This window comes from Sphingomonas sp. Leaf22 (assembly GCF_001421715.1).
In the GTDB taxonomy this organism is placed as follows: Bacteria; Pseudomonadota; Alphaproteobacteria; order Sphingomonadales; family Sphingomonadaceae; genus Sphingomonas.
In genome coordinates this window covers 1-230,686 of the sequence record NZ_LMKP01000044.1, presented here as the reverse complement: position 1 = coordinate 230,686, position 230,686 = coordinate 1, and the positions used below count along the sequence as shown (strand labels likewise).

General features: G+C 66.5%; 188 protein-coding genes, 2 tRNA genes, 1 pseudogene and 2 riboswitches. Of the genes and pseudogenes, 108 read left to right on the top strand and 83 right to left on the bottom strand.

The window, feature by feature from the left end; genetic code table 11:
* Positions 1-96: 96 nt before the first annotated feature.
* From hslU to ASE70_RS18285, 6 genes are all read right to left on the bottom strand, one after another.
* A complete protein-coding gene (gene hslU, locus ASE70_RS18310; RefSeq protein WP_056402213.1) occupies positions 97-1,395 on the bottom strand; it encodes an ATP-dependent protease ATPase subunit HslU in 1,299 nt (432 codons plus the stop codon).
* A 10-nt stretch (positions 1,396-1,405) separates the two neighbouring features.
* On the bottom strand, positions 1,406-1,957 hold the full coding sequence (hslV, locus tag ASE70_RS18305) for an ATP-dependent protease subunit HslV (RefSeq protein ID WP_056507844.1): 552 nt from the start codon (positions 1,955-1,957) through the stop codon (positions 1,406-1,408).
* A gap of 172 nt (positions 1,958-2,129) precedes the next feature.
* Complete coding sequence (locus ASE70_RS18300) at positions 2,130-2,537, bottom strand: holin family protein (protein WP_056402211.1); 408 nt, start codon at positions 2,535-2,537, stop codon at positions 2,130-2,132.
* A 40-nt stretch (positions 2,538-2,577) separates the two neighbouring features.
* Positions 2,578-3,117, bottom strand: coding sequence for a glycoside hydrolase family 108 protein (locus ASE70_RS18295; protein ID WP_056507841.1), 540 nt, complete (start codon positions 3,115-3,117; stop codon positions 2,578-2,580).
* A 245-nt stretch (positions 3,118-3,362) separates the two neighbouring features.
* Entirely contained in the window at positions 3,363-4,196 is an 834-nt protein-coding gene (locus ASE70_RS18290; protein ID WP_200909557.1) for a glycosyltransferase family 2 protein, read from the bottom strand.
* Complete coding sequence (locus tag ASE70_RS18285; protein WP_056507839.1) at positions 4,193-6,271, bottom strand: HAD-IIB family hydrolase; 2,079 nt, start codon at positions 6,269-6,271, stop codon at positions 4,193-4,195. Before ASE70_RS18285 ends, ASE70_RS18290 begins: the two co-directional genes overlap by 4 nt.
* A gap of 82 nt (positions 6,272-6,353) precedes the next feature.
* On the opposite strand from ASE70_RS18285, the gene ASE70_RS18280 reads away from it, so the two are divergent.
* Positions 6,354-7,418 (top strand): glycosyltransferase family 4 protein, encoded by a 1,065-nt coding sequence (locus ASE70_RS18280; protein WP_056402203.1) that lies wholly within the window; start codon positions 6,354-6,356, stop codon positions 7,416-7,418.
* On the top strand, positions 7,415-8,635 hold the full coding sequence (locus ASE70_RS18275) for a glycosyltransferase family 4 protein (RefSeq protein WP_056507837.1): 1,221 nt from the start codon (positions 7,415-7,417) through the stop codon (positions 8,633-8,635). Before ASE70_RS18280 ends, ASE70_RS18275 begins: the two co-directional genes overlap by 4 nt.
* On the opposite strand, the gene ASE70_RS18270 is transcribed toward ASE70_RS18275, so the two are convergent.
* Positions 8,557-9,420 carry a hypothetical protein gene (locus ASE70_RS18270; protein WP_056507835.1) on the bottom strand — a complete coding sequence of 288 codons (864 nt, stop codon included), beginning with the start codon at positions 9,418-9,420 and terminating at the stop codon, positions 8,557-8,559. The two genes, ASE70_RS18275 and ASE70_RS18270, sit on opposite strands and share 79 nt — an antisense overlap.
* Positions 9,421-9,486: 66 nt before the next feature.
* On the opposite strand from ASE70_RS18270, the gene ASE70_RS18265 reads away from it, so the two are divergent.
* Positions 9,487-10,383, top strand: coding sequence for an NmrA family NAD(P)-binding protein (locus ASE70_RS18265; RefSeq protein WP_056507833.1), 897 nt, complete (start codon positions 9,487-9,489; stop codon positions 10,381-10,383).
* An 87-nt stretch (positions 10,384-10,470) separates the two neighbouring features.
* Here the strand turns inward: ASE70_RS18265 and cobU are convergent, their stop codons facing one another.
* Complete coding sequence (gene cobU, locus ASE70_RS18260) at positions 10,471-10,989, bottom strand: bifunctional adenosylcobinamide kinase/adenosylcobinamide-phosphate guanylyltransferase (RefSeq protein WP_056507831.1); 519 nt, start codon at positions 10,987-10,989, stop codon at positions 10,471-10,473.
* Positions 10,990-11,014: 25 nt separating this feature from the next.
* A riboswitch (cobalamin riboswitch) is annotated at positions 11,015-11,215 on the top strand.
* A 135-nt stretch (positions 11,216-11,350) separates the two neighbouring features.
* On the opposite strand from cobU, the gene ASE70_RS18255 reads away from it, so the two are divergent.
* From ASE70_RS18255 to ASE70_RS18205, 11 genes are read left to right on the top strand one after another with little or no spacing between them, the layout of a single operon-like run.
* Positions 11,351-13,288, top strand: coding sequence for a TonB-dependent receptor plug domain-containing protein (locus ASE70_RS18255; RefSeq protein ID WP_056507829.1), 1,938 nt, complete (start codon positions 11,351-11,353; stop codon positions 13,286-13,288).
* Positions 13,288-14,247, top strand: a complete 960-nt coding sequence (locus ASE70_RS18250; RefSeq protein WP_056507826.1) for an aminotransferase class I/II-fold pyridoxal phosphate-dependent enzyme — start codon at positions 13,288-13,290, stop codon at positions 14,245-14,247. The genes ASE70_RS18255 and ASE70_RS18250 overlap by 1 nt, the downstream gene beginning before the upstream one ends.
* A complete protein-coding gene (cobO, locus tag ASE70_RS18245; RefSeq protein WP_056402179.1) occupies positions 14,244-14,855 on the top strand; it encodes a cob(I)yrinic acid a,c-diamide adenosyltransferase in 612 nt (203 codons plus the stop codon). Before ASE70_RS18250 ends, cobO begins: the two co-directional genes overlap by 4 nt.
* Positions 14,852-15,658 carry a helical backbone metal receptor gene (locus ASE70_RS18240; protein WP_235520061.1) on the top strand — a complete coding sequence of 269 codons (807 nt, stop codon included), beginning with the start codon at positions 14,852-14,854 and terminating at the stop codon, positions 15,656-15,658. Before cobO ends, ASE70_RS18240 begins: the two co-directional genes overlap by 4 nt.
* Positions 15,655-16,617, top strand: coding sequence for a FecCD family ABC transporter permease (locus tag ASE70_RS18235; RefSeq protein WP_082439057.1), 963 nt, complete (start codon positions 15,655-15,657; stop codon positions 16,615-16,617). Before ASE70_RS18240 ends, ASE70_RS18235 begins: the two co-directional genes overlap by 4 nt.
* Positions 16,614-17,384 (top strand): ABC transporter ATP-binding protein, encoded by a 771-nt coding sequence (locus ASE70_RS18230; RefSeq protein WP_056507824.1) that lies wholly within the window; start codon positions 16,614-16,616, stop codon positions 17,382-17,384. Before ASE70_RS18235 ends, ASE70_RS18230 begins: the two co-directional genes overlap by 4 nt.
* Positions 17,384-18,253, top strand: a complete 870-nt coding sequence (gene cbiB / locus ASE70_RS18225) for an adenosylcobinamide-phosphate synthase CbiB (protein ID WP_056507894.1) — start codon at positions 17,384-17,386, stop codon at positions 18,251-18,253. The genes ASE70_RS18230 and cbiB overlap by 1 nt, the downstream gene beginning before the upstream one ends.
* Positions 18,241-19,698, top strand: a complete 1,458-nt coding sequence (locus tag ASE70_RS18220; RefSeq protein ID WP_056507822.1) for a cobyric acid synthase — start codon at positions 18,241-18,243, stop codon at positions 19,696-19,698. The genes cbiB and ASE70_RS18220 overlap by 13 nt, the downstream gene beginning before the upstream one ends.
* Entirely contained in the window at positions 19,695-20,699 is a 1,005-nt protein-coding gene (gene cobT, locus ASE70_RS18215; RefSeq protein WP_056507820.1) for a nicotinate-nucleotide--dimethylbenzimidazole phosphoribosyltransferase, read from the top strand. Before ASE70_RS18220 ends, cobT begins: the two co-directional genes overlap by 4 nt.
* A complete protein-coding gene (locus tag ASE70_RS18210) occupies positions 20,689-21,462 on the top strand; it encodes an adenosylcobinamide-GDP ribazoletransferase (RefSeq protein ID WP_235520058.1) in 774 nt (257 codons plus the stop codon). The genes cobT and ASE70_RS18210 overlap by 11 nt, the downstream gene beginning before the upstream one ends.
* Positions 21,459-22,007, top strand: a complete 549-nt coding sequence (locus tag ASE70_RS18205; protein WP_056507818.1) for a histidine phosphatase family protein — start codon at positions 21,459-21,461, stop codon at positions 22,005-22,007. The genes ASE70_RS18210 and ASE70_RS18205 overlap by 4 nt, the downstream gene beginning before the upstream one ends.
* Here the strand turns inward: ASE70_RS18205 and ASE70_RS18200 are convergent.
* A complete protein-coding gene (locus tag ASE70_RS18200) occupies positions 21,992-22,834 on the bottom strand; it encodes a glycoside hydrolase family 16 protein (RefSeq protein WP_082451132.1) in 843 nt (280 codons plus the stop codon). The two genes, ASE70_RS18205 and ASE70_RS18200, sit on opposite strands and share 16 nt — an antisense overlap.
* A gap of 132 nt (positions 22,835-22,966) precedes the next feature.
* Here ASE70_RS18200 and ASE70_RS18195 point away from each other — a divergent pair, with 132 nt between their 5' ends.
* From ASE70_RS18195 to ASE70_RS18180, 4 genes are all read left to right on the top strand, one after another.
* The gene (locus ASE70_RS18195) at positions 22,967-23,677 is read left to right on the top strand and encodes a dienelactone hydrolase family protein (RefSeq protein WP_056507817.1); all 711 of its coding nucleotides are present in this window, start codon (positions 22,967-22,969) and stop codon (positions 23,675-23,677) included.
* 62 nt (positions 23,678-23,739) lie between these two features.
* Positions 23,740-24,183: a peptide-methionine (R)-S-oxide reductase MsrB gene (msrB, locus tag ASE70_RS18190; protein ID WP_056402511.1), complete on the top strand. Its 444-nt coding sequence runs from the start codon at positions 23,740-23,742 to the stop codon at positions 24,181-24,183.
* A 169-nt stretch (positions 24,184-24,352) separates the two neighbouring features.
* Entirely contained in the window at positions 24,353-27,142 is a 2,790-nt protein-coding gene (locus tag ASE70_RS18185; RefSeq protein ID WP_056507815.1) for a TonB-dependent receptor, read from the top strand.
* On the top strand, positions 27,142-28,170 hold the full coding sequence (locus ASE70_RS18180) for a phytase (RefSeq protein WP_056507813.1): 1,029 nt from the start codon (positions 27,142-27,144) through the stop codon (positions 28,168-28,170). The genes ASE70_RS18185 and ASE70_RS18180 overlap by 1 nt, the downstream gene beginning before the upstream one ends.
* A 229-nt stretch (positions 28,171-28,399) precedes the next feature.
* Here ASE70_RS18180 and ASE70_RS18175 read toward each other — a convergent pair whose 3' ends face one another.
* Entirely contained in the window at positions 28,400-29,518 is a 1,119-nt protein-coding gene (locus ASE70_RS18175) for an ROK family transcriptional regulator (RefSeq protein ID WP_056507811.1), read from the bottom strand.
* 139 nt (positions 29,519-29,657) lie between these two features.
* On the opposite strand from ASE70_RS18175, the gene ASE70_RS20830 reads away from it, so the two are divergent.
* From ASE70_RS20830 to ASE70_RS18160, 4 genes are all read left to right on the top strand, one after another.
* Positions 29,658-30,620 (top strand): TonB-dependent receptor plug domain-containing protein, encoded by a 963-nt coding sequence (locus tag ASE70_RS20830; RefSeq protein ID WP_056507809.1) that lies wholly within the window; start codon positions 29,658-29,660, stop codon positions 30,618-30,620.
* A gap of 83 nt (positions 30,621-30,703) precedes the next feature.
* Entirely contained in the window at positions 30,704-32,440 is a 1,737-nt protein-coding gene (locus tag ASE70_RS19410) for a TonB-dependent receptor domain-containing protein (RefSeq protein WP_235520063.1), read from the top strand.
* Positions 32,326-33,507: an MBL fold metallo-hydrolase gene (locus ASE70_RS18165; protein ID WP_056507807.1), complete on the top strand. Its 1,182-nt coding sequence runs from the start codon at positions 32,326-32,328 to the stop codon at positions 33,505-33,507. The genes ASE70_RS19410 and ASE70_RS18165 overlap by 115 nt, the downstream gene beginning before the upstream one ends.
* A gap of 188 nt (positions 33,508-33,695) precedes the next feature.
* A complete protein-coding gene (locus ASE70_RS18160) occupies positions 33,696-34,766 on the top strand; it encodes a Ca2+-dependent phosphoinositide-specific phospholipase C (RefSeq protein ID WP_056507805.1) in 1,071 nt (356 codons plus the stop codon).
* A gap of 4 nt (positions 34,767-34,770) precedes the next feature.
* Here ASE70_RS18160 and ASE70_RS18155 read toward each other — a convergent pair whose 3' ends face one another.
* Positions 34,771-35,913 carry an ROK family transcriptional regulator gene (locus tag ASE70_RS18155; RefSeq protein WP_056402142.1) on the bottom strand — a complete coding sequence of 381 codons (1,143 nt, stop codon included), beginning with the start codon at positions 35,911-35,913 and terminating at the stop codon, positions 34,771-34,773.
* Between the two features lie 129 nt (positions 35,914-36,042).
* Here ASE70_RS18155 and ASE70_RS18150 point away from each other — a divergent pair, with 129 nt between their 5' ends.
* Positions 36,043-38,634, top strand: coding sequence for a TonB-dependent receptor (locus ASE70_RS18150; RefSeq protein ID WP_162236011.1), 2,592 nt, complete (start codon positions 36,043-36,045; stop codon positions 38,632-38,634).
* Between the two features lie 647 nt (positions 38,635-39,281).
* On the opposite strand, the gene ASE70_RS18145 is transcribed toward ASE70_RS18150, so the two are convergent.
* Genes ASE70_RS18145 through ASE70_RS18130 form a run of 4 tightly spaced genes read right to left on the bottom strand, consistent with a single transcriptional unit; the run spans position 39,282 to position 46,542 of the window.
* On the bottom strand, positions 39,282-41,360 hold the full coding sequence (locus ASE70_RS18145) for an AIPR family protein (protein WP_056507801.1): 2,079 nt from the start codon (positions 41,358-41,360) through the stop codon (positions 39,282-39,284).
* The gene (locus tag ASE70_RS18140; RefSeq protein WP_082451126.1) at positions 41,353-42,360 is read right to left on the bottom strand and encodes a PD-(D/E)XK motif protein; all 1,008 of its coding nucleotides are present in this window, start codon (positions 42,358-42,360) and stop codon (positions 41,353-41,355) included. The genes ASE70_RS18145 and ASE70_RS18140 overlap by 8 nt, the downstream gene beginning before the upstream one ends.
* Positions 42,357-45,101 carry a Z1 domain-containing protein gene (locus ASE70_RS18135; RefSeq protein ID WP_056507798.1) on the bottom strand — a complete coding sequence of 915 codons (2,745 nt, stop codon included), beginning with the start codon at positions 45,099-45,101 and terminating at the stop codon, positions 42,357-42,359. The genes ASE70_RS18140 and ASE70_RS18135 overlap by 4 nt, the downstream gene beginning before the upstream one ends.
* Positions 45,102-45,105: 4 nt before the next feature.
* On the bottom strand, positions 45,106-46,542 hold the full coding sequence (locus ASE70_RS18130; RefSeq protein WP_268795562.1) for an ATP-binding protein: 1,437 nt from the start codon (positions 46,540-46,542) through the stop codon (positions 45,106-45,108).
* Between the two features lie 251 nt (positions 46,543-46,793).
* On the opposite strand from ASE70_RS18130, the gene ASE70_RS21155 reads away from it, so the two are divergent.
* From ASE70_RS21155 to ASE70_RS18105, 5 genes are read left to right on the top strand one after another with little or no spacing between them, the layout of a single operon-like run.
* On the top strand, positions 46,794-47,006 hold the full coding sequence (locus ASE70_RS21155) for a CopG family transcriptional regulator (protein WP_443024912.1): 213 nt from the start codon (positions 46,794-46,796) through the stop codon (positions 47,004-47,006).
* Positions 47,003-48,541 (top strand): DNA cytosine methyltransferase, encoded by a 1,539-nt coding sequence (locus ASE70_RS18120; protein WP_056507795.1) that lies wholly within the window; start codon positions 47,003-47,005, stop codon positions 48,539-48,541. The genes ASE70_RS21155 and ASE70_RS18120 overlap by 4 nt, the downstream gene beginning before the upstream one ends.
* Positions 48,541-49,122: a hypothetical protein gene (locus ASE70_RS18115; protein ID WP_056507793.1), complete on the top strand. Its 582-nt coding sequence runs from the start codon at positions 48,541-48,543 to the stop codon at positions 49,120-49,122. The genes ASE70_RS18120 and ASE70_RS18115 overlap by 1 nt, the downstream gene beginning before the upstream one ends.
* Positions 49,112-49,579, top strand: coding sequence for a very short patch repair endonuclease (locus tag ASE70_RS18110; protein ID WP_056507790.1), 468 nt, complete (start codon positions 49,112-49,114; stop codon positions 49,577-49,579). The genes ASE70_RS18115 and ASE70_RS18110 overlap by 11 nt, the downstream gene beginning before the upstream one ends.
* Complete coding sequence (locus tag ASE70_RS18105; RefSeq protein WP_056507788.1) at positions 49,576-50,076, top strand: hypothetical protein; 501 nt, start codon at positions 49,576-49,578, stop codon at positions 50,074-50,076. Before ASE70_RS18110 ends, ASE70_RS18105 begins: the two co-directional genes overlap by 4 nt.
* Before the next feature lie 20 nt (positions 50,077-50,096).
* Here the strand turns inward: ASE70_RS18105 and ASE70_RS18100 are convergent, their stop codons facing one another.
* The 5 genes from ASE70_RS18100 to ASE70_RS21150 all read right to left on the bottom strand — a co-directional run bounded on the left by ASE70_RS18100 (position 50,097) and on the right by ASE70_RS21150 (position 56,249).
* The gene (locus ASE70_RS18100) at positions 50,097-51,377 is read right to left on the bottom strand and encodes a phospholipase D family protein (RefSeq protein ID WP_056507786.1); all 1,281 of its coding nucleotides are present in this window, start codon (positions 51,375-51,377) and stop codon (positions 50,097-50,099) included.
* 177 nt (positions 51,378-51,554) lie between these two features.
* Positions 51,555-51,803 (bottom strand): hypothetical protein, encoded by a 249-nt coding sequence (locus tag ASE70_RS18095; RefSeq protein WP_056507784.1) that lies wholly within the window; start codon positions 51,801-51,803, stop codon positions 51,555-51,557.
* A gap of 6 nt (positions 51,804-51,809) precedes the next feature.
* The gene (mobF, locus tag ASE70_RS18090; RefSeq protein ID WP_056507781.1) at positions 51,810-54,686 is read right to left on the bottom strand and encodes a MobF family relaxase; all 2,877 of its coding nucleotides are present in this window, start codon (positions 54,684-54,686) and stop codon (positions 51,810-51,812) included.
* A 16-nt stretch (positions 54,687-54,702) separates the two neighbouring features.
* Complete coding sequence (locus ASE70_RS18085; protein WP_156356333.1) at positions 54,703-55,317, bottom strand: hypothetical protein; 615 nt, start codon at positions 55,315-55,317, stop codon at positions 54,703-54,705.
* An 803-nt stretch (positions 55,318-56,120) separates the two neighbouring features.
* Entirely contained in the window at positions 56,121-56,249 is a 129-nt protein-coding gene (locus ASE70_RS21150) for a CopG family transcriptional regulator (RefSeq protein WP_162233651.1), read from the bottom strand.
* Positions 56,250-56,395: 146 nt separating this feature from the next.
* Between ASE70_RS21150 and ASE70_RS18075 the strand changes: the two genes are divergently transcribed.
* From ASE70_RS18075 to ASE70_RS18035, 8 genes are all read left to right on the top strand, one after another.
* On the top strand, positions 56,396-56,662 hold the full coding sequence (locus ASE70_RS18075; protein ID WP_056507775.1) for a hypothetical protein: 267 nt from the start codon (positions 56,396-56,398) through the stop codon (positions 56,660-56,662).
* A 23-nt stretch (positions 56,663-56,685) separates the two neighbouring features.
* Positions 56,686-57,504 (top strand): phage antirepressor N-terminal domain-containing protein, encoded by an 819-nt coding sequence (locus ASE70_RS19405; RefSeq protein WP_082451125.1) that lies wholly within the window; start codon positions 56,686-56,688, stop codon positions 57,502-57,504.
* A gap of 1,146 nt (positions 57,505-58,650) precedes the next feature.
* Positions 58,651-59,736 (top strand): ROK family transcriptional regulator, encoded by a 1,086-nt coding sequence (locus tag ASE70_RS18060; RefSeq protein WP_235520057.1) that lies wholly within the window; start codon positions 58,651-58,653, stop codon positions 59,734-59,736.
* 237 nt (positions 59,737-59,973) lie between these two features.
* A complete protein-coding gene (locus ASE70_RS18055; RefSeq protein ID WP_056507885.1) occupies positions 59,974-60,936 on the top strand; it encodes an ROK family protein in 963 nt (320 codons plus the stop codon).
* Positions 60,929-62,305 (top strand): sugar porter family MFS transporter, encoded by a 1,377-nt coding sequence (locus ASE70_RS18050; protein ID WP_200910869.1) that lies wholly within the window; start codon positions 60,929-60,931, stop codon positions 62,303-62,305. The genes ASE70_RS18055 and ASE70_RS18050 overlap by 8 nt, the downstream gene beginning before the upstream one ends.
* On the top strand, positions 62,302-63,807 hold the full coding sequence (locus ASE70_RS18045) for a glycoside hydrolase family 32 protein (RefSeq protein ID WP_056507770.1): 1,506 nt from the start codon (positions 62,302-62,304) through the stop codon (positions 63,805-63,807). Before ASE70_RS18050 ends, ASE70_RS18045 begins: the two co-directional genes overlap by 4 nt.
* Before the next feature lie 105 nt (positions 63,808-63,912).
* Complete coding sequence (locus tag ASE70_RS18040) at positions 63,913-66,741, top strand: TonB-dependent receptor (RefSeq protein ID WP_056507768.1); 2,829 nt, start codon at positions 63,913-63,915, stop codon at positions 66,739-66,741.
* A gap of 266 nt (positions 66,742-67,007) precedes the next feature.
* The gene (locus ASE70_RS18035) at positions 67,008-68,510 is read left to right on the top strand and encodes a glycoside hydrolase family 32 protein (RefSeq protein ID WP_056507766.1); all 1,503 of its coding nucleotides are present in this window, start codon (positions 67,008-67,010) and stop codon (positions 68,508-68,510) included.
* 200 nt (positions 68,511-68,710) lie between these two features.
* On the opposite strand, the gene ASE70_RS20070 is transcribed toward ASE70_RS18035, so the two are convergent.
* Together ASE70_RS20070 and ASE70_RS18030 are read right to left on the bottom strand one after the other, a co-directional pair.
* Positions 68,711-68,854, bottom strand: coding sequence for a hypothetical protein (locus ASE70_RS20070; RefSeq protein ID WP_156356331.1), 144 nt, complete (start codon positions 68,852-68,854; stop codon positions 68,711-68,713).
* A complete protein-coding gene (locus tag ASE70_RS18030; RefSeq protein WP_268795561.1) occupies positions 68,851-69,318 on the bottom strand; it encodes a helix-turn-helix domain-containing protein in 468 nt (155 codons plus the stop codon). The genes ASE70_RS20070 and ASE70_RS18030 overlap by 4 nt, the downstream gene beginning before the upstream one ends.
* Before the next feature lie 183 nt (positions 69,319-69,501).
* Here ASE70_RS18030 and ASE70_RS18025 point away from each other — a divergent pair, with 183 nt between their 5' ends.
* The 4 genes from ASE70_RS18025 (at position 69,502) to ASE70_RS18010 (ending at position 73,916) form a co-directional block, all read left to right on the top strand.
* The gene (locus ASE70_RS18025; RefSeq protein WP_056507760.1) at positions 69,502-69,858 is read left to right on the top strand and encodes a transcriptional regulator; all 357 of its coding nucleotides are present in this window, start codon (positions 69,502-69,504) and stop codon (positions 69,856-69,858) included.
* A gap of 140 nt (positions 69,859-69,998) precedes the next feature.
* Complete coding sequence (locus ASE70_RS18020) at positions 69,999-72,632, top strand: toprim domain-containing protein (protein ID WP_056507759.1); 2,634 nt, start codon at positions 69,999-70,001, stop codon at positions 72,630-72,632.
* A gap of 37 nt (positions 72,633-72,669) precedes the next feature.
* The gene (locus ASE70_RS18015; protein WP_056507757.1) at positions 72,670-72,864 is read left to right on the top strand and encodes a hypothetical protein; all 195 of its coding nucleotides are present in this window, start codon (positions 72,670-72,672) and stop codon (positions 72,862-72,864) included.
* On the top strand, positions 72,861-73,916 hold the full coding sequence (locus tag ASE70_RS18010; protein ID WP_056507755.1) for a tyrosine-type recombinase/integrase: 1,056 nt from the start codon (positions 72,861-72,863) through the stop codon (positions 73,914-73,916). Before ASE70_RS18015 ends, ASE70_RS18010 begins: the two co-directional genes overlap by 4 nt.
* Positions 73,917-73,949: 33 nt before the next feature.
* Here the strand turns inward: ASE70_RS18010 and ASE70_RS18005 are convergent.
* Positions 73,950-74,023, bottom strand: a tRNA-Gln gene (locus tag ASE70_RS18005).
* A 165-nt stretch (positions 74,024-74,188) separates the two neighbouring features.
* Between ASE70_RS18005 and ASE70_RS18000 the strand changes: the two genes are divergently transcribed.
* Positions 74,189-75,229 carry a Ppx/GppA phosphatase family protein gene (locus tag ASE70_RS18000; RefSeq protein WP_082439043.1) on the top strand — a complete coding sequence of 347 codons (1,041 nt, stop codon included), beginning with the start codon at positions 74,189-74,191 and terminating at the stop codon, positions 75,227-75,229.
* Positions 75,226-75,951: an RlmE family RNA methyltransferase gene (locus ASE70_RS17995; protein ID WP_056507752.1), complete on the top strand. Its 726-nt coding sequence runs from the start codon at positions 75,226-75,228 to the stop codon at positions 75,949-75,951. The genes ASE70_RS18000 and ASE70_RS17995 overlap by 4 nt, the downstream gene beginning before the upstream one ends.
* Here ASE70_RS17995 and ASE70_RS17990 read toward each other — a convergent pair.
* On the bottom strand, positions 75,941-77,002 hold the full coding sequence (locus ASE70_RS17990; RefSeq protein WP_056507750.1) for an SDR family oxidoreductase: 1,062 nt from the start codon (positions 77,000-77,002) through the stop codon (positions 75,941-75,943). The genes ASE70_RS17995 and ASE70_RS17990 overlap by 11 nt on opposite strands.
* Before the next feature lie 103 nt (positions 77,003-77,105).
* Here ASE70_RS17990 and ASE70_RS17985 point away from each other — a divergent pair, with 103 nt between their 5' ends.
* Positions 77,106-77,486, top strand: coding sequence for a winged helix-turn-helix transcriptional regulator (locus ASE70_RS17985; protein ID WP_056507747.1), 381 nt, complete (start codon positions 77,106-77,108; stop codon positions 77,484-77,486).
* 270 nt (positions 77,487-77,756) lie between these two features.
* Here the strand turns inward: ASE70_RS17985 and rpoZ are convergent, their stop codons facing one another.
* The gene (gene rpoZ, locus ASE70_RS17980; protein ID WP_055758348.1) at positions 77,757-78,101 is read right to left on the bottom strand and encodes a DNA-directed RNA polymerase subunit omega; all 345 of its coding nucleotides are present in this window, start codon (positions 78,099-78,101) and stop codon (positions 77,757-77,759) included.
* 155 nt (positions 78,102-78,256) lie between these two features.
* Here rpoZ and ASE70_RS17975 point away from each other — a divergent pair, with 155 nt between their 5' ends.
* From ASE70_RS17975 to ASE70_RS17965, 3 genes are read left to right on the top strand one after another with little or no spacing between them, the layout of a single operon-like run.
* Positions 78,257-79,375 (top strand): phospholipase D-like domain-containing protein, encoded by a 1,119-nt coding sequence (locus tag ASE70_RS17975; RefSeq protein WP_327196841.1) that lies wholly within the window; start codon positions 78,257-78,259, stop codon positions 79,373-79,375.
* A 45-nt stretch (positions 79,376-79,420) separates the two neighbouring features.
* Complete coding sequence (locus ASE70_RS17970; protein WP_056507745.1) at positions 79,421-79,756, top strand: hypothetical protein; 336 nt, start codon at positions 79,421-79,423, stop codon at positions 79,754-79,756.
* Between the two features lie 34 nt (positions 79,757-79,790).
* On the top strand, positions 79,791-80,126 hold the full coding sequence (locus ASE70_RS17965; protein ID WP_056507743.1) for a hypothetical protein: 336 nt from the start codon (positions 79,791-79,793) through the stop codon (positions 80,124-80,126).
* Positions 80,127-80,238: 112 nt separating this feature from the next.
* Here ASE70_RS17965 and ASE70_RS17960 read toward each other — a convergent pair whose 3' ends face one another.
* Positions 80,239-80,742, bottom strand: coding sequence for a TlpA family protein disulfide reductase (locus tag ASE70_RS17960; RefSeq protein ID WP_235520056.1), 504 nt, complete (start codon positions 80,740-80,742; stop codon positions 80,239-80,241).
* A gap of 103 nt (positions 80,743-80,845) precedes the next feature.
* Here ASE70_RS17960 and argH point away from each other — a divergent pair, with 103 nt between their 5' ends.
* The gene (gene argH / locus ASE70_RS17955; RefSeq protein WP_056507739.1) at positions 80,846-82,207 is read left to right on the top strand and encodes an argininosuccinate lyase; all 1,362 of its coding nucleotides are present in this window, start codon (positions 80,846-80,848) and stop codon (positions 82,205-82,207) included.
* On the top strand, positions 82,207-82,443 hold the full coding sequence (locus ASE70_RS17950) for a hypothetical protein (RefSeq protein WP_056402115.1): 237 nt from the start codon (positions 82,207-82,209) through the stop codon (positions 82,441-82,443). The genes argH and ASE70_RS17950 overlap by 1 nt, the downstream gene beginning before the upstream one ends.
* Before the next feature lie 23 nt (positions 82,444-82,466).
* Here ASE70_RS17950 and gspN read toward each other — a convergent pair whose 3' ends face one another.
* On the bottom strand, positions 82,467-83,105 hold the full coding sequence (gspN, locus tag ASE70_RS17945; RefSeq protein WP_235520055.1) for a type II secretion system protein N: 639 nt from the start codon (positions 83,103-83,105) through the stop codon (positions 82,467-82,469).
* 71 nt (positions 83,106-83,176) lie between these two features.
* On the opposite strand from gspN, the gene ASE70_RS17940 reads away from it, so the two are divergent.
* From ASE70_RS17940 to ASE70_RS17930, 3 genes are read left to right on the top strand one after another with little or no spacing between them, the layout of a single operon-like run.
* On the top strand, positions 83,177-84,196 hold the full coding sequence (locus ASE70_RS17940) for a hypothetical protein (protein WP_056507738.1): 1,020 nt from the start codon (positions 83,177-83,179) through the stop codon (positions 84,194-84,196).
* Positions 84,193-84,726, top strand: coding sequence for a type II secretion system protein GspJ (locus ASE70_RS17935; RefSeq protein ID WP_056000390.1), 534 nt, complete (start codon positions 84,193-84,195; stop codon positions 84,724-84,726). Before ASE70_RS17940 ends, ASE70_RS17935 begins: the two co-directional genes overlap by 4 nt.
* Positions 84,723-85,601: a general secretion pathway protein GspK gene (locus ASE70_RS17930; protein WP_235520054.1), complete on the top strand. Its 879-nt coding sequence runs from the start codon at positions 84,723-84,725 to the stop codon at positions 85,599-85,601. Before ASE70_RS17935 ends, ASE70_RS17930 begins: the two co-directional genes overlap by 4 nt.
* 43 nt (positions 85,602-85,644) lie before the next feature.
* Here the strand turns inward: ASE70_RS17930 and ASE70_RS17925 are convergent, their stop codons facing one another.
* From ASE70_RS17925 to ASE70_RS17915, 3 genes are all read right to left on the bottom strand, one after another.
* Positions 85,645-85,893: a hypothetical protein gene (locus ASE70_RS17925; protein WP_056507732.1), complete on the bottom strand. Its 249-nt coding sequence runs from the start codon at positions 85,891-85,893 to the stop codon at positions 85,645-85,647.
* 632 nt (positions 85,894-86,525) lie between these two features.
* Positions 86,526-86,909, bottom strand: coding sequence for a YraN family protein (locus tag ASE70_RS17920; RefSeq protein WP_056507730.1), 384 nt, complete (start codon positions 86,907-86,909; stop codon positions 86,526-86,528).
* 37 nt (positions 86,910-86,946) lie between these two features.
* Positions 86,947-88,050, bottom strand: a complete 1,104-nt coding sequence (locus ASE70_RS17915; protein WP_056507728.1) for an extracellular catalytic domain type 1 short-chain-length polyhydroxyalkanoate depolymerase — start codon at positions 88,048-88,050, stop codon at positions 86,947-86,949.
* 224 nt (positions 88,051-88,274) lie between these two features.
* On the opposite strand from ASE70_RS17915, the gene ASE70_RS20065 reads away from it, so the two are divergent.
* Positions 88,275-88,427: a hypothetical protein gene (locus tag ASE70_RS20065; protein WP_156347488.1), complete on the top strand. Its 153-nt coding sequence runs from the start codon at positions 88,275-88,277 to the stop codon at positions 88,425-88,427.
* Between the two features lie 388 nt (positions 88,428-88,815).
* Here the strand turns inward: ASE70_RS20065 and ASE70_RS17910 are convergent.
* Positions 88,816-88,892, bottom strand: a tRNA-Pro gene (locus ASE70_RS17910).
* A 164-nt stretch (positions 88,893-89,056) separates the two neighbouring features.
* On the opposite strand from ASE70_RS17910, the gene lepA reads away from it, so the two are divergent.
* The 7 genes from lepA to ASE70_RS17875 all read left to right on the top strand — a co-directional run bounded on the left by lepA (position 89,057) and on the right by ASE70_RS17875 (position 94,708).
* The gene (gene lepA, locus ASE70_RS17905; RefSeq protein ID WP_056507879.1) at positions 89,057-90,865 is read left to right on the top strand and encodes a translation elongation factor 4; all 1,809 of its coding nucleotides are present in this window, start codon (positions 89,057-89,059) and stop codon (positions 90,863-90,865) included.
* Between the two features lie 619 nt (positions 90,866-91,484).
* Positions 91,485-91,820, top strand: coding sequence for a phasin family protein (locus ASE70_RS17900; protein WP_056507877.1), 336 nt, complete (start codon positions 91,485-91,487; stop codon positions 91,818-91,820).
* Between the two features lie 74 nt (positions 91,821-91,894).
* Positions 91,895-92,653 carry a molybdate ABC transporter substrate-binding protein gene (gene modA / locus ASE70_RS17895; protein ID WP_056402097.1) on the top strand — a complete coding sequence of 253 codons (759 nt, stop codon included), beginning with the start codon at positions 91,895-91,897 and terminating at the stop codon, positions 92,651-92,653.
* Entirely contained in the window at positions 92,653-93,342 is a 690-nt protein-coding gene (gene modB / locus ASE70_RS17890) for a molybdate ABC transporter permease subunit (protein ID WP_056402094.1), read from the top strand. Before modA ends, modB begins: the two co-directional genes overlap by 1 nt.
* Complete coding sequence (locus ASE70_RS17885) at positions 93,332-93,952, top strand: ATP-binding cassette domain-containing protein (RefSeq protein ID WP_056507726.1); 621 nt, start codon at positions 93,332-93,334, stop codon at positions 93,950-93,952. The genes modB and ASE70_RS17885 overlap by 11 nt, the downstream gene beginning before the upstream one ends.
* Before the next feature lie 57 nt (positions 93,953-94,009).
* Entirely contained in the window at positions 94,010-94,258 is a 249-nt protein-coding gene (locus tag ASE70_RS17880; RefSeq protein WP_056507724.1) for a hypothetical protein, read from the top strand.
* A gap of 150 nt (positions 94,259-94,408) precedes the next feature.
* Positions 94,409-94,708 (top strand): hypothetical protein, encoded by a 300-nt coding sequence (locus ASE70_RS17875; protein WP_056507715.1) that lies wholly within the window; start codon positions 94,409-94,411, stop codon positions 94,706-94,708.
* On the opposite strand, the gene ASE70_RS17870 is transcribed toward ASE70_RS17875, so the two are convergent.
* The 3 genes from ASE70_RS17870 to ASE70_RS17860 are packed head-to-tail and all read right to left on the bottom strand — an operon-like array spanning position 94,699 to position 96,115.
* Positions 94,699-95,118 carry a hypothetical protein gene (locus ASE70_RS17870; RefSeq protein ID WP_235512369.1) on the bottom strand — a complete coding sequence of 140 codons (420 nt, stop codon included), beginning with the start codon at positions 95,116-95,118 and terminating at the stop codon, positions 94,699-94,701. The two genes, ASE70_RS17875 and ASE70_RS17870, sit on opposite strands and share 10 nt — an antisense overlap.
* Positions 95,106-95,555: a hypothetical protein gene (locus tag ASE70_RS17865; RefSeq protein WP_056507712.1), complete on the bottom strand. Its 450-nt coding sequence runs from the start codon at positions 95,553-95,555 to the stop codon at positions 95,106-95,108. Before ASE70_RS17865 ends, ASE70_RS17870 begins: the two co-directional genes overlap by 13 nt.
* Complete coding sequence (locus ASE70_RS17860) at positions 95,552-96,115, bottom strand: hypothetical protein (protein ID WP_056507710.1); 564 nt, start codon at positions 96,113-96,115, stop codon at positions 95,552-95,554. The genes ASE70_RS17865 and ASE70_RS17860 overlap by 4 nt, the downstream gene beginning before the upstream one ends.
* 202 nt (positions 96,116-96,317) lie before the next feature.
* Here ASE70_RS17860 and ASE70_RS17855 point away from each other — a divergent pair, with 202 nt between their 5' ends.
* Together ASE70_RS17855 and ASE70_RS17850 are read left to right on the top strand one after the other, a co-directional pair.
* Complete coding sequence (locus ASE70_RS17855) at positions 96,318-98,810, top strand: PhoX family protein (protein ID WP_056507709.1); 2,493 nt, start codon at positions 96,318-96,320, stop codon at positions 98,808-98,810.
* Between the two features lie 84 nt (positions 98,811-98,894).
* Complete coding sequence (locus ASE70_RS17850; protein WP_156356330.1) at positions 98,895-99,149, top strand: hypothetical protein; 255 nt, start codon at positions 98,895-98,897, stop codon at positions 99,147-99,149.
* Between the two features lie 217 nt (positions 99,150-99,366).
* Here ASE70_RS17850 and gspD read toward each other — a convergent pair whose 3' ends face one another.
* The 5 genes from gspD to gspG form a co-directional block, all read right to left on the bottom strand.
* Positions 99,367-101,412, bottom strand: coding sequence for a type II secretion system secretin GspD (gene gspD / locus ASE70_RS17845; protein WP_056507704.1), 2,046 nt, complete (start codon positions 101,410-101,412; stop codon positions 99,367-99,369).
* A 12-nt stretch (positions 101,413-101,424) separates the two neighbouring features.
* Complete coding sequence (locus ASE70_RS17840) at positions 101,425-102,207, bottom strand: type II secretion system protein N (RefSeq protein WP_056507702.1); 783 nt, start codon at positions 102,205-102,207, stop codon at positions 101,425-101,427.
* Positions 102,204-102,557, bottom strand: coding sequence for a type II secretion system minor pseudopilin GspI (gene gspI / locus ASE70_RS19400; protein ID WP_268794944.1), 354 nt, complete (start codon positions 102,555-102,557; stop codon positions 102,204-102,206). Before gspI ends, ASE70_RS17840 begins: the two co-directional genes overlap by 4 nt.
* 146 nt (positions 102,558-102,703) lie before the next feature.
* Positions 102,704-103,159: a prepilin-type N-terminal cleavage/methylation domain-containing protein gene (locus ASE70_RS17830; protein WP_268794943.1), complete on the bottom strand. Its 456-nt coding sequence runs from the start codon at positions 103,157-103,159 to the stop codon at positions 102,704-102,706.
* 104 nt (positions 103,160-103,263) lie between these two features.
* Positions 103,264-103,716: a type II secretion system major pseudopilin GspG gene (gene gspG, locus ASE70_RS17825; RefSeq protein WP_268794942.1), complete on the bottom strand. Its 453-nt coding sequence runs from the start codon at positions 103,714-103,716 to the stop codon at positions 103,264-103,266.
* 67 nt (positions 103,717-103,783) lie between these two features.
* On the opposite strand from gspG, the gene gspL reads away from it, so the two are divergent.
* From gspL to glsA, 5 genes are all read left to right on the top strand, one after another.
* Complete coding sequence (gspL, locus tag ASE70_RS17820) at positions 103,784-104,869, top strand: type II secretion system protein GspL (protein ID WP_235520053.1); 1,086 nt, start codon at positions 103,784-103,786, stop codon at positions 104,867-104,869.
* A complete protein-coding gene (gspM, locus tag ASE70_RS17815; RefSeq protein WP_082451120.1) occupies positions 104,866-105,360 on the top strand; it encodes a type II secretion system protein GspM in 495 nt (164 codons plus the stop codon). Before gspL ends, gspM begins: the two co-directional genes overlap by 4 nt.
* Entirely contained in the window at positions 105,357-106,838 is a 1,482-nt protein-coding gene (locus tag ASE70_RS17810; protein ID WP_056507696.1) for a GspE/PulE family protein, read from the top strand. The genes gspM and ASE70_RS17810 overlap by 4 nt, the downstream gene beginning before the upstream one ends.
* Before the next feature lie 187 nt (positions 106,839-107,025).
* A complete protein-coding gene (locus ASE70_RS17805) occupies positions 107,026-108,252 on the top strand; it encodes a type II secretion system F family protein (protein WP_056507694.1) in 1,227 nt (408 codons plus the stop codon).
* A gap of 271 nt (positions 108,253-108,523) precedes the next feature.
* A complete protein-coding gene (gene glsA / locus ASE70_RS17800) occupies positions 108,524-109,438 on the top strand; it encodes a glutaminase A (protein ID WP_056507691.1) in 915 nt (304 codons plus the stop codon).
* 290 nt (positions 109,439-109,728) lie between these two features.
* On the opposite strand, the gene ASE70_RS17795 is transcribed toward glsA, so the two are convergent.
* Complete coding sequence (locus ASE70_RS17795; RefSeq protein ID WP_056507689.1) at positions 109,729-111,057, bottom strand: amidohydrolase; 1,329 nt, start codon at positions 111,055-111,057, stop codon at positions 109,729-109,731.
* A gap of 94 nt (positions 111,058-111,151) precedes the next feature.
* On the opposite strand from ASE70_RS17795, the gene uvrB reads away from it, so the two are divergent.
* The 3 genes from uvrB to ASE70_RS17780 all read left to right on the top strand — a co-directional run bounded on the left by uvrB (position 111,152) and on the right by ASE70_RS17780 (position 114,689).
* Entirely contained in the window at positions 111,152-113,356 is a 2,205-nt protein-coding gene (gene uvrB / locus ASE70_RS17790; protein ID WP_056507687.1) for an excinuclease ABC subunit UvrB, read from the top strand.
* Positions 113,357-113,643: 287 nt separating this feature from the next.
* Positions 113,644-114,162, top strand: coding sequence for a hypothetical protein (locus tag ASE70_RS17785; RefSeq protein WP_056507873.1), 519 nt, complete (start codon positions 113,644-113,646; stop codon positions 114,160-114,162).
* Positions 114,162-114,689: a hypothetical protein gene (locus ASE70_RS17780; RefSeq protein ID WP_056507685.1), complete on the top strand. Its 528-nt coding sequence runs from the start codon at positions 114,162-114,164 to the stop codon at positions 114,687-114,689. Before ASE70_RS17785 ends, ASE70_RS17780 begins: the two co-directional genes overlap by 1 nt.
* 350 nt (positions 114,690-115,039) lie before the next feature.
* Here the strand turns inward: ASE70_RS17780 and ASE70_RS17775 are convergent, their stop codons facing one another.
* The 4 genes from ASE70_RS17775 to rpoB all read right to left on the bottom strand — a co-directional run bounded on the left by ASE70_RS17775 (position 115,040) and on the right by rpoB (position 126,044).
* A complete protein-coding gene (locus ASE70_RS17775; protein ID WP_056402035.1) occupies positions 115,040-115,819 on the bottom strand; it encodes a formate/nitrite transporter family protein in 780 nt (259 codons plus the stop codon).
* Between the two features lie 61 nt (positions 115,820-115,880).
* Positions 115,881-116,960: a DUF5694 domain-containing protein gene (locus ASE70_RS17770; RefSeq protein WP_082451119.1), complete on the bottom strand. Its 1,080-nt coding sequence runs from the start codon at positions 116,958-116,960 to the stop codon at positions 115,881-115,883.
* Positions 116,961-117,491: 531 nt separating this feature from the next.
* On the bottom strand, positions 117,492-121,772 hold the full coding sequence (gene rpoC, locus ASE70_RS17765; protein WP_056507680.1) for a DNA-directed RNA polymerase subunit beta': 4,281 nt from the start codon (positions 121,770-121,772) through the stop codon (positions 117,492-117,494).
* A gap of 126 nt (positions 121,773-121,898) precedes the next feature.
* On the bottom strand, positions 121,899-126,044 hold the full coding sequence (gene rpoB, locus ASE70_RS17760; RefSeq protein WP_056398210.1) for a DNA-directed RNA polymerase subunit beta: 4,146 nt from the start codon (positions 126,042-126,044) through the stop codon (positions 121,899-121,901).
* Between the two features lie 325 nt (positions 126,045-126,369).
* Here rpoB and ASE70_RS17750 point away from each other — a divergent pair, with 325 nt between their 5' ends.
* The 5 genes from ASE70_RS17750 to ASE70_RS17730 all read left to right on the top strand — a co-directional run bounded on the left by ASE70_RS17750 (position 126,370) and on the right by ASE70_RS17730 (position 131,162).
* Positions 126,370-127,503 (top strand): hypothetical protein, encoded by a 1,134-nt coding sequence (locus ASE70_RS17750; RefSeq protein ID WP_156347357.1) that lies wholly within the window; start codon positions 126,370-126,372, stop codon positions 127,501-127,503.
* 65 nt (positions 127,504-127,568) lie between these two features.
* Positions 127,569-128,090 carry a DUF2975 domain-containing protein gene (locus ASE70_RS17745; RefSeq protein ID WP_082438898.1) on the top strand — a complete coding sequence of 174 codons (522 nt, stop codon included), beginning with the start codon at positions 127,569-127,571 and terminating at the stop codon, positions 128,088-128,090.
* Positions 128,090-128,320: a helix-turn-helix domain-containing protein gene (locus ASE70_RS17740; RefSeq protein ID WP_056507678.1), complete on the top strand. Its 231-nt coding sequence runs from the start codon at positions 128,090-128,092 to the stop codon at positions 128,318-128,320. Before ASE70_RS17745 ends, ASE70_RS17740 begins: the two co-directional genes overlap by 1 nt.
* An 18-nt stretch (positions 128,321-128,338) precedes the next feature.
* Entirely contained in the window at positions 128,339-129,748 is a 1,410-nt protein-coding gene (locus ASE70_RS17735; RefSeq protein ID WP_200925680.1) for a M16 family metallopeptidase, read from the top strand.
* A 1-nt stretch (position 129,749) separates the two neighbouring features.
* On the top strand, positions 129,750-131,162 hold the full coding sequence (locus ASE70_RS17730) for a M16 family metallopeptidase (protein WP_056507675.1): 1,413 nt from the start codon (positions 129,750-129,752) through the stop codon (positions 131,160-131,162).
* Between the two features lie 35 nt (positions 131,163-131,197).
* On the opposite strand, the gene ASE70_RS17725 is transcribed toward ASE70_RS17730, so the two are convergent.
* From ASE70_RS17725 to rplJ, 3 genes are all read right to left on the bottom strand, one after another.
* A complete protein-coding gene (locus ASE70_RS17725) occupies positions 131,198-132,292 on the bottom strand; it encodes an energy transducer TonB (RefSeq protein WP_056507673.1) in 1,095 nt (364 codons plus the stop codon).
* A gap of 249 nt (positions 132,293-132,541) precedes the next feature.
* Positions 132,542-132,919 carry a 50S ribosomal protein L7/L12 gene (gene rplL / locus ASE70_RS17720; RefSeq protein ID WP_056507669.1) on the bottom strand — a complete coding sequence of 126 codons (378 nt, stop codon included), beginning with the start codon at positions 132,917-132,919 and terminating at the stop codon, positions 132,542-132,544.
* A gap of 48 nt (positions 132,920-132,967) precedes the next feature.
* Positions 132,968-133,483 (bottom strand): 50S ribosomal protein L10, encoded by a 516-nt coding sequence (rplJ, locus tag ASE70_RS17715; RefSeq protein WP_055761025.1) that lies wholly within the window; start codon positions 133,481-133,483, stop codon positions 132,968-132,970.
* 384 nt (positions 133,484-133,867) lie between these two features.
* Between rplJ and ASE70_RS17710 the strand changes: the two genes are divergently transcribed.
* Positions 133,868-134,611 carry a copper homeostasis protein CutC gene (locus tag ASE70_RS17710; protein WP_056507665.1) on the top strand — a complete coding sequence of 248 codons (744 nt, stop codon included), beginning with the start codon at positions 133,868-133,870 and terminating at the stop codon, positions 134,609-134,611.
* A 22-nt stretch (positions 134,612-134,633) separates the two neighbouring features.
* Positions 134,634-137,531: a beta-galactosidase GalA gene (galA, locus tag ASE70_RS17705; protein ID WP_156356336.1), complete on the top strand. Its 2,898-nt coding sequence runs from the start codon at positions 134,634-134,636 to the stop codon at positions 137,529-137,531.
* Between the two features lie 107 nt (positions 137,532-137,638).
* Here galA and ASE70_RS17700 read toward each other — a convergent pair whose 3' ends face one another.
* The 7 genes from ASE70_RS17700 to ASE70_RS17670 all read right to left on the bottom strand — a co-directional run bounded on the left by ASE70_RS17700 (position 137,639) and on the right by ASE70_RS17670 (position 154,725).
* A complete protein-coding gene (locus tag ASE70_RS17700) occupies positions 137,639-139,552 on the bottom strand; it encodes an alpha-L-fucosidase (RefSeq protein ID WP_082451117.1) in 1,914 nt (637 codons plus the stop codon).
* Complete coding sequence (locus ASE70_RS17695) at positions 139,549-141,672, bottom strand: hypothetical protein (protein ID WP_056507663.1); 2,124 nt, start codon at positions 141,670-141,672, stop codon at positions 139,549-139,551. Before ASE70_RS17695 ends, ASE70_RS17700 begins: the two co-directional genes overlap by 4 nt.
* Before the next feature lie 353 nt (positions 141,673-142,025).
* Positions 142,026-144,320 carry a GH92 family glycosyl hydrolase gene (locus ASE70_RS17690; protein WP_056507661.1) on the bottom strand — a complete coding sequence of 765 codons (2,295 nt, stop codon included), beginning with the start codon at positions 144,318-144,320 and terminating at the stop codon, positions 142,026-142,028.
* The gene (locus ASE70_RS17685; protein ID WP_056507660.1) at positions 144,317-146,899 is read right to left on the bottom strand and encodes a glycoside hydrolase family 3 C-terminal domain-containing protein; all 2,583 of its coding nucleotides are present in this window, start codon (positions 146,897-146,899) and stop codon (positions 144,317-144,319) included. Before ASE70_RS17685 ends, ASE70_RS17690 begins: the two co-directional genes overlap by 4 nt.
* Positions 146,896-149,508, bottom strand: coding sequence for a beta-mannosidase (locus tag ASE70_RS17680; RefSeq protein WP_056507659.1), 2,613 nt, complete (start codon positions 149,506-149,508; stop codon positions 146,896-146,898). The genes ASE70_RS17685 and ASE70_RS17680 overlap by 4 nt, the downstream gene beginning before the upstream one ends.
* Positions 149,505-151,790, bottom strand: a complete 2,286-nt coding sequence (locus ASE70_RS17675; RefSeq protein WP_235520051.1) for a beta-N-acetylhexosaminidase — start codon at positions 151,788-151,790, stop codon at positions 149,505-149,507. Before ASE70_RS17675 ends, ASE70_RS17680 begins: the two co-directional genes overlap by 4 nt.
* 139 nt (positions 151,791-151,929) lie before the next feature.
* Positions 151,930-154,725: a TonB-dependent receptor gene (locus tag ASE70_RS17670; protein WP_056507657.1), complete on the bottom strand. Its 2,796-nt coding sequence runs from the start codon at positions 154,723-154,725 to the stop codon at positions 151,930-151,932.
* A gap of 484 nt (positions 154,726-155,209) precedes the next feature.
* On the opposite strand from ASE70_RS17670, the gene ASE70_RS17665 reads away from it, so the two are divergent.
* The 6 genes from ASE70_RS17665 (at position 155,210) to ASE70_RS17640 (ending at position 165,655) form a co-directional block, all read left to right on the top strand.
* Positions 155,210-155,947 carry a GntR family transcriptional regulator gene (locus tag ASE70_RS17665; RefSeq protein ID WP_056398169.1) on the top strand — a complete coding sequence of 246 codons (738 nt, stop codon included), beginning with the start codon at positions 155,210-155,212 and terminating at the stop codon, positions 155,945-155,947.
* Between the two features lie 31 nt (positions 155,948-155,978).
* Positions 155,979-157,037 (top strand): SIS domain-containing protein, encoded by a 1,059-nt coding sequence (locus tag ASE70_RS17660; protein ID WP_056507656.1) that lies wholly within the window; start codon positions 155,979-155,981, stop codon positions 157,035-157,037.
* Positions 157,034-158,161, top strand: coding sequence for an N-acetylglucosamine-6-phosphate deacetylase (gene nagA, locus ASE70_RS17655; protein WP_056398163.1), 1,128 nt, complete (start codon positions 157,034-157,036; stop codon positions 158,159-158,161). Before ASE70_RS17660 ends, nagA begins: the two co-directional genes overlap by 4 nt.
* Positions 158,162-158,236: 75 nt before the next feature.
* Positions 158,237-160,741: a phosphoenolpyruvate--protein phosphotransferase gene (gene ptsP, locus ASE70_RS17650; protein WP_056507654.1), complete on the top strand. Its 2,505-nt coding sequence runs from the start codon at positions 158,237-158,239 to the stop codon at positions 160,739-160,741.
* The gene (gene nagE / locus ASE70_RS17645) at positions 160,738-162,420 is read left to right on the top strand and encodes an N-acetylglucosamine-specific PTS transporter subunit IIBC (protein ID WP_056507652.1); all 1,683 of its coding nucleotides are present in this window, start codon (positions 160,738-160,740) and stop codon (positions 162,418-162,420) included. The genes ptsP and nagE overlap by 4 nt, the downstream gene beginning before the upstream one ends.
* Before the next feature lie 214 nt (positions 162,421-162,634).
* Positions 162,635-165,655, top strand: a complete 3,021-nt coding sequence (locus tag ASE70_RS17640) for a TonB-dependent receptor domain-containing protein (protein WP_082451116.1) — start codon at positions 162,635-162,637, stop codon at positions 165,653-165,655.
* Positions 165,656-165,715: 60 nt separating this feature from the next.
* On the opposite strand, the gene ASE70_RS17635 is transcribed toward ASE70_RS17640, so the two are convergent.
* Positions 165,716-166,720 (bottom strand): N(4)-(beta-N-acetylglucosaminyl)-L-asparaginase, encoded by a 1,005-nt coding sequence (locus tag ASE70_RS17635; protein WP_327196840.1) that lies wholly within the window; start codon positions 166,718-166,720, stop codon positions 165,716-165,718.
* A gap of 61 nt (positions 166,721-166,781) precedes the next feature.
* The gene (hemW, locus tag ASE70_RS17630) at positions 166,782-167,945 is read right to left on the bottom strand and encodes a radical SAM family heme chaperone HemW (protein ID WP_056507650.1); all 1,164 of its coding nucleotides are present in this window, start codon (positions 167,943-167,945) and stop codon (positions 166,782-166,784) included.
* A 20-nt stretch (positions 167,946-167,965) separates the two neighbouring features.
* On the opposite strand from hemW, the gene ASE70_RS17625 reads away from it, so the two are divergent.
* Positions 167,966-168,529 (top strand): CAP domain-containing protein, encoded by a 564-nt coding sequence (locus ASE70_RS17625; RefSeq protein ID WP_235520047.1) that lies wholly within the window; start codon positions 167,966-167,968, stop codon positions 168,527-168,529.
* A 374-nt stretch (positions 168,530-168,903) separates the two neighbouring features.
* Positions 168,904-169,071 (top strand): hypothetical protein, encoded by a 168-nt coding sequence (locus ASE70_RS20060; protein ID WP_156347355.1) that lies wholly within the window; start codon positions 168,904-168,906, stop codon positions 169,069-169,071.
* A gap of 123 nt (positions 169,072-169,194) precedes the next feature.
* Here the strand turns inward: ASE70_RS20060 and ASE70_RS17615 are convergent, their stop codons facing one another.
* The 3 genes from ASE70_RS17615 to ASE70_RS19395 form a co-directional block, all read right to left on the bottom strand.
* Positions 169,195-170,010, bottom strand: coding sequence for an oxidoreductase (locus ASE70_RS17615; protein ID WP_082451115.1), 816 nt, complete (start codon positions 170,008-170,010; stop codon positions 169,195-169,197).
* 242 nt (positions 170,011-170,252) lie between these two features.
* On the bottom strand, positions 170,253-171,254 hold the full coding sequence (locus ASE70_RS17610; RefSeq protein ID WP_056507641.1) for an NADP-dependent oxidoreductase: 1,002 nt from the start codon (positions 171,252-171,254) through the stop codon (positions 170,253-170,255).
* On the bottom strand, positions 171,251-171,589 hold the full coding sequence (locus tag ASE70_RS19395; RefSeq protein ID WP_200925679.1) for an SDR family NAD(P)-dependent oxidoreductase: 339 nt from the start codon (positions 171,587-171,589) through the stop codon (positions 171,251-171,253). The genes ASE70_RS17610 and ASE70_RS19395 overlap by 4 nt, the downstream gene beginning before the upstream one ends.
* Before the next feature lie 104 nt (positions 171,590-171,693).
* Between ASE70_RS19395 and ASE70_RS17600 the strand changes: the two genes are divergently transcribed.
* Together ASE70_RS17600 and ASE70_RS20055 are read left to right on the top strand one after the other, a co-directional pair.
* Positions 171,694-172,278: a TetR/AcrR family transcriptional regulator gene (locus ASE70_RS17600; protein ID WP_056507639.1), complete on the top strand. Its 585-nt coding sequence runs from the start codon at positions 171,694-171,696 to the stop codon at positions 172,276-172,278.
* Positions 172,275-172,418: a hypothetical protein gene (locus tag ASE70_RS20055; RefSeq protein ID WP_156347354.1), complete on the top strand. Its 144-nt coding sequence runs from the start codon at positions 172,275-172,277 to the stop codon at positions 172,416-172,418. Before ASE70_RS17600 ends, ASE70_RS20055 begins: the two co-directional genes overlap by 4 nt.
* 26 nt (positions 172,419-172,444) lie before the next feature.
* On the opposite strand, the gene ASE70_RS17595 is transcribed toward ASE70_RS20055, so the two are convergent.
* From ASE70_RS17595 to ASE70_RS17530, 15 genes are all read right to left on the bottom strand, one after another.
* The gene (locus ASE70_RS17595) at positions 172,445-173,311 is read right to left on the bottom strand and encodes an alpha/beta hydrolase (RefSeq protein ID WP_235520045.1); all 867 of its coding nucleotides are present in this window, start codon (positions 173,309-173,311) and stop codon (positions 172,445-172,447) included.
* Between the two features lie 41 nt (positions 173,312-173,352).
* The gene (locus tag ASE70_RS21040) at positions 173,353-173,526 is read right to left on the bottom strand and encodes a hypothetical protein (protein WP_156347353.1); all 174 of its coding nucleotides are present in this window, start codon (positions 173,524-173,526) and stop codon (positions 173,353-173,355) included.
* Between the two features lie 59 nt (positions 173,527-173,585).
* The gene (locus ASE70_RS21035; protein WP_056398126.1) at positions 173,586-173,801 is read right to left on the bottom strand and encodes a hypothetical protein; all 216 of its coding nucleotides are present in this window, start codon (positions 173,799-173,801) and stop codon (positions 173,586-173,588) included.
* A 26-nt stretch (positions 173,802-173,827) separates the two neighbouring features.
* The gene (locus ASE70_RS21030) at positions 173,828-174,166 is read right to left on the bottom strand and encodes a hypothetical protein (protein ID WP_156347352.1); all 339 of its coding nucleotides are present in this window, start codon (positions 174,164-174,166) and stop codon (positions 173,828-173,830) included.
* 241 nt (positions 174,167-174,407) lie between these two features.
* Positions 174,408-176,027, bottom strand: coding sequence for a glycoside hydrolase family 27 protein (locus ASE70_RS17580; protein WP_056507632.1), 1,620 nt, complete (start codon positions 176,025-176,027; stop codon positions 174,408-174,410).
* A gap of 73 nt (positions 176,028-176,100) precedes the next feature.
* A complete protein-coding gene (locus ASE70_RS17575; RefSeq protein ID WP_056507631.1) occupies positions 176,101-178,587 on the bottom strand; it encodes a TonB-dependent siderophore receptor in 2,487 nt (828 codons plus the stop codon).
* A gap of 322 nt (positions 178,588-178,909) precedes the next feature.
* Positions 178,910-180,850 carry a methyl-accepting chemotaxis protein gene (locus ASE70_RS17570; protein ID WP_082451113.1) on the bottom strand — a complete coding sequence of 647 codons (1,941 nt, stop codon included), beginning with the start codon at positions 180,848-180,850 and terminating at the stop codon, positions 178,910-178,912.
* 67 nt (positions 180,851-180,917) lie between these two features.
* A complete protein-coding gene (locus ASE70_RS17565; RefSeq protein WP_414881938.1) occupies positions 180,918-181,139 on the bottom strand; it encodes a hypothetical protein in 222 nt (73 codons plus the stop codon).
* 376 nt (positions 181,140-181,515) lie between these two features.
* Positions 181,516-182,436, bottom strand: coding sequence for a metallophosphoesterase family protein (locus ASE70_RS17560; protein WP_056507629.1), 921 nt, complete (start codon positions 182,434-182,436; stop codon positions 181,516-181,518).
* A gap of 68 nt (positions 182,437-182,504) precedes the next feature.
* Complete coding sequence (locus tag ASE70_RS17555) at positions 182,505-185,018, bottom strand: TonB-dependent receptor domain-containing protein (protein ID WP_056507620.1); 2,514 nt, start codon at positions 185,016-185,018, stop codon at positions 182,505-182,507.
* 79 nt (positions 185,019-185,097) lie between these two features.
* The gene (locus ASE70_RS17550; RefSeq protein WP_056507618.1) at positions 185,098-186,030 is read right to left on the bottom strand and encodes a FecR family protein; all 933 of its coding nucleotides are present in this window, start codon (positions 186,028-186,030) and stop codon (positions 185,098-185,100) included.
* Positions 186,000-186,545, bottom strand: coding sequence for an RNA polymerase sigma factor (locus ASE70_RS17545; protein ID WP_056507616.1), 546 nt, complete (start codon positions 186,543-186,545; stop codon positions 186,000-186,002). Before ASE70_RS17545 ends, ASE70_RS17550 begins: the two co-directional genes overlap by 31 nt.
* Positions 186,546-186,793: 248 nt before the next feature.
* Positions 186,794-187,570: a transglutaminase-like domain-containing protein gene (locus ASE70_RS17540; protein ID WP_056398097.1), complete on the bottom strand. Its 777-nt coding sequence runs from the start codon at positions 187,568-187,570 to the stop codon at positions 186,794-186,796.
* 123 nt (positions 187,571-187,693) lie between these two features.
* On the bottom strand, positions 187,694-188,536 hold the full coding sequence (locus ASE70_RS17535) for an SUMF1/EgtB/PvdO family nonheme iron enzyme (RefSeq protein WP_056398096.1): 843 nt from the start codon (positions 188,534-188,536) through the stop codon (positions 187,694-187,696).
* Positions 188,533-190,332, bottom strand: a complete 1,800-nt coding sequence (locus tag ASE70_RS17530; protein WP_082451112.1) for an arylsulfatase — start codon at positions 190,330-190,332, stop codon at positions 188,533-188,535. The genes ASE70_RS17535 and ASE70_RS17530 overlap by 4 nt, the downstream gene beginning before the upstream one ends.
* Before the next feature lie 172 nt (positions 190,333-190,504).
* Here ASE70_RS17530 and ASE70_RS17525 point away from each other — a divergent pair, with 172 nt between their 5' ends.
* The 15 genes from ASE70_RS17525 (at position 190,505) to ASE70_RS17455 (ending at position 209,773) form a co-directional block, all read left to right on the top strand.
* On the top strand, positions 190,505-192,892 hold the full coding sequence (locus tag ASE70_RS17525) for a TonB-dependent receptor (RefSeq protein WP_056507860.1): 2,388 nt from the start codon (positions 190,505-190,507) through the stop codon (positions 192,890-192,892).
* A 274-nt stretch (positions 192,893-193,166) separates the two neighbouring features.
* A riboswitch (cobalamin riboswitch) is annotated at positions 193,167-193,390 on the top strand.
* A gap of 127 nt (positions 193,391-193,517) precedes the next feature.
* Positions 193,518-194,495, top strand: a complete 978-nt coding sequence (locus ASE70_RS17520) for a putative oxygenase MesX (RefSeq protein ID WP_056507614.1) — start codon at positions 193,518-193,520, stop codon at positions 194,493-194,495.
* Between the two features lie 28 nt (positions 194,496-194,523).
* Complete coding sequence (locus ASE70_RS17515; RefSeq protein ID WP_056507612.1) at positions 194,524-195,552, top strand: methionine synthase; 1,029 nt, start codon at positions 194,524-194,526, stop codon at positions 195,550-195,552.
* Positions 195,553-195,676: 124 nt separating this feature from the next.
* Positions 195,677-198,076: a TonB-dependent receptor gene (locus tag ASE70_RS17510; protein WP_200925678.1), complete on the top strand. Its 2,400-nt coding sequence runs from the start codon at positions 195,677-195,679 to the stop codon at positions 198,074-198,076.
* Between the two features lie 19 nt (positions 198,077-198,095).
* On the top strand, positions 198,096-198,779 hold the full coding sequence (locus ASE70_RS17505) for a Fe2+-dependent dioxygenase (protein ID WP_056398085.1): 684 nt from the start codon (positions 198,096-198,098) through the stop codon (positions 198,777-198,779).
* The gene (locus ASE70_RS17500; protein WP_056507607.1) at positions 198,776-199,405 is read left to right on the top strand and encodes a PepSY-associated TM helix domain-containing protein; all 630 of its coding nucleotides are present in this window, start codon (positions 198,776-198,778) and stop codon (positions 199,403-199,405) included. The genes ASE70_RS17505 and ASE70_RS17500 overlap by 4 nt, the downstream gene beginning before the upstream one ends.
* A gap of 21 nt (positions 199,406-199,426) precedes the next feature.
* The gene (locus tag ASE70_RS17495) at positions 199,427-199,915 is read left to right on the top strand and encodes a DUF2271 domain-containing protein (RefSeq protein WP_056398079.1); all 489 of its coding nucleotides are present in this window, start codon (positions 199,427-199,429) and stop codon (positions 199,913-199,915) included.
* 20 nt (positions 199,916-199,935) lie between these two features.
* Positions 199,936-200,781, top strand: coding sequence for a DUF4198 domain-containing protein (locus ASE70_RS17490; protein WP_056398077.1), 846 nt, complete (start codon positions 199,936-199,938; stop codon positions 200,779-200,781).
* Positions 200,782-200,798: 17 nt separating this feature from the next.
* Entirely contained in the window at positions 200,799-201,755 is a 957-nt protein-coding gene (locus tag ASE70_RS17485) for an FAD:protein FMN transferase (RefSeq protein WP_235520043.1), read from the top strand.
* A 311-nt stretch (positions 201,756-202,066) separates the two neighbouring features.
* On the top strand, positions 202,067-202,924 hold the full coding sequence (locus ASE70_RS17480; protein WP_056507605.1) for a fatty acid desaturase: 858 nt from the start codon (positions 202,067-202,069) through the stop codon (positions 202,922-202,924).
* Entirely contained in the window at positions 202,917-203,705 is a 789-nt protein-coding gene (locus ASE70_RS17475; protein ID WP_056507603.1) for a phosphate/phosphite/phosphonate ABC transporter substrate-binding protein, read from the top strand. Before ASE70_RS17480 ends, ASE70_RS17475 begins: the two co-directional genes overlap by 8 nt.
* Positions 203,706-204,168: 463 nt before the next feature.
* Positions 204,169-205,218 (top strand): AraC family transcriptional regulator, encoded by a 1,050-nt coding sequence (locus ASE70_RS17470; RefSeq protein WP_235520041.1) that lies wholly within the window; start codon positions 204,169-204,171, stop codon positions 205,216-205,218.
* Positions 205,215-206,684 carry a S41 family peptidase gene (locus tag ASE70_RS17465; RefSeq protein WP_056507602.1) on the top strand — a complete coding sequence of 490 codons (1,470 nt, stop codon included), beginning with the start codon at positions 205,215-205,217 and terminating at the stop codon, positions 206,682-206,684. The genes ASE70_RS17470 and ASE70_RS17465 overlap by 4 nt, the downstream gene beginning before the upstream one ends.
* Before the next feature lie 292 nt (positions 206,685-206,976).
* Positions 206,977-208,566, top strand: coding sequence for an L-aspartate oxidase (nadB, locus tag ASE70_RS17460; RefSeq protein ID WP_056507601.1), 1,590 nt, complete (start codon positions 206,977-206,979; stop codon positions 208,564-208,566).
* 130 nt (positions 208,567-208,696) lie between these two features.
* The gene (locus ASE70_RS17455; RefSeq protein ID WP_056507854.1) at positions 208,697-209,773 is read left to right on the top strand and encodes a serine hydrolase; all 1,077 of its coding nucleotides are present in this window, start codon (positions 208,697-208,699) and stop codon (positions 209,771-209,773) included.
* Positions 209,774-209,813: 40 nt separating this feature from the next.
* Here the strand turns inward: ASE70_RS17455 and ASE70_RS17450 are convergent, their stop codons facing one another.
* The 3 genes from ASE70_RS17450 to purH all read right to left on the bottom strand — a co-directional run bounded on the left by ASE70_RS17450 (position 209,814) and on the right by purH (position 213,249).
* Positions 209,814-210,896, bottom strand: coding sequence for a glycoside hydrolase family 43 protein (locus tag ASE70_RS17450; RefSeq protein ID WP_082451111.1), 1,083 nt, complete (start codon positions 210,894-210,896; stop codon positions 209,814-209,816).
* Complete coding sequence (locus ASE70_RS17445; protein ID WP_056507599.1) at positions 210,874-211,476, bottom strand: HAD-IA family hydrolase; 603 nt, start codon at positions 211,474-211,476, stop codon at positions 210,874-210,876. The genes ASE70_RS17450 and ASE70_RS17445 overlap by 23 nt, the downstream gene beginning before the upstream one ends.
* 186 nt (positions 211,477-211,662) lie before the next feature.
* On the bottom strand, positions 211,663-213,249 hold the full coding sequence (gene purH / locus ASE70_RS17440; RefSeq protein ID WP_056507598.1) for a bifunctional phosphoribosylaminoimidazolecarboxamide formyltransferase/IMP cyclohydrolase: 1,587 nt from the start codon (positions 213,247-213,249) through the stop codon (positions 211,663-211,665).
* Positions 213,250-213,378: 129 nt separating this feature from the next.
* Here purH and ASE70_RS20820 point away from each other — a divergent pair, with 129 nt between their 5' ends.
* Positions 213,379-213,852: a hypothetical protein gene (locus tag ASE70_RS20820; protein WP_235520039.1), complete on the top strand. Its 474-nt coding sequence runs from the start codon at positions 213,379-213,381 to the stop codon at positions 213,850-213,852.
* 91 nt (positions 213,853-213,943) lie between these two features.
* On the opposite strand, the gene ASE70_RS17430 is transcribed toward ASE70_RS20820, so the two are convergent.
* The 3 genes from ASE70_RS17430 to ASE70_RS17420 all read right to left on the bottom strand — a co-directional run bounded on the left by ASE70_RS17430 (position 213,944) and on the right by ASE70_RS17420 (position 219,761).
* Positions 213,944-215,620 carry a GH35 family beta-galactosidase gene (locus ASE70_RS17430; RefSeq protein ID WP_056507587.1) on the bottom strand — a complete coding sequence of 559 codons (1,677 nt, stop codon included), beginning with the start codon at positions 215,618-215,620 and terminating at the stop codon, positions 213,944-213,946.
* Positions 215,621-215,723: 103 nt separating this feature from the next.
* Entirely contained in the window at positions 215,724-218,915 is a 3,192-nt protein-coding gene (locus ASE70_RS17425) for a TonB-dependent receptor (RefSeq protein ID WP_056507585.1), read from the bottom strand.
* A gap of 111 nt (positions 218,916-219,026) precedes the next feature.
* A complete protein-coding gene (locus tag ASE70_RS17420) occupies positions 219,027-219,761 on the bottom strand; it encodes a FadR/GntR family transcriptional regulator (protein ID WP_056398841.1) in 735 nt (244 codons plus the stop codon).
* A 185-nt stretch (positions 219,762-219,946) separates the two neighbouring features.
* Between ASE70_RS17420 and ASE70_RS21145 the strand changes: the two are divergent.
* A pseudogene (locus ASE70_RS21145) lies at positions 219,947-220,063 on the top strand (IS3 family transposase); the annotation flags it as partial.
* 438 nt (positions 220,064-220,501) lie between these two features.
* Here the strand turns inward: ASE70_RS21145 and ASE70_RS17410 are convergent.
* Entirely contained in the window at positions 220,502-222,580 is a 2,079-nt protein-coding gene (locus ASE70_RS17410; RefSeq protein WP_056398837.1) for an alpha-glucuronidase family glycosyl hydrolase, read from the bottom strand.
* A 20-nt stretch (positions 222,581-222,600) separates the two neighbouring features.
* Here ASE70_RS17410 and ASE70_RS20245 point away from each other — a divergent pair, with 20 nt between their 5' ends.
* The 3 genes from ASE70_RS20245 to ASE70_RS17400 all read left to right on the top strand — a co-directional run bounded on the left by ASE70_RS20245 (position 222,601) and on the right by ASE70_RS17400 (position 225,552).
* A complete protein-coding gene (locus tag ASE70_RS20245) occupies positions 222,601-223,011 on the top strand; it encodes a hypothetical protein (protein WP_162236005.1) in 411 nt (136 codons plus the stop codon).
* Positions 222,954-224,165 (top strand): D-mannonate dehydratase ManD, encoded by a 1,212-nt coding sequence (gene manD / locus ASE70_RS17405; RefSeq protein WP_056398832.1) that lies wholly within the window; start codon positions 222,954-222,956, stop codon positions 224,163-224,165. The genes ASE70_RS20245 and manD overlap by 58 nt, the downstream gene beginning before the upstream one ends.
* Before the next feature lie 64 nt (positions 224,166-224,229).
* Entirely contained in the window at positions 224,230-225,552 is a 1,323-nt protein-coding gene (locus ASE70_RS17400; protein ID WP_056398829.1) for an MFS transporter, read from the top strand.
* Between the two features lie 36 nt (positions 225,553-225,588).
* On the opposite strand, the gene ASE70_RS17395 is transcribed toward ASE70_RS17400, so the two are convergent.
* Entirely contained in the window at positions 225,589-226,602 is a 1,014-nt protein-coding gene (locus tag ASE70_RS17395) for an AI-2E family transporter (protein ID WP_056507583.1), read from the bottom strand.
* Positions 226,599-227,504 (bottom strand): YihY/virulence factor BrkB family protein, encoded by a 906-nt coding sequence (locus ASE70_RS17390; RefSeq protein ID WP_056507582.1) that lies wholly within the window; start codon positions 227,502-227,504, stop codon positions 226,599-226,601. The genes ASE70_RS17395 and ASE70_RS17390 overlap by 4 nt, the downstream gene beginning before the upstream one ends.
* A gap of 96 nt (positions 227,505-227,600) precedes the next feature.
* Here ASE70_RS17390 and ASE70_RS17385 point away from each other — a divergent pair, with 96 nt between their 5' ends.
* Complete coding sequence (locus ASE70_RS17385) at positions 227,601-228,851, top strand: DUF2254 domain-containing protein (protein WP_235520037.1); 1,251 nt, start codon at positions 227,601-227,603, stop codon at positions 228,849-228,851.
* 218 nt (positions 228,852-229,069) lie between these two features.
* Positions 229,070-230,500, top strand: a complete 1,431-nt coding sequence (locus tag ASE70_RS17380; protein ID WP_056507581.1) for an IS1182 family transposase — start codon at positions 229,070-229,072, stop codon at positions 230,498-230,500.
* The last annotated feature ends 186 nt before the right edge of the window (positions 230,501-230,686 follow it).

The following is a 230,686-nucleotide window of genomic DNA, read 5'->3' as shown; positions in this document are numbered from 1 at the left end:
CGCTTCTCGACTTTGCTCGAAGCTGCTAGAACCGAACGGATTTTGGGCCAGGTTGCGCCTGCCACCCCCGTTCAGTTCGAGCTTGTCCAGAACCTCTTACAGCACGTAGCGGCTCAAATCCGTGTTGCGCGCGATGCTGGCCAGCTGTTTGTCGACATAGGCGGCGTCGATCGTCACCGCCTGTCCCGCGCGGTCCTCGGCGTCGAAGCTGACTTCCTCCAGCAGCTTTTCCATCACCGTCTGCAGGCGGCGGGCACCGATATTCTCCACCTCGGCATTCACCTCGGCGGCGATGCGGGCGACGGCGGCGATGCCGTCGTCGGTGAAGTCGATGCCGACCTGTTCGGTCGCCAGCAGCGCGCGATACTGGGCGGGCAACGACGCCTTGGTATCCGACAGGATCGCGACGAAATCGGCCTCGGTCAGCCCCTTCAACTCGACCCGGATCGGCAGGCGACCCTGTAGTTCGGGCAGCAGGTCGCTCGGCTTGGCGACGTGGAACGCACCGCTGGCGATGAACAGGACATGGTCGGTCTTCATCGGGCCGTATTTGGTGGCGACCGTCGTCCCCTCGATCAGCGGCAGCAGATCGCGCTGCACGCCTTCGCGGCTGATCGATCCGCCGCCGCGCCCGTCGCTGACCGCGATCTTGTCGATCTCGTCGAGGAACACGATGCCGTTCGCCTCGGCATCGGCCAGCGCGACGCGGCTGACCTCGTCCTGATCGAGCCGCTTGTCGGCCTCTTCCTCGACCAGCTTGTCCCATGCGGCGCGGACGGTCAGCTTGCGGCGCTTCTGCTGGCCGCCGCCGAACGCCTTGCCCATCATCTCGGACAGGTTGATCATCTGCGGCGCGGCACCGGGAATTTCGAACGGCATCTGCGGCGCGGCGTCGAGTTCGAGTTCGACCTCCTTGTCGTCGAGATGGCCGTCCGCGAAGCGCTGGCGAAAGGCTTCGCGGGTCGCCTCGCTGGCACCCTTGCCGGTCAGCGCGTCGAGCAGGCGCGCCATCGCCGCTTCCTCGGCCTTGTCCTTCACCGCGACGCGGCGGCGTTCGCGTTCCAGCCGGATCGCTTCCTCGACCAGGTCGCGGGCGATCTGTTCGACGTCGCGGCCGACATAGCCGACCTCGGTGAACTTGGTCGCCTCGACCTTCACGAACGGCGCGTCGGCGAGCTTGGCCAGACGGCGGCTGATCTCGGTCTTGCCGCAGCCGGTGGGCCCGATCATCAGGATGTTCTTCGGGGACACCTCGTCGCGTAGGTCGGGACTGAGCTGCTGGCGACGCCAGCGGTTGCGCAGCGCCACGGCGACGGCACGCTTGGCGTCCTGCTGGCCGATGATATGCGCGTCGAGCGCGGCGACGATCGCCTTGGGCGTCAGATTGTCTTGCATGGGATGTCCGTCAGTTCGCGCTGTCGAGCGCTTCGAGGGTGACGCGATCGTTGGTGTAGACGCAGAGTTCGGCGGCGATGGCGAGCGCCTTGCGCGCGACCTTTTCCGCGTCGCCTTCATAATCGGACAGCGCGCGGGCGGCGGCGAGGGCGAAATTGCCGCCTGAACCGATTGCGGCGATGCCGGCTTCGGGTTCGAGCACGTCGCCATTGCCGGTGACGACCAGCGTCACGTCCTTGTCGGCGACGATCAGCATCGCCTCCAGATTGCGGAGGAACTTGTCGGTGCGCCAATCCTTGGCCAGTTCGACGGCGGCGCGCAGCAGCTGGCCCTGATGGCGTTCCAGCTTCGCTTCCAGCCGTTCGAACAGGGTGAAGGCGTCGGCGGTGGCGCCGGCGAAGCCGGCGATCACCTTGCCATCGCCCAGCGGGCGGACCTTGCGCGCATTGGGTTTCATGACCGTCTGTCCGGCCGAAACCTGTCCATCCCCCGCGATCACCACCTGACCGCCGCGACGCACGGATACAATGGTGGTGCCGTGCCACACCGTCTCTTTGCTCATGGGCGCGGATATGGGGAAGCTGAAAGCCGGCGCAAGCTCCTCCCCATTCATGGGGAGGGGGACCAGCCGCAGGCTGGTGGAGGGGGTGGGCCGCGCAACGCAACGGTTCCGGATGCGGACACCCCCCTCCACCAGCTTCGCTGGTCCCCCTCCCCGCGGAGCGGGGAGGATTTTAGCGTTCTACACCCTTCGCCTTCCCCCATGCCCTTGCGGCGGTGTACCCCAGGTATCCGGTGCCGAAGAGCGCATACAATTCCTCCGGGATGCCGCGCAGATAGGCGGTCATGCCGCGGGCGATGCCGGCGGCCATGTCGGGCTGGACCGCCGAGATCAGGCCCATCGGAATCGACCAGAGCAACAGCGCATACATGACGTAGAGGAAGCCGGGACGGGCGCGCGAGGTCCAAGGGTCGGTCGACTGCGCCTCCGCGACGATCGCCGCGAGTTGCGCCTTTACCCGGTCGAGATCGGCGGTCGATTCCAGTTTAAGCAGTTCCAGCTTGGCGGCGTCGCGCGCGCGGGGGTCGGGGATCAGCTTGTCGAGCAGCGCCGCGATCGGCGCGATCAGGGTGTTGAGCATGGATGTTCCTGTCGTCGGAAGTTGCCAAAGGTGACACGGATCAGGTGGTGCGATGCGCCAGCCAGCCGTATAGAAAGGCTTCGTTGGCGGGGCGCGTTTCGGCGAGGCGGAGATAGCGTTCGCCTTGCAAGGCGTTAATTGCCTTTACCAATACCGTCTCCGCCGTCGGGCCGCGCGTGGCGAGGAGGGCATCCAGCGCCTGCAACGTTTTCGTGCCGATGTTGCCATCGACCGCGATATCGGCCCAGTCGCGCTGCGCGCGGTTCAGGGCGTTGAGCACGCGTTGCAGGAAGGTCGCGGCGACCGCCGGTCCCATGTTGACGCCGGTATCGAACAATTCGGCGGCGAGGACGGGGGCGCGCAGCGCGACGCGGTCGAAGGCCGGGGCCTGCCAGTAGCGGTGACGGTAGAAGCTGGCGGCGGCGGCGCGCGGCAGTTCGCGGATCGGCCCGGTATAACCTTCGGCGCGAGCGACGGCCTGGGTGATGCCGAACCGGGTCGGACCGCCGCGATCGGCGGGGTGGTCGACATAGCCGCCTTCGCGGTCGATGACGTCTTCGATCAATTGGGTCGCGTCCATATGGTCCTCCTGTTGGAGGTGGAACGTAACCAGAACGGTTCGTTGTAGGAAAGCCGGGGTGTCGGCCTATGGCCGATCGACCTTCAGTAAGGGTTCGACCGCTCCCCTCCCTGACAAGGGAGGGGCTGGGGGTGGGTAGGTTTGGGGCTGGCGTAACGCTCCCTCGCGGGCCGACCCACCCCCGACCCCTCCCTTGTCAGGGAGGGGAGAAGTTTGCTGGCCTGACAGTTGAAGGTCGATCGGTCCTAGCTGAACAACGCGTCGCGGCGGTGGCTGGCGGCGATTTCGGCCGGGGTCGGATGCCGCAGCACCGCGATCATATCGGCGTCGGGCGACCAGCGGATCAGCCCGGCTTCGGCGAATTGCCCCAGCCAATAGTCCATGCACCACCGTCCCCAGCGCGCGCGGAAGCGGGTGGCGTTGCGCAGGATCGCGTCGAATTGATGCAGCGGCGGAACATGGACCGCGTGATGCTGGTGCCACGCGACCGCGCCGCCGACCCATGCCATCGGCACGCCCGCCGCCGCCAGCGCCCATGCGAAGTCGGTCTCCTCGCCGCCATAGCCGACATAGCCGGTGTCCATGCCGCCCGCCGCCTCCCATGCGCTGCGCGGCAGGGCGAAGGACAGGCCCCATAGCTCGCCATGGCTGGGCACCGGGCGGACTTCGTCATCGGCGAGCGCCGGTTTGGCGGGGTGGCGGACCGCCTGCGCCGGATCGACCGTGCCGGGCGGCAGGTAGCGGACCTCGCCCAGATAACAGGCGGGACGATCGTCGAGCACCGTGGCATAGCGGGCGACCAGCGACGGCGACGGGATGCAGTCGACGTCGAGGAAGATCAGGCTATCGCCGCGCGCTGCCAACGCCGCCGCATTGCGCGCCTCGGCCAGCGGCATCGGGTCGCCGGGCACGAACACTTCGCGCACCGGCACGCCCGGATCGGGCAGGTCGGCGGGGGCGGCATCCTGCATATAGGCGATGACCAGTTCGTCGGGGGCGCGGGTCTGTGCGGCGATGCCCGTCAACAGGTTGGCGAGGTGCGCGGTCCGCCCGCGCACCAGCGTGCAGACCGAGATCACGCCGACAGGCGCTGCTGGACCGGCTGCGGCTGCGCCCGGAAATGGGCGACCCCCTCCATGATCCCGAAGGCATAGCCGCGCCGTGCGACATAGCTGTGGGCGAGGTCGGGGCGCTGGGCGAGGCCGTCCGAATAATTGCCGACGATGATCGCATGGGCGCAGGCGCGCAGCATTTCGACGTCGTTGCCGCTGTCGCCGGCGACGATCACCTGATCGCGGCGCATCCCCGCGCGCCGGCGGACATACTCGACCGCCGTCCCCTTCGACGCGGCGAGCGGCAGGATGTCGAGATAGCGGCCATGGCTGTGGATCACCGACGCCGCGAAGCCGGCATCGGCGAGCAGGTCGCGGACCCGCTGCGCGATGTCGGTTTCGCCGGCGGTGAAGTAGCTCAATTTATGGCTGCGCTGTTCGAGCGGGCTTTGCGGGCACAGGTCGGACCGGGCGGCGAGCAGCGCGCCGATCGCCGCCCGGTCCCAGCCGGCGTCGATCGTCGCCGTCCAGCTATCGTCGCGGACATAGATGCCGCCATGGGCACGGTGATAGATTTCGGAGCCGACCGAGGTGATCATGACGGCGGGCGGCGCGACCTGATTCTGGGCGAGGATCGCCAGCGCGCTGTGCAGGCTGCGCCCGGTGGCGATGCCGAACAGCATGTCGTGCTGGTCGCCGTGCCACAGGTTGAACGCCTGCGCCGCTTCGGATTCGCCCAGCAGCGTATTGTCGATGTCGGAGACCAGCAGCAGCCGCGGGGCCTCCGCGACCGGGGCGGGCGGGGCGATCACCGCCTGCGCCAGTTCGGCATAGCGCGCGACATGACCATCCCAGTCGTACAGCTCGGCGGCGGTCGCGCCGGCGCGCGAATAGCGGTCCCACAGCGCATCGTCGGACAGGATGGTCAGCATCGCGTGCCCGATCGCTTGGGCATCGCGGGGGTCGACGAGGATGCCGTTGCCGCACCCTTCGATGATGTCGTTCGGCCCGCCGCTGTCGGTCGCGACCAGCGGCAGGCCCGATGCCGCCGCCTCCAGCAGCGTCAGTCCGAAGGGTTCGTTCAGCGCCGGATTGACGAAAATGCCGCGCCGCGCGCGGGCATGGGCATAGATGGCGGGGACTTCGTGCGGGGCGTGCGTCTTGGGGATCGCGACCGATCCGTACAGGTCGTAGCGGTCGATCAGCGCGAACAATTCGGCCATGTTGCCGGCCAGTTCGGGTTCGAGGCTGCGCGGATCGTCGCGGGTGCCGGCGACGATCACCAGATTGGCGGCGGTCTGAAGCGCGGGGCAACGGCCATAGGCATGGACCAGTGCGGCAAGGTTCTTCTTGCTGACCGGCCGGGCGAGCGCGAGGATCACCGGCTTCGACGGATCGGCGAGGAAGCGGTCGATCCGCGCATCGACCATCGGATCGGTACAGGTGCCCGCGAACATCGCCAGATCGCTGCCCGGCGGGATGATGCGGATGCGGCCGGGATCATAGCTGGCATAGCCGGCATATTGCACCTCCGCCTCGTCGCGGGACGAGGCGATGATCGCGTCGGCATCGGCGATCGCGCGGTCCTCGATGGCGATGCGGCGCTCCAGCCCCTGCGTCTCGGCACAGTCGGTGCCGAAGGCGATGCGCTTGACCCGCCCCAGCGAATGGGCGGTGAAGAGATAGGGGATGCCCAGCCGCGCCTTGACCGCCGCCGCCACCGCGCCGGCATCGGCATAATGGGCGTGGATCAGGTCGGGGCGAGCGTCCAGCCCCTCGATATGCGCGACCAGCGCGTCGACCATGCTGTCCTGTTCGCCCCACAGGGCTTCCTTGGGCAGATAGGCGTCGCTGGCCGAGCGCAGGCGGACGAGCCGCGTCGTGTCGTCGATCGGCTCGACCGCGCGCCAATAGCCGTCGCCGAGCGCACCGCCGCGAAAGGCGCGGGTGACGATCTCGGTCCGGGTGATCGCGTCGTTCCGACCCGTCGCGGCAACAAGATCAAGGAGGTAGCGGATGTGGCCGCCGGTGTCGGCGGTGACGCCATATTCCACCTCGTGCGCACGAAGACAGCCCTGAAGCGCGAGGTGGAGGATGAACATTACGGAACTTTCCCGTTAAAAAATACGGACTTGTGCCCGTCCTCACAGGAACCGTTCGGCTTTCGCTTGGTTCCGGTGGGCGATGGTATCCCCGCTTCGGATCGCGCAGATCGCCCCCGTCATCTACCCCACGCCACCGGGCAGGACGGGCGGGACCGAACGTGTCGTGTCCGATCTGACCGAGGCGTTGATGGCGATGGGTCATCACGTGACGCTGATCGCTCCCAGCGACAGCATCACCACCGCCCGCCACCTGTCGGCGCATCCCAGCCTGCAGGCGTTGCAGGCGTATCACGGGCCGGTCGCGCCGGGCGTGCCCGCCGCGCTGGAAGCGGCGCAACTGGGACTGCTGGCGCAGCATCTGCACGAGTTCGACATCGTCCATTGCCATGGCGAGTTCGCCCATGCCGCGGTGCTCGGCAAGCGGATCGGGCAGAGCGTGACGACGGTCCACTGGCGGCTGGACGAGCTCGACCGCAAGCTGTTCTTCCACAGCTTTCCCGAATTGCCGGTCGTCGCGATCTCGGCGGCGCAGGCGCGCGACCTGCCGCGCGCCAACCGCGCGGGGGTGGTGCATCACGGCATTCCGGCCGAGCGGTTCTCGGCCGGTCCGGGCGGGCCGGGGGTCGCGTTTATCGGGCGGATGACCGACCAGAAGCGGCCCGATGTCGCAATCCGCGTCGCGCGCGTGGCCGGGCGACCGATCCGGCTGGCCGGCGGCATCGATGTCGGCAATCCGCGCTATTTTGACGAACGGGTCGCACCGTTGCTGGGCGACGATGCCGACCACGTCGGCGAGGTCGACGACCGCGGCAAACAGGCCTTGCTGGGCGAAGCGGCGGCGCTGTTGTTCCCGATCGACTGGCCCGAACCCTTCGGACTGGTGATGATCGAGGCGATGGCCTGCGGCACGCCGGTGATCGCATGGGATCGCGGCAGCGTGCGCGAGGTCGTCGACCACGGCGTCACCGGCTTCGTCGTGAAGAACGAGGAGGAGGCGGTCGCGGCGCTGGCGCGGATCGACACGCTCGACCGGGCGAAGGTGCGCGAACGGTTCGAGGCGCGCTTCACCGCGACCCGCATGGCGGAGGAATATGTGGCGCTGTACCGGCAACGGATCGCGCTGGCGCATGGGGCGGTGGCGTGAGGGTCGGACTCATCAGTTGGGCCTATCCCCCCGAAAAGAGCGGCCTGTCGCGCGCGGCGCAGGAGATCGCGCAGGCGCTGGCCGAGGCGGGGCATGACGTCCGCGTCGTGACGATGGATCGCCGCGACCGCAGCATGGACGGCGCGGTCGAGGTGATCGGTGCGCAGGGCGATGGCTGGCTGGCCCGGTTGCGGCGCTGGCCGGGCATCGGCCATGCATGCGGCCCGGCGATGATCGCGCGGACGGTGCGGCGGCTGCATGCCGAGCGCCCGTTCGACGTGGTCGAGGCGACCAACTGGTATGCGCCGGGGCTGTGGGTCGCGCTGACCGGGCCGGTGCCGCTGGTCACCCGCAATTCGACGCCGGTCGCGACCAGCGCCGCCAAGCCCCGCACCCTGCGCGACCGGATCGACCGCTGGGCGGCGGTGGCACTGGAGGCGCTGTCGGCGCGGCAGTCCGCCGGGCTGATTTCCAATACCGAAGCGCATGGTACGAAGGTCGCGGCGCTGTACGGCACGGTGCCGCCGGGGCCGGGACATGCCGTGATCGGGCTGAGCCTGCCGCCCGCGATCGTGGCGGCGGGACAGGCCGCGCCCTATCCGCCCGGCAATGCCGCGTTGCGCCTGCTGTTTGTCGGGCGCAACGAACCGCGCAAGGGAACCGATGCGCTGATCGGCGCGCTGCCCGCGCTGGCGGCGGAGGCCGATGCCGGCACGCTGCCCGATTTCCGCCTGACGATGATCGGGCTGCACCGCCATGAACTCGACCGGTTGCCACAGGCGGCGCTCCGGCGGATCGACGTCCATCACCGGGTCGAGGACGATGCGCTCCATGCCGCGCTGGCGGCGGCGGATATCGTCGTCGCGCCGTCGCGCTACGAGAGTTTCGGGCTGGTGTATCAGGAGGCGATGACGTTCGGCCGGCCGATCGCGGCGTGCGGCGAGGACCCGAGCGCGAGGCTGTTCGTCGGCGGCAGTGGCGCGGGATTGCTGGCGCAGGATTGCACGGCCATCGCGCTGGGCGCGGTCTTGCGGCGGATGCTGTGCGACGATGCGCTGCGGCTGGCGCTGTCGGCCGCAGCGCGGGTGGCGGCGGGGCGGTTCACCCGCGCCGGCCTCGCGGCGGAGACGGCGGCGGCCTATGTCGTGGCGGCGAACGGGCGGAGCAGGGCGGCCTCGTCGCTGGGGCGGCCGGCCCCGGTCGACATGGCTTCGTAAACGCGCGACCGTTCGACGACGCGCGACCGGCTTAGAAAATGGTCGATCGCCCCGGCCAGCGCGAGCGCGGTGCGTTCGAACGGCACCACCGGGCGTTCATGGACGACGCCGGCGAAGCGGATTTCCGCCCGGTTCAGCCGGTACTGGATGTCGGGCCACAGCGCCGATGGCACCCCGTCGACCCGGTTGCGGCGCGGCAGGCCGAGCGATCGCAGCCCGTCGCGATCGGCCGCTGCGGTCAGCCAGCCGAGCGCGGCGAGCAAGGCGGCATCGGGCAGTTCGTCGGTATCGAGTTGCAGTACCCAGCCGGTCGCCAATGCCTGCACCTGGTTGCGCTGCGCGGCGAAGTCGCCGTTCAGCGGATGCGCGACGATCCGCGCCCATGGCACCCGTCCGGCCAGTGCCGCCGCGTCGTCGCGCGTGCCGTCGAGCAGGACGATCGCGCGGGGGAAGTCGGGTCGCAACCCCGCCAGCATCGCCGCGATCCCGTCCGCCTCACCGGCGCGGGCGATCATGCCGAGCGTGACGGCGTGTGGCTGCGGTGTCGCCGGTTTGCCGTCGACCAGTCCCAGCGCCCATGCGGCATTGCGACGGGCATGGGGGGACAGCGCGAAGCCGCGCTCGGGCGTGCCGGTGCGCAGGGTGTCGTCGATCGCCGCGCGAAGCGCGGGCGGGTCGAAGGCCAGATCGGCGACCGCCAGCCCGCAATGGGTGCATTCGGGCAGCGCGCGGTCGTGCCAGTTGGCGTTGCCGCAGATCGGGCAGCGTGGCCAATCCTGATTCATCCCTTCCGCCCCCTTGCGTTGCCGCGTCGGGGAACGCACGACGTCGCCTGGCGGTTCGGAGGATTGATGCGGGAAACGACCAACGACACGATCATCGTCGCCGGGGCGACCGGCGATCTGGGCGGACGGATCGCGAAGGCGGCCGTGACGCGCGGTGCGAAGGTGCGCGCGCTGGTCCGCGCCGGGACGGCGGCCGATCGGCTTGCCGCGCTGGAAGCGATCGGGGCCGAACCCTGTCCGGTCGATTTCGACGATGCGCAGGCGCTGGCCCATGCCTGTCGCGGCGTGGTGTGCGTGGTGTCGGCGCTGAACGGGTTGGGCGAGACGATTCTGGAAACCCAGACACGACTGCTGGATGCGGCGCTGGGTGGTGGCGCGGCGCGGTTCATTCCGTCCGATTTCTCGATCGATTACCGCGCGCTGCCGACCGGCACCAACCGCAATTTCGACCTGCGCCGCGCGTTCCGCACCCGGATCGACACCGCGCCGATCATGGCGACGTCGATCTTGAACGGCGCGTTCGCCGATATGCTCAACGGACAGATGCCGTTGATCCAGCGGCGGGTGCGTCGGGTGCTCTATTGGGGCGATGCCGACACGAAGTTCGCGCTGACGACCAAGGACGATGTCGCCGCCTATACCGCCGCCGCCGCACTCGATCCCGCCGCGCCGCGCGACCTGCATATCGCGGGGGCCGAGGTCAGCGCCCGCGATCTGGCGGCGCTGATGGGCGAGGTGACGGGGCGGCCCTATGGCCTGCTGCGCGCCGGATCGCTGGGGGCGCTGTCGCGGATGATCGGGGTGACGCGCCGGCTGTTCCCCGCGCGCGATCAGGTGTTTCCGGCGTGGCAGGGGATGCAGTATCTCCACAACATGTTCGACGGGCGCGCGCCGTCGGCACCGGTGGATAACGGGCGGTATGACGTGGCGTGGACGCCGTTGCGGGAGGTGGTGGCACCTTAACCCATTCGTATCCCCGCACAGGCGGGGATCCAGGGTAATCGGGCGCGGCGTTTGCGGCTCTGGACCCCCGCCTGCGCGGGGGTACGGTCAGGTCGCCGGATCGAACCGCTCGAGCGGCAACACCATCCCCGCCACGACGAACCAGCTGCGGTCGACCGTCGCCGCCACTGCCTGATTGAGTCGCCCCGCCGCGTCGCGGAACCGGCGGCCCAGCGGATGGTCGGGGACGATGCCCATGCCGACCTCGTTGCCGACCAGCAGCACCGGATGCGGCGCGCGGCCGATCGCGGCGAGCAGATCGGTGGTGTGGCGGTCGATATCATGGTCGCCGAGCATCAGGTTCGACAGCCACAGCGTCAGGCAATCGATCAGCACCGGCCCCGTCGCCGCATCGATCGCGCTGGCCAGATCGATCGGGCATTCGACCGTTTGCCATCCCGGCCCGCGATCGGCACGGTGGCGGGCGATGCGGTCGGTCATCTCCTCGTCCCACGCCTCTGCGGTGGCGAGATAGGTCCATGGCCCCGGCAGCGCCTCGCACGCCTGCTGCGCCAGCCGGCTCTTGCCCGAGCGCGCGCCGCCCACGAACAGGGTTGTCGTCGCCATCTTGTCCTGTGCCCCGATGCGCTCTAAGGGCGCGGATGCGACAGGTTCCCAGAAACGGGATGAAAAGGGAACCCGGAAGCGCGTTTTGGACGCGCCATCCGGGGCTGCCCCCGCAACTGTGACCGGCGAGCCCTGCTCCCCCGTGTGCCACTGGACTTTTGTCCGGGAAGGCCGGGCAAGGCGACGACCCGGAAGCCAGGAGACCTGCCCGTCGCGGTTGTCCTTCGCGCGGACGGGGTGTGCCGGGCGATCGAGGGTTTCCTCGCGTGACGACGTCGTTGGGGGTCGTGCGCGCATGGGAACAGCCTGTTCCGGCGGCATCGGTGCGCGTCCCCTTGGTTATGTCAGGGGGGAGTGCCTCATGAAGATTTCGAAGACCCGTTTGCTGTTGCTGCCGTGCCTGTTCGCGGCGGCCCCGGCCTTTGCGCAGAGCGCGCAATCGTCGCTCGGCCTCGAACGCGTGGCGGGGGAAGGCGACGAGATCGTCGTCACCGCCAACCGCGAAGCCCGCCCGGTCGATACCGTGGGGCAGGCGATCACCGTGCTCGACCTGACCACCATCGAACAGCGGCAGGCGGTGGTCGTGTCCGACCTGTTGCGCCAGACGCCGGGCGTCACCGTCACCCGCAACGGCGGCATCGGCACCACGACCAGCGTCAACATCCGCGGCGCCGACAGCGACCAGACCGTGGCGCTGATCGACGGCGTGAAGCTGAACGACCCGTCGTCGCCGGGTGGCGGGTTCAACTTCGGCAATCTGCTGATCGGCAATATCGCCCGGATCGAAGTGCTGCGCGGGGCGCAGTCGGTGCTGTGGGGCAGCCAGGCGATCGGCGGCGTCGTCAACCTCATCACCCGCCAGCCGACCGACGATCTGTCGATCAACGTGCGCGGCGAGGGCGGCTCGTTCGGTACCGGACAGGGGTTCGCCAACATCTCGGGCAAGGCGGGGCCGGTATCGGCCAGCATCGGCGGCGGCTTCCTGACCACCGACGGCATCTCGGCCTATGCGCCGGGTCGCGAAAAGGATGGCTATCGCAGCTATGGCGCGAACGGTAGCGTGTCGGTGGCGCTGGCCGACAGCGTATCGGTCGATGTCCGCGGCTTCTATTCGAACGGACGGACCGAGATCGACGGCTTTCCCGCGCCGAGCTTCAGCTTCGGCGATACCCGCGAGTACGGCGATGCCGAGCAATGGACCGGCTATACCGGCCTGAACGCCGCGTTGTTTGACGGGCGGTTCCGCAACCGCGTCGGCTATGCCCATACGTCGAGCAACCGGACCAATACCGACCCCGATGGCACGCCGACCGAGACGTTCCGGGGGAAGGGGCGCAACGACCGTATCGACTATCAGGGGTCGTTCGACGTGACGGACGCAGTGTTCGCGACCTTCGGCGTCGAGCGCGAGGTGTCGCGCTTCACCACGTCGAGCTTCGGCGGTCCGACTGCTACCGGTCGCGCGCGGCTGCTGGGCGTCTATGGCCAGTTGGCGGTGACGCCGATCGAGAACCTGACGCTGACCGGCGGCGTGCGGCATGACGACCATAATGTCTTCGGCGGGGCGACGGTGTTTTCGGGCAGCGGCGTGTGGTCGCCGAACGCCGGCAGCACTGTGTTCCGCGCAAGCTATTCGGAAGGGTTCAAGGCACCGACCCTGTTCCAGTTGCAGAGCGAATATGGGAATGCGGCGCTGACCCCGGAACGTTCGCAGGGCTGGGATGCGGGCATTACCCAGCGCGGACTGAACGGCGCGGTCGAGGCGAGCGCGACATGGTTCGATCGCACGTCGAAGGATCTGATCGCGTTCGTCTCGTGCTTCGGCGTGACGACCGGCGTCTGTGTCGGCAAGCCGAACGGCACCTATGACAATATCGCCCGTGCCGAGGCGAAGGGTGTCGAAGTCGCGCTGAAGCTGCGGCCGGTCGAGGCGTTCACCGTCGTGGCCGCCTATACGTGGCTGGACGCCGAGAACCGGTCGGCCGGGACCGCCAATTTCGGGCGCAAGCTGGCGCGGCGGCCAGCCGACAGCCTGACCGTCAACGCCGATTATCGCTGGGCGTTCGGTCTTGGCGTCGGCGCGACCGTCACGATGATCGGCGACAGTTTCGACAATGCGTCGAACGCGCGGCGACTGGACGGCTATGTCCTGACCGATTTGCGCGCGTCGTTCCCGGTGACCGAGCGGATCGACGTCTATGGCCGCGTCGAAAACCTGTTCGACGAACGCTATCAGACGATCTTCCAGTACGGGACGCCGGGACGCGCTGCCTATGGCGGCGTGCGGCTCCGCTACTGATGCACGACCTCGCCGAATTCTGTGCGCATGGCGGGCGGGTGACCGCCGCCATGCGTGCGTTCGGCGGAGACGACTGGATCGACCTGTCGACCGGCATCGCGCCATGGGCGTATCCCCATGGTGCGATCGATCCGGGCCATGACCGGCTGCCCGAACCGGATGAACTGGCCGAACTCGAACGGGTGGCGGCGCAGGCGTTCGGGGTCGCCGATCCGGCGTCGGTGGTCGCGGTGCCGGGCACCGATCTGGCGCTGCGGTTGCTGGCGGTGATCCTTGCCGCCAGGCGACCGGCGGTGGTGCGACCGGGCTATGCCGGCCACGCTGCTGCATGGCCGAACGCAAGCGCGGTGGCGGCGCTCGGCGATCCGGGCGATGCCGATCTGCTGGTGCTGGCGAGCCCCGCCAATCCCGATGGCTTCGTCACGCCGGCGGACGATCTGCGTGCGGTGGCAAGGCGGATGACACTGGTGGTGGACGAAGCCTATGCCGATCCCGTGGGCGGTCTGGCGGCGGAGGCGTCCGACCGGCTGATCGTGCTGCGATCGTTCGGCAAATTCTATGGCCTGCCCGGATTGCGGCTGGGCTTCGTCCTTGCCGGGAGCGGGGTGGCGGGCGCGCTGCGTCACCTGCTCGGCGACTGGCCGGTGTCGAGTGCGGCGGTGCGGATCGGGGCGGCGGCCTATGCCGATCGCGCCTTTGCCGACGCACAGGCAGAGCGGATCGCGACGGTCGGCGCGCTGCTCGACCGTGTGCTGACCGGGGTCGATATCGTCGGCCGCGCGCCGCTGTTCCGGCTGATCGAGGCCCGCGACGCGCACGCGCTGTTCCGCCATTTGTGCAACCATGCCATCCTGACCCGACCGTTCGCCGACCGGCGCGACCGGTTGCGGATCGGCCTGCCACCCGACGACGCGGCATTGTCGCGCCTGACCACCGCCCTAGCGGAGTTTCCCCGATGACCGAGACGCCCGACGATCACGCCCGCCACAATGCACGGATGCAGCGCATGGCGGTGGCGCGCGAAAAGATGCAGGCGCGCCGCACGCTCGAACGCGGGCTGCTGATCGTCCATACCGGCAATGGCAAGGGCAAGTCGTCGAGCGCGTTCGGCATGGCGATCCGCAGCATCGGCTGGGGGATGCGCGTCGCGATCCTGCAGTATGTGAAGGGCAAATGGGAGACGGGCGAGCGCAACTTCTTCGACGCCCATCCCGATCTCGCCAGCTTCGAGGTGATGGGCGAGGGGTTCACCTGGGAAACGCAGGACCGCGCGCAGGACATCGCCGCCGCCCGTGCGGCATGGGAACGGTCGAAGGAGATGATCCTCGACCCCGCGATCGATTTCGTCATCCTCGACGAACTGAACATCGTGCTGCGCGACGATACGCTGCCGATCGCCGAGATCGTCGCGTTCTTGAAGGACCGGCCGCTCACCAAGCATATCTGCATCACCGGCCGCAACGCGAAGCCCGAGCTGCTCGACCTCGCCGATCTGGTCACCGAATTCGGCGAGGTGAAGCATCCCTATCATGCCGGGTTCAAGGCGCAGAAGGGCGTCGAATATTGATCCGTCCGCTCGCCCTGTTGCTGGCGGCACCCGCGCTGGTGTCGGCCGCGCCGCGTGCGCCCCGGATCGTGTCGATCAATCCGTGCGTCGATGCGGTGCTGCGCTTCGTCGCCGACCCGGCGCAGATCGTCGGCATCAGCCATTATTCGCGGGATACGCGGGCAACCTCGGTGCCGCTGGCATGGGCGCAGCGGTTCAAGGCGACGTCCGGGACGGCCGAGGAAGTGGTCGCGCTGCGTCCCGATATCGTGCTGGCCGGTCCGCATGTCGAACCGGCGACCATTGCCGCATTGAAGCGGCTCAAGATCGCGCTGGTGCAATATCCTGTCGCGGAATCGGTGCCGGAAAGCATGGCGCAGGTGCGTGAGATTGCAGCGGCCACGGGCCATGCCGACCGCGGCCAGATGCTTGCCGCCCGCATCGCAGCATCGGCGATCCCGTCGACCACACGCCCGGTCGGTGCGCTGGTTTGGCAGGGGAACGGGCTGGTGCCGGGGTCAGGCACGCTGACCGACGATCTGCTGAACCGCGCCGGGTTTCGCAACATGAGCGCCCGCTACGGCCTGAAGCAATGGGATATCCTCCCGCTCGAATATCTGGTCGCCGATCCGCCGCGTGTGCTGCTGTCGACCGCGCCGGAGGGCGTGCAGGATGACCGCATGACCGGGCATCCGGCAGTGCGGCGGCTGGGGAAGCATATTACCGTCGCCGCATACCCCACGCGGTTGATGAATTGCGGCGGGCCGACGATCATCGCGGCGATGGCGCGGTTGCGACAGGTGCGCGCGCAGGTGACGTCGTGAAGCGGCTGACCCTCGGCCTGCTCGTCCTGATGCTGATCGCGGCCGCGTTGTCGGTGGCGGCGGGGAAGGTGTGGGTGCCGTTCGACGCGTGGACCGCCGACGATCCGCGTTCCATCATCATCGTCGAACTGCGCCTGCCGCGCACCGTGCTGGCGCTGCTGGTGGGGAGCGCGCTGGGGCTGTCGGGGGCGGTGATGCAGGGCTATCTGCGCAATCCGCTGGCCGATCCGGGGCTGTTCGGCGTGTCGTCGGGCGCGGCATTCGGGGCGGTGATGGCGCTGTATTTCGGCTATGCCGCGCAGATGTGGCTGCTGCCCGGCTTCGCGCTGGTGGGAGCAGGGGTGACGATGGCGCTGCTGGCGCTGATCGCGGGTCGTTCGGGCAGCCTGATCCTGTTCACGCTGGGCGGCATGATCCTGACCAGCATTACCGGATCGCTGACCGCGCTGGCCATCAGCGTCGCGCCGACGCCGTTCGTATCGTCGCAGATCGTGACGTGGCTGATGGGCGCACTGACCGATCGCAGCTGGGACGATGTGCTGGTCGCCGCGCCGCTCATCGTTGCGGGTATGGGCGTATTGGCGCTGACCGCGCGGTCGCTCGACGCGCTGACGCTGGGCGAGGCGGCGGCGCGGTCGATGGGCGTCGATCCGGCGCGGCTGCAACGGCTGGTCATCGCCGGCGTCGCGCTGACGGTCGGCGCATCGGTGGCGTCGGCGGGAATGATCGGGTTCGTCGGGCTGATCGTGCCGCATATGGTGCGGCCGTTCGCCGGCAATCGTCCATCAGCAATCCTGCTGCCCTCGGCGCTGGCAGGGGCGGTGCTGCTGACCTTTGCCGACAGTCTGGTGCGGCTGGCCCCGACGGTCAGCGAATTGCGCCTCGGTATCGCCATGTCGATGCTGGGCGGGCCGTTCTTCCTCTATCTGCTGTTCGCGATGCGGCGGAGGCTGGCATGACCGATCTGGTGGCCGATGCGATTTCGCTGATGCTCGGTGGCAAGCGCGTGCTCGACGATGTGTCGTTCGCGTTCCGGCCGGGGCGGGTGACCGCGCTGCTGGGGGCCAATGGCGCGGGCAAATCGAGCCTGCTCGCCTGCCTCGCCGCGTTGCGCCGGCCGGATAGCGGTGCAGCGCGGCTGGGTGGGACGGACGTGCAGGCGATCGACCGGCGGGCGCGGGCGCGGGCGATCGGGCTGTTGCCGCAATCGGCCGACGTGCATTGGGACATCGACGTCGCGACGCTGGTCGGCCTCGGCCGGTTCGCGCATCGCGGCCGCTGGGGTGAGACGCAGGCCGACCGCGCTGCGGTGGCGGCGGCGCTGGCGGCGACCGACATGACCGGGCTGGCCGGGCGGGGCGTCGAGCGGCTGTCGGGCGGCGAGCGCGGTCGCGCGCTGCTGGCGCGGGTGCTGGCCGGGGAGCCGGACTGGCTGCTCGCCGACGAACCGCTCGCCAGCCTCGATCCCGCGCATCAACTGGATGTGCTGGCGCGGTTGCGCGGGGTCGCGGCGGGCGGCCGGGGCGTGGTGCTGGTGCTCCACGACCTGCATCTGGCGGCGCGGGTGGCGGACGACGCCGTGTTGCTGAAGGACGGGCGGATCGTCGCGTCGGGAGCGGCGGACGACGTGCTGACCGCGCCGGCGATTGCGGAGGCCTATGGCATCGATGTCGAGATCGGCCGCACGGCGCAGGGCCATCGTTACATCCTGCCGGTCGCGCGGTGATCGTGCTGGCGGCGCTGATCGTCGAGGCGGCGCTCGGCTATCCGCGCCGCTGGTGGCATCCGGTGATGGGCGTTGGCGCGCTGATCGGATGGTTCGAACGGCGCTGGAACCGGCGGCGGCGGCTAGAGGGGGTGGCGCTGGTCGTCCTGCTGGTTGCGCTGTCGGTCGTGCTGGGTCTGGCGATCGAGCGGTTGGGGACGGTCGTCACGACATTGGTCGCCACCACGGGGCTGGCGCAGCGCAGCCTGCACGATCATGTCGCGGCGGTGGCACGGCCGTTGATGGCGGGCGATCTTGCGGCGGCACGGCAAGCGGTGGCGATGATCGTCGGGCGCGATACGGCGGCGCTGGACGAAGCCGGCGTCGCGACGGCGGCGATCGAAAGTCTGGCCGAAAGTTTCTGCGACGGGGTGGTCGCGCCGGCGCTCGGGCTGTTGCTGTTCGGGCTGCCGGGGCTGTTCGCGGTGAAGGCGATCAACACCGCCGATTCGATGGTCGGGCATCGCACGCCGGCGCTCGGCGCGTTCGGCTGGGCGGCGGCGAAAGCCGACGATGTCGTCAATTTCGTGCCGGCGCGGCTGGCGGGGGCATTGATCGCGCTGGCCGGACGCGGCGGCTGGCACGCGATGCTGCGCGACGCGCGCCACCATGCTTCGCCCAATGGTGGCTGGCCGGAGGCGGCGATGGCGGGGGCGCTGGGGCGGCGGCTGGGCGGGGCGGTGAGCTATGATGGCGAGCCGACGCAGCGTGCGGTGCTGGGCGACGGGCCGCGGCCCGATGCCGGCGATCTGACCTGTGCGCTCGGCATCTATCGTACCGCCTGCCTGTTGCTGTGGCTGCTGGTCGGGGGCGTCGCATGGCTGCGGTAATGATTCAGGGGACCGGATCGGATGTCGGCAAATCGGTGCTGGTCGCCGGGCTGTGCCGGCTGCTGACCGATCGCGGCCTCAGAGTGCGCCCGTTCAAGGCGCAGAATATGTCGAACAACGCTGCCGTTTGCGCCGATGGCGGCGAGATCGGCCGGGCGCAGGCGTTGCAGGCGATGGCGTGCCGGGTGCCGCCGACTACGACCATGAACCCGGTCCTGCTGAAACCGCAGAGCGACCGCACGTCGCAACTGGTCGTCGGCGGGCGGGTCGCGGGCACGATGGCGGCGGGCGATTACCGGCGGCGGCGGCCGGAATTGCTGGCGGAGGTGCTGGCGGCCTATCGCCGATTGTCGGCCGATGCCGATATCGTGGTGGTCGAGGGCGCGGGATCGCCCGCCGAGATCAACCTGCGTGCCGGCGACATCGCGAACATGGGCTTTGCGCGGGCGGCGGGGGTGCCGGTGGTGCTGGCCGGCGATATCGATCGCGGCGGGGTGATCGCGGCGCTGGTCGGGACGCAGGCGGTGATCGACCCGCAGGACGCGGCGATGATCCGCGGCTTCCTGGTCAACAAGTTTCGCGGCGATCCGGCGCTGTTCGACGATGGTCGCGCGGAGATCGTCGCGCGGACCGGCTGGCGCGACATCGGGCTGGTAACATGGCTAGCGGACGCCGCGCGCCTGCCCGCCGAGGATGCGGTGGCGCTGGGTCGCGGGGCCGAGCGCGGCGAAGGCCCGCTGATCGCGGTGCCGATGCTGTCGCGCATCGCCAATTTCGACGATTTCGACGCGCTGGCGCACGATCCGGCGGTGCGGCTGCGGATGATCCCGCCCGGCCAGCCACTGCCGGGCGATGCCGCGCTGGTCATCCTGCCGGGGACCAAGGCGACGATCGCCGACCTCGCGTTCCTGCGCGAACAGGGGTGGGATATCGACCTTGCCGCGCATGTCCGGCGCGGCGGGCAGGTGCTGGGGATTTGCGGGGGGTATCAGATGCTGGGGGCATCGATTGCCGACCCCGACGGGATCGAGGGACCGGCGGGGCGGGTCGCCGGGCTGGGTCTGCTGCCGATCGATACGGTGATCGCGGGGGTGAAAACGACGCGGCCGATCACGGGGACGTTGGTCGATGGTGCCGCGTTCGCCGGGTATGAAATACATGCCGGCGTCACGACCGTCGCGCCGGGCGCGCCGCCGCTGCTGCGCTTCGCCGATGGGACGCCGGACGGTGCAGTCGCGCGCGACGGGCAGATCGCCGGTTGCTATGTCCACGGCCTGTTCGATGCCGCCAGCGCCCGCGCGAGCCTGTTGCGGCGGATCGGCGCACAGGCCGACCCGCTCGACCGGCGCGAGGGTATCGACGCCGCGCTAGACGGGGTGGCGCGGGCGCTCGAAGCGGCGCTGGATATCGACGCATTGCTGGACATTGCCGGGGAGGCCCCATGATCGACGACATTCGCGCGCATCTCGACGCGCTGGCCAAACCGCGCGGGGCGATGGGACGGCTGGAGACGCTGGCGACCGAGCTGGCGCTGACGCAGCGGCGGATCGACGCGCGGACCTCGCCCCGACAGGCGGTGTTGTTCGCGGGCGACCATGGCTGTGTGGCGGAGGGCGTGTCGGCATGGCCGTCCGAGGTGACGGCGATGATGGTCGCGACCATCCTGTGTGCCCAAGCGACCAGCAACGCGCTGGCCGCTGCCGCCGATTGCCCGTTGCGGCTGGTCGATGTCGGCATGACGGGTGCGCGGGTCGCGGGACCGTCGTTCTTCCGCGATGCCCGCGTGGCCGACGGCACCGCGCCGCTGGGGACCGGGCCGGCGATGACCGTGGCGCAGTTCGATGCGGCGTGGGGTATCGGTGCCGGCGAGGCGGAGCGCGCCATCGACGAAGGCGCGGTGCTGCTGATCGCCGGGGAAATGGGGATCGGCAACACGACCCCGGCCGCCTGCCTGACCGCGCTGCTGACCGGACTCGACGCGCAAGCGGCGGTCGGGCGCGGGGCAGGGGCGGACGACACGGTGCTTGCCGCCAAGCGCCGCGTCGTTGCCGTAGCGACCGACCGCGCACGGGGCGTGGTCGATCCGCGTGCAGCGATCGCGTCGGTCGCGGGCTATGAAATCGCGGGGATGGCCGGCTTCTATGCGGCGGGCGCAGCGCGGGGGGTGACGCTGCTGCTCGACGGCTATGTCGCCACCGCCGCCGCCTTGATCGCGCAGACGCTCGCGCCGGGCAGTGCGAAGGCGATGATCGCGGGGCATCGTTCGGCCGAGCCGGGGCATCAGGCGGCGCTTGCCGCGCTCGGGCTGACGCCGGTGCTCGACTGGGAGATGCGGCTGGGCGAGGGAAGCGGCGCGCTGACGGCATTGCCGCTGCTCGATGCCGCGTCGGCGCTGCTCAACGACGTGGTGCGGCTCGATCAGATCGGGGCGGATCGTGCCGACTGACGTGCCGCGCTGGGCCGCGCCGTTGCTGGCGGTCCAGTTCCTCACCCGGCTGCCGGTGCCGATCCTCGCCCGGCTGACGGCGCAACAGGCGGCGGCGGGGCTGGCGCGGGCGATGGCGTGGCTGCCGCCGGTCGGCACGCTGATCGGCGCGGTGACGGCGGGGGTGTTCGTCGTTGCCGGCTGGTTCTGGCCGCCACTGGTCGCGGCGACGCTGGCACTGATCGTCGAGGCGTTGCTGACCGGCGCGTTTCACGAGGATGCGGTCGCCGATTTCTGCGATGCGTTCGGCGGCACCGCGTCGGGCGAGCGCGCGCTGACGATCATGAAGGACAGCCGCATCGGCAGCTATGGCGCGCTCGGGCTGGCGTTGAGCGTGGTGCTGCGGATCGCGGCGATGGTCGCATTGCCGGCCCCGGTCGCGGCGGCGGCGATCGTCGGCGCGGCGACGGCGGGGCGGCTGTGCGCGGTGACGCTGGCGGCGATCGTCGCCCCGGTCGGCAGCGGCGCGGGGATGGCGGTGCGTGCCGGGCGGATGCCGCCGGGGCGGCTGGCGCTGGCGGGGGTGCTGGCGCTGCCCGGCCTCGCGCCGATCCTGTGGCTGCGGCCCGGCGCGACGGGAGCGGCGTTTGCCGCAATGCTCCTGTTGTTGCTCTGGCTGCGCCGGTTCCTTGTCCAACGGATCGGGGGGAGTACCGGCGACTGTCTCGGCTTCGCGGCGGCGATGGGGCAGTTGGCGCTGCTGCTGGCGGTCGCCGCGCGGTGAAGGTGTTGCTGCTGCGCCATCCGCCGGTTGCGAAGGCTTGGGCTGGGCGCTGCTATGGCCGTTCCGACATGGGGTGGAGTCGCGAGGGCCAGACACTGGCGGCGCGGATCGTCGCCGACCTCGCCGCTACCGCGATCGACGCGATCGTCCATTCGGGCGCACTCCGCACCGGGCGGCTGGCCGAGCGGATCGCGCGCGGCGGCGACATCGTCGTCACGACCGATCCCCGCTGGCTCGAACGCGACTTCGGCAAGTGGGAGGGCCGGTCGTGGAACGCGATCTGGCGCGAGACGGGGGCGGAGATGGACCGGATGATGACCGATCCCGAAACCTACCGCCCCGGTGACGGGGAGAGCGGACGCGACCTTGCCGAGCGGGTGCTGGCCGCATGGGCGGCGCTGCCCCGCGAACCGAGCGTGCTGGTCGTCGCGCATGGCGGACCGATCGCGACGCTGCGCGCGGTGCTCGGCGGCCATTCGCTCGCCCGCGCGGTCGACTTCATCCCCGCCTGTGGTGAGATCGTCGCGCTTCAGCGCCGCCAGTAGCGGACATGATCGACCTGCATCGATTGCGGGAACTTGCTGTCGTCGATGCCCATCTTGCCGCCCCAGTCGCCGCCGACCGCGACGTTCAGGATCAGGTCGAACGGCCGGTCGAACGGCCATGCCGCGCGCCCGCCCGGCTGGTCGTTGGCGACGCGCATATAGCCGCGCCCGTCGATGCCGATGGTGATCGCCTGCGGGGTCCAGTCGAATTGGTAGTTGTGCCATTGGCCGCAAACGTCGGTCATCTTGCGCGATCCGCCGCGTTGCGTGCCCCGGGCGTGGTTGAATTTGGCCGTGTGCAGCGTCGCATGGACCAGATCGGGTTCGTAGCCGACCAGTTCGAGGATATCGATCTCGCCCTCGTCGGGCCATTTGCCATCGGGCGGCAGCATCCACAGCGCCGGCCAGATGCCACGCCCGCACGGCAGCTTCGCGCGAATGTCGTAAAAGCCATAGCCCATCGGCTTCACCGACACGATCCGGGCGGAGGTATAGTCCTGTCCGCCGGAATCGCCGCCCTTCGGTTTCTCCCGCCGCGCCTCGATCACCAGCGCGCCATCGGCGATCCGGGCATTGGCAGGGGTGTCGGCGGGCGCATAATATTGCCGCTCGTTATTGTACCAGCCGTCACGATTGCGGCTGGTATCGAAGCGCCAATGGGCGGGGTCGATGGTCTTGCCGGTAAATTCGTCGGCAAAGGTCGGCGCGCCGGCGGGTGGCGCGATGGCGATATCGACCGCATGGTTGCTGGCACCCAGCGTCGGGGCGTCCTGCGCCACCCCGGCGGTGGCGATCCCCGCCGCCATCGTCGCCCACACCATCCACATCGCGCAACCTCCTGCAATCGCGCCCGTATTCCGGCGCTTCGCCGGCATCGTACGAAGCGGACCCGGCCACGCGCAACCCCCCAGCCGGTCCGACCGTTCAGCGCGCGACTTTCCCATCATGGAGCAGGACGAATGACGGTGCAGCAGTTCGACTATCGCGACGGCGACACGGTGTTGCAGGCGGGCGTGGTGTTCCCCGCCGGGGACGGCCCGGCCCCCGCCGTGCTGATCGCGCACCAATGGGCCGGACGCGGCGAGGACGAGCATCGGACTGCCGAGCGGCTCGCCGAACTTGGCTATGTCGGCATCGCGATCGATATGTTCGGCAAGGACGTGCAAGGCGATCCGGCGGGCGACAACAGCCATCTGATCGGCCCGTTCCTGTCCGATCGCGCCGCGTTGTTGCAGCGGATGCGCGCAGGCGTTGCGTTCGCCGCGTCGCTCGACCGGGTGGACGCGACGAAGATCGCGGCGATCGGCTATTGCTTCGGTGGGCTGTGCGCCCTCGACCTCGCGCGCGGCGGGGCCGACGGCGTGGTGGGCGTGGTCAGCCTGCACGGCATGCTCGATGGCAACGATCTGGGCGGTCACGGCCCGATCGCGGCGAAGGTGCTGGTCGAACATGGCTGGCAGGACCCGATGGCCGCGCCGGACAAGGTGCTGGTCTTTGCCGAGGAAATGGGCGCGCGGCATGCCGACTGGCAGTTGCACGCGCATGGCCGGGCGATGCACGCCTTCACCAACCCCCATGCCGCTGCGCCGGAGAAGGGCATGGCCTATGATGCCGATGCCGATCGCCGGTCCTGGGCGTCGGTCGTCGCGTTCCTCGGCGAGTTGTTCTGACCGGCTTTGCGAACCCGCCGTCGCGCCCCCATCTATCCGGCACCTCAGTACGGAAGCCCATGATGACCGAATATCGCAAGACCGAGGCGGCAATCGCCCGCCTGACTCCCGAACAATTCCATGTGACGCAGGAGAGCGGCACCGAACGGCCCGGCACCGGCGAATATCTGCACGAGAAGCGCGCCGGCCTCTATGTCGACATCGTGTCGGGCGAACCTTTGTTCGCATCGGCCGACAAGTTCGATTCGCATTGCGGCTGGCCGAGCTTCACCAAGCCGATCGAGCCCGCCAATGTCGCCGAACTGAACGACACGACGCACGGCATGGTCCGCACCGAAGTCCGCTCGGCGGGCGGCGACAGTCATTTGGGGCACGTCTTCCCCGATGGTCCGCGTGATCGCGGTGGCCTGCGCTACTGCATCAACTCCGCTGCGCTGCGCTTCGTCCCTCGCGAAGCGATGGAGAGCGAAGGCTATGGCGCGTATGTCGATCAGGTAGAGGGATAGACGAACTACGCTCCCTTCTGGTCACGAAAGGCGGGCGCTGTTGCCGATCGGCAACAGCGCCCGTTGTAATGATTACGTAACGCGGCCGTAACCGTCGTTTCACCCCCCGACGTCAGGGGCAGCCCCAAGGCGGGAGCGTTAACGCTCCCCTAACAAGGGGCTTTCTGACATGGTTGGTATCTTCGCCCGGTCCTCGCGGGCCGTCGTCGTGCGCGCATTGCTGACGGGCGCGGCGTTCCTGCCCGTCGCCGCGCTGGCCGATCCGGTCGAGGATATGCCGGTCGTCGCCGATCCGGTGGCCCCCGAAGAGGAACAGGAAATCGTGGTGCGCGGCAGCCGCCCGATCGCCGAATCCGAAGCCGCCGCGCTCGAAATCCAGCGCAACAGCACCGCGCTCGTCTCGGTCATCGCCTCCGACGCGGTCGGTCGCCTGCCCGACCAGAACATCGCTCAGGCGATCAGCCGCCTGCCCGGTGTCGGCGTCGAGCGCGACCAGGGTCAGGCCCGCTACGTCAACCTGCGCGGCGCGCCGAAGCGCTGGACCACGCTGTCGTTCGACGGCGTGAACGTCGTCAGCCCCGAAGGTCGCGCCGCCCGGTTCGATTCAATTCCGTCGGCGATCGCCAAGCAGATCATCGTCCGCAAGGCGGTGACCCCGGACATGGTCGGCGAAACCATTTCGGGCAATGTCGACATCATCACCCGTTCGGGTTTCGACCAGAACGGGTTCCATGTCGCGGGCAAGGCCGCCTATGGTCTGGTCGAACTGGGCGACCGTCGCGAATTCGAAGGATCGCTGGTCGTGTCCGACCGGTTCGACACCGGCATCGGTGAATTCGGCATTGCCTCGTCGGCCAGCTTGTACCGGCGCGGCATGGTCACCGACAATTTCGAGACCGATTGGGAAACCGTGGCGCAGGACGCGCGGCCGGGCTTTGCCGACCGCATCTGGGCACGCGAAACCGAGAACAAGCTGTATCGCCTCGTCCGCAAGAACTATGCGCTGTCGACCCGGCTCGACTGGAAGCCGTCGCCCGACCACCGCATCTTCGCCGAAACCATCTATTCGGCGTTCCAGGACGACGAACAGCGCAACAACTATATCTTCGATCTCGACGATCAGCAGTCACGCCTGTCGACCGCAACCGCTGCCTGCGCGGTCAATGCGACGCCGGCCACCGGCACGACCGGCTATGCAGATATTTGCACCGGCAACACCCCGCTTCAGGGCACGGTGTACGGTATCGATCTGAATTCGAACTTCACCGTGCGCGCGTACAAGCAGTCGGTGTTCACCAACACGCTGGGCGGTGACCATGATCTCGACACGTGGCGCGTATCGTGGCGGGCCAATTATAGCCGCTCGATCGACGACCGGACCCAGCCCGCACAGTTGAACTATGACAGCCCGTCGTTCGGCACCAACGGCGCGAACGCCGCCAACCGGCTGACCGTCGGCTACGACTTCACCGATCCGCAACTGGCACGCGTCCAGCTGTTCCGGACCATCCGCAACACCAATGGCACCTTTGCCCGCGGTGCCCGGGTGACCGCGATCGAGGATTTCCCGCGTTCACTTGTCCGCCTGCGCTCGCTGCTCGCGGCCGACACCACCGACGCCTATACCGCGCGCCTCGACGTGCAGCATGATGTCGACGGACTGTTCGGCGACAAGACGACCTTTGCGGTCGGCCTGCGCTTCGACGATCGCACCAAGTCGGTCGACGAACGCCTGCTCGACCTGAACACCGCCGCGCAGTTCGCCGCCGCCAACATCCCGACCGGCTATGGCCAGATCGCGATCCCCGGCGGATTCCAGGGCGAAATCCCGCTGGGCTACACCTTCCAGTATTTCGGCAAGGACCAGCTCCTCGACCTCGTCGACCGCGCCAAGACGGTCGGCCGCTATGTCGACCAGACCGCCAACCTGTATGACGTGAACGAGCGCATCTATTCGGGCTATGCGATGGCGACGGTCGTCACCGAATGGGGCAATGTCGTCGGCGGCGCGCGGATCGAGCATATCCGCAATGACTCCGGCGCGTTCGGCACCGGACCGCAGCGTCTCGAAGTGAAAACCAGTCAGACGCTGGTTTATCCGAGCCTGCACATCAACTACGACGTGGATGAAAATACGAAGGCGCGGCTGTCGTTCAGCACCGGCGCAGCACGCCCTGATTACGATCAGCTTCGTCCGAACCTGTCGATCAATGACGGAAACTTCACCATCGAGGGCGGCAATCCGGCAGCGAAGCCGGAAAAGGCGATGGGCGTCGACGCCTATGTCGAATATTATGCTGTCCCCAGCGGTTTCCTGTCGTTCGGCGCCTATTACAAGAGATTGCGTGGCGTACTGTTCGACACGACACGGACGGTTGGCAATGATCTGTTGAACTTCGGCGGCGTCGACCGGTCGCAATACCTGTATTCGACCATCGACAATGGCGGCGACGGCTCGATCCTCGGTGTCGAGGGCGCGATCCAGCAGCAGCTCGATCCGTTCGTGACCGATCTCGGCCTGCCCGACTGGGTAGGCGGCTTCGGCGTACAGCTGAACGCCACGCTCAACCGCAGCCGCGCCGAGACCCCCGATGGCCGCCGCGTACCGCTGCCGGGTGCGTCGAACGCGGTGTACAATATCGGGGCCTATTACGAGAAATACGGCTTCTCGGCGCGGGTTCAGTATCAGAACCGCTCGCGATGGCTCGATGACTTAGGTGCGTTCGATGTCATCAACGGTGTCAATCGTGGTGTCGACGGCGGCGACTTCTACTGGGCAAAGGATAACGAACTCGACGCCTCGCTGCGCTATGCGGTCACCAGCCAGGTCGAACTGTTCGGCAATTTCAGCAACCTGCTGAACGGTCCCGGCCGTCGCTACGTCCGCGACGCCCGCTACACGATCGAGCGTGAGACGTTCGGCCGCCGCTATCAGGCCGGCGTGCGGGTGAACTTCTGATGCGGCGGTTCGCGGTCGCGGCGTTGCTGCTCGGCGGGTGTGCGGTAACGCCCCCGCCGCCGGTGACGCCGAATGCTGTGCCGATGGTCGCCGCAGTGGCGGAGACCGATCCGGTCGACACCGCTGCCGACGCCGCCGACGATCCCGCCATCTGGCGCAACCGGCGCAATCCGGCCGCTAGCCTCGTGATCGGCACCGATAAGCAGGCCGGTATCCATGTCTATGCGCTGTCGGGCAAACGGCTGAGCTTCACGCCTGCCGCGCGGCTCAACAATGTCGACCTGCGGGACGTTGGCGGCAGGGTGATCGCCGTCGCCAGCGACCGTGCGGACGTTGGCGAGGCGCATGTCGCGCTTTTCACCCTCGATACGGTTGCGGGCAAGTTGGTGCCGATGGGCCGCTATCCGGTCGGTCCCGGCGAAGCCTATGGCATGTGCCTGTGGACCCGCGCGCGCGATCACGCGCTGTTCGGCTTCGTCGTGATGAAGGACGGCCGCATCGATCAGGTGTCGATCGACACGACCGGCGCGACGCCGCAGGTCCGCACCGTGCGGTCGATAAAGGTCGGCACGCAGGCAGAGGGCTGTGTGGTCGACGACCGGACGGGGCTGCTCTACGTCGCCGAGGAGGATATCGGCCTGTGGCGCTTCGCCGCCGATCCCGCCGCGCCCGTCACCGGCATGGCCGTCGCGAAGGTCGACGGCACGACGCTGGTCGCCGATGCCGAAGGGCTGGCACTGGCCCCTAAGGGCCGCGATGGCGGCTATCTGGTCGTCAGCAGCCAGGGCGACAATGCGTACACCCTCTACCGCCTGCCGGGCGTCACCTATGCCGGCCGTTTCCGCATCGGCGGTGGCGCGATCGACGGGACCAGCGAGACCGACGGCATCGACCTGATGCTCGGCGATTTCGGCCCCGGCCTGCGCCACGGCCTGATGGTCGCACAGGACGGCGACAACGCGCCGGAGACGCAGAACTTCAAATTCGTCGCGTGGGACAAGGTGCGAAAGGCGCTGCGGCTGCGCTGAACGGTTTGGCGATCGGCAGCAGACGACTGCCCCGCGCATCCTCATGACCAGCGCGGGGACGCCTTGTGTGGCCGAAACGCGCCATGTCGCGACGGGCAGCGTCGATGCAGGCATCATGGCCGGCGCGCAGTTCGGCATCGGGGGTCTCGACGCGCCGTGCGGCCTCGGCGAAACTTATAGTCGTTCGCCGTTGTTCTTGGCCCGAGCCGCCGCCTCCGCTTTTCCCAAGCTATGGGTGGAAAAGATCCAGCACGGGAATCGAAGCGGCTCCGATCGCTCCCGCGCGTGCGGCCAGCAACGACGGTCGGACGATCGGGGCCTGACCGGCGAACCGCACCGGGGCGTTTTCGGACGGAAAACCGGTGGCGCGTGCCACCTTGGCCAACAGCCGGGCAGGCAGGCGGCCACCCACGATCATGAAGGCCGGGTCGATCAGATCGGCGACGTGACGAAGGACGGGAGCGAGTTGTCCGCCTGCCCGAACGCACCACGCCTCCACTTCCCCCGGATGCTCGTCGGCGATGGCGTCCAGCGCATCGAAGTCGCCGGCCGCGATATCGCGCCTACGTAACGTCTCGAGCAGATCCTGTCCCGAGGGGCGCGGCGCATCCAGCGGGAAGAACGTGCCGAGCGGGCCGGCGTTGAAATGCGCGCCGCGATACAGGCGATTGTTGAGGAAAAGACCGCCACCGACGCCGTGTCCGATGTGGATCAGCAGGAAGTCGCGGCACCCCCGACCCAATCCGGCAAGCCGTTCGCCCATCGCGCTGGTACGTCCGTCATTCTCGATAAAAACCGGTTCCGCGAAGCGCGACTGAAAGAATGCGTGCGCATCCAGCTGATCGAATGCCGGGAAATACCGGTGTGCCTGAAGCTCCAAGGTGTCGACGCGGAAATCGCCGGGAAGCGCAAAGCCCAGCCCGATCAGATCCGCGGTGCCGATAGTCGCCTGTGTGCGTGCCGCTGCCAGCGCGAGGCGAGCAACCTCCGCGACCGCATCGGGGGTCGGCTCGGTCAGCCGTGCCCGGTGAAACGCGACTTCACGCCCCGTAATGTCGATGATCGCGACATCGAGATAGCTGTGCGAAAAGCTGACCCCGGCCGAATAACCGGCATTTCCCCGAATGCCGACCGGGCGGGCGGGCTGTCCCCGGGTTCCCCGGGTCGCCTCCCCTTCCTCGACCAGTCCGTATCGGTCGAGACTGGCGAGCATCTGGGTGATCGCCGGTCGGCTCACCCCGATCCGCCGGGCAAGTTCGCTGCGCAGCATCGGCCCGTCATCGAGCAGCAGGGCGGCAAGCCGGCGGTCCGCTATGGTCAGCGATCGAAGGGGGGACAGGGAAGCCATCCCGGTCGCGTCTATCCAAATGGCAGCCTCACGCCAAACGAGTATTAAGTTAAGTGTACTTAATAGCGTCATGATCGCGGGGTAGGGAGCCGTCGACCCGGTGCGATCCGTTGCACCGCTTCGATCCAAGGGGGATATCGTGACCATCACCATTCAGCGCCGCGCCGGCTTGCTCGCCAGCGCGATCTTCATCGCCGTACCGGCGACTGCCCAGACCGTGGCCGGCGATCCCGGCGGGCAGGCGGGCGCGGCGATGGCGACCGCGCAGCCGGACGTCGAACCGCAGAACGACATTATCGTCACCGGGCAGCGCCGGCTCAGCCGCGCGCCGCAGGACGCGAAGCGTTCCAGCCTCGCGATGGTGGACAGTGTCGGCGCGCTCGAAATCCAGAAGCTGCCCGACCAGACCATCGCCGACGCGCTGGCACGCGTGCCGGGCGTGTCGCTGCAGCGCGGCTTCCAGTTCCAGAAGGGCTGGTATGCGACGATCCGCGGTCTCGACAGCAACTATAACAGCGTCGATCTCGACGGTGGCATGTTCTTCGATTCCACGCGCAACGACCGCGCCGTCTATCTCGACACCGTGCCGGCGATGGCGATCAACGAACTGGTCGTCACCAAGACGGTGACGCCGGACATGGACGCCAACTCGATCGGCTGGCACCTGTCGATCAACACGCTGCGCGCGTTCGATCTGGGCGGTGCGGCGGTGACCAAGGGCGACTTCGGCCTCAACCTGTTCGACAAGGGCGGCGCACCCGACCGCCACGGGCCGGGCAAGATCGGCAACCTCGTCGTCAAGCGGACCTTCGGGGCCGACGGCGACTTCGGGTTCGTCGGTGCGGCGTCGTGGCATGACGATCGCTACAGCCAGACCTACAACAACACTTCCGCCTATATCGTTCGGGCGGGATCGACGTGCCGACCTGCGCGCTCCAGCGCGGCGATTTCGACATTCACGACAAGGGCTACAGCTTGCTCGGCAAGCTGGAAGCGCGCTCGACCGATCGCTTCTATGGCTTCGTCGAGGGCACCTATTTCAACAGCGACATCGTCCAGAACAATTATCGCGGCGGAACCACGGTCAACGCGGCCAATGTGACCGCCACCGCCGAGGGGCGCGGCAGCTTCACCGGCGCGAGCGCGCAGGCCTATAGCCGCGTATATTCGATCTCGCGTGAACTCATGACGGCGACCGCCGGTGGCGAGGTCAAGGTCGGCGACAATTCGAAGCTCAAGTTGGTGGGATCGGTCGAGAAGTCGAACCATGACGAGACGCTGGAGAACGGCGCGATCTATACCTTCGGGGGACTCGCCGGCACCTACGCGATCGGTGAGAACCAGGTCGATCTCGCGCTCAATCCCGCGAACGGGCTGTCCAATTCGGCGAACTGGTCGGCAAACCCGGCGTCTGCCGCGGTCGTCACGCATCTGCCGATGACCGACAAGGTCTATACCGCACGGGCGGACTATAGCTTCAACAGCTTTCCGTTCAGCGAGGGGCTGGGTCTGTCCACGGGCGTCAACTGGCGCCGCCTGCACCGCGTGTTCAACCAGTCGGCCGACAACTACACCCTGCCGTCCGGGTCCGCCTATACGCTCGACAAGGTACTGGTCGATGGCGGCAAGCGATCGACCTTCGACGGGCAGGGCATCGTCTATGTCGATCACGACGCCTATTGGAACTTCGTCAGGGCCAACGGCACGAACAATCGCACCACGTCGCCGACGGGCAGCTTCGACCTGACCGAGGACGTCATCGCGGGCTATGGTGCGGTCCATTACAACAGCGACATCGTCCATGCGCTCGCCGGGGTGCGCTACGAGAAGACGGCGTTCGACAATGCGACGGCCACGCTCAGGGCCGGCGTCGCGACGCCGGTCAGCTTCCACCGCAGCTATGACTATCTCCTGCCCAACGTGCAGGCATCGGTCGACGTGCTGCCGGTGCTGCGCCTGAAGGCGGCCTATACCGAGACGATCGCACGACCGACCTTCACGACCTTCGCGCAGGGGCTGACGATCAACAATTTCAGCAGCCTGAATGTCCTGATCCGTGGCAGCAACCCGGACCTGAAGGCGCGCCATGCGAAGAATTACGACTTGGCGGTCGAATCCTACCTGTCGCACGGCTTCTTGTCAGCCGGCCTGTTCCGCAAGGACATCAGCGGCGAAATCTACTTCCTGACGACCACGACCAACGATCCGACGACCGGCGTCGCGTCACAGCTGTCGACACCGTATAATGCCGCCAGCTCGAAGGTGACGGGCCTCGAACTCAACGCGGAATGGCGCGATTTCACCGGGCTGACGCCGGTGCTGGACGGCGTCACGCTGCGCGCCAACTACACCCGGCTGTGGGGCAGGCTCGGCGTGCTCAACGCCAACGGATCGGGGCGCACGATCGGCGCGCTGAACCAGCAGCCGACCTATATCGCCAATGCGATGGCGGTGTACGACAAGGGTCCGTTCACCGGCTCGCTATCCTATGCGCGGCGTGGTCAGGCGTTCAACGGCGGGGTCGGTGCTACCGCGGCCGGCGACACCTATATCCAGTCCTATGACAGCCTCGACGCGCGCATCGCCGTGCGACCGGTCACGCGCATCGAGGTCTTCGTGGCGGCCCGCAACCTGACGAACAGCTGGTGGCGCGAGGTGACGGGGGTGAACCGCAATCACCGCGATCCAGTCGGGAAGGTCCTATACCGTCGGTGCCCAGTTCCGGTTCTGAACCCATGCCGACACTCTCACGCAACCTGTTCGTGGCGGCGCTCGTCGGATCGGTGTTTGCCGGTCGGACGGGTGCCGTGCCGCGGCACCGGCTCACGCCCTGGACGCCCGGCACGCTCGATATCCATCACATCCACACCGGGCGTGGCAATGCGACCTTCATCGTCGCGCCCGACGGCACGACGATCCTGATCGATGCCGGCGACCTCGATCCCAAAGGCATCGAGGTCGCGAACGCCCCGCTGAAGCTGGCACCGGCCGTGCCCGATGCCGGCCTTCGCCCCGGCCAATGGATCGCGCGCTATATTCGGCAGACCGCACCGCGCGATCATCGGCGCATCGATTATGCGATCCTCACGCATTTTCACGCCGATCATGTCGGTGCGGTCGTGGCGGCCAGCCCCTGGTCCGCGACCCGCGCCTATCGTCTGTCGGGAATCACCGACGTCGGCGACGTGCTGCCGATCGGTACGCTGGTCGACCGGTTCCAGCCCGGCGACCCCGCGCCCCGCGACGACGCCGGCATCCGCAACTATGCCGCGTTCGCACGCTATCTGCACGACCATCGTGGCACCCGGCTTTCCCCGCTCGCGATCGGGCGCACCGATCAGATCACGCTCGGCGCACCCGCGGCCTATCCCACCTTCAAGCTGTTGGGGATCAAGGCCGGCGTATGCATCATGGACGGGTATGGCGGCGTTACCACCGCGTTCGATCCGGCGCGCGCGATCGGCAAGGACGGCAATCCGCAGGAAAACCCGCTGAGCATCGCGCTGCGCCTGTCCTATGGCCGGTTCGATTACTATACCGGCGGCGACAATACCGGGCTGGACGAGCCCTATGCGCCCGACACGATCGATACCGAATCCGCCATCGCCCCACTGGTCGGGCCAGTCGATGCGATGGCGCTCGACCATCACGGCAATCGCGACGGCACCAACAGCGGCTTGCTGGCCAAGCTACAGCCGCGGGTGATGGTCGAGCAGGTCTACACGACCGACCAGCCCGGCGGCGAGGTCGTCCACCGCATCGCTTCACCGGCACTCTGGCCGGGACCGCGCGATCTGTTCGCGACGCATGTGTTCGATGCGACGCGGGTCGCGCTGGGGCCGGTGCTGGACCGGACCGTCACGGGCGAAGGCGGGCATGTCCTGATCCGCGTCGCCCCTGACGGCGACAGCTATCGGGTGCTGTTGCTCGACGCCCGCGCGCAGGCACCGACGGTGCTCGGGTGTTTCGGTCCCTATCTCAGCCGGTAGCGGGAATAAGGCGCCGATGGCCGCCGTCACGCGATCGCCGCAGCATTGCCTTCGTCACCCGCATGGCGGTCATGCTCTACCGATGATCGGCGACGCGTCCTTCGAACGAACGGATCGCCGGAACCGTCATCAAGCCGCCGCAATAATTTGCGATATTGACTTTATTGTCCCTGTTGCTGTGGTGCCCGATGCGTTCCCTGTTCCTCGTTGCTGCCCTGGCAGCGCCGCTGCCCGTTCCGGAAATGACCGACCTCGGCCAGCTGCGGATCGATCAGGTCCAGTATATCGAAACGCACAACAGCTATCATCTCGCGCCCGACCCGGAGGTGACGGTCTGGCTGGAAACCGCCGGCTTCCACGATGGCAGCTGGTCGGGTCCGCAACTCGCCCGCGCGATCGGCTATTCGAACCTGCCGCTGACGACACAGCTGGAGTTGGGCATCCGCGCCTTCGAACTCGACGTGAACGACGATCCGACGGGCACACGTTTCGTTCGACCGGGCTTCATCGACCATCTGCATGCAGCGGGTTTGCCGCAGACCATCCCGTGGGACCCGGCCGGCGTCCTGCGCAAGCCGGGCTTCAAGACGATCCATAAGGCGGACTATGATCCGCGCAGCACCTGCCCGCTCTTCGCCGATTGCCTCGGCGAGATCGCCCGCTGGTCGGATGCGCATCCCGCGCATGTTCCGATCCTGCTGATGCTCGAAGTGAAGCGGGCGGCTGCGGACCGATGTCCCGACCTGTGCGCGGACGGCTGGCATCGTCTGGAAAAGGAACTGGTCGGCGCACTGGGGCGGAACCGGATCCTGACGCCGGCCGATGCCGGCACCGGCTGGCCGACGATCGATGCGGCACGCGGCAAGATACTGATCTTCCTGCTCGATGCGGAGGAGACGGCACGATCCTATCGCGATGGACAGAACCGGCAGCCGCTGCTCTTTACCGGTGCCCGGCCAGGCAAGGGTCAGCCGCTGCCATCCGTACGGCCGCGCTGGGCGATCCTTCCCCGCCCGGATGATCCCCGGATCGGCACCGCTATCCGGCAAGGCATGCTGGCCTATACGCGCGCCGATGCCGACACCGGGCAGGCCCGTGCCGACGACCCCGTGCCGCGCGACCGCGCGTTTGCCAGCGGCGCGCAGATCGTCTCGACCGATTACCCGGTGCCCGACCGCCGCCTGTCGAATTATGCGGTACGCTTCGCCGACGGCCGCTTCGTGCGGTGCAATCCGGTGACCGCCGCTGGCCGTTGCTGACCGGTCAGACGCGGATACCGGGCAGAAAGGCCGGTTCGCAGTCCGCCGCATCGACCAGCAATCGGTAGATCGGCAGCGAGGCCGCGCCGACCATGCCGGCACGATTGCCCAGTGGTGACGCGATGACGCTGGGTCGCGGCAGACCGACACCCTCTTCGCAGAAATCAGGCGTGTCGATCTCCGCCACCAGCGCGTTGAGCAGCGGCAGCGGCAGTCGTCCGCCCACGATCACGGCGCGCGGATCGATCACCCGGGCGACGAGGCTCAGCTGTTCGCGCAACTGTCGTCCCGCGCGGCGGATCCAGCTGCGCAGCGGCGCGCATCCACCGACGCTCAATCCCTCCAGATCGGGAAAGTCATCGACCTCGATTCCGTCGCGGTGCAAATGCGCGAACAAGTCTTGTCCCGAAGGCCGCGGGCGGTCGTTGGGAAAGTGGATCCCGATCATCCCGGCATTGCCATGGACGCCGCGATAGAGCCGGCCACCCAGCACCATCGCGCCGCCGACGCCGTGCCCGATATGGACGAACAGGAAGTCGTCGATGTTCTGCCCCGCACCGAGCAGCCGTTCGCCCAGGGCTGCACTCGCCGCATCGTTCTCGACGAACAAGGGTAGCGACAGGCCATCGCGCAGTGCCGCCAATGCGCCGGCCTGGCGCCAGTTCGGGAAATAGGAATGGGCGTTGAGCTGGTCGGCACCCCGAATGAAATCGGCCGGCAGGGCGACACCAATCCCGGCCAGCCGCGCCTCGTCGACCATCCCGCGCGTCCGAACGTCGTCGACGAACCCGACGACCAGGTCATGGATCGATTCGAGGCTGATGTCGCGGGCCTGTCTCCGGACGTCGACCTGCTGCCCGGCCATGTCGACCAGACCGATCTCGACATTGTGGTGCGAGAAATAGACGCCGACGCCGTAGGCGCTGTCCACCGCGACGCTGACCGGACGCGTCGGTTGGCCGCGCGATCCGGCACGGTCGACCCGCTCGCCGACCAGGCGAAACTCCGCCAGCGTCTGGATCGCCCTGGTGATCGATCCCGCAGTCAACCCCGACATGGCGGCAAGATCGCCGCGCGCGATCGGACCGCGTCGCCAGATCATGTCGAACACCCGTCGTTCGCTGGCCGATAGCTTGAGCAGTTTCATGGCGGGAGACCTAGCACGAAGGAACGATCAGACACATAATTTGTGCTATGCAATTTATGTGTCGCAATCATGCCCTATTGGCCGGCTCGCAACGGCGGCAGTGCCGTCATGAGGGGAAAAGGGCGGGCAATGATCAGGATCGAGCATATGTGGACCGGCGCAGCATTGGGGGCACTCGGCGTCGCGCTCGCGATACCTGCCGGTGCCGGGGCGCAGGAGATGCCACCAACCGCCGAACAGACCCCGACACCACCCGAAGGCGAGGAGATCGTCGTCACCGGGTTTCGCACGATCAACAAGCCGTTGGGCGCGATCAAGCAGGATGCCGATCAGGTCGTCGATGCGCTGACGCAAGCGCAGATCGAGCGACTGCCCGACCGCTCGCTCGCCGAGGTACTGGAGCGGCTGCCGGGCGTCAGTGCCGATCGGGGCTTCTCGTCGTCCAACGCGCGCACCGTAACGGTCCGTGGCTTCGACGCGCGCTACAATTCGATGGAGGTCGACGGCAACCTCGTCTGGAACTCGTCGCGCAACAACCGCGGTACACAACTCGACGTCTTCCCCGCGGCGGTGGTCAACCAGGTCAACGTGTTCAAGACCGTGCTGCCCGATCAGGACGCCAATTCGATCGGCGCGCATATCGAGTTGCGCACGCTGCGTGCGTTCGACGGCGGGACGCAGACCTATTCGAAGGTCCGGGCGGCCTATGGCCTGTATGAACAGGACGGCTATCCGGCGTCGGGCGGTCCATCGTTCCGCACCGACGGGGTGACGAAATTCACCTTCGGCCCGGGGCGCAACTGGGGCGTCGTGCTGGGCGGTGAATATCAACAGCATCGCTTCTTCGACCGCTATAACGAGGTGACCGCCTATAGCCAGATTCGCGGGATCGACGTGCCGAACGGCGACATCTTCCACGGCCGGTTCCCGAGCAGGCAAGAACGCACCGCGCTGTACGGCAAGATCGAGACGCGCGCCGAGGACCGCTATTACGGCTTCCTGTCGGCCAGCTATTTCAACGATCGGTTGGCGCAGTCTTTCAATCGCAGCGGGACGTTCCTCACCGCGACGCGCGTCACCGGCGCGACGCGGGATGCCGGTGCCTTCACCAATGGCGTGGGCGAAACCTATTTCGAGCGTTACCGGCTCGACCGCGAAACGATCCTGATCGGCAGCGGTCTCGATTACCGGATCGCGCCCGCCGCGTCCCTTGCGCTGCGGGGTGCCTATACCCGCTACAACCATGACGAGGACCTGTTCCGGTCCGAGCGGTTCCAGCTGTCCGGCCTCGGCGGCAGCTATACGCTCGACCCGGACATGCCGGGCGTCGCGCTGTCGTCGACATCGCTGGCGATGGCATCGAATCCCGCCAACTGGGTCCAGCGTACCGGTCGCGCGGCCTTCGACCAGCAGCTTCCACACCGCGACAACGTCTACAACGCCAGCGCCGAACTGAACTGGAACGGGCAGGCGAGCGCACGCGGCCTCGGCCTGATCGGCGGACTGGGCTGGCGGCGGCTCGACCGGCGCTTCGACCAGACGACACTCAACTACACGCTCGCCGGCGGGCGGGTCTATCGCCTGTCCGACGTGCTCGACCCCGCAGCGGGACCGCAGGTCCCCAACGGCACCGACCCCGTGTTTGTGAACCGTGACGCCTATATCGCCTTCATCACCGCGAACGGTGCCTTTTCGCGCGATGACGCGCCGACCACCGACTATACGCTCGAAGAAGACGTGCTGGCCGGTCATCTGTCCGGCGTCTGGACGATGCCGGGCCTGCGCGTTCTGGCCGGCGTGCGCGTCGAGCGGACCGATGTCGACAACGGCACCGGCGTCGTGACCTCTGGGGTGACGCTGCCGCAGGTCCGCCGTCGTCGCTACGACCAGATCCTGCCCAACATCCAGGTGGCGATCAGCCCGACCGCGACCTTCAAGGTCCGCCTCGCCTATACCGAGACGATCGCACGCCCCGATTTCGCGGACTTCGCCAACGGCGTGACGACGAGCTTCAATGCAGCGGGCGTCAGGATCGTCAGCGGTGCCAACCCGCAGATCGATCCCCGGGAGGCGAAAAACTATGACGGCAGCATCGAATGGTATTTTGCCGGCGGCTTCGTCTCGCTCGGCCTGTTCCGCAAAGATCTTGCGAAAGAGACGTTCCGGCAGGTACGCAACACCTTCGACGCGAACGGCGTGTTGAGTCAGATCGACACCATCCCGCTGAACACCGGCAGCGCCCAGCTGCACGGTCTGGAGGCGAGCATCGTCAAGGACCGGTTCGACATGCTGCCCGGACCGCTCGCGCATTTCGGCTTCAATGGCAACTACACGCTGCTCGACGGGGAATGGAACGTCGTCTTTACCGATGGCAGCAAGCGCACGGTCGATGGCCTGCGCAACCAGCCCAAATGGCTCGCCAACCTGATGCTCACCTATCATCCGGGGCCGGTCGGACTGAACCTCGCCTGGCGTCTGCGGGGGCGCACCTTCACCGGCGCGTTCGGCGCGACGCCGGCACAGGATGTCTGGATCGATCGCTATCAGCGGCTCGACGCACAGGCCACCGTCACGGTGTTGCCGACCCTGACGCTGTTCGCCGAGGCGCGCAACCTCACCAAAAGCTACTGGATCGAGCAGACCGGTCTGTCGGCGGGCGCGACGACCACCGCCACGACCCAGGGGCGATCGTTCTGGATGGGAGCGGCATTCAAGATGTGACGCCGCTATCGGGGTGGAGGCTGGCAAGCACCGCCGCTTCCACCCCGTCAGTCTGACGAAATGGTGCAGTTTGCGGAATGGGAGCCCAGCCGGCGTTCCCGATCGGGAACGGACAGCGAGACGGACGGGGCGTTCCCGGAAAGATCAAATGGTGGGCATCACCCGCCTCGTCATATCGTGCTGACGATCGCGGCGCGGCACAGTCGACTGGTCCAGCGGCCTGTAAAGGCAGCGTCGGTCGTGCCGGAAAGATCAGAAATCGCTGGATGCCCCGTGAGGACTGAGAATATCATTCAATCTCAAATTGCTATGTTGGCTACCCTACCTGCGTTTTCGTAGAAACTGCCTCCACGGCGAAGTGCGTTTGGCTAACCTATGTACAGGTTTCACTGGGTCAAGATCACAGACAATTCACGACGTCGCCCTACCGCGACGTCGAACGACGCCTTTGTGCACGCACAATTCCAATCCGCCGACCCAACCGCGGCTATCGGGAGGGGCCCGCACTCAGCTCACGATCGGAAAGCGCCTACGCTTGCCAATCTCCGCATCACATAGCGGCCAGATTTATCCGACGATCTCTGCGTCGGCAGTTTGCGAGCGGTCGGCCGGTCGACGGGCGTTAGCCCGTATGCACTTGGCGAAAGTCACCCGGTCTCGCGCTGATCCTCGTCAAACAGCCCGGCGGCGCGCACCTTGGCGACACTTTCGAGCCCGTGCTTCGCCTGCTTGATTGAGGGACGGCGCGACCAGCCGCCGGCGGCATAGTTGGCGAGGGTCATGCAGATGCCGGCGAGTTTGAAATGCAGTACGCCGCTGCGCTGGCCGGCTTCGGCGGTCGCTACCCAGACAGATGAGGGGATCCGCATACATTCCTCGATCCGCGCATAATCGGCGACGTTGAGGCTCCCAGCCGCGCTGTCGGTAATAACCGCCTTGCCGTTCGGCGCCAGCGCACCGGCAAGCTCAAGCGGCAGCGGATCGGCAAGGGCGGGCAGGCGCGTGCGTACGTCGGCCCAACAGTCCTCCTTCTTGAACCATTCAGTGGGATTGCGGCTGCCGACACTGGCGCGCAGCGCCGTCTCGATCTGCGGCGCCCAGTCGGTGATCAGGCGTTCCAGTTCGGGCGACAGTTTCTGCTGCCGCCAGACCAGATCAAAATCGATCCGACCGCCAGTGCGCTCGCCGATCGCCGCGACCAGATAAGCAGCGATGTTGGCGCCATAGGCCGGGAACTTCATGGCGCGGACTAGCTTCTCGGTCGTGCGGTAAAGAATGGTCAGCGCGATCAGCCGCCGGAACCATGCCGCGTCGGGCGCCGGCGCGGTCGTCTCCTTGCGCCGCTGCACGAACGCTTGGAAATTCTTCTGACCGCCGAACGCAACCCGCCAGGGATAACCGTCCCAGGCCGAGAGATAGCGCGCCAGATCGAGCTTGCCGAACCGGCGAGCCTTGGGCGTCTGCTCCCGGAACGCGCGCTGTTCGGTGGTGCGGTAGGAGGCTTTCTGTTCAGCGGCCAGCCAGGAGCCCCGCGCGCGTTCATAGAACCAGCGGCCGCGTCCGGATTCGAGCCAAGCATTGTTAGCGAGCATCTCGACTTCGCGGTGAAACGGATCATTGGCCGAGAAATCGGCTTGCTGGACGGTGTTCTGCCGATTGGCCGCGCGCGAGATTGAGGATACCATTTCCTCAAGATCACCCTCAGTCACACGGATTATCTTGACCGGCACCTCGACTGATCCGAGCCCTACGCTTTCCTTGCGCCGTGCGCGGTGCAGCGAAGCGGTGGTCTGACCGCCATTGACGATCTGTAGGCCGCGCAGCCCGATCAGGAACACAGCCCCGCCTTCACGTTCGAGCCGAACCTCGTCGGCAGTCGCGACCACACCATTATTGAATGCAAGGAACATCTCAGGCTGTTCGACCAGCGTGCGGCGCAGTTCGGCATTGACCGACTTGCGCCCCGACAGACCCAGAAAGGCACGGACATTGAGTTCGAGCAGATGCGTGCCGTAACGGTCATAGATGCGCGATAAGGTTTCGCCTGGGAACGCCGCCAGAAACGCTTCATAATGGCCGGCGCCCGACGCGACCGGCAGACAGGCGATGCGATGCCCGGCCAGCGCGACTAAGTCGACGTCGATATCGGCGCGGGTCTGACCTTCGCCAAGCACGCGGTGCAGCCGGACCACGTCGTAGAGTTCGAGCTCAACCGCCTTGCCATGGCTTTCGATCGATGCCGGCAGCGCACCGCCTGAAATGCCATCCGTCAGCACCACGATGCGGAAGCGGTCGATCCGCTCACCCAGCGCCTCAACGGTCCGGGCAAGATCGCCGGCCTCAGTGTACGACGGCTCGATTCGGTCCGCGAGCCCGCCGATACACGCTGCGACATAGGTGCCAGCGCGTTGGGCGGTCTTCAGCAGTTCGGCGGCGGGGACGCGGCGCGGCGGCAGATCACCCGAATAATGCGTGGCGAACAGCGTCAGATGCCCGGCGTCCTCGTCGATCGCATAGCCGCTGATTTGGAACGGCGAACGGCCAACCCGGCCTTCCTGCGGCAAATCGAAGGCCGCCTCGAAATGTCCGATTTCCTCAAGCTCATCGATCACGATACGGGTGAACAGCGCCTCCGTCGACGGGCGATCAACCGCCGGATCGTCGCGCGCCGCATCCACCGCATCCGCCAGCGCGCGCGCGAATTCCGCGGTTGCATCCTCAGCCATCAGTCCTGTCCCCGAGGACCGTCATGACATCTCCGCCGTCCCCGCGAAACCCGGCTAGCGCCTGCACCTCGATTTGATAGGTCGCATCGGCGATGCCCGCGGGCACGGCTGCCCGGTTGAGGCACGGAAAGCCGTCGCGCACCGCGTAGAATTCGGTGCCGTCATGACGGACGGAAGGTCCGGGATCCTCAGTCGGCCCCGGTGCCAGCCCCCGTCGCAGCAGCGCATTGGCGAACAGGCGTCGGTCGCGATCAGATGCCAGCTGACCGGCCATGCGTGCCGCCAGCGCCCCGAGCGTGACCCCATCACGCTGTTCGACGAGACGCACATGCGCAACATGGAGTGAAGCGAGCCCGGCAGCGTCTAGCTGGTCGAGCGCCGAGATATGCAGCCGCCGCGCGGCGCCAAGCGAGGTCTTGACCTCCAGAGCATGACCGCTGGCTTCAAAATCGTGCAGACCGTCATCGGGCGATTTCCAGACGGCCAGCGCATCAGCCGATCGGGCCAGCAGTGCCTCGAGCACCAGCAGCTCGCCAATCAGCCCGACCAATTCCTGACGCGACAGCCCGCCTGACTGATCGCGCAGAAATGCACGCCAAGCGGCCAGCCGGGCGCTCAATTCGGGCAGAAGATCGGTGTCACCTTCGTCCTCGCTGCGCACCAGCACGCGCAAGACGTCGCTGCACACCTCGGCGAACAGATCGCGGCGCGACGACTCCTCGAGCGACAGGACCAGCAGATTGCCACCCGGGTCGGCAGCCCGCGACAGTCTGAGGCCGGCGGTCTCGAACAGGGCAAGTCCGCCGTCATCGCCTTCGGGCCGTGCGATCAGACAGGGCGCGCCATCGGTTTCACGCAGTCCGACGCGCAGATCGAGCCTTCGCGGCCGGTCGAGCCGGCGGCTCCTGAACAGGCGGTCACCAGGCATCACCGCCTCGAGTGCCGTCCAGGCGCCAAGCAGGTCTGAAGAAGCGGACGTCAGGGCAGGACCAGCGTTCATAAGGCGCCGCGCTGCTGCACTGAGTTCTCCAGTCGCCATTCGGCCGCCGCGGTCGGCGAGCGCGGGAAGCTCACCACCACACCATATACGGGCGTGCCCGGCGCCAGACCGGCATTGGCGGGATCAATTGGATAGAGGAGCAGCAGACCGTAACGCGGGTCGTCACCGCGCGCCGTGCGGATCTGCTGTCCAGAGGGACGGTCGGCCGGCAGCTCTCCCTTTTCGCCTAGGATGCGGTTGGTCATCTCAAGCGCGCGGCGATACTGATCGTCGGTGAGATCGATCGCCTCATCGAGTGGGCTAAGGATCGACTTGGTGATGAATCGCGTGTCGCTGGTCGAAATAGGCGAACGCCGGACCGAGCGCAGGCTGTGCCCACCGGCCAGGACCGGTGCCCCCGTCCCTGCAGGCACGAACACCGTCCAATCGGTCAGCTCGCCGCGGGCGAGCTGCGCGGTCACATAACTAGCCATGCGGCGACCATCGACATCGATGCTTTCGGGCGGAAACGCCACGGAATCGAGCAGCGCGGCGATACGGCTGCCGGAAACGCCGTGCCAGATGAGGCCGGACGCTGCGCCGCGCCCACCCGGTCGTGCCGGATCGGTCTCGGGTGTACCGAGTTCCTTAAGCAGCCCGTCGATCGCCGCGGCGTTCACGATGACGTTGTCAGTGTCACGGAACTGCACGGTCTGGATTTTGCCCTCACCTCCATAGCTCACCGGCCGCTCGACCGCGTAGCGCCGCTTGTTGGCGGCGGTGATGGTCATGACACTGTGCGTGGCGATGCTGAAGCCGTAATCCTTGGGCCGCGCGAGCGTGATCTTCATATGCGCGAGCTGCGCGCGCAAATCCTCGTTGACCGTCGCCAGATGCCGGAACCAAGCCTCCATATCTGGGGTCGTGTAGAGCCGGCAGAGATCAGCATAGCCGCGCCGATAGCCGAACCAACGGCCCATCTGCAGCAGACTGTCGTACTGGCGCGAGATGCGCAGGAAATAGCTGGTCGATAGCCCTTCGAGCGTCAGCCCCCGCGAAAGCTTGTCACCGCCGATGACGATCACTGACAGATTCTGCCTCGCCGCCTCGGCCGCGTCATAGTCGATACTGGTCCGGCTGCGGCCATTGGCTACTGCGACCTGGATGCGGTCGACTTCTGCGGAGAGATGAACCGCCACCTCGGTCCAGCTCACCGGACGGATCGCGCGGCCGAACACGGTTGGCGCCATTGCCGCGCTGGTCGGCTCGAAATCTTCGGTCCACAGCCGCTCCAGTCCTGCCAGTTCGGCGGCATCGCCGGCGGCGACCGCGTTGCGGATCACCCGGAGCTCGGCCTCGACCTGCGCGTGAACGACGTCATGGACATCCTGAAAGCGCGAGACATGGACCAACATCGTACGATGCGCGCTGATCTGCCCCCGCGCGGTGCGCGCGGCACAGGCAACGACGAAACTGCGGATCGCCGCCGACAGGCTCGGCGGCACCCGCGCCTCGCCGCGCCAAGTCGGCCGCAGCGTCTTGTCGTGCGGATCGGGGATCCAGGCTTCCGCCGTCTGATCGAGATGGCGGAGCACCGGCAGGCCCACCGAATCCGCATCGTCGTCGCGACCAAAGACCGCCAGCGGTCCGAAATAATCGTCGGGTGCCGACAGCGAGAGGATGAAGGTCGAGGGAAACAGGTCAGCGCCATAGTCCTCGGCAGACCGCTCATCATGGATCATGATGTTGGCGAACGGGGTGGCTGTGTAACCGACATAGATGCTGCGGCTGAACGCGCCGAGAAGTTTCCGGATTTCGCCGTTAATCCGCTTGGGATCATAATCCTCGTCAAAGCTGCCGTCGGCGAGAAAACCCTGATCGCCGGTATCGGGCGACGCTTGATCGGCTTCGTCGTCGATCACCAGCAGCGGCGCGTCGCGCGAGAGCGGCGGGAGTCGGGTGATCCAGCGGTTGAGGTTCTTGAGCACGCTGCCGTTCTTCTTGACGACGAAGATGAACGGCCGCTCGCCCGGCGCAAAGTTGGCGTTTTTGGCGACGTTGCGATTGAAGTCACCGTTGAGCTGCGAGGTGGTTAGGCTATCGACCAGCAGAACCGGGCCCGGCAGCATCCCGACCCCGATTGGGCGCCGGCCGCCGCTGCCGCTGACCCCGGCGGTATCGAAGCCCAGAAAATCCTGATCGAGGCGCAGCTGCGTTTGGCGACGCAGCACATTATGCATCCCCGCCAGGACGATGATGACACGATAGCCGGCATCGGCAGCACGATTGATGAGCCCGGCATAGTGGGCGGTTTTGCCCGACTGAACATTGCCGACCACCAGCCCGCGCCAATCCCACGGACCCGGCCGGTGCGGATCGTCGATCAGCTCCATCACCTCGAGCGTGCTCTCTTCGAGAACCTCGAGCGCGCGCGGTGCCCAGCCATCCTCGCTGAGTTTTTGAAGATATCGTTTCAGCCAGTCGCCCGGCCGCCGTTTATCACCCAGGTACCAGGGGGGCGGCACCTGCTGGCCGTTCTGCAGCCGGATCGACGGCCCTTGCCCCACGACGAACAGTGCCTCCAGATCGCGCGTCGCCGCCTCGATCTCCGCCTCACCGATCGCCCGCCCGGTTGTGAGCGCGACCAGCGGTGCGGACGCTGCCACCACGGCGCGGATCTCCTCGACGCTGTGCGTGCGGTCACCAGCACGCGGCCCGAGCGCGACGCGCGCCGTGTTGGCAAGCTGGGTCACCGGATCCATCGCCTCACTTCTCCCCTAACTGCCGAATGACCGCGGCGCGCAACGCGGGTGCGGTCACGCCCAGCGAACGCAGCACCGAATCGAGACGGTCGCCGGATTCGTCCGGAGTGTTCATGCTGCTAACGAGTCTGGCAAGGGGCGCGGCCAGTTCGGCGATCTCGGCCGCCGCCGGCTGCACCGGTTCGGCACCGCCCTGTTCGGCGACATCGAGCCAGATTCGCTCGACCGGAATGGTCAGCTCGATTGCCGACAGCACTCCTCCGAGCAGCGGCGCGTCGTCGCCAAGCAGCTCGGCAACCGCTGCCACCGCGGGATGATCGCGCCGTACGCGATAGCGCGGGACCGCGGTGCCGCCGCGCGCTTCCCACGGCCAAACCTCACTCTCATCCTTCCTGGTACGCTTCCGGGTCGTGACATGCCCGGTGCCACGCCAAGCGAACACTTCGCGTGCACGTCGGCGGGCGTCGGTGCCGATCCCCGCCAGCCGCGCCCGCGCCCAGGCGGGCGGGCGGGCCAATGACTTGCGGATGTCGATCCGCCAAGCCTGGTCCATCGCAACCGGCAGATCGAGCGCGATGCGGGCGAGCCGGCTCGATTCCTCACGCGTCCAGGCTCGCGAACCTCCGAGACCCAGCCAGCCACCGGGTGAGACGAGCCGGTCGCCCCGATAGACATAGAAGCCCTGGCGTTCGACCCAGCCGCCCGGCCCGCCTGCCTCCTCCCAATCGCGTTCGCTGGCGAAGCGGTCGCGGTGCGGCAGGATATAGGACCGCGCCGCGATCGAACCGTCGGGTCCGCGGATGACGTCGCGTGGTAGCGTCATAGTCGCGTCATGGCGACGGCAGAACGGATCCCAGGCGGTGACCGCGAGGCCGTTGACGGTGATCGCCAGCCGCCGCGCCTCACCACTCAGAAAGCGGTGAAAGGTCATGGCGAGGTGCGCGCGAATAGCGGCGATTCGGTCGTTAAACGCGTCGCGGTCCAGACCCCAAAGGCCGCCGAGCCGGTCCATCCGGTTCCAGCTGATCAACGTGCCGTCGCCACCGCCGTCGAACGCAGCCGCCAGTTCTCCGGCGGGCGACGCGTCGGGCGCATCCGCGCACCAGCCGTCACCGACGCGGTCGACGTCCCAGGCCAGCCGCGCGACATTGCCGTCGCGGCGCGAGGCGACGGTCAGTTCGCGGCACTGGGAAAGGGAGCCGGTCTTGAGGCCGAGCCCGAAGCGGCCGAGATCATCACCGCCCCGCTCGGCGTCCGGCCCCTCGCCGCCGAAACGCATCGCTTCGATCAGCCGGCCCAATCCCATGCCCGTACCGTCATCAAGTATCTCGACCAGCGGGTCGCCGTCGCGCCAGTCGAGTCTGATATCGATTTTACGGGCGCCGGCCGCGAGCGAATTGTCGATGAGATCGGCGAGCGCGGTTTCGGGCGAATAGCCCAGGCCCCGCAGTGACCGGAGCAGCGCGCGCGGGGAAGGATTGATTTCGACAGGTCGCAGCGGAAGTCTCCGGTGTCTGGCATTTCAGTCAGATTGCTGCCGACGCGCACCGGAGTCGGACTGCAGCAGAATAAACGCAGCCCGCACCGCTCGGCAATTGCGCCTTTTCTATCACGACCCGGTAGATTTATCCGATCCGGCCGCACAGCGCCCGGGGAGAGTTGATGTAAATTGGTGCATGCTGGTGCGAACTGGTGTATCGGGCCACAGGGAGTCCTGATATCTTGGCCACTGGAAAGACTGTCCGAAGCACTGTCCTGCTGCCCGAACCGGTGCACCGCCAAGTGCAGGCGGTTGCGGCAGCCAATGACGTATCATCGGCCTGGGTCATCCGACAGGCGGTTCTGCAGTATCTGTCGACACGCACCGGTCAGGTCGAGCTGCCGCTCGGGAAAGAGCGGCCGTGAGCGCCGACCCGCGCCTGATCCGCCAAAAGATCCAGCGCCTGCGCGCCGGCGCGAAACCGCGCGTGCTCGATCTGTTTTCGGGGTGCGGCGGAATCTCGCTCGGGTTCCTGGCGGCGGGATATGACATTTCCGCGGCGGTTGAGTTCGATGCTGATGCGGCACGCTCGCACGGTCTCAATTTTCACGGCGGCGAGGACCGGCACAGCACCGCGCGGGACATCACCACCACCTCGGCTGAGGAGCTGACCAAAGCGCTCGGTCTCGGTCCGGCATCGTCGGCGTTCGACGTCATCGTCGGCGGCCCGCCCTGTCAGGCGTTCGCGCGAGTCGGGCGATCAAAGCTGCGCGAAATCGCGGAACATCCCGAAGCTTTCCGGCACGATCCGCGCTCGCGGCTCTACATCGAGTATCTGAGCTATGTGGAAGCCTGCGCGCCGCTCGCGGTAGTGATCGAGAATGTCCCCGACATGCTCAACCATGGCGGGCATAATCTGGCGGCCGAGATCGGCGAGATCCTCGCCGGCAAGGGCTATGTCGTGCGCTACACGCTACTCAACGCCGCCTTTTACGGCGTGCCGCAGATGCGCGAGCGGATGATCCTGATCGCAATCCGCAAAGAGATTGCCGATGATGTCGAACTCCCCGAGCCGACCCACTGGATTGACCTTCCGTCGGGCTATCAGGGCTCGCGCGCGGTCGCGCTGAAGCTGGCGACCAGCGGCGACCTGCTGACCCCGACGAACGGCGGCAGCGCCTATAAGGCGGCGCCCGAAGCCGTGAAGACGCTCCCGCCCGCGATCACGACCGAGCAGGCGATCAGCGATCTGCCAGAAATTCTCGCGCGCGAACTGCTGGAGGCGGGCGAACTGCGCCGGGGGACACGGCGTCTCGACGCCAACCTTCCCTATGGCGGGCACAACCGGCAGCATGACTATGTAAAGAAGATGCGGAGCTGGAAAGGCTTCGAGGGCGTCGGCCATGTCCGCGACCATGTGATTCGCTATCTGCCACGCGACTATCGCATTTTCGCAGGTCTCAAGCCGGGCGATCAGTATCCCGAGGCGCATCGGCATGCGCTCAGCCTGTTCAAGGCCGAACTCGAGCGGCTCGCGGCCAATGGCGCGCGTCCCGAGAACGACAGCGAGGACTGGAAGGCGCTCAAGGCGAAATTTGTGCCCCCCTATGACGCCGGAAAATTTCCGAACAAATGGCGCAAGATGGAAGCCTCGACGCCGGCGCGGACGCTGCTCGCCCATCTCGGCAAGGATGGCTACAGCCATATCCATTATGACAGCCGCCAAGCACGGCCGATCTCGGTGCGCGAGGCGGCACGGCTCCAGTCTTTCCCGGACGGGTTCCGCTTCGCCGGCACGATGAACCCGGCATTCCGCCAGATCGGTAATGCCGTCCCGCCACTCCTCGCCAAAGCGGTCGCGACCACGCTTCGCCGTCAGCTGATCGGCGATACCGCCGGCTGCGGCACCGACATGGAAGAGCAGCCGGATCAGCCGCGCGCCGTCGGGGCCGGCCGCTGATGGCGAAGCGCGAGGAGATCATCGTCGTCCGCTCGCTCGCCGAATCCGATCTCGGCATTTTCTCGATGCATCGCCTGAGCGCGACCAGCAAACAGCGCGCAATCGCGCTCACCACGCCTGTGGCGCGCAGGCTGCTCAGCGACCGGCTGTTCGCAGCCGGCGGGGCCGATCTCGATCTGATCTGCGTCTATGGCGGCTATGGCAACCGCGAGCTCAGGAACGTCGGCAAGGTGGGCAAGAACTGGCGGCTGGGCGGGCGCAAGATCACCGCTAATGGCTGCGCTTTCCTCGACAGCAAGGATTTCGTGCTGCTGCGGTCGGTCGTCGGCAATGATGGCGACCATCCGATCCTCATGACCTTTATCGGTCGGCAGCGCGAACGCCTCCTCCATGCCGGCATCGTGGCCAGCCTCGCCGACAGCTTCCAGAGCAGCGTCGCGATAGTGACGGCCGGATCGGACGCCTTCACCGCGCTCAGCGCCGCCTTTCCGTCGGTGCCGGCCGATCTTGCCATTGGGGCGCCGCTCGCCGAGGAAGACGCTGAGATGCCAGATCAGGCGGCCGGGAGCGATGGCCGATAGGCTGACGCCGGAACAGCGCCGGCTCAACATGCGCCGGGTGCGCGCGAAGGATACGAAGCCCGAAATGACCGTGCGGCACCTGCTGCATGACCAGGGCTTCCGATACCGTCTCCACCGCCGCGATCTGCCCGGCCGCCCCGACATCGTGTTGCCGCGCTGGCGCGCGGTGGTCTTCGTTCATGGCTGCTTCTGGCACGGTCATGGCTGTTCGCTGTTCCGCCTGCCGGCGACGCGGACCGAATTCTGGTCTGCCAAAATCGAAGGCAACCGTCGGAGGGATGCTGCGGCGGTTGCCGCGCTGGAAGCCGCAGGCTGGCGCAGCCTATGGGTGTGGGAATGCGCATTGCGCGGTAAAAATCGGCTGACGGCGACCGAGGTGAGCGGCGCAATGGTGGCGTTCATCCGGGGCGATGTGAGGTTCACGCAGCTTATGGAACAGGGGATCGCTGGGGTATGACGGCAAAGGTAATCGAAGTGTCGGAGATGCAGCAGCAGCTTCCTGCGCTGAGTGATCTCGATTTGCTGCGGCTGCGGGCTCGGGTCGCCGCCGAACTCAAACGGCGCGGTCTTGCCTCCAATGTCGGTCAGGCGGCCGAGAGCCTTGTCATCGCGTTTTACAACGGCACGCCAGGGCGCCCGAACCTCCAGCCGGCGCCGACGGGCACACAGAATGTCGATGCGCTGTCCCGGCGAGGTGACCGCTTTTCGATCAAGGGCGTGCTCGACGGGCGCAAGACGGGGACCATCTATCCCGACCGTGACGATCGCGACAAACAGCTATTTGAATATCTGCTCATCGTACGGATCGACGAGGACTGGCAGCTGATTGACGTTCACGAGTTCGACTGGAAGACGTTTGTCGAGGTTCGGAGCTGGGACAGCCGAATGAACGCTTGGTATGTCGGTCTGGCGGCAAAGACGCTGGCTCGATCGACACGGTTCGCACCGGCCTGAGGCAAACCGACAGCCGTCGCTCAGCCTTTCGTGGCGGGCGTATAGCCATACTGTTTCAGCCGCCTGGAGGCCATATTCGCTTCCTCGTCTGAGAACAATGCGCGCCACTTTGAATCTGTCACCAGTGCCTCTACGGAGAGATCGAGCCGCTGATGCTCCCATAGCGTATCGAACCCACTGGTGGCCGAACCTCTGATCAGCCGCCGCGCCGTCTCGACGCCGCCATGCTCGGCGAGCATCTGGCGGAATCGGGTCGGCTGATAGCCGAAGCTCGCCGCCTCGTCGTAGATCGCCTGCATCGCCCGGTCGAACGTGCGCGGGTCCGGTGCCGCCGGCCGCTCCGGTGCCCGGCCGGCATCGATCAGTGCCATCGCCTCGCCGAAACTCACCAGCGCATTGCGCCCGTCCTCCGCCCTCGCGAGCACAACCGCCGTAACACTGGACAGCGCGGCATTCTCTTCCGCCGTCAGCACGAACCTTCCGAGGCTGCGCAGCGCCAGCTGCCGCACCTCGACCACCAGCCGCCCCTTGGGCGATTTAGGCAGAACCTGCCAAAGTCCGCCAAAGTCCGATGTCTGGCCGCTGACGCCAAAATCGATCACCAGATCACCGGGCGACAGTGCGGCGTTCCAACCCTCGTAGGCCGAGATGCCAGAGGTGCGCCGCCCATCCGGGACCTCCTGCGCCAGCCATGCTTCATCCCCGGAGGTAAGACCGTCTCGGCAGAACGCCACATGCAGTTTTTTCCAAACGGTGTGTGACGGCGATGCCCGCCATGCTTCGAACAGCGTATGGGCAAGACGGCGGCCGGTGGGCGCGATCCGCACGCGCGCATTCCACAGCTCCGCCGCCCGATCGATATCCTCAGGTCCGACCGCATAGCCGGCATCCGACAGCCGCGTAAACCAACGGTCGATATCAGTGAGCACGCCCGCTTCGCTGATCTCGACATTGGCCTCGTGCCATCCGCCAGCGGCGTCGCCTTCGACCGCCAGCCCGTTCGCCGACGCATTGGAAGATCCGAGCACCGCGCCGCCCGCCGTCCACCACACTTTGGCATGCAGGGCGGGATGGGAGCGCAGCGTGATCCTCGGATTGTCGTAAAGGCGGCGCAGCTCTTTGGGATTGCAGGCGCCGGATTCCAGATTGCAGAGGATCTCGGCGGTGAGCCCCGGCCGGTCGAGACCCAGCCGTTCGATCGCACCCTTTCCCCAGAAGGCTACCGCCAGCCTAGCGTGGGTCGCATCGGCGAGCAGCGCGCGGATGCCCGAGAGCGCGGCGGTTTCGTCGAGAAGGATCATAGTTTCTATCTTGTCTCGCAGACGTGCCGCCCGTCAACGTGATCCGGGAGACAGTCAGTACGGTGAGTTGCAGTGCACTATGAAGAAGTCGGCGATGATCTGCGCCCGCTCATCTATGACTTCTTTTACCGGTTCTCGCGCTTCAAATCCGGACTAAAGGAAGCGAACTTGCTGGTGTCACGCGATATCGGTGCCCCGGCCCGGCCGGGCTGAAAGGATCCCGTCGCTGCCGATGAAGGCCGGTATCGGCCTTCGCAGGCTGGCGCAGATCATATCGCCGCCAACAACCTCTTCCATGGCGGCAAAAAGGGGGGAGCGGGCTGGGACGATCCTGACCGTATCCGCCAGCTGTTGCCGCTTTGCATCACGATACTCGAAGAGCTGGCCGAGTTTGGCAATGTCCAAACCAATCAGACCGCTCTCCACTATTTGCTACATTTCGAGTTCGATCGATCGTTCCCGCTCCCTTCCGGTCATTTCGAGCGCAATCTGCTTTTCTGGCAGGCGGGCGCTCTTTGCAGTGGCTTCTCCAACAAGCGACGCTTCCGTCTTCGCACCATCCCGGCGTCCCGCAACTCGCTCTAACCGCACGGCATTGTCCACGACCAACGTCACATGCTCCCGCACGCGGGTCGTCAACACCCGCATCAAGCTGGTAGAAATTAAGCGTCCCTCACGGCTGTCGGCAACAATGATACCCCGATCACTTGTAGCGCCCTGGGCGGCATGAGCACTGGTGGCATAGGCTAGATCGATCCGCCGCAGCATCGGATCCTTCGGCGCCAACTCGACCCGTTCGCCCCTGTTGGTTTCGATCAGTAGAGCGTCCGGCCGGACCTCGCGCAGCGTGGCGGTGTCGGCGTTGACTAAACCGCGGGAATGGTCGGTGCCGGTCCAGCGCAACTGGTCGCCGGCGAACAGCGTCAGTTTGCGCAACTCGAACACCCGCACCGCGTCCTCGCTGCGGTTGGGTGCAAGCTTGCCCGGCAGATACCGTTGTTCGACGCCGCTGCGCCTTTGCAACGTGACGACCCCGCGCCCCGATCGAACGACAAGCGCCAGCCCGCGCTCAATACCCTGGCTCGGAAGGTCCCTCGCAAACTCCACGATGCGACCGGGGGTGTAATGGTGCGCGATCCGCTCTTCCTCGCGGCTTAGGTGAACGGGATCGTAGATTGACAGTCTGGCGGGCGTTTGGCCCAGCTCGCCGTTCGCTATTCGCAGCCGCTGAACCTCGCTGTTTACGTCGGCACGCAACTGGCGACCGGAGGTGTAGATGCCGGTGCGGCCGCGTTCGTCGGGAGGCAACGCCATCCACATCCGCGCGACGGTTTCGGCCCCTTCGCCCGGCGCTTCGATCGTGTCCGCCTTCAGTAGCCCCATCAGCTCGCCGACGTTGCCGGCCTGCGCAGCGGCATGGATCGCGCGCATCTCGTCGTTCGTGGCACGCAGGTTCGTCGGCATGAACGCTGTGTCGCCGACACGCTGGACGATGTTGAACGGCCGCCCACATTCGACCGCGCCAAGTTGACGACTATCCCCGACCAGCACGAGCCTTCCGAGCTCGTAGCGATTGGCAACGTCGACAAGCCGCCGCATTGCGTCGTTGCCGAGCATCGACGCTTCGTCGATCACGAGGACCGAGCCCCGGAGAACTGCGACCGATCGCCGCTCATGCTGGTCAGTCCGAACGCGCCCATCATGCTCGTGCAGGAACGAGGCGACGGTCCGCGCCTCGATGCCAGTGTCCTGCCCAAGCCGCCGTGCAACCGTGTTCTGCACCGCCAGTCCGAGCACGGTGCGCCCTTCCTCGGCGACGATCGCCAGCGCAGGCTTCAGCATCGACGATTTGCCAGCGCCAGCCACGCCCTGAACCGCGACGATCCTGTCAGTGCTTGATAGGATGCGGGTGGCGGCGCTCATCTGCCCAGCGTTCAAACGCCGCCCGTCCGCCCGCGCCGCCGCAGCAACACGCTCTTTCGCTTGGGCCTGTTCCAGAACAGGGGCCACAGCACCTTTGCCGTCGACCACACCGTCGACAATCGCCTGCTCCGTCGCCAGTGCAGCGGCGGTCGTCATCATCCGCCCGTCGGCACCCGCGATCAGCAATCCGCGACCGACCAACGTCGCCATCCGCGTCTCGACCGCAGCCGCACCCATCGGCGCGCCCATATCGAGCGCCGTCTTCAGCACCTCCCGCGCTGGAAAGGCAGCCTCACGCTCGGCCAAATGCCGGATGGCCGAAGCGACCGCGTGCGCCGCTGCAAATGCCGTTGGGTGCAACCGCCCGGTTCGCTCCGGCACCAACGGGTCCGGCGCCTTCACTCGAATGCCAAGCCGTTCGGCTAGGGCGAGACCCTGCGCACCGACACCGCGCGTACCATCAACCAACCGTCGCCAAGCCGTCGGACTGAGAGCCGCAATCCGGCTCGCTTCCGCCACCATGGCCGGCAGATCGATGCCGGTCTTCTCCGCCCGCGCTACCCACTCTCCGCGCAACTCGGCCCGATCGATCTCAGCCGGTTTGGCGGCCCGGGTCCCAATCGTCACCGCCGACCTCGCCTCCGGTGTCTGGTGCTTCATACCCTTCATCGCCGCGTCGATTTCCGCGGACCGGGTGGAGAACCGCTCGATCACCTCGCGAGGGATGCCCGAAATCTCGAACTGACCATGCTTGGCAACGCGCTCGGTCGCATAGCCCAGCGCCTCAACCCGTTGCCGCAGGTCCGCGTTGTAGACCGAGGCGGCGGTCGAATAGCCCTCCCACAACGCGTCGTTGAGAACCGCCCGCCACTTGCCGTCCGGCCCCCGCGTCGCGTTGGCGATGATCGCGTGGATATGTGCCTGAGGATCCAACGCCCGGCTCGTATCGTGCTGGAACAGTGCGACGATCAGGTTGCCCGACCGCACCGTCTCCTGTGCGCCGTCCTTCGCCACCCGCGTCTCGGCAAGGTTGCGCTCGATCCATCCGACTGTCGAGCGGACGGACGCCATGTGCGCCGCCAGCAACCGCGCGTCACCGCCAACATAGGCTAGCAACGACATCGATTTTGGCGCGGAGAAGGTGAAGTCCATGCCAGCACGATGGTTGCCATTCGCCCCGGGCGGGATCGTCGAACCATTGGGAAGCTCGCCTCGCAACACCGCTTCGAACGGTTCACGGCTAACCTCTCCGGTCAGCCCGAGTTGCGCAGCCCCTTCGCCGACCCACACACTCGCCTCGGTCGCCTGCCCATCGGTGTAGTAGTTATCGGCGGCATAGTAGCTCGCCGCCCCGGACGCGGACCGGACGACCGCCGGGGTCAGCATGGCGGCCGCCCGGACGTCATCGAACGATGCCCTGCAACAACTCGCGCTCGCGCCGCTGCCCGGGAACGTAGATCCGGCACGGCTCAAGCTCGCGATAATCGCTGCCCTTGCCGGCGCGCTTGGCACAGGCGAACAGCCGCTTGCGGTTATCCGGAATGTTGGCGGTAGCGAACAGGTAGCGGGTGATATCGTCCTCGCCCGCGTGCCGGTTCAGCAACATCACGCCCGCGCCATACCCGTCACCGCGCATCCCAAGCGCGGCCAGTGCGATCTTCTCCGCAACGACGCCATCACCGGGGACCAGCAACAGCACGGCGAGCGCCGCGATAAAGCCGATCAGCATACCGAGCCCCGTCGAGCCATCGAACGCGTAGCGTTGCCGACGGCGCGGCGGCGGTCCGCCATCTACGGTGGGCTCCGCCTCCAGCACGCGGACCGGGCGGGGCGCCACTTCGACGGGTGCCGGCGGCGCGGGCTCGACGCGTACTGCCGGCACTGTCGCCTCTGACGGTGCAGGCAACGACTGCAGAGCGTCGTCGGAATCAGGACGCGGTTCCATGGCCATCGCCAGATACCGCTCGACCAGCGCGCTGAACGGTATGCCTTCCTGAGCCGCTTCGTCCTGCAGCATCGCATAGCGACCCGGCGCGAACGAGATCGATTTGCCGAGCGCCTTACGTCCGAAACTCATGTGTCCTCCCTGTCTGCCGTGGCCGGATCTCCGGTCGTCGGATGACGCGGCGGGGGCAGGGCACCCTCATACTCAGCCCGATCGCAGACGCGCCACAGCGCACCCATCCACGCATCCAGCACGCTGAGGTGATCCGCCATAACGCGATCGATGTCCCGCACGACCACTTCGTTGGGGCAGGGGCAAGCCGCGTCCGTGGCTGCCTCGGGGGCGCAAAGGGTCGTTCGCACTGGTTCGTCCTGTGATTGCTGCCGCCCGTCCGCCGGGGGTCACGACGGTCAGGATCGACAGAAATGAGCGATACGCAAGTGGATCGACGGCGCTGAAAAGTATCCAACAATCCGTTGTTAGCATACGTACGCAGCTGCCTGCCGCGTTAGTAACCGGTCGTAACTGTGCAAAAACAGCCACTTATCACAGCTGAACGCAGCGTGATCTGTGCTTCCTGACTCCCTACAATCGTCGTGGCAGGGCGTTCGGTTGCTTGTCGATTGTTCGGAAGATGGCCGGGGCTTTCAACGGGCAACCGCCCGGACTGCCGCCCGGACTGCCGTCCGGAATTGCTGCCAGCTGCTGCTTATTGCTCAGACGCGATCGCCAACTTCGCAAGCCGGCGCAACGCTTCTGGTCGAGATAGCCGGTCGGGCTGTTCCGCAATCCACTGGTCAAGCACAGCTAGTTCCTCCGGTGGGACGCGGACGGACACAGCTATCGAACCGACACGGGGGCGGCCTCGTGGCCGTTTAGTATCCGTCTGCATCTAGACGTTCGACAATCATCAACCGGATCGCAGCGGCTCGACTTTCATGCCGATCATCAGCCCAAGCGTCCAACCGAGCTGTAATCGCTGGAGGAAGTCGAACCCCAACCATGGGATCGCTTCCTGTCGCCGGTCGCCCTACGCGCCTTTTTTGATTATCAGATATTGCGTTCGACATATTTTGTGATTATCACAAATGCAGCCCAGCGCAAGGCTGCCACCCTGCGCTGGGCCTGACCCGAACCAAGGAAATCACCCATGGCCCAGGCTACTTCACAGAATACCCGGCGTTCCGTTGTCGAGGAAGGGCATTACGCCATCACCGAAAACGAGTTCATGAACCTAACGCTGGTACGCGACGCGCTAGCAGGTGTTGCAGAGCTGGCGTTTGATGGCCGTATCGAACGTGCAACCGAGACGCCGGAAATCACCTGCCACAACTTGTCAGCGCTGATGCTGGTCCTCAGCGATCGATTGGGTACCATGCTCGACAACATGACCTTTTCCCACGGCCGTCGCGGTTGACGCTAGCTCATAGGAGATAGGCCATGGCAACCCGACTAGAGCTCGTGCCATTCGACACGCAGCAGATCGCGACAATCCAGCGAGACGCCGACATTTTCGTTGTTATGAAACCGATCGTTGCGGCCCTCGGCCTCGACTGGAATGGGCAGTATCAACGTATCAACCGACACCCCGCCATCCGGCAGGGTATGTTTGTAACGCACATACCTTCTGCAGGCGGTGAACAAGAGGCGGTCACACTCCAACTCGAACAGTTCCACGGGTGGCTTGTGACGCTTCATCCTGATCGGGTTCGCGATCCTCTCAAGCGCGAACTCATCGTCTCGTATCAGCGCCGTGCATTCCGGGTGTTGTTCAATCACTTCCACGGCGCTGCCCAACGACCGGCCGCGATGCCGATCCAGTCGCGCATCGCGATCCAGAACCAGGTGCTGCGGCTGACCGCGAGGTTGCAGCACACCCGCAACCGCACCGAACGCCGTGTCATCCATGCGATGATCGGCGATCTCTGCCGCGACATCGGCATGGCCCCGCCGGCGATGGATGATCTGGGCTTCGATGCCCCGCATCCCTCTGATGCGGTTGCCCCTTTCTGGGCAGGCATTGCCGAACTGAAGCGACGCGGCGTCGTCTTCAACCACAGCCGGACCGGCGGCCTGCTGGCCATCAACCGCACGGCGCTCGCAGAAGAGTTCAAGCGAGCGGGTATCGCGTTAAAGCTCGACACCCAGCTGGGCCGGGCGCTGCGGGCAAGCGACCCGCGCTACATCGGGGCGAAGACCGTCAACAGCCGTCTGACCGGCGGCGGCATCCACTGCTGGGTCTTCACCGACACCGACTGAGCTTTGCCCCGACGGGCGGACGGAGTACAGAAAAGGGTCGGAACGCGGATGCGCGCTCCGGCCCTTCTGCTGTGCGCTACCGCCGCTGGCCGAGGACGAACCTCCTGCCGACAACACGGCTTGGGAGGGGGGTCGGGAAAAGTCTTATCTCCTTTATCCCCCGGTTTGATGATCTAAGAAACGGCGGAAATCCGGCATTTTCGATGTAACACGCTCGGCGTTATCGCTTCCTACATGCCCCCAGCGAAAACACTTATCCCACTGTAAAAACACGATATTCTCAAACCAAAATATTCGAAACTAAGTCTATTATCAGTAACGATGGGATAAGCGTCTTTGTAACGTCCCAAGCCATTGAAATTGCACGACTGTTCGACAGGTAAGAAGTTTCCCGCCTCCCCCCTGCCTACTAAACCACCTTCGAAAACGCACACGATATGGACGTTTTCAGGCGTTCGCTGACCGGTTTTCGCTGGCGATCGCGCGCCGGGTTTGGCGCTACCGGACGCGTTCACACGGGCCGCCGCCGGCACCCCGTCCAGGTGCGTCGATCTGCGTCGCGGCTGCGATCAAGAATGGCGGCATTCCGCCCAGCTTTCCCGCCGGTTTCGCTAGGGACGCTGCATGCGTCGAAAGCGCCACGAAAAGCGCGCGGGCGAGGCGGGGGGAAAAGCGTGTAATTCGGGGTCGCAACGCGAGCGGGCAGTGTCCATCTTGATGCTGACCATCGAACGCACGGACTTTGTCCTGGCCCGGCACGCTGACCATTGTGCGCTACGAGTAGCGGGAATTCGCGTCCGCCGTACTCGCGGTAGCACGGTCGAATGCGCCGTGAAGCGAGCGGGACCGTCCGCCCTAGCGATCGCTTCGGGAATTCGTGTCTGAGCCCGACTGCCGCGGCTCAATCTCGCGTGACCGGACCTCGGGAACACCAGCGGTACTGTTCGGCTCCGGCCTGTCAGGACGCCAATCTTTGCCAGGATCACGCCTTTTTCCCTACCGGGGCTGAACCGTCGCTCGCGAGATAAATTGCTACAAAGCGCGGTATTCTCCGAGGAAACCTGTGTATGGCATGCTCAGATGAACGGTCGAAATGGAGCGGATGCCCGTATGCATATGGCGCGAAAGGGCACGAACGCTAGCGGGATGAGGCGGTATAACGAACGGCTGATCCTGTCGGCGATCCGGCGATTGAACGGTGCTTCAAAGGCCGAACTTGCGCGCGTAACCGGGTTGTCGCCGCAAGCGGTCGTACGGATTATCGACGAACTCGATAGCGACGGCTTGCTGTTCCAAGCCGAAAAGCGCACCGGCGGCATGGGGCAGCCGGCCACGGTTTATCGCATCAACGGCGCGCGTGGTTACACGGTTGGTGTCGAGATCGGGCGCAATGCGATGACGCTGGTCTTGCTCGATTTCGATGGTCAGCAGCAGGCGCTGCAATGCGATGCGAGCCCGTTTCCGACCATCGATTTGGCGGTGGAGCGGATCGGCCGGTTTCTGCACGAACAACTGCCGGCATCGCTGCGCGAGCCCGGTACGTTTCTGGGCATTGGCATTGCCATGCCATGGTTTCTGGGCGAATGGCGCGACGAGTTAGGCATTTCCGAACGTCAGGCGGCGGAATGGCGGCGGGAGGATGTGGCCGAACGGCTGCGTGCCGGGCTGAACTGTCCGACCTTTTTCGACAATGATGGCAATGCCGCGACGCTGGCGCATTTGTTGTGCGGGGCGGGGGGCGACCTGCAAAGCTATCTGTTCATCAACCTCGGTACCTTTGTCGGCGGCGGGCTGGTGGTGGCCGGGCAGGTTGTGCAGGGGCGGCATGGCAATGCCGGGGCGCTGGCTTCGATGCCGGTCATGGTCGACGGCCGACGCGATTCGCTTATCCATCATGCGTCGCTTTACGACCGCGACCGGGCGACGACTCCCGCCGCGCTGGAGGGTTGGCGTCACCGCTGTACCGAGGCGCTGACCTTTGCGATTGCAGGGGCCAACAGCCTGCTCGATCTGGAGGCTGTAATTCTCGACGGATCGCTCGACGCGCACGAGCTGGCCGGCATCGCCGCAGCGGTCGAGCGGCAGCTTGCCGCCGATGCCCCACCAGATTTTTTTGCGCCTGACATACGGGTCGGAACGCTGGGGCAACGGGCGGCAGCGATCGGGGCCGGGTTGCTGCCGCTGCACGCGCAATATTCGCCTGATCTCAGTAGTTTGTTCAAGCGCGCCTGACCCCGCCCAACGCGATCGCAATACTAGATATGCCGCTTTTCCTCACGAAGCGCCAAGGCTCGTTAGCGGTAACAGCAAACGATTGTCGCCCAAGACACTGATAACGCGCTAATTTCTCCCCTTGACCTACTAAATCACCTTTGTAGATTTAGTCGTACGGACCGTGAAAAGCGGCGGCGAGGGGAGAGTGATGATGAGGGTGGGTTCGCGTCGTAAAGGCCGGGCGGGGTACCGGTGGTGAACGAACCACTGCTGCTCGGTGGGATTGAGGCGGGGGGCACGAAGTTCCTATGCGCCGTCGCTGACCGTGATGGGACCATCCTGACCGAAACTCGAATTGCCACGACCACCCCGGCCGAAACGCTGGGCGCGGCCACCGCCTTCTTCCGCGATGCGCGGCGCGACCATGGCGCACTATCGGCATTTTCAGTCGGCAGCTTCGGACCGTTGTCGCTCAACCCGCTGGTCGGGGATTACGGCTACATCACCTCGACGCCTAAGCCGGGTTGGGAGAATGTCGACCTGCTGGGCACGCTCCGCGAGGGCGTCGATGCACCGATGACGCTCGACACCGACGTTAATTGCGCGGCGGTGGGGGAGCGGCTGTTCGGCAGCGGGCAGGGGCTGGACAGCTTCTGCTATGTCACCATCGGCACCGGCATCGGCGTCGGCCTGCTGATCGGCGGAGCGCCGCATGGTGGGGCGAACCATCCTGAGGCCGGGCATATCGCGGTGCCGCGCGCCGCCGGTGATGCGGCGTTCGCCGGCATCTGCCCGTTCCACGGCGACTGTCTGGAAGGGCTGGCATGCGGGCCGGCGATGCGGGCGCGGTGGGGCGTTCCGGCCGAACAGCTTCCCGCTGATCATCGGGCGTGGGATATCGAGGCGGACTATATCGCCGCGCTGTGCGCCACGCTGACCTATGTTATTCGGCCCGACCGGATCATCGTCGGCGGCGGCGTGATGCAGCCGCAAATGTATCCGCGCGTGCGCGCCGCGCTGGTCTCGAAGCTCGCCGGCTATGACGCCAGCATGCGGACGATCGACATGAGCGACTATATTGCCGCGCCGACCGCGGGCGCATCGGCTGGGCTGACTGGGGCGCTGGCACTCGCCTATCGCACCGCGACCCGGCAATGGCCGATGCACTGGCGCACTGCTGAACCCTTTCAAGTGAACAAGGAGACCGCCGATGCATAGCGTCGCGACGCCGGGTGGCCGGCAGGATGTGGACGATGCACGGGCGACGACCGCGATCGTGCTGAGCGCGGCCGGCGCGGCATTGGGCGGGCTGTTGTTCGGGTTCGATACCGCCGTTATTTCCGGCGCGACGCAGGCGCTGCAGGAACGTTTCGCGCTGACCGATGCGTCGCTGGGCTTCACCGTTGCCTCCGCGCTGATCGGGACGGTCATCGGGTCGCTGGTCACCGGGGCGCCCGCCGACCGCTATGGTCGCAAGGCGATCATGCTGTCGGTCGCCATCGCCTATGTCGTGTCGTCGCTCGGCACCGGTCTGGCGCAGAGCTGGCCGATGCTGATCGCGTTCCGGTTCCTGGGTGGTCTGGCGATCGGCGCGGCGTCGGTGGTGACGCCGATCTATATCGCGGAGGTATCGCCCGCGAAGTTTCGCGGGCGCCTAGTGGCGATGAACCAGCTGAACATTGTCTTGGGCATTCTGATCGCGTTCCTAAGCAACTATCTGATTGCGCAGTCGCTGCCGCCAGAAGTGGCATGGCGGTGGATGTTCGGCATCGTCGCGGTGCCGTCCGCGTTGTTCCTTGGGGTCACCTTTCTACTGCCCGAAAGCCCGCGCTGGCTGGCGGTAAAGGGCGAGAAGGGGCAAGCGATCAAGGTCATGACTCGGCTAGGCTTTCTCGACCCGCAGGCCGAGCTAGCGCGGATCGAGGCGGCGGAGCGGCGCGACGTAGCGCAGGGCGACACTCGCCTGTTCCAGCCCGCGCACAGCTTTCCGGTCGCCTGCGCCATCGCAATCGCGCTGTTTAACCAGCTGTCCGGCATCAACGCGCTCCTCTATTACGCGCCGCGCATCTTCGAACTGGCCGGGGCGGGTGCCGACAGCGCACTGTTGCAGTCGATCGCGGTCGGCGGCACCAACTTGGTGTTTACTGTTGCTGCGTTGTTTTTCATCGACCGGTTCGGCCGGCGGCCGCTGCTGCTCGTTGGATCGATCGTTTGTGCCGCAGCGCTGCTGATGGTCGGGTTCCAGCTCGAACGCAGCACGCCCAACGGCATGCTGATCCTGGGCGGGCTGCTCGCCTTCATCGCAGCCTTTGCCATCAGCCAGGGCGCGGTGATCTGGGTGTTCATTTCCGAAGTATTCCCCAGCCACGTGCGCGGCAAGGGGCAGGCCTTAGGATCGACCACCCACTGGGTCGCCGCGGCGGCGATCACATGGCTGTTCCCAATCGTGGCGAGCGCGGTCGGCGGATGGGTCTTCGCCTTCTTCGGCGCGATGATGCTGTTGCAGTTGGTGTGGACGGTGCGGGTGATGCCGGAGACGAACGGCGTCGCGCTGGAAGACATGAATCTGAAGGGAAATGCGGCATGAAGCGGCTCGCGATCCTCGCCATGACCGGTCTGATGCTCACCACCGCCGCGTCGGCACAGCGACCCGATCCGCGCCCGGCCTATCACTTCGCGCCGGCTGCCAACTGGATGAACGATCCCAATGGCCTCGTTTATTACGAGGGTGAGTACCATCTGTTCTACCAGTATAACCCACATGGCGATCGCTGGGGCCATATGAACTGGGGCCACGCGGTTAGCCGCGATCTGGTGCATTGGCAGGAACTGCCGATCGCCATTCCCGAAACCGGCGACGTTATGGCGTTTTCGGGCAGCGCGGTGGTCGACTGGAATAACACGACCGGGTTCGGCAAGGGCGGCAAGCCGCCGCTGGTTGCGATCTATACCGGCCATAATCCTAAGGCGAAGCTGCAGTCGCAATATGTCGCGTACAGCAACGACAAGGGCCGGACCTGGACCGTTCATGGCGAAGTGCTGAGCGTAGGATCGCCTGAATTCCGAGATCCCAAGGTGTTCTGGCACGCTGCGACCAGGCGATGGGTGATGGTCGCGGTGATGGCGCTGGAGAACCGTGCCGTCCTGTTCACCTCGTCCGACCTGAAGCGATGGACCTTTGCCAGCAGCTTCGGCCCCGCCGGTGCGCGCGGCAAGAACTGGGAATGCCCCGACCTGTTCGAGCTGCCGGTCGAGGGTGGCACCCCGGGTGAGAAGCGCTGGGTGCTGGGCATCAACCTGGGCGACAATGCCGTCGGTGGCGGTTCGGGCGGGCAGTATTTCGTCGGCGATTTCGACGGCAAGCGGTTTACTACCGTTCCCGGTTGGCCGGGCGAGGCACACTGGATGGATTACGGCGCGGATTTCTATGCCGCCGTATCGTGGAACGATTTGCCGAAGACCGATGCGCGCCGGATCTGGATCGGATGGGCGAACGACTGGCGCTATGCTGAGGCGATCCCGACCTGGCCGGCTCGCGGGCTGATGACCGTGCCGCGCGAAGTGACTTTGAAAAAGACACCCGCCGGCTATCGCATCGCGCAGATGCCGGTGCGCGAGGTCGCGACGTTGCGCGGCGCGCGGCGGGACTTCTCAGCGACGCTGGGCGAGACGCCGACCGACCTGCCTATCGCGGGTGGATCGGCCGACCTGACCATCGACCTTGACACCGACACTGCCGAACAGGTCACAATCGCACTGACCGACGAACAGGGGTATCAGACGCTGATCGGGGTCAATCCTGGCGTGGACGAACTGTTCGTCGATCGCACCCGGTCGGGGCCGCATTTCCACGACGGATTCGCCAACCGCCATATCGCTCCGGTCGACCTGAAGGGGCGCAAGATACGCCTGCGAGTGCTGGCCGATGAATCGATCCTCGAAGTCTATGCTGCGGATGGCACGCGGACGATCACCGATCGCTTCTTTCGCGGCGGTGGACAGCTTCGTTGGAGCGCAATGGCGCGCGGCGGGGCGGCACGCCTGACGATGCAGGCGTGGCCGATGACGGCGAAGGCGGCGGCGCGATGACATGATCCGCTTCGTCGATACGGCGGCAGCGACCGTACCGGGCTGAACGCCCGCCCAACCGCTGCACTGAACAACTAAAAAAATAACGGAAATCTGGGAGGATTTATGCCGAAGACGTTGCTTGCCTTGCTGACATCCAGCGCCCTTGTACCGCTGACCGCCATTCCCGCGCATGGTCAGGCCACGGCTTCCGCCGAACAGGCCGCGCCGACCGAGCAGGCCGAAGCTGACGCCGCGCCCGAAAACGACGGCAGTGCCGACATTATTGTCACCGGCTACCGCGCCGCATTGGGCTCGGCGCAGGAGATCAAGCGTAACTCTGCGTCGATCGTCGATGCGATAGTGTCGAACGACATCGGCAAGCTGCCCGACAACAACGCGGCCGAGGCGATTGCGCGCGTCACTGGCGTCACGGTCCAGCGCTACAACGACGAAGCCGGCGTGATTCTGGTGCGCGGGTTGCCCGACGTCACCACCACCTTCAACGGGCGCGAGTTCTTTTCAGCCGAGGACCGCGTGCTGCACTTGCAGGACTTCCCGGCGGGCGTCGCGGCGGGAATCGAGGTCTATAAATCAGGTACGTCCGACCTGATCGAACCGGGCCTCGCCGGCCTCGTCAACTTGCGATCGCGCCGTCCGTTCGACGTGAAAGATACCGAGATCGCGGGCGAACTGCGCGCATCGTATAACGACCAGGCGAAGGCGTTCGACCCGGCAGGCAACCTGCTCGTCACGAAGCGGTGGGATACTCCGATCGGTGAGATCGGTGCGCTGGTCAACGTCAGCTATGTCCGCTCGACGTATCGCAACGCCGATCGCTACGCCGACAGCGCCGTGATTTCGCCGCGCGGCTTCGGTGCGGACGATCCAACCGATGATCTGAAGGTCACGACGCCCGGCGTCGGCAACGACTTCCGCTTTCCGGCCAATGCTGGAAATTTCTACGAAAAGGGTGTGCGGCATCGTCCGGCCGTGAACGGTACAATCCAGTGGCGGCCGACCCCGAACCTCGAACTATTCGCCGAAGGGCTGTGGCAGGCTTATCGTGGCGAGGTGCTACGCGACGCCTTCAACGTCAATTTCGAACGCCGCGACGTGAACGGCGTCGCTCCGACGCTCAGCAATGTCGTGCTGGTGCCGGGTGAGCCGAACAAGGCGGCGAGCTTTACCAAGACCGGCGGCTATGTCCCCGAATTCTATCGGTCGACCCAGAACGACAGCACCGATACGTGGCAGGCGGCAACGGGTTTCAAATGGACCACCGGCCGCGCGATCCTGTCGGGCGACTTCGCCTACACCAACAGTAAGTACAAGGCGTCGGAATACAGCCTCGACGCGCAGCTGGCATCGGCGCCGACGATCAACGTCGACTGGGACGTGCGCGGATCCGCGGTGTTCGATCTCGGAGGCTATGCGATCGACAACCCCGCCAACACCCGTTGGCGCGGCTATTACCAACGTGATTTTGTGACGAAGGGCGACGGAGTGCAGGGTCGGATCGACCTTGACCTTGAAACCGAATGGAGTTGGCTGCCGCGTCTGCAATTCGGCTTCCGTGCTAGCGATCGGAATGCATCGTCGCAGAACAACAACCGCTATGCCTATACCGCCGGCCTGAACATTGCGCTCGATAGCCTGCCGAGCGGCAGCCTTGGCCTCATCACCGATGGGTTCCGTGGCGATCCGCAGCGGTTCCAGAATTGGCTGGCCCCCAGTCGCGACGGCATTCGCGACAACGGCGAGGCGCTGCGCCTGCTGGCGCTGCAATCGGTGCAGCGCGCGACCGTGTTGTTCCCGTTCGACAACGGCATCCGCGAAGCGGTGACGAAGTTCGCGACCGCCGACATCCCCTATGATCCGCTGGGTGGCTTCACCGCCAGCGAGGCGAGTTATGCCACCTATGGCCAAGGCAAGTTCGATGTCGATGTGGGCGGGATGCGGATCGACGGCACCGTCGGCGCGCGCATCGTCAACACCGACGGCACCTATCGCGGGTTCAGTCGGGTGCAGGCGGCCGACGGCACGGTTGGCATCGTCCCTACCACGACGCGGCAGAATTATGTCGACGTCCTGCCCTCCGCCATCGCCCGCGTCCGCTTCTCGAACGAATGGCAGATGCGGCTGGGCTATACCCAGACGCGGACCCGGCCGGGGTTCGGGCAGCTCAACCCGTCGATCAACATCACCCGCAACAGCGTGGGGCCGGACGGCACGCCGCCGGTGTTCGACGCGACCGGCTTCGGCGGCAATCCCGACCTGCGCCCGTTGACGTCCAAAAACTACGATGCCAGCCTCGAATGGTATTTCTCAAAGAACGGATCGGCGTCGGTCGCCGCCTTCTATCGCGATCTGAACGGCTTCATCGGCTATTATACGCAGGTTGTGAACGATCCGATCTATGGCCGGGTGCAGCTCAATCGGCCGGAGAATGCCGGCAACGGTCGGATCAAGGGGGTCGAGGCGTCGCTCCAGACCTTCTTCGACTTCCTGCCCGGCGCGCTGTCCGGGTTCGGCGTACAGGGGAACGTGACGTATCTCGACGGCACCAATCAGTTGCCGCAGGTACTCGGCGAGGGCGACCGGCAGGTCGAGATCACCGGCCTGTCGAAATGGGCGTACAATCTGACCGGCTTTTATGAAAAGGCCGGCATCTCCGCCCGACTGTCGTACAACTGGCGGTCGCGGTCGACCAGCAGCTACAACCGCAACATTAACGAGGAACAATATGCCGGTGAACTGGTCCAGCCCGTCTCGCGGCTCGACTTCTCGGCAAGCTACGATGCGTTCAAGAACATCTCACTGGTCGCCAACGTGAGCAACATCCTGGCGCAACCATTCAAGAACTATCGGTTCTACAATGAAACCCAGTCTTTCGGTCGCGACTTGCGGGTTGAGGGCCGGTATTTCAGTCTCGGCGTCCGCTTCAAGATGTAGGGCCGGCGGTGGCGCGCATCGCCGCGCCGCCGCCCCTTTGCCGTCCGACTACCCCAACCCCCCGCGCGAACCGTCGGAACAGGCGGCGCGCGACCCATGTCGCGCGGCCATGCACCGTGCGCGGAGAGGATATCATCATGCCATCGATCGTTTCCCGGCGTCAGACGCTCGGCTTGCTCGCGACCCTCCCTATTCTGCCCGCCTGCGGCGCATCAGGCGATGGGGGCGGCGGAGTGGTCTCAACGCCCGGTCCGACTTCGGCCCCGATGCCGACTTCCACCCCGACGCCCACCGCGACTGCCACCACCGCCAGCGCTCGGCCGCGCTATCACATCGCCGCGCCCGATGGCGGGTGGATCAACGACCCGCAGCGGCCGGTGCGGATCGGCGATGGCTGGACGATGTGGGCGCTCTACAACCCGACCTGGCCCAATGGCGGCACCGAATGGCGGCGCTGGACTTCGACCGATCTGGTTACCTGGTCTGATCGCGGGGTGTCGATCCCGCGGCGGACCACGTCCTTCGGCGACGTGTGGAGCGGCAGCACGGTGATCGACACCAACAATACCGCCGGGTTCGGTGCGGGCACGCTGATCGCGCTCGCGACGATGCCCGCCGACAATGCCGCCGGACAGAACCAGTCAACCGCGCTCTGGTATTCGCGCGACGGCGGGGCAAGCTTCACCTTCCACGCGATCGTCCATCCCAACTTCCCGGGTAACAAGCCGTTTCGCGATCCTACCGTGTTCTGGCACGCGCCCACGTCGCGCTGGGTGCTGACCCTGTCGGAAGAGGGCAAGATCGGTTTCTATACCTCGCCCGACTTGAAACAGTGGAGCTACGCGAGCGGCTTTGGATCGAACCTGGTCGGCGGGGTGATGGAATGTTCGCACCTTTTCCCGCTACACCTGTACGAAGCTGACGGGACGACGAAGGGCGATAAATGGGTGCTGCTGGTCGGCGGCGACGGTACGTCGAATGGGTTTACCATCGGCACCTATTACTGGGTCGGCAGCTTCGACGGCACGACCTTCACCGCCGACAGTGCGATCGGCCAGTGGCTCGACGGCGGGGCTGATTATTACGCGGCGGTTGTATGGCGCGATCCGCAGGCGGCCGATCCGTTGGCCAGCGCCTATACGCTAGGCTGGATGAACAACTGGTCTTACGCCAACACCCTACCGGCACCGTATGGCTATCGCGGCCAGCTGAGCATCGTCCGCCAGATCCGCCTGCAACGCACCTCCACCGGTACCCCTCGGTTGCGTATGTCACCGATCGCGGCACAGAACGGTGCGTTCCAGCGGGTCGTGACCGGGACCGACCAGACGATCACCGACGGCAGCGACTATGTCTGGCCAGCCAATGCCGGCATCGTCGCTGGGCGGATCGACCTGACGCTAACCCGCGTCGGTACCGACTGGCCGGGCGGGGCATGGCTGTCGGTACGCGGCGGCGAAGGGTATTTCACCCAGATCGGCTTCGAACTGCGCGACAACCGGATCTTCGTAAAGCGTGACACGAGCGGCCCCAACGGAGCGAACAGCGTAGCATGGCGGCAGAATCGCAGCGTTCAGTACGACGCCGCTAGTGGAACGGTAACGGTCAGCCTCTTCCTCGATGTCGGCTCAATCGAGGTGTTCGTTAACGGTGGTGAAGGTGTCATCTCCGAACTCATCGCTGCGCCATCAAGTGCGACTGGATTAAACCTGAACGCAAGCGGCGGTTCGCTTCGCGTGTCCGAAGTTCGAATTTTAGAAAGTTCTTGAGGCGAATGCCTCTAATCAAAAGCGTGTCGAGGAACACAGACTTCCGCAAGATCGATTTCAACGTCCTGATCAATCGTTGTGTTGTGTCCAACATTAAGCCGCTGACGAAGATAGGAACGGGGTCATCTACGCCTATCGCAACCGATACTGGCACGCGCACATATTCGGCCCATATCGAAAATTCCCAACGGCCACGAAGCTCACAGCCTATCGGCCCGCCAAACGAGGCGCCCGACAACGTGTAGTTCGTCCTTGCCAGCATAGTCGTCGGGTACGGCGCGGTTGTCCGCCATCAGCACGAAGCTGCCGTCCGCTTTGGCGCGGACGCGCTTGACCGCAATCATGCCCGGAACGGCAACGACGTATATCTCGTCCTGCATCGCGATCCGGTCTCCATGACGTCGCCCTGCATCTCGAAGGCAAAGACCTGGTCGAAGCGACCGCGAATCATCGGCTCGATCCGCTCGCGACGGAACGGCTCGAACCGCGGGGTGGCGGTGGTGCTGGTGCCGCCGACGAGCTCGCTGAGGTCGAGCAGCGGCACGAACACCTGCCCGAACTGCTCAAGCACGGTCTCGAGCGTCGGCAGCGGGACCGCACCCTCGGACGGATCTTCGGTCTCGCCGATCAAATAGGCCGGCGTGGTGCTGAGCTCGCGGGCGATCCGGTGCAGATGCGAGGTCCGCTGCGAAGCGCCCGACACGAGCTTGGCGATGGTGGGCTGGGCAAGGCCAAGCCGCCGCGCCAGTTCGGCCTGCGACATGCCGACTTCGTCCATGCGTGCCTTCAGGCGAGTTGCGAGCGTCATCCCTTCCATCTATCACTCCAGTTATGGCGCGCTACTGCATAGCGGCTATTGACCAATGTATTCCTGTGGCTAATAGTGCGCCTATGCAGACGCTACCTCCCGTTTCCATCTATCACTCCAGTTATGGCGCGCTACTGCATAGCGGCTATTGACCAATGTATTCCTGTGGCTAATAGTGCGCCTATGCAGACGCTACCTCCCGACTCCGGTCACCTCACCCCGCACGAAGCGCTGCTGGAGGCGGTTCGCATCGCCGGCGGCCAGAACAAGATCGCCGCCGTATGCGACGTCAGCCAGCCCTCGGTGTTTCGCTGGATCCACAAGCACAAGCAGGCGCCTGCCGCCCGGGTGCTGGCGATCGAAGCGCGTACCGGTGTGTCGCGTCATCTGCTGCGTCCCGACATCTATCCCCGCGATGGTGCGGCAGGGGCGGTGGTAGCGGCTGTGCCGGGCGCCGTCGCATGTAATCCGGGCGGTGTTTTCTATCGGCCGAATACCGCCAACGATAACTGCTGCTGTCCCTGCCACCGGCGGGACTGATCCGCTGAACCCCTAACGACCGACCGGCGGTGCCGGTCGCGCTGCTGCCCTACCGCCTTTCGCTCTTCCGACCTTCCCCATTCCCAGCCACCCGGTAGCGCATGTGCTTTCCGGGACCGGCATCGCCTTGTCAGGATCCCATGCGCCTCGATCTGCTGTCCGATGTCACCACCAGGCTGATGGCCGAGTTCGGCTTCGTCACCAATGGTGCGTGGCTGCAGAAGGGCCGTTGCCCGGATTGCTCGAAGCGCGAGGTCTACGCCAAGGCCGACAAGCCGTGGCTGTTGAAGTGCGGCCGCCTCGAGCGCTGCGGGTGGGAGGTCCATGTAAAGGACCACTATCCTGAGCTCTTTGACCACTGGTCCAACCGCTACCAGGCGAACGACAGCAACCCGACGGCGGCGGCGGACGCCTACCTCCAGCACGGCCGTGGCCTGTCGCTGCTCGGCATCCGTGACGCCTACACGCAGGAATACTTCCGCCAAGGCGATATTGGTTCGGCCACCGTGCGCTTTGCGCTGCCCGGCGGCGGGTGGTGGGAACGGCTCATTGACCAGCCGTCGCGCTTCGACCGCAAGGCCCGCTTCGCGCCCGGCAAGAGCTACGCCGGCCACTGGTGGGCTCCGCCATGGCAGACGATGGCCAAGCTCGCTGGCGCGCTCGAGATATGGATTTGCGAGGGTATCTTCGACGCCATCGCGCTCAACAACGCCGGTGTTACCGCCGTGTCGGCGATGAGCTGCTACAACTACCCGGCGCTGGCGTTGGCCGAGCTGCGCAAGGCGATCGCCAATGGACCGACCCCGAACCTGCGGCCCAAGCTCATCTGGGCGTTCGACGTCGGCAAGGCCGGCGCGGAGTATACCCGCCGCTTCGTGGCGCAAGCTCGGCTCGAGGGCTGGGACTGCGGCGCGGCGCAGCCGGTAGCGGAAGGCGAGGGCGGCAAGCTCGACTGGAACGACCTGGCGCTGCGCGATCGCCTCGGTGCCGACAAGCTCGATACCTACCGGTGGAACGGCGATATCCTCATCGCTGGCACCGCCATCGACAAGGCGCACCTGATCTGGTGCCGGGAGGGTTGGGCGAGCTTTCCGTTCACCTTCGAGACCCGCCAGTTCTGGGCAAGCTTCGATGCCGCCCGTATCGCCGAGACCATCGCCTCCTATGCCGACAACCCGCAGGTCCGTGATCTTGATCCCGTGCGCGAGATCGCCAACTGCACTTTCCGCGCGCTGTACTACCAGCGCGACGAAGCCACCGACGACAGCTGCTACTATCTGCGCGTCGACTTCCCCGTGCGGCAGAACCGCATCAAGGGGACGTTCTCCGGCGCGGCGCTCGCCGCCGGCGCCGAGTTCAAGAAGCGGCTCATCAGCCTTGCCCCGGGCGGCATCTGGACCGGCACCACCCAGCAGCTCGACCGCATCATGCAGCGCCAGCTGGCCGGCATCCAGACCGTCGAGGCGATCCACTTCACCGGCTACTCGGCCGAGCATGGCGCCTATGTGTTCGGTGACATTGGCGTTGCCGGCGGCCGCGTCGTAACCCGCAACGAGGACGACTATTTCGAGTTCGGCCGGCACGCGGTGAAGCTGCGCTCGAACGAACAGCTGCTGCGCCACATCCGCTACGACCCGGACCAGCTCAACACCCAATGGGTCGAGCCGTTGATCACCGCCTACGGTCCAAAGGGCCTCGTCACGCTCGCCTTCTGGTTCGGGGCGTTGTTCGCCGAGCAGATCCGCGCCGAGCAGCAGAGCCTCGCTTTCCTCGAAATCACCGGCATTCCGGGGTCGGGCAAGTCGACGCTGATCGAGTTCCTGTGGAAGCTGTACGGCCGCGCCGGGTTCGAAGGCAACGACCCGGCCAAGACCACTACCGCCGCCATGGCGCGGATCCTCGGCAAGGTGTCGAACATGCCGGTCGTGCTGATGGAGGGCGACCGCGACGCCACGACGCCGCACGCCAAGCGCTTCGAGTGGGACGAGCTCAAGACCGCCTATAACGGCCGCTCGGTGCGCGCGCGGGGCGTCGCCAATGGCGGCATGGAGACCTTCGAGCCGCCGTTCCGCGGGGCGATCGTCATCGAGCAGAATGACCCGGTCAACGCTTCGCCCGCCATCCTCGAGCGGATCATGCACATGGAGTTCGACAAGACAGGCTGGGGGCCGAACACCAAGGCGGCGGCCGAAACGTTGGCGCGGATGCCGATCGAGGACGTCTCAGGGTTCATCGTCCACGTCGCCCGGCGCGAGGCCGAGCTGCTGGAGGTGTACCGTCACAGCTTCCAGGCGGCTGAGAGGGCGATGCTGGCGCAGCCTGAGGTCCGCAACGGCCGTTTGGCCAAGAACCATGCCCAGCTCGTCGGGATGCTAGATGCGCTCGCCACCGTCGTGCCGATCCAGTCGCGCGACCACCAGGCTGGGCGGCAGCTTATTGAGCGGATGCTGCTCGAGCGGCAGCGGGCGATCGCGGGCGACCATCCGACGGTCGAGCTGTTCTGGGAGCGGTTCGATTACATCCAAGGCTGCGAGCCGCCTGGGTTCAGCAGTCCCATCGACCACAGCCGCAATCCGGACGTGATCGCGGTCAACCTGACCCAGTTCGAGCAGATCTGCGGCGAGCGCCGGCTACCGCTGCCGCCGATGCTCGAGCTCAAGCGCCACCTCAAGACGTCGCGCATCCGCAAGTTCGTCGGTGCCAAGACCGTCAACTCACGCGCCGACCGGATCCTGCATTGCTGGTGCTTCGAACAGGCGGGAGCCGTGAAGTGAACCACTCAAATTCCTCAGCCCACCGCGAGGTTCGATAATGGCTGTTCGGGCACTTATTCGGGAAGCCGATCTTCGGCGCTGGGCACGGATCGCTCGCGAGGAACGGGTGACCATCCATGGTCACATCGACGGCAAGGGCGGCGTGACGATTCAAATGACAGCCGCCGAACTATCCCTCCCCACCGATCCAAGCGACCTCGACGCCCGCTTGGAGGCTTTCGGATCCCTATGATGCCAAAGAAGCTCGCGTATGTTTCAAGCTTTCTCGACCGCCACGGTAAGCGCCGCTACCGCTTTCGGCGGAAGGGCTATGCTACCTACTATTTTCGCGAACCGGTCGGGACGAAAGCGTTCGAGCGGGAGTATGCGGCATGCCTCGATGCCGAACCGGTGCCGGTCGGCGGCGATCGCATTATTCCTGGCAGCGTCTCTGACGTCATCGCGCGCTACTATTCGGACAACGCGTTCCAGGATCTCAGGCCAGCAACCCAAACGGTGTATCGTGGTGTCCTCGAACGATTTCGCGACGCCTTTGGCGACACGCCGATGCGGGCGTTCGATGCCGAACGTATTGCCCGCTTGATGAACGCTATGCGGCATAAGCCGCACGCCGCTGCCCGGTTGCGGAAACTGCTCGCTCAACTGTTCGTGATCGCGCGCCGGGGGAAGCTCGTGGCTCACGGCTTTGACCCGGTTCGAGATACCAAGCCCCCGAAAGCAGAAACCATCGGGTATCACCGTTGGACAGAGGATGAGCTCGCCCAGTTCGAGGCGAAACATCCATTAGGCACCAAACCTCGCCTCGCGTTCGCGATGCTGCTCTACGGCGGCCAGCGCAGCGGGGATGTTCGCTACATGACGCATGAGACCATCCGCTCCGGCCGCATCCAATTGAACCAGAGTAAAACGACCAACGCTGTCGACGTGCCCGTAGTGGAGCCACTGGCCCAAGCACTGCGCGCCGGCCCCCTGGGGCGGAAGACGCTGATCGAAACCCGCGACGGCGAGCCTTTCACCCCCAAAGGCTTTTACGGGATGATCAAGAAGGCCTGCATCGCTGCGGGCCTACCGCACTGCTCACCGCACGGTCTGCGAAAATCAGCAGCGCGGCGTTGCCGCGAAGCTGGTTGCACCAGCGAAGAGGGGATGGCGATTACCGGTCACAAGAGCGTGAAGGAGTATCTGCGCTACGCCGGCGATGCAGATCGCGCGGACCGTGCGGACGCCGCTATGTCGAAGGTAATGGCTAACCAAATCGAGAGGTTAGCCAAGCCAAAGGCCTAACGCCTCGGAATACCGTCGATTTTGGTAGTTCGCTGGATGCCCCGTGAGGATTCGAACCTCAATTAACGGAGTCAGAGTCCGTAGTCTTACCTTTAGACGACAGGGCAGCGTCGCAGCGAGGGCGGTCGGTTAGGCTGGACGGGCGGGCGTGTCAACGAAGAATCGCACGATCCGTCCGGGTGCCTTGTCGATCGCGACCGGCTTCGCTAGGTTGAAGTCCAAGCACCGAGCGGCGTTCGGCCGTGACGGATAGAATATAAGCGAGTGACGGCATGGGGGATATGTCCGCCCGGTTGCCGCACCGGGGAGCGCGTAGCACTTCCCGCCCGGCACCGAATACGCCAGCGCGCCCGCGCTGGCCGGGCGCGCGTCATTATGCCGCGCTCGACCTTGGCACCAATAACTGCCGGCTGCTGATCGCCCGGCCGCAGGGGGACGGCTTTGCCGTCGTCGATGCCTTTTCACGGATCGTCCGGCTGGGGGAGGGGCTGGCGGCGACCGGTCGCCTGTCCGATCTGGCGATGGATCGCACCGTCGCTGCGCTGAAGATCTGCGCCGAAAAGCTCAAGCGCCGTGACGTGACGCTGGCGCGATCGGTCGCGACCGAGGCGTGCCGGCGGGCGACGAACGGCCCTGCCTTCGTCGAACGCGTGCTCGACGAAACCGGCATCCACCTCGACATCATCACTGCCGAGGAGGAGGCGCGGCTGGCCGTGCTCGGCTGTCATGCGCTGCTCGAACCCGGTACCGGGCCGGCGCTGGTGTTCGATATCGGCGGTGGATCGACCGAACTGGTGCTGCTCGATGCGACCACGCCCGTGCCGCGCGTGCTAGACTGGCATTCGGCGCCATGGGGGGTGGTATCGTTGACCGAGAGTCTGGGCGGCGGTCGCGCCGCACCGATGGCGTCGGGCGCGTACGAGCGGATGCGGGCGTGCGTCGAGGAAAGCTTCGCGCCGTTTGCCAAACGCTTGCCGGATACCGACCAGCCCCGCCGGCTGCTCGGCACCAGCGGCACGGTGACGACGCTGGCGAGCGTCCATCTCGGCCTGCCCGCCTATGACCGGTCGCAGATCGACGGGCTGATCGTGCCGGCCGACGCGATGCTGGCGGTCAGCCAGCGGCTGGCCGGCATGGATCTGGCGCAGCGCGGCACGGTGCCCTGTATCGGCAGCGAACGCGCCGATCTGGTGGTCGCGGGCTGCGCGATCCTCGAATCGATTCTGGCGCTCTGGCCCGCCGAGCGGCTAGGGATCGCCGACCGTGGGATTCGCGAAGGAATCCTGCGCCGTTTGATGGCAGGAACCCGATGACCCGCGGAAGCCCCCCCGGCCGGCAGCGCGTACGTACCGCACGCGCGCGATCGGCCCAGTCGACACGCTGGCTCGAACGCCAGTTGAACGACCCCTATGTGAAGAAGGCGCGCGCGGAGGGCTATCGCAGCCGTGCCGCGTACAAGCTGATCGAACTCGACGAACGCTTCAAGCTGTTGCGCGGCGTGAAGCGCGTCGTCGACCTCGGCATCGCGCCGGGCGGCTGGACGCAGGTCGTGCGCAAGGTCCGGCCAGAATGCACGGTGGTCGGCATCGACCTGTTGCCGGTCGACCCGATCGATGGCGTGACGATCCTGCAGATGGACTTTCTGGCCGACCACGCCCCCGACCGGCTCCGCGAGGAACTCGGCGGGGAGGCGGACCTCGTCCTGTCCGACATGGCGGCCAACACCGTCGGCCATCCGCAGACCGATCACCTGCGCACCATGGCGCTGGTCGAGGCGGCGGTGATGTTCGCCTGCGAAATCCTGCGTCCCGGCGGCGATTTCGTCGCGAAGGTACTGGCGGGCGGGGCCGACAACGAACTGGTCGTCGAGCTGAAGCGCAATTTCCAGACGGTGAAGCACGCCAAGCCGCCGGSGAGCCGCAAGGATTCGTCCGAATGGTATGTCATCGCGACGAACTTCAAGGGCCGCCGCGACGTTCCGGCAGAGGCCGGGGCGGGGACGGACGAACCGTCCCCGGACGCGCTTACGGAATGATCCGGTCGGCGCGCAGCCGTTCGAATAACGCAAAGAACGCGTCGTCGGTCGCGCGATAGCCGGTGAAGCCCAGCCGCCGGCTTTTCGACATGTCGGCGACCACCTCGATCGGGCGACCGAGGTCGGCGTCGGTATGCCATGGCGAGGCCAGCCGGTTCAGATCGGCTTCGGCCAAGCCATAGCGCTCGGCGATCGCTGCCCAGCGCGACGCATCGTCGGCCATTTGCTCGGCCAGCGGGCGAACTGTCCCGTCGAACGGTGCGGCCTCGACCCCGAACCAGTCGGCGATGCGCGCCCACATCCATTGCCAGCGAAACACGTCGCCATTGACGACGTTGAACGCCTGATCGTGCGCCGCGTCGGTCTGCGCCGTCCACAGCAGATGTTCGGCGAGCAGCCCGGCGTCGGTCATGTCGGTCAGCCCCTGCCACTGCGCCGCCGATCCGGGGAAGACGAACGGCCGTCCCGCGTCCCGGCACAGCGTCGCATGGACGGCCAGCGTGGTGCCCATGTTCATCGCATTGCCGACCGCCTTGCCGATCACGGTGTGCGGACGGTGGACGCTCCACGTAAAGCCGTCGCGCTCGGCGGCGGCGAACAGCTCGTCCTCCTGCGCATAATAGAAATTGGCGATGTCGAGACGCGGTTGATCCTCGCGGAACGGCGTCTGCGGCAGCTTGCCCTGCCCATAGGCCTCGAACGGCCCCAGATAGTGCTTCAGGCCGGTGACCAGCGCGACATGGCGCGGGGCGTCGCTGGCGGGCAGGGCGTCAAGCAGGTTGCGGACCATCGCGCCGTTGACGCTGATATTCTTCGCCTCGCTGTCCTGTCGCGCCCAGGTGGTGATGAACACCGTATCGGGGCGCAGATCGGCCAGTGCCGCGCGCGTCGACGCCGGATCGGTCAGGTCGGCCGCGACCGGGCGGACGTCGTCCCGTTCGACCGGGCGGCGCGCAAGCCCGTGTACTGCCCAGCCTTGTGCGTTCAGCAGCGTCGCGGTCGCGCTGCCGACGATCCCGCTGGCACCCACCACCAAAGCTGTCTTCGTCATATCCAAACTTTCTTTGCCGAACGAAGACAGACAGCTAGGCACGATCGCACCGGGGTTGAAGACGGCACCGGAACCGCCCCCAGGCACCAGAAGGTACCCAGTCATGCAGCCCGGATCGGACGAAATCGAATGGCGTGAGGATTGCGCGCCGCGCCGCGTCCTGTCGCTGTTCGCAACCAAATGGACCAGCATGGTGCTGCATACGCTGCACACTCGTCATGGCGGGGCGGCACGGACCGGCGTGCTGCTGCGCAGCCTGCCGGGCATTTCCAAGAAGATGCTGACCCAGACGCTGCGGGAGATGGAGGCGATCGGCCTGATCGAGCGCGAGGTGCAGGCGGTGATGCCGCCGGCGGTGGAATATCGGCTGACGGAGCTAGGTTGTCGGTTCGTCGAGCCGGTGACGTTGCTCTATGACTGGGGGCGGCGCAATGCCGACGCGTTGGATGCGCTCGGTAGTCGACCGGGTGCGCGGCGGACTTGATGCGCGCCAGCGCGATCGACACGACCGGAACTCCCCTCCCTGACAAGGGAGGGGCTGGGGGTGGGTGGGCCCGCGAGGAAGGGTAGGCTCCCGACAACCGGCCTACCCACCCCCGACCCCTCCCTTGTCAGGGAGGGGAGGCGAACATGCCCTGTCCTCGCCCGGTTGCCATGCGTTGCGCAACCGTCGTCGCCTGCGCTCGGAACCACCCCAAAACGAAAAAGGCGGCCCCGCAGGACCGCCCCTTTTTATCGCATCGATCCGCTGGCCTCAGCCGTCGTAATCGCCGCCGACATTCTGGTTGCGCGGCGGGGCGGCGGCGGTGAGGCGCAGTGCCTCGGCCGACGCGGCCAGCGAACCCAGTTCGTCCGGCGCTTCCTCGTCGTCGATCTGCACCTTCTGCATCGACGTGATGACCGACTCGCGCAGATGGTCGGGAGTGATATTCTCCTCGGCGATCTCGCGCAGCGCCACGACCGGATTCTTGTCGCGGTCGCGATCGAGGGTCAGTTCGGCACCGCCCGAAATCTGGCGGGCGCGCTGAGCGGCCATCAACACCAGGTCGAAACGGTTGGGGATCTTGTCGACGCAATCCTCGACGGTGACGCGCGCCATGAAACGCCTTCCTTGCAAGAACGGAGGGTATCGGAAAGCGTGCTGCCTACGCGTCGCCCGGTCGGAAGTCAATGAAACTCGCCAAGGTCCCGGCCGTTACGACGGGGCAACGGATGGGCGAGCGCATGAACGGCACGGACGAACCTGTTTTTACCGTGGCTGGGAATCGGCTGACGCTGCTGACCGAAGGCCCTGCGCGGCTCGATGCGTTGCTGGCGTTGATCGCGGGTGCGCGCCGGTCGCTGCGCATCCTGTTCTACATCTGGGAAGAGGATGCCGCCGGCACCCGCGTCCGCGATGCATTGGTCGCGGCGGCCCGGCGCGGGGTTCGCGTCGCGCTGATCGTCGACGGGCTGGGTGCGGAGGCGGCGGCGAGCCGCGGCTTTTTCGGGCCGTTGCGCGAGGCGGGCGGTGATGTCTGCGTGTTCGTGCCGCGGATCGGACGGCGCTATCTGTTGCGCAATCATCAGAAGCTGGCGCTGGCCGACGACCTACGGGTGATCGTCGGCGGCTTCAATGTCGAGGACGCCTATTTCGGTACCGTCGAGCAACAGGCGTGGCGCGATCTGGGCCTGCTGGTCGAAGGGCCGGCGGCGGGGCGGCTGGCGGGTTATTTCGATGCGTTGAAGGCATCGATCGCGCTGCCCGGTGCTCCCTTACGCAAATTGTCGCGGATGTTGCGGGAATGGAGCGAGGACAGCGGCCCGGTCCGCTGGCTGCTCGGTGGTCCGTCGCGACGGCTGTCGCCATGGGCGCGGACGGTGAAGCACGAGATCCGCACCAGCGAGCGCATCGACATGATCGCCGCCTATTTCGCGCCCGGCCCGTTGATGATGCGGCGGCTGGACAAGGCGGCGAAGCGGACCCGGCTACGGATCGTCGTACCCGCCAAGACCGACCATGCCATCGCCCTGCTCGCGGCGCGCTTCACCTATCGCAACCTGCTGCGCCACCGGATCGAGCTGTACGAATATCAGCCGACCAAGCTGCACACCAAACTCTTCCTCGCCGACGATGCGGTACATATCGGGTCGGCCAATTTCGACATGCGATCGATGTTCCTGAACATGGAGCTGATGCTGCGCGTCGAGGATGCGGCGTTCGCGGCACATCTGCGCGCCTATATGGATCGCGAGGTCGCCGATTCGCGGCGCGTCACCCGCCAGTTGCACCGCGAACGTTCGGGCTGGTGGGCGCGGGTGAAACAGGCCGGGGCATATTTCATCATGTCGGTCCTCGACCCGCAGGTTACCGTGCGCCTCAACCGCGATTGACGCAAACCGCTTGAGACTCCGGCGAAGCTGGCCCATCGGGCGGCGATGGATATTCCAGCACTCTACGCACGGTTGATTCAGGCGATCGGCGACGGCACCGGCATGGCCGACAGCCTGCTCCACGTGCATGCCGGCATGGCGGTGCTGCTGATCACGCGCATCGTCACCGGCTATCGCCTGTCGACGCCGGTGCCGCTGGCGGTGGTGGCGCTGGCCGAACTGGGCAACGAAGTGCTCGACCGCATTTTCTGGGGGTCGTGGCGCTGGGAGGATACGTCGCTCGACATTCTCAACACCATGTTCTGGCCGACGATGCTGTTCATCGGCCTGCGGTTGCGCGACCGGTTCGAACCGCGCGCCACGCCGGGGAACGCCGCCTGATGTGAAGCGGTTATGTCGGCCAAGGAGAATAGCCATGGCCGACACCCCTGAACATCCGAAGGTCGATCCCGAACGGACCGCGCCGCGCAACGCGTTCGACAATCCGACCGGCCATTCGGGCCAGGAATATTCGCCCGAGCGGCAGGCGCAGCAGGCCGCGGTCGAAGCGCGTGCCTCCAGCGTCGCTCCGGCACCGGACGGCCGCGAAATCCCGCCCGATGCCGGTCGCCGCGCCTCGATCGGTCCGAATGGTGAGGTGCATGGCAGCGGTGCCAATGCCGGCGGCGGCGCGCAGGGCGAGAATTTCGACGACGATGCGTCGGGGGAAGGGGCCGGGGTGCCGCCTGCGGAACGCGCACCGGACCGGTAATGGGTCTCCCCTCTCTGGAAGGGAGGGGTCGGGGGTGGGTAGGCCCGTTGCGGAAAGCGTCCTTACCCTCGCAGGCCAACCCACCCCAACCCCTCCCTGCTAGGGAGGAGCTTCAAGCGCTCGCCTCGCTTATCAGCTTCGCGGCCTCGGCTCCCGCCCAGTCCATGCCGCCGGTCACCCGCCACACTTCCTTGCCCGACGCATCGTACAGGATCGTCGTCGGCAGGCTGACGCCCATGCCGGTCGAGAATTTGAGGTCCGCGTCGCGATAGGCGACCAGATTCGTCAGCTTACGCTCGGTCAGAAACGGCTGGACCTTGCCCGGTTCCATATCCTGCGAGACGGTGACGACGTGCAACCCCGCCTTTTCCCGCGCGGCCAGCGCGTCGAGCGTCGGCATTTCATGCACGCACGGCGCGCACCACGTCGCCCACAGATTGACCAGTGCCGGCTTGCCGTGGAAATCGGCGAGCGTCACCGCCTTTCCCGCGCCGTCCTGAAATTGGTAGGCGGGCATGGCCTCGCCCTTGTGGCTGCGGTCGACCTTCGCCGCGGCTTCGGGGGCGGCGGTGTTGGCGGGGGCGGCGACGTCGGGAACGGTGCCGTCCTCCGTCACAGCGGCTTGCTCCGGCGCGGCGGCTCGCTTATCGCAAGCGCCGACGAACAGGCTCAGTCCAAGGAGAAGCGCGATTACCGGGCGCATGGGAAGCTCCAACAGCATGTGGGGCGGGCGCTTCGCCGAAGGCCCGTCGGCGGTGATGCGTGAGATAAACGCCTCTATCCCCTTCGACAAGCGAATGTGGCGACAGGATATCGCCGGGTCCAAAGCGCACGCAACGATGCTGGGCGCGCAGGGCATCGTCGATGCGGCGGACGTCGCGAAGATCCTCGACGGGCTGGATGCGGTCGCCGCCGACTATGCCGGGCACGGCGTCCCCGACGACCTGACGCTCGAGGACATCCATATGCTGACCGAAGCGCGGCTGGCCGAGAAGATCGGGCCAGTCGCCGGGCGGCTGCACACCGCACGGTCGCGCAACGATCAGGTCGCGACCGACTTCCGCCTGTGGACCCGCGACGCGATCGACGCGGTCGATGCGGCGCTGGGGCAGTTGCAGGCGGCGTTGCTGGTGCGGGCCGAGGAACATGCCGCGACGGTCATGCCCGGCTTCACCCATCTTCAGGTCGCGCAGCCGGTGACGCTCGGCCATCACCTGATGGCATACCACACCATGGTCGCGCGTGATCGCGGGCGCTTCGCCGATTGCCGGGCGCGGCTGAACTACAATCCGCTGGGATCGGCGGCGTTGGCCGGCACCGGCTTCCCGCTCGATCGTCATGCGACCGCGCAGGCGCTGGGCTTTGCCGGGCCCACGGTCAATTCGCTCGATTCGGTCAGCGACCGCGACTTCGCGATCGAATATCTGACCGCCGCCGTGCAATGCTCGCTGCACCTCTCGCGGCTCGCCGAGGAGTTCGTGATCTGGGCGTCGCAGATGTTCGGTTTCGTGTCGTTGAGCGACCAATGGTCGACCGGCAGCTCGATCATGCCGCAGAAGCGCAACCCCGATGCCGCCGAACTGGTGCGCGGGCATAGCGGGCGGATCATGGGCTGCATGACGTCGCTGATGGTGACGATGAAGGGCCTGCCGCTCGCCTATTCGAAGGACATGCAGGACGACAAGCCGCCGGTGTTCGAGGCGACCGACCTGCTCGCGCTGTCGATCGCGGCGATGACCGGCATGATCGAAAGCGCGACCTTCCGCCCCGAACGGATGCGCGCGGCGGCCGAAACCGGCTTTTCGACCGCCACCGACCTTGCCGACTGGCTGGTGCGCGAAGCGGGGGTGCCGTTCCGCGAGGCGCATCATATCACCGGTCGCGCGGTCAAGCTGGCCGAGGACAAGGGCTGCCGGCTCGACGGCCTCACCCTCGATGACCTGACCGGCATCGACGACCGTATCCATGCCGGCATCTTCGACGTGCTGAGCGTCGATGCGTCGGTGGCCAGTCGCAAGAGCTTCGGCGGCACCGCGCCCGAACGGGTCCGCGAGGCCATCGCTGTCGCGCGGGGACAGTGATGCGCGCGCTCGTCCTGCTCGGCGTCGCGCTGGCGCTGGCCGGTTGTGGCCAGCGCCGCGACCTGCGCCCGCGCGAGAATGCGTCGCTGCCGCCCGCCCCCTATGGCGCGACTGCGACGCCGACCTCCGCCGATCTGCTGACCCCGACGACGCAGCAGCGCCCGTCGCGCAGCGACGAGCTGCTGACCGAATCGAAGGAACGCGGCGACGATCCCTTCGCGCTGCCGCCGCGCTAGGCGCTACTTCGGGCGTGGCAGGGTCAGAAACTGCCCTGCACGCTCGCGCCGCCGGGCAGGCCGGTGAACGGCAGCATTGCCGCACCGTCGCCGGTCATCGTGAAGCGCAGGCTGCCATCCTCGTTGACCGTGGCATCCATCAACGTGCGGCGGCGCTGCTGATCGGGGACCAGCCGGATACGCGATTGCCGGCCGATATGGTCGGCGGTCAGCAGCATCGCCGGGGTCGGGGTCGCGACATTGCCCGGCCGGGTCACGCAACTGCCCGGTTCGATCGCGACGCGACCCTCGGCCATCGCCGATCCGGCGATCGTCGACAGGACGGGAATGTCGACCTGCCACGGCATGTCGCAGGCAAAGGGCAGATTGGGCTGCAACGCCGCGAGCAGCGACGCATCGGCCGATCCCGCCACCCGGTCGAGCCGCACCCCGCCCGGCCGGATCAGCGCCTGTCCGCCCAGATCGGTGTCGGGACCGGTCGCGGTCCAGTCCACCGCGAAGCCGAGGCTGGTAAGGCTGCGCAACGGCGCGAAATGCCATTCGAGGCGACTGCCCCCGGCGACGCCGACCTCGCCATTCCACACCGTGCCGCCGACGCCGCTGCGCCAGTCGCTGTTGCCGGCGATCAGGCTGGCGGGCAGCGTCGCGACGATCGCGACCACGAACGAGGCTATGCCGAGGCCCGCGAAGCGGATACTGTGCCGACGTGCCTGCAACCTCGAAAGACTCGGTGATGCGATCGCGACGTTCGACGCTTGGGCTGTTCCGGGATGCGGTGCTGCTGTCGTCTGCGGCATGGGCCGCGTCCCCCCTGTTGGCTGCGCGCCGGGCCAAGCGCTCCGCCGCGTTGCTGGTTCCGCTGACCGGAGACCGTAGCGCGCTGGGGCTTAGCATAGCCAATGCGGCGAGGCTCGCCGAAACCGATGCCGCCGCGCTGTCGGTGATCGATACCGGTGGCAGCGCCGCCGGTGCGGTGCGCGCCGCGCAGGCGGCGGTGAAGGGCGGCGCGACGATGCTGCTGGGTCCGTTGTCGGCCGACGAGACCCGCGCGGTCGCGGCGGCGGTCGTGGTGCCGGTGGTCGCGCTGACCAACGATGCAGGCGCGCGGGGCGGCGGGGCGTTCGTGTTCGGCATCACCCCGGCACAGGCCGCATCGGCGATCCTCGGCTATGCCCGGTCGCGCGGCATCCGCCGCGTGCTTGCGGTCGATGACGGGTCGCCCTGGTCGCGTGCCTCGGTCGCGGCAGCCAAGGCAGCGGAGACCGATCTGGGGCTGAGCATCACCGTCGTGCCGGTGACCAACGGTACACTGCCCGCCGGTGTCGAGGGCGATGCCGCCTTCGTGCCCGGTGCGGCGGTGGCGCTGGCCCCGACGCTCAAGGCGCGCGGCATCCAGTTGCTGGCGACGGTACAGGCGCTCGATTACCGCGCCGATGCGGTCGGCGCGTTGGAGGGGGCATGGATCGCCAGCCCCGATCCCGACCGCTTCGCGACCTTCGCCACCGAATATGCGGCGCGCAACGGCGGCCGGCCCGGCGCGATCGCCGCGCTGGGCAATGACGCGGCGATGATCGCGAAGACGCTGCGCGAGGCCGATGCGATGACCCGCGAAGGCGTGCTGCGCGACGCCGGGTTCGACGGCGTGACCGGGCGCGTCCGCTTCCGGTCGGACGGCAGCTGCGCGCGCGACTTCGCGATCCTCGTCCCGACTAACGGCGTGTATCAGAAGGTGGCGGAGAGCCGCGGCGCATGACGCCGCGCCGCGCGGGGGAAGCGGGCTTCACCCTGCTCGAACTAATGATCTCGCTGGGGCTGTTCGCGCTGATCGCGGTCGCCGGGCTGGCACTGGTCGACAGCGTCATCGGCGTCGATGGCCGGACCGAGGCGCGCCTCGACCGGGTGGCCGACCTGCAACGCGCGATGGTGGTGATCTCCAGCGACCTCGACCAGATCGCGCCGGGGCCGATGGGGGGCGATGCGGCGGGCGTGCGGTTCCGGCGCAGCGCACCGGGGCTGGGCGGGCCGGCGATCGGGGTCGGTTATCGCATCGCCGGCGGACAGTTGCTGCGCGTCGTCGACGGGCGGGCGCAGCTGGTGCTCGATCGGGTGACGGCCGCGCGCTGGCGCTATTTCGACGGCGGCTGGCTCGACAACTGGCCGCCAGCGCCCGACCGCTCGCTCGACTGGCCGCGCGCGGTGGTGGTCGAATTGCAGGTCGGCGGTCCCGGCGGCGGCAATCTGCGGCGGATCGTGACGCTGCCGATCCCGGCGAGGACGACATGATGCGCGCGGTACCCGAGGGCGAACGGGGCATGATCCTCGTCAACGTGCTGATGTTCGTGGCGATTGCCAGCGGGCTGGTCCTGTTGATGATCAACCGTGAGGAAGTGGCGCTCGACCGTTCGATCCGCTCGCGCGAGGCGGCGCGTGCATTGGCGGTGGTACGCGGCGGCGAATTGTCGGCATTGTCGGCGTTGCAGCGCGACGCGCGGGTCGCGCCCGAGGCCGACTATCCGGGCGAGCCATGGGGCGGCATCAGCGAAAACGGCATCGCCATCGATGGCGGGCGGTTCGACCTGGCCATTGCCGATGCCGAGGGGCGCTTCAACGTCAATTCGGTGCGGCGCGAGCTCGACCCGATCCCGCAGCTGCTGTTCCTGCGCATCGCGCGCGCGGCGGGGATCGAGGAGGACAAGGCGGTGGCGGCGATCGCGCTGATCCGCGCGCAGGGGCCGGTGCAGGATTTGCGGCCGCTCGCCGTGTTCCTGCCGCCCGAACAGGCGCAGTTGCTGGCGCGGATGGTGACCGCGCTGCCCGGCGATACCGCGATCAACCTGAACGCGGCGACGCCCGAATTGATGGCGGTGCTGTTCGAACCGGCGCAGGCGCAGCGGCTGATCGGCTTACGCAACCGGCAGGGCTATCTGTCGAAGGACGATCTGGCGCGCGAGGACGTGACCGCACCCGGCGGAACCCGGTTCAAATCGGACCATTTCTGGGTCCGCACCCGCGCGACGATCGGCGAGACGGTGCAGCAAGGCGCGACGCTGATCCAGCGGATCGAGCGCGGCGAAGGTGCCCAGGCGGTGCGCATCGCCGTACCGGTCGAACGCTGGCGCAACGCCGCGATCCCGCCGGAAGTGCCGGGGTTCGGATAGGCCCTGTCGGGACGGCGGGCGGGCGGTCGCTTCGCGCCGCGGTCTATTTCGCGTCGGGCAGCTTGCGCAGACTGCCGTTCGCGATGGTTACCGGCTTCAGGCAACCGTTCTCGCTATAGGCAAGCGCCACCTCCCGCCGAGCGGGCGGCTCTTTCGACAAGGGCTGTATCCGGGCGGGCGGGGCAAGGCCGGCATGCTGCACGGTGGCGCGCTCGCATTTCTCGGGCGGGGCCGGAGGTAGCGGGGGTGCCACGGCAGGTTCGGTCATCGCGGCAAGCAACAGCATGAGCATGGTCGGAACCTCCCTGCGACCGCCACGCCGGGCCGGTCGGTGTTGGGGATAGCATCGCGAGGGTGAGCACGAAATCGGAAATTGGCGGCCGGTTTCGGTATGCGGTGGACCAAAGGTCACGAAAGTCACACTTGCATGCGGTTTGTGCGCAGGGTGGGTCGGGATGCGACTGGGTCAAAGAGCGGGATGGGACGATGAACGGCGACGATCTTCGCAGGCGGGAAGGTTGTAGGAAAGCGCGAATGGCTGGTTCTGTTGGAAAGCTGCCGATCCAGGCCACAAGATCAACGGGCTGAATCAGTAACTCTGACCCCGTGATCAGAACCATTATATTTGAGAAAGCCGTCAATAATAATCGCCACAAGCGCAACGATCATAATTGCTGTGTTCAACGACTCAGGAACGGATATTTCAATCTTGCGGAATGCGGAAAAGATAGCAGGAACAACGCATATTAATGGCGTTGTGCGACCAAGGAACGATCCGGGCGGCAATAGCCTCGCAGACAGCGCCGAAGCCGCGAGACATGCAAAAACGCCCGTGGTCGATATATCTGTCATCATGAAAGTTTGCCATGCTCTTCAACTCCACACAAGACGTCCGCAATCGGGCGATATCCGCCCCGCCCTTGCTCAATATCCGATCCACGCATTCTCGATATGACGGGGCGGTGTACCGGGGGCCAGCAGGATGACGTCGATGCGGATATCGGCCCCGTCGGCATAGGTCGGCGCGAGGATTTCGGCCGCTGCCGCGACGCGGGCCAACCGGCGTTCGTCGATGGCGTGATCGAGATCGGCGGCGGTGGCGCGGGTCTTTACCTCGACGAACGCAACGATGCCGCCCCGGCGGGCGATCAGGTCGATTTCGCCGGCCCTGGTCTTCACGCGGCGGGCGAGGATGCGCCAGCCTTTAAGTCGCAGCCACCAGCCCGCGATCCGCTCGCCGCGCCGGCCGGCATCATCGGCAGCGACGCGCGAGGCACGCGATCGGGGGCGGGGCGGGCGGACGAACATGCCGTTCCGTGCCGCACTGCGCCCGATGCGGCAAGCCTCAGCGCATCAACCCGGCGCTGCGCAGCGCGCGTTCGATCGTCGCCTGTACGCCCGATACTTCGGTCTGTTGCTGCTGCTGATGCTGCTGCGTCGGCTCGGGCTGCATCGGCTCCGGCCGGACGGTGCGTGCCGGGCGGGGGGTGGCGACCGGCGCTACCGCATCGGTCAGGCCCCAGGATTGTGCGATTTCGACGGTGCTCGACAGGCCGACGTCGAGCATGAACGGTCCGGCATGGCCGATGCCGCTGGTGGGGTCGACCGGTACGCCGTGGCCCATGCCGGCGACGCGCCACTCGTCGACCAGCGGTGCGCCCGACCCGTCGCGCCACGTCCGGCGACGCCAGCCGGTTTCGGCGGTCGTCTCCGGCGTAACATCCGACAGGCTATGGACGCCGCACCACTGCGCGACGAGCGCGTCGAGATTGCCGACGACCACCGTCGTATCGGCGGTGCCGTGCCAGATGGCGACGCGCGGCATCGGTGCGCGACCGGCGACCGATCGCACCGCCGCCGCGCCGCTGCGCGCATCGGGCAGCGACTGGCCGCGCATCCGTTCCATCGCGGCGCGTACGCCGATCGCGCTGCCATAGGGCAGGCCGCCGATGATCGCGCCGGCGGCGAAGCGATCGGGCCATGCCGCCAGCATGACCGCGGTCATCGCCCCACCGGCAGACAACCCGGTGACGAACACCCGCGCCGGATCGATCGCATGCGCGGCGATCGCCGCGTCGATCATCGCCGCGATCGATTCGGCCTCGCCCCCGATCCGTGCGATGTCCGCCGCCTCGAACCAGTTGAAGCACATATTGGCGTTGTTCGCGCGCCGCTGTTCGGGAAACAGCACCGCAAATCCCTCCCGCTCCGCCAGCGTCGACCAGCCGGTGCCGTGATCGTAGATCGCAGCATCCTGCGTACAGCCATGCAATGCGACGACTAGCGCCGCGCCGGGCTTCAGGTCGGCGGGCACGTACATCCGCGCGCGCAAATTGCCGGGATCGGGAGCAAAACCGGTCAGGTCGTGCAGCCGGTCGGTCATGCCCGATGGCGAACCGGGCTGCTGCATCCGCGACAGACGGGCAAGGGTGGTGGACAACGAAACCATGAGCGTACGCCTTCTCGTCACGGCATCCGCTGGCCGCTGCGACAAGATATGGCGTCGATGCTGCGCTGCACAATAGGAAAGGTGGCAGGCGGGATTTCGGATGGTCGATCGGGGGTCCGAATGGCGATCTGCATCCTTCGGACGATTGGGTCCGATACCGATGCAATGCATATACAAGGTGGGGAACGCTGGTTAATATCGGCAGGAAAGCGATGGGGGCATCGATGCAGACCAGTAACGGAGATCGGGCGAACCCCGTTTCGCACGCGCGGAAAACCGACGAGGAAGTTTGGGAAGCCTATTTCTTCACGACGCCGGTCGCGACGGAGGAACGCGCGCGTCCTGAATTGCAGATCGTACCGCGACCGACGATCTGAACGGCGGTTTGACGGCGGGCGCGCAAGCGTTTCGCGGTGCCGGCCCGCTACCCGACCCTGCTATCCGTGCAGATGGGCGATGGGTGACCGGGTAGGAAGAACGGGCGGGCATCGCTACGACATCCGCGGCAATTCGCGTGTCGGGCTGGCCCGACCGATTTTTGCTGCCGACCACGCAGTACGAATGTCGTGCGGATCGCCGACAAGGCGGTCGAGTTGGTCGCGCGAATGCGGTTCCGCGGGGTTCCCGGTAGCAGGCCGGTATGGGCGGCGCAGGACGCAAGCGTCAGCAGCGAACTCGACAATGTCTTGGGAGCACGATCGGCTGCGCGCGATCGGTGACGGGTCGTCCCGTCCGTGCGACAACAGCCTTGCGTTTGAAATCCAATGGTCGGGGAGAGAGGATTCGAACCTCCGGCCCCTGCCTCCCGAAGGCAGTGCTCTACCAGGCTGAGCTACTCCCCGACGGAGTATCGACAGGCTGCCAAAGGCACCCGCCGTTGCTTGGAGGCGCGCCTATAGCGGGCGGTCACCGGGTCCGCAAGCGGGATTCGTACGCCGCGCTGTTTGGCTTTGGGCGCGAAGCTGCTACGGGGCGGACACGATTTTCTCTTACCGATTGTGTGACCGTGGCCACTCCGCTCGACAAACTGCGTAATTTCTCGATCATCGCCCATATCGACCATGGCAAGTCGACGCTTGCCGACCGGCTGATCCAGCGGACCGGCGGCCTCGCCGAGCGCGAGATGTCGGCGCAGGTGCTCGACAATATGGAGATCGAGAAGGAACGCGGCATCACTATCAAGGCGCAGACGGTGCGGCTCGAATGGAAGGGCCATGTCCTGAACCTGATGGACACGCCGGGCCATGTCGACTTCGCGTATGAAGTGTCGCGCAGCCTTGCCGCGTGCGAGGGCGCGCTGCTGGTCGTCGATGCCGCGCAGGGGGTCGAGGCGCAGACGCTCGCCAACGTCTATCAGTCGATCGAGCATGACCATGAGATCATTCCGGTCATCAACAAGATCGACCTTCCCGCCGCCGAGCCGGAAAAGGTAAAGGCCGAAATCGAGGACCTGATCGGCCTCGACACGTCGCGCGCGGTGCTGGCATCGGCCAAGGCCGGGATCGGTATCGACGAGATCCTCGACGCGATCGTCGACCAGATTCCGCCGCCCAAGGGCGATGCGAGCGCGCCGTTGAAGGCGATGCTGGTCGACAGCTGGTACGATCCGTATTTGGGCGTCGTCATCCTGATCCGCGTGATCGACGGATCGATCCGCAAGGGCCAGCAGATTAAGTTCATGAACGCCGATACGACGCATCTGGTCGATCGGGTCGGGGCGTTCCGGCCGAAGATCGAGCAGCTGCCCGATCTGGGGCCGGGGGAGATCGGCTTCATTACCGCGCAGATCAAGGAAGTGGCGCAGACGATGGTCGGCGACACGATCACCGACGCCAGGCGCCCGACCGCCGAACCGCTGCCGGGGTTCAAGGAAGTGCAGTCGGTGGTGTTCTGCGGCCTGTTCCCGGTCGATGCCGCCGATTTCGACAAGCTGCGCGAGTCGATCAGCAAGCTGCGGCTGAACGATGCCAGCTTCACCTTCGAAATGGAAAGCTCGGCGGCCTTGGGCTTCGGCTTCCGTTGCGGGTTCCTCGGCCTGCTGCATCTGGAGATCATTCAGGAGCGGCTGACGCGCGAATACGACCTCGACCTCATCACGACCGCGCCGTCGGTGGTGTATCAGATCGAACTGACCCATCCCGATCCGGCGGGTATTACCGAGATCGACCTGCACAACCCGGCCGACATGCCCGACGTCAACAAGATCAAGACGATCAGCGAGCCGTGGATCAAGGCGACGATCTATGTCCCCGACGAATATCTGGGCGGCATATTGAAGCTGTGTCAGGATCGGCGCGGCATCCAGCTGAACCTGACCTATGTCAGCGGGCGGGCGCAGGCGACGTACGAACTGCCGCTCAACGAAGTCGTGTTCGATTTCTACGACCGGCTGAAGTCGCTGTCGAAGGGCTATGCCAGCTTCGATTACGAGCAGATCGGGTACCGCGAGGGCGATCTGGTCAAGATGAGCATCCTCGTCAACGAGGAGCCGGTCGACGCGTTGAGCATGATCGTCCATCGCGGGACCGCCGAGATCCGTGGGCGCGGCATGGTCGAGCGGCTGAAGGAACTGATCCCGCGCCACCTGTTCAAGATCCCAATCCAGGCGGCGATCGGCGGCAAGGTGATCGCGCGCGAGACGATCAGTGCGATGCGCAAGGACGTGACCGCGAAATGCTATGGCGGCGACGCCAGCCGCAAGCGCAAGCTGCTCGACAAGCAGAAGAAGGGCAAGGCGAAGATGCGCGAATACGGATCGGTCAGCATCCCGCAGGAAGCCTTCATCGCCGCATTGCGCATGGGCGACGAAAGCTGATCCCGGCCCCGACCGGCGTCGGGGCGATCATCGACGGCCAACATAAAAGCGGCCGGTGCCATGGGGGCACCGGCCGCTTTTCGATGTAGGCAGTGCTGGCTTACGCCAGAACGCTCATCACCATCTGGACGGTCAGTGCGACCCCGGCCCAGCCGATGGCGGCCATACCGACCATAGTGGCGATGGTCGCTCGCCCGGAATATTTGGTGTGCATCCTCGCCCTCCGTGTTCTTGTCTGGGACAGATTGTTCGAAACCGACGACGATTGCAAATTTGTGATGGCCCGGTTTTGGCGTAAAATTGCTGCAGAAACCGTGCATTTGCTGCACCGCACAACAATATTTGCGCAGTGCAAAAGCTGCGGGCCGACCGCACGTGCCAAAATGGAACGATATTTTCGGAGCGCCTTCGCAGCTGCAATGTGTGGTTAACGGGGCCCGACAGCCCTAAAATTTTTTTTCCACCCTGTTTGGCGTAGCGAAATTAGCCCGGATTCGGGCTGCAAACGTTTCGAATGCGATTCGGACCGAGTGATTCGGATCGAGTTTTATCGTGGAACTTTTGGCCGACTCGAACGTCGGCGGGACGCCGGTTTCGGCATCACGACATGGAGAACGACATGACCGACACTGATCGCACGTTCGGCGGCGCGCAGCAGGCTAACGATCAGATGAAGGCAGCGGGCGAGCGGCTGCAGGCGGCCGGCACGCAGATGACCGAACAGGGATCGCAGCTCGGCCTGACCATCCTGTCACAGGCCGAATCCAATACGCAGGAAGCGTTCAGAGCGATGCGCGCAGCCGCGCAGGCCCGCGACCTGAACGAAGTGATGAAGATCCAGTCGGAATATATGCGCGAACAGGGATCGCGATCGATGACGCAAGCCCGCGAAGTCGGCGAGATGATCGCCCAGTTCGGACGCAGTGCCATCGGACAGATGACCGGGCGCGACTGATCGGTCTATGCCGATGATCCGTCGCGGCCATGGGCTGCGACGGATGGGTCGTCGCTGAACCTGAAGGAATTGGAATGGGTCGTTGGTTCCTGTGGCTGTTCGCCCTGCTGACGCTGGCAGGAACCGCAATCGCCCAATCGAAGCCGCCGGTGGTGCTGGCCGCGGCCAGCCTGCAGGAATCGATGAACGCGGCGGCGGATGCATGGGCCGGACGTGGTCATGTCCGGCCGACGCTGTCCTTTGCCGCCAGCTCGGCGCTGGCGCGGCAGGCCGCAGCGGGTGCGCCGGCCGACCTGTTCGTGTCGGCCGATGTCGAGTGGATGGACGATCTCGACCGTCGGGGACTGCTTGCGCCGAACAGCCGCGTGAACCTGCTCGGTAACCGGCTGGTCCTGATCGCGCCGCTCGACAGCAAGGTTCGCGTGACGTTGCGGCCGGGCGTCGACGTGGCGCGGGCGCTGAACGGCGGACGGCTGGCGATGGCCGATCCGGATGCGGTGCCGGCGGGGCGCTATGGCAAGGCGGCACTGACCCGGCTGGGCGCATGGGACGGCGTCGCGCCGTCGGTGGTGCGGGCCGAGAATGTTCGCGCCGCGCTGGCGCTGGTCGAGCGCGGGGCCGCACCGCTCGGCATCGTCTATGCCACCGATGCCAAGGCGTCGGCGAAGGTGCGGGTCGTCGGTGTCTTCCCGGCGGCGAGCCATCCGCCGATCGTCTATCCGATCGCGCGGCTAAAGGCATCGCGCAACGTCGACGGCGAGCGGTTCCGCCGGTTTTTGATCAGCCCGGCCGGCAAGGCGATCTTCAAACGCTACGGCTTTTCCGCGCGCTGATGATCGACAGCGCCGAGTGGGCGATCGTCCTGTTGTCGTTGAAGATCGGCGGGGTGGCGATGCTGGCGGCGCTGCCGGTCGCCTATGCGCTGGCATGGACCTTGGCGCGCGGGCGGTTTCCGGGAAAGGTGCTGCTCGACGGGGTCGTCCATCTGCCGCTGGTGCTGCCGCCGGTGGTGACCGGATGGCTGTTGCTGCTGGCGTTCGCGCCGAACGGACCGATCGGTGGCTGGCTGGAATCATGGTTCGGAGTGAGCGTGTTGTTCCGCTGGACCGGGGCGGCGATCGCGGCGGCGGTGATGGCGCTGCCGCTGATGGTCCGCGCGATCCGTTTGTCGATCGAGGGCGTCGACCGGCGGCTGGAAAGCGTCGCGCGGACGCTGGGGGCCGGGCGGGTGCGGGTCTTCTGGACGGTGACCGCGCCGCTCAGCCTGCCGGGGATGCTGGCCGGCATGGTGCTGGGCTTCGCCCGCGCGCTGGGGGAGTTCGGGGCGACGATCACCTTCGTATCCAACGTGCCGGGCGAAACCGCGACGCTGCCGATCGCAATCTACAGCGCGTTGCAGGTGCCCGGCGGGGAGACGGGCGTCGTCCGGCTGGCGGCGCTGTCGGTGGCGCTGTCGCTGATCGCGCTGGTGCTGTCCGAATGGCTCGCGCGGCGCGGCGGTCGGGGCGGCCATGTCCTTTGACATCGATGTCACCGTCCGGCTGGGCGAGGCGGTGGTCGGCGCGGTCGTACCCGATGACGGGCAGGACAGCGGACTGACGGTGCTGTTCGGACCGTCGGGGGTCGGCAAGTCGAGCGTGCTCAACATGGTCGCGGGGTTGCTGCGCCCGGCGGCGGGCCATGTCCGGGTCGGCGGGCGCACGCTGTACGACGGCGCGGCGGGAATCGACGTCGCGGTACCCGACCGGTGCTGCGGCTATGTGTTTCAGGAGCCGCGCCTGTTCCCGCACCGCCGGGTCGCGGCCAATCTGCGCTATGGGATGGGGCGGGGCACGCCGCCGATCGGCTATGCAGACATGATCGCGCTGCTGGGGCTGGAGCATCTGCTCGACCGGTGGCCGGCGACGCTGTCGGGGGGCGAGGCGAAGCGGGTCGCGATCGGGCGGGCGCTGTTGTCGGGGGCACGGTTCCTGTTGATGGACGAACCGCTCGCCTCGCTCGATCGCGGGCGGCGCGAGGAGGTGATGGTCGCGATCGAACGGCTGCGCGACACGCTGCGCCTGCCGATCCTGTACGTGACCCATGATGCGGCGGAAGCGGAACGGCTGGCGACGCGCATCGTCGCGATGTGACCATGGTGCCGCCGTAATCGGGCATGATGACGATCCCGAAACGATCGGAAGTGTGCAATGCGGATGATGGTGGCAGGGTTGGCGATGATGGCGGCGATGCCGGCAGATGCGCAGGACGTCGAACCCGATGGCCCCGATATCGTTGTGGTTGCCGGCAAGCCGTTGCGCGTCGATGCAAAGCTCCTGCGCGCGGCACAGCGGCGCTTCGCCGAGGATCGGCCGAGTTACGCCCCGCAAGCGACGCTGCGGTTCGAATGTGGCGCGGGCACAGCCGGATGTCGGCGGCCGACGTCGGACTGGCGCTGACCGACGGGGCGCGCAGGCAATTGCCGGTCACGATCGACGGCGATGGCCGGGTCGTATTTGCGACCTTGCCCGCCGGACGCTGGTTCCTCACCGCGCCGGCGCAGTCGCAGGGCATGCACCTGCGCCCGATCGTGTTGTCGAGCGGTACCAGTGGAGGACCGGCGACTGGGCGACCTGCGCGCGCAATGCCGGGTGATGGTGGCCATGGCAAAGGCGGATGCGTCGTTGCTAACGATGCCGCTGATTGGGATGTTCGATGCGATCGGCGGATGCGCCAGCAAACGCTTCGGTTTCTACCATTTGGTCGAGCATCCGCTGGCCAGTGCGACGGCGACGGGTGCGGGCGTCACGCGTACGCTGCGGCTGTCTGCGAAGTCGACCTCGTATGAAGCGCCGCTGTCCGATCGCACCCTGCCCAATGAGGCGCGGGTCAGGCTCACCTATCGCTGATCGTCGGTGCCGGGCATCGGTACGCGTGCCGTCTGTCCGCCGCGGGTGAAATAGGCAGCGTCGATCGCGAGGCTGCGCAATTGCCAGCCATCGACGCTGTCGCCGGGCGACAGGGTGCGCGTGCCCTCTGCGCCGCGCACCAGCGCGACGGCATCGCGGCCGAGGCGTCCGACCACGCCCAGCAACGCCGGCGCGTCGTCGGGCAGGGCATCGGCGGCGGGCGGGGCGAACAGCGTGCGGGCAAAGGCGGCGCGCAGCGGCGGCGGAGTGGCCGGGGCGGCCAGCGGCGCGACCACCGGTGCCGACGCGTCGCCGCGATTGGTGTCGCGCAACAGCCATGGCGGGAGTGCGAGCGCGACCAGCACCGCCGCCGCGATCAGGCCATGGTCGCGCAGGCTCATCCCCGCCATGGGGCCACCAGTCGCGCGTCGAGCCGCACCCCGCCCGGTGCCGAGGTCAGCCGCCATGCCGCCATCCGCACCGTCGGCCCGCCCCGTTCGAGCAGGTCGGCGAACGCCACCACCGCTTTCTCGCTGCCCGATGCGCGCAGCGTGAGGATGGCGAGCGGGGCGGGGGCGGCGGGATCGGCGGCAAGGCTTTCGATCAGCACCCCGCCGCGCGCGGCATCGGCACGGACGCGGGCCGCCAGACGGCGGGCGGCGTCGGTGGCATTGTCGGCGGGAAAGGCCGCGCCGATGACCGCGACCGTCGCCGGGGTGGCGGCAAGATCCGCGCGGGCGGCGTCGCGATCGGCACGGGCGGTCGCAAGATCGTCGAGCGCGCCGGCGGTCGGGACGGCGAGCAGCGCGGCGATCCCGAGCGCGATCAGCGGCAGGCGCGGGGTCATCGCGCCTGTTCCAGCGTGATCCGCATCCGCCCGTCGCCATCGGCGCGGCTCTGCGCGACGGCGCGCAGCCCGCCCAGCGCCGGATCGCGACGGAGCGCCGACAGCGCGCGATCGGGATCGGGGGCGACCACGTCGATGGTCAGCGGGCCGGTGTCGCGCTCGATGCGCAGCAGCGCGGCATCCTCGGGCAGCGCGTGGGCGATCGCCTCCACGGTCGCGCCGAGCGTCGGCGCATGCCACGCGGTGGCGAGCGCGGCGCGGCCACGATCGCGTTCGGTGCGCGCCGCGACGGCCGGTGCCGATCGTTCGGTCAGGGCGCGGGTCTCGCGCCGGACCTGCGTGGTCATCAGCGTCGCCCCGGCAACCGTCAGCAGCGGGGCGGCGACGATCGCCAGCGCGAGGATCATGCCGGCGCGATCGGGCCGGGGCCGTTCGGCAGGCTCCGGGGGCGGATCGGCCGGTACCGGCGGGCGCGATGCCGGCCGCGCCGCGCCCAGCGCCCGGTCGAACAGGCTGGGCCGCACGGGCGCGCTGTCATTGGCGGGGCGGGGGTCGGCCATGGTCCGCTCCTACGCCCGGGGGCGGTCGGTGGACAAGCGCGATCGGGCTGGCGTCGTCGATCGACACCCCCGTCACGGAACCGTCTTCATTCCGCCACGCGATCGTCTTCGATCCGCAATCGCCGTGTCGCAGCTTTGCGCCAACGGGGGGTGGGGAGGACGCCGGCCGTGCCGGCTTCCGGGATAGATTGCGGGGATTTCCATGGCGAACAACGACTTGACCATCGGCTATGACGATGGCGATATCGAAACGAACCTGAGCAACGGGCCGAGCCTGCAGGATCTGGTCGACCAACGCTATTCGCGGCGGCAGGCGCTGCGCGGCGGTGCGTCGACCGCGGCGGTCGCGGTGTTCGGCGGGTCTCTGCTCGCCGCGTGCGACGACAAGGTCGCGGGCATCGACAATACGCCGCCGGTCGTGGGCGTTCGGTCGAGCGGTGCGACCACCGGTGGTCGTGTGGTCGTGCTGACCGGCACCGCCACCGACGACAACGCCATCGTCACCCAGGCCTTTACGCAGGTGTCGGGCCCGACCGTCACCCTGTCGAACGCGAACACCGGTGCCGCGACGTTCATGGCCCCGGCGGTGTCGACCGCGACCAACCTCGTCTTCCGCTACACCGCGACCGACGTGAAGGGCGCGGCGAGCAGCACCGACATCACCGTCGCGGTCGCACCGCCGACGCTGGGCTTCTCCGCCGTTTCCAAGAGCCTTGCCGATGCGCTGACCGTTCCGGCGGGCTATACCGCGACCGTCCTGTACCGGCTGGGCGATCCGCTCAACAGCGCGACCGCCGCCTATGCCAATAACGGCACCGATACCGGCTTTTCGGCGCGTGCGGGCGATCATCACGACGGCATGAGCTATTTCGGTCTCGCCGCCAGCGGCACCACGCAGGATGCGAACAATTCGACGCGCGGCGTGCTGGTGATGAACCACGAGAATATCTCGGAACAGTATCTGCACGTGAACGGCGTGACGTCGGTCAACGGCGTCCGTCCGACCGCCGAAGTGGTCAAGGAAATGGAATGCCACGGCGTGTCGGTGGTCGAAGTGACCCGCGCGTCGACCGGCGGCTGGAGCTATGTGCAGGGGTCGGCGCTGAACCGTCGGATCACGCCCTATACGCCGACGACGTTCAGCGGTCCGGTGCGCGGCAGCGCGTTGCTGTTCACCGCCTATTCGCCCGACGGTACCGCCGGGCGCGGCACGATCAACAATTGCGCCAACGGCCATATGCCGTGGGAAACGTACATGACTTGCGAGGAAAACTGGGCAGGCTATTTCCGGCGGGACGCGGGCGACAATGTGCGGCGCGCTGCGGCACTGGGTGCGAAGGCGGTGCAGGCATTCACCCGTTACGGCCTGAACACCGCGACCGGCGATACGCTGCGCGGCGGCAATTACAGCTGGACCACGGCGGCCGAGGCGGTGTCGGGCCAGACGCTGATCCGCAAGTTCAACGCGACCGTCGACGCCACGCAGCCCGCCAACGGCACCGGCGACTTCCGCAACGAACCGAACCAATATGGCTGGTGCGTCGAGATCGATCCCTATGATCCCGCCGCCGCGCCGCGCAAGCGCACCGCGCTCGGCCGGATGAACCATGAAGGCGTATGGCCGGGCCGCGTGTTCGCCGGGGTCAAGCCGGCCTTCTACATGGGCGACGACGCGCAGAACGAATATATCTACAAGTTCGTGTCGAACACCGCATGGGTCGCGGCGGACGCGGCGGCGACCAACCGCCTCGCCATCGGTGACAAATATCTGGACAGCGGCACGCTGTACGTCGCGAAGTTCAATGCCGATGGCTCGGGCGAATGGATTGCACTGGTGTTCGGGCAGAATGGCCTGACCGCCACAAACCCGCTCTATGCCTTTGCCGATCAGGCCGATGTGCTGACGCACTGCCGCCTTGCCGGCGATGCGGTCGGCGCGACGCGGATGGACCGTCCCGAATGGACCGCGGTCAACCCGGCGACCGGCGAGATGTATTGCACGCTGACCAACAACTCGTCGCGCGCACCGGCGCAGGTCGACGCCGCCAATCCGCGCTCGTACATCGATCCGCGCACCAACGGCACGCGTTCGACCGGCAACGCCAACGGCCATATCGTCCGCCTGCGCGAGCGCGGCGACACGACCGAGGCGACGGCGTTCACGTGGGACGTCTATGCGTTCGGCGCGGGTGCCGATCTCGACCCGACGAACATCAACCTGTCGAGCCTCGACGCGACCAACGACTTCTCCAGCCCCGACGGCCTGTGGTTCGGTCGCGCGTCGAACGCCAGCGGACAGGTGACGCCGGTGCTGTGGATCCAGACCGACGACGGTGCCTATACCGACGTCACCAACTGCATGATGCTGGCGGCGATGCCGGGCACCGTCGGCGACGGCGGCACGCGCACGATCACCAATACCGGCGTGTCGGCGACCAGCACCGCCACGACCCGAATCGGCAAGGCACCGGGCACGACGCTGCGCCGCTTCCTGGTCGGGCCGGTCGGGTGCGAGATCACCGGGGTCGATTCGACGCCGGACGGCCGGTCGCTGTTCGTGAACATCCAGCATCCCGGTGAGAACGGCAACCTGTCGAACATCACCAGCATCTGGCCGGCGACGACGGCGGGCAGCCGTCCGCGCTCGGCGACGGTGGTCATCACCAAGGAGGACAACGGCGTGATCGCGCTGTAAGTCTTTGATTCTACGATATCGGGGCGGGCGGTGGTCGAAAGGCCGCCGCCCGTTTCGCGTTCAAAGGTCACGAAAGTCACACTCGTGCGCATCGTGCGGCGGATGCGGTTCCGGGACATCGCCCCAGAGTTGCGCCACCGACCGGCCACGACGCGGCAGGCCGATTTCAGGGCCGTGGCGGCGTTGCGCGTCGGTTACGATGCTTCGGCACCGCGCCTCTCTCCCGCCTTGCCACCAACCGAAATCGGTACCGTGCCGATGGTTCAGGCGGATCGACAAACGCAGCAGCCGAGGATCGCGAACCCGGCCGTCGATCCTGCGCAGGATCGCGCGGTGTAGGAAAGCGCCGATATCGGACCGGCGTGCCGCGCCCGCCCGTTAGAGTCGCTTTCGATCAAATGTGATCGCCCTCACCCTTCCGCGGCTGCGCCGCTCCCTCCCTCTCCCGCCGGGAGAGGGAAAGACGCCGAAGGCGGCGAATGGTGAGGGCAACCACAGGTGATAGAGTTTGACCCTAGTAACGGTGCCGTTCGGCCGGGCCGGGCGGCGGGTCGCGTCAGTAGATTCCGTCGATTTCCATCGTCAGGCGCGGGGCGGGGGGATTGAGCAGCAGGCTGCGCTTGTCGCCCTGCAACACTTCCTCCTGTCGCAGCCGGTCGTAGCGGGTGCGGGCGGCGGCGGCGGCGTCGGCACCGTCACGCAGGATGGTGGGTTTGAGGAAGACGAACAGCGTGCGCTTCTGACGGCTCTCGTTGCGGCCCTTGAACAATTCGCCGATGATCGGAATGTCGCCGAGGATCGGCACTTGGCTGCGGACACGTTGATAATCGTCGCTGGTCAGGCCGCCGAGTACGATCGTCTGGCCATTATCGGCAAGCACGGTGGTGTTGGCCGATCGTTTGTTGGTGATGATGTCGGCCGCGCCGCTGACCTGGGTAGGTGCGATCGACGACGCTTCCTGGCTGACTTCGAGGCGGATCGTGTCGCCGGCATTGATGCGCGGCAGGACCCGCAGGGTGATGCCCACATCCTTGCGTTCGATGGTTGTATAGGGATTGGCGGTGCCGTTGCCGGTCAGGATCGATCCGGTGACGAACGGCACTTCCTGCGCGACGACGAACTCACCGAGCTTGTTGTCCAGCACCGTGATCTGCGGCGTCGAGAGCAGGTTTGCCTTGGTCGACTGGCTTAGCGCCTGCACAAGGATCGAGAAGTCGTTGCCGATACCGATATTGCCGGTGATGCCATTGCCGAGCAGATTACCCGCCGGCACGCCCAACGCACGCAGAATGCCGCCGAGCGACGCTCCAGCATTGTCGAATGATGTGGCAACCCCTTCTACACGGGTCAGCGCCGCTCCCGAGGTGCCGATCTGCACCGCCAACTGTTCGGCATCCTGACCGGTAATCTCGGCGATCGCCGCCTCGATCAGCACCTGCGGACGGCGCACGTCGAGATCGGGGATCAGCCGTTCGATCTGGGCGATGGCGGTGGGGGTGCCGCGCACGACGACGGCGTTGATGTCGGGGGCGGGCTGGACGGTAATGTCGGGGGTGGTGAAGCCCTGCGCCGGGGTGGTCGACGCGTTCTGGCCGACGGTGCTGATGCTGCCGCCGTTGCCGCCCGTGCCGACGCCGCTCGCCGCGGCGATCCCCGCCGCGCTCGCGCCGCCATTGGCGATCAGCCCCGACAGCGCCGCGCCGGCATTGTTGCGCTGGCTGGTGGTCGAGAGACTCCGCGCGACCGGATTCGAGGCGGACTGCTGCTGGCCGAGAATGCCGCGCAGGACCTCGGTCACGCTTTCGGCATCGGCATAGTTCAGGCGGAATACGCGGGTCGAGGGGGTCGTGCCGCTGCCCCGCGCGTCGAGCGACTGGGCGATGCGCCGCGCCTCGGCGACGCCGGCGGGGGTGCCGCGAACGAGGATGGTGTTGCTGCGCGCATCGCCCGCGACCCGCGCGCCGCCTTCGCCCAGCACCGTCTGCATCGCCGTCGCGATATCGGCGGCGTTGCCGTTGGCGAGCGTGATCGTGGCAAAGGTCGATCCACCGCCACCGTCGAGCGAGCGGGCCAGCGCCTCGATCCGGCGGACATTGTCGGCATAGTCGGTGACGACAATCGCGTTGGGCTGGGTCAGCGGTTCGACGCTGCCGAAGCTCGCGACCAGCGGACGGACGATCCGCGCGGCATCCGCCGAGGGGACGTTCGACAGCCGCACCATCCGCGTGGTCAGTTCCTGCCCGCCGACGCCGCGCCCGCGCACCCCGCCGTCGCGCACCGCGTTCGCCTGCGGAATGATCCGCCATGCCGAGCCCGAGCGGACCGCCGCGAAGCCGTTGGCGCGCAGCACCGACTGGAACAGTTCCCACACGCCCGCCGGCGACAGCGGTTCGGCGGAGGTGACCGTCACCTGCCCCTTGACCGTCGGGTCGAGGATCAGCGTGCGGCCGGTGATGCGGCTGATCTGATCGGCGACGTCGGCGATCTCGACGCCGCGCATGTTGACGACGATGTCGGCCGCCTGCGTCTGGCCCATGACCGGCGACAGGCTGGTCGCGGCGAGCGTGAGGGACAGGAACGCGGAAACGAGGCGATGGCGCACGGCGGGGAAACCCTAACGAATGGGAATGGAGACGGTGTTCGGCTTGCCGTCGCGAAGGATGGTGACCTGGGCCTGCCCCGATGCGGCGGCGCTGGCGATGGCGGCGTTGACCGCCGACGGGTCGGTCAGGGCGGCGCCGTTGACCGACTGGATGACGTCGCCCGCACGCATGCCGGGCGGCGGGTTCGCACCGATCGCATAACCGCCGGCGACCGGGGTCGCGTTCAGCCGCGACAGCACTGCCTGCGCGCTGGGCGGCGGCGGCGGGGCTGCGGCGGGGGCGGTGGAGGGCTGTACGGTGAAATTGGGGGCGGGAGCCGCTTGGCCGGGGGTCGGCGTCGCCTGTCCGAACGGATCGGGGAAGGCGAGATATTCCAGCCGCCCGCCATTGTTCAGGATGATGCGGTCGCGGCGGATTTCAGTCACCTGCGCGCCGGCCAGCGCATCGCCGGCCTTGAACGGCTTGGCCGCTTCGTTGCCGATCGACACGAACGCGATCGACAGTTCGGCGGGGCGGGCGAAGACCACACCCTTCAACACCGCCTGGATGGCCGTGGGGCTGGTGGCGTCGGCGGCGGTCGGGCTGCCGAAGGGTGCCCAAGCGAGCGCCGGGCCGGTGTCGACGGTGACCGCGCGGGTGCGTGCTGCGGACGGCACGGTGATCGCGCCGGTGCCGGCATGGCCCGCGATCCGCCAGACGAGGCCGGCCAGCGCGAACGCGACCGATACGATCGCGGCGGCGGCGAGCCAGTCGACCCAGCGTTCGCGCCAGCGCAGCCGTTCGACGACGATCATGCCGCGTCCTTGCGCAGGAAACCGTCGAGCCGGGCCATGGCCACGGCCTCGCCCGCCGGGGCGACGGTGATCGTCACCCGGTCGAGCGCGGGGTCGCTGGTCGCGGTCCGGTTCACCGCCACGCTCCATTGCCGCCCCAGCATGTCCACCGCGTCCGCATTCGCCTCCGGCGTCCCCGTTTCCAAATCGGCAAGCCGGTTTTCGGCCACCCACATCGCGATCGCACGGCGTTCGACGCCGCGGGTCGAATCGATATGCTGCTCGACCGCGCCGATCAGCCCTACCGTGGCGATCGCCAGTACCGCCAGCGCCACCATCGCCTCGATCAAAGAAAAGCCGGCTTGCTCCAAATCCTCCCCGCCTGCGGGGAGGGGGACCGTCCGCGCAGCGGATGGTGGAGGGGGAGGGCGGCGCAACGCAACTGTGCCGTCGTATGCGGCGATCCCCCTCCACCATGCTGCGCATGGTCCCCCTCCCCATGTGATGGGGAGGATTCTCATTGCGTCACCTTGGTCGCGCGGGCGGTGATGCCGTCATAGCGAACCCGCCACGTCTGGTCGCCGCCGGTGATCGTCGCGCCCAGCGGCTGGCCGGTGCCATCGACGCCGAGGACCACCGGCGGGGCGACGTCGAGCGTCATCACCATGCCGCCGGGCAGGGTATGGAACCCCAGCGGCCCGTCGGTCCGCGGGGTCAGGCCCCTCGCCCCGACCTGCGCAAAGCCATAGCCATGGGTTTCGGTGGTCAGCGCGATCAGCTGGTCGCCGAGCATCGCATCGTCCGCCGCCGCCTGCAGCCGCACGGCGAAGCGCCGCGCCTCCGCCTCGACATTGGGGGCGCGGGTGGCGGCACCGATGCCGAGGCTGACCGCACCCGCCGCCACGCCGATGATCGCAAGGACGATCAGCATTTCGATCAGGGTCATGCCGGATTGGGAATCACGGTCCGTCACTCCCGCGCAGGCGGGAGTCCATTGCCGCCCAAGGTCGCGATGGAGTCGCGGCGTCGGCGGATATGGACCCCCGCCTGCGCGGGGGTGACGATCATGGGGCTCGATCAGCGCGCCGTCCCGTCGATATCGGCGTCGAGTCCCTCGCCGCCGGGCTTGCCGTCCTTGCCGAGCGACTTGATCGTGAATCGTCCGCCGGTCGATTCGTAGACATAGGGATTGCCCCATGGGTCCTGCGGCATCTGCGACAGATAGCCGTCGGGCGGATAGGCACCGGGGACCGGCGGCTGGGTCGGTTTTTCGAACAGCGCCTTCAGCCCCTGCGTCGTCGTCGGATAGTCGCCATTGTCCAGCCGGTACATTTTCAGCGCGGCGGAGATCGATTTGATGTCGGTGCCGGCGGTCGTCACCCGCGCCTGATCGGGGCGGTTGATGACGTTGGGCACGATCAGTGCGGCGACCAGCGCGATGATCGCCAGCACGACGATCATTTCGACCAATGTCAGCCCCGCCTCGCGGTCGGGGACAGAAACCTTGCGGGCGGCGGGGTTCGCGGCCAAGGTGTCACGAAACTTTCGGAATAAGATGCGCATCCACGCCCCAATGCGTCCACACGATGAAGCCATTTTGACAATCGAACCTGCCCCCGCCGGTCCGGCCGCCGGCGTGTGGGCTGTCGCGGGCGGCAATGCTATTGTAGTCGATGGCACGGTCCCCGCAACAACCTTGCTCGTCCCGTCCGAATCGGTCCTTCTGCTCAGCGTCGACCTGCCGCTGCCCAGTCGGGCGAAACGGCTGGCGGCGCTGCCGTTCGCGGTCGAGGACCGGATAGCCGATCCGATCGATGCCGTGCATCTGGTGCTGGGCGATGCGATCGGCGACCGGCGCTATCTGGTCGCGGTCGTGCGGCACGGCGTCATGACCGAATGGGTGGCGATCGCCGATGCCGCCGGGATCGGCGGCGCGGCGTTCGTGCCCGACGCGCTGACGCTGGCCGCGCCGGTCGAGGGATGGAGCGTCGAGGTGACCGGTGGCCGCGCGCTGGTCCGCGCCGCCGACGGCACCGGCTTCGCCATGCCGCTGCCGATGCTGGTCGCGGCGTGGGAGGCGGCGGGGCGGCCGGCCGTGCAGGCGCTGGGCGACCCGTTGCCAGCGGCGATGGCGGGCGACGGCGTGGCGTTCCCGCCCGCGCCGCTCGACCAGCGCATCGCCGATGCGCCGATCGATCTGCGGCAGGGTGCCTATGCCCGCCGCCGGACGGCATGGCCGAGCACGACGCGCAAGGTGGCGATGATCCTCGGTGCGGCCGCGCTGGCGCATGGCGTGATCGCGGTCGCCGACACGCTGATGTTGCAACGCATCGCCGAGCGGCGGCAGGCGGCGCTGCAACAACTGGTGGTGACGACCGCGCCGTCGGTGCCGACCGGCGGCGACGATTTCATGGTGCGGGTCGCCGACCTGCTGCCGCGCCCGACCGGTTCCAACCGCTTCGTGCCGTTGCTGTCGCGCGTTGCCGGGGCGCTGTCGCCGATCGGACCGGCATTGGTCGTTAACCGGATGGATTTCGAAGGAAACGCGCTGACCCTCGATTGCCAGTCGCCCGAAACCGGCATGGCCGACCGGCTGCGCGCCGCATTGTCCGCCGCCGGCGTCGCCGCACAGGTGAGCGCCGCCCCCGGCGGGGCGCTGCGCATCGTGGCGCGCGGGGCATGAGCATGGTCCGGCGCAGCGCCCGGATCGAGGCCGCCCTCGCCCGGTTCGACGGCTGGTGGCAGGGGCTGACCATGCGCGAGCGGGTGCTGGTGGGGACGCTGGCGGCGCTGCTCGCCGGGGTCGTGCTGGTGTACGGCGTAGTCAAGCCGGTGCAGGCAGCACGGGCGCAGGCGCGTGCCGATATCCGGCAGGCGGAGACGCTGATGGCGCGGGTGCGTGCCGCCGGGCGGCTGGAAAGCGCACCGGCGACGACCGCCGCCGGACCGCCGCAAACGGTGATCGCATCGGCAGCGACGACCGCCGGGTTGCAGCCGGTGCTGGCCGAGGCGAATGGCGGCGTCACCGCTACGCTGACCGACGCGCCTTATCCGGCGGTGGTGACGTGGTTGAGTTCGGTCGCATCGACCAGCACGATTGCCGTGCGGCGGGTGACGATGCAGCGCGGTTCGACCTCCGGCCGGGTCAATGCCAGCGTGGAGTTCCGACCATGACCGATACGCTGCTCCATGCCGAACCCGTCCGCCTGCCTTATGGCTATGCGCGTAAAGGGGGCGTGCTGATCCGGCTGGGCAAGGCGGGCATGGAGTGCGTCCACCGCGCCGATGCGACGCTGGATGCGATGCTGGAGGTACAGCGGGTCGCGCCGGGTATCGCGTTCGTTCCGCTGGACGATGCCGCGTTCGATGCGGCGTTGCAGGCGAGCTATGGCGGCAGCGCGACCACCGCCGCCGACATCGAACTGGCCGAAACCGATCTGGCGGCGCTGGCAGACAGCGCGGCGGCGGTCGACGACCTGCTCGACGCGCGCGACGATTCGCCGGTCATCCGCCTCATCAACGCCCTGTTGCTCGAAGCGATCAAGGAAGGCGCGAGCGACGTCCATGTCGAGACGCAGGAAAAGCGCCTCGTCGTCCGCTTCCGCATCGACGGGGTGCTGCGCGACATCGTCGAGCCGCCGCGCGCGCTCGCCCCGCTGCTGGTCAGCCGGATCAAGGTGATGGCGAAACTCGACATCGCCGAGCGCCGTACGCCGCAGGACGGGCGGGTGACGCTGCGCATCGGCGGGCACGACGTCGATGCCCGCGTGTCGACCATGCCGACCCAGCATGGCGAGCGGGTGGTGCTGCGGTTGCTCGAACGTGGCGGCATGATGCTCGACCTGGGCGGGCTGGGTATGTCGGAGCGCGACGAAAGCGTGTTCGGGCGGTTGCTCGAACGGCCGCATGGGCTGTTGCTCGTCACCGGACCGACCGGATCGGGCAAGACGACGACGCTCTATACCGCGCTGACCCGCCTCAACGATCGTCGCCGCAATGTGATGACGGTCGAGGATCCGATCGAATATGAACTGGCCGGCATCGCCCAGACGCAGGTCAATCCGCGCACCGACATGACCTTTGCGCGGGGGCTGCGCGCGATTCTGCGGCAGGACCCCGACGTCATCATGGTCGGCGAAATCCGCGATCAGGAAACCGCGCAGACGGCGGTCAGGTCGTCGATGACCGGCCATTTCGTGCTGTCGACGCTGCACACCAACACCGCGATCGGATCGGTCACCCGGCTGATCGACATGGGGGTCGAGCGGTATCTGCTGGCCCCGATGCTGGTCGGGCTGGTCGCGCAGCGGCTGGTGCGGCGGTTGTGCATGGAATGCCGGTGGCAGGATCGGTCGACCGAGGCGGACAGCGTCCTGCTCGGCGGCGCGATCAAGCCGGGCAAGAAGCTGTGGCGCAAGGGCGGGTGCGAGGCGTGCCATCACGAAGGCTATCGCGGCCGCGCCGGGCTGTACGAGGTCGTCGCGGTCGACGACCGGTTGCAGGCGATGATCCACAACGGCGTCGCCGAGGCCGAACTGGAACGCGCGGCGCGGGTCGATAATCCGGCGTTGCTCGACGATGGCGTTGCGAAGGTGAAGGCGGGGGTGACCACCGTCGAGGAGGTCGCGCGGGTCGTGCGGGACGAGGGGTGATCCTTTCGCGCTCGAACCCTCAACCCCGCAAAATCCGTTTGGTTCGAGCAGCTTCGAGCTTGTCGAGAAGCGTCCGTCGAGAACGGTTCGCCCGGGGAGAGGCGTTCTCGATACGCGCTCTCGACAAGCTCGATCGCTACTCGAACCAAACGGTTTGGGTGGGGATGGGGTTGGATAGGGGGGTGCCATGACCGCCTACACCTACCGCGCAGCCTCCCGCACTGGCGCGACCGTCAAGGGCGTGGTCGAAGCGTCCAGCCCCGCCGCCGCCCGCGCGATCCTACGCGAACGCGGCGAATTGCCACTGTCGGTCGAGGAGGCCGCGGAAAAAGGTCCGAAGCTCGGCAGCATCCAGCTGCCCCGGCTGTTCCGGCGCGGGGTGTCGAGCAAGGCGCTGGCGACGCTGACGCGACAAATATCGACATTGGTCGGCTCCGATATTTCGATCGAGGAATCGCTGCGCATCGTCGCCGGACAGGCCGACAATGCGGCGGTCAACGCGCTGTTGCTCGACGTGCGCGCCGCGATCCTCGACGGGCGCAGCTTCGCGCAGGGGCTGGCGCGGCATCCCAAGGCGTTTCCCGAATTCTACCGCGCCTCGGTCGCGGCGGGGGAACAGTCGGGGCGGCTGCCCGACGTGCTCAACCACCTCGCGAACTTCGTCGAGACGCGGCAGGCCAATGGCCAGAAGATGCAGCTGGCGTTGCTGTATCCGGCGCTGCTGGCGACGGTCAGCTTCGGCATGATGGTGCTGCTGATGGTCTATGTCGTGCCCGACATCGTCCGCGTGTTCGTGTCGCGCGGGGCGGAATTGCCGTTCCTGACCCGCGCGCTGATCGCGCTGTCGGCGTTCATCCAGAACTACGGTCTGTACGTGGCGGTGGCGGCGCTGGTGCTGTTTCTGGTCGGGGCGCGCTGGCTGAAGGTGCCGGGCAACCGGCTGGCGGTCGACCGGCGGCTGGCGACGCGCGCGCCGTTCCGCCGGTTCAGCCGCCAGCACAATGCCGCGCGCTTCGCCGGCAGCCTCGCCACGCTGGTGGGCAGCGCGGTACCGCTGGTCGAGGCGCTGCACGCCGCCGCCGCCGTCACCCCCAACCGCTTCGTGCGCGACAAGGCGCTGACCGTCGCCGCGCGGGTCCGCGAGGGGTTGTCCTTACGCGCGGCGATGGCGGAGGCGGAAATCTTTCCGTCGATGCTGGTCGCGATCGTCGCCTCCGGCGAGACGTCGGGGCGGCTGGCACCGGCACTCGACCGCGCCTCGGGCGAGCTGGAGCGCGAACTCGACGCGCTGGTGGCGACGCTGGTTGCGCTGGTCGAACCGATGGTGCTGTTGCTGATGGGCGGGCTGGTGCTGATGATGGTGCTGGCGATCCTGTTGCCGATCATCAACCTGAACAATCTGGTGCAGATTTAGGGCCGATCGACATTCAGTACGGTCTTGCCTTCTCCCCTCCCTGATAAGGGAGGGGTCGGGGGTGGGTAGGCCGGTTGTGGCGCGCCCACTTTCCCTCGCAGACCGACCCAACCCCCAGCCCCTCCCTTGTCAGGGAGGGGAGTAGTTTGCTGGCCTGACAGCTGAATGTCGATCGGTCCTAAAGCCGTATCCCCGCCTGCGCCGGGGAACGGTTCACGCAGGTGACGGGTGCGTGCTAACGCTGCCGTCCGTCTCGCAACAAGGAAGCACCATGACCGACCTCGCCCGCATCGTCGCCGAGGTGACGGAGGAGATCACCGCCAACGCCGCCGAAATCGAGGCGGCGGCGGACGCCGGGCTCGACTATCCGCCCGACTGGTTCGGCATGGCGGTGGCGACGCCCGATGGCGGGCTGTTCCATGGCGGCTATTCCCATATCCGCTTTCCGTTGCAGAGCATCGCCAAGGTCTTTGCGCTCGAAATGGCGCTGGAGGCGTGCGGGGACGCGGTGTTCAAGCGCGTCGGGCGCGAGCCGTCGGGCGATCCGTTCAATTCGATCGTCGACCTCGAACGCAACAAGGGCGTGCCGCGCAATCCGTTCATCAATGCCGGCGCGCTGGTGGTGTGCGACATCCTGGTCGAGCACCAGGCCGACGATTGCGCGCGCGCGGTGGTCGACTTCATTGGCCGCGAGGCCGGGCTGGCCGACGTGATCCTCAATCAGGACGTGCTGGAAACCGGCCGCACCGGCGGCGACCTGAACCGCGCGATGATGAGTTTCGCGAAGCATCACGGCAATCTGCATTGCGACATCGACGAGGTGATGGAGGCCTATGTCCACCAATGCGCGATCGAGATCGATGCGAAGTCGCTGGCGAAGGCCGGGCTGTTCCTGACCCGCACCGCGCGGACCGGCGATGCGGCGGGCGACAGGCGCGCCACGCGGACGCGGCGGCTGCTGTCGTTGATGACGACCTGTGGGCAATATGACGGGTCGGGCGACTTCGCATACCGGGTCGGGCTGCCGGCCAAGAGCGGGGTGGGAGGCGGCATCCTCGCCATCGTGCCGCAGGTCGCGTCGATCGCTGTGTGGTCGAACAATCTCGACCGGCAGGGGAATTCGATCCTCGGCATACGCGCGCTGGAGTTGCTGGCAGACAAGGCGGATTGGTCGGTGTTCGGGTGACTCCACCCGTTCGTCCAGAGTAGCCGCTGAGCTTGTCGAAGGGGCGTATCGAAGAACCATTGGTGGCGGGTGCTTCGATACGGGTATTCGATTTCGCTCGGCCCCTGCTCAGCACGAACGGCCTTTTTCGTACTTCCACCCTCCCTTCCGTTTGCTTCGAGCGCAGGTTCGAGCCTGTCGAGAACCGAAGTCGAGAAGGGGTTGCCCCGAACAGCGAGTTCTCGACGGGCGCTTCTCGACAAGCTCGAAGCTGCTCGAACCGAACGGGGTGGGGCGGGGATAAGGCGGGGTCAGCCCGCCTTTTTCGGCCCCAGCAGATCCAGCACCGCGGCGGTCATCGCGATCGTGCCGGTCACGATCGACGGTTCGGGCGCGACCTTGAACAGGGGCGAATGGTGCGACGGCACCGGTGCGCCGCCATTCCGCGCCGCGACGATGTCCGCCATCGGCGTGCCGCCGACCGCGAAATAATAGCCCTTCACCTTGGAATCCGGCTGGACCAGATAGGCGAAGTCCTCCGCACCCATGCCGGTCTGTTCGAAGGGCATCACGTTCTTCGGGCCCAGTGTCGTCGCCATCACCGCGTTCAGCCGCCGGGCGAGCGGCGCGTCGTTGATCGTGGTCGGCGTGCCCTCGATCACCTTCACCACCGGCATCTTGTCGGCGGGCATCCCGTTCAGCGTGCCGATGCCGCCCGCGACGCGCCTGATCCCGTCGAGCAGCTGCTTGCGCGTCCCCTCGTCATTGGCGCGGACGGTCACCTGCAATTTCGCCATATCGCTGATGATATTGTGCTTCAGCCCCGAATGGAACGAACCGACGGTGATGACGCCGGGGTCGAGCGGCTGGCGTTCGCGGCTGATGAGGCCCTGCAAGGCGATCACAAGCTGCGATGCCATATAGACCGGGTCCTTGCCGGCATGCGGGCTGGCCCCGTGCGCGCCGATGCCGGGCACGTCGATATCGACCGAGTCCGACGACGAATACTGGATTCCCTCCGATGCCGATACCATGCCCGCCGGCAGCCCGGCGGCGACGTGGAAGGCCAGCGCGTAATCAGGCTTGGGAAAGCGGCTATAGAGGCCATCGGCCAGCATCGCCTTCGCACCTCCGACGCGTTCCTCGGCGGGCTGGACGATGAAGACGATCGTGCCCTTCCACCGGTCCTTGAGCGCGGCCAGCCGGCGGGCGGTGCCGACCATCGCGGTGATATGGGTATCGTGGCCGCAGGCGTGCATCACCGGCGCCTCGACCCCGTCGACGCCGACCTGCCGCGCCTTGCTGGCATTGGGCAGGCCCGATTTCTCCTCGACCGGCAGCCCGTCCATATCGGCGCGGACCAGCACGGTCGGGCCGGCCCCGTTCTTCAGCACGCCGACCACGCCGGTGCCACCGACGCCGGTCGTCACCTGCATCCCCGGCACGCCGCGCAGCTCGGTCGCCATGCGCTCGGCGGTCTTCACCTCCCTGAACGACAATTCGGGATTGCGGTGGAACCAGTCCCACATCCCGCCCAGCGACGCCGTGTAATCGGCGCGGACGGCGGGTGCCCAGTCGGGTTCGGCCATGGCCGGCGTCGCGGCGAACAGGCAGGCGGCGGTGGCGATCAGTGTGCGCATGTTGGGTCCCCTTTGGGCCTTAAGCTATCCGCTTTCGCCAAAGTGTCGAGGGTCGATGTTGCCGTCCCGTTCCGCGTCACCCATATCCATCCGCATGGCGATCACGATCCGCACCGACCTGTCCGAGCCGGAAACCGGCCAGACCTTCGTCCCTCACCGTCCCGCCCGCCCGGCCAAGGTGGATGCGGGCAAACGCTTCGTCATCAAGTCCGATTACGAACCCGCCGGCGACCAGCCGACCGCGATCCGCGAACTGGTCGCGGCGGCGCGCGCGGGGGAGAAGGATCAGGTCCTGCTGGGCGTCACCGGTTCGGGCAAGACCTTCACCATGGCCAAGACGATCGAGAAATTGCAGCGCCCGGCGCTGATCCTTGCCCCCAACAAGATCCTTGCCGCGCAGTTGTACGGCGAAATGAAGTCATTCTTCCCCGACAATGCCGTCGAATATTTCGTCAGCTATTACGATTACTACCAGCCCGAAGCATATGTCGCGCGGTCCGACACCTATATCGAAAAGGAAAGCTCGACCAACGAGGCGATCGACCGGATGCGGCATTCGGCCACCCGGTCGCTGCTGGAGCGCGACGACGTCATCATCGTCGCGTCGGTATCGTGCCTGTACGGCATCGGATCGGTCGAAACCTATTCGGCGATGATTTTCGACCTGAAGAAGGGTGATGTCGTCGACCAGCGCGAGATCGTCCGCAAGCTGGTCGCGCTGCAATACAAGCGCAACGACGCCGCGTTCCAGCGCGGTAATTTCCGCGTGCGCGGCGACAGCCTCGAACTGTTCCCGTCGCATTATGACGACAGCGCGTGGCGGATCACCTTCTTCGGCGACGATATCGAGGAGATCACCGAATTTGATCCGCTGACCGGCAAGAAGGTCGCCAGCCTCAATTCGATCCGCGTCTATGCCAATTCGCACTATGTGACGCCGGGACCGACGCTGAAACAGGCGGGCGAGGCGATCCGCCACGAACTGACCGAGCGGCTGAAGGAACTGGTCATGGAGGGCAAGCTGCTGGAGGCGCAGCGGCTGGAACAACGCACCAATTTCGATCTGGAAATGATCGCCGCCACCGGTTCGTGCGCGGGGATCGAGAATTACAGCCGCTTCCTGACCGGACGCCTGCCGGGCGAACCGCCGCCCACGCTGTTCGAATATCTTCCGGAAAATTCGCTGCTGTTCGTCGACGAAAGCCATCAGACGATCGGCCAGATCAACGGCATGTCGCGCGGCGATCACCGGCGCAAGATCACGCTGGCCGAATATGGCTTTCGCCTGCCGAGCGCGATCGACAACCGGCCGCTGCGCTTCAACGAATGGGACGCGATGCGGCCGCAGACGGTGTGCGTGTCGGCGACGCCCGGCGGGTGGGAGATGGAGCAGACCGGCGGCGTGTTCAGCGAACAGGTCATTCGCCCGACCGGCCTGATCGATCCGCCGATCACGATCCGCCCGGTCGAGGAACAGGTCGACGACCTGATCCACGAGGCCAAGGAGACGGCGAAGAACGGCTATCGCACGCTCGTCACCACGCTGACCAAGCGCATGGCCGAAGACCTGACCGAGTTCATGCACGAAGCCGGTCTGAAAGTCCGGTACATGCACAGCGACGTCGAGACGCTGGAGCGCATCGAGCTGATCCGCGACTTGCGCCTGGGTGTCTATGACGTGCTGGTCGGCATCAACCTGTTGCGTGAAGGACTCGACATTCCCGAATGCGGGCTGGTCGCGATCCTCGACGCCGACAAGGAAGGGTTCCTGCGCAGCGAAACCTCGCTGATCCAGACGATCGGCCGTGCCGCGCGCAACGTCGACGGGCGGGTGATCCTCTATGCCGACCGGATGACCGGCAGCATGGAACGCGCCATTGCCGAAACCGATCGCCGTCGCGAAAAGCAGCGCGAATATAACGAAGCGCACGGCATTACGCCCACGACGATCAAGCGCCAGATCGGCGATATCATCGCCGACGTCGCCTCGCGCGATCAGGTGACGGTCGAGATCGACGAGGACGGCCCGCGCCACATGGTCGGCCACAATCTGCGGTCGTATATCGAGAGCCTCGAAAAGCAGATGCGCGAGGCGGCGGCCAATCTGGAGTTCGAGACCGCCGGACGGCTGCGCGACGAGATCCGCAGTCTCGAAAACGAGGAACTCGGCCTGCCGGCGAGCGAGCACAAGGCACCGATCATGGGCCGATCGAACGAAGGCAAGCCCGGTACCCGCAAGACCCGCTATGGCAAGCAGAAGGCGATGCGCATGGCCGGCGGGGGCGGGCGGGGGCGGTAGCCGACGGTCGTCATCCCGGCTTGGGCCGGATTCGTAGACACTGACGCCAACGCTGAACACGCAACGTCGGCGTGTATGGCCTTCCGCCTGCGCGTGCGTGAAGATGGCTTAGAGATCGTCATCCCGGCGCAGGCCGGGATCCATTGGGTCGGATGCTCTCGACTCCATCACGACCGTTCCCGATCCATGGATTCCGGCCTGCGCCGGAATGACGAGCGGTTCGATGGAAGCGGCGCGACGCCCCATCGCCGGTTGAGGCCGCCGCCCGCATCGCCCATAAGGTGGCGATGCGTATCAAGTTCCTTGCCCCCGCTCTCCTGCTGGCCGGGTGCGTGCCGCCGGGTGCGCCGCCCGAGCCGGTCACCGCACCATCGCCCGCGCCACGACCCGCCGCCGTCGCGCCGACCTCGCCGCCGGTGAGCGACTGGCGCGACCTGCCGCGCACTCTCGGCGACTGGCAGTATCGTGGGCTCGGCACCGGATCGGCGGCGATCTATGGCGTTCGCGGTGCGGCCCCGGTCGCGACCCTGACCTGCAACCGCGCGGCGAAGCAGGTGACGATGGTCCTCGCCACGCCCCGCCCCGCCGCCGGCACGGTGACGATCCGCACCACCAGCACGCAGCGCAGCGTCACCGTGCAGCCGATGGACGGCGGCGTCGGTATGGCGCTGCCGGCCAGCGACCGGCTGCTCGACGCGATCGGGTTCAGCCGGGGCCGCTTCGTCGTCGAAGGCGCCGGGATCGGGCGACTGGTCCTGCCGAGCTGGGCGGAAATCCTGCGCGTGACCGAGGATTGCCGCGGCTGATGCGGGGAGTCGCGCTCTGGTCGCTGGTGCTGCTGGCGGGTTGTTCCAGCGAACCGCCGCCTGCGCCGGCCCCGACCGAGCGCCCGACCCCTACACCCCGGCCCACGCCTTCGCCACGCGCGCTCAAGCCCGGCGAGTTGCCGACCCCCGAACTCGACGGCGCGACGCCGCTGGCCGGGCGCTGGCGCTATCAGGCATCGGCGAGCGGCAGCGCCGCGCTGTACGAATCGAACGGCGCGGCGGCCTTCGCCATCCGCTGCGACCCGCGGGCGAAGCGCATCGTCTTCGTCCATCCGGGGCAGGGCCGCACGATCCGCCTCTATGTCACCGATGCCGCCGCAACCTTCCCGACGCAGACCGTCGACGGCGCGGCCGAAGCGGCGGTGACGACCGGGCAGACCTTTCTCGACGCGTTGGCCCGTGCCGGCGCGATCGGCTTCGCCATCGACGACGGCCCGGTCGCGCAACTGCCCGGCGACAAGGCGATCGGAACGGTGGTGCGGGGGTGCCGGCCGGGACTGCGCTGAGTCTGCGTCGGCAGGGCGCGAACTATGGCGGAAACATCGTGCAATACAAGTCTTGTACGCAGCGGCGAGATGCCCCAGATTCCGTGTGCGCCACCGTTCGGGGCGTAACGGCTTTAACTAGCGAAAGGAGGTGATCCGATGTCTCATGGTTCAGCAGTGGGTTCGGTTCAGTTCGTTCGGGAGACGCGCCGCTAAAGCGTGGGCCACGTGCGGGGGGTATTCTCCCTCAGTCAACGCCGTGGCGCCATGAATGCGGCTCGCATGGTCTCCCGGGCTGGAACTTCCGGCCGCTGACCATGCTTGAGGTCGTCGGGTGTCGAGAGACCCCGGCGGCCTCTCTCATATCCGCCCTATGCGGTGTTCAGCGTGCGATGCCCCGCTGCCAGCACGATCGCGACCAGCGACCCGCCGACGATATTTCCCGCCGTCGCCAGCAACAGATTGCCCGCCATCGCGGTCGCCGGCACCGCCGCCGGATCGATGGCCCACGCGATCGGCAGCAGCGTCATGTTCGCGACCGAATGTTCGAACCCTGCCGCGACGAACAGCGCGACCGGCCCGATGACGCCGACGATCTTGCCCGCCACCGACTGCGCGCCGGTCGCCATCCAGACCGCGAGGCAGACCAGCATGTTGGCGAGCACGCCCGACGCGAGCAGTTCCACCCCGTCCTTGGCCAGCTTGGCATCGGCGGTCTTCAGCGCCGCCTGTGCGACCGCGCCGTCGATTGCGTGCGGCGCGCCCGACGCGACGAACAGCGCGGCGATCGCCAGGCTGCCGATCAGGTTCGCGACCCACACGATCGCCCAGTCGCGCACCGTCTCGCCAATCCCCAACCGGTCCTGCGCGGCGGGCAGGACCAGCATCGTGTTGCCGGTGAACAATTGCGTGCCGGTCACCATCACCAGCATCAGCCCGACCGAGAAGGCGACACCCGACAGCAACTGCGTCGCACCGCCCGCTGTCGCCCCGGCCTGCGCCACCAGATAGCCGATCGCGCCGAAGGCGATCTGCGCCCCCGCCGCGATGCCGAGCAACAGCATCGCGCCGACCGGCGGGCGGGTCTTGGCGAGCAGGGCGTCGTCGACGTTGTCGGCCAGCGTGTCGGCGGTCGCGTCGTCCTTGGCCATGGTCGCATCCCCGGATGGTTCTGTGTCACGATCGGAACGATCGACGCCGGTCGCGGCTCCGTCAGCGCAGCATCGGGCGGATGTCGACGATCCGGACGTCGTGCATCTGGTTCAGATACGCCTCCAGATACGGCTTGTGCGACGCGCCGACGACCACCAGCGCGCGCATCCCCGGCCCCGGCATTTCGGCCAGCATGTCGCGGATATTCGCCGCCATGCGCAGATTGCGCACCTCCCAATATGCGACATATTGCCGTCCGAACCGCGGTGAGGAGGGCTCTTCCAACGCCGCACCGAAATCGCTGTCGAACGCGACCTGCCCCTGGCCCGGCGCATTGAAGCCACGATACATCGTCAACACGCCGGCCCCGGTGGCAAGGTCGCGCTGCATCACGTCGATCGCCGCCATCCGCCGCTTGGTCGCCGGATTGTCCCATGCGGTCTGGATCGCCTTGCCATAGGCCGCCTCGTCGGCCTTCGGCACCGATCGGTCGGCGCTATGATCGTCCATCGCATAGACGCGCTGAAGCCCCAGCCGGGCGGCCAGCCGTGCCGCGATCATCAGGCTTTCGTCGCGCTTGGTCTCCAGCGTGGTGAGCCGCGCGACCAGCGTCTTGTCCAGACCCTCGCCCGCCTTGCGCTCGACCGCCGGCAGCCGCAGCCACTGGACCAGCGCCGACGCCTGCTCGCCACCGGCGAGGAACAGCGCCGCCAGCTTGCGCCGATCCGCCGGTGCGGGCTGGGCGGGCAGCGTCGCCAGCATCGCTTCATAGGCCGCGGTCGCCGCCGGCACGTCGAGCCCGGTCGCGGCCGTGGCAGGGGCCGGGTCCCAGCAATAAACGGGAACGATGTCGGCATAGCGATAGGGATAGCGGCGCAACTGATCGCATTGTGCCCCCGACAGCGCCTCGATCGCGATCGCCTGCGGCTTCCACGCCGCCAACCGGTCGAGCAACGGTCCGAGCGCTTCGGGGCGGAACCGGTCGGGCAATTGCGACAGATGCGTCGACCCCAGTACCGCGACCTCGTTGACCGGGCCGTTGCGCGGACCTTTATGCGCCGACGGGTCGAAATCGGGGCGATAGCTTTGGGCGGTGGCAGGCGCTGCGAGCAGCAGCAAGGTCGACAGAATGCGTTTCATCAATTTCCCCCTTTGGCCGACAGCGTAGGGGTGCAAGCGGAGAAGGGGAATGCGGTTTGACGGCGATCGGGCCGCAACCTTCCCTCGCCCCGGTAGGGGGGAGGGATGCGCAGACTTAGTCTTTGCCGCGGCATAGGTCTAGGGCCGATCGACCTTCAGCAAGTTTTTCAACTTCTCCCCTCCCTGACAAGGGAGGGGTCGGGGGTGGGTTGGCTCGCGAGGGAGCGACTCGCCAGCCCCGGACCGACCCACCCCCAGCCCCTCCCTTGTCAGGGAGGGGAGAAGTTCACTGGCCTGACAGCTGAATGTCGATCGGTCTTGGTTGAAACTAGGAGAGGGGAAAGCGCGCGGAGCGCGCGCGAGCCGGCGGCTCGCTTCGCCCCTCTCCCAAGCTACGCTAGCCAGCAGGCTGGCAAGCTCCGCTATCCCTCTCCCCTGTCCAGGGGAGAGGGCGGGGCATGTACCCCCAAAACGAAACCGCCGCCCGGTTGCCCGGACGGCGGCTCGTTCGTTTCACGAAAACCCGAACGATCAGTCGTTCAGATATTCGCCCGCATCGGCGTCGGTGCCGGTGCCCGACGGCACGACATCGGCCAGCGGATCATTGGCACCCTGTCCGTCGCGGGGCGAGCGGGCCTGTTCGGCGGCGCGCTCTTCCTCGGCCGAATGCGGCGCGACGAAGCCCTGCAACGCCTTTTGCTGTGCCCGCAGCGCCGCGTCGCGCGACGATGCCGCCACGCGCAGGCGGTTCATGCCGGCACCGGTGCCCGCCGGGATCAGGCGACCGACGATGACGTTCTCCTTCAGACCGTTCAGGCTGTCGATCTTGCCCTGCACCGATGCTTCGGTGAGGACGCGGGTCGTTTCCTGGAACGATGCGGCCGAGATGAACGACCGCGTCTGGAGCGACGCCTTGGTGATGCCGAGCAGCACCGGCTTGCCCTGTGCCGGGGCCAGACCCGGCGCAAGCTTCGCATTGGCTTCGTCCATCTCGTCGCGGTCGAGCTGTTCGCCGGCCAGCAGGGTGGTGTCGCCACCGTCGGTGATCTCGACCTTTTGCAGCATCTGACGAACGATCGTCTCGATGTGCTTGTCGTTGATCTTCACGCCCTGCAGTCGATAGACGCCCTGGATTTCGCTGACCAGATATTCGGCCAGCGGCTCGATGCCGAGCGTTTCCAGAATGTCGTGCGGGTTCGGCGAACCACCGATCAGGTTGTCGCCGCGCTTGACATAGTCGCCTTCCTGAACGTCGATGACCTTCGACTTCGGGATCAGATACTCGACGACATCGCCGCCATCCTCGGGCTGGATGCCGATCTTGCGCTTCGCCTTGTAATCCTTGCCGAAGATCACGCGGCCCGAAACCTTGGCGATGATCGCCGCTTCCTTCGGGATACGCGCTTCGAACAATTCGGCGACGCGCGGCAGACCGCCGGTGATGTCGCGGGTCTTGGCCGATTCACGGGCGACACGGGCAAGAACGTCGCCCGCCTGCACCTGTGCACCATCCTCGACCGACAACACCGCGCCCGGTGCCAGCATGTACCGTGCGGCCTCACCCGAATTCGCGTCGAGCAGGGTCATGCGCGGACGCAGATCCTCCTTCGACTTCGACGTCACGCGATATTCGATGATCTCGCGCTGGGCGATACCGGTCGCTTCGTCGACTCGTTCGGTGACGGTCTTGTTCTCGATCAGATCGATGAACTTCACCGTACCGCCCGTTTCGGTGATGACCGGCGCGGTGAACGGGTCCCATTCCGCCATGCGGTCGCCCTGCGAAACGATGTGGCCATCGTCGAACAGAACATAGGCACCGTACGGGATGCGGTGGACCGACAGGTCGCGGCCGTCCATGTCGACGATCGCGATTTCACCCGAACGGCTGAGCACCACCCGGCGTCCGCGCTGGTCCTCGATCAGGCGCAGGTCGCGGAACTCGACCGTGCCGTCGACCGGCGCTTCGAGGTTCGACTGTTCGTTCAGCTGCGCCGCACCACCGATGTGGAAGGTACGCATGGTCAGCTGCGTACCCGGCTCGCCGATCGACTGCGCCGCGATGACGCCGACCGCTTCGCCGATGTTCACCGGGGTACCACGGGCCAGGTCACGGCCGTAGCAGGTGCCGCAGACGCCGACCTTGGCTTCGCAGACCAGCGGGCTGCGGATCTTCATCGCCTGAAGCCCGATGCCCTCGATACGGGTGATCATCGCCTCGTCGAGCAGCGTTCCGGTCGGGAACACGACTTCGCCGGTCTTCGGATCGACGACGTCTTCTGCCGTGGTGCGGCCGAGGATGCGTTCGCCGAGCGACGCGATCGTCGCACCACCTTCGATGATCGACCGCATTTCCAGCGCGCGCTGGGTACCGCAGTCTTCCATGATAATGACGCAGTCCTGCGACACGTCGACCAGACGGCGGGTGAGGTACCCTGAGTTCGCCGTCTTGAGCGCCGTATCCGCCAGACCCTTGCGGGCACCGTGAGTCGAGTTGAAATATTCAAGGACGGTCAGGCCTTCCTTGAAGTTCGAGATGATCGGCGTTTCGATGATCTCGCCCGACGGCTTGGCCATCAGCCCGCGCATGCCGGCGAGCTGCTTGATCTGCGCTTGGCTGCCGCGTGCCCCGGAGTGGGCCATCATGTAGATCGAGTTGATCGGCTTCTCGCGGCCCTTGTCGGGACCGTCCTCGAAGCGGCGGACCGCCTTGATCTCGTCCATCATCGACGTCGCCACCTGATCGCCGCACCGGCTCCAGGCGTCGATCACCTTGTTGTACTTCTCCTGCTGGGTAATCAGGCCGTCCTGATATTGCTGCTCGAAGTCCTTCACCTGGTCGCGCGTCTCGTCGACCAGCTTGTCCTTGTCCGGCGCGATCAGCATGTCGTCCTTGCCGAACGAGATGCCGGCCTTGAACGCGTGGCGGAAGCCCAGCGCCATGATCGCATCGGCGAACAGCACGGTCTCCTTCTGACCGGTATGGCGATACACCTCGTCGATGACGTCGCCGACGTCCTTCTTGGTCAGCAGGCGGTTGACCGTTTCGAACGGCACCTTGTGGCTGTGCGGCAGCGTTTCGCCCAGCAGCATGCGACCCGGCGTGGTCTCATAGCGCTTGAGATACTGCTTGCCGTTCTCGTCGGTCTGCGGAACGCGGCTGATGATCTTGGTATGCAGCGTGACGGCACCGGCGTGGAGTGCCTGATGCACCTCCGCCATGTCGCCCAGCAGCATGCCTTCGCCCGGCTCGTTCGTCTTTTCCATCGACAGGTAATAGAGGCCCAGCACCATGTCCTGCGACGGCACGATGATCGGCTTGCCGTTGGCGGGCGACAGAATGTTGTTGGTCGACATCATCAGGACGCGCGCTTCCAACTGCGCTTCGAGCGACAGCGGAACGTGGACGGCCATCTGGTCGCCGTCGAAGTCGGCGTTGAACGCCGAGCAGACCAACGGGTGAAGCTGGATCGCCTTGCCCTCGATCAGCACCGGCTCGAACGCCTGGATGCCCAGACGGTGGAGCGTCGGCGCGCGGTTCAGCATGACCGGGTGCTCGCGAATGACTTCGTCGAGGATGTCCCAGACTTCCTTGCGTTCCTTCTCGACCCACTTCTTCGCCTGCTTGAGCGTCATGCTCAGGCCCTTGGCGTCGAGGCGCGCATAGATGAACGGCTTGAACAGCTCGAGCGCCATCTTCTTGGGCAGGCCGCACTGGTGCAGCTTGAGTTCCGGCCCGGTCACGATGACCGAACGACCCGAATAGTCGACGCGCTTGCCGAGCAGGTTCTGGCGGAAGCGGCCCTGCTTGCCCTTGAGCATGTCGGACAGCGACTTCAGCGGACGCTTGTTGGCGCCGGTGATCGTGCGACCACGACGGCCGTTGTCGAACAGTGCGTCGACCGCTTCCTGCAACATGCGCTTTTCGTTGCGGACGATGATGTCCGGCGCGCGCAGTTCCATCAGCCGCTTCAACCGGTTGTTGCGGTTGATGACGCGGCGGTACAGGTCGTTCAGATCCGACGTGGCGAAGCGACCGCCGTCCAGCGGCACCAGCGGGCGCAGTTCGGGCGGAATGACCGGCACGACGTCGAGGATCATCCATTCGGGACGGTTGCCCGACTCTAGGAAGCTCTCGACGACCTTCAGCCGCTTGATGATCTTCTTGGGCTTCAGTTCCGACTTGGTGACGGCCAGCTCTTCGAGCAGGTCGCGCTTCTCGCCCTCGAGGTCGAGGTCGATCAGCATCTGCTTGACCGCTTCGGCGCCGATCCCGGCCGAGAACGCGTCCTCGCCATACTGGTCCTGCGCGTCGAGCAGTTCGTCCTCGGTGAGGAGCTGATACTTTTCGAGCGCGGTCAGGCCCGGCTCGATGACGATGTACGATTCGAAGTACAGCACCCGCTCAAGCTGCTTCAACTGCATGTCGAGCAGCAGGCCGATCCGCGACGGCAGCGACTTCAGGAACCAGATGTGCGCAACCGGCGCGGCCAGTTCGATATGGCCCATCCGCTCGCGGCGGACCTTCGACACCGTGACCTCGACACCGCACTTCTCGCAGACGATGCCCTTGTACTTCATGCGCTTGTACTTGCCGCACAGGCACTCGTAATCCTTGATCGGACCGAAGATGCGCGCGCAGAACAGGCCGTCACGCTCGGGCTTGAACGTGCGATAGTTAATCGTCTCGGGCTTCTTGATCTCGCCGAACGACCACGAGCGGATACGCTCGGGGCTGGCGATCCCGATCTGGATCATGTCGAAGGTTTCCGGCTTGGCCACCGGGTTCGCGAAATTGGTCAGTTCGTTCATGATCTTACCTCATAGCCCTCTCTCCTTCAGGGGAGAGGGTTGGGAGAGGGGAAGTGCGGAGAGGGTAGTGGACTGCCCCTCTCCCCGGCCCTCTCCCCGCAAGCGGGGAGAGGGAGATTTGGTCGCTTATTCCGCCGCGTCGGCCAGTTCTTCCGGCTTTTCGATGCTGCCCAGCTCGATGTTGAGACCCAGCGAGCGCATTTCCTTGACCAGCACGTTGAAGCTTTCCGGGATGCCGGCCTCGAAGGTGTCGTCACCCTTGACGATCGCTTCATAGACCTTGGTGCGGCCGACCACGTCGTCGGACTTCACCGTCAGCATTTCCTGGAGCGTGTAGGCGGCACCATAGGCCTGGAGCGCCCACACTTCCATTTCCCCGAAACGCTGGCCACCGAACTGCGCCTTGCCGCCCAGCGGCTGCTGGGTAACGAGGCTGTACGGCCCGATCGAACGCGCGTGGATCTTGTCGTCGACGAGGTGGTGCAGCTTCAGCATGTAGATGATGCCGACGGTGACCATCCGGTCGAACTGGTCGCCGGTCCGCCCGTCGAACAGCACCGACTGACCCGACGTGTCGAGACCGGCCAGCTCCAGCATGTCCGACACGTCGCTTTCGCGTGCGCCGTCGAACACCGGGGTGCCCATCGGCACGCCCGTGCTGATGTTCTGGACCAGCTCGGCCAGCTGCTCGTTCGAACGGCTGTCGATGTCCTCGGCATAGTGATCGCCGTAGATCTCCTTCAGCCGGTCCTTGACCGCCGCCGGCATTTCGCCGCCGACCGCGTCCGGATTGGCTTCGCGCCAGTCGCGCAGCGACCGGGCGACTTCCATGCCCAGATTGCGGGCGGCCCAGCCGAGGTGCGTTTCGAAGATCTGCCCGACGTTCATGCGCGACGGCACGCCCAGCGGGTTGAGCACGAGGTCGACCGGCGTCCCGTCGGCGAGGAACGGCATGTCCTCCGCCGGCAGGATGCGGCTGATGACGCCCTTGTTGCCGTGACGGCCGGCCATCTTGTCGCCCGGCTGCAGCTTGCGCTTCACCGCGACGAACACCTTGACCATCTTCAGCACGCCCGGCGGCAGCTCGTCGCCACGCTCCAGCTTCTCACGGCGGTCATGGAACTTGTCGGTAATCCGCTTCACCGCCTCGTCATACTGCGCCTTGACCGCTTCGAGATTGCCCTGCGCCGCATCGTCGGCGACGGCGAAGCGCCACCACTCATGCTTCTCGACGCTGTCGAGCAGTTCGCGGTCGATGACCACGCCCTTCTTCACGCCCTTGGGCGCGGCCGTCGCGGTCTGCCCTTCGAGCATTTCGCGCAGACGCGACCAGGTCGCACGGTTGAGGATGCCGCGCTCGTCGTCCGAGTCCTTCTTCAGGCGCTCGATCTCCTCGCGCTCGATCGCCATCGCGCGCTCGTCCTTGTCGATGCCGTGACGGTTGAAGACGCGAACGTCGACGACCGTACCCGACACGCCCGGCGGCAGGCGCAGCGAGGTGTCGCGCACGTCGCTGGCCTTTTCGCCGAAGATCGCGCGCAGGAGCTTTTCCTCCGGCGTCATCGGCGATTCACCCTTGGGCGTGATCTTGCCGGCCAGGATGTCGCCCGGTTCGACCTCGGCACCGATATACACGATGCCCGCCTCGTCGAGGTTGCGCAGCGCTTCTTCACCCACGTTCGGAATGTCGCGGGTGATGTCTTCCGGCCCCAGCTTGGTGTCGCGGGCCATCACTTCGAACTCGTCGATATGGATCGACGTGAACACGTCGTCCTTCACGATCCGCTCGCTGATGAGGATCGAATCCTCGTAGTTGTAGCCGTTCCACGGCATGAACGCGACGAGGGCGTTGCGGCCCAGTGCCAGTTCGCCGAACTCGGTCGACGGACCGTCGGCGATGACTTCGCCGGCCTTCACCACGTCGCCCACCTTCACCAGCGGACGCTGGTTGATGCAGGTCGACTGGTTCGAACGCTGGAACTTCATCAACGTGTAGATGTCGACGCCGCTCTCCGCCGCATCGACCTCACCGGTCGCGCGGATGACGATACGGGCCGCATCGACCTGATCGACGACGCCGGCGCGCTTGGCTGAGATCGCCGCGCCCGAATCGCGCGCCACGGTCTCTTCCATGCCGGTGCCGACGAACGGCGCTTCCGCCTTCACCAGCGGCACGGCCTGCCGCTGCATGTTCGAACCCATCAACGCGCGGTTGGCGTCATCGTTTTCGAGGAACGGAATGAGCGACGCGGCGACCGACACGAGCTGCTTCGGCGAAACGTCCATCAGCGTGACGTTTTCCGGCAGCGCCATCAGGAATTCGCCGGCCTGACGTGCCGACACCAGTTCCTCGGCGAAGCTGCTGTCCTCGTTCAGCGTGGCCGACGCCTGCGCGACGGTGTGCTTCTGCTCTTCCATCGCCGACAGATACACGACGTCGTTCGTGACCTTGCCGTCGACGATGCGACGATACGGGGTTTCGATGAAGCCGTACTTGTTGACGCGGCTGAACGTTGCGAGGCTGTTGATGAGACCGATGTTCGGGCCTTCCGGCGTTTCGATCGGGCAGATACGGCCATAATGGGTCGGGTGAACGTCGCGGACTTCGAAGCCTGCACGCTCGCGGGTCAGACCGCCCGGCCCGAGCGCCGAAACGCGACGCTTGTGCGTCACTTCGGACAGCGGGTTGGTCTGATCCATGAACTGCGACAGCTGCGACGAACCGAAGAACTCGCGAACGGCCGCAACCGCCGGCTTGGCGTTGATCAGGTCGTTCGGCATGACCGTCGATACGTCGACCGACGACATGCGCTCCTTGACCGCACGCTCCATGCGCAACAGCCCGACGCGATACTGGTTTTCCAGCAGCTCGCCGACCGACCGCACGCGGCGGTTGCCGAGATTGTCGATATCGTCGACTTCGCCCTTGCCGTCCTTCAGGTCGACCAGCGTCTTGACGACCGCCAGGATGTCCTCGCTGCGCAGCGTGGTCACCGTGTCCGGCGCGTCGAGGTCGAGGCGCATGTTCAGCTTCACGCGGCCGACGGCCGACAGGTCGTAGCGTTCGGGATCGAAGAACAGGCCGGCGAACAGCGATTCGGCGGTTTCCAGCGTCGGCGGCTCGCCGGGGCGCATCACGCGATAGATGTCCGACAGCGCCTGTTCGCGCTCCTCGGCCTTGTCGACGTTCAGCGTGTTGCGAATCCACGGACCGGTGGACACGTGATCGATGTCGAGCAGCTCGATCCGCTCGATGCCTGCCTGATCGAGCAGTTCGAGATTCTCGGCGGTCACTTCGTCGCCGGCTTCGATATAGATCTGGCCGGTCGTCTCGTTGATCAGGTCATAGGCGCTGTAGCGGCCGAAGATTTCCTCGGTCGGGATCAGCAGGTCGGTCAGCCCGTCCTTGCCCGCCTTGTTGGCGAGGCGCGGGGAAATCTTGGTGCCCGCCGGGAACACGACTTCGCCCGTGTTTGCATCGACGATGTCGAACGACGGCTTCTGGCCACGCCAGTTTTCGGGCGCATACGGAATCCGCCAGCCGCCTTCGCCACGGACGAAGGTCACGCGGTTGTAGAAGTGGTTGAGGATGTCCTCGCCGGTCATGCCCAGCGCATAGAGCAGCGACGTGACCGGCAGCTTGCGCTTGCGGTCGATGCGGACGTTGACGATGTCCTTGGCGTCGAATTCGAAATCGAGCCACGACCCGCGATACGGAATGACGCGCGCGGCGAACAGATACTTGCCGCTGGCGTGGGTCTTGCCGCGGTCATGGTCGAACAGCACGCCCGGCGACCGGTGCATCTGCGACACGATCACGCGCTCGGTACCGTTGATGAAGAAGGTGCCGTTGCCCGTCATCAGGGGCATGTCGCCCATATAGACGTCCTGCTCCTTGATATCGAGCACCGACCGGGCTTCGGTATCGGCGTCGACCTCGAACACGATCAGGCGCAGCGTGACGCGCATCGGCGCGGCATAGGTGATGCCGCGCTGGCGGCATTCTTCCACGTCGAACTTGGGATCTTCCAGTTCGTAGGTGACGAAGTCGAGCTCGGCGGTGCCGGCGAAGTCGCGGATCGGGAATACCGACCGCAGCGTCTTTTCGAGGCCGGAGACATAGCCGATCGACGGGTCGGAACGCAGGAACTGTTCATAGCTCTCGCGCTGAACCTCGATCAGGTTCGGCATCTGCACCACTTCGTGGATGTCGCCGAACACCTTGCGGATGCGGCGCTTGTGCGTGCCGGTTGCGGTTGCCTTGGTCGCCATGGAGTCGTGGGCCTCGCTTGCAGTCAAATCTCGTGCCCGGTTGCCACCGGGCTGGCGTGCGATCGGGACGACGAAAGCCGCGTCACCCATGATGGGCCGCAGCTGATCGAGCGTCCTGGAATGGCGACGGGCCTATGCATGGAATGCGTTGCGCGACGACGCATTCTTTCCCGGTCCTGTCGCAAGCCGTCCATATAGAAGCGGTGGCGGAGTGTGTCAACGCGGGCCAGCCGCCGGTTCGACTGGCCGTGGAACCAACCCGTTTCGTCGCAACCGGGGGCCGGATGGGCTAACGCTCGCGCGGAAAGCCCGGTTCAGGGCGGCGATGCAGTTCCAGCTTTCGTGCGCGGCGATCCTCGCGACTCTTGCCGTACCCGCCGCCGCGCAGCAGGCGCAACCCGGCGGATCGATCCCGATCTACGACATCACGCCGCAGGTCGTGCCGACCCCGGTGCCAACTTCGACGCCGACCGCAACCCCGACGCCGCGCCCCAGCCCGACGCCGACCCCGCGCGCCCCCCGCGCCCCGGTCCCGACCGCCACGCCGACCCCGGCCGCGCCACGTCCGCGCGTGACACCTTCGCCAACTTCGACCCCGGTCGCCGTCCCCACGGCGGTGCCGACCCCGGCGGCGACCTATGCAGCGCCGCAGGTGCTGACGACGCCGCTCGCCTCGCCCACGCCCGACCCGCTCCCGACCCCCGCCGCCGCCGAACCCGCTCCGGCACCGACCGGCGATTCGCTGCCATGGTGGCTGTGGTTCCTCGGCGGGATCGTGGTCGCGACCGGCGTGGCCCTGCTGTTCGCCCGGCGACAGCGCGGATCGGCGGCGGTGGTCGACGATGCCGCGCCGGTCCCGGTCCTGCCGCCCGAACCGGCACCCCCGGCCGCCCCGCCGCGCGCCGCGCCGCCGCCCCCCGCGCCGGTCGTCCCGCCACCCCCCGCCGCGCCCGCGCCGACGCCGGGGCCGTTCCTCGAATTCCAGCTCGCCCCGATCCGCGTCGGAACCGAGGGCGAGCGCATCCTGCTCGATTTCGACCTGACCGTCGGCAATCCCGCCTCGATGCCGGTGACCGAAGTCAGCGTCGCGACGATGCTGCTGACCGCCCATGCCGGACAGGACGACGCGATCGCCGATTTCTTCGCCAATGACGGCAAGCGCGGGCTCGACCCGTTCGCGCTGGGTGCGGGCGAGCAGCGGCATCTGGAGGCGACGATGACCCTTCCGCGCGTGGCGGTGAACATCGTCACCGCGCGGGACCGGCCATTCTTCGTGCCGATGATCGCGATCGACGCGCGTTATCGGTGGGAGGACGGTCGCGAATCGCGCACCACCGCCGCGTTCATGGTCGGTCCCGCCGCGCCGCAGGGCAAGCTCGCCCCGATCTTCACCGATCGCGGCGACCGCATGACCGATCGGCTGGAAGTGCGGCTCTATGGACAGGTGCGGCGCACATAACGCCGCCATCGCCCTTGGCGATAATCGATATACCCGGTAGCGTCCGCACGGGACAGGAGGGCGGCATGGGGCGGCGGGACCGGATATTGCGATTGACCCTCGGCGTGCTGCGGCTGTTGCTCGCGCTCAATATTCTTTTTGCGATCGTCTTTCTGCTGGCGGCCATCGCCAGCCTGCCGTTGCACGACATGCTCGCCGCGCGGATGGCCGCCAAATATCCGGCGATCGATGTCGAACGCGTGATCGGCGGCATCCGTGCGCTGTTGCTGCTCGGCGTCGTCGCGTCGGTGCCGGCTCATGTCATCTTCTCGCGGTTGATCGCCGTCCTCCGCACCGTGCTGGCGGGGGAGACGTTCGCGTCGCCCAACGCCCGGCGGGTGCGCGCGATCGGCTGGGCGTTGCTCGCCATCCAGCTGCTCGACATTCCGTTGTTCGCGATCCTGCCGCGCTTCGATGGCATCGGGGTCGGGCCGGACGGCTCGTCCTTGTCGATCGGGGGCTGGTTGTCGGTGCTGGTCGCGTTCGTGCTGGCCCGGGTGTTTGCCGAGGGTGCGGCGCTTCGCGAGGATCTGGAGGGGACGGTCTGATGGCGGTGCTGGTCCGCCTCGACGAAGTGTTGCTTGCCCGACGCATGACACTCACCGAACTGGCGCAGGCGGTCGATATCACGCTCGCCAACCTGTCGATCCTGAAGACCGGCAAGGCGCGGGCGATCCGGTTCACCACGCTCGATGCGATTTGCCGCGTGCTCGAATGCCAGCCCGGCGACATTCTGATCCACGCCGAAACGGCTGAGGAAAACGATACCGACGACTGATAAGCAAAAGGGGGAACGATGACGCGTATCATGAAGCGGCTGTTGCTGGGGGCGGCGCTGGCCGCGCTGCCGGTGACGGCGACCGTATCGGCGGCGCAACAGCGCCCCGCCGCCACCGCGCCGGCAAGGCTGGCGATCGACATGCGCTACCTGACGCTGCCCAACGGGTTGAAGGTGGTACTGTCGCGCGACACGCTGGCCCCGACCGTCACGGTCGGCGTCTATTACGGCATCGGCTTCCGCGTCGAACCGCGCGAACGCACCGGCTTCGCCCACCTGTTCGAGCATCTGATGTTTCAGGGTTCGCAGAACGCGCCGAAGGGCGTGTTCATCAACACGATCAGCAATGCCGGTGGCGTGCTGAACGGATCGACCCGGTTCGACTTCACCAATTATTTCGAGATCGCACCTTCGAATGCGCTGGAGCGTATCCTGTGGCTGGAGGCCGATCGCATGGCCCGCCCGGTCATCGACGACACGGTGCTGAAGAACCAGCAGGGCGTCGTTGGCAACGAGGTGAAGGTCAACGTCCTCAACCAGCCCTATGGCACCTGGCCGTGGATCGACCTGCCGATGCTGGCCAACACCAACTGGTATAACAGCCATAACTTCTACGGTGATCTGAAGGAGATCGAAGCGGCGACCGTCGCCGATGCGAAGCAGTTCCACTCCGCCTTCTACCGCCCGAACAACGCGGTGCTCGTGGTCGCGGGCGATATCGACTATGCCCAGGCCGAGGCGATGGTCCGCAAATATTTCGGGCCGCTGCAAAAGGGTGCGCCGGTGAAGTTGCCCGACCTGACCGAACCGCGCCAGACCGCGGAAAAGACCCGCAGCCGCGTCGACGCGCTGGCACCCAAGCCCGGCTGGGCGGCGGGCTATCACATGCCGCCGCGCGGCACGCCCGAATGGTATGCGATGGGGCTGATCGACCAGATGCTGGTGCAGGGCGACGACAGCCGCCTGTCGCGCAAGCTGGTGTCGGAAACCGGCATCACCGGCGACCTGTCGGGCGGCATCAACGCCTCGCTCGGCAACATGTATAATTATAACGGCCCGATGCTGTGGGCGTTCAACTTCACCCACGATCCGCAATTCGGCGATGCGCACATCCGGCAGGCGGTGGACGGCGTCATGGAGCAATTGCGGACGACCCCGGTCACGCAAGCCGAACTCGATCGGGCACGGACCAAGTTGCGTTCCGACCTGTATTCGTCGGTCGATGGCGGCACGCGCGTCGGGCTGATCGATCTGCTGGCGGTCTATGCGCTGTTCGACAATGATCCGCAGGCGGTGAACCGCATCGAAGCAGGCTTTGGCAAGGTGACCCCCGCGCTGATCCAGAAGACGGCGCAGGAATATCTGCGCCCGACCAACCGTTCGATCTACACCATCGTGCCCGGCAATGCCGCCAAGGGAGGCAAGTGAGATGCGCCGTTCGATCCTTCTCGCCGGCCTTGCGCTGATCGCCGCGCCGCTCGCCGCGCAAACCCCGCCGCTGGCGCTCCCTGCGCCGCCGATCGGGGCTCCCAAGCCGTTCATGGTGCCGGCTTCGGAAACCTATACCCTGCCCAATGGCATGGGCGTGACGCTGATCCCCTATGGCAATGCGCCCAAGGTCACGATGGTGTTGCAGGTCTATGCCGGCAATCTGGAGGAGGGGCGCGATCCGTGGCTCGCCGATCTGGCCGGCAGCATGATGAAGGAAGGGGCGGGCAGTCGCGATTCCGCGGCGCTTGCCACCGCCGCCGCTGGCATGGGCGGCAATCTGGGCGTGCGGGTCGGCTATACCGGCACGTCGATCAGCATGAGCGGCCTGAGCGAATTCGCACCGCAGGCGGTGGCGCTGATCGGTGACGTCGCCCGTCGTCCGACCTTTCCGGCCGGCGAGTTCGATCGTGTCAAGGCGAACAGCGCCCGCTCGCTGACCCAGTCGCTGGCGCAGCCGGGGATGCTCGCCGACTACGCGCTGGCCCGCGCGACCTATGGCGACCATCCCTATGGTCGCATCCTGCCGACCCCTGCGCAGCTGAACGGCTATACGCTCGATCAGGTGAAGCGCTTCTATGCCACCAATTTCGGTGCGCAGCGCGCGCGGCTGTATGTCGCGGGACGGTTCGATCCGGCGCAGGTGAAGGCCGCTGTGCAGCAGGCGTTCGGCGATTGGCAGAAGGGGCCGGCACGGCTGTCGCTGGTGCCGACCGCCGCGGCGGGACCCCGTGTGTTGCTGGTCGACCGGCCGGATGCGCCGCAATCGACGATCCGGCTCGACTGGGCATCGCCGCTGGCGGGAAGCGACGGCGACATTCCGCTGCGCGTCGCCAATGCGCTGCTCGGCGGCAGCTTCTCGTCGCGGATCACCCGCAATATCCGCGAGGACAAAGGCTATACCTATTCGCCCGGATCGGGCATCGCCCAGCGCCCCGGCGACGCCCGCTGGACGTTCGATGCCGATGTGACGACCGCGGTGACCGGCGCGTCGCTGAAGGAGGTGTTCCACGAAATCCGGACGCTGCAATCGACCCCGCCGAGCGCCGAGGAAGCCGGCGGTATGCGCAGCTACAATGCCGGGCTGTTCGTATTGCGCAGTTCGGACAGCGCCTCGCTGATCGGGCAACTTGCGACGCGCGACGCGCTGGGCCTGCCGGCCGACTGGCTCGACCGCTATGTCCCGGCGACCATGGCGGTCAGCGACGCGCAGTTCAGCAGCGCGATCCGGCAGAGCCTGCCGCTCGACAAGTTCACGCTGGTCGTGGTCGGCGATCTGGTCAAAGTGAAGCCGCAACTGGGCGCACTGCCGGAGCTGAAGGGCGTGCCGGTGCAGACGGTGACGGTCCCGTGAATTGGGAAGCCGGGGCGGCGCGATCCGCCCCGGCGCTACTCGATGACAACCGGGGGTGGCGGCGGCACGTCGGTACCGACGGCTGCTCCCGGCGGTCGGATCGCGAAGCGGATGCGTTCGATACAGCCGCTGGCACCGGTCGTGGACGGTGCGCGACGCGCGGTGCGGACCACCTGCATCGCTTCCCGACCGAAATCCTCGGACGGCTCGCTTGCCAGCACCCGGGTGTTGCCGACTTCGCCCCAAGGGGCGACATCGAACTGGACCACCGCCCATCCTTCGATCGAACGGCGGTTCCACGCCGGCGGATAGATCAGCCGTGGTTGCTGGACCCATGGCGCGGTCGGGCAGTGCGGGGTGGGGCCGAACGCTTCTTCCGGCGGTGCGGGTGGTGCCGCGACCCGGAGCGGGCCGCGCCAATAGGGGTACATGCAGCCGGTGCGCGCACCGGCGACGAACCGGGATTTGGCCACGGCCTTACGCGCCGCCGTATCCAGTGCCGCGTCGCCGGTACCGGCAACGGTCCGAACGTGGATCGGGCGACCCTTTTTGTCGAGGTCGTAACCGGTCATCGACCATTGCCGCTCGCCCGGCGTCCCGGGAAGCTTGTCGAAATCGGGAAAGGCGCGCAACAGGTCCGCCGGATGCGGCCGACGCCGGCAATCGGTATCGGGCGGCGTGATCCGGTCCCAGCCTTCCGGGGGTAACGGGCCACTGCTCGGATCGAGCGAATAGGCCATCAGGTCGGCCCGGTCCGCCGTCGCCAGTGGGGTCAGTTCGAGCGAATAGTCGATCGCGCAGTCGTTTCGCGGACTGCCGGACGCGAACTGTGATGCGGTGAAGGCCGGGATGAGATCGCTGCCGAGCGGGATGAACTCATTGCCGCCCTCCCGCTTGATCGATAGCGGCCGGCCGCTCGCATCGATGCGGAAGCGCAAGGTGGTCGTCTTCAGCGGCACCTCGCCCCAAGCCAGTTCGGGGCGCGACCGGACCAGTCGGACCGGATCGATGACGGTACCGCCGCATCGGACCGGACCGGGCGTCCACCGTGTCAGATGCTGCTGGACGGGCGGCGGCACGACGGACGTGGTAGCCGCCGTCAGGAACAGCGCGAGCGATGCGATTGCCATGGCATGGAGGATGCGGGTGTTTTGTTACCGACGCAAGGCGACGCCGGTCTTCGGTTGCTGCGCGGGCTCGACGATTGGACGTTGCGGGCGTTGCACAAAAAAAGGGGCGACCCGTTGCCGGATCGCCCCTCTTCCTTGTCGGCAAGCCGGGATCGAAGTGAATTCGATCCCGTCGGTCGGGCCTTGCGGCCCGCCGGCCGGCCTTGACGGAGATAGCGGACCCGTGGGGTCCGCTGTCCCGTCTGCGGCTTACTTGACTTCGACGGTTGCGCCGGCGCCTTCGAGCTGCGCCTTGATCTTGGCGGCTTCGTCCTTGTTGATGCCTTCCTTGACGGCCTTCGGAGCGCCTTCGACCAGCGCCTTGGCTTCGGTCAGGCCGAGACCGGTGATGGCGCGGACTTCCTTGATGACGTTGATCTTCTTGCCACCGTCGCCGGTCAGGATGACGTCGAATTCGGTCTGCTCTTCAGCAGCCGGGGCAGCGGCACCACCGCCAGCGGCCGGAGCGGCGGCAACGGCAGCAGCGGCCGAAACGCCCCACTTTTCTTCGAGCAGCTTCGAGAGTTCAGCTGCTTCGAGGACGGTCAGTTCGCTCAGCTGGTCGACGATTGCGTTGAGGTCAGCCATGATATTCTCCGTAAATCAGATAGGGGTAAAGGGGTCGGAAGCCGCCGATCAGGCTGCGTCCTTCTCCGCATATGCCGACAGGACCCGGGCGATCTGTGCCGCGGGAGCCTGGGTGATGGTCGCCAGCTTCGTTGCCGGGGCAACGATGAGGCCGACGATCTTGGCGCGCAGTTCGTCGAGCGACGGCAGCGAGGCGAGTGCCTTGATACCTTCCGCATCGAGGAGCTGGCCGCCCATCGCGCCACCGACGATCTCGATCTTGTCGTTCGTCTTGGCGAAGTCGTTGATGACCCGTGCCGCGGCAACGGGGTCGGTCGACGTCGCAAGCGCCGTCGGGCCGGTCAGCAGGTCGGCGATCACCGCGTACGGCGTGCCTTCGGCTGCGATCCGGGCAAGACGGTTCTTCGAGACCTTGTAGCTCGCGCCGGCGTCACGCATCTTGTTACGCAGGCCCGTCGACTGTGCGACGGTCATGCCGAGGTTGCGGGTGACGACCACCACGCCGACCTCGTTGAAGGTGCGGTTCAGCTCGGCGACGGCTTCACTCTTCTGAGTGCGATCCATGCCGTTCTCCTTAACTGGGGCGTATTTCCGACAATTCGGAAAACGCCCGCGAACAATCCGCCCGCCGCAGATGCGACAAACGGGGCGACAGTCCGTGAAGGGGCATGGTCGCCATGCGAAGAAACCGGGCAGTCGCGCGGATTTCCCATGGCTGGCCCGGCGTCGCATAAAGCTGCGCCCGGCGAGTTAACGCATTCCCCGCCTCGGCAGGACATTAAGCGGGAAACCCGCACCTGCTGTCTCGGACGGACGTCGGACATGGACGAATCCAGCCACGACGCTTGGTGGCGCGCTTATGCCGGGCACGTCCGCGAGTCAAGCGCGGGAAGCGGCTTGACCTTCTGCCGCGACGCTTCATTGGTCCTATAAACCGACGGGGGCGGCATGACGCGCAGGACGCTGGAAATCTGTATCGACAGCGTCGCGGGATGCGATGCGGCCATTGCCGGGGGAGCGGACCGGATCGAACTTTGCGGCGCGCTGTCGGTGGGCGGGCTGACGCCCTCGCCGGGACTGGCGGCGCTGGTCGTCGCGCGGGCGCGGGCGGCGGGGGTTCGGGTCCATGCGATGGTCCGGCCGCGTGCGGGTGACTTTGCCTATGATGCCGGCGAAGTCGCGACCGCGATCACCGATGCGCAGGCGCTGATCGCCGCCGGGGTCGACGGGCTGGTGTTCGGCGCGGCGCGGGATGGCGCGATCGACGAAGCGGTCCTTCGCGAATGGGTCGCGGCGGTGCGCGCGGTCCGCGACGATATCGACCTGACGCTGCACCGCGCGGTCGACCTGCTGCCCGATCCGGTGGCAGCGATCGAACCGGCGGTGGCGCATGGCTTTGCCCGCATCCTGACATCGGGTGGCGCAGTGCGTGCTCTCGATGGGGCGGCGGTGATCGCCGCGATGCACCGCGCGGCGGCGGGGCGGATCGCGGTGATGCCGGGATCGGGCGTCCGGCCCGACAATGTCGTGGCATTGCTGTCGGCGACCGGCGCGGTGGAGGTCCATGCCTCGGCCGGGGTCGCGGTCCCGCAGGACGATGCGCGTGTCCAGGCGCTCGGCTTTGCCGGGCCGGGACTGGCGCGGACCGATGAGACGGTCGTGCGGGCGCTGCGCGCCGCGATCGATGGATAACGGGAGAGATCGGATGACGTTCATGCCGCTGGGACGCCGCGCCCTGCTGACCGGAAGCGCGGGCACGCTGGCGGCGGCGACGCTGCCGACGCGCGCGCTCGCCGCCCCGCGCGATGCGGAGCAAAGCGGGCTGCTCCATGGTCTGGCCCCGCGCGACGGCCTGTTCGAACGGTTGCCGGTCGAGGACCCGTCGCGGACGCTGCTCGCGCTGGGCTGGCTGTTCCATGAAGGCGACATCGTCGCGCCGCCGCCGGTCACCCATGACGATACCTATGGCAATGCCAAGGCCGGCAACGCGCGCGGCGCGGCGGCGATGGATTATGACGACAGCGACTGGGCGGCGGTGACGCTGCCGCACGACTGGGCGTCGGCGCAGGGCTTTGTCGAGACCGCGAACGTCGCACAGGGGTATCGCCCGCGCGGGATCGGCTGGTATCGCCGGACGCTGCGGCTCGACCCCGCCGATCGCGGCAAGCGGCTGGAACTGCATTTCGGCGCGATTGCGACGGCGGCGACGATCTGGATCAACGGCAGCATCGTCGCGCGCAACTTCTCGGGCTATAACGCGATTGACATCGATCTGACGCCGTTCGCGCGGTTCGGCGACGAACTGAACGTCATCGCGATCCGCGTCGACGCCAATGCCATGGAGGGTTGGTGGTACGAGGGCGCGGGCCTGTACCGCCATGTCTGGCTGTCGAAGCGCGCGCCGGTGTCGATCGCGACCGACGGCGTGCATTGCGATCCGCGCGCCGGCAGCGACGGGCGCTGGAGCGTGCCGGTTACCGTCGCGCTGAACAGTATCGCCCGCGAAATGGCGGCGGCGAACTTGCTGGTCGACCTGCTCGACCCCGCCGGAAAGGTCGTCGCCAGCGCACGCGGGCAGGCGCAGTTGCCGCCGCTGGGCGAGGCGGAGGTCACTCTGTCGCTGCCGGTCGCCGATCCGCAGCGCTGGTCGATCGAGACGCCGACGCTCTACACCGTGCGCGTCACGACGGATGCCCCGGGCGGTGGCGACGAACGCCGTATCGCGATCGGCTTCCGCACGATCCGCTTCGATGCCGCACAGGGATTTTTCCTGAACGACAAGGCCGTGAAGCTGAAGGGCGTATGCCTGCATCAGGACCATGCCGGGGTCGGCGTGGCGGTGCCCGACGCGTTGCTGGCGTGGCGGCTGCAACGGATGAAGGATACCGGCGTCAACGCCATCCGCTGTTCGCACAATGCGCAGGCCGACGCCTTCTACCAGCTTTGCGACCGGATGGGGTTCGTCGTCATGGACGAAAACCGCGTCTTCAATCCCGCACCCGAGAATATGGCGCAGCTGGAATGGCTGGTCCGCGCGCATCGCAATCATCCCAGCATCATCCTGTGGTCGGTGTTCAACGAGGAACCGATGCAGGGCACCGAGGCGGGCGTCGAGATGGTGCGGCGGATGGCAGCGCAGGTCCATGCGCTGGACGACAGCCGGCCGGTGACGGCGGCGATGAACGGGTCGTTCTATGACCCCAAGAACGTGTCGAGCGTCGTCGACGTCATGGGGTTCAATTACTATCAGGGCGATTACGACAAGTTCCACGCGCTGAACCCTGCAAAGCCGAGCACGTCGTCGGAAGATACCAGCGCGTTCATGACGCGCGGAGCCTATACTACCGACAAGGCCGCGCACGTCATGTCGTCGATGGACGACGAGGCGGCACCATGGGGCGCGACGCACCGCGATGCATGGGCGGAGATCGCCAAGCGCCGCTTCATCGCCGGCGGGTTCGTGTGGACCGGGTTCGACTATCATGGCGAGCCGACGCCGTTCACCTGGCCGACCATCGCCAGCTTTTTCGGCATTCTCGACCTGTGCGGCTTTCCCAAGACCGCGTACGACATCCACCGCGCGCACTGGATCGACGATCGGGCGGTGGTCGGCGTCGCCCCGCACTGGACATGGCCGGGCAGGGAGGGGCAGCCGATCGCGCTGCTGGTCACCAGCAACGCCGAACGCGTCCGGCTGGTGCTGAACGGGCGGATGATCGGCGAGCAGGCGGTCGACCGGATCATGGGCAATCGCTTCACATTGCCCTACGCACCGGGCAGGCTGGAGGCCGTGGCGCTGAGCGGCGGGCGCGAGGTCGCGCGGGCGGTGCACGAGACGGCGGGACCGGCGGTCGCGCTGCGGCTGACCCCGGCGCGGCGGCAGATGCTGGGCGATAACGAGGATGTCGTGCCGGTCACGATCGACGCGATCGATGCGAAGGGGCGGCATGTCCCCACCGAGAACCGGATGACCCGCTTCACCATCGACGGCGCGACGCTGATCGGCGTCGGCAACGGCGATTCCAACAGCCATGAAAGCGAAAAGGCACCGCAGCGGTCACTGTTCAACGGCCTCGCGCAGATGCTGGTGCAGGCAGGCGAGGGGCGCGGCAAGGTGACGATCGTCGCCAGTGCCGAGGGACTGCGGCCGGCGCGGCTGGTGATCGACCGGGTGGCGGCGACCCCGCGAGCGCAGGTGACGGTGACGCCGCCGGGGGCGTTCATTCTGGGCTGGCGACGGTCGCCATCGTTCGCGACCGCGCCCGATCCGGTGCTGATGCCGCCGGTGAACGACAATAACAGCTGGGACTTCACCCGCAGCGGCACGCCCGCCGTACCCGAGGCCGGGCCGTCGTTCCGCCTGTACCGCGCGGCGCTGCCGGTGCGGCGGCGGGTGGTGGCGGAAGGGGGCACGCTGAGCTTCGCGCAGATCGAGGGGCGGGCGACCGTCTATGTCGACGGACGGCAGGTCGCGATGAAGTCCGATCCGACGCCTGCGCCGTTGGTGGTGCCGGTGCCCGCCGGGGCGAAGGGGGTTGCGGTACTGGTCGAGGCGGTGCCGGGTGCGCGGTCGGGGATTACCGGGGCGGCGCGGCTGGCGCCGAAGGGTTAGGGTGCCCGACCCCGGCCGGGGTCGGGCAGAGCCTGTCGAAGACCGCCCTCCCTCCCCGGTTGCTCGAAGCTGCTTGAACCGAACGGGGAAGGATGAGCGGTTCTATCTCACCGGAACGCCCCGATCCCCGCGACGGCGATCGCCGGTGCCGGCACCGCCGGCTGCGGGAAGGCGAAGCGGAGGTAGCGGGCGGCGCGGGCCTTCGGGAAGGGTAGGCGCTGCGTCGCGCGGGCGTAGTTAATGTTCTGGAACTCGCCTTCGCCGCCCGGCGTCCATGTCTTGCCGTCGACGCTGGTTTCCACGCGGTATTTCATTGGCGGGGCAGCGTTCGGATCGACGTGGCGGGTCGGCGTCAGGGTGAAGCCGGCCAGCGTCTCGCTACGGCCCATGTCGATGGTCAGCGATGCCGGTGCGGGGCTGGTCCAGGCGGTGCGGGGCGAGGCGTCGAGGATCGCTTCGCCGCCGGGCGCGCTGGCGGCGGTTACCTTCCACCCCGCCCGGTCGACGATGCTCGCGTCGGTGACCTTCAGCGGCGGCAGGTCGACGGGCGCGACCGAGCGGAACAGCGCAAATTCGCGGATCGCCGGACCGGCTTCGGCGGCGACGGTGCGGAAGCGCACGCGGCGGGGGCTGATCGGTTGGGGCAGGCGGACGAGGCGCTGGGGCCCGACCATGTCCTTTTCGGCGACGGTCGTCCATTGATCGCCGCCGTCCGACACGTCGATCGCGAAGCGGGTGACGCGCAGGCCCAGCGGCAACCATTCCTGCAAGCGCACCGTGTCGAAGCTGCGGCCGGGCGGCAGGTCGAGGATAAGGCTGGCATTTCTGGCTTCCGGCGGGGCGAGCCAATAGGTGTCGGGATTGCCGTCATTGACGTTGCGGGCGGAAGTGCCCGACAGGTCGGCGCTGGCGGTCGCGACCGCGCCATCGGCCTGGTTGTTGGCGAAGGTTGCACGTAGCGCGTTGCCGAACGCGGTCAGGCTGGCGACGTCGCGGTCGTGGATGCGACCGCGGCGATCGGGGGGCAGGTTCAGGTGCAAGGTCGTGCCATGGCCGACCGAATTATCGTACATCTCCATGATTTTGCTGGGTAATTTTACCTGAGCATCCTCATCGGCGTGATAGAACCAGCCCGGCCGGATCGACACGTTGGTCTCCGCCGGCCACCACAATTCGGCCCCCCGCACGCCGGTATTGCCCTTGGCCTGATCGTACGGCTCGTTGGGCATGGTCGGCCAGCAGGGATCGGCGGCGTGGCCGTCCTCGTTGCCGACCCAGCGGATATCGGCCCCGAGCGGATCGAAGGTGCAGGCGTCCGGTTGCAGGTCGTGGACCAGCTTCACGATCGACGGCCAGTCATAATATTGAACCGCATCGATTTTCCGCGTCTCGCGCGCGCCGCCATAATAGCCGTCGCCGCCATTCGCGCCATCGAACCACACTTCGAACAGATTGCCGTAGCGGGTGCAGAGTTCGGTCAGCTGCGCGCGATAATAGGTGATGTAGCCGGGCGTGCCGTAATCGGCGCGGTTGCGGTCCCATGGGGACAGGTACACGCCGAAGTTGATCCCGCCGCGCCGGCATGCCGCCGCCAGTTCGCCGACGATATCGCCCTTGCCCTGTTTATAGGGCGAATTGCGGATGCAATGTTCGGTCAACATCGTCGGCCACAGGCAGAAGCCGTCATGATGCTTGGCGGTCAGGATCAGCCCGGTGAGTTCGCCGGCCTTGGCCGCCGCCACGATCTGGTCGGGGTCGAAATCGGTCGGGTTGAACAGGGCGGGGTCTTCGTCGCCATAGCCCCATTCCTTGTCGGTGAAGGTGTTGATCGAGAAATGGATGAAGCCGTACTGGCGGCGATCATGCCATTTGAGCTGGCGGGGCGAGGGGGTGGCCCCCCATGGCGCAGGCAGGACGTGCCAGTCGCGCGCGGCAGCGACGCCGGGCGTGGTGCGCGGGGTGCAGGCGGCGGCACCGGCGATCAGGCTGCTGCCCATCAGGCTGCGGCGGGAAAACTTCATTGCTCTGCTCCGGGGGCTTTGGGTTCGGGGGAAAGGGGTTCGGGGATAAGCCACGTCTGCGCGATCTGATGACCGCGCCCGCCGCCGCCGATGCCGGCTGGACGGTGCCATTCGAGGGTCAGCGCACCATCGGCGGTAAGGGTTTGCGGGATCAGGGTTTCGACCGTTTCACGATCGCCCTTGCGCGTGCGAAAATCGTGGAGTTCGACGCCGTCGCCGGCCAGGCGCATCGGCAGCGCATAGTCCTCGCCCGCCCAGCGCGCGATCAGGCGGTAGCGGCGACCTCGCTCCAGCCCGGTGTACGACAGGCGGACGGGGGTTTCGTACAGCCCCTCGGCATAGCTCAGGTCCGCCATGCGCCAGCCCTGATCGGGGATATGGTCGGCGACGCCGTCGATCGCGCTGGCTAGCGATTGCGGATCGGCGTCGAACCCTGCGCCGCGCACCAGATGCGGTTCGGCGGTCGGGTCGCCGAGATCGTCGTAGAGCGCCATGTCGCGGCTGCGCCACGGATCGCCGATCGCATAGAGGCGGGCGGCGGCGTCCGGCCGGGTCAGTGCCTCGGCCATCGCCGCTTCGACGGACGTGCGGTCGTTGAGCTGGATATCGGCGCGATCGAGATTGGCACCGCGTTCCCAGTTGGAGGCACCGTGGCGCGGGACCGACAACTGCATCCGCGCGCGCCGCCACAGCCGGTCGGCGATGGCGGTCAGGTCGGCACGCAGCGGCGCGATCATCGCCGGTTCGGGCCGGGCATAGGCGAAGCGCGCGGCGACGACGGCCGGTTCGGCCCCGGTGGCGGGTGCCTGACGCAGCGTCCAGAGCGCCTCGCCCTGTGCGGCCCTTGCGGCGATCAGGCGGTGGCGGACCAGCGCGTCATAGGTGGCGCGGTAGCGATAGAGGTCGATGCGCCAGTCGGCCCATCGGGCGGGTTTCAGGTCGGCGACCAGCCGGGCGGTGGCATCGATCCCGGCATTGGCCGACGGATCGCCGTTCCAGTTCGTTTCCAGCGCGTGCGGTACGGCGGCGAAGGCCATGTCGCCGACGAACATCCGGGCATAGTCGGCGGCGATATCGGTGGCGGGGATCGCCGGGTTCCAGCCGAGGCGGAACCACTGGCTCACGTTCCAGTCGTCATTGACCCCCTCGCTATAGGTCACGAAGCCGCGCGTTTGCGGGGCGAGATAGTTGAAGATGCGCTGGGTCGCGGCGGGGCGGGGGTTCACCGGCTCGCGGCCTTGCGTGAGCGCGAACGCAGGATGCCAGTCGGGGATCGGGAATTGCGCGTGCATGGTGTGCGCGGTGTCGGGATAGGTTTCGATCGGGTAACGGCCGGCGATGCGGCGGCGATGCTCGGCGATGCTGTCGCGGGTCTGCGGACCGACGAAGATCGCGGTCAGCCAGCGCGGGTTCTTGGCGAGTTGGGCGTGGAAGGCGTTCAGGCCGGCGGCATCGAAGCCTTGGGTCGAGAGCAGGACCTCGGCCTTTGCGAAACGTTGGCGGAGGGTTCCGGCGATGCGTTCGGCGACCGGGAACAGCCGGTCGGGGGCGGTGTGGCCGGGGTCGCCGCCGGGAATGTAGAGCGCGTCGAGCACGGGGAGCTTGGCGGCGAGCGTCGCGAAGTCGGCGACTTCGGCGTCGGCGCTACCGGGTTTCTCGTAATCGCGCAGCAGCGGATAGAAGAGCGCGACGTCGAGGCCGAGGCGGTGGGTGGCGGCAGCGACCGCGATCAGGGTTTCGGTGGCGGGGAGCGGGGAGAGCGGCGAGGTGGCGGCATCGTCCGACACCGGCGCGACGAACTGGATGCGGTTGCCGCCGAGCAGTGCGACATCCTCGATGCGGCGGGTCAGCATCGGCACGTCCCACGCGTCATAGCTGTTGTTCTTGGCGCGGTAGCCGATCTGGGTGCCGCGGATCGCCATCGTCGGGGTTTCGGTGACGTTGGTCGGGTTGGTGAGGGTCAGGTCGTCGAGATTGCGGAGCAGCCAGCCGGCGGCGTAGAGGCGCGCGCGGGTGGTCGCGGCGCGGATGGTGATCGTGCGGGGGGTGGTGGTGATGGCGAAGGCTTCGGGGGTCATCCGGGCGGAGGCGAAACGGATGGTGACCGGAACCGCGCGCACTCCGTATCCCCGCGCAGGCGGGGATCCAGAGTGGGACTCACAACCGTCGGTTCTGCTTGGCTCTGGACCCCCGCCTGCGCGGGGGTACGCTGGCTGGCGGGGCATGGTGCCTGCCGCTACTTCGTCATTCCGGCGAAGGCCGGAATCCATTGTATCGGGTGTTCTCGGCTCTTTCGCTGCCGTCTGCCCATCCATGGATCCCGGCTTTCGCCGGGATGACGGGGAAGGGCAGACCGCGCCGCGCTCCTGCAACCGCTCTCGCAGCACTTGCGCCGCCGGGTCGGTGCCGACAACGCAGGCGATATCCAGCGGCATGACGACCGGCGCGGCGGTGGCGAGAAGGGCGGCGGCGATCATGCGTGGCCGGGCCGGTCCTTGGGATCGCGACCGAACGCCCTGTTGGGTTCGGCCGACATCTCGAACACCAGCCGCCCGCCCTTCGCCAGATCGGCATGGGCGATCCAGCTTTTTGTCCATGGCCGTCCGTTCCACGTGACGCTACGGACATAGGGTTTGTCGGGGGCGTTGCCGCGCGCCTCGACGATCAGCCGCTTGCCGCTGCCGACCTGTACCGTCGCGCGGTCGAACAGCGGGCTGCCCAGCACATAGGTCGCGCTGACCGGGTCGACCGGGTAGAAGCCGAGCGCGGAGAGCAGATACCAGGCGCTCATCTGGCCGCAGTCGTCGTTGCCGATGATGCCGTCGGGGCGGTCATGGTACATGTCGGTCAGCAGGCGGCGGACCATCGCCTGCGTCTTCCACGGCGCGCCGCACCACGCGTACATATAGGCGACATGGTGGCTGGGTTCGTTGCCGTGCGCATATTGCCCGACCAGTCCCGAAATGTCGGGCGGGGCGTCGGCGGGGAGTTCGGAGGAGGCGGTGAACAGCCCGTCCAGCTTCGCCTCGAACGCGGCGTCGCCGCCCATCGCCGCGATCAGGCCTTGGATGTCGTGCTGGTTGAGGAAGGTCGCCTGCCAACCATTGCTCTCGGTAAAGTCACGCCATTTCTTCGAATGGCCGAGCGCATTGGGGGCATAGGGTTCGGCCCAGCTGCCATCGGCCAGCCGTCCGCGCGCGAAGCCGATCTTCGCATCGAACACGTTGCGCCAGTTGCCCGACCGTTTGCGCAAGCGGGCGGCCCCGGCGGCGTCGCCCGCCGCATCGGCGATGAACGCGCCGGCATAATCGTCGTAGGCGAATTCCAGCGTCTTCGACACGCTTTCGAAGATGCGGTCGGCGGGCGCATAGCCGAGTTCGTCATAGGCGCGCACGCCGATGCTGTTGTCGAGATTGGGCGTCGACCAGTCGAACGAACGCTTGCTTACCCCGCCCCATGCCGCGGCATAATCGGCGGCGACGCCCTTCGCGCGGGCTTCGGCGAGGACGGGAACGGCGTGCCAGCCGATCATCGTGCCGGTCTCGACCCCCTGCAGCGGCCAGACGGGCGGGCCGAACGGGCTTTGCTGCGTCTGGCGGATCAGGTCGCGGGTGAAGGCTTGCGTCAGCGTCGGACGGATCAGTGTCTGGAGCGGGTGGAAGGCGCGGTACGTGTCCCAGAGCGAATAGGCACTGTACGCCGCCTCGCTCTTCGGCACGGAATGCACCTGCCGGTCGAGGCCGATGTAGCGACCGTCGCTGTCGGAGAAGAGCGTCGGCCCGATCGACGCGTGGTAGAGCGCCGAGGCGGCGACGGTGCGTTGCTGCGCAGTGCCGCCCTCGAACCGGATCAGGTCGAGTTCGCGCGCCCATGCGGCGCGTGCCGACCGGGCGTAGCGATCGAAATCCCAATGCTTCGCTTCGGTGGTCAGGTTCGCTTTCGCGCCCGCGAGGTCGACGGCGGAAATACCGGTGCGGATGACGATCGGCGCGGCACCGGCGTCGTCATAATGCAGCACGGCTTTCAGGCGTTTTCCGGTGACGCGTTGGTCACCGGCGGGCGTGTCGTTGTCGCCGAAGAATTCGATGCGGTCGGGCTGGCGCGACAACTGCATCGCGAAGAAGATGCGGCGGCCCTTCGCCCAGCGGAACACGCGACGGGTGCCGGTGATGCTGCCATCGGGTTCAAGGGTGAGCGCGGCTTCGTCGATATAGGGGCGCTGGTTCGGCCCCTCCATCACCAGATGCGACAGGTCGATCAGGATATGGCCGGGGCCGGCCGGAAAGCGATGACGCTGGATGCCGGTGCGGTCGGTGACGGTCAGTTCGGACCGGACGCCGCTTTCGAGAGTGACGGCATAGTAACCGGGTTCGGCGACCTCGTTCGAGAAACGCTGGCGATAGCCCTTGTCGGGGTCGTCGAGCGGGCCGCCGTCGAGTTGGACAGGGCCACGCGTCGGCACAACCAGCACGTCGAGCATGTCGCCGATGCCGGTGCCTGACAGGTGCGTGTGGCTGAAGCCGAGGATCGAGCCGTCATCCTTGTGATAGCCCGAACAGGTCGCCCAGCGCGCGGTGTCGGTGTCGGGGGACAGCTGCACCATCCCGAACGGCATGGTCGCGCCGGGGAAGGTATGGCCGTCGCCGCCGGTGCCGATGAACAGGTCGGGGCGGGCGGGCGCGGTGCCGGCCGCACCGACCGGCAGGGCATCGATCAGCGCCAGTGCGGCGGTGCCGCCGAGCAGGGCGCGGCGGGAAAGCGTCGTCATTTCGGCAACTCCTGCGTGCCCGCGATGGTGAAGGCGATGTCCTGTCCGGCGGTGCTGCCGGGTTGGCCGCCGCCGATGAACAGGTGGTAATCGCCCGGCCGCACCGCGCGGGTGCCGTCGAGCGATACGGTGCTGAGCAGGCGCGGGTCGAGGGTGAAGGTCACGGTCTTGGCCTGTCCGGGTTTCAGCGCGACGCGCTGGAAGGCGACTAGGCTGTGGCGCAGGACCGGGTCGTTCCATGCGCCGACCTTGTTGAGGGCAGCGGGGGCGATCAGATAGGCTTGCGCGACCTCTTCGCCGGCGCGTTTGCCGGTGTTGGTGATGCGCGCGGTGACGGTCAGGGGCTGGCCGGCGGTCAGGGTCGCCGGGGCCTTCGCGTCGGCATAGGCGTAGCTGGTGTAGCTGAGGCCATGGCCGAAGCCCCAGAGCGGCTGGCCGTCGAAATAGCGATAGGTCCGGCCCTTCATATTATAGTCGACGAAGGCGGGCAGGTCGCTGGTCCTGGCGTAGAAGGTGACCGGCAGGCGGCCCGACGGGTTGGTCGTGCCGTCGAGGACGTCGGCGATGGCGGTGCCGCCTACCTCGCCCGGATACCAGCCGGCGACGATCGCGTCGGCATGTTGCTTGGCCCATTCCATCGCCACCGCGCTGCCCGACAGCAGGACGACGATCAGCGGTTTGCCCGATGCCTTGACCGCTTCGAGCAGTTGCTGTTGCGCCGCCGGCAGGGCGATGTCGGTGCGGTCGCCGCCCGAGAAGCCGGCGACTTCGAGGCGGAGTGCCTCGCCCTCGACCGCCGGGGACAGGCCGACGAACGCGACGACCGCGTCGGCATTCTGCGCAGCGGCGACGGCCTGTGCGCGCTGTGGGGCGGCGGGCGCGATCCATGTCAGGCGGATGCTGTCGTCGGTGCTGGCATGGGTCAGGTCGAGGCGGAAGGGTTTCGGGCTGGCATCGGCGAAGTCGAGCGTCGCCTCCGTCCGTTCGGACTTGCTGTCGTTGGCCGCGCCCTCGACGGCGGCGGTGCCGGTGGCGCTCAGCACGTCGCGGCCATCGACCCACAGCTTCACCGCGTCGCGGCCCGAACATTTGTCCCAGCAGCGGTTGATGTCGATGCGCAGCGTGTAGCGGCCCGGCCCCGGCGGGGTCAGGCTACCGGTCCAGCGGACGCCGTAGCGGTCGACCGGCAGCTTCGGCGTGGGGCTGGTCCGCCGCCAGTTGAAATCGATCGTGCGGTCGGTGCGGGTCAGGACGGGCGCGCCGGTCATCGCCGGATCGGCGAAATACTCCGCCTTGAGGCCCGAACCGAAGGCGGTCTGGGGCACGGGCAGGGGCACGCCGTCGGCCAGCGTCGACCCCTGCGCATAGGTGACGGCGAAACGGTCGGTCAGGCCCTTGAGTGGCGTTACGGGATCGGCGGAGGTACCGTTGTAATTGGCCTCCAGCACGTCGAGGCTGTCGGCATTGGGGCCGACGACCGCGATCCGGGCACCGCGCTTCAGCGGCAGGACGCCGTTATTCTGGAGCAGGACCAGCGATTTGCGCGCCGCCTCCAGCGCAAGCGCGCGGTTGGCGGGGGTGTGGAGCGCGCTGGCCGGGATCGAGTCCCAGCGGCTCTTGCTGCCGAACGCGTCGCCGAGGCGCTTGCGGGCTTCGAAGGTACGCTCAAGCGCGCGGTCGACGATGGCAGGCGTGGTCAGGCCGCGTTCGAGCGCCTTGGGCAGCGCGGCATAGGCCGCGCCACAGTTCAGGTCCATGCCGGCATTGATCGCGGCGGCGGAGCCGGCGGCGTTGTCGAGGGCATAGCGTTGATAATGGGCGATGTTGCCGATCGCGTCGCAGTCCGACACGACCAGCCCGTTCCAGCCCCAGTCGCGCCGCAGCCGTTCGTTGAATAGCCAGCCGGCGGCGCAGACCGGGACGCCGTGAATGCCGTTATAGGCGCACATCACCGATTGCGCCTTCCCCTCGGTCAGCGCGCGGCGGAAGGCGGGGAGGTAGGTCGCCTCCATGTCATAGGGTGCGGTCTGGACGCTGAACGCATCGCGGCCCGCCTCCGGCCCGCTATGCGCGACCAGATGTTTCGGCGTGGCGATGACGCGGGGCTGCAGCGGGTCCGGTCCTTGCAGCCCGCGGACATAGCCGACCGCCATCGCGCCGGTCAGCACCGGGTCCTCGCCATAGGTTTCCATGCCGCGCCCCCAGCGCGGATCGCGGAAGATGTTGATGTTGGGCGACCAGAGGGTCAGCCCCTCGTACCGCCGCCGGTTCCTGCCCGGCAGCGCATTGTATTTGGCGCGCGCCTCGGTCGACACGACGGTGCCGATCCGTTCCATCAGCGGCGCGTCCCATGTCGCCGCCAGCCCGATCGCCTGCGGAAAGACGGTGGCGACGCCGTTGCGGGCGAGGCCGTGCAGCGCCTCGTTCCAATAGTCGTAGGCGGGTAGCACGTCGCCCTGTGCCGGGGCGGTGCTTTGCAGCTGCGCCGCCTTTTCCGCCGGGGTCATCGCGGCGATGGTCGCGGCGATCTGCGGATCGGGTTCCGCTGCCCCGGCGAGCAGCGCGAGAAGGATGCTCACTTGTTCGCTCCCAGCGTTTGCAGGCGCAGCGCTTTCCTGAGTGCGCCGGTCGATGCCTTGCCGTCGATCGTCACCGTCACGCTTTCGCCGGGCAGCAGGTCGAGGAAATTGTCCGACGCCTGCACGTCGAGTGTGCCGAAGCCGATCCACAGCGCGCGGGCCAGCCGCTTGGCGGTGATGGTCAGCGCCGGTTTGCCGTCCTGCGTCGACCAGCTGGTGGTAAGTCCCGGATCGGGCAGGTCCATCGCCTTTTCGGGCAGCGCCGATACCAGCGCGCGCGAGGTCGGCTGACCATCGACCAGCAGTTCGAACACCGCGAAGCTGCGTTTGGGATCGGCACCCTTGAACAGATCGGCGTCGGTCAGCGTGGCGATTTTCGTCGACGACAGCGCCGGCAGTTGCACCGCGCGTTCGAACTGGCTGGCGACGCGGCCATCGGCATCGATCGTCCGCACCCGCCAGCGCGCGGTGACCGGCCGGGTCGCGTCGGAAATCAGCGCAACCTCGGTCGGGCCATCGGCCTTGCGTGCCGCCGAGATGGCGAGCGGGGCGAAGAAGCGGCGGGCGGCGAAGTGCAGCGCCTTCCACCGGCCATAATAATCGATGCTCGACCAGGATGCGCCGGGCCACACGTCGTTCAACTGCCAATAGAGCGTGCCGCTGGTCACCGGACGACAGGCGCGGTGGTGGAGCGCGCCCAGCTGGATGCCGTCGGCCTGCATCACCTGACTGAGATAGACGAAGTCGGCGAAGTCGCGGGGTTCACGATAACGCATCCGGATATAGTCGAGCAGCCGCTGTTGCCCGGCACCCTTCAGGAATTTCTGGTGCGCGGTCATGACGGGCGAGTCGATGGCGTAATCGGCGGGTTTCGCGAACTTCGCGATGGTCGCCATGTCGGGCATCGCCTGCAGCCCATATTCGGACATGAAGCGCGGGCAGCTGTCGAGATAGGCGGTGGCGGGCTTCTTGCCGCCCCACACGTCCCAATAATGGCGGTCGCCATTGCCGTCCTGATCGGGCTTGCCCTCGTAATTGGCGCTAGGGCTGCCGGGCCAGTATGGCACGTCGGCATCGCGGGCGGAGGCGGCATCGCGCAGCACACGGTCGAACAGGATCGCCATGCCGACGCCGACGCGTTCCTGTTCGTCGGCCCCGACGCGCTTCTTGAAGGCGGTGCGGTCGCTCCAGCCCTCCCAGCCCGACAGCACTTCGTTATTGCCCGACCACAGCACGATCGAGGGGTGCGCCTGTACGCGGTCGACCTGTTCCTCGGCCTCGATCTTCACGGTCTCGCGATACTCGGGGTCATAGGGGGTGATCGCGCCGCCGAACATGAAGTCGGACCAGATCATCAGCCCCAGCCGGTCGGCGGTGTCGAAGAAGCTGTCGGGCAGGTACATGCCGCCGCCCCAGATGCGCAGCATGTTCATGTTCGCCGCCTGCGCGTCGCCCATGATCTGCGCCATATACGTATCGGTGACGCGCGGGCCGAAGCTGTCGAACGGGATCAGGTTCGCGCCCTTGGCGAAGACGGGCACGCCGTTGATCCTGAACAGGAAACCGCGACCGATCGCATCCTTCTCCCGCACCAGTTCGACGGTGCGGATGCCGGTCGAGCGTTGCTGGCTGTCCACCAGTTCCCCGTCGAGCCGGGTTTCGGTGTCGACGGTGTAAAGCGGCTGCGCGCCATAGCCGGCGGGATACCACAGCTTCGGGTTGGCGATGGCGACGGGTACGCTCACCCGGTTCTCGCCCGCCGTGACCGCGACGGTGCGGGTCGCGCGGACCTTGCTGCCGTCGGGCGCGGTGACGATCGCATCGACCTGCACCGTCGCGTCGCGATCTGCGATCAGCGTCACGTCGGCGGACAGGCGCGCCTCGGCCGGGGTCACCGCCTCCTGCTGGACGCGCAAGCTATCGATGCGGACATCGTCCCATGCATCGACGCGGACCGGTCCATTGGGGCCGACATTGACGATGCGGGGGCCCCAGTCCCAGCCATAATGGTATTTCGGCTTACGGATATAGGGCGAGGTCTGCCGCGCCTCGGGCTCGTCGCCGGCGGTCGAATCATATTCGCCGGGCAGGGGATTTTCGATCTTTGCGACCATCGGCTTGAGCACGCCGAGCGGCGATTTGAACGCGATGCGGATCTCGTTCGCGCCGGTCTTCAGCAGTGGCTTGGCGTCGGCGCGCCAGCGGCGGTGCGCATTGTCGGCGGCGAGCAGCTTGGTGCCGTTGACATACACCTCGGCAAAGGTGTCGAGCCCGTCGAAGACCAGATCGACATGGTCGCGCGCCAGCAGCGCCGGCGTCGCGTTCAGGCGTCCGCGATAGTCCCAGTCGCTGCGCCCGACCCACTGAATCGTCGCCTCGTTCAGCCGGAGGAAGGGATCGGGCGTGATCTTCGCCGCGATCAGATCGGTCTGGACATAGCCCGGCACCCTGGCGGGCAGCCAGCGCGCGGCCTTCGGGTGCTCCTTCGCCGCCGGATCACCGGGGGCGAGCCGAACCTCCCAGCCCTTGTCGAGCGTCACCGTTTCGCGCGGCGCGGCCCAGAGTGCGGCAGGGGCGGCGGCGAGCAACAGGAACAGGGCTGGCTTCACTTGGACTCTTCCAGTTGCAGCGTGTCGATAGTGTAGAAGGGATGCGACAGCGGCGAGGTGAATTGCAGGCACACATCGGCATCGCCCGCCTGTTTGGGGAAACGGCCGGTGAAGTCGAACCGGTTGGGCGCGGTGTCGGGATCGGGCAGCGGGAAGGTCGCGGCGACCACGCCGTCACATCCGCCGACCCGCATCACCAGCTCGCCATATTGCGTGACCGAATAATGCAGGCGGACCTTGCCCTCGTCATGCGCGAGGCCATAGTTGCGCGGCAGGCGCGCGACGGTGACCTTGAACGCCTGTGTGACGTCGAGCGGCATTTTCAGCGCCTGGGTACAGGTGTCGAACAGGTTGACGTTATAGGCGGGCGCATCGCCGCTCTGGCCCGAGACCAGCGGCACGCGCAGGCCCAGCGCCCCCTTGGGACACGCCACCATGTCGTTGCCGCCGGTCGCGCGCAGCAGCGCCGGACGGGTCGCGTCGAAGCGGCGCGGCACGGCGAGCGCATGACCGTCCTTCGCGAACGCCGTGGCCGTGACGACCTGACCCGGCTTCACCGCGATCGGCGCGGCATAGGCGCGCGAGCGGGCGGTCGGCTGGCTGCCGTCAAGCGTGTAGCGGATCGTGCCGGCACCGGTCTGCGTGGCCATCGTCAGCTTGGGCAGCTTCTGACGCAGCACGTCGCCGTTCGACCCATCGAGCGTGTAGCCGACCGCGAAGGCCGCGTCGGCGGCGGCGATCCCCTGCCGCTGATAGCGCAGCATCTGTGGCTGGATGCGTTCGACGAACCCCTTGAAGTCGCGCTTGTCGCGCGGGCTCCACGTAAATTCGGCGATCGCCGACAGGCGCGGGAAGGTGGCGTGTTCCTTCTGCTTCGCCGTCGCCAGATATTCGGACCATGCATTTCCCTGCGCCCCCAGCACGTGCGCGGCGGCCTGTGCCGTCACGCCGGGGCGGACCGGTTCATAGCCATAGACCATCTCTAGCGTCTGGAGCCCGATGCGGCCGGGCGGTTCGTCGCCGGCGGTCGACTGGATATTGTCGAGATAGAGGTTGGGGGCGGGCGACATGACCACGTCATGGCCCTTGTTCGCCGCCTCGACCGCGCCCGCCTCGCCGCGCCACGACATGACGGCGGCGCTGGTGGGCACGTCGCCTTCGAGGATTTCGTCCCAGCCGATCAGGCGGCGATTCTTCGACGCCAGATATTTGCCGAGTTCGGAGATCATCCAGCCCTGCATCTGGTTCTCGGTCTTGAGGCCCAGCGCCTGCATCTGCGCCTGTACCTCGGGCGAACGCTGCCACTGGTCCTTCACCGCCTCGTCGCCACCGACATGGATGAACTGGCCGGGGAAGATGTCGAGCAACTCGTCGAGCACGTTCTTGATGAAGGTCATGCTGCGCGGGGAAGGGGAGAACAGCCACGGATTGACGCCCCAGTCATGCCCGACCGGCGGGCGGTCGCCGAGCACGCCGACCTCTTCCGGATAGGCCGCGACCGCCGCCTGCGCATGGCCGGGCATGTCGATTTCGGGGACGATGGTGATGCCGCGCTCCGCAGCATAGGCGACCAGCTTGCGCAGTTCGTCCTGCGTGTAGAACCCGCCGACCTTCGGACCCGGGGCACCGCCCGCGACGGGGGGAAAGCGGAAGCCGCCGATCTCGGTCAGCTTGGGATAGCGTTTGATCTCGACGCGCCATCCCTGATCGTCCGACAGGTGCATGTGCAGCGTGTTGAGCTTCTGCGCGGCCATGGTGTCGACGATCGGGTAGAGCGTCTCGATCGGCTGGAACGACCGCGTCACGTCGACCATCAGCCCGCGCCAGCGAAAGCGTGGGCTGTCGTCGATGACGGTCGCGGCGATGCGGACCGGCTTGCCGAATTTGGTGTCGGGGCTGAGCAGCTGGGCCAGCGTCATCGCGCCCCAGATCAGGCCCCGGTCGCCGCTGGCGGTGATCGTGATCGCCTTTGGGGTGACGGTCAGGCGATAGGCCTCGTCACCGGTGATCGCCGCATCGCGAACGAAGCGGATCTTGCCGGTGGCGGTGCTGGTCAGGGTCAGCCCGCGATCGACCTTCACCCGGTCGGTCAGCAGCCGCGCGGCGGTGGCGGCGCCGCTATCGCCGGCCGGCACGACGATGCCCGCGCCATCGGCGATGGTGATCGATCCGCTGGCCGGCGCGATCCGCGCGGGCAGGGGCAGGAGCGGGGCGGTCTGCGCATGGACCGGAGCGATGGTCGCGGTGGTCGCGGCAAGCGCCGCCCAGATCAAATGCTTCACGCTGATACTCCCCTGTGGCTGGCACGCCGATTCGCTGTGCCAGGAACTCTAGCGGCCCGAACGAAAAAAGGCCCCGGCAAAGCCGGGGCCTTCGACGAATCGGGGGGCACGGGCCGCACCCCCCGTATCGCCGGCCCCCTTACATGCGGAAGGTGGCGCTGAGCGAGAACACGCGACCGTTCTTGTAGATCGACGTCGGTGCGTCCGGCGTGCTGCTGTACTGATAATAGGTTTCGTCGAGCAGGTTCGACGCCGCCGCCGTGATGCCGATGCCTTCCGAAATCGCGTAGCTGATCTGCGCGTCGAGCTGACGGTAGGAGTCGGTATAGTCCGAGCTGGCCTGACGACCGAAGCGATAGAAATACTTCGAACGCCGGTTGTAGCTGACCCGGGCCTGGAACGGACCTTCCTCGTAATAGGGAACGATCGTGAAGGTGTGCCGCGACAGGAAGGGCAGGCCGTTGGCGAACGGGGTTTCCGCATCGGCAAAGGTGTAGCTGCCCTGCACGCCGAAGCCCCAGATCAGGTTGGTGTTGCCCGACAGCGAGATGCCGGTCACCGACGCCTTGCCGCCATTGCGCGGACGGTTGATCGAATACACGCCGGTACGGCCGGTCGCATCGTTGACCAGCGTTTCGTCCAGCACCGAATTGCCGACATAGTTCGAGATGTCGCGGTAGAAGAATTCCGCCGCAAGGAAGCTGGCCGGTGCGAAATACCATTCCGCCGACAGGCCGTAATTGGTCGCGGCATAGGGCTTGAGGTCGGCATTGCCGCCGCTGCCTTCGCCGATGTCGGTGCTCGGATTGGCCGGATTGGCGGTCAGCACGCGCACGTTGGTCGATCCGGCAAGATCGCCGTAGCGCGGACGGGCAATGACCTTGGCTGCCGAGGCGCGCAGCACGACGTCCTCACCCGCCTGAAAGATCACGTTGGCGGCCGGCAGGAAGCGCGTCTCGTCCGAATTGACCGTGGTCAGGAGGACCGAATTGTCCTGCTTCGTTTCATAGAAGGTCGAACGGTCCGACGTGTTGACCAGACGGCCGCCCACGTTGCCGCGAACCTTGCCCAGCTCGAAATTCGCCTGGATGTAGCCCGCCGCGATCTTTTCACGAACGCGCCAGTAATCGCCCTTCGACAGGCCGCGATCGTCGGTGAAGTTGCCGTACTTGGTCAGCGCGCCGAGAATGCCGTCCTTGTCGAGCGTGGCATAGGGCGTGCCGTTCCCGGACGTGCCGAGGCCGTTGTACAGGTTGCTGTCCTGAACGTAGAAATCGAGATCGGCCAGCGTATAGTTCTGGTTGGTGAAGATCGCGTTGCTGTAGGTCGTGTTGCCGTTCAGGTGCGAAGCATAGCGACCACCGAACAAGATGGTCTTGAGCGGACCGAAGTTGACGTCGCGCTTCACGTTCACTTCACCGAAGACCTCGTTGTCGGTGGTGAAGCCCGACTGGAGCGGGATGCCGCCGATCTGGCGACCGAAGAACTTGCGGCCATCGGTGGCGGTGATGTTCTCGCCGCCATTGGCGGTGAAGTTGCTCAGCCACTTGGTCGCGTCGCTGGCCGGCGAGTTCCAGTTGACCTGCGTGTTGCGGCCGTTCGCGCCGGCAGTGAAGCCCTGCTGCGTACGGAAGTCGAGCAGATATTCGGGGTCCTTGCCGCCGGTCGCGCGGGTGGCGCCGAGGTTGCCGTTGATGACCCAGTCGCCCGGCGTCCAGTCGACCAGCAGCGATACCGAGTCGTTCTTCAAGCGGGTACGGCGATAATAGGTGTCGAGCTGACCGGTCGATCCGGTGCCCGAGGTGATGCCGGTGAAGGTCGCCGAATCGACGATGCCCGGCTGGCCGTTCTGTCCCGGAACGAAGGTTGCCGCGGTCATCCGCGATCCTTCGAAGCCATATGTATATTCGGAATTCGACACGTTGTCGTAATTGCCGCGGATGATCAGCGCGGTGCCGGTGACGGTCAGGTTGTCGGTCGGCTTGGCCGAAACCGCGCCGCTGAAGCTGACGCGCTCGCGTTCCTGCTTGAAGAATTCGCGGGCGAGGAACGAGGCATAGCGCGAGGCGCTGAACGCCGCGATGGTGGCGGCGTTCGGGCGCGATCCGTTGATCGTGGCACCCATGACCGCGCGACCGTCAGCGCCATATTGGATCGGATTGCGCGATCCGTCGGCATTGGTGGTGCTGAAGCTCTCCAGCAGCGCGGCACCGGTGCGATACCAGTAGCTGGCGACGCCGGCACGGCTCAGCTGTTCCTTGTCGTAGCTGACCGAGCCGAGGAAGCCGATCGTCTCGTCCTGGTTCTTCCAGCTGTACAGCGCCGAACCGCGGAAGCTGCCGCGCTTGGCCCGGTCGTTATATTCGCCGCCGGCGGTGGCCGCGATCGTGTTCGACTTCAGCTCGAGCGGCTTGCGGGTGACGATATCGACGGTGCCGCCGATCGCGCCTTCCTGAAGCCGGGCTTCGGGGGTCTTGTACAGGACCGCCTGGCTGATGATCGTCGGCGACAGCAGCGAATAGTTGAACGAACGGCTCGAACGGTCGGACGGGTTGCCGCCCCAGTCGGCCGAGGCGACCGAATGGCCGTCGATGGTCACGCGGTTCAGCGCGGGCTCGGTACCGGCGATCGAAAGCTGCTCGCCTTCGCCGAACTGGCGGTCGACGGTGACGCCGGGCAGGCGGGCGAGCGAGTCGGCGATGTTGCTGTCGGGCAGCTTGCCCACGTCTTCAGCCGAGATGACGTCGACGATCGAATCTGCGCGGCGCTTGGTCGCGATCGAGTCGGCGATCGACTTGCGAATGCCGGTGACGGTGATCGTGTCGTCGTCAGCCGACGAAGGCGGCGTCGTGGTCGGCGCTTCCTGTGCCAGTGCCGGCGTCGCCACGGCGACCAGCGCGGTGGAGGCTAGATATGCGAAACGCGAAAAAGCCATGGTCCCTACCCCTTCTATCCAGGCGCGAATTGCGCCCTCCCCGATTGGCCGCGACGGGCAACGACGCCATGCGCCACGCTTTGGTACTATATTGGTACCATGCAAGCTCGTTTTGGTCGGTCGCAATGTGACCAATTACGATAATAAAATCTACATAAAAATGAAAAAGAGTTGCACCGGTGAGAAAATATGATGCTGTACCTAGTGAATTTGGCCGATTCACACCGTTATCCGCCGATCACGCGCAATATACTTACAAAAATACGGAAGGGCTGGTTAACCGTATACAGTAGTAGGTAGCGATCAGGCGGCGGTTCGAGGTAGTGCCAATCATAGTACGACGATGCCGGACGACCGGCTGATGTCCCCGGTTTTCGTTCCGCTCGCGCACTTGTGTAGTACCAAAAACATACCTATTACGGTGATTGTGAACGTCCAGACCGCCCTTTACGTTGATCGCCCGATGGGTATGAAGGGCGTGGGTATGGAATTTTCAGATCGGGTCGGCCGGTTGCGCGACGACGCGCACGCGCCGCTCTATGTCCAGTTGCAGCAGCTGGTCCGCACCGCGATCGAGCGGAAGATCCTGCAACAGGACGATGCGATCCCGCCCGAACGCGACCTGGCCGTCGAATATGACGTGTCGCGCATCACCGTGCGGAAGGCCATCGAGGGGCTGGCCAAGGAAGGTTTGGTCGTCCGGCGGCGCGGGGCGGGGACCTTCGTCGCGGCGCGGGTCGACAAGAGCTTTTCGAAGCTGTCGTCCTTTTCGGAGGATATGGTCGCGCGTGGCCGGGTGCCGAGCAGTGCGTGGGTGTCGAAATCGACCGGGCTGGTCACGCCCGAGGAATCGATGTCGCTGGGGCTGTCGCCGGGCGCGCCGGTCTATCGGTTTCAGCGGATGCGCTATGCCGACGACGTGCCGATGGCGGTCGAATATGCGACGATCGCGGGCAACTGCCTGCCGGGCGTCGATGCGGTCGGCGACTCGCTCTATGCGGCGCTGGAGGCGGCGGGATCGCGGCCGGTGCGTGCGTTGCAGCGGTTGCGCGCGATGGCGTTTCCCGCCGAACAGGCGCGGCGGCTGGGGGTCGAGACCGGTCATGCCGGGCTGTTCATCGAACGGCGCGGGTTCCTCGCCGATGGCGACACGGTCGAGTTTACCCAGTCCTATTATCGTGGCGACGCGTACGACGTGGTCGCCGAACTGAACGCAAGCTGATCCGGCGCGGGCCGGCACCAAGAGGGGGTTCATGACGTCCACCGTCGAAACCGGGCCGAAGCCGGTCGTTGCCGAGCATACCGCCATGCACCGCGAAGCGGGGGAGGGCGGTGCGTCCGCCGCCCGTTTCCTGTCGCGCAATGCGCAGGCGCTGGCCGATCTCGGCGCATCGCTGCGCGCCGATCCGCCGGCGCTGGTCGTCACCTGCGCGCGCGGGTCGTCGGATCATGCCGCGACCTATGGCAAATATCTGGTCGAGACGCTGTGCGGCGTGCCCGTTGCCAGCGCCGCGCCGTCGGTCGCGTCGGTCTATGCGACGCGGATGGAGCGGATGAACGCGCTGGTGATTGCGGTGTCGCAATCGGGCCGCAGCCCCGACCTGCTGCGCACGGTCGAAAGCTACAAGGCGGCGGGGGCGCGAGTCGTCGCGCTGGTCAATGTCGAGGATTCGCCGCTCGCCGCGCTGGCCGACACCGTGCTGCCGCTGTCGGCCGGGCCGGAAACGTCGGTCGCGGCGACCAAGTCGTTCATCGCGTCGCTGACCGGCCTCGCCGCGATCGCCGCGCACTGGAGCGAGGATGTGGCGCTGCTGGCGGCGCTGGACGCGCTGCCCGAACAGCTGGAGGCGGCGTTCGGGCTCGACTGGACGGCGGTTGCCGACACGCTGGTACAGGCGCGCAACCTGTTCGTGATTGGGCGCGGTTACAGCTTCGGCGTGGCGCAGGAAGCGGCATTGAAGATGAAGGAAACCTCGGCGCTCCATGCCGAGGCGTTCAGCAGCGCCGAAGTCCGCCACGGGCCGATGGCGATCATCAACGACGGCTTCCCGCTGCTCGGTTTCGCGACGTCGGACGATGCCGGCGACGACGTTCGCGCGGCGGCGGCGGAATTCGCGTCGCGCGGCGCGGCGGTGCATCTGGCCGATGCGTCCGATGGCGACAGCCACCCGCCGACGATCCGCAGCCATCCCGCGATCGAACCGATCCTGATGATCCAGAGCTTCTACCGCATGGTCAACACGGTGTCGCTGCGCCGGGGCCTGAACCCCGATCAGCCGCCGCATCTGCGCAAGGTCACTGAAACGCGATGAGCAGCTTCGTCTTCCGCGGCGGGCGCGTGCTCGCCGACCAGTGCCAGCAGGAAAGCTGCGCGTTCCGTGTCGAGGGCGGCGTCATCACCGATTTCCACGCCGGTGACGATGCGCAGGTGATCGACCTCGACGGCGGCTGGCTGGTCCCGGGTTTCGTCGATACGCAGGTCAATGGCGGCGGCGGGGTATTGTTCAACGACCACCCGACCGTCGCGGGCATCGCCGCGATCGGCGCGGCGCATGCGACCTATGGCACCACCGCCTTCCTGCCGACGCTCATCAGCGACCGGCTGGACGTGGTTGCCGCGGGCCTCGACGCGGTCGATGCCGCGATCGAGCAAGGCGTGCCGGGGGTGGTCGGCATCCATGTCGAAGGGCCGTTCCTGAACCCGCTACGCAAGGGCATTCACGACGCGAACCATTTCCGCGCACTGGACGATGCGGCGATCGAGTTGCTCACCCGGCCGCGCAAGGGCGTGGTGATGGTGACGTTGGCCCCCGAACGCAACGAACCCGCCGCCATCGAGCGGCTGGTCGCGGCCGGGGTGATCGTCAGCATCGGCCATAGCGATGCGACCTATGAAGAGGCGCGCACCGCGATCGACGCGGGCGCGCGCGGCGTAACGCATCTCTACAACGCGATGTCGCCGCTCAAGCATCGCGATCCGGGCGTGGTCGGGGCGGTGCTGGAGGACAAGTCGGTCTATGCCGGGCTGATCGTCGACGGCGCGCATCTGCATCCCGCCGCGATCCGCGTGGCGCTGGCGGCACGGCCGATCGACCGGTTCATGCTGGTGACCGATGCGATGCCGACGGTCGGTGCGAAAGCCAAGGAATTCGTGCTCAACGGGCAACCGATCCATGTCGAAAACGGCGTGTGCGTCGATGCCAACGGCACGCTGGCCGGATGCGATCTCGACATGGCGACGGCGGTGGCCAACACCCACGCACTGGGTGTCGCGTTCGAGGATGCGGTGGCGATGGCATCGGCCAATCCGGCCGCGTTCCTGCGCCTGTCGCACCGGATCGGCAGCCTCGATATCGGGCATAGCGCCGATTTCGTCTGGCTCGACCGGGACCTGACCGTGCGCGGCACGTGGATTGCGGGCAACCGCATCGTCTGATCCCGGTTCGCCGGGACGAACAACAGCATCCGCGCGGATCGCCGGGGGGCGGACGTGCGCACGAAGGGGCCGACCATGACCGCCATCCTGTTGACCGCACCGCTGCAAGGCTGGGCAAACGCGCTCGACGAGGTGCCCGACGCGGTGTTCGCGGGGCGGATGCTGGGCGACGGGGTCGCGATCGACCCGACCGGCGGCACGCTGCACGCGCCGTGCGACGGCGAGGTCCTCACGCTCCATGCCGGCGGCCATGCCATCACCCTGCGCGGGGAGGGCGGGGTCGAGCTGTTGATGCATGTCGGGATCGACACGGTGCAGCTGGGCGGCCGCGATTTCACCGCGCGGGTGGGGGTCGGCGACCGGGTCGAGCGTGGTCAGCCGCTGATCGATTTCGACCTCGACGCGCTGGTGCGGGCGGCACCGTCGCTGATGACGCCGCTCATCGTCACCAATGCCGATGCCTTTCGCATCGTCCGGCGCGAGACCGACCGGGTGGTCGGGATCGGCCAGTTGCTGATGACCGTCGAACCGATCGCCGCGACGATGGCCGCCCCGTCTTCGGCGGAGGGCGAGCGGATCGTCCGGCAGGTGCGCGTGGCGATGGCGCACGGCCTGCACGCGCGGCCGGCGGCGAAGATCGGCGAGGTCGCGCGCGGCTTCGTCGCGACCAGCTGGCTGGGCCGGGACGGGGCCGAAGCCCGCACCACCGGCGCGGTCGGCCTGCTCGGGCTGGGCGTGCGGTTCGGCGACACGATCGACGTGATCGCGAGCGGCCCCGACGCGCGCGAAGCCGTCGCCGCGCTGGTGACGCTGATCGAGAGCGGCATGGGGGAGCGCGCCAGAGAGGCGGCGACCAGTCCCGTGGTCACTCCGCCACCGCCGCCGCCAGCGGTCGCATTGCCCGAGGGGCAGCTGGCGGGCACGCTGGCCGCGCCGGGCTATACGATCGGCACCGGCCGCTGGCTGCGCGTCGCCGACATCGCGGTGCCGGTCGATGGACAAGGCGCGGCGATCGAGGCGGCACGGCTCGATTCGGCGCTGTCGGCGGTGCGCGAGACGCTGGCCACGACCACCGGCGAGGGGGCGGCGATCCGCGCCGCGCATATCGCGTTCCTCGACGATGCCGATCTGCGCGACGCCGCGAACGGCGCCATCGGCGACGGGCGCGATGCCGGCCATGCGTGGCGCGCGGCGACGCGGGCGCAGGCGGCGACGCTCCGTAATCTCGGCGACGCGCGGCTGGCCGAGCGTGCCGACGATCTGCTCGACCTCGAACGGCAGGTGCTTGGCGAACTGACCGGCACGGAGGCGGAGGCGATGACCTTCCCCGCCGGCACTATCCTGCTCGCCGACGATCTGTTGCCGTCGCAGGTGATGGCGATCGATCCGGCCAGCGTCATCGGCCTCGCGGTAGAGCGTGGCGGGCCGACCTCGCACGTCGCGATTCTCGCGGCGACAATGGGTCTGCCCGCGCTGGTCGCGATCGGTACGCCGCTGGGTAAGGTCGCCGATGGCGCGACGCTGATCCTCGACGCCGATGGCGGCGTGCTGCACGTCGATCCCGATGCCGCGACGCTGGCCGAGGCACGCGCCCATGCCGATCGCCGCACCGCCGACCGCGACGCCGCGCTCGCCTGCGCGACCGAAGCCTGTGTGACGCTCGACGGCGTCCGGATCGAGGCGTTCGCCAATCTCGGTTCGATCGAGGATGCGAAGGCGGCGATGGCCAATGGCGCGGAAGGGTCGGGGCTGCTGCGCACCGAATTCCTGTTCCTCGACCGCGACAGCGCGCCCGATGTCGCAGAACAGGCCGCGCTATATGGTGCGATCGCCGCCGAACTCGATGGGCGGCCGCTGATCGTGCGGCTGCTCGATATCGGCGGCGACAAGCCTGCCCCCTATCTGCCGATCGCGCCGGAGGAAAATCCGGCGCTGGGCCTGCGCGGCATCCGGGTCGCGCTGGCTATGCCCGATATCCTCGAAACCCAGTTGCGCGGCATCCTGTCGGTGCGGCCGGTCGGGCAATGCCGGATCATGATCCCGATGGTCGCGAGCGTCGCCGAAATCGCCGCCGTGCGCGCGGTGGTCGACCGGTTGCGCGCCGAACTGGGCATCACCGACCGAGTCGAGGTCGGCATCATGGTCGAAACCCCGGCGGCGGCGGTCACCGCCGCGACGCTGGCTGCGCATGCCGATTTCCTGTCGATCGGCACCAATGACCTGACCCAATATGCACTGGCGATGGATCGCGGCAATCCGGCGGTCGCGTCCGGCATCGACGGGCTGCACCCCGCCGTGCTGCAACTGATCGCGCACACGACCGACGGGGCCGCACGGCATCGTCGCTGGGTCGGGGTATGCGGCGGGCTGGCATCGGATCGGCTGGCGATCCCGCTGCTGGTCGGGCTCGGCATCACCGAATTGTCGGCGTCCCCGCGCTTCGTGCCCGAATTGAAGGCGCTGGTCCGGCGGCTCGATACCCATCGCTGCCGGTTGCTGGCGGTCCGCGCGCTTGCGGCGGCATCGCCGGCCGAAGTGCGGATCATGGTTCGCGAATTTCTTCAGGAGCAGGGCGTATGAAGTCGATCGTCGAAACGCTGCAGCCGATCGGCCGTGCGCTCATGCTGCCGATCGCGGTCCTGCCGGTGGCGGGGCTGTTGCTGCGGCTGGGCCAGCCCGACCTGCTCGACATCGCCCTGCTGGCGGCGGCGGGCGATGCGCTGTTCAACAATCTCGGCCTGCTGTTCGCGATCGGCGTCGCCTGCGGTATCGCGCGCGACGGCAACGGCGCGGCGTGCCTTGCCGGCGTGGTCTGCTATCTGGTTGTCAAGAATGGCGGGCCGGTGTTCCTGACCGTACCGGCCGACGTGACGCAGGGCTTCGATGCGGGCGTGACAGCGACGCTGTCGGCGGCGTGGAAGGCAAAGGCCTTTGCCAAGCTCGACGTGCCGATCGGGATCGTCGCTGGGCTGATCGGCGGTCATGCCTATAATCGCTATGCGACGATCAAGGTGCCGGAATATCTGGCGTTCTTCGGCGGGCGGCGGTTCGTGCCGATCGTCAGCGGCGTGGTGGGCATCGGCATCGCCATCGTGGTGGGGCTGAGTTTCGGCGGCATCACCACCGCGCTCGATCTGCTCAGCCGGGGCCTTGTGGCGTCGGGCAGCTTCGGCCTGTTCGGGTTCGGCCTGCTCAACCGGCTGCTGCTGGTCACCGGGCTGCATCATATCCTCAACAACGTCGCATGGTTCGTGCTCGGCGATTTCGGGGGGACGACCGGCGATCTGCGTCGCTTCTTCGCCGGCGATCCGACCGCGGGGGCGTTCATGGCCGGTTATTTCCCGGTGATGATGTTCGGCCTGCCCGCCGCATGCCTTGCCATGTACCGATCGGCGCTGCCCGACCGGCGCAAGGCGGTGGGCGGCATGTTGCTCAGCCTCGCGCTGACCAGCTTCCTGACCGGCGTGACCGAGCCGATCGAATTCTCGTTCATGTTCCTCGCGCCCGTGCTGTACGCGATCCATGCGGTGCTGACCGGGCTGTCGATGGCGCTGATGGACTGGCTGGGGGTGAAGCTCGGCTTCGGTTTTTCGGCCGGCCTGTTCGACTATGTGCTGAACTATGGGAAGGCGACCCGGCCGCTGATGCTGCTGCCGGTCGGTGCCGTCTATTTCGCGCTGTATTACGGGGTGTTCCGCTTCTTCATCGTGCGGTTCGACCTGAAGACGCCGGGCCGCGATGCCAGTGCGCCGACCATGACCGGCGCCCCGGCCACCGGCGATGGCGCGCGCGGGCGGGCGTTCCTCGCCGCGCTGGGCGGCAGCGGCAACCTCGTCAGCATCGGGGCATGCACCACCCGGCTGCGGCTGGTCGTTGCGGACCAAGCGCTGGTCGACGAAGCGGCGCTGAAGGCACTAGGCGCGATGGGCGTGCTGCGCCCCTCGGCACGCGCGGTGCAGGTCGTGGTCGGCCCGATCGCCGATCAGGTAGCGGAAGAAATTCGCGAAGCCGGGGCCAACGGTCCGGCCGCCCCCCCGCCCCCGGTCCCGTCAGCCGAAGTGCCTGTCACGCAGCCCACCCTTCCGGCGGCGCTGATCGAGGCGTTGGGCGGGGCAGGTGCGATCCTGTGCGTCGAACCGCTGGCGGGCCGGATGCGCGTCGAACTGGCCCAACCGGCGACGATCGATCCCGCGACGTTGCCGGGCGTCCGCGCGGTGGCACAGCCGAGCGCGACGGTGGTGCATCTGTTGCTGTCATAGTCCGAAGGTGTGTTGCGGAATTAGCACGGCTGTTAGCAATACGTGTCGCATATATGGTATCTAGTTTCATTCGATATTGACCCGTGTGCGTGCTGGCGGAAAACTGTCGCACAGGTGAACAGGCCGTGCGACGTGACGGGTGACGGTGCGACCCGACTGGGCCGGACCCTTCCTCAAGCGACAAACGCGACGCTGCGCCAACAAGGGGGATTCAATGAAATCGATAACGAAGCTGCTCGCCACATCCTGTCTCGCGACGATGCTGGCTGGTACCGCCCATGCGCAGGTCGTGCCCGTAGAGGCACTGCCCGATACGAACACCGCGACGACCGACAACGACGACGACGCGATCGTCGTCACCGGCACGCGTATACGTCGGCCCAATGCCACGTCGGCCGCGCCGATCCAGTCGGTTACGTCGGAAGAAATCCGCTTGCAGGCGGCTGTCAATGTCGAGGACGTTCTCAACCGCTTGCCGCAGATCGCACCGGATGCGCAGCAGAATTATCAGGATTCGGACGGTCGCCAGCGGATCAAGTTGCGCAGCCTCGGCTTCGAACGCACGCTGACGCTGGTCGACGGATTGCGGCTGGGTACGCAGAACGGCGTCGACGCCGGTATGATCCCAGTGGCGCTGATCGAACGCATCGACGTCCTTTCCGGCGGTGCATCGTCGGTCTACGGCTCGGATGCCGTCGCCGGGGTCGTCAACTTCATCCTGCGCAAGGACCTGGACGGCATCAATCTGAATGCCAACTACAATTTCTACAATCACGAGAATAAGGACACGCTGGTCAGTCCCTATGCCCGCGCGGCGGGGTTCCCGGTGCCGCGTGGCCTGACCAACGACGGCGCGCGCGTCGATTTGACGCTGTCGGCGGGCACGAAACTGTTCGACGACCGGCTGAGCGTCATGGGCTTCGTCAACTATCGCAAGGCTGACCTGGTCCCTTACGATGCCCGCGCCAGCTCGGCATGTCAGCTGGTGGAGGCCGGGATCGATGGCCCGCTCAGCTGCTCGACCTCGACCTACACCCAGTACGGTTACCTTAGCCCGCGCGGCGGCACGCAGGCGAACCGTGTCTATGCCAACAACCCCGATGGTACCCGGACGTTCGTTCCGTTCGGCGTGGGCATCCAGGCGAATCCGTTCGACGGGTATTCGTACCAGCGCGAAAGCAACCGCCTGAATGCCGGCGGGTTCGTATCGCTGAAGCTGTCGGACGCGGTCGAGCTGTATGGTAACGGCTTGTGGTTCAAGGACAAGTCGTACAATCGTTTCCCGGCACGGGTGTTCAGCTTCACCGCCTATGGTTCGACCCCGTTCAGCGTGAACTGCAACAACCCGCTGATGTCGACGGCACAGCAGGCCGCGATCTGCGGTACGGCGGCGGGTACGTCGACGCTGTTGCCGATCGAGGTACGCTATCGCTTTAACGCGCTGCCCTATTCGGCCGATCTGTACGAGAATCAGGGCATTCGCGCTGTCGGTGGCGTGCGCGGGACCATCGCCGAAGCGTGGAGCTATGACGTCGCCGGCGTCTATGTGCGCAGTCAGCAGGACGTGACCAATGGTCCGTTCCCGGAATTCGCAAAGATCAACCGGTCGCTGAACGTCGTCAACGTGGGTGGCACGCCGACGTGCGCCACGGGTACCGCCGACGGCTGCGTCCCGTTCGATGCCTTCACTGCGAACAACAACAATACGGCGCTCTACGATTATCTGTTCAGCGGTCGCGACGGTACGTACGGCAACGTCACTCAGTTGTTCGACGTGGTGGCCAACCTGTCGGGTGACCTGGGCAAGTACGGTATCACTGCGCCATGGGCGGACCAGGGCGTGGCATTCGCCATTGGGGCCGAATATCGCAAGGACCGTTTCCTCGGCACCGCCAACCAGGCGTTCCGTGAGCAGAATGGCGGCGAGAATTTCCAGCTGCGGCAGAGCGTGAAGGAAGCCAACGTCGAAGTGCAGGTGCCGCTGGTCGAGAAGCAGCGCTGGACGCATCTGTTGCAGGTCAATGCCGGCTATCGCCTATCAAAGTACGATACCAATCCGGATACGTTCAGCACGTATAAGATCGAGGCGCTGTGGGCTCCGATTCAGGACGTCACCTTCCGCGGCGCGTTCAACAAGGCGCAGCGCGCGCCGACCGTGATCGAGATCCGGCAGGCGACACAGCGGCAGTACGGCACGCAGGGTGGTTCGCAGAACGACTTCTGCGCCAGCACAACCATTCAGGTACCCGATCCCACTGATCCCACGCGCACCATCACGCAAACCGTAGCACCGCGTGCGTCGATCGACGTCTGTCGCGCCACCGGCCTTGCGGATTCGCTGTATGGCAGCCCGACGCTGAACTGCCCGAATAACCAGTGCACGGTGTTCACCGGCGGCTTTACCGTCGATCCCGAAACCGCTTGGACCAAGACGTTCGGGGTGGTGCTCAAGCCGCGCTTCCTGCCGGGGCTGACCTTTTCGGTCGATCGCTTCCTGATCGATATCGATGACTCGATCGGCTATGCGGATTACAGCTATTGGCAGGAAGGCTGTCTGACGTCAGGCGGCGACTCGTATTTCTGCGACAAGATCGTCCGCGCGCCGACCACCGGTATTTTGTACAGCGCGCCGGCGAGCAATCCGACCTCGGGCTATATACAGCAGGGTACGACCAACACGTACAAGACCAAGGCGCATGGTTGGGACTTCCAGGGCCAGTATGTTCTGCCGATCGACCGGTTCGGTACGCTCGACTGGATCTTTAACGGATCGTGGACGACGCTGGCTGGCAATCAGGAATCGCCGATCCGCGACGAACGCAACTGCGCAGGGCTTTTCGGCAATGGTTGCGGGCAGCTGATCCCGAAATGGACCCATGGCTTGCGCACCACCTACATCACGCCGGACAAGGTCGCGTCGATCTCGTTCAACTGGCGCTATGTCGGCTCGCTGACCCATGCCAAGAACTCGGGCGACCCCGCCCTCGGCGGCACGCCGGAGGACGCACGCAAGACCTTCTATCGCTTCGATCCGGTCAGCTATTTCGATCTGGCGGCAACGTTCGCGGTCGGGCGGCAGTTCACGCTCCGTTTCTCCGCCAACAACCTTCTCGACAAGGTGCCGCCGATCCTGCCGAACTCCTATGACGTATCGCTGGCGCGCAACAACACGATCCCGGCGCGCTACGACTCGCTGGGTCGTCAGATTTCGATTGGCGCTACCGTTAACTTCTGATCCTGCTTTTCGGGTAACGAACTGGCCCTGTGACCATCGCGGTGACAGGGCCTTTTCGCGTCAGGCGCTGCGCAGGCTCGCCGACTTCGACACCGTGCTGCGTCCGTCGTCGCCGGTGACGGCATAGGTGAAGCCCGGCAGGATCGCGAAGGCGCCGACCTGTCCACGCGCGTCCATCGCGAGGAAACCGACCTGCACCCCGTCGAGCGCCGACCCGCGCAACCGGGCGATATGCTCGACCGCTTCGCGACAGGCCGCCATCGGCGACATGCCGGCGCGCAACGACGATACGACGCGGGCGGTGCCGGCGATCCGAGTCACTTCCTCGCCCAGACCGGTGGCGGTTGCGGCACCTACCCCGGCCTCGACGAACAGGCCGCTGCCGACCTGCGGCGAGTCACCCACCCGGCCGTGCAGCTTGAACGCCATGCCCGACGTCGTGCAGGCACCGGCCAGCGATCCGTCGGGCGCGCGCGCGATCATGCCGATCGTGTCATGGTCGAGCGACCCGCCGAGCGGGGCACGGGCGTTCTCGCTATTGGCGGCCGGCGCATATTTCGACGTTTTCAGCCATTTGCGCCATTCGGCCTCGGCTTCGGGGGTCAGCAGCTTTTCGGCGGTGAAGCCGTTGGCCAGCGCGAATTGCCGTGCGCCGTCGCCGACCAGGAAGGTGTGCGGGGTACGCTCCATCACCGCGCGCGCGACCGAAATCGGATGGGCGATATCCTCCATCGCCGCCACCGCACCGACATGGCCCTTGTCGTCCATGACGACGGCGTCCAGCGTGACGCGCCCGTCGCGATCAGGATAGCCGCCCTTGCCCACCGAATGGTTGGTCAGGTCGGCTTCGGGCACCTGCGCCCCGGCTTCGAGCGCGTCGATCAACGTGCCGCCGCGCTTGAACCGGGCAACGGCGGCATCGTTCGCGGCGGCACCGAAGTCCCATGTCGAAGCGACGCGCAGGACGCCGCCGGCACGCGGCCGGGCGGGCAGGGTCGCCGATGCGGTGGCGGCGGCGAGGCCGGCGATCGCGGTGCGGCGGGTGATGGTCGGCATGGTCGGCATGGTCGGCCCCGTTTTTACTGGTGATGCGCGGTTGTGCGCAGTCGCCGGGAACGGGGCAAGCCTATACCGCGATCTCGCGCAGCACCGCGTCGAGCACCGGAAACCCCGCCGGGGTCAGCGCCAGCCGGTCGCCCTCGCGCGCCACCAGTCCCTGCCGCGCCAGCAGCGCCACCGCGGGGGCGCGCACTACCGCGTCGATCGGTCGTGCGCCCAGCGCCGCGACGCGGGCAAGGTCGATCCCCTCGCGCATCCGCAGGCCCATCACCAGCGCCTCGGTCACGCGTTCGTCGGGGGTCAGCGCATCCTCGCGTTCGATGCCATGGCCGTTGCGCGTCACCGCCGCGATCCAGTTCTCGGGCTTCTTGCGTCGGACCGTCGCCATGCCTCCACGCCGGCCATGCGCGCCCGGACCGATACCGGCATAGTCGCGATAGCGCCAATAGGTCAGGTTGTGGCGGCTCTCCGCACCCGGCCGGGCATGGTTCGACACCTCGTACAGCGGCAGGCCGGCGGCCGACGTCATCGCCTGCGTGGTTTCGAACAGGTCGGCGGCAAGGTCGGAATCGGGCAGGGTCAGCGCCCCCTTTGCCGCTAGCGTCGCAAAGCGCGTGCCCGGCTCGATGGTCAACTGGTACAGCGACAGATGCTCGGTCCCGAACGACAGCGCACGGGCGAGTTCGGCTTGCCACTGGTCGAGCGACTGGCCGGGCCGGGCATAGATCAGGTCGAAACTGACCCGAGCGAAATGGCGCTGCGCGACGCCGAGCGCGGCCAGTGCCTCCTCGACGCCATGCGCGCGTTCGAGGAAGGCGAGGGCATCGTCGTGCAACGCCTGCACGCCCAGCGACACGCGATTGACGCCGGCGGCGGCGATATCGGCGAAGCGCGCGGCCTCGACCGACGACGGATTCGCCTCCAGCGTGATTTCGATATCATCGGTCGGCGGCCACGCGCGGCACGCGGCATCGATGATCGCGGCGACGGTCGCCGGCGGCATCAGCGACGGCGTACCGCCCCCGAAAAAGATCGACGCCAACCGCCGGTCGGGCAGCGCGGCGACCTCATGCGCCAGATCGGCGAGTAGCGCCTGCAACCACGCCGCCTGATCGACCGTATCGCGGACATGGCTGTTGAAGTCGCAATAGGGGCATTTCGACACGCAGAACGGCCAGTGGACGTAGAGCGCCAGCGGCGGCAGCGTGAGCGGAGGTTGGTCGGGCACCATCGCCGTCCCATATGGGCGTCATGCGATCGATACAAATACTCGCGCCGGTTTTGCTGCTGACCGGCTGTTCGTCGGGCGGCGAGGCAGGCCCCGAACGCATCGTCGAACCGCGCACGTTCGAAGGGCCGGCACCGCACGGACCGGCGCTGTTGCGACAGGCGATGGACGCGGGTCACCGGGCGGCGCGGGCAGCGGCGGGACTGGCCCCGCTCGACTGGGACCCGGCACTGGCGCGCGATGCCGGACGCTATGCCGATACGCTGGCGAAGACCGGTCGGTTCGAACATTCGGCGCAACCGCGCGGGGCCCCCGAACAAGGTGAGAATTTGTGGACCGGCACGCGCGGTGCCTATCGCTACGACGAAATGGTCGGGCATTGGGTCGCCGAACGGCGCGACTATCTGCCGGGCGTGCTGCCCGCTGTGTCCCGCACCGGCAAGTTCGGCGATGTCGGGCATTACACCCAGATCATGTGGCGGACGACGCAGCGGTTCGGCTGTGCCGAGGCGAGCAACGCGCGCGACGACTATGTCGTGTGCCGCTACGTGCCGGCCGGCAATGTCGCGGGACAGCGCGCTTATTAGTAGAGGCGACGGTCCTGCAGCACCTTCCACGCGACGCCGCTGAGAAGCGGTCCTATCCCGCTGGCGGTCGATGCGCTCGATCGACTGTCGGTCTCCATCCGTGCGCCGGTCATCCTCACCCAGGTCGACGTAGCACCAACGCAGTCTACGAACGTCGTCGTTGCCTTGGGTGCCTCTGTCGCCGAAGGTGCCGGTTCCACCATCAATGCCTTTCGGGGCTGGACCGATCGGCTGGCAGCGCGACCCGGGCATCAACGACATCGACCGCAGCTTAGATCAACGGGGGGCGATCCAGTCACGGCTGATGCCCTGATCGCGGCCGACAAGCAGATCATCGAGCGCGCGGACGATCCCGCCCTGACAGGATACTGCCGGTGAAAGCGAGCGATGCGAGGCTGTACGGCAGGCGCTCGACCGCTTCGGCCGTGATCGCTGACAAAGCCGATCCTCGGTACCGCGACGGTGATAAACTTCCCCCAAAAGACGTCGGCTACAAGGTCATGGCAGACGCGATCGATCTGGCTGCAAACACTGGAAATTGACGGCGACGCGGCGCAGGCATCTTGGGATGCATGATCGCACCGCCGGGGGCTGAGCAATACCCGCGCATCGTTGCTTGATGGCCCGTCGTAGGGCTGTCGCCGCGCGCCGTCCGGGGCGCGGGCTCAGGTCGGCATGCGGAACTGCTGCCGCAACGCCTTGTCGAACAGCCTCGCGGGCATGAGGCGACGCAGCAGGCTGATTTGCCGCGCGACCTTGCCGACGGGGTAACGCTGGCGCGGCTGTGCGACCGTGGCGGCCAGACGTACGGCGTCCGCTACGTCGTCGGGAGTGTCGGCGGTGAGCTTGGACTTGGTATAGAAGTCATGCACCCAAGCGCGGCCTGCCGCGTATGCCGCCAGCTTTGCATCCGGTTCGAGCGAGCTATGGTCGAACGAGCCCTGGACGGTGCCCGGTTCGATCAAGGCCACGCGCACGTTGAACGCCCGGACTTCGTGGTCAAGCGATTCCGAATAGCCTTCGAGTGCGTATTTGCTTGCCGCATAATGCGCTGAATATGGTGCGGGAACGAAACCGAGGGCCGAGCTGATATTGACGATACGTCCTGCTCGCTGCAGCCGCATCGACGGCAACACGGCGTTGGTCATGCGCATCACCCCGAACAGGTTGACGTCGAACAGCTGCTGGACCTGGGCCACCGAAGATTCTTCGGCACCCCCGAACATGCCCAGACCAGCGTTGTTGACCAGCACGTCGATGCGGCCGGCGCGTTCGAGTATCGTCGTCACCAGTGCTGCGACGGACGCATCGTCGGTCACGTCGCACGCCAGCATCGTGACGTCTTCAGGGCTCCCGCCACTCGGCCTGCGGCTCGTGCCGAAAACCGTGAAGCCCGTGCGAGCCAGGGCCTCGGCACTTGCCTTTCCGATGCCGGAAGAGGCACCCGTCACGAGAGCGATCCTGCTGGATGTCGAATTCATCGGTGTCTCCTTATCTGTTAGACGCTCCGGACGACCCCGGTCGGGCAGGCGTCGAGAAATGCCATGGCCCTCGCCACGAAGGCGGCGTGATACGGGAAGATGCCGCCATGCCCGGCGTCGGGATACAGGACGAGTTCGGCCCCGGGGATGCGGCGCGTCAGATCCGACGAGTTCTCGCTCGCGCCCGGGTCATTGCGGTTCCCTCGCTTGTGCGATCCGAAGGAGCGGGACGCGTGTATCCGTCATTGGACCGTTACCACCACCTTGCCCTTCGCGCGGCCGCTATCGACGTAGTCGATCGCTTCGTTCAGCGCATCGAAAGTGAAGGTTCGGCCAACCACAGGTCGGATCGCACCGTCCTCGACCAGCGCGCCGATCCGGGCGAGTTGATCGCCATCGGCCCGCATGAACAGGAAGGCATAATCGACGCCTGCGCGCCTCGCCCGGCGGCGAATGCCGGCACTCATCAGGCGCAGGATGAGGCGGATCAGAGGATTGAGGCCCTGCGCTCTCGCAAAGGCGGGATCGGGCGGTCCCGAGATCGAGATCAGCTTGCCGCCGGGCTTCAACACCTTCAGCGATCGTTCGAGCGTTTTGGGGTCGAGATTGTTGAGGACAACGTCGTATCCCGACAGCAGGGTCGTGAAGTCCTGCGTCCTGTAATCGATGACGACGTCGGCACCGAGGCTGCGGACCAGATCTGCGTTGGTGGCGCTCGCCGTCGTCGCGACGGTCGCGCCGAGATACTTGGCGAGCTGGATCGCGATCGTGCCGACCCCGCCCGAGCCGGCATGGATCAGCACCTTCTGCCCCGGCTTCAGACCGGCTTCCTCGACGAGCACCTGCCACGCGGTCAGCGCAACGAGCGGCAGCGACGCCGCCTCCGCCATCGTTGCATTGGCGGGCTTCGGTGCCAGATCGGCCGCGTTGACCGCGATCCGCTCGGCGAAGGTGCCGATGTGTCGGTCGCGCGGACGACCATAGACGGCATCGCCGACCTTGAAGCGGGTTACGCCTGTACCGACGCCGACCACGATGCCCGCCAGATCATGTCCGAGGATGACGGGCGGCTTGTATGGCAGGATCGGCTTGAACGCGCCGTCACGGATTTTTCCGTCGAGTGGATTGACTGCAGTCGCATGGATTTCGACCAGCACCTCGCCGGCTGCGGCAACGGGGTCGGTCACGTCGGAACGCTTCAGTTGCTGCCCCTTGCCGTACCGTTCCAGCACATACGCCTTCATGCCGCGTGCTCCGCGAGCCAATCGATCGCGTCGGTCGGCTGGTCGGTAAAGCTGCCGCCAAAGCCCGCCCCCGCATTGTCGATGCGGACGCCGATCCGGTCGTTATCGTGCAACCGCGGCTTAACGACGGCGAACTGGTCGGGCTGCGTTAGATCGGCGGGCAGGACCTCGACCGCGACGCCGGCGTCATCGTTCGGTCGCAACGCCGGTCCATCGAGGCGACCCTCGTCGCGGGTGACCAGCACAAGGCCGTGCCCGCGGCGCGTGAGACGATCGGCGTTGGTCGCACCGATAGCAGTGGAAGCACCAGTGATGAGAACGGCAGGGTCGGTCATCGGATTGCCCTTTCCATAGGCGTCGCTATATTGATGACATGCGTCATGATTATTAAATGTGATAGCCGTCATGAAACGTCAACTGCTCGATGGAGATTATTTCAATGAAGGTCAGCCGCGAGCAGATGGTCGCTAACCGTCGCCGCATCCTGCAGGAGGCAAGCCGGCTGTTCCGCGAGCGTGGCTTCGCGGCGGTAACGGTCGCCGACGTCATGAAAGCCGCCGGGCAGACGCATGGCGGTTTCTATGGCCATTTTGCATCGAAGGACGACTTGATCACGGCAACGGTCACCGACGCACTGGCGGGCGACGGATCCGGGATGGACGATATCGATACATGGACCGACACCTATCTGTCGCTATTGCATCGCGAAAATGCCGATCAGGGATGCCCGATGGCGAGCCTCGCCGGATTGATGCGACATCAGACACCCCCAGCGCGCGGTGCCATGGCCGAAGGGCTGGACGCGCATATCGGCCGTCTGGCGGAAGCATTGCCGGGAGACGATGGCGCGGAGCGGCGCCGTGCGGCGATCGGGCGCTGGGCAGCGATGGTGGGCGCTGTCATATTGTCGCGTGCGATCGATGACGCGGCTTTGTCGAACGAACTGCTGCGCGAGACCCGCGCGTGGATCGGACCGACGCAATCCCGTTCTATCATGGACCACGAAGAGGATGTTCGCGCATGAACGTGCGGACCGACACCGCCGCTCCCCATGGGGCCGGGCTATACGACGCTGGAACGCAGGATTTCCTGTCGTCGCGCGTTGACGGACGCCAGCGGCCCGATCCCTGCCGGCTGACGGTGGCGTTACAGGGTGTGCGGTGACCGGAGGGGACCGTCACGTAACATGGTCACCGTCTGAACACGCCGTTTGCGCGGAGCCAATGCTCCATCAACTCCGGCCACCGTGCCAGCGCCGGATCGGACCCGCCCAATCCGGTGCCATGGCTGCCCTTCGCAAAGACATGGAGCTCGGTGGCAACGCCCATGGCCTGCAAGGCGTCGTAAAAGCGCAGGATGCCATCCGCCTTCACGACGACGTCGTTGCTGGTATGATAGATGAAGGTCGGCGGCATCGCAGCGGTCACTGCCCGCGCGGGCAGGAAGCGTTCGTACAGCTTGGGATCGCAGCCCTTTCCGGCGAAAGTGCAATACGGGGAATGCCCCTGCGCATCGATCACCGTCGCCTCCAGCCACGGATAGCCGAGTATCAGGAAGTCCGGCCGGCTGCTCTGCCGCTCGACGGGATCGGTCGCGGTCGCTCGTCCTCGATCGGCCGTGGCAGCGGTCATGGCGCTCAGATGGCCGCCGGCCGAGAATCCGATCATGCCGACACGGGCCGGGTCGATGCCGTACTTGGCCGCATCGGCGCGGATCGAGCGGATCGCCCGTGCGCCATCCAGCAACGGCATCGGCAGGCGCGCCGTTGGACCGTAACGATAGCGCAGGACGAAGGCCGTGACGCCGCGCGAGGCAAACCAGTCAGCGACCTGGCGCCCCTCGATGTTGTCCGCTAGCTCGATATAGCCGCCGCCGGGAGCAACGACGACCGCGGCACCATTCGCCTGCCCCTTTTGCGGGCGGAAGATCGTCATGGTCGGCGTCTGTTCGGTTGTATCGGCCGTCGCACCGGGTGCCCGCCCCGGCCACAGCCGCACGACCTCGGTCTCGATGAAGGCGGCATCGCGCGCCGCATCCTGTGCCGGAGCCGCTGCCACGGGGGCAGCGATCGCCAACGCGGCACCTAATATCCATCGCATCATGCCGCAACGCTCCGCTTCGCCATGTTGCCGACCCGCAAGGTCACCGCCGTTCCGATCACCATCAACACGCCCGCGACATAGAGCATGCCCCGCGCATCGCCGCCCAGCAGCGGGCGGTAAAAAAGCGGGATGGTCAGGCTTTCGATCATCATTGGGATGACGATGAGCATGTGGAATATCCCCATGTAAATGCCGAACGGTGCCGGCGGGACGTGTCGATGAGCATCACCTATGCATTGCCGATCATGCTCGCCCAGCAGATGCCGATCATCGGCAGGTAGAGCCACTGCTTGCTGGCGACGCCGGGAATCGCCAGCATTGCCGCGCCGGACACGGCGAGGCATGCCGCATGGACGCTGCGCGCGCCATAGCGGCGGGTCACCGGCACCATCGCCAGCGCCCCGTCAAAGGCGACCGGGTCGTAGAAGGCACCGATCTGCTCCACCGTCCGAGGAGTCGCGGAAGCCCTGGCTACCCGCATCGCTGATGCCGTGCAGCGACCGGGCGAGCGCGAAGGCGATGAACTGCCAATAGGCGAACATCGCATACCATTGGCGCGGTATCGCGATCCCGAACTGGCAGTCCGGGAACGCGCAGCACCGACCACAAAATCGTCGGCAGCGACAGGATCGCGCCGACGATGAAGGCGGTGCGCGTGACGTCGGGAATGCCGTTGGCGTCCACCGCATCCTTGTCGGGGCCCCACCACATCAGCAGCGGAGGCACGAGACAGGACAAGGCCTGCGCGAGGCCGGTGAAGGCGGATTGCGTCAGGAAGCCGGCCGGCCGTTGCGCGCCGCCGCTGGGCAAGTGGCTCGACATCCGCCATCGTGTCGAGCGCCGGCTGGACCCTTAGAGCGTCGGCGACCGCAAGGCCGCCGCCCGCCCGCGACGGCATCGCTTCGGGTCGCGCCGAGGCACCCGCCCCGATCACCGCGTCCATCCGGGTCCACTATGCTCCCACGTCATGCGTCGTGCCGTCCAATCGCTCCAGCTGCCGGCGGAGCGTTGCGCCAAGCGGTCGAGCCGCCGCTCGAACGGCGTCACCGGCTCAGGACACGCGCAACAGGATAGCCCCGTGACCGGGGACCTGAACTGTGTAATCGGCCGCAGGCGGCACATCGGTGCCGCGCCACACATCGCGCACGTGTTTCGGCGCAGGCAGGCCGATCGACTGCCAGTCGACCGTGATCACCGTCGCTGCTGCGCCACGGTTGAACAGCGCGATCGCGTTCGAACCGTCCGCCAATGGCTTGGCCCAGATCTCGGTGGTGCCCGCCTGGCCTACGCGTTGCCCCTGTTTGCCAAGCCGGTCCTGTCCCACCGCGATCACGGCGGGATTGGCGATGATCGCCTGTACGGCCGGCGTCATGGTGCGCAGGTCGTTGCCGAGGATGATCGGAGACGCGGCCATCGTCCACAAGGTGTAGTGCGTACGATATTCCTCCGTCGTCAGCCCGTCGATACCGACCAGCATCATGTCGGCATCGTTCCACGCACTCGGCCCGGCATGCTCCGCGCTGCCATTGTGATCGAAGCGGTAATCAACCGCGTGCCACAGATCGCCCTCGATGCTGTCGCCGCCGGTGCGCCACATGTGGCCGCCGACCGCATTGCCCCACCGGCCGACGTCGTACAGGCCGTATTGGCACAGGCTGTAGACGATATCGCGCCCGGTTGCCTGCAGCGCGGCGCCCATGATCTGGTAGCGCGCCTGCATCTCGACCTTGGTGTCGTAGATGTTGCCGGCGCTGCACCAGTCGTATTTCAGCAGGTCGAACCCCCATTCGGCGAAGGTCCTCGCGTCTTGTGCCTCATGCCCATGGCTGCCGACATAGCCGGTGCAGGTGACGGGGCCGGGCGAGCTGTAGATGCCGATCTTCAGCCCGCGCGCATGAACGTAATCGACCAGCCCCTTCATGTCGGGGAATTTGGCATTGGCGTGCAGCACACCCGTCGCGTCGCGCTTGCCCTGCCAGCCGTCATCGATCGTGACATAGCGATAGCCGGCATCGCGCAGTCCGCTGCTGACCATCACGTCCGCCATTGCGCGAACCGACTGGTCGTCTACCGCTTCGCGGAACACGTTCCAGCTGTTCCAGCCCATCGGTGGCAATGGCGCGAGGTTGCGCACCCGCAAATTCCGCGGTGCCGGCAGCGGCAGCTTTACCATATTGTCGGGGCGAGGCGCATTCTGCTCGATCGCGGCGAGTTCGGCAGCGCTCACCCGGCGCGCCAGGAACGGCGCGACGCCGACGACCGCGTTGCCGATCCACACGTCCATGAACCGGCCGTCGGCGGTCAGCTTCGCGCGCATCTGGACAAACGGCGGCTTGCCGGTCAGGTCGAACGCGAAGCCATCGGGCCGCGAAACCCAGTTGGCAATGGGGTAGTCCCAGCCATTGAAGCGGAACATCCCCTTCACCGTGCCTCGATCGTTCGCCAGTCTGAACGAGCGCGGGATACCGCCGATCGCGACCGAGTCCGGCGTGCGACGTGGGACGACAAGCCAGTTGCCCGTAACGTCGGACAACACAGCGGAACCGGTCGATGTATCGACGGGTGGCCGCGTCGTCTGTGCAGCCACGGTGACCGGCGCAAGGTTGGCTCCAACCAGAGTGGCGGCTCCGATCCCGATCGCGATCGCGCGGAAGACGTTGCGCAGAGTCATCCTATTCCCTTCTCATCCACTATGTCCGACGGTCCGCCCGGAAGCGGACCGTCGGTCTTCACGGTGCGACCGATCAGAATTTCAGGCCGATCGTCGCACTGATGTTGCGTCCCGGGAAGGCGCGCGCGGTGTTGATACCGTTGGTCGGAAGGGTGTCGCCCGACAGCCCCAATTCGGTAATCGCAAGGACGTTGAAGAGGTTCTGTGCGTTCACCGACACCTGCAGCGCAGGCGTGATCGCGTATGAGGCGAACGCGCCGGTCATAACGTAGCCCGGGATCTTCAGCTGATTGACGTCCGAGGCGTAGGACGACGTCGTGCCGATGAAGTTCGCACCCAGCTTGAACCCGTCGATCGCGATCTGCGGCGATGCCTGGAAGATCAGAGCGGCCTGGCGATAGGGGGTGTTGCCATTCAGCGCCGGCGTGACCTCGCTTTCGACGATGCGTGCATGGGTGTAGGTCGCACCGCCGGTAAGCTGGAAGATGCCGTAGTTCAGGCCCCCCTCCAGTTCGACGCCGTACGAGCGATATTTGTTGTTGATCGTCCGCTGCTGCGGAATGATGATCTCGTTCGACTCCGCCGTGGTCGCGCGAAAGGCGGTGACGTTGGCGAAGAAGCCGCCCGACCGGTACTTCACGCCAGCTTCCTGCTGGTTGACGAAATTGACCGCGACGTCGTCCGCGATGCTGCCATTGTCGCGGACGCCGCCGCCGAACAGGACGCGATCCGCGTTGAACCGCGCACCCCGGCTGACGCGGGCGAACAAGGCCAGGTCGGTCTGCAACTCGTAATTCGCGCCGACCGACCAGGTGAAGTAGTTCTTGCGGTAATCGACCGGCTTGGCATTGGCGAGGCTGACCACAGGAACCGACCGCTCGGGCACCTGTATCGACCCGTCCTGATCGACGTCGAGCGTCGTAAGGCCGTTGTTGGAGGCGTAGATCCCGTCGGCCTTCGAGCTGTTCCACCGGACGCTGCCGTCGAGGTTCAGGCGGCCGGCCTTCCACGTCGCGGCGATGTAGGGGGCGTCGATCTTGTAGTCGACGTCATAGTAGCGTGCGCAGCAGTTGCCGAATACGGGCTCGCCGTAAGCAATCAGGCCACCCTGCGTCTGGATCTGGCCAGCGGCATTGTAGACGTCGAGAAGGGCAGGGCGGTTGCCCGATACCTCTTGCAGATAACTGTTCCAGTGCCAGTCCATCTTCACGGCCTGATACGACTTGAAATAGCCGAGCGTGACCGAGCCCGACCCGATGCTCCCGCCGTCGAGATCCTTGCCCAGCGTCAGGATATTGGTGACATTGGTGAAATCGTCGAGCGTGACATTGAACAGCAGCGAGTTCGAGGCAAGGCCGTTGCCGTTCAGCGCGCCTGGATTGGCGATCGTCTGCCCGGCATTGGGGCCGTTGGCGTAGCGCAGCGTCGCGCCAGCGCCGCCGATCGACGTCGCGAACGACGCCGCGGTGTTGACGTTCGCGGCATAGGGCGAGGTAAAGCCACCCGAATTCTTCGCGTAGTTCAATTTTTCGTCGACGTTCCAGCCGCCGCCCAGATCGAACGATGCCTCGCCGCCGATGCCGCGCACCTTGGTCCGATATCCGTCGGCGACGTCGGTACGAATCCGACGTCCGTTCAGGCCGACCGCCAGATCGGAACGGAAATATGGCGACTGGAGCGGATCGCTCTTGGGATCGAAGCCGGGAAAGGCACTGAATTTCGGATCGCTGTTGCTGCCTGTGTTACGGATCGGAACCGGAATGTACACCGGCGACCGGTCGTCCAGAAACTTGCCATTGATGCGGACAAAGCCGTTCGCGAACTTGCGGGTGACGTTGGCCTTGATCTGGCCACCTTTCTCGGCGTTGTAGCCGATGTCTTTCACGCCGTCGCCGATGCGGTAGAAGCCGCCGATGTGGAAGCTCCAGTCGCCCCCGATCGGGGCACCGTAGTCGGCGTCGATCCGCGTCCGGTTGAAGTCGATCCCCTTGGTCAGCGCGATGTTCCCACCCCTGGTGGTGCCGGTCTTGCTGATGAAGTTGATGATCGCGCCCGGCGCGTTGCTGGTGAACGTCGAAGCGGAACCGCCGCGAACGACCTCGACGCGCTGCACGTTGTTGTCGGGACGGACAAAGGCGTCGGCGGTCGCGAATGCGATATCGCCGAAGTTGAGCACGGGCAGGCCGTCTTCCTGAAACTGTACGAACTTCGCGCCGCCACTGGCGACGGGCAGGCCACGAACCGCGATATTGGCGTTGCCTTCGCCACCGGATGCCTCGGAACGCAGGCCGGGGACGTTGCGCACGAGATCGGCGCTGCCAAGCGGCGCAGTCTGCGCAATCTGCGCGGAGTCGAGGGCACTGATCGAGATGCTGGTCGTCAGGCGACGTTCGGGACGCGAGGTGCCGGTTACGACGATATCGTCATTGGCGTTGGCAGGGTCTGTCGCAGCATTCTCGACCGGCGTATTCGTTGGCGCGGGGGCCGTCTGCGCCAGCGCGGCAGCCGGCAGGAATGCACTGAGTGCAGCACTGACGAGCAGATACGACGTCTTCTTCATTCACCCTCTCCCGACCTGCCCACGCTGACCGCAGGCCTTTATGCAGGAAAAGTAGCCAGAACTGCAATGGATTGCAACAAACGATTGCAGGTGGTCGGTCGGTTTGTTGATATCATCCAGCCTTTCTCACCGCACGACCGGATGAATTCAGCCGAAGTCCCGCTGAATCGACGCTGGCGGCACGAATCGCCAATCGAGCTCGCCATGGGGAAGTGGTCGAAGTCGACACGTTCGCGGGCAGGGCGCGGGTGGGCGCACCCGACCGGCACGCCATTTAAGTCTCAGGGGGCCGGCTTCACACGCCCTCGGCCCTACCCCGCCATCACCCCGTCGCCAGCCGCGGCACTTCGTCGGCATTGCCATCGGGAGGGATACGCAACATCGCCACCACCCGGTCGCACTCGCGTTGCAGCGTTTCGGTCCGTATCCGCATTTCCGCGCCGATCGTGCGGGTGCGATGCGCGACCGACGCGGTTTCGTCGAAGGTTTCCGTCAGCGATCCGAAAATGTCACGCGTCGTTGCCGTGCTGGTTCGGATCGCGCCGATCATGCCTTCGATCTCGGCGTTGGCCTTGTGCTGCCGGCTTGCCGTTTCGACGGTGTGCACCGCGGACGATGCAAGCTGATCGAGCGCGTTCCGCAGCGCCTCGTTCATTTTGACGGCGGACACCGTTGCCGTGCTGATGTCCTGAATACGGTCCGCGATCTCGTGCGTCGTGCCGGCCGTTTGATGGGAGAAGTTCTTCATCTCCTGCGCGACGACGGAGAAGCCGCGTCCCATTTCGCCGGCCCGCGCCGCCTCGATCGTCGCATTGAGCGCGAGCAGGTTGGTCGCCTTGCTCAATACCGCGATCCGGGCAGCGGATTGTTCGATCGAACCGACGCTGCGCATCAACGTTTCGTTGGCGGCCTGCGCTGCCGCCGAATGGCTTGCCGCCTGAATGGTCGTTCGGGCGGAGCGACCGGCCTCTGCCGCGACGACATCGACGTTCTCGGCGAACGACCGCAAGGTTTCGAGCAGCGCAGACGTCGCCGCGCTTGCCTGTATCGAAACGGAATGCGCGGTTTCCGCCTGCCGCTGCTGGTCGACGATCGTCGCGAGCGTATGATCGGCGCTGGCGTCCAGATCGTTGGCGGACATGCGCAGGTTGGCGATCAACGGGGCGACCGTCGCCTGAAGCTGATCGGCGACGACGTTCGACGCCGCTGCCATTTCGGCGCGGTGCCGCGTCTCGCCGGCGATCCGTTGCTTCGTCTGTTCTTCGCTGGCGTGGCGCGCCGCCTCCGCTTCGCAGAGCGCAACCTCGGCGGCCTGGCGGGCAATCTGCTGGTCGCGCGCCGCTTCGTCGGCGAGCCGCGTCTCGACCGCGAGGTGCCGGTTCAGCGCGATCACCCGACGGACGACGAACGTCGCGATAACCAGGAAGAGCATTGCGCAACCAAGGATCACGGGCAGTATCGCCCGCAGCGCCAGGACAGCCGGCCTCAGTCGCTGCCAGGTGATCATGCCCATCGGCAAGCCCCGCCAGTCCTTTACGTCGATCGACGCTTCATCTCCGGCTTTCAAGTCCGTGGTCGACCAGCGCAGATCGGAAAAGCCGAAGCCTTTCGACCATTCGCTCAAGACCTCGTGGCTCAGCGGCAGCACATCCACGAAGATCCGGTAGGACCGCCGGTCCAGCGAGGTGGCCCCCTTCTCCCGCACGATCGGAGAAAAGCCGATCAACGCTGGCTGCCCGCCGAAGCGCGCTACCAATGTTGTCGCGTCACGCCGCGCACGAACCAGCTTTTCGGTCGCGGGCACGCGCTTTAGCAATTCGGAAAGTGTCCGTGCATCGATCATCGTGCTCAGGGGCGGCGCGCTGCCATCGGGCAAATGCGAAAATAGTGTACGGCCGGACGCGTCGATGACGAAACTATACGCGATCGGGCCGCTCCATTGCGATTGCGCCCAGCGTGCGTCGATGGCGTGATAGACGTGATCGGCCGCGTCGTCCCAACACGCGTTGATGTACGTCTCGTTGCTGACGCGGGATCGGTCCCGGTCGAGCGCGCCCAGGACCGCCGTTCCTGCAATCACGTTGGCGTCATGATCGGCGCGACTGACGAGGAAGCCGATGGCCGCGATGCAGGTCAGGAACGCCAGCCCGACAAGTCCCCAAAGCAGATAGGTGAGCGAACGGCTTCCACCACTAACAGGCGCTCGCTGGTCGCGCGACCAAGCCTTCACTGTCCTTACATATCTGTCGAAGAACGCGCTCATTCATCTTTTTTACCGCAGCAATCTTAATATGTTGTTCTGGCAATCCTGTCGCATGCCGGTTCGGCCATCAAATCATGGACGAGGGGCTATGGTCGCGAGGTTGTTCGGCGAACTGGATGTCATTGTCTGTCAGGATCGGGTGGATGCGATAAGGCACGGCTCTCGGCAGGTGTTCGAGGAACTCCCACGCTGTTCGTCGATCCGCCTTGTCGGCCAGCGGAGTGACCGCGAACTTGCTGGTGCGGTCGACGCCGACGAACCGGCAGAGTTTGCCCTCGGCGGTCTGCACCTCGGCAATGTGCCTGTGGAAGAAGCCGATCGGGTCGCACTTGAAGCGCTGCCGGGACGGTCGGGAATTTTTACCGTTGGCCGTAGGATGGAATGGAAGGTGCCATCGATATGCCAGTCGAGAAGGACGTTTAACCGCGCATGGCATCAGCCCACAGACCGTCGCTCCGGCCGTCGAGGCGCGCGCGGTAGCGGACTATGATCCCGCCCTGTTCGCGGGTCATGGTTTGCGTGCCGGCTTCCTGGCCTAGGCAGGCCGGCAAGGCACCAATCTATTCAAGATGAAAGAGCATGGCCGGCACAAGGCGCTTGCGATGCTCTGCGCCTATGGCAAAAGCCGGGACGCAGGAGCGTCGTCCGGTGTGATAGTTTCTGGGTCAGATGACAACGTCGCGTCGTTCGATGGTACGGAACCCATAGCCCCGATAGCTCGCGATGACCCGGTCGCCATCGATCGCGACGTCCATATACCCTTCGGCGGTGCCAAGGAAACTGCCCTGCCACCAGTTGCCGCTGACCGCGCCGCCGGTGATGAACGGGATGCCGTTCAGGGTTACCGTCTCCGCGACATGGCTGTGCCCCTGCAACACGGCGATGACGTTGTACGGCCGAAGCGTTCGCAACACCTCGCGCGCGTTGACGATGTTGGTCCAGTTGTGCGGCGTGCGGGTCCATTCTTCCGGTTCGTAGATCGACAGCGCGGTGACGAGCGGGATGTGCGTGGCAACAATGATGCGTCGCCCTCTGGGCTGTGCCGCCAGATCCTTTGCCAGCCACGCGAGTTGGCCGGCGTCGATCCGCCCTTCGTAGCTGCGGTCGGGAGTAAGGCCGATCGAATCGAGCACCACGAAATGCACGCCCTTGTGGTCGAAGGCGTAATGGGTCGGGCCGAAGCGTTCGATGTAATATTGCTTGCCGTAGCCGGGGGCGGACGGTGCGACCCCGCTGGTCGGGAATACCCCGAAACAGTCGTGATTGCCGATCACGTGATGGACCTTGTGCCCCATCACCTGTTCGGTTTCGACATACAGGTCCATGAGGCGGTTCGCGCGGGTACGATCGACCTCCAGCGCGTCATAGACATGGTCGCCACCTTGGATGACGAAATCATAATGTCCGTGCGCGACCTCGCGAAAGCATTGCCGGCAGCCTTGCGCCGCATCCAGTTCGGGCTGGATATGGCAATCGGTGACGAAGGCGAAGCGGAACGCCGGGTCCGCCGAACCGGCGATCGCGCGGGCGGCGGGCAGGGCAAGCGGCGCGGCGATCGCGCCGGACAGCAGATGGCGGCGGTGCATGGCGGTTCCTTCGTAAACGCCACTGGCGACGCGATCCGGCCGATCGCGCCGCCCGTGGTTCCGGTCGGTCAGAAATGGGCGCGGATCGTCGCATAGGCCTGACGCGGCGGGGCGACCTGCAAGGTGGTGTAGGTGCCGTCGGGGTCGCTGTTGCGGAACCCGCTGGTGCCGAGCGAGGCGTAATAGCGATGCTCGAACAGGTTCACCACGTTGACGAGCAGTTCGGCCCCCGGCCGCGCCTTTGTGCCCGTCAGGCGATAGCCCGCCGACAGGTCGACCGTCGCCGCGCCCGGCACGGGGCGGTCGTTGGTGAAGGTATAGAAGCGCCGGCTGCGATAATGGCCACCGGCCTGACCCCAGAACCGGCCATCGTCATAGGCGAGTTCGAGATTGCCGGTATTGCGCGGCGAGGCGACGACCTGATTGCCCGCGATCAGCACCGCTGCGCGGCCGGGGACGATCACGTCGTCGTCATAGGTCGCGACGTTGTAGCCCCAGCTACCATAAAGCGACCAGTCCGGCGCGAACCGCCAGTTGGCGGCACCCTCGACCCCGCGGGACGTCACGCTGCCGACGTTCTGGAGCACGTTCTGGTTGCCGACCACCGTCGCGCTGATCGACGAGGCGAGCAGCCGGTTGGCGAAGCGGACGTGATAGCCGGTCAGCGACAGTTGCAGCGCCGCGTCGTGATAGCGATAGCCGCCCTCGATCGTGCTGGTCGTCTCGGGCTTCAGTCCGTCGCGGATGAAGTCGAACCCGGCCTGGGTCGTGGAAAACGGGCCGCTGGCGGCCGATGCGACGAAGCCGGCCATGTTGCGCGTATAGTCGGCGAACACCTCGTTGTTGCCGTCGATCCGGTAGAGCGCGCCGAGCGTGGGCAGGAACCAGTTGGTGGCGCGGATCGTGCCGTCGATCGGCTGACGGCTCGTGATCGTCTCGGCTGTGTTGCTGGTGACGAGTGCCTTGACGCCCGCGCTCAGCTTCAGCGCGTCGGTCGCCTGCCACGTATCGCCCAGATGGAGCTGCATGACCTTCGTCGTGAAGCGATAGTTCCAGCGGGTGAAGAACGGGTTCTGGTAGAATTTCTGGAACCGTTTCGGCGCGACACCCGCCGTCAGCCCGTAATAATAGGCTTGCTGGTGGAACCGGTTGTCCTCGACCCAGATGCCGCCTTCGACATGATGGTCGCCGAGATCGGCGGCTATGCGTGAAACGACACCCTTGCGGTCGATGCCGTACTTCACCGCCGATACCGACACCGGCGATCCGCCGAACGCCGCGGGGCTGGGATCATAGGGGCTGGCGAAGGTGCCGATGCCCTTGTCGAGATGCCAATAGGCCGTCGTGCTGCCGCTCAACGTGTCGGACAGCCGATAGGCGAGCTTTTCATACGTCAGCATGTCGCGCCGGACCCCGCCGCCATTGTAATAGACGTCGTCGGCGTTCTTATAGGGGGCAGGTACCGCGGTGCCGTTCTGCAATGCACGCGCCAGCGTTTCGGCGAGCGCGAAATTGTCGGTGACGTTGTCGACGTCCCAGCCCAACCGGTTCACCAGATCGAACGACACATCGGCATAATCGTCCTCGCGTCGGTCTTGCAGGTTCAGATAGGTGGTCGCCGTGACCGCGTCGCCGATCGGCTGCACATAGTGGACGTTCAACTGGTCCTGCTGCTGCTTGCCCGCACCCTTCCACTTGCCGGTATGCTGATGCGCGAACGACAGCGCCACGCGCCCGCCGCCGGGCAGGATGCCGCTGTTCGCACGGACGAAGCTGCGCCACGTATCGGCGCTGCCATAGGTCTGGGCCACGTCGATGCCGAAATCGTCGGTCGGGGCCAGCGAGGTGAAATCGATCGTCCCGCCGATGTTGCTCGTCGACGCGGTGCCGAGCGCGCCGCTGCCCTGCGACAGCGTCACCGGACCATTATTCTCGGTGATGAGCGCGCGACCGATCGAAAGGCCGTTGTTGTTGCGATACTGCATGTTGCCGAGCGGCACGCCGTCGAGCGTGTAGCCCATCTGATCGGTCGTGAAGCCGCGGATGGTGATCTGCTGCGCCCATTCATATGCGCCCAGCGGATCGGACGAGACGAAATCGACACCGGACAGTTTGGACAGCGTCAGGAGCGGCGAGGTGCCCGGCGCTTCCTTGGCGAGTTCGCGCGGCGACAGCGTCTGGCTCTGGCGCGACTGGCCGCGTCCGAGCACGATGATCTCCTGCGTCTCCGGTTCCGGCGCGGTCGCCTCGCCGACGATGGTCGGGCGGGGCCTGGCGGTCGGAGCGACAGCGCGCAAGGCGATCATCGTCGCGCTTTGCGTCCGGATTTCGAGCGGTTGCCCCGCCATCAGCCGCCGCAGCGCCGCATCGCGGGTATAGGTGCCGCGCAGCGCCCGCACCTGCCGCCCGGCCAACGCATCGTAGGGAAACAGGATCTGCACCCCGGCCTGTTGCGAAAACCGGTTGAAGGCGGTGGTGGCATCGCCCGCCTGGATGTCGAAATGATAGGTCCGCTCCGCCGCCTGGGCAGCAGCGGGCACCGCCGCGCACAGCAGTGCGACGCCGTTCAGATACCGAAACATGAAATCCCCCGAACACTCTGTCGTTCGGATGGAACGACGGATCAGCGGTACGGAACCGCCATTCGATCCCGAAATTTATTTATGCGGTGACCAGCAGGATCGTACCATCGGCATCGCGTCGCGCGACGATGCCGAAGCTCGCGTGCATCGCCGACAGGAACTCGCCGACGTCGCTGGTCGAAAAGCGGCCACCGAGGCGCAGACCGGCCAGCTTCGGTTCGCCGATCGCGATCTTGTGCCGCAGATAGCGGTTATATTCGGCGAGCGCATGGTCGAGCCGGTCGCCTTCCAGCACCAGTACCCCCTGCCGCCAACCGCGCATACGCTCGATCGCGGCATCGTCGTCCGGTTCGATCCGTGCCGTATCGGCGGTGAGCGACAGCCGTTCGCCGCCGTGTGCGGTACGGTCGCCGGCGGCCGCGCTGCCGTCGAGCACGGTCAGGGCACATTCCGATGCGCCCAGTCGCGCGTTGAACGACCCGCCGCCCAGTTTCAGGTGCCCGGACGGGGTGCGCAGGTCGATCGGTGTCGCGCCATTGCGACAGTCGATCGCCGCCTCGCCCCGATCGAGCCACAAGGTCGGACGATCGCCGCCGGTCCGCCAGTACAGGATGCTGTCGGTATTGAGATCGACCGTCAATCCGTCGTCGATGCGGATCATCCGTCGTTCGCCGACCCCGGTTTCCGCCCGGTCGCGGGCATAGGCGCTGTAGGCGAAGCCGCCGCCCGTCGCCACTGCGATACCGGTGCCGATCGCCCCGCGCAGGACCATCCGACGCGACGCGCGGCGTGGGGCAGGCATCGGCTGCGCCGGCTGCTGCAACGGTCGCAACGCGCGCACCCCGTCCAGCGTGCGCCATGTCGCCGCGACTTCGGCAAAGGCGACGGCGTGCCTGACATCGGCATCCCGCCATCGTTCGAACGCGGCACGATCGGCAGTGCCCGCGTCGAGCGCCACCAGCCATGCCGCCGCCCCGTCGGTCAGTTCCGTACCTGCTGCGTGGTCGTCCATTCGCTCCGGCTGTTCTCTTGCGCGTCCGATCCCGCCGTCCGCATCGCCGTGGTGAGCAGCGACAATCCCTTGGCGAGATGCTTTTCCACGGTAGAGACGGAGATGGAAAGCATTTCCGCTATCCCGCCCGGCGACAGTCCGTCGATTTTTCGCAAACGGACCACCCGCGCGCATTGCGGCGGCAGCGTGTCGATCAGCCGCAACAGTTGGTCGAGATCCGCCTTGCCCGCCGCGACGCCGAAGGCGTCCGGGGCCGGATCGGCAAGCGCCAGTGTGTCGAGCGTCGCCAGATGATCGATCGACACGACCTGCGCCCGACGCAGCCGTTCGATCGCCAGATTCTGGACGATCGTCAGGACGAAGGCACGCGGGTTCTGGATCGACCGGTAATCGGCGGTGGCCAGCACGCGGGCATAGGCCTCCTGCACCAGATCGTCCGCTTCACCGGCACCGCAGAACAGCGTTGCCTTGCGACGATAGGCCGGCCGAACGGCAGCACCTCCGCCATGAACCATCGATCAATGTCGCGGAGCCAACTCACACCCGTCACCCTCGAACGTCGCGGTTGCTCCTATGCAAGCTATGTGACGCGACCGCGACAGCGCCGATGCATACTATCGAACACCGCGTCGGTGGAACGGCTTGACCATCACGCATACCCCAGGCAGCCGATTGTGAAGGTATATCCGCTTGCGGGAGGTCGGCACGCTTCCGCCAACGGCCACTATTGGGGCGGAGCCGTCAAACCGGATTGCCTGATCAGCTATACTGCTTCGACTGCGACCAGCTGCGCGTTCATGACCGCCTTCCCGTAGGCGGTGAGGAAGGCGACATCGGCGGCGTCGCGGCCAATGCCAATCTTGGCCATCGCTGCTTCCTGCGCCATGCCCGTTGCATCGACCAGATGCCATTCGCCGCCGATGAAGACCTCGGCGACGGCGTGGAAGTCCTGCGGCTCGACGCCGAGAGCGTAGACACTGGCGATCCGGGCTGGAATGCCAGCCGCGCGAACCAGCGTAATGACGACGTGAGCGTAGTCGCGGCACACGCCTTGCCGACGTATGAAGGTGTCCGCCGCTGTCGTTTCCGCAGTGCTCGCGCCCGGCACGTAGCTGAAGTGGGTCTTCACCCAGTCACGAATGGCGATTACCTTCGCACCGCCCTCCAATCCGCCGAACTCGGCATCGACGAAGCTCTGGAACTGATCGGACGGGCAGTAGCGCGATGGCATCAGGTACTGGACGGTTTCGCCGGGCAGGCGATGATGCGGGACCATCCGCAGCGTCCGGCAATCGGACAATAGCCGGTTAATTGACACGGTTGCCCGATAATCGACTGTGAAATGACCCTGCGTTCGCAGCCATATGCGCTCCCCGATGGAGTCCTGCGCATCCACCCGGGCAAGATACTGGTTGTCTGAAATGTCGATATGCGTTTCTTCGATCGTCTGCTCCGGGATGGCCGCGGCCTCCACCTGCAGCAGAATGTCGGTGGGGTGCTCGAACTGATAATCGAGCTTGGCCTGGATCCGGATCTTCATATCGATGCGATGCACGAACGCACCCGATAGTGCACCCTTTTTTACCGCGTAGGCGTGCGGACTAACGCCCGCCGCTGGACTGCCAAGGTGCCTGCCGAACGGCCGAAAATGGGGTCGGGTGGGTCATTTCGGGCTGTAGGCGACGCGGAACCCGATATGCGATGTCGGGAAGTCCTGTTCCTGCGCCTGGAACGCGGCGGGACGGAAGTTCGCGCAATAGTTGGTGGCGCACAGGAAACTGCCGCCCTTGACCTGTCCGACGGCGCCATCGCCCGCGACCCATTCCCAGACATTGCCGACCATATCGTACACGCCGAAGCCGTTCGCTGCGAACCGGGCAACGGGTGCGATACCGGCATAGCCGTCGGCGCCGGTATCGATCAGCGGGAAGACGCCTTCCCACACATTGGCCCGTGCCTTGCCATGATCGAACGCCCACGCCATCGCGTCGCGCGGCGTCGCTTGCCCGCCGCGGGCGGCGCGTTCCCACTGTTCGACATTTGGCAGGAAGCCGCCGGCCCATGTGGCGTAAGCGGCGGCGTCCGATCGATCGACATGCACGACGGGGTCCTGCCACCGCCCTGCGATCGAGCTGCCCGGCCCCTGCGGATGGCGCCAGTCCGCACCCTTCACGAACCGCCACCAGCGCGCGGCATTGTCGAGCGGGACCGGTTCGGTGGGAGCGACGAACACGGCCGACCCGCCGTCGCGTTCTGCACGGGTCCGATGCCCGGTGGCGGCGACGAAGGCGGCGAACTGCCGGTTGGTTACCTCATGCGCGTCGATGCGAAACGCGGCGACGGAGGTCGCGGTGCCAGGTCGACCGGCACCGTCCTCGCCAAGCAGTACCGTGCCGGCGGGGATCGGGACGCAGCGGTCCGTCGCATCGCAGCCGGGCGTCGGGCGGTACGCGCCGGTCGAGACCAGTGCCGCCGCCGCGAGCAGCAGCACCGCCGTCCGCCTCATGGTTTCGCACCCGTGGCGGCACCCGTGGCGGCCGGTGCCGGTGCGTCGGGGAGCGGAACGACCCCTTTATCCCGGGCATAGCGGTCATAGGCCGCGACCAGTTCGGTGAGGCGTGCCGGCTCGGCCGTTGCGAGATCGCGCGTCTCCCCCGGATCGCGCGCGACATCGAACAACTGCCAGCGCCCGGTGCTGACCCCCTTGCGGGTGTAGCGGTTGGTCCCGGCGGGCAGGTACACGACCTTCCAGTCGCCCCTGCGCAAGGCGCGGCGGTAGAAGAGTTCGTAGCCGACGGCTTCGTCCGTCGAGCGCACCTCGGCAGCGGTGGCGGCGAGGACCGGGCGCAGGCTGTGCCCCTGATGCGCCACGATCGGGCGTCCGGCATAGGTCGCCGGCTGCGTCTGGCCGGCATAGTCGAGCAGGGTCGGCGCGATGTCGCGCACGTCGAGGTTGGCAGTGGCGATGCGTCCGCCGCCGGCCACCCCCTTGCCCGCAGCGAAGGCGCTGACACGAATGCCGCCCTCGGTCGGATAGCCCTTGACCAGCCAGGAGGGGGTAGAATTGGCCTGTGCCCAGCCCGCGCCATAGCCGACATAGCTGGTCGCCGCACCGATATTGGCGAGGCGGTTGTCGATGCGAAGGGCCGGATCGGGGGGCGTCGGCGCGTCGGGATCGACCGGGGGTGCCTTCGGGTCGGCGACCTTGAACCGGGGGGAGGGCCGGTCGATCTCATTACCCTCCGGCCCGTTGTCCGACAGGAACAGGATGATCGTATCGTCGTAGCGACCCTGCGCCTTCAACGCCGCGATCACCCGCCCGACATTCTGGTCGAGCCGGTCGACCATCGCCGCATAGACCTCCATCTTGCGCGCTTCGATCGCGCGTTCGTCCGGCGACAGCGAGGCCCATGGGCGGACCTGTTCGGTGCTGTGGGCGACGGCGTCCGCCGGGACCAGCCCCAGCCGCTTCTGCCGGACGAGCCGGGCATCTCGCAACGCTTCGTAGCCGGCATCGTAGCGGCCCTTATACCTGGCGATCGTTTCCGGCGGTGCCTGTAGCGGCCAGTGCGGGGCGGTGAAGGGAAGATAGGCGAAGAACGGGCGGTCGTCCCCCGCGCGCTTCGCCTGATCGAGATAACCGATCAACCGGTCGGCGAAATAGTCGGTCGAATATTTGCCGGCAGGCAGGGCGGAAGGCTTGCCGTCATCGCGGTAGCTGGGTTCGAGCTCGGCCTTCGTCCATGCCGCATTCTGGTCCGCGCCGAAATGGTTGGACAGCCCCTGCAGCAGCGCGAAACTATGGTCGAACCCGCGCGCCGCCGGTTCGCGGTCGGGGGTCAGGCCGAGATGCCATTTCCCCGACATCAGCGTGGTATAGCCGCCGGCGCGCAGCAGTTCGGCGATCGAGGCGACGCGGTCGTTCAGATAGCCTTCGTAACCGGGCCGGCCGCGGGTCGCGTCGCTCAACAATTCGGCCATGGTGCCGAGGCCCGCCTGATGATTGTCGACGCCGCTCATCAGCATCGAGCGGGTGGGCGAACAGGTCGGTGCGGTGTGGAAGCCGGTGAAGCGCACGCCCGAGAGCGCCAGCGCGTCGAGGTTCGGGGTCGCGATCTCCCCGCCGAACGCGCCGAGGTCGGACCAGCCCAGATCGTCGGCGACGATGACGAGGAAATTGGGGGAGTCTTTGGGTGCGACCGCAGGCGCGGCCGGGGCCGGCGGGGTTTGGGGTGCGGCGGTGGCGGGGAGCGCGAACAGCAGCGCGGGGAGGGCGGCGGCGATCAGGGGCTTGGCCGGCATGGGGTCTCCGAAGGTGGCGAAGGTTACATGCCCGGCATAGCTCCCACGCGAAATGCAACAATAAAGAATATATATCAGATCGATGGGAATAAGTGCGTTCGTTTTGGTGGCGTCCCTATTCTAGCCAGTGGCGGTCCGGCGGGTGCCGCCGCCATTCGACGAAGGACCATCGATGCCGATTCCGCCTGCCCGCGCCCGCCGCCTGTCGCTGTTCGCCGGTGCCGCCCTGTTCGCCACCCCCGCTTTTGCCGCCGATCCGGTGCCGACGCCCGACGAAGTCGACACCGAGGCACCCAAGGCAGCGGCAGGCGGCGAGGATATCGTCGTCACCGCACGCCGCCGCGCCGAACGCAGTCAGGACGTGCCGATCGCGATCAACGCGTTCGGGGCGGCGCAGATCGAGGCGACGCGGACCTATAATTTGCGCGACCTGCAACAGCTGACCCCCAGCCTGGTCGTCACCAATACCAACCCGCGCAACACCAGCATCAACATCCGCGGTCTCGGCAACAATGTCGCGGTGTATAATGACGGGCTGGAGCCGGCGGTCGGCGTCTATGTCGATGGCGTCTATCTGGCGCGGCCCGGACAAACGGTGTTCGACCTTGCCGATCTGGAGCGGATCGAGGTGCTGCGCGGGCCGCAGGGGACGCTGTTCGGCAAGAATACCTCGGCCGGTGCGGTGGTCGTCACGACCAAGGCCCCGACGTTCGAACCCGAGGCGGGCGGCGACGTGTCGCTCGGCAATGTCGGGTTCCGCCAGTTGCATGCCTATGTCTCGGGACCGATCACCGACAGCCTTGCCGCGCGGCTGTTCGTGTCGAAGACCGATCGCGACGGCTTTACCCCGAACCGCTTCGACGGACGGCTGGGACAGGATTTCCACGACCTGAATCTGCGCGGACAGCTGCTGTACAAACCGACCGACGCGCTGACGCTGCGGCTGATCGGCGATTGGGGGCGGCAGCGTTCGTTCACCGCCGGCACGATCCTGCTGGGCGCGATCCGCAGCTATGACAACGGCACCAACTTCGCGAACAACTATTACGACCGTGCCGCGCGGCTGGGCTACACGCCGGTGCCGGCCAACCCGAAGCTGCGCACCACCGATGTCGATGCCAATCCGCGCTATGCGATGAACCAGCATGGTATCAACCTGACCGCCGATCTCGATCTGGGTGCGGCGACGCTGACGTCGGTCACCGCCTATCGCGCGTGGAACTGGTATCCGCATAACGACGGCGACAGCACCAGCATCGATGCCGGGGCCGATTTCCACCAGAGCAACGAGCAGCGACAGGTCAGCCAGGAACTGCGCATCGCGTCGAACGGCGACCGGCCGGTCGATTATGTCGCGGGCCTCTATTATCTCTACCAGTCGATCCGCGCCGAGGCGGTCAACCGCTACGGGACCCGTGCCGCCGACTGGTTCCTGCCGCCGACCACCAATGCCGCGGTCGGCGCAGCGGCGCTGAACGAGTATAATGTCGTCAGCCAGTCGCGGCCGGTGACCGACAGCTATGCCGCGTTCGCGCAGACGACATGGCATGTCGTGCCGGGCGTCGATCTGACCACCGGGCTGCGCTATACCTATGAGGCCAAGACCGGGTATTTCGATCAGGTCGCGACCGGGCGGTCGCTGGCCGGGCTGACCGCGGCGCAGCAGGCGGCGGCACAGACGATCCGGTCGCGCTACGGCATCGCCAATCGCTATGACGCGGAAACCAGGGAAGGGCGGCTGTCGGGACAGGCGACGCTGTCGTGGAAGGTCGCCGAGCCGGTACTCGGCTATGTCACCTATGCACGCGGCAACAAGTTCGGCGGGCTGAACCTCGCCAACATCACCACCACCGGGCAGTTCGCCGCCAATCCGGTGATCGCGCCCGAGACGATCGACAGCTACGAAGCAGGCGTGAAGACGACGTGGTTCGGCGGGCGGCTGACCGCCAATGCCGCCGCCTTCTGGACCGATGTGAAAGACTATCAGACGACGATCATCGATATCGAACGCAACGGCGTCAGCTTCTTCACCAACGCCGCCAAGGTCCGCACGCGCGGGTTCGAGGGGGATGTGCGCGCGACGCCGACGCGGTGGCTGACGCTCTACGCATCGGGCACCTATGACGATGCGCGCTATATCTCCTACGCCAATGCGCCCTGCCCGATCGAGATCACCGGGCGGACATTGTGCGACCTGTCGGGGCAGCGATTGCCGGGCGTTTCGGAATGGGCAGCATCGGCGGGCGGCGAGGTCCGCGCACCGATCGCCAATATGGCCGGGCGGGGCGGGGAGGTCTATTTCGGCAGCGATTACAGTTATCGCTCGAACACCAACACCACCGCCAGTCTCAGCCGCTACTCGGTGATCCCGGCCTATGACCTGGTGAACCTGCGCTTCGGGTTTCGCACCGGGGACGGGCTGTTCGATATCCAACTATGGGGTCGCAACGTGACCGACGAGACGTATTTCCTGTCACGCTCCGCCGCCAACACCGGCGCAATTGCCGGTACGCTGGGTGACCCGCGAACCTATGGCATCACCCTGCGCACACGCTTGTGATGCGGCCGGATACGGCGGCGTTCCCGAACGAATGGCCGGTATACAGGAGCAGCATGGCGGGTGTCGGCCCGCCATGACCTGCTGCCCGTTTACGTCGAATCTCGTGCAACCCCGCGGTTGAACGCTGCAGCGTTGCGGGCAATCGGGCTCCTGTCGATCGGATGTTTCGGCATTGCCCGCAGCACCGACCGTCGCCGTACCCGTCTTCGCTCCGCGAGCGAAGTCGTGATATAAAGATATCTTTATATCGTCATTGACAGGGTCGGCCCGATGGTGTTGAACGCCCGCGTCGAGGTTCCCCATCCCAGGCGTGGTGATGGGGCTAAGACGGGAAGCCGGTGGTGCCCTTCGGGGCAGAATCCGGCGCTGCCCCCGCAACTGTAAGCGGCGAGCGGCGGCTCCATTTCGTGTCACTGGGTTCCCGCAAGGAGCCTGGGAAGGCCGGAGCCACCGCAGCGACCCGTGAGCCAGGAGACCTGCCTTTCGACGCCATAACGTTCCTCGGACGGGGGTTCCTCCGGTGGATCGCGCTTGATGCGACGGTCCGTGGCGTGATGCCGTTCCGGCCCGTCCGTATCCCGCGCGCTTTCGCCAGACCTCCCGCCCGCAAAGCCTGGGTTGAGTCATGACGAATAGCGGCTTCACGTTCACGCTCGGCAGCATCGCGTTCGACGAAGAATATCGTCCGGCCGACAACACGCGCATCACCACCAACTTCGCCAATCTCGCGCGGGGGGACAGCCGCCGGGATAATCTGCGCAACACGCTGGCGATGATCGACCATCGCTTCAACGCGCTGATGCATTGGGACAATCCCACCGGGGATCGCTATACGCTGGAGCTGACCATCGTTTCGGCCGCGCTCCGGACCGGCGAGGACGCCGAACCCTTTCCGCTGATCGAGATCCTGCACACCGTCGTCGTCGACCGGACCCGCGACGAGCGGACCGACGGCATGGTCGGCAACAACTTCTCCTCCTATGTCCGCGACTATGACTTCAGCGTCGTCCTGCCCGATCACCTCCGGGCCGGGGGCGGCGGCGCGCCCGAGGGGTTCGGCGATCTGCACGGCAATCTGTTCCGGCAGTTCGTCGGTTCCAGCGCCTATCGCGACCGTTTCCGCAAGGCCCCGGTCATCTGCCTGAGCGTGTCGAGCAAGGAAGTCTATCACCGGACCGCCAACACGCATCCGATCCTCGGGCTGGAGTATCGAACCGACCGCGCCTCGGCCACCGACGCCTATTTCGCGAAGATGGGCATGACGGTGCGCTATTTCATGCCGCCGCACGGCGTCGCGCCGCTGGCCTTCTATCATATCGGCGATCTGGTCAGCGATTACACCAACCTCGAACTGGCCAGCACGATCGCCACGATGGAAACCTTTCAGAAGATCTATCGGCCGGAGATCTACAACGCCAATTCGGTCGCCGCCGCGCAATATCGGCCGAGCCTGACCTACCAGGACTATTCGCTGACCCGCATCGTCTATGATCGCGAGGAGCGCAGCCGGCTCGCCGCCCGGCAGGGCAAGTTCGCCGAGGAGCATGTCATCAAGCCGCATGGCGCGGCGCTCCGGCTTTGGTCCGCGACCTGCGGCCTGTGATTCCCCGCTACCCGAAGGATTTTGCATCATGACGACCCTGTTGCCGACGACCACCGCGGGCAGCCTGCCCAAGCCTTCGTGGCTCGCCCGGCCCGAGACCCTGTGGTCGCCGTGGAAACTGGAGGGCGACGAACTGATCGCGGGCAAGCAGGACGCCTTGCGTCTGGCGGTCGACGATCAGCGGCAGGCGGGGATCGACATTCTGGGGGACGGCGAACAGACGCGCCAGCATTTCGTCACGACCTTCATCGAGCATCTGGCCGGTGTCGATTTCGAGAAGCGCGAGACGGTGCGCATCCGCAACCGCTATGACGCCAGCGTGCCGACGGTCGTCGGGGCCGTCTCGCGACCGAAACCGGTCTTCGTCGACGACGCCCGTTTCCTGCGTGCGCAGACCGAGCAGCCGATCAAATGGACGCTGCCGGGACCGATGACGATGATCGATACCCTGTATGACGCGCATTATCGGAGCCGCGAGAAGCTGGCATGGGAATTTGCCTGCATCCTGAACGAGGAAGCCCGCGAACTGGCGGCGGCCGGCGTCGACATCATCCAGTTCGACGAACCCGCGTTCAACGTCTTCTTCGACGAAGCCAATGACTGGGGCATCGCCGCGCTGGAGCGTGCGGCCGAAGGACTGACGGCCGAGAGCGCCGTTCACATCTGCTACGGCTATGGCATCAAGGCGAATACCGACTGGAAGAAGACGCTCGGCTCCGAATGGCGCCAGTATGAGGAAACCTTCCCCAACCTCCAGAAGTCGACGATCGATATCATCTCGCTCGAGTGCCAGAATTCGCGCGTGCCGATGGACCTGATCGAACTGGTCCGCGGCAAGAAGGTGATGGTCGGCGCGATCGACGTCGCGACCGATACGATCGAAACGCCCGAACAGGTCGCCGACACGCTGCGCAACGCGTTGCGCTTCGTCGATGCCGACAAGCTCTATCCCGCCACCAATTGCGGGATGGCCCCGCTGTCGCGCAGCGTCGCACAGGGCAAGCTGAAGGCACTGGGGGCCGGGGCGGCGATCGTTCGCAGGGAATTGACGGGTTGACCGGGAGCGGGTCGTCGGCAGCGAGCCATGAAGGCGCACAGGCAGCGTGCCATAAGAATGGCTCTCATTAGCATTGACTCTGCGACTTACTCGCAATAGCTGCGTCGTCCAACAGGGGGACGACATGATCGAAAAGACTAGCTTTCTCGCAATGACCTGCGTCGGGTTCATCGCCACCGCGCCGGCGCTGGCGGCGGAAAAGGACGTGCGTCCGGTGGCGGCACCGATCACGGCGCAGGACCATGTCGACGATCGCGACGTGATCGTCGTGAATGGACAAAAAGCTGCGGATGCGAAGGTGGAAAGCCCGAAGGCGACGTCGGCGCTGCGCGACACGCCCCAGACGATCACGGTCCTGAACGACCAGACGATCCGCAAACAGAATTTGCAGACGCTGCGCGACGCGCTCCAGACCATTCCCGGCATCACCTTCGGTGCCGGCGAAGGTGGCGGCGGCTATGGCGATTCGATCAACCTGCGCGGGTATTCGGCCGCGAACGACATCACCGTCGACGGCGTACGCGATTCCGCCCAATATAGCCGGACCGACCCGTTCAACCTGCAACAGATCGAGGTCTATAACGGCGCGAACACCGTCTTCAACGGATCGGGATCGGTCGGCGGCACGATCAATCTGGTATCGAAGGTGCCGGGCGTGCAGGACCTGTCGATCGTGCAGGCATCGGTCGGTACCGACGATTATTACCGCGCGTCGATCGATGCGAACAAGCGCGTGTCCGATCTGGTCGCGGTGCGGCTGACCGGGGCCTATCACCATAACGGCGTGCCCGGCCGTGACGTCGAGAAATTCGAACGCTGGGGCATCGCGCCGTCGGTGACGATCGGCATCGGCGGTCCGACCAGCCTCACGCTCGCCTATGTCCATCAGGAAGACCGCAACACGCCGCTATATGGCGTGCCGTATTTCCAGAGTCCGATCGGCGGCGGCGTGCTGCCCGGTGTCGATCGCGCCGATTATTACGGCATCGCCAATCTGGATCGGCAGGACCAGACGGTCGACCGCTTCACCGCGACGTTCCGCCATGCGATCGACGACCAGCTTTCGGTACGCAACCTGATCCGGTGGCAGCGGGTCGCGCAGGACAGCGTCACCAGCGCGCCGCAGGGCACCTATTGCCTGTCCACCACCGGGTTGCAGCCGGTCGGCGCGAATGCGGCGGCGACCGTCGGCATCGCCTGTCCGACCGGCCTCGCGCGGGGCAACTGGCGGCCGTCGGGACCGCGCGGGCTGTCGCGCGACCAGGTCAACGACCTGCTCTACGATCAGGTCGACCTGCGGCATGAGGCCGGCGAAAAGGGCGGTTTGCGCAACGTCGCCAATATCGGCGTGTCGGGCGGAATCGAAAGCTATCACATCACCAGCGGCAGCCTGTTGCGTACCGCGGCCGGTGTCGCGGTGACGCCTCCCGACCTGTCCATCGCCAATCCCGACACGCGCTGGACCGGGCCGGTCAACCTGACGGTCACGGCGCAGGCGCGAGCGGAAACGCAGAACCTTGCCGTCTATGCGTTCGACACGCTGGAGCTGAACCGCTGGTTCGAACTGAACGGCGGCGTCCGCTGGGAAGTGCAGGACGCCCGGTTCCGCAACCTGCCGCTGGCGATCGTTCCGCCGGGCAGCACGCAGTTGACGCTGGCGCAGCAGGCGGTGCAGCGTTCGAACGAACGGTTGTTCTCCTATCGCGGCGGCGTGGTGTTCCATCCGGTTGACGCGGTCAGCATCTATGCCGGCTACGGCAAGTCGAAGACGCCGTCGTCGCAGACGGTACGTCTGGGTTGCGGCGTGGTGTCGGCCACGCCTAACGCGGCCGGTGCCGCAGATCCGTGCGCGGTGGCCCCCGAAACCGCCGAGAATATCGAGGCGGGGGTGAAGGCCGCGCTGTTCGGGCGCAAGCTGGAAGTGACCGCCGCCGTGTTCCGCAACGAACGCACCAATTACCGGGTGCCGTCGAACGATCCGGCACTGCCCGCCGGGTTGCAGGTGCTGGACGGCAGGGCGCGCGTCGATGGTATCGCGGTCGGACTGTCGGGATCGATCCTGCCGGCGTGGACGATCTTTGCCAACTACACCTATCTCGACGGTGGGGTGCGGCAGTCGATATCCGACCGGGACCTGAACGCCGGTGTCCGCGATCCGCAGGCAGGGGCGACGCTGGTGCAGACACCCGAACATTCCGGGTCGCTGTTCACGACCTACAAGCTGCCGTTCGGGCTCGAACTGGGCTATGGCCTGACCTATCAGGGGTCGATCGCGCTGAACGTGCCGAATGCGTTCCAGCCCGTGCAGTTCCGCGCGGACGATTACCTGATCCACCGGGCCTATCTCGCCTATACGATCGCGGAGCGGGCGACCTTGCAGCTGAACGTCCAGAACTTCACCGACGAACGCTATCTGACCGGTATCCGCAGCAACGTGAACGGTACGACCGGCGCGGTCACCGGCGGCTGGGCGATGCCCGGCGACCGGCGGCAGGCGGTGCTCAGCCTCTACTACAACTTCTGACGGGGACGGGCCGGGGCGGATGCTGATCGCAATTCCAGACGTGCTGGACGAAGCCACCCTCCACCGCGTTCGCGCGCTGATGGCGGGTGGCGCGTGGGTCGACGGCAACGTCACCTCCGGCCCGCAATCCGCACTGGCCAAGCGCAACCGACAATTGCCCGAGGACAGCGCGACCGCACGCGAGGCGGGCGGCATCGTGCTCGATGCGCTCGGACGGTCGCCGCTGTTCTTCGCCGCCGCGCTGCCGCTGAAGGTCTTTCCGCCGCTGTTCAACCGGTATGAGGGCGGCGAGGCGTTCGGGCTGCACGTCGACAACGCCATCCGCATGAAGTCCGGAACCGACTTCCGTATCCGCAGCGACCTGTCGGCGACGCTGTTCCTCGACGACCCCGACAGCTATGACGGTGGCGAACTGGTGATCGAGGACCGGTTCGGTCCGCAGACGGTGAAGCTGCCGGCCGGGCATATGGTGCTCTATCCCGCCTCCAGCCTGCACCGCGTAACCCCGGTCACGCGCGGCGTGCGTACCGCCTGCTTTTTCTGGGCGCAGTCGATGGTCCGCGACGATGGCGAACGACGGCTGCTGTTCGACCTCGACCAGTCGGTCCAGGCATTGGGCGGGGAACGCGGGCAGGGCGATGCGGTGGTGGTCCAGTTGACCGGGCTGTATCACAATTTGCTGCGCCGCTGGGCCGACGCATGAGCGTTGCCGCCAAACGCCGGCGCAACTGGCGCGCATGGTGGGCGAAACAACTGATCGCGTGGCACTGGATCAGCGCCGGCATCTCGCTGGCGGCGATGTTGCTGTTCGCGGTCACCGGCATCACGCTGAACCATGCCGCGACGATCTCCGCCGAACCGGTCGTCGCCGAACGACAGGGACGGCTTTCCGCCAGCCTGCTGCGTCCGCTCGGCAGGGCGGCCGAGGCAAAGGCGACCATTCCGCCGGGCGTCGCTGCCGATATCGAACGGCAGGTGACGCTGAACGTCGCTGCGCATCCGGTCGAATGGTCCGATGGCGAGGCCTATGTCGCGCTGCCGCGTCCCGGTGGCGATGCGTGGGTCAGTATCGACCTGGCCAGCGGGGCGATCCGCGCCGAAACGACCGATCGCGGCTGGATCAGCTACCTCAACGACCTGCACAAGGGGCGCAATGCCGGGACCGCGTGGTTCTGGTTCATCGACGTGTTCGCCGTCGCTTGCGTCCTGTTCTCGATCACCGGGCTGCTGCTGCTGCAACTCCATGCCAGGCGTCGCCCGTCGACCTGGCCGCTGGTGGCGGCGGGGGTGGCGCTGCCGGTGATCCTTACCATGTTCCTGATCCACTGATTTTCGGGGGGAGATATCCTGATGCGTATCCTGTCACTGGCGGTTCTGGGCGGCGCGACCGTCGCCGCCGCACCGGCACCGCCTGCGGGGACGATCACCGTCACCATCCCGCGCCTGTCGGTCGCCGAATATCACCGGCCCTATGTCGCCGTGTGGGTCGAACCGGCGGGCGGCGGCGCGGCGCGGACGCTGGCGCTGTGGTACGACGTCCGCAAATCGGGCGCGGAGCCGGGGACGAAATGGCTCGCCGATCTGCGCGCATGGTGGCGCAAGGGCGGCCGCAGCCTGAAACTGCCCGCCGACGGCGTGAGCGGCGCGACCCGCGCGCCCGGTGCCCACACCATCCCGCTGCCCGCCGACCTGCGCCCCGGCAGCTATGTACTGAACGTCGAAGCCGCGCGCGAAACCGGCGGCCGCGAACTGGTGCAGGTGCCGCTGACCGTGCCCGCCAAGGCCGCCCGTGCGAGCGGATCGCACGAACTGGGTGCCGTGACGCTCACCGCCCGCTGACCCTTCGAAGGAGTTTGCCCATGCCCCGTTTCGCGCGCCACCTGCTTGCCGCTGCCGCCCTGTTCTCCATCCCCACCGTCGTGTCGGCGCATCGGCTGTGGATGCTGCCGTCCGGTACGGTATTCTCCGGCACCGATAGCTGGGTGACCGTCGATTTCGCCGCCTCGAACGACCTGTTCTATGCCGATCATCAGCCGGGACGGCTGGACGGGGTCAAGGTGTGGCAGCCCGACGGCAGCGCGGGGCAAGTGCAGAATGGCGCGACCGGCCGCTACCGGTCGGTGTTCGACGTGAAGCTGGACCAGCCCGGTACGTGGAAGATCGGGACCGAGATGTCGGGCCTGATGGGCAGCTTCAAGGTGAATGGCGAGGAGAAGCGCGTCGGCGGCCGCGGCGGACCGCCGGGACCCGATGGCGTGCGCCGGCCGCCGCTGACCGTCGCCGACATTCCCGCCGATGCGACCGATGTGAAGCTGATCGAGACCAGCAACCGCAACGAGATTTTCGTCACCGCCGGCGAGCCGACCCGCACGGTGCTGAAACCGACGGGCAAGGGGCTGGAGATCGATTTCGTCACCCATCCCGACGAACTGGTCGCAGGCGAGCAGGCGCGGTTCCGCTTCCTGGTCGACGGACGGCCGGCACCGGGGCTGAAGGTGACGGTGGTGCCGGGCGGCAAACGCTATCGCAATGCGGAGGGTGCGCGCGAGTTGACGACGGGCACCGACGGCGTGCTGGCGATCGATTGGCCGGCGGCGGGAATGTATTGGCTCAGCGCATCGCACGAGGATGCGAAGCCCAGCGTCGCACGCGCGACCGCACGGCGGATGGGCTATGTCACCACGCTGGAGGTGACGACGCCCTGAGCCTGACCCCGCGTATCGTGCTGCCGACCGAACCGTCGGCGGCGGCCCTCGCCGATCACGATCCCGGTGCGATCGTAGCGACCCTGACCGGCGTGGCGATGGGTACGCGCTGGACGGTGGCGTGCGCGCTGCCCGCGGGGGCCGACCGGGACGGGCTGCGCGCCGCGATCGATGCCCGGTTGCGCGACCTCGTCGACCAGATGAGTCACTGGGAACCGTCGTCGGAACTGTGCCGGTTCAATGCGCTCGCCCCCGGTGGCTGGGCCGACCTGTTGCCGGATTTTGCGGCGGTGGTCGACCTGTCGCTGCGGGTGGCCCACGCCAGCAACGGCGCGTTCGATCCCGCGATCGGGCGTCTGGTCGATCTGTGGGGGTTCGGTCCGCCCGGACCGCAGCCCGAACCCGGTATCGCGGCCATTGCCGCGGCGCGGTCCGCCGGGGGATGGGCCCGCCTGCGCCGCGACCCGGCGGGGCGGCGTCTTCGTCAGCCCGGCGGGTTGGCGCTCGACCTGTCGGGCGTGGCGAAGGGCTATGCCGCCGACGCGATCGCCGACCTGCTGGCCGAACGGGCGGTACGGCATTGTCTGGTCGAAATCGGCGGGGAATGCGTCGGGCGGGGGATGCGCCCGGACGGCGACCCGTGGTGGGTCGACCTCGACGATCCGCTGGACACGGGACACCCGCCGTTGCGCCTCGCGCTGCACGAATGCGCCGTCGCGACGTCGGGCAACTATGTCCGGGGCGACCATTCACTCGATCCGCGCACGGGCCGCCCGGCGACGAACGGGGTCTTGTCCGTCAGCGTCGTTGCCGGGACCGCGGCGCTCGCCGACGCCCAGGCAACCGCGATCCTGGTCGCGTATCCGGACAGAGGGTTGATCGAAACGCTGAACCTCGCGGCACGTATCGTCGTGAGGAACGGTGTTTCGATGGATGAGATACTGACTGCGCAGTTCGAAAAGATGATGATCTAGCCGGCAATCGTTATTGGTCGGTACGAACACAGCGCAGCCTTGGTCGTCGAACGCCCGAGCCGGGCGGCATCGTACCGCTATAGACATGAAATTGCCGCCTGCGCGCCAGCGTCGACCGTTCCGAGACGTGCATCGGTACCGTCTGGCCCCGGCGGTTGGCGCGCGGATCGACGCTAGTCCGCGCTCGTTCGCGCGCAAGCGGATATTGCGACCCGGACGCTCGGCGCGAACGCTCGTGAACGTCCGTCGGGTAACGGGGGAGGGAATGCAGCGGGACTTGCCATCCTTTATCCCATCTATAAGATGGGAATATGAATCGGACGACGAAGATCGAATGGCCGACGGTCGCTTTGGCGGTGGCAATCTATGGTGGATGGATGACGGTGACGGCCGTCCATGGGCTATTGCCGGTGCCGCTGCTGATGCTCGCCGGCGGTTGGTTTCTTGGATGGCACGGATCGTTGCAGCATGAGACGATCCACGGTCATCCGACGCGACATCGCCACGTCAACGACCTGATCGGCGGGGTGCCGTTGTCGCTGTGGCTACCCTATGGCGTGTATCGCCGCACGCATGTCGCGCATCATCGCTCGGCCGAGCCGACCCATCCGGTACATGACCCCGAATCGCGCTACGTCGCGGGCGGGACGGGGTGGACGTTGCGGATCGCGCGGTTGCGATCCACGCTGGCCGGGCAGATGATCCTCGGACCGGTCGCCAGTATCGCGCTGTTCCTCACGACCGAAGGAGCGCGGGCATGGCGTCGGCCAGCGGCGTTCGCGCGTGAATGGGGGCCGCATCTGCTGGGCGTTGCGCTGGTACTGACCTGGCTGCGCGCGGTCGAGTTGCCGATCGTCACCTATCTGATCTGCTTCGTGCTGCCGGGACAGGCGGCGTCGTTACTGCGTGGGTTTGCCGAGCACCGGGCGGATGCGCCGGGGCCGTCGCGCGCGGCGACCGTGATATCGCACGGACCGCTGGCGCTGCTGTTTCTCAACAATAATCTCCACGCAGCGCACCATGCCGATCCGGGCGCGCCGTGGTATCGCCTGCCGGTTGTCGAGACGCGGCGGCAGGGACGGAACGAACCGCGGTATCAGGGTTATCGCGATGTGATCCGCCGGTTCGCGTTCCGTGCGCACGACACGGCGCGCCATCCGCATGGATGAGATCGCATGGCTGGGTATGTACGATCATCCCGGACAACATGCGGCGAACGACCGGTTCTGGACGACGATCCGCGACCATTTGCTCAGGGCCGGCGTCCCGCACGTGCCGGCGGCATTGACCCGCGGCGTGGCGACTGCCGCGGTCTGGGGCCACCCCCGGTTGTTGCTTGGCATGATCTGCACCCGGCCATGGGCATTGGAGCATAGCGGTCTGCAGTTGCTCGGCCATCCTGCCTATGCCGGGACCGACATAGCCGGCGAACATCGCAGCCTGATCGTGGTGCGGCATGACGATCCGGCGTGCGACTTGGCCGATCTGCGCGGGCTACGGGCGGCAATCAACGATGCGGGGTCGAACACCGGCATGGCGTTGTTGCGCGATGCGGTGGCGCCGATGGCAAAACATGGGCGATTCTTCGGCAAAATCCTGACGACCGGCGCGCACCGGTCCAGCGCGGTCGCGGTCGTGGCCGGCGAGGCGGATGTTGCGGCGATCGATGAAGTGACATTCGCCGCGCTTTCCCGCTTCGAACCCGAACTGACCGGACAATTGCGGGTGTTGGCCCGAAGCGCCTCATCAGCGACCCCGGCATTCGTTACAGCCGCTGCAACGCCTGCGGAGATCGTTATCCCGTTGCGTGTCGCGCTGGAACGGGCGGTAGCCGACGCTCCCAAGAAGCTCGGGATTACGGGCATGATCGCGAATAGTGTCGGTCTGCGCAACCGCGTCCTGGCGCAGGACGCTGCCGCGCGTGCGGCGGGCTATCCGGCGTTGGCCTGAGTGATCGGATCGGCGCGACGACCGTTCCGCGTCATCCCTGCGGGTGACCGCTACGCAGCGGGCCGCTGTCAGGTCTGCGGCCGCAGGCATAGCGTTCGATCCCCTTTCGTCATTCCCGCGCAGGCGGGAATGACGAGATTCCGTAGTTGTCGCCGAAGGTCGATCGGCCCTGGAACCTGACAAGCCCGAAGCATCCCGGCACCGGCCACGGCATTCTGCGTGAACAGGCGGTCGCTGCCGGACCGTCGCCAAGCCCGCGCGAGCATCGGGATTGGATCGAAAACGACCGCTTATGCGCAGGCTTGCTATGACCGTGCACCTACTGTGCTAACGGTCGGGGATGGACCTGGTCTTTGGTTGGCGCAGCGCCATGCTGCTTTCCGCAACGCTCGTGTTGCTCCCATTGGCAGCGGCCCTTGCATCGAGTTTGCGAAATCGACTGGCGAACCGGACACTTGCCTTCTTGACCATCGTCCTGGTCGGCGTCTTTACCCCGTGGCTCATCGGGTTCGCAGGTTTTTACGACCGATGGCGCTGGCTGACATTTCTGCCGGTTGCGGTTCCGCTGCTGGTACCCGCGCTGCTCCGCTTCTACGTCCACGCGCTGGTAACGGACACCCTCCCGTCGCGATGGCGCGGGATGCTCGTGCCCGGATTGGCCGAGTTCGCGTTTCAGGCAGTCAGCTTCTGCCTGCCGATGCCTTTCAAGGATCGCTGGGCCGGCATGGCCATTTCGGTCGTCACGCCGATCCTCTCGCTCGCCCTGATCGGCAGCTTCGCGGTGCATATGGCAGCGTCGGTGCGGCTGCTGCGTCGGTACCGGGCGGTGCTTGCCGATATCGTCGGGGACGATGCGCGCTTCGCCGCCCGCTGGTTGTCGGCCGCGATTGCCGCTTTCGCAATATTGTGGAGCATCTGGGCAACGGTGCTGATCTGGGACTGGTTCGATCCGCTGGGCTATACCGGGTTGATGTGGCTGTATCTGATGATCGCTTCCGCCGCACTGTTCCTCGCGATCGAGGGGTGGCGTCATGCCAGCTTGCCATTTCCGAATCTGTCGACGCTCGAATGCGTTCCGGCAATACCGGGCAAAGGACCGGCACGCGACTGGTCGCGACAGGGGGCGGAGTGGGCCGAGCAGACCCGCCTGGCCGGGTGGGCCGGCGACCCCGACATTGACGTGGCAACGCTTGCCCGGTTGCTGGGGACCAACACCGCCTATCTGTCCCGCGCATTGAACGAGGGATTGGGTCAGAACTTCTCGACGTTCATCAACGGATTGCGGTGTTGCGCGGTCGTGGACCGTTTGGAAGCGAGCGACGATCGCGATGTGCTGACCCTTGCACTCGAAGCCGGCTTCGCATCGAAGGCCAGCTTCAACCGGGCGTTTCGAGCGACGACCGGGATGACGCCTTCCCAGTATCGGACTCACGTCGCAAAAGCGAAAAACCATGGTGCGTTACCGGAAACGAGGCGACCGGAGGCGGGATTGCCTGCCATCCCCGGGGCATGAACCGACGCCATCTTCTCGCGGCCCTTGCCGCACTTCCGTTGATCTCCTACGCTGGTCGGGCCGCCGCCGCCGCCGATTTCGGAGGTGTCCGCGAAGACCTGGCGGTACTGCGGGCGGCGATGGCGATCCATCCGGGGCTGCACCGCTATCTGTCGCCGGTCGACGTCACCCGACATCTCGCCGCCTTCGAGCAGGACTATGGTGCCGGCGCACGAGCGGGATCGCACGCGCACCGTTTCCTCGCGCTGTCCCGGTTCCTGACCACGATCCGCTGCGGACACAGCTATCCCAATTTCTTCAACCAGACCGATCCCGCGGTGAAGGCGCTGTTCGATCGACCGACCCGGTTGCCGTTCGATTTCGAATGGATCGCGCGATCGATGGTCGTCACCGCCGACCATAGTGGAACGGGCGCGTTGCCGCGGGGGACCGTCATCACCGCGATCAACGGACGCAGCGCCGGGCAGGTTCTCGATACGCTGATGCCCCATACCCGTGCCGACGGCCATAATGACGGCAAGCGCCGTTCGCTGCTGGGCGTGCGGGGGGCCGAGGACATCGAGTATTTCGACGTCTTCCAAGGGCTGCTGATGCCGCCTGCAGGCGGCGTGCATCGTCTGTCGATCGTTCGGCCCGATCGGCGCGAACTGCGCGTCGCGCTACCGGCAATCGGTCTCGCCGCCCGGCAGGCGACGATGACCCGAGTGCGCGAGGATAGTGATGCGGCGCGCTGGACCTATCATGTGCGACCGGACGGGGTCGCCATACTGGATATGCCCGGTTGGGCGATGTGGAACTCCAAATGGGACTGGCGGAGCTGGCTGTCCGATCGCCTCGACGATGCGGCAACCGCCCGCGGTCTGGTGATCGACCTGCGCCGCAACGAAGGCGGTGACGACTGCGGTGATCCGATCCTTGCCCGTCTCATCGATCGCGATCTGGCAGGGTGGACCTTCGAGCCGAAAGTTCGGTTCCGGGAGGTGCCGGCAGCGTTGGCTCCCCACGTTTCGACATGGGACGATCGTTTTCGTCGCATCGGGGTCGGTGGCGCCGATCTGGGCGATGGCTGGTACGGGCTGCCGGAACGCGAAAAGCTGCTGCCCATCCGCCCGGCGGCGAAGCGCCTGACCGTTCCGGTCGCGGCGTTGATCGGCCCGGCGAACAGTTCGGCGACGTTCGGTTTCATCAATGCGGCAAGGGCCAGTGGGCGGATCAGGTTGTTCGGTGAACCGACCGGGGGCAACCGACGCGGGATCAACGGCGGCGGCTTCTTCTTTACCAAGCTGCCGGCAAGCGGAATCGAATTCGACCTGCCGTTGATCGGCTATTTTCCGACGACCCCGCAGCCTGACGCGGGCATCGAACCGGATGTCTTCATCCGCTCGACGGCGGATGCGATCCTTCAGGGAACCGACCCGGCGCTGGACGCAGCGGCAATATGGGCAGCAGCGCGCGTCTCCGGTTGATTTGTCTCCCGATCAGTCGGTTACGGGCCGCAAACTTTCGGTCGTGAGCCTTGGTAGAATGCATTCTACGCCCGAAGCCGCTCTTTCCCAAATACCATCGTCGACGTGCAACTTGCAGCATGGCGAGCGGTAGCTATCCGCTGCGGGACTGCTGATAGTTGTCGGGCGGGCCGCGATCGGAAGGCCGCCGATACGCCGTGGTCGCCGCGCGCCGGCCCTCGCCACCGCATCCAACCTTGTCACACCGCCCCGAACCCGCATAGTCGCCCTCCCAAGCCGATCGGAGTGCCCCTTGTCCCACGACCCTGCCCAGACCGACATCCTCATCATCGGATCGGGCGCCGCCGGCCTGACCGCTGCGCTGCATCTGGCCGAGCGGTTCCGCGTCACCGTGCTGGCGAAAGGCGCGCTGAACGAAGGGTCGACCGCGTGGGCGCAGGGCGGGATCGCGGCGGTGTTCGAACCCGGCGATACGTTCGAGAACCATGTCGAGGATACGATGGTCGCCGGTGCGGGCCTCAACGATCGTGCGGCGGTCGAATTCGTGGTCGAGGGCGCGCCCGCCGCCATCGAACGGCTCGCGGCGCTGGGCGTGCCGTTCAACATGGATGGCGAGGCGCTGCACCTGACGCGCGAGGGCGGCCATTCGCACCGGCGGATCGTCCATGTCGACGATGCCACCGGCTGGGCAGTGCAGGAGGCGCTGATCCGGGCGGCGCGGGCGCATGCCAACATCACCCTGCTGCCCGACATGGTCGCGGTCGATCTGGCGACCAGTCGTCATGAGCAGCGTTATTCGGGGGCGGGCAATGTGTGGGGCGTCTATGCCTTCAACCGCGCCACCGACCGGGTCGAGCTCTACACCGCGCGCGCGACGATCCTCGCGACCGGCGGGGCGGGGCGGACCTATCTGTTCAGCACCGCGCCGCGCGGCGCGACCGGCGACGGCATCGCCATGGCGTGGCGCGCGGGGTGCCGCGTGTCGAACATGGAGTTCATGCAGTTCCACCCGACCTGCCTGTACAATCTGGAGGTCAAGAACTTCCTGATTACCGAGGCGGTGCGCGGCGAGGGCGGGAAGCTCATCAACCCGACCACCGGCAAGAATTTCATGCCCTATTACGACCCGCGCGCCGAACTCGCGCCGCGCGACATCGTCGCGCGGGCGATCGATGCCGAGATCAAGCGGTTCGGGCTGGATTACGTCCATCTCGACATCAGCCACATGGACCCCGATTTCGTGCGCGGCCATTTTCCCAACATCCATGAAAAGCTGCTCGGCCTCGGCATCGACATGACGCGCCAGCCGATCCCGGTGGTGCCGGCGCAGCATTACACCTGTGGCGGGGTGGTGATCGACCGCGACGGGCGCACCGACCTGCCCGGCCTGTATGCGGTGGGCGAGGTGTCGCAATCGGGGCTGCATGGTGCCAACCGGCTCGCGTCCAACTCGCTGCTCGAATGTTTCGTGTTCGGCGAGGCGGCGGCGCGCGACATCGCCGAACGCTGGGACGCATTGCCCCCGCCGCCCGCGATCCGGCCATGGGACGAAAGCCGCGTGACCGATTCGGACGAAGAGGTCGTTATCAAGCAGAACTGGACCGAAATCCGCCGGTTCATGTGGAATTATGTCGGCATCGTCCGGTCGACCAAGCGACTGGAACGCGCGCGCCACCGCATCGCGATGCTGAACGAGGAAGTCGCCGACTATTACGGCCATTTCCGCGTCACCCCCGACCTGATCGAGTTGCGCAACCTGCTCCAGTCGGCGGACCTGATCGTCCGGTCCGCGCTGCACCGCAAGGAGAGCCGCGGGCTGCACTACACGCTCGATTACCCCGAAACGGCGGCGGAGGCAGTCGATACGATCCTCGTCCCCTGACGCTACGGCATGGGTTTGCGCCATTCGTCGTCTGTGCGGGGAGATTCGTCGCAAGGCGGCAACAACGTCTTGTAATGTTAATCGCCCTCGCAGCATGGTCGGCGCAGGACGGGGTGAGAAGATCGTGCAGATGCTGAAGAAAGTCCGGCCGCAACAGGCGGCGCTGGTGATGGGACTGATGGCGCTTGTCGGCGTGGGGCTGGCGACGCGGACCTTGCCGCCCGCGGCGCAGGCGGCCGTGCCGAAAGCGGCGGTGGCGGTGCCGCTGCCCGCACCGACGCGCCCCGCGCCCCCGGCGCTGGTCGCGACGATCAATGCGCTGGGCGGCGGGTTTCAGGGCCGGGTCGGGATCGCGGTGCGCAGCATCGACGAGGGCTGGGTCGTCGGCCATGCGATGGATCAGCGCATGCCGCAGCAATCGGTCAGCAAGCTGTGGGTCGCGCTGACCACGATGAATGCGATCGACGAAGGCAAGCTGGCGCTGGCCACCCCGGTCACCATCACCCGCAGCGACCTGACGCTGTTTCATCAGCCGATCGCGTATCTGATGAAGGACGGCGTGTTCCGCACGACGGTCGGCGATCTGCTGCGCCGCGCGCTGACGCTCAGCGACAATACCGCCAACGACAAGCTGCTCAACCTTGCCGGCGGGCCGGTGGCGGTGCGCGACTTCATCGCCAGCCGCGGCCTCGGCAATATCCGCTTCGGGCCGGGCGAACGGCTGTTGCAGGCGAAGACCGCCGGGCTGCCGTGGAAACAGGAATATTCGCAGGGCAACGCCTTTGCGCAGGCCCGGTCGCAGCTCGACCCCAATGTCCGCCGCGCCGCCTATCAGGCCTATGTCGCCGATCCGCCCGATGGCGCGGGGGCAGGGGCGATCGCCGATGCGCTGGCACGGTTGCGCCACGGCATGTTGCTGACGCCGCAATCGACCAGTTGGTTGCTCGACACGATGAGCCATACCCGCACCGGCCGCGCCCGCCTTCGCGCGGCGTTGCCCACCGGGTGGAGCGTCGCGCACAAGACCGGGACCGGACAGGATCTGGGCGGGCGGACGGCGGGCTTCAACGATGTCGGCATCCTGACCGCCCCCGACGGCAAATCCTATGCCGTGGCGGTGATGATCGGCGATACGGCCCGGCCGGTGCAGGAACGCCAGCAACTGATCCAGACGGTGGTGTCGGCGATCGTTGCCGTGCACGGGTAAAGCGGTCGGCACCCATATCCCCGCGCGAGCGGGGATATGCCTACCGCTTCGTCAGTAACCTCGGCCCGACACCCTGGTCGGTAATCACCACCGGCGCGATGCTGCCATCGGGACGGAAGGTCAGCCGGTCGATCGCGATCTCGCGGTGATTGCCGTCGGTTTCGCTCAATGGGCGGCGGTGATAGACGATATACCAGTCGTCGGTGCCGGGAAGCCGCAGCAGCGAATGATGCCCCGCGCCGCGCGCGATGCGGGCATCCTGTTGCAGGACTACGCCGCGTGGGCTGAACGGCCCGACCGCGCTCGGCCCGGTGGCATAGGCGACGCGATAGTCGGGGCCGGTCCAGTCGCCCTCCGACCACATCAGATAATAGACGCCGTTCCGCTTCGCCATGAACGGCCCCTCGACATAGTCGGGCGAGGGGGTGATCGCCTTGAACGTCGTGCCGTCGGCAAAGGGCATGATTCCGGTCAGCGTATCGGACAGCCGCACGACGTTGCAGTGCTTCCATCCGCCATAATAGAGATAGACCTGCCCGTCATCGTCGCGGAACGCCATCTGGTCGATCGGCTGCGCGCCGTTTACGATCTTGTCGATCAGCGGTTTGCCGATCGCATCGCGAAACGGCCCCTCCGGCTTGTTCGAAACCGCGACGCCGATGCCGCCGGTCTGGGCATCGTTCTTGATGTCGTTCGCGCCGAAGAACAGATAATAGCGCCCGCGATGCTCGATCGCCGAGGGGGCCCACATCGAATAGGCTGCCCAGCCAACCCGCTCGACGTCGAGCACGCGCGGATGCCGCGTCCAGTGCACCAGATCGGGTGACGAAAACGCATCGAGAAACGTCTGCCGCAGGAACGGATGCCAGATGTGCGGCGCGCTGCGCTCCTTCACCTGCCACGGGGTGAAGCGACTCTGTGGCGCCGGCGGACCCTTGTCGGCGGAATAGGTCGGATAGATCCAGTAGCGGTTCCCGAAGATGCGGATCTCGGGATCGGCATACCAGCCGGGGATCGGCGGATTGGCGGCCAGCGCCGCGCGCGGCAGCACCGCAGTGGCTCCCATCGCCGCCAGCAGCGTCCGGCGGCCGATCGTCCCATCAGCGATAGTCGGCAATGGCATAGCGTCCCTCCTCGGCCGGAACGCGCGGTCCGACGATCGCGACCGCCGCCCCCGCCGCGTTGCCCGCCGCCACGCCGGCGGGCGAATCCTCGAACACCAGACACTCGCCGATCGCCACGCCCAGCCGGTCGGCGGCAAGGTGGAAGCCCTGCGGATCGGGCTTTCCCTTCGTCACATCCTCGGCAGTGACGAACACCGCCGGCACCGGCAGCCCGATCGCCGCCAGGCGTATTTCGGCAAGGTTGCGCGGCGCGGAGGTGACGATCGCCCAGTCATCGGGGGCAAGGCCGGCGATCAGGTCGTGGATGCCCGCGATCGGCACGACGCCGTCGACGTCTTCGAGTTCGGCGGCATTCAGCCATGCGGCTTCGGCATCGACATCCATGCCCGGCGTGGCGAAGCGCCGCACCGTATCCTCGCCCCGGACCCCGTGACACACCGCGATCAACGCTTCGGCATCGATGCCATGCCGATCGCACCAGCGCCGCCAGACGCGTTCGACCGCTGCGGAGGAATCGAGCAGCGTCCCGTCCATGTCGAACAGGAAGGCGGCGTAGGCGGTATCACGGAACGATGGCATGGGCGCGGTCGTACCGGGCGGGGACTGCGGAGGCAAATGGCGGTTAGCCGCTACGGGGTGGAAGTACCCCCGCGCAGGCGGGGGCCCAGAGCCGCATAGAACCGCGGTCTGCTTTTGTCGCCCTGGACCCCCGCCTGCGCGGGGGTACGCAATCGGCTGGGAAGCGACGTTACCACCACCCTCCCATCAATGCCGGAAGTGACGCATCCCCGTGAACACCATCGCCAGCCCTGCGTCGTCGGCCGCCGCGATGACTTCTTCGTCGCGGATCGATCCGCCCGGCTGGATCACCGCTGTCGCGCCTGCCTCGACCGCCGCCAGCAGCCCGTCGGCAAACGGGAAAAAGGCGTCCGACGCAACCGCCGACCCGATCGTCCGCGCCTGCGACCAGCCGGCCTTGTCGGCGGCGTCCTTCGCCTTCCACGCGGCGATGCGCGCAGATTCCAGCCGGTTCATCTGTCCCGCGCCGATGCCGGCGGTGCTGCCGCCCTTGGCATAGACGATCGCGTTCGACTTCACATGCTTGGCGACGGTCCATGCGAACCGGCAATCGGCCAGTTCTTGCTCGGTCGGCTGACGCTTGGTCACGACCTTCAGCTCGACCTGATCGAGATTGCCGGCATCGCGCGACTGGACCAGCAGCCCGCCGGCGATGGTCTTCACGCTCAAGCCGCCGCGCGCCGGATCGGGCAGATCGCCGGTCAGCAGCAGGCGCAGATTCTTCTTGGCGGCGAACACCGCCTTGGCCTCGTCATCGGCGTCGGGGGCTGCGACGACTTCGGTAAAGATGCCGCTGATCGCGCGCGCGGTCTCGCCGTCCAGCGGGCGGTTGACGGCGATGATCCCGCCGAACGCCGATACGCTGTCGCAGGCGAGAGCGGCCTGATACGCCTCGATCAGCGTGTTGCCGGTCGCCACGCCACACGGATTGGCATGCTTGACGATAACCACGGTCGGCGGGCCGTCGCGAAATTCGCTGACCAGCTCCAGCGCCGCATCGGCGTCGTTATAGTTGTTGTAGCTCAGCGCCTTGCCCTGCACCTGTTCGGCTTGCGCAATGCCGCGCGCAGCCGGCCCGCGCGGGATATAGAGCGATGCCGACTGGTGCGGATTCTCGCCATAGCGCAGTTCCGCGCCGCGCGTGAAGGCGAGGGGGAGCGTGTCGGGAAACGCCTGCCCCTGGTCGGCGAAGGCGAACCACTGCGCGATCGCCGAGTCATAGGCGGCGGTCGCGGCATAGGCTTTCGCGGCGAACCGGCGACGCGTGGCTAGGCTGGTGCCGCCGTTCGCGTCGAGTTCGGCGATCAGCGCGGCATAGTCGGCGGGATCGGTGACGATCGCCACCGCATCATGGTTCTTCGCGGCCGACCGCACCATCGACGGCCCGCCGATATCGATATTCTCGATGATCGTGTCGCGGTCGGCACCCTTGGCCACGGTCGCTTCGAACGGATAGAGATTGACGACGACGATATCGATCGCGCCGATGCCGTGTTCCTGCATCGATGCGACATGTTCGGCATTGTCGCGCACCGCCAGCAACCCGCCATGGACGATCGGGTGCAGCGTCTTGACCCGGCCGTCCATCATTTCGGGAAAGCCGGTCAGGTCCGAAATGTCGCGGACGGTGAGGCCGGCATCGCGCAGCGCGGCGGCGGTCCCGCCGGTAGACACCAGTTCGACACCATGGCGGCTGAGCGCGGTGGCGAGGTCGACGATGCCGCTCTTGTCGGAAACCGAGAGGAGCGCGCGCTGTGCGATGACATGATCCATGGGCGCGCCCTTTCGCGCGAATGGCGCGGCGGGGCAAGGGGGTGGGGGTGCGACCTTTGGGTGGCAGGAACGTCGTCGATTTGCGATAGGTTGGCGTCGCCCCCTTATGGAACGCCAAGAGAATTCGGAATGCGTGGAGCGCGTCTGCCGGTTGCCGTTTCGATCCTGCTGGCGGGTTGCTCCCCTTCGGCGATGGACATGGATAGACAGATCAGGGATGCGCAGCGGGCGTCGAAATTCGGGCCAGTCGCCGATTGGCCCCTTTCGACGGCAAACTGGTCGAAGGCGACGCCGGCGATGCGGGATGCCGCCTATCGCTTCTGCATGGAACGTCACGGGGCGGCTGCTACCTGTTTCGACGAACAGGATTATGCGCTCATCGCCGCCAACCATATCGAAACCAACGCCCGTAACGCAATTCGCCGCGAAACCGGCGATCCCGTCTTCGATGCTATTCGCGCCCGACCGGCGGCATTCGACGACGCAAGGCGCTATTGTTTCTCGGTGTATTCGGATGCCGGCGGGCAAGATGCGCGGATGCTCGGACCATGTCTATCCAGCGCGACCGGGTCTGATTTCTTCGCGATCGTACCTGTTCCATGACGCCAGACGGTGCCTCGGCCAGGGTCCGGTCATGCTCCAGCCAGCAGAAGCCTTTCGGTTGCCATGCCCGACGGACAAATATTCCGGGGACTCAACGATAACGGTATAAGCGCAGCCGATAGACTTTGTGGTCGGCCGTATCGGTCGAGAACAGGCGCAGCCCCTGTCCTTGCCCCGTTTCGTCACCGTTCAGCCGACGACCGATCCGGGGGGCACCGGTGCCAACGAGGAACTGCTCGTCGATACTTTCGATCCCGACGATCGGCGCGCCCGGCCGGTCGGTCGTGAAGGATATTTGCATGTCGCCCGCGCCGACGACGATGAACTCTTCAGCGCCGGTCTGCAGAAACATCGCCGCTACCCGGCTGAGCGGATCGAGCTTGCCATCGGGACCGGTCGCGCGCTGCACGTCGACGACATAGTCGCCGATCCGTCCGCGACCCGACCGCTGGGCACCGCCTTCGAGGATGACCGTCGAGACCGTCCCCTTTGCCTGAGCGTCGAGGATGCGCGGGGCGAGCGGAGCGAGCAGGCCGTAGAGATGCGCCATCGCCGGATCGCCTTCGCCCGCCGCCTGCAGCCCGATGCTCGCATCCCCCTGCAGCACCACGCCCTCGCCATCGATGCCGAAGGGGGAAAAGCCGATCGCACCGAGCGATCCGTAGCTGTAGAGCGCGTTCGCAGCGCCCGCGGCACCGCCGCGCGCCTCCGGCACCAGCAGCGGATTGTCCGGCCGCGCATATTGCGACGCCCAGTTCACATAGTCTTCGAAATAAATATCGGGGGCGAGGAAATCGAGCGAGGGCGCTCCCGCCTTGTAGATGTCGATCGCGAAGGGCAGCGGACCGCCGGAATTATATTGGCCCGGCTGATAGTTCGGGCGGATCAACGCTGCATTGGTGAACATCGGCAGGGCGTATTCCGCCTTCCCGGCCGCCGTGACCTTTTCGATGAACGTCGCATAGTGCCAGGCCATGAACAGCGATTCCGTCATGCCGGTGTCGCCGAAGACTTCGCGCCACGTCCCTGCCCTCCGGGCACCGGCCCGCTCCCAGGCGGTGCGCAGTTCGGGGTGAATGCGGGCCCGATCGCCGGCGAGCCGTTCCATCAGCACCGCCGGGACAGGGCCGGCGAACGCCGCCTCGGCGGCCGGCGCATGATCGCGTGACTGCGGGATGACCCCGACCTCGTTCTCGACCTGCACGGAGATCACCGTCTGTTGCGCACCATCGGCCGTTTTCAGATGGCGCATCAGCCGGGCGAACGCCCGTGCATCCGCATCGCGCGCCGCGTCGGAAAAGGTGGACAGCCGCTCGGTGCCGCGCCCGTCGGCGGTCAGCATGCGTGCGAAACGGGTCTGGTCCCGTTTGACCCAGGCGGGAACGTAGCTGGAATAGGTGTTCTTCCAGCTGCCGAACCACAGCAGCACGACCTTCAGGTCGTGCGCGCGAGCGCCGCGCAACAGCCCGTCGAGCAGCGTGAAATCGAACTGTCCCTCGACGGGCTCGATCGTCTCCCATGCGATGGGCACCAGCACCGTGTTGAGGTTCATCGCCTTCAGCTTCGGCCAGACCGGCGCCATGTACGCGAGGTCACTACTGCTCGAATTATGGATCTCCCCGCCCAGGATCAGGAACGGCTTGCCCTGGACCACGAGCTGCGTGGCTTTCCCACGCTGTTCGAGACGCGGGGGTTCCGGATCGCGCGCGTACGCGGCGGACGGCGAGAGGCAGGAGAGCAGCGCGGTTACGAAGAAAAGCAGGCGCATTGGCATTTCCGATCGCAGGAACATGGCCCTCCGCCCCCCAAAGAAATGGGCCGGTCGTAAAGACCGGCCCGAGTAGGCCTCCGGGGAGGGGAGGAAAGCAACCTCAGAACCGACCGCGCACACCGACCAGCAGCGTGCGGCCGGGGTTGTATTCGTTGAAGGTCGCGTTGGGGAACTGGAAGTAGCTCGATTGCGCTTCCTTGGTGATGTTGATGACGTTGACCACCAGCGTCGGCAGATAGTCGTTGCCGAGGATCTTGCCGAGATCGACATTGCCCGAGAAATCGAGCTGCCCGTAGCTGCGCCCGAAGATCGCCGCGTTGCCGATGCCGTTCTGGTTCAGGCCCGACTGCTGCGACCCTTCGTTATAGGTATAGGTCAGCCGTGCCGACAGGCCGTTGCCCTCGTAATAGCCGGTCACCGTATAGGTGGTGGGGGCGACGCCCAGCGCGATCGCCGGCGCGCCGGTGCCTTCGCCCTTCTGGTCGATCAGCGTCAGGTTGCCCTGCACCCCGAAGCCCTCCACGCCGATATAGCGCGTCAGGAAGTCGAGCGGCTGGGTGATCTGGAATTCCAGACCGTTGACCTTCAGCTTGCCGTTGGCGTTCACCTGCTGCTGGATCTGGATCGGCACCGCTTCGGGGGCGATGCCCGACGGACGGGCGCGGTCGAGCAGCGCCTGTTGCTGCGCCTGGGTCAGCGACGAGAAGGTGATGCCGAACGGTTCGAGCGTCGAGAAGGGCACGGTGGTCACGCCGTTGATCGTGAAGCCGGTGATCGACTTGCGGAACGCCGCGAACGCGATGACGCCTTCGCCGCCGGTGTAATATTCGAAGCCGAGGTCGATATTGTCCGAGATATATGGGTTGAGCGCGTTGTTGCCGAGCGTGCCGACGTCCGCCGAGGGCTGGACGAAGCTGGCGCCGGGCAGCAGCTGGTTCGGATCGGGCCGGGTCATCGTCCGCGAGATCGAGCCGCGCGCCACCGCCTTGCGCCCGAAGCTGTAGGCGACGCTCGCCGAGGGCAGGAAGTTGGAATAGAGCCGGTTCGTCTCGGTGAAGTTGACGATCGGGGCGTAGCATGAACCGTCGAGCGCGAAGGTCGGGCTGACGCCCGGGCAGGTCACGCCGCCCCGCGTGTTGAGCGGGTTGGGGATGGTGGTCCGACCGCCGACGATCTGTTCGGTGCGGACATAGCGGACGCCGCCGTTCAGCCGCAGCGTATCTTCGTCGCCGATGTCGAACACGCCGTTCATCTCGACAAAGGTACCGGTCACCTTTTCGCGGATCAGGCCGCCATTGGCACCGCTGCTGCCCGCGCCGGTTTCGGTCGCACCGGCCAGAAGCGCGTCATAGCCGGTCGCGGCCTTCACCTTGTCCCAGTCGACGGTGACATAGCCATTGTCGCCGGGCAGCAGGAACGACGGCACGGCGGCGGTCGGGATCAGCGAGCCGCGATAGACCAGCGGTGCGCCGCCGAGCGTCGCGGCGGTGCCATAGGCCGGATAGGTCGGATAGCCGCCGGGCACGACCGTGCCGGGCAGGTTCGCGCCGTCGCACGGCGGCTGGCGGTTCGGACCGGGCAGCACGACGCTGGGGTTGTTGCCGCAGATCGCGGCCTGCCACGGATTGGTATTGTCGAACGGCGTGATCCGGCGCTTGGTATCGTCATAGGCACCGCCGACGCGGACGCTGAACTTCGCCGCATCGCCGAATAACAGGCTGCCACGGATGCCGCGCGTCTCGGTCTCGCGCTCTTCACCGTTCAGGTTGACGCGGCCGCCGCCCGCCCAGCCGAAGTTGCGCGGGTCGTTCAGGTCGATGTTGCTGGTGATCGACGGGATGCCGCCGTCATTGGCATAGGTGACGGTCGTGCCACTGCTGGGCGGGGTGATGACGAGGAAGGTCGGGCTTTCGCGGCGGAAAGTGCTCTTCGTATAGTTCGCCTGCAGATCGCCCTTGATGAAGTCGTTGACCACGAACTCCACGCCGGGGTTCACGCCCCAATAGTCCTGCGTATCCTTGTAGGGACGATATTCGAGGAAGAACTGCGCATTGGCATAGGTGCCGCCGGTGACGGTGCAGCCGACCGAGCAGTTGGTCTGGTCATAGGTGGTGTTGAGCGGGATCGCGGCACCGTTGCGCACCGCCCAGTTCATCGCGGTGCGGGTGAATTCGGTATCGCGCTTGGCGTACATGCCGTCGACATAGAAATGCAGCGCGTCGCTTGGCCGCCATTCGAGGCTGACGAGGCCGTTATAGCGGGTGCGTTCACCGATCTCGGTGCGCGGCCGGCCCAGACGGGGCAGGATGCCGTTGTCGATCTGTTCGATCGTCGCACCGGGGTTGTTGCGCAGCAGGAACGCCTGATCGATCACCGTACCGGTGACCAGGCCGTTGCCGGCATTAGCGGGCACCGTGCCCGGAATGGTGAAATTGCCGCCGCCGGTCGCGTTGCGGGTCGCGCTGCTGCTCTGCGCCGCGGTCAGGTTCGGGTTGGTCCAGCCGATCGTTTCGAACCCGTCGACGCGGAACTGGTTCTTGACCGCCGCGCCGCCGACGAGGATGCCGAAATCGCCGAAGGTGGCGCTGGCGAGCACATGGCCGCGATAGCCCCATTTGTCCGCGCTGCTGACCTTCGACCCTTGCAGGCCATAGCTGAGATAGGGCTTGGGATTGTCGAACGGCCGGGCCGAGCGCAGGTTGACGGTGCCGGCAGCACCCCCTTCGATCTGGCTGGCGGTCGGCGACTTGCTGACGGTCAGCTGGGTGAACAGCTCGGTCGGGATCAGGTCGAGATCGACCTCGCGATTGGTGCTCTGCGCATCGAAACGGACCGAGGCGATCGCGACCGGCGCGCCGTTCAGCAGCACGCGGGTGAAGTTGGTGCCGAGACCGCGGATCGCGACGTTCGCGCCCTCGCCGGTGACTTCGCGGCTGATGGTGACGCCGGGGATGCGGTTGACCGATTCGGCGATGTTGGTGTCGGGGAACTTGCCGATATCCTCGGCGAAGATCGTGTCGGTGAAGCCGATCGAGTTGCGCTTGGCATTCGTCTGGCTGGTCAGCGACGCGCGATAGCCGGTGATGACGATGTCGTCGTTGCCGGTGGCAGAGGCATCGGCGACCTCCTGCTCGGCCCCACCCGTCCCGGCCGGAACCGTCTGCCCCTGGCCTTGCGAGGATGCGGGGGGCGCGGCCGTATCGGTCTGCGCCAGTGCCGGCGACGCGACGGTCGCGATCAGCAGGAAAGCAGTCGATGCGCGCAGTTCACGCATGAAGATATCGCGAGACATACCCTTTTTCCATCTCCAGATGCCAGCTCACTCCTGGAGCCGTGCCTTGATGGATTATGGTAGCGGTAACGGACCCGCTGTCAACCAACTTGTCCGGCTAATTTATCAGACCTATTTTCCGAGTATTCGACCACGCCGTTCGGCGCTTCGCAGACGGACGGCAGCGAGTTCGTCGCATTCGGTCTTGGCCAACAGATGCTCGATGACAGCGTCGAGATGATCCCGCATCGCCTGCCGGGCATGATCCGGGTCCTGTGCGCGCAGAGCGTCGAGCACGGTACGATGCTCGTTGAGGCGCAACAGTTCATCACCACCACGTGCGCGCTGGTGGATTGTGCGGGCCAGCGGACAGCGGTCGCGCATGTTCCACAGATCGGTGACGACGCTCACCATCGCGGCGTTGCCGGTCGCCTTGGCGATGCAGAGATGAAAATCCCGATCCGCCCGTTCGCTGACGGCGACGTCCTCGTGCGTCATCACCTCCAACAACGCTTCCAGCTCGGCGAGTTCATCGGCCGCGATCCGTTGCGCCGCCAGCGCCGCCACCTCCGCCTCGATACTCCGCCGCGCCTCGAGCAGTTCGAATGCGCCGATATCGAGCGCGGCGACCCGGCCCTTCAATGCCGATGGTGCAACGACGTAGATGCCCGAGCCCTTCCGGATCTCGACCACACCCATGATTTCGAGTGCGACCATCGCCTCGCGTACGGTGGCCCTGCTTACTGCCAGGCTCTCCGCCAGATCGCGCTCGGTCGGCAGGCGCGCACCGATAGGAAAGGTGCCGGCATGCATTTGCCCCACAGCGAAGTCGATCACGCGCCGATAGAGTTTTTCGGAATGGGCCATGTTTTCCCTTTTGGTAAGCGTGTTCAGAATGGCACCTTGCGGTAACGCCGGCAGTCAGGATGTTTTTCGCCTTTAACGAGGGCGATGGCGGTGTGGGAAGATATTGGTTCTGCGATCCCCGGCGGATGGATACTGGTCCGGCGATCACGCGGCCGATCCGGAGCGTGCGCCCGGCGGAGGCCGGGGTGTGGGCGACGGACATCCCGTACACCCCCATGGCGCGCGGCTTCGTGTATCCCGTGGCGATCGTCGACTGGTTCACCGGGGGGCTCGCATGGCGGGTGTCGATTTCGCTCGACACCGGCCAAGGCAGCCAGTTCACCGGCCCACGACGCTGTGCAACAGCCGGGACCTTCGGCCCGAACCAGCGCATCGTCCGGGTCATCGACATGGATTTTCGCCTCTTTCGAAATATCCGGCAATGCCCCGCTGCACGCGCAACAGGCTCCACAATATGCTGCCCGCGATATCGGCACCCCGGCCGATCAGCAGCAGCCAGCGTCTGGCAAACAGCGAGAGCCGATGCACCTTGTCCGTCCGACGCGTGCCCGCAAGGTCGGCCGCAGATACCATCCGTGCCAGACGGCAGTTGCTCCCCGGCCGATGCCGAACTGCCGCGCCTGCCGCGCCGTCACCGCAGACAACGCCACCCTGGCCTTGATCGCGGCACGGTGGCTTCGGCGAGGCAGGTTGCTTATCCTGCCTTGTCCCTGCGACCGCATATGCGCGCCCGGAACGGTTCAGTCATGATGACCGGGAACATATCTGTAATGTACCGCCTTGTACCATGCCAGATCGTGTTCGGGCGGGGCAACGCCGACGGGAAGCGCGCGACCATTGACCGACATCCAGTAGGACAGGCTCGCATCGCGCCACCAGCGCGCCTCGCGTTCCTGTACGGCAAGATTGGTGGCGGTCTTCTGCCAGCGTTCGTCATCGACCAGCGCACGTACGCCATCCCATTGCCGTCGCATGTCACCGACATAGGCAACGCCGCGATCGTAATGCGATACCAGATCTTCCCACAACGTCTTGCCGGAAGGCATCTTCCGGTCCCATGCGACATGATGAAACCAGAGTAGTTCGCGCTCGGGCGTGTTCCCGGGATCTGCCAGCAATTTCGCGATCGCGGGCGAGTATTGCGAAACCGCGTCACTGCCGGTCTTCGTCCGGTCGAAACCGATGCCGTTCCGGTCGGCCTTGTGATAATAGACCGGGTTCCATTCCGGACGCTTGAGGTCGTCGACCCATGGTCCCGGCCCGTAATGATGCCCGGTCGCCATCAGGTGCGCCAGCCCGAGCGCGCCGGTATAGTCGACCACCGCCTCTCGCGAACCCATCATCATCCTGACCGCGGTATCGACGACGCGCGGGTCGGTACCCCATGTCTGCTGCGCCCATTCGCGCGCGATAGGCCGGGCGGTCAGAGTCGGGTCCCATGCCATCCGTCCGAAGACGTACCAATTGGCCTGGTTGAAGGTCGAGCCGGACCAGTCGCGGTCGCGCCCGATATTGGCGACGCCCGCCATGCCGGTCAGCACGTGCCCCTCGCTGCCGCCATCGATGACGGATGCGACCGTTTCCGCACCGCGCCCGGTCTTCGCCGCCAGCGCCTCCTCGAACAACGGGCCCAGATAGGCGAGGTGGGTCGCGAAGCCGAGATATTCCTTGGTGATCTGGAATTCCATCATCAGCGGCGTTTTGGGCATCGCGCCGAACAGGGGGTGGAACGGCTCGCGCGGCTGAAAGTCGATCGCCCCGTTCTTCACCTGCACCATGACGTTGTCGGTGAAGGTGCCGTCGAGCGGCTTGAACTCGGTATATGCCTGCTTCGCGCGATCGGTCGGATCGGTGTCCGCATAGACGAAGGCGCGCCACATCACGACGCCGCCGTGCGGCTTCACCGCGGCGGCGAGCATGTTCGCACCATCGGCGTGGGTCGCGCCATAATCGCGCGGACCGGGCTGCCCCTCGCTGTTCGCCTTGACCAAGAAGCCGCCGAAATCGGGGATGGCGCGATAGATTTCATCCGCCTTCGCCTTCCACCACGCCGCGACGTGCGGATCGCGCGGGTCGGCGGTCTTCAGCCCGCCCAGTTCGATCGGCGCGGAGAAGCGCGCCGACAGATAGACCTTGATCCCCCACGGACGGAACACGTCGGCCAGCGCCGCTGCCTTGGCGATGTAACGCGGGGTCAGGCTGTCGACCTTGGCATTGACGTTGTTGAGGACCGTGCCGTTGATCCCGATCGAAGCATTGGCGCGGGCGTAGTCGGTGTAACGGGGGTCGATCCGGTCGGGGAGTGTCCACCAGTCCCACAGCGAATCGCCTGCGTACCCGCGCTCGACCGTCCCATCGAGATTGTCCCAATGGTTGAGGACGCGCAGCTGCAACTTCGGCGTGCTGGTCAGCATGGCATTGGCGGGCGTTCCGCCGGTCGCGAGGTGGCGCAGCAGGGCAAACGCGCCGTAGAGCGCGCCGCGATCGCTGTTGCCCGCGACCAGCAGCGTCGGTTTGCCGCCGATCATGACGGGACGGATCAGATAGCCCTCATCGCCCAGCGTCGCGAACGGCAGATCGAGCGCCTTGACCATGGGGGTACCGCTGGTCGCCAACGTGACATGCATCGTGGACGGCAGACGGTTCGCCAGTTCCTGCCGCGCCAGCAGAAGCGTCGGGGTTTCGCCCAGCACGATCACCTGCGCGCCGACGCGTTGCATCGCGGGGGCCGTCAGCCACAGGCGGTAACCGTCCTCGGCGCGTGCCGCCCCGGCCAGAAAGAGCGCGAGCGCGCCCACGATTCCCGTACCTGCCCGCATCGAACCGCTCCTGTCATCTGATGGCGGCATTGACATCGCCGCTTCTGCTCGGCCATGTTACCGCTATCAGTATGATTGGCAAGTCCCGGCGATCGATCGGGACATTCGTCGAACGAGAGGATTTGCGCGTGTCCGCGACCCGTTCATCGACTGCGGTTATCGCGCGGGCGTTGCCTGCTCCGCCGTGCCCCGGGGCAGTGGCACCGGTGCCGTTTCCCGCAGCCTCCCGCCTACCCGTCCATCTCGATCCACGCGCGCCGGTCGGCCTGCGCGCCCGCGACGTGGTGCGGCCGGCCTGCCCCGACATCATCATGAACCGCCCGAAGAACCGCGACGCGCAGACCGTCGTGCCCGAAATCATCCGAGGAAAATCATGCCGATCATCACCGATGCCCGCGTCATCGTCACCTGTCCCGGACGCAATTTCGTAACCCTGAAGATCACCTGCGACGATGGTACGACAGGGGTCGGCGACGCGACGCTCAACGGCCGCGAGCTGGCAGTGGCAGCCTATCTGTCGGAGCATGTCGTGCCATGCCTGATCGGACGCGATGCCCACCGAATCGAGGATATGTGGCAATATCTGTACCGGGGGGCGTATTGGCGGCGCGGTCCGGTGACGATGACCGCCATCGCCGGCGTCGACATGGCGTTATGGGATATCAAGGGCAAGATCGCCGGGTTGCCGGTCTATCAGTTGCTGGGCGGCGCGGCGCGCGATGCGTGCATGGTCTATGCCCATGCCAATGGAACGTCGATCGAGGACACCATCGCCACCGCCGTCGCCGAGCGCGACAAGGGGTATAAGGCGATCCGGTTGCAATGCGGGGTGCCCGGGCTTGCCTCCACCTATGGGGTCGCGAAGCCCGGGCAACGCTATGAACCGGCCGATGGCGACCTGCCGAGCGAGGCGGTGTGGTCGACCGAGAAATACCTGCGCGTCGTGCCGGAATTGTTCGCCGCCGCGCGCGAGGCGCTGGGGCCGGACGTCCATCTGCTCCACGATGTCCACCACCGGCTGACCCCGATCGAGGCGGGGCGGTTGGGGCGCGATCTGGAGCCGTATCGCCCGTTCTGGATCGAAGACCCGACGCCCGCCGAGCATCAGGATGCCTTCCGGCTGATCCGCAAGCATACCACCACCCCGATCGCCGTCGGCGAGGTGTTCAATTCGATCTGGGATTGCAAGGCGCTGATCGAATGCCAGCTGATCGACTATATCCGCGCGACCGTCGTCCATGCTGGGGGCATCACCCACCTGCGCCGGATCGCCGCGCTTGCCGATCTGTACCAGATCCGCACCGGCTGCCACGGCGCGACCGACCTTTCGCCGGTCGCGATGGCGGCGGCGCTCCATTTCGGGCTGTCGATCCCGAACTTCGGGGTGCAGGAACACATGCCGCATTCCGCCGAAACCGATGCGGTATTCCCGCATCAATATCGCTTCGAGGATGGGATGATGCATCCGGGCACTGCGCCGGGGCTGGGCGTCGATATCGACGAGGCCCTGGCAGCAGGACACGAATACAAGCGCGCGTATCTGCCGGTGAACCGGCTCGAGGACGGAACCTTGTGGCATTGGTAAGACGGCTCGTTCCGGCGCGACGGTCACAGGGCGCGACAATCAGGATAGAGGGATAAGGACGGAAATGGGTGTCGTCACCGATGCGGCGCGACAGGCGCCCGAAACCGCCGCTATTGCCGTGCCCCGCCCGCGCGGTCGGGTGCGGTGGGTCATCTGCGCCCTGCTGTTCGTGGCGGTGATATTGTCGTATATCGACCGCCTCGTGCTGGGGGTGCTCAAGCCGCAGCTGGCCGAGCTCTATGGCTGGACCAACGCCGGCTATGGCGACGTCACCGGGTATTTTCAGGTCTTCTACGGAATCGGGTTCCTGCTGTTCGGGTGGCTGATCGATCGGATCGGTCCGAAATACGGCTATCTGCTGGCGATGGGCAGCTGGACGCTGGGGCATTTCGCGCAGACGCTGGCCACCTCGACCACCGGCTTCGTGATCGCGCGTATCCCGTTGGCGTTTGGCGAGGCAGGGACCTATCCATCGGCACTGGCCGCGGCGTCGCAGTGGTTTCCCCGCAAGGAACGCGCGCTGGCGATCGGCATCTTCAATGCCGGTGCCAATGTCGGTGCGGTGGTCACCCCGCTGCTGATCGGCTTCATCGTCACCGGGATGCTGCTCGACTGGCGGTGGGCGTTCATCATCACCGGGATGTTCAATCTGGTGTGGCTGTTCGCGTGGTGGCGGCTGTATCACAAGCCCGCCGACCACCCGACCCTGACCCGCGAGGAGCGCGCCTGGATCGACGTCGAGCCGCAACAGGACCATGGACGCGCTGGGTTCCTGCAGGTGCTGCGCCACCGCGAGGCATGGTCCTACATGGCGGGACGGTTCCTGATCGATCCGGTGTGGTGGACGTTCCTGTTCTGGCTCCCGGATTTCTTCAACAAGACCTATGGCTACGACCTGAAGCGTTTCGGACCACCGCTGGTCGCGATCTACATCCTCGCCGATCTGGGGGCGATCGCCGGCGGATGGTATTCGTCGCACCTGCTCAAGCGCGGCGTGTCGACCGGTGCCGCCCGCAAGCGGGCGATGTTCGTCTGCGCCCTGTTCGCGTTGCCGGTGATGTTCGCCGGACAGGCCAGCAACATCTGGATCGCAGTGACGCTGATCGGACTGGCCTGCGCCGCGCATCAGGGGTTTTCGACCAATCTGTTCGCACTGCCCGGCGACCAGTTTCCGCGGTTCGGACAGGGAACGCTGATCGGACTGGGCGGATTTGCGGGAGCGGTCGGCGGGTTCATCGCGTCGAAGTCGCTAGGCATACTGCTGGATACGATCGGCAGTTACGGGCCGTTCTTCGTTGCGTGCGGGGTCGCATATCTGGTTGCGTTGCTGGTCTTCCATCTGCTCAATCCGACCTATCGCAAGGTCGAATTGCGCGCGGACGATTAGGGCGATGACGGTGGTTCGACATGGTCCGGTCATGCCCTAGGCGGACAGCAATTTCGCGATCCATCGGCTGCGGTCGAACTGGCCGCAGACGATGACGATCGCGGCGGTGAGAGGTACGGCGATCAGTGCGCCGGCGATGCCCCAGACCCAGCTCCAGAACGTCATCGCAACGATGATCGCCAGCGGCGACAGCGACAGCTGCTTGCCCTGCAACAGCGGGTAGATCACGTTGCTGATCGTCATTTGCAGGATGACGAAGCCGACGAACACCAGGGCCGGCATTTGCCACCCGCCGAACTGGACGAAGGCGAACAGCACCGGCGGCACGATCCCGACGATGTTACCGATCACCGGCACGAAATTGAGCAGGAAGTTGAGAATTCCCCACACCAGCGCCAGCTCCAGCCCGGTCATCCACGACCAGAGCGCGGAGGCGACGCCGGTCAGGATGCTGGTGGCGAGCGTCGTGCCGAGATAACGGCGCACCTGACCCGAAATCTCCTCGCCGACCTCCAGCATGCCGCGCCGGGCACCGCCTTCGAACATCTCGTATAGCCGCCGCCGCAGCCGGGGCACTTCGGGCAGGCCGAGCATCACCACGATGCCGATGAAGCCGACATAGGTGACGAAGGCGTAGGCACCACTCGCCAGCATCTGCAACATCGCCACGATGCGCTGGCGGTTGATCGTTCCCGCGATCGGCACGCCGTGATCGGCCGCCCAGGCGGCAATCCGCGCATAGGCGTTCTCAAGCCCCGCCCACTGTGCCGACATCGCACCGATCACCTGCCCGATCGACAGGTACACCGCTGCGGCAAAGGCAGCGAGGATCGCGATCAGCGACAGAAGCGTCAGCGTATAGGCGAGCCATGACGCCATGTAGCGCCCGAGCCACCGCTTGAGCGGCCACAAGGCCGCGACGATGATCGCGGCGAAGGCGATCGGCATGATGACCGCGAACCCCGCTTGCAGCGCCGCGATCAGCAGGATCGCGGCGATGATCGTCAGCATGCGGTTGCGATAGCGGTCCTGCACCGAACCTTCCGTCATTCGCTCAGCTCCTCGATTGCGGTACCGACATCGGCCATCGCTTCGGCATTGAGGCGGGCCCCGAGGAGCAGCACCCAGGCGGACACCATCAGCCACAGCATCAACACGACCACGGCTGCGAGCGAGCCATAGGTGTCGTCGAACCGCGCGACATGCGCGACATAGGTGCGGAACAGCAGCGTCGCAGCGAGCCACATCGCCACGCCGGCGATGGTGCCTGGCAAGGCGTCGCGCCATGCGATCGGCTTTTGGGCGGCGGGGGCGTAGCGGTACATCAGGATCAATCCGGCACCCGCGCCGAGCGTCAGCGAGCCGAACAGGGTGGCCGCGGAGACGAACTGCGCGCCGGGCAGACCGTCCGGCACATAGCTTTGCAGGAACGCCAGGATCGACAACGACACGAGAGCCGTCAGCACGATCGCCGCGCACCCGAGCACCAGCGCGGTCGAGGCGAGTTGTCGCCTCAACCCGCGCCGCTCACGCTCGATCCGGTAGGCAAGGTTGATACCGTGCAGCAGCGATCGTCCGGCGCGGCGCGCGCTGAACAGCGTGATACCGATCGAGACGATCAGCGTCGCGACCGAGGTGCGATCGGTGGTCAGGCTGTTATGCAATCCCCGCTCGATGATCGATCGCGCGTCGAGCGGCATGATTGCGGTCAGGGTGGACAGATTGCGCGCGACCGTCGCGGCCGGCACGAAGAAGCCATAGGCCCCCGCGACCAGCCCCACCAGCGGGACGATCGCGAGGAACGCCGCAAACGCGATCGAACTGGCCGCGATGCCGAAGTCGTCGCGCAGTCCGCCGCGCACCGTCCGGAACGAAAGCGCCGTCCAGCGCAGGAATATGGTCGTTGCCCCAAGCGTGCGCTTGCCTGTGGCTCCGTAAATGGCCCAAGCCATGCCGCTGTACCTCGATCGATCCCAACCGCCATGGGCGGGTGACGAGACCGTAACGATCATCCGCGACTTCGGTGACATCACCGGCAAAAAAGGAAGATGGATCAGATGATCTCGAAGGCGCGTATTGGCTGGCTGGTGCGCCGCGTTGCACGAAAGATCTGGTTCCGGGCGGCGGTCATCAGCGCGGCCAGCGTCGTGGTCGCCGCCCTTGCGGGGATCGTCGCGCGGGCAGTGCCGTATCACTTCACCGGCGACATCGGTCAGGACGCCGTTGGAACGGTGCTCCAGATCATCGCCTCGTCGATGCTGGCCGTCACGACGTTCTCGCTAACGGCGATGGTCAGCGCCTATTCGTCGGCTACCCAGCTGGCGACGCCCCGCGCGACGCAATTGCTGATCTCCGACCGCATGTCGCAGAATGCGCTCTCGACGTTTCTCGGGGCGTTCATCTTCGCCATCGTCGGCATCATCGGTTTGCAGACGCGCCTGTACGGTGGACAGGGCCGTGTACTGCTGCTGATCGCGACCGTCCTGCTCGTGGCGCTTGTCGTTGTCACGCTGCTGCGCTGGATCGCGCATCTTGCCGCCTTCGGGCGGATGTCGGACGTGATCGACCGGGTCGAGGACGCGGCATGCTCCGCCATGCGGACGTTCGCCAGCGACCCCTTTGGCGGCGGACGACCGGCCGTGCCGCTCCCTGCCGGTGCGCGGCCGGTACGGTCGGACCGGATCGGGTATGTGACGTACATCGATTTCGATCGCCTCGCCGCGCAGGCCCGGCACCGCGATATCGCGGTGTACGTCACGGCGATCCCCGGCACGTTGGTGCACAAGGGCCGCCCGCTGCTGCACGTCGTGGGTGGCGACGACCGGGAACAGGACGGCGACCTTGCGAAAGCCTTCACTATCGAACGGCACCGCGATTTCGAGCACGATCCCCGGCTCGGCCTGATCGCGCTGGGCGAGATCGCCGGGCGGGCGCTTGCCCCTGCCACCAACGATCCCGGCACCGCGGTGGAGGTGTTGAACGCCCTTTTTCGAACGCTGAGCGAACTGCCTGCGCAGGGCGCGGTGCCGGACGATGATCGGCCGCCCGTCCACGTGGCGCGCCCCTCTGTCGAGGAGCTGGTTCGCGCCGGCTTCGCGCCGATCGTCCGGGAGGGGGCAGGCGAGGAGGAAGTGGCGATACGCGCCTTCAAGATATTGCTCGCGCTTGGGGAAACGCTGCCCCATGCCGGGCAGGTCACGCGGGCGCTCGCCGATGAACTGGCGCAGAATGTCGCGCGGGTGATGCTCGACACGGCGGCTGCGGCCAGAACGTTGGCCGTTCGTGCAGATCGATCGTAACGGCCGCCCCGAAATATCATTCTTCCGGGAAAGCCCCGTCCGTCTCGCTGGCCATTCGAGACCGTCCGAAAACGTGGATCAGGATTCCCTGGGTCGTCTGGGCGGTGTAACCTGCAGTCATGGCGTATATCGAGGGTCATGCTCGGGACCGGGCGTGAGACCGTCCGAAAACGTGGATCAGGATTCCCTGGGTCGTCTGGGCGGTGTAACCTGCAGTCATGGCGTATATCGAGGGTCATGCTCGGGACCGGGCGCTGCTGCTGCCGGCGTCGGTTGAGGACTATGTCGCGGCGGACAACCCGGTGCGGTTCATCGACGCCTTTGTCGATGACCTCGATCTGGGCGATGCCGGTTTCCAGCGCGCGCGGCCGAAGGCGACGGGGCGTCCCGGCTACGATCCTGCCGATATGCTCAAGCTGTACCTGTACGGCTATCTCAACCGGGTGCGGTCGAGCCGGCGTCTGGCGATGGAGGCGGCGCGCAATCTCGAACTGATCTGGCTGCTGCGCGGGGTTCGACCGGACTTTCGCACCATCGCCGACTTCCGGCGCGACAACCGGGGCGCGTTCAAGGCGGTGTTTCGCGCCTTCGTCCTGCTGTGCCGCAAGCTCGACCTGTTCGGGTGCGAGTTGCTGGCGGTGGACGGCACGCGGCTGAAGGCGGTGAACAGCCGGGCGCGCAACTTCAGCCGTGAGCGACTGGCGACGTATCTCGCCGCGGTGGATGCGCGACTGGAGCGCTACCTGGCCGAGCTGGACGAGATCGACCGCGGCGAGGATGGTGCCGGCACCGGTCGCGGCGATACCGTGGCGACGAAGATCGCCCGCTTGCGCGAACAGCGTCAGGTCAGTGCGGCGCTGCTCGGCCAGTTGGAGGACAGCGGCGAAGGGCAGATATCGCTCACCGATCCAGACGCCCGCCTGATGGTCGCGCATTCCAAGGTCACGGTCGGCTACAATGCCCAGGTCGCGGTCGACGCCAAACACAGCCTGATCGTCGAGCAGCACGTCACCAATGCCTGCAACGACATGGGGCTGTTGGCTCCCACCGCCGGCGCAGCGATGGAGGCGCTCGGGGTCGAGCGGATCGATGCGGTCGCCGACATGGGGTATCACTCGGGAGACGATATCGTCGCGTGCGAGGCGGCCGGCATCACGCCCTACATTCCCCGCCCGCGTCGCGGCACCGCCGTCGGCAACGGCCTCTTTCCCAAGGAGCGGTTCCGCTACGATCCGGTGGCCGACGTCTATCACTGCCCCGGCGGGCAGGTGCTGGACACCCTCTACGCTTCGGTGACGCGCGGACACCTGTCGATCCAGTATTCCAGCCCCGCCGCCTGCGCCGGCTGCCAGATCAAGGCGCGCTGCACCACGGGACGCTGGCGACGCATCAATCGCGGCGAACACGAGGCAGTCATCGAGCGCATGTGGGCACGCCTCGCGACGCGGCCGAGCATCCTCACCATCCGCAAGTCCACGGTCGAACACCCGTTCGGCTCAATCAAGCAGTGGATGAACCAGGGCGCGTTCCTGATGCGCGGGCTGGAGAAGGTCCGCGCCGAATTCAGCCTGACGGCACTCGCCTACAATCTCAGGCGGGCCATCGCCTTCATCGGCGTGCCGGGGATGATCCGGGCGGTGCAGGCCTGAGCCAGGCTACCCGACACGTCGTGTTCCACGCCCTATACTGCCCCCTGCGACGCTCATTTCCCGCCTCGCCACGCATCGAGGCTCGAGTACGACGCTTTCCCGGCTTTACCGTGCAGCGCTGGCGTTCGGTACCTCCCGCAAAAAGTTTTCGGACGGTCTCCCCGCAAAAAGTTTTCGGACGGTCTC

Bases quoted from the DNA above. Each gene is read 5' to 3' on its own strand.
- hslU (WP_056402213.1), bottom strand. From the start codon at position 1,395: ATGCAAGACAATCTGACGCCCAAGGCGATCGTCGCCGCGCTCGACGCG.
- hslV (WP_056507844.1), bottom strand. From the start codon at position 1,957: ATGAGCAAAGAGACGGTGTGGCACGGCACCACCATTGTATCCGTGCGT.
- ASE70_RS18300 (WP_056402211.1), bottom strand. From the start codon at position 2,537: ATGCTCAACACCCTGATCGCGCCGATCGCGGCGCTGCTCGACAAGCTG.
- ASE70_RS18295 (WP_056507841.1), bottom strand. From the start codon at position 3,117: ATGGACGCGACCCAATTGATCGAAGACGTCATCGACCGCGAAGGCGGC.
- ASE70_RS18285 (WP_056507839.1), bottom strand. From the start codon at position 6,271: ATGTTCATCCTCCACCTCGCGCTTCAGGGCTGTCTTCGTGCGCACGAG.
- ASE70_RS18280 (WP_056402203.1), top strand. From the start codon at position 6,354: ATGGTATCCCCGCTTCGGATCGCGCAGATCGCCCCCGTCATCTACCCC.
- ASE70_RS18270 (WP_056507835.1), bottom strand. From the start codon at position 9,420: ATGAATCAGGATTGGCCACGCTGCCCGATCTGCGGCAACGCCAACTGG.
- ASE70_RS18265 (WP_056507833.1), top strand. From the start codon at position 9,487: ATGCGGGAAACGACCAACGACACGATCATCGTCGCCGGGGCGACCGGC.
- cobU (WP_056507831.1), bottom strand. From the start codon at position 10,989: ATGGCGACGACAACCCTGTTCGTGGGCGGCGCGCGCTCGGGCAAGAGC.
- ASE70_RS18255 (WP_056507829.1), top strand. From the start codon at position 11,351: ATGAAGATTTCGAAGACCCGTTTGCTGTTGCTGCCGTGCCTGTTCGCG.
- ASE70_RS18250 (WP_056507826.1), top strand. From the start codon at position 13,288: ATGCACGACCTCGCCGAATTCTGTGCGCATGGCGGGCGGGTGACCGCC.
- cobO (WP_056402179.1), top strand. From the start codon at position 14,244: ATGACCGAGACGCCCGACGATCACGCCCGCCACAATGCACGGATGCAG.
- ASE70_RS18230 (WP_056507824.1), top strand. From the start codon at position 16,614: ATGACCGATCTGGTGGCCGATGCGATTTCGCTGATGCTCGGTGGCAAG.
- ASE70_RS18220 (WP_056507822.1), top strand. From the start codon at position 18,241: ATGGCTGCGGTAATGATTCAGGGGACCGGATCGGATGTCGGCAAATCG.
- cobT (WP_056507820.1), top strand. From the start codon at position 19,695: ATGATCGACGACATTCGCGCGCATCTCGACGCGCTGGCCAAACCGCGC.
- ASE70_RS18200 (WP_082451132.1), bottom strand. From the start codon at position 22,834: ATGTGGATGGTGTGGGCGACGATGGCGGCGGGGATCGCCACCGCCGGG.
- ASE70_RS18195 (WP_056507817.1), top strand. From the start codon at position 22,967: ATGACGGTGCAGCAGTTCGACTATCGCGACGGCGACACGGTGTTGCAG.
- msrB (WP_056402511.1), top strand. From the start codon at position 23,740: ATGACCGAATATCGCAAGACCGAGGCGGCAATCGCCCGCCTGACTCCC.
- ASE70_RS18185 (WP_056507815.1), top strand. From the start codon at position 24,353: ATGGTTGGTATCTTCGCCCGGTCCTCGCGGGCCGTCGTCGTGCGCGCA.
- ASE70_RS18180 (WP_056507813.1), top strand. From the start codon at position 27,142: ATGCGGCGGTTCGCGGTCGCGGCGTTGCTGCTCGGCGGGTGTGCGGTA.
- ASE70_RS18175 (WP_056507811.1), bottom strand. From the start codon at position 29,518: ATGGCTTCCCTGTCCCCCCTTCGATCGCTGACCATAGCGGACCGCCGG.
- ASE70_RS19410 (WP_235520063.1), top strand. From the start codon at position 30,704: ATGACGGCGACCGCCGGTGGCGAGGTCAAGGTCGGCGACAATTCGAAG.
- ASE70_RS18160 (WP_056507805.1), top strand. From the start codon at position 33,696: ATGCGTTCCCTGTTCCTCGTTGCTGCCCTGGCAGCGCCGCTGCCCGTT.
- ASE70_RS18155 (WP_056402142.1), bottom strand. From the start codon at position 35,913: ATGAAACTGCTCAAGCTATCGGCCAGCGAACGACGGGTGTTCGACATG.
- ASE70_RS18150 (WP_162236011.1), top strand. From the start codon at position 36,043: ATGATCAGGATCGAGCATATGTGGACCGGCGCAGCATTGGGGGCACTC.
- ASE70_RS18145 (WP_056507801.1), bottom strand. From the start codon at position 41,360: ATGGCTGAGGATGCAACCGCGGAATTCGCGCGCGCGCTGGCGGATGCG.
- ASE70_RS18140 (WP_082451126.1), bottom strand. From the start codon at position 42,360: ATGAACGCTGGTCCTGCCCTGACGTCCGCTTCTTCAGACCTGCTTGGC.
- ASE70_RS18135 (WP_056507798.1), bottom strand. From the start codon at position 45,101: ATGGATCCGGTGACCCAGCTTGCCAACACGGCGCGCGTCGCGCTCGGG.
- ASE70_RS18115 (WP_056507793.1), top strand. From the start codon at position 48,541: ATGGCGAAGCGCGAGGAGATCATCGTCGTCCGCTCGCTCGCCGAATCC.
- ASE70_RS18110 (WP_056507790.1), top strand. From the start codon at position 49,112: ATGGCCGATAGGCTGACGCCGGAACAGCGCCGGCTCAACATGCGCCGG.
- ASE70_RS18105 (WP_056507788.1), top strand. From the start codon at position 49,576: ATGACGGCAAAGGTAATCGAAGTGTCGGAGATGCAGCAGCAGCTTCCT.
- ASE70_RS18100 (WP_056507786.1), bottom strand. From the start codon at position 51,377: ATGATCCTTCTCGACGAAACCGCCGCGCTCTCGGGCATCCGCGCGCTG.
- mobF (WP_056507781.1), bottom strand. From the start codon at position 54,686: ATGCTGACCCCGGCGGTCGTCCGGTCCGCGTCCGGGGCGGCGAGCTAC.
- ASE70_RS18085 (WP_156356333.1), bottom strand. From the start codon at position 55,317: ATGCTGCAGGACGAAGCGGCTCAGGAAGGCATACCGTTCAGCGCGCTG.
- ASE70_RS21150 (WP_162233651.1), bottom strand. From the start codon at position 56,249: ATGGTTGGGGTTCGACTTCCTCCAGCGATTACAGCTCGGTTGGACGCT.
- ASE70_RS18075 (WP_056507775.1), top strand. From the start codon at position 56,396: ATGGCCCAGGCTACTTCACAGAATACCCGGCGTTCCGTTGTCGAGGAA.
- ASE70_RS19405 (WP_082451125.1), top strand. From the start codon at position 56,686: ATGGCAACCCGACTAGAGCTCGTGCCATTCGACACGCAGCAGATCGCG.
- ASE70_RS18060 (WP_235520057.1), top strand. From the start codon at position 58,651: ATGAGGCGGTATAACGAACGGCTGATCCTGTCGGCGATCCGGCGATTG.
- ASE70_RS18050 (WP_200910869.1), top strand. From the start codon at position 60,929: ATGCATAGCGTCGCGACGCCGGGTGGCCGGCAGGATGTGGACGATGCA.
- ASE70_RS18045 (WP_056507770.1), top strand. From the start codon at position 62,302: ATGAAGCGGCTCGCGATCCTCGCCATGACCGGTCTGATGCTCACCACC.
- ASE70_RS18040 (WP_056507768.1), top strand. From the start codon at position 63,913: ATGCCGAAGACGTTGCTTGCCTTGCTGACATCCAGCGCCCTTGTACCG.
- ASE70_RS18035 (WP_056507766.1), top strand. From the start codon at position 67,008: ATGCCGACTTCCACCCCGACGCCCACCGCGACTGCCACCACCGCCAGC.
- ASE70_RS20070 (WP_156356331.1), bottom strand. From the start codon at position 68,854: ATGATTGCGGTCAAGCGCGTCCGCGCCAAAGCGGACGGCAGCTTCGTG.
- ASE70_RS18030 (WP_268795561.1), bottom strand. From the start codon at position 69,318: ATGACGCTCGCAACTCGCCTGAAGGCACGCATGGACGAAGTCGGCATG.
- ASE70_RS18025 (WP_056507760.1), top strand. From the start codon at position 69,502: ATGCAGACGCTACCTCCCGACTCCGGTCACCTCACCCCGCACGAAGCG.
- ASE70_RS18020 (WP_056507759.1), top strand. From the start codon at position 69,999: ATGCGCCTCGATCTGCTGTCCGATGTCACCACCAGGCTGATGGCCGAG.
- ASE70_RS18015 (WP_056507757.1), top strand. From the start codon at position 72,670: ATGGCTGTTCGGGCACTTATTCGGGAAGCCGATCTTCGGCGCTGGGCA.
- ASE70_RS18010 (WP_056507755.1), top strand. From the start codon at position 72,861: ATGATGCCAAAGAAGCTCGCGTATGTTTCAAGCTTTCTCGACCGCCAC.
- ASE70_RS18000 (WP_082439043.1), top strand. From the start codon at position 74,189: ATGGGGGATATGTCCGCCCGGTTGCCGCACCGGGGAGCGCGTAGCACT.
- ASE70_RS17990 (WP_056507750.1), bottom strand. From the start codon at position 77,002: ATGACGAAGACAGCTTTGGTGGTGGGTGCCAGCGGGATCGTCGGCAGC.
- ASE70_RS17985 (WP_056507747.1), top strand. From the start codon at position 77,106: ATGCAGCCCGGATCGGACGAAATCGAATGGCGTGAGGATTGCGCGCCG.
- rpoZ (WP_055758348.1), bottom strand. From the start codon at position 78,101: ATGGCGCGCGTCACCGTCGAGGATTGCGTCGACAAGATCCCCAACCGT.
- ASE70_RS17970 (WP_056507745.1), top strand. From the start codon at position 79,421: ATGGATATTCCAGCACTCTACGCACGGTTGATTCAGGCGATCGGCGAC.
- ASE70_RS17965 (WP_056507743.1), top strand. From the start codon at position 79,791: ATGGCCGACACCCCTGAACATCCGAAGGTCGATCCCGAACGGACCGCG.
- argH (WP_056507739.1), top strand. From the start codon at position 80,846: ATGTGGGGCGGGCGCTTCGCCGAAGGCCCGTCGGCGGTGATGCGTGAG.
- ASE70_RS17950 (WP_056402115.1), top strand. From the start codon at position 82,207: ATGCGCGCGCTCGTCCTGCTCGGCGTCGCGCTGGCGCTGGCCGGTTGT.
- ASE70_RS17940 (WP_056507738.1), top strand. From the start codon at position 83,177: ATGCGATCGCGACGTTCGACGCTTGGGCTGTTCCGGGATGCGGTGCTG.
- ASE70_RS17935 (WP_056000390.1), top strand. From the start codon at position 84,193: ATGACGCCGCGCCGCGCGGGGGAAGCGGGCTTCACCCTGCTCGAACTA.
- ASE70_RS17930 (WP_235520054.1), top strand. From the start codon at position 84,723: ATGATGCGCGCGGTACCCGAGGGCGAACGGGGCATGATCCTCGTCAAC.
- ASE70_RS17925 (WP_056507732.1), bottom strand. From the start codon at position 85,893: ATGCTCATGCTGTTGCTTGCCGCGATGACCGAACCTGCCGTGGCACCC.
- ASE70_RS17920 (WP_056507730.1), bottom strand. From the start codon at position 86,909: ATGTTCGTCCGCCCGCCCCGCCCCCGATCGCGTGCCTCGCGCGTCGCT.
- ASE70_RS17915 (WP_056507728.1), bottom strand. From the start codon at position 88,050: ATGGTTTCGTTGTCCACCACCCTTGCCCGTCTGTCGCGGATGCAGCAG.
- ASE70_RS20065 (WP_156347488.1), top strand. From the start codon at position 88,275: ATGCAGACCAGTAACGGAGATCGGGCGAACCCCGTTTCGCACGCGCGG.
- ASE70_RS17900 (WP_056507877.1), top strand. From the start codon at position 91,485: ATGACCGACACTGATCGCACGTTCGGCGGCGCGCAGCAGGCTAACGAT.
- modA (WP_056402097.1), top strand. From the start codon at position 91,895: ATGGGTCGTTGGTTCCTGTGGCTGTTCGCCCTGCTGACGCTGGCAGGA.
- modB (WP_056402094.1), top strand. From the start codon at position 92,653: ATGATCGACAGCGCCGAGTGGGCGATCGTCCTGTTGTCGTTGAAGATC.
- ASE70_RS17885 (WP_056507726.1), top strand. From the start codon at position 93,332: ATGTCCTTTGACATCGATGTCACCGTCCGGCTGGGCGAGGCGGTGGTC.
- ASE70_RS17880 (WP_056507724.1), top strand. From the start codon at position 94,010: ATGCGGATGATGGTGGCAGGGTTGGCGATGATGGCGGCGATGCCGGCA.
- ASE70_RS17870 (WP_235512369.1), bottom strand. From the start codon at position 95,118: ATGGCGGGGATGAGCCTGCGCGACCATGGCCTGATCGCGGCGGCGGTG.
- ASE70_RS17865 (WP_056507712.1), bottom strand. From the start codon at position 95,555: ATGACCCCGCGCCTGCCGCTGATCGCGCTCGGGATCGCCGCGCTGCTC.
- ASE70_RS17860 (WP_056507710.1), bottom strand. From the start codon at position 96,115: ATGGCCGACCCCCGCCCCGCCAATGACAGCGCGCCCGTGCGGCCCAGC.
- ASE70_RS17855 (WP_056507709.1), top strand. From the start codon at position 96,318: ATGGCGAACAACGACTTGACCATCGGCTATGACGATGGCGATATCGAA.
- ASE70_RS17840 (WP_056507702.1), bottom strand. From the start codon at position 102,207: ATGATCGTCGTCGAACGGCTGCGCTGGCGCGAACGCTGGGTCGACTGG.
- gspM (WP_082451120.1), top strand. From the start codon at position 104,866: ATGAGCATGGTCCGGCGCAGCGCCCGGATCGAGGCCGCCCTCGCCCGG.
- ASE70_RS17810 (WP_056507696.1), top strand. From the start codon at position 105,357: ATGACCGATACGCTGCTCCATGCCGAACCCGTCCGCCTGCCTTATGGC.
- ASE70_RS17805 (WP_056507694.1), top strand. From the start codon at position 107,026: ATGACCGCCTACACCTACCGCGCAGCCTCCCGCACTGGCGCGACCGTC.
- glsA (WP_056507691.1), top strand. From the start codon at position 108,524: ATGACCGACCTCGCCCGCATCGTCGCCGAGGTGACGGAGGAGATCACC.
- ASE70_RS17795 (WP_056507689.1), bottom strand. From the start codon at position 111,057: ATGCGCACACTGATCGCCACCGCCGCCTGCCTGTTCGCCGCGACGCCG.
- uvrB (WP_056507687.1), top strand. From the start codon at position 111,152: ATGGCGATCACGATCCGCACCGACCTGTCCGAGCCGGAAACCGGCCAG.
- ASE70_RS17785 (WP_056507873.1), top strand. From the start codon at position 113,644: ATGCGTATCAAGTTCCTTGCCCCCGCTCTCCTGCTGGCCGGGTGCGTG.
- ASE70_RS17780 (WP_056507685.1), top strand. From the start codon at position 114,162: ATGCGGGGAGTCGCGCTCTGGTCGCTGGTGCTGCTGGCGGGTTGTTCC.
- ASE70_RS17775 (WP_056402035.1), bottom strand. From the start codon at position 115,819: ATGGCCAAGGACGACGCGACCGCCGACACGCTGGCCGACAACGTCGAC.
- ASE70_RS17770 (WP_082451119.1), bottom strand. From the start codon at position 116,960: ATGAAACGCATTCTGTCGACCTTGCTGCTGCTCGCAGCGCCTGCCACC.
- rpoC (WP_056507680.1), bottom strand. From the start codon at position 121,772: ATGAACGAACTGACCAATTTCGCGAACCCGGTGGCCAAGCCGGAAACC.
- rpoB (WP_056398210.1), bottom strand. From the start codon at position 126,044: ATGGCGACCAAGGCAACCGCAACCGGCACGCACAAGCGCCGCATCCGC.
- ASE70_RS17750 (WP_156347357.1), top strand. From the start codon at position 126,370: ATGCAGTTCCAGCTTTCGTGCGCGGCGATCCTCGCGACTCTTGCCGTA.
- ASE70_RS17745 (WP_082438898.1), top strand. From the start codon at position 127,569: ATGGGGCGGCGGGACCGGATATTGCGATTGACCCTCGGCGTGCTGCGG.
- ASE70_RS17740 (WP_056507678.1), top strand. From the start codon at position 128,090: ATGGCGGTGCTGGTCCGCCTCGACGAAGTGTTGCTTGCCCGACGCATG.
- ASE70_RS17735 (WP_200925680.1), top strand. From the start codon at position 128,339: ATGACGCGTATCATGAAGCGGCTGTTGCTGGGGGCGGCGCTGGCCGCG.
- ASE70_RS17730 (WP_056507675.1), top strand. From the start codon at position 129,750: ATGCGCCGTTCGATCCTTCTCGCCGGCCTTGCGCTGATCGCCGCGCCG.
- ASE70_RS17725 (WP_056507673.1), bottom strand. From the start codon at position 132,292: ATGGCAATCGCATCGCTCGCGCTGTTCCTGACGGCGGCTACCACGTCC.
- rplL (WP_056507669.1), bottom strand. From the start codon at position 132,919: ATGGCTGACCTCAACGCAATCGTCGACCAGCTGAGCGAACTGACCGTC.
- rplJ (WP_055761025.1), bottom strand. From the start codon at position 133,483: ATGGATCGCACTCAGAAGAGTGAAGCCGTCGCCGAGCTGAACCGCACC.
- ASE70_RS17710 (WP_056507665.1), top strand. From the start codon at position 133,868: ATGACGCGCAGGACGCTGGAAATCTGTATCGACAGCGTCGCGGGATGC.
- galA (WP_156356336.1), top strand. From the start codon at position 134,634: ATGCCGCTGGGACGCCGCGCCCTGCTGACCGGAAGCGCGGGCACGCTG.
- ASE70_RS17700 (WP_082451117.1), bottom strand. From the start codon at position 139,552: ATGAAGTTTTCCCGCCGCAGCCTGATGGGCAGCAGCCTGATCGCCGGT.
- ASE70_RS17690 (WP_056507661.1), bottom strand. From the start codon at position 144,320: ATGACGACGCTTTCCCGCCGCGCCCTGCTCGGCGGCACCGCCGCACTG.
- ASE70_RS17670 (WP_056507657.1), bottom strand. From the start codon at position 154,725: ATGGCTTTTTCGCGTTTCGCATATCTAGCCTCCACCGCGCTGGTCGCC.
- ASE70_RS17665 (WP_056398169.1), top strand. From the start codon at position 155,210: ATGGAATTTTCAGATCGGGTCGGCCGGTTGCGCGACGACGCGCACGCG.
- ASE70_RS17660 (WP_056507656.1), top strand. From the start codon at position 155,979: ATGACGTCCACCGTCGAAACCGGGCCGAAGCCGGTCGTTGCCGAGCAT.
- nagA (WP_056398163.1), top strand. From the start codon at position 157,034: ATGAGCAGCTTCGTCTTCCGCGGCGGGCGCGTGCTCGCCGACCAGTGC.
- ptsP (WP_056507654.1), top strand. From the start codon at position 158,237: ATGACCGCCATCCTGTTGACCGCACCGCTGCAAGGCTGGGCAAACGCG.
- nagE (WP_056507652.1), top strand. From the start codon at position 160,738: ATGAAGTCGATCGTCGAAACGCTGCAGCCGATCGGCCGTGCGCTCATG.
- ASE70_RS17640 (WP_082451116.1), top strand. From the start codon at position 162,635: ATGAAATCGATAACGAAGCTGCTCGCCACATCCTGTCTCGCGACGATG.
- ASE70_RS17635 (WP_327196840.1), bottom strand. From the start codon at position 166,720: ATGCCGACCATGCCGACCATCACCCGCCGCACCGCGATCGCCGGCCTC.
- hemW (WP_056507650.1), bottom strand. From the start codon at position 167,945: ATGGTGCCCGACCAACCTCCGCTCACGCTGCCGCCGCTGGCGCTCTAC.
- ASE70_RS17625 (WP_235520047.1), top strand. From the start codon at position 167,966: ATGCGATCGATACAAATACTCGCGCCGGTTTTGCTGCTGACCGGCTGT.
- ASE70_RS17615 (WP_082451115.1), bottom strand. From the start codon at position 170,010: ATGAATTCGACATCCAGCAGGATCGCTCTCGTGACGGGTGCCTCTTCC.
- ASE70_RS17610 (WP_056507641.1), bottom strand. From the start codon at position 171,254: ATGAAGGCGTATGTGCTGGAACGGTACGGCAAGGGGCAGCAACTGAAG.
- ASE70_RS19395 (WP_200925679.1), bottom strand. From the start codon at position 171,589: ATGACCGACCCTGCCGTTCTCATCACTGGTGCTTCCACTGCTATCGGT.
- ASE70_RS17600 (WP_056507639.1), top strand. From the start codon at position 171,694: ATGAAGGTCAGCCGCGAGCAGATGGTCGCTAACCGTCGCCGCATCCTG.
- ASE70_RS20055 (WP_156347354.1), top strand. From the start codon at position 172,275: ATGAACGTGCGGACCGACACCGCCGCTCCCCATGGGGCCGGGCTATAC.
- ASE70_RS21040 (WP_156347353.1), bottom strand. From the start codon at position 173,526: ATGCTCATCGTCATCCCAATGATGATCGAAAGCCTGACCATCCCGCTT.
- ASE70_RS17580 (WP_056507632.1), bottom strand. From the start codon at position 176,027: ATGACTCTGCGCAACGTCTTCCGCGCGATCGCGATCGGGATCGGAGCC.
- ASE70_RS17575 (WP_056507631.1), bottom strand. From the start codon at position 178,587: ATGAAGAAGACGTCGTATCTGCTCGTCAGTGCTGCACTCAGTGCATTC.
- ASE70_RS17570 (WP_082451113.1), bottom strand. From the start codon at position 180,850: ATGAGCGCGTTCTTCGACAGATATGTAAGGACAGTGAAGGCTTGGTCG.
- ASE70_RS17560 (WP_056507629.1), bottom strand. From the start codon at position 182,436: ATGCACCGCCGCCATCTGCTGTCCGGCGCGATCGCCGCGCCGCTTGCC.
- ASE70_RS17555 (WP_056507620.1), bottom strand. From the start codon at position 185,018: ATGTTTCGGTATCTGAACGGCGTCGCACTGCTGTGCGCGGCGGTGCCC.
- ASE70_RS17550 (WP_056507618.1), bottom strand. From the start codon at position 186,030: ATGGACGACCACGCAGCAGGTACGGAACTGACCGACGGGGCGGCGGCA.
- ASE70_RS17545 (WP_056507616.1), bottom strand. From the start codon at position 186,545: ATGGTTCATGGCGGAGGTGCTGCCGTTCGGCCGGCCTATCGTCGCAAG.
- ASE70_RS17540 (WP_056398097.1), bottom strand. From the start codon at position 187,570: ATGAAGATCCGGATCCAGGCCAAGCTCGATTATCAGTTCGAGCACCCC.
- ASE70_RS17535 (WP_056398096.1), bottom strand. From the start codon at position 188,536: ATGAGGCGGACGGCGGTGCTGCTGCTCGCGGCGGCGGCACTGGTCTCG.
- ASE70_RS17530 (WP_082451112.1), bottom strand. From the start codon at position 190,332: ATGCCGGCCAAGCCCCTGATCGCCGCCGCCCTCCCCGCGCTGCTGTTC.
- ASE70_RS17525 (WP_056507860.1), top strand. From the start codon at position 190,505: ATGCCGATTCCGCCTGCCCGCGCCCGCCGCCTGTCGCTGTTCGCCGGT.
- ASE70_RS17520 (WP_056507614.1), top strand. From the start codon at position 193,518: ATGACGAATAGCGGCTTCACGTTCACGCTCGGCAGCATCGCGTTCGAC.
- ASE70_RS17515 (WP_056507612.1), top strand. From the start codon at position 194,524: ATGACGACCCTGTTGCCGACGACCACCGCGGGCAGCCTGCCCAAGCCT.
- ASE70_RS17510 (WP_200925678.1), top strand. From the start codon at position 195,677: ATGATCGAAAAGACTAGCTTTCTCGCAATGACCTGCGTCGGGTTCATC.
- ASE70_RS17505 (WP_056398085.1), top strand. From the start codon at position 198,096: ATGCTGATCGCAATTCCAGACGTGCTGGACGAAGCCACCCTCCACCGC.
- ASE70_RS17500 (WP_056507607.1), top strand. From the start codon at position 198,776: ATGAGCGTTGCCGCCAAACGCCGGCGCAACTGGCGCGCATGGTGGGCG.
- ASE70_RS17495 (WP_056398079.1), top strand. From the start codon at position 199,427: ATGCGTATCCTGTCACTGGCGGTTCTGGGCGGCGCGACCGTCGCCGCC.
- ASE70_RS17490 (WP_056398077.1), top strand. From the start codon at position 199,936: ATGCCCCGTTTCGCGCGCCACCTGCTTGCCGCTGCCGCCCTGTTCTCC.
- ASE70_RS17480 (WP_056507605.1), top strand. From the start codon at position 202,067: ATGAATCGGACGACGAAGATCGAATGGCCGACGGTCGCTTTGGCGGTG.
- ASE70_RS17475 (WP_056507603.1), top strand. From the start codon at position 202,917: ATGGATGAGATCGCATGGCTGGGTATGTACGATCATCCCGGACAACAT.
- ASE70_RS17465 (WP_056507602.1), top strand. From the start codon at position 205,215: ATGAACCGACGCCATCTTCTCGCGGCCCTTGCCGCACTTCCGTTGATC.
- ASE70_RS17455 (WP_056507854.1), top strand. From the start codon at position 208,697: ATGCTGAAGAAAGTCCGGCCGCAACAGGCGGCGCTGGTGATGGGACTG.
- ASE70_RS17450 (WP_082451111.1), bottom strand. From the start codon at position 210,896: ATGCCATTGCCGACTATCGCTGATGGGACGATCGGCCGCCGGACGCTG.
- ASE70_RS17445 (WP_056507599.1), bottom strand. From the start codon at position 211,476: ATGCCATCGTTCCGTGATACCGCCTACGCCGCCTTCCTGTTCGACATG.
- purH (WP_056507598.1), bottom strand. From the start codon at position 213,249: ATGGATCATGTCATCGCACAGCGCGCGCTCCTCTCGGTTTCCGACAAG.
- ASE70_RS20820 (WP_235520039.1), top strand. From the start codon at position 213,379: ATGCGTGGAGCGCGTCTGCCGGTTGCCGTTTCGATCCTGCTGGCGGGT.
- ASE70_RS17430 (WP_056507587.1), bottom strand. From the start codon at position 215,620: ATGCGCCTGCTTTTCTTCGTAACCGCGCTGCTCTCCTGCCTCTCGCCG.
- ASE70_RS17425 (WP_056507585.1), bottom strand. From the start codon at position 218,915: ATGTCTCGCGATATCTTCATGCGTGAACTGCGCGCATCGACTGCTTTC.
- ASE70_RS17420 (WP_056398841.1), bottom strand. From the start codon at position 219,761: ATGGCCCATTCCGAAAAACTCTATCGGCGCGTGATCGACTTCGCTGTG.
- ASE70_RS17410 (WP_056398837.1), bottom strand. From the start codon at position 222,580: ATGCGGGCAGGTACGGGAATCGTGGGCGCGCTCGCGCTCTTTCTGGCC.
- ASE70_RS20245 (WP_162236005.1), top strand. From the start codon at position 222,601: ATGGCGGCATTGACATCGCCGCTTCTGCTCGGCCATGTTACCGCTATC.
- manD (WP_056398832.1), top strand. From the start codon at position 222,954: ATGCCGATCATCACCGATGCCCGCGTCATCGTCACCTGTCCCGGACGC.
- ASE70_RS17400 (WP_056398829.1), top strand. From the start codon at position 224,230: ATGGGTGTCGTCACCGATGCGGCGCGACAGGCGCCCGAAACCGCCGCT.
- ASE70_RS17395 (WP_056507583.1), bottom strand. From the start codon at position 226,602: ATGACGGAAGGTTCGGTGCAGGACCGCTATCGCAACCGCATGCTGACG.
- ASE70_RS17390 (WP_056507582.1), bottom strand. From the start codon at position 227,504: ATGGCTTGGGCCATTTACGGAGCCACAGGCAAGCGCACGCTTGGGGCA.
- ASE70_RS17385 (WP_235520037.1), top strand. From the start codon at position 227,601: ATGGATCAGATGATCTCGAAGGCGCGTATTGGCTGGCTGGTGCGCCGC.
- ASE70_RS17380 (WP_056507581.1), top strand. From the start codon at position 229,070: ATGGCGTATATCGAGGGTCATGCTCGGGACCGGGCGCTGCTGCTGCCG.